Annotated in this window: 188 protein-coding genes and 5 pseudogenes (2 of these 193 cut by a window edge); 91 read left to right on the plus strand and 102 right to left on the minus strand. The window is 71.9% G+C overall.

The genetic code is table 11. The annotated features are described in order from the left end of the window. From pucL to ACH4RG_RS27755, 7 genes are all read right to left on the minus strand, one after another. Positions 1 to 88 carry the 5' end (the start) of a factor-independent urate hydroxylase gene (pucL, locus tag ACH4RG_RS27725; RefSeq protein WP_329161286.1) on the minus strand. Its footprint begins 836 nt before the window's first position, so 88 of the gene's 924 nt are visible here — the first part of the coding sequence; it begins with the start codon at positions 86 to 88; the stop codon falls past the left edge of the window. Between the two features lie 7 nt (positions 89 to 95). Further along, positions 96 to 485, minus strand: a complete 390-nt coding sequence (gene uraH / locus ACH4RG_RS27730; protein ID WP_397922308.1) for a hydroxyisourate hydrolase — start codon at positions 483 to 485, stop codon at positions 96 to 98. A 20-nt stretch (positions 486 to 505) separates the two neighbouring features. Beyond that, entirely contained in the window at positions 506 to 1,042 is a 537-nt protein-coding gene (gene uraD, locus ACH4RG_RS27735; protein ID WP_397922306.1) for a 2-oxo-4-hydroxy-4-carboxy-5-ureidoimidazoline decarboxylase, read from the minus strand. Between the two features lie 224 nt (positions 1,043 to 1,266). Then, positions 1,267 to 1,713, minus strand: coding sequence for a helix-turn-helix domain-containing protein (locus ACH4RG_RS27740; RefSeq protein WP_398540417.1), 447 nt, complete (start codon positions 1,711 to 1,713; stop codon positions 1,267 to 1,269). Next, on the minus strand, positions 1,713 to 1,961 hold the full coding sequence (locus tag ACH4RG_RS27745; protein ID WP_026291122.1) for a hypothetical protein: 249 nt from the start codon (positions 1,959 to 1,961) through the stop codon (positions 1,713 to 1,715). The genes ACH4RG_RS27740 and ACH4RG_RS27745 overlap by 1 nt, the downstream gene beginning before the upstream one ends. A 111-nt stretch (positions 1,962 to 2,072) precedes the next feature. Beyond that, positions 2,073 to 3,317, minus strand: coding sequence for a lactonase family protein (locus ACH4RG_RS27750; RefSeq protein ID WP_397922304.1), 1,245 nt, complete (start codon positions 3,315 to 3,317; stop codon positions 2,073 to 2,075). Positions 3,318 to 3,442: 125 nt separating this feature from the next. Then, positions 3,443 to 4,282 (minus strand): GntR family transcriptional regulator, encoded by an 840-nt coding sequence (locus ACH4RG_RS27755; protein ID WP_398540418.1) that lies wholly within the window; start codon positions 4,280 to 4,282, stop codon positions 3,443 to 3,445. Between the two features lie 289 nt (positions 4,283 to 4,571). Between ACH4RG_RS27755 and ACH4RG_RS27760 the strand changes: the two genes are divergently transcribed. From ACH4RG_RS27760 to ACH4RG_RS27795, 8 genes are all read left to right on the plus strand, one after another. Next, positions 4,572 to 5,840, plus strand: coding sequence for an extracellular solute-binding protein (locus ACH4RG_RS27760; protein WP_397922300.1), 1,269 nt, complete (start codon positions 4,572 to 4,574; stop codon positions 5,838 to 5,840). 76 nt (positions 5,841 to 5,916) lie between these two features. Further along, a complete protein-coding gene (locus tag ACH4RG_RS27765; protein WP_398540419.1) occupies positions 5,917 to 6,900 on the plus strand; it encodes a carbohydrate ABC transporter permease in 984 nt (327 codons plus the stop codon). Beyond that, entirely contained in the window at positions 6,897 to 7,742 is an 846-nt protein-coding gene (locus tag ACH4RG_RS27770) for a carbohydrate ABC transporter permease (RefSeq protein WP_397922296.1), read from the plus strand. The genes ACH4RG_RS27765 and ACH4RG_RS27770 overlap by 4 nt, the downstream gene beginning before the upstream one ends. 57 nt (positions 7,743 to 7,799) lie before the next feature. Continuing rightward, entirely contained in the window at positions 7,800 to 9,416 is a 1,617-nt protein-coding gene (locus ACH4RG_RS27775) for a beta-N-acetylhexosaminidase (protein WP_398162795.1), read from the plus strand. Between the two features lie 37 nt (positions 9,417 to 9,453). Then, complete coding sequence (locus ACH4RG_RS27780) at positions 9,454 to 10,911, plus strand: cellulose binding domain-containing protein (RefSeq protein WP_398540420.1); 1,458 nt, start codon at positions 9,454 to 9,456, stop codon at positions 10,909 to 10,911. A 215-nt stretch (positions 10,912 to 11,126) separates the two neighbouring features. Further along, positions 11,127 to 11,966, plus strand: coding sequence for a TIM barrel protein (locus ACH4RG_RS27785; protein ID WP_398540421.1), 840 nt, complete (start codon positions 11,127 to 11,129; stop codon positions 11,964 to 11,966). A gap of 79 nt (positions 11,967 to 12,045) precedes the next feature. Then, positions 12,046 to 12,939 carry a 2-hydroxy-3-oxopropionate reductase gene (locus ACH4RG_RS27790; protein ID WP_397931033.1) on the plus strand — a complete coding sequence of 298 codons (894 nt, stop codon included), beginning with the start codon at positions 12,046 to 12,048 and terminating at the stop codon, positions 12,937 to 12,939. A gap of 227 nt (positions 12,940 to 13,166) precedes the next feature. Continuing rightward, entirely contained in the window at positions 13,167 to 14,624 is a 1,458-nt protein-coding gene (locus ACH4RG_RS27795; protein WP_397922286.1) for a catalase, read from the plus strand. Between the two features lie 644 nt (positions 14,625 to 15,268). Here ACH4RG_RS27795 and gcl read toward each other — a convergent pair. Then, positions 15,269 to 17,053 carry a glyoxylate carboligase gene (gene gcl / locus ACH4RG_RS27800; protein WP_398540422.1) on the minus strand — a complete coding sequence of 595 codons (1,785 nt, stop codon included), beginning with the start codon at positions 17,051 to 17,053 and terminating at the stop codon, positions 15,269 to 15,271. A gap of 262 nt (positions 17,054 to 17,315) precedes the next feature. On the opposite strand from gcl, the gene ACH4RG_RS27805 reads away from it, so the two are divergent. The 4 genes from ACH4RG_RS27805 (at position 17,316) to ACH4RG_RS27820 (ending at position 21,052) form a co-directional block, all read left to right on the plus strand. Then, entirely contained in the window at positions 17,316 to 18,020 is a 705-nt protein-coding gene (locus tag ACH4RG_RS27805) for a hypothetical protein (protein ID WP_397922282.1), read from the plus strand. Positions 18,021 to 18,159: 139 nt separating this feature from the next. Continuing rightward, positions 18,160 to 18,789, plus strand: a complete 630-nt coding sequence (locus ACH4RG_RS27810) for a GNAT family N-acetyltransferase (protein ID WP_397922280.1) — start codon at positions 18,160 to 18,162, stop codon at positions 18,787 to 18,789. 9 nt (positions 18,790 to 18,798) lie between these two features. After that, positions 18,799 to 18,996: a hypothetical protein gene (locus tag ACH4RG_RS27815; protein WP_397922278.1), complete on the plus strand. Its 198-nt coding sequence runs from the start codon at positions 18,799 to 18,801 to the stop codon at positions 18,994 to 18,996. A gap of 253 nt (positions 18,997 to 19,249) precedes the next feature. Beyond that, positions 19,250 to 21,052, plus strand: a complete 1,803-nt coding sequence (locus tag ACH4RG_RS27820) for a SpoIIE family protein phosphatase (RefSeq protein ID WP_397931031.1) — start codon at positions 19,250 to 19,252, stop codon at positions 21,050 to 21,052. Between the two features lie 279 nt (positions 21,053 to 21,331). Here ACH4RG_RS27820 and ACH4RG_RS27825 read toward each other — a convergent pair whose 3' ends face one another. Together ACH4RG_RS27825 and ACH4RG_RS27830 are read right to left on the minus strand one after the other, a co-directional pair. Further along, positions 21,332 to 22,987 (minus strand): AMP-binding protein, encoded by a 1,656-nt coding sequence (locus ACH4RG_RS27825; RefSeq protein WP_397931028.1) that lies wholly within the window; start codon positions 22,985 to 22,987, stop codon positions 21,332 to 21,334. Continuing rightward, positions 22,984 to 24,660: an AMP-binding protein gene (locus ACH4RG_RS27830; RefSeq protein ID WP_397922272.1), complete on the minus strand. Its 1,677-nt coding sequence runs from the start codon at positions 24,658 to 24,660 to the stop codon at positions 22,984 to 22,986. Before ACH4RG_RS27830 ends, ACH4RG_RS27825 begins: the two co-directional genes overlap by 4 nt. 132 nt (positions 24,661 to 24,792) lie before the next feature. Here ACH4RG_RS27830 and ACH4RG_RS27835 point away from each other — a divergent pair, with 132 nt between their 5' ends. Beyond that, positions 24,793 to 25,635, plus strand: coding sequence for a response regulator transcription factor (locus ACH4RG_RS27835; protein WP_397931025.1), 843 nt, complete (start codon positions 24,793 to 24,795; stop codon positions 25,633 to 25,635). 39 nt (positions 25,636 to 25,674) lie between these two features. On the opposite strand, the gene ACH4RG_RS27840 is transcribed toward ACH4RG_RS27835, so the two are convergent. The 3 genes from ACH4RG_RS27840 to ACH4RG_RS27850 form a co-directional block, all read right to left on the minus strand. Next, on the minus strand, positions 25,675 to 26,811 hold the full coding sequence (locus tag ACH4RG_RS27840; RefSeq protein WP_397931023.1) for a winged helix DNA-binding domain-containing protein: 1,137 nt from the start codon (positions 26,809 to 26,811) through the stop codon (positions 25,675 to 25,677). Between the two features lie 93 nt (positions 26,812 to 26,904). Further along, positions 26,905 to 27,942, minus strand: coding sequence for a glutathione S-transferase family protein (locus ACH4RG_RS27845; RefSeq protein ID WP_398540423.1), 1,038 nt, complete (start codon positions 27,940 to 27,942; stop codon positions 26,905 to 26,907). Next, positions 27,939 to 29,438, minus strand: a complete 1,500-nt coding sequence (locus ACH4RG_RS27850) for an MFS transporter (RefSeq protein ID WP_397922264.1) — start codon at positions 29,436 to 29,438, stop codon at positions 27,939 to 27,941. The genes ACH4RG_RS27845 and ACH4RG_RS27850 overlap by 4 nt, the downstream gene beginning before the upstream one ends. Before the next feature lie 128 nt (positions 29,439 to 29,566). Here ACH4RG_RS27850 and ACH4RG_RS27855 point away from each other — a divergent pair, with 128 nt between their 5' ends. The 3 genes from ACH4RG_RS27855 to ACH4RG_RS27865 all read left to right on the plus strand — a co-directional run bounded on the left by ACH4RG_RS27855 (position 29,567) and on the right by ACH4RG_RS27865 (position 33,841). Next, the gene (locus tag ACH4RG_RS27855; RefSeq protein WP_397922262.1) at positions 29,567 to 29,962 is read left to right on the plus strand and encodes a VOC family protein; all 396 of its coding nucleotides are present in this window, start codon (positions 29,567 to 29,569) and stop codon (positions 29,960 to 29,962) included. A 201-nt stretch (positions 29,963 to 30,163) separates the two neighbouring features. Continuing rightward, positions 30,164 to 31,243 carry a glycoside hydrolase family 5 protein gene (locus ACH4RG_RS27860; RefSeq protein WP_397922260.1) on the plus strand — a complete coding sequence of 360 codons (1,080 nt, stop codon included), beginning with the start codon at positions 30,164 to 30,166 and terminating at the stop codon, positions 31,241 to 31,243. Positions 31,244 to 31,432: 189 nt separating this feature from the next. Further along, entirely contained in the window at positions 31,433 to 33,841 is a 2,409-nt protein-coding gene (locus ACH4RG_RS27865) for an endonuclease/exonuclease/phosphatase family protein (RefSeq protein ID WP_398540424.1), read from the plus strand. Between the two features lie 91 nt (positions 33,842 to 33,932). On the opposite strand, the gene ACH4RG_RS27870 is transcribed toward ACH4RG_RS27865, so the two are convergent. Genes ACH4RG_RS27870 through ACH4RG_RS27880 form a run of 3 tightly spaced genes read right to left on the minus strand, consistent with a single transcriptional unit; the run spans position 33,933 to position 36,359 of the window. Continuing rightward, positions 33,933 to 34,841 (minus strand): alpha/beta fold hydrolase, encoded by a 909-nt coding sequence (locus ACH4RG_RS27870; RefSeq protein ID WP_398540425.1) that lies wholly within the window; start codon positions 34,839 to 34,841, stop codon positions 33,933 to 33,935. Positions 34,842 to 34,863: 22 nt separating this feature from the next. Continuing rightward, the gene (locus tag ACH4RG_RS27875; RefSeq protein ID WP_398540426.1) at positions 34,864 to 36,129 is read right to left on the minus strand and encodes a beta-ketoacyl-[acyl-carrier-protein] synthase family protein; all 1,266 of its coding nucleotides are present in this window, start codon (positions 36,127 to 36,129) and stop codon (positions 34,864 to 34,866) included. After that, positions 36,126 to 36,359, minus strand: a complete 234-nt coding sequence (locus ACH4RG_RS27880) for an acyl carrier protein (RefSeq protein WP_397922252.1) — start codon at positions 36,357 to 36,359, stop codon at positions 36,126 to 36,128. The genes ACH4RG_RS27875 and ACH4RG_RS27880 overlap by 4 nt, the downstream gene beginning before the upstream one ends. Before the next feature lie 242 nt (positions 36,360 to 36,601). On the opposite strand from ACH4RG_RS27880, the gene ACH4RG_RS27885 reads away from it, so the two are divergent. Further along, positions 36,602 to 37,048: a nitroreductase family deazaflavin-dependent oxidoreductase gene (locus tag ACH4RG_RS27885; RefSeq protein ID WP_361874805.1), complete on the plus strand. Its 447-nt coding sequence runs from the start codon at positions 36,602 to 36,604 to the stop codon at positions 37,046 to 37,048. Between the two features lie 82 nt (positions 37,049 to 37,130). Here the strand turns inward: ACH4RG_RS27885 and ACH4RG_RS27890 are convergent, their stop codons facing one another. Beyond that, positions 37,131 to 37,679, minus strand: coding sequence for a hypothetical protein (locus ACH4RG_RS27890; RefSeq protein WP_397922248.1), 549 nt, complete (start codon positions 37,677 to 37,679; stop codon positions 37,131 to 37,133). After that, positions 37,676 to 38,278: a TetR/AcrR family transcriptional regulator gene (locus ACH4RG_RS27895; RefSeq protein WP_398540427.1), complete on the minus strand. Its 603-nt coding sequence runs from the start codon at positions 38,276 to 38,278 to the stop codon at positions 37,676 to 37,678. Before ACH4RG_RS27895 ends, ACH4RG_RS27890 begins: the two co-directional genes overlap by 4 nt. 153 nt (positions 38,279 to 38,431) lie before the next feature. Between ACH4RG_RS27895 and ACH4RG_RS27900 the strand changes: the two genes are divergently transcribed. Together ACH4RG_RS27900 and ACH4RG_RS27905 are read left to right on the plus strand one after the other, a co-directional pair. Next, positions 38,432 to 39,163 (plus strand): nitroreductase family protein, encoded by a 732-nt coding sequence (locus ACH4RG_RS27900; protein WP_397922244.1) that lies wholly within the window; start codon positions 38,432 to 38,434, stop codon positions 39,161 to 39,163. Between the two features lie 243 nt (positions 39,164 to 39,406). After that, the gene (locus ACH4RG_RS27905; protein ID WP_397922242.1) at positions 39,407 to 40,960 is read left to right on the plus strand and encodes an N-acetylmuramoyl-L-alanine amidase; all 1,554 of its coding nucleotides are present in this window, start codon (positions 39,407 to 39,409) and stop codon (positions 40,958 to 40,960) included. Between the two features lie 122 nt (positions 40,961 to 41,082). Here ACH4RG_RS27905 and ACH4RG_RS27910 read toward each other — a convergent pair whose 3' ends face one another. The 8 genes from ACH4RG_RS27910 to ACH4RG_RS27945 all read right to left on the minus strand — a co-directional run bounded on the left by ACH4RG_RS27910 (position 41,083) and on the right by ACH4RG_RS27945 (position 53,443). Further along, entirely contained in the window at positions 41,083 to 41,754 is a 672-nt protein-coding gene (locus tag ACH4RG_RS27910) for a hypothetical protein (RefSeq protein WP_398540428.1), read from the minus strand. A gap of 87 nt (positions 41,755 to 41,841) precedes the next feature. After that, positions 41,842 to 42,540 carry a DUF1326 domain-containing protein gene (locus ACH4RG_RS27915; RefSeq protein WP_397922238.1) on the minus strand — a complete coding sequence of 233 codons (699 nt, stop codon included), beginning with the start codon at positions 42,538 to 42,540 and terminating at the stop codon, positions 41,842 to 41,844. A 170-nt stretch (positions 42,541 to 42,710) separates the two neighbouring features. Then, entirely contained in the window at positions 42,711 to 46,367 is a 3,657-nt protein-coding gene (locus ACH4RG_RS27920) for a S8 family serine peptidase (protein WP_398540429.1), read from the minus strand. 205 nt (positions 46,368 to 46,572) lie between these two features. Beyond that, the gene (locus ACH4RG_RS27925; protein ID WP_398162805.1) at positions 46,573 to 47,715 is read right to left on the minus strand and encodes an XdhC family protein; all 1,143 of its coding nucleotides are present in this window, start codon (positions 47,713 to 47,715) and stop codon (positions 46,573 to 46,575) included. A 36-nt stretch (positions 47,716 to 47,751) separates the two neighbouring features. Continuing rightward, positions 47,752 to 49,209: an NCS2 family permease gene (locus ACH4RG_RS27930; protein WP_397922235.1), complete on the minus strand. Its 1,458-nt coding sequence runs from the start codon at positions 49,207 to 49,209 to the stop codon at positions 47,752 to 47,754. A 327-nt stretch (positions 49,210 to 49,536) separates the two neighbouring features. Next, positions 49,537 to 51,954 carry a xanthine dehydrogenase family protein molybdopterin-binding subunit gene (locus ACH4RG_RS27935; protein ID WP_397922233.1) on the minus strand — a complete coding sequence of 806 codons (2,418 nt, stop codon included), beginning with the start codon at positions 51,952 to 51,954 and terminating at the stop codon, positions 49,537 to 49,539. Continuing rightward, positions 51,951 to 52,550, minus strand: a complete 600-nt coding sequence (locus ACH4RG_RS27940; RefSeq protein ID WP_397922231.1) for a (2Fe-2S)-binding protein — start codon at positions 52,548 to 52,550, stop codon at positions 51,951 to 51,953. The genes ACH4RG_RS27935 and ACH4RG_RS27940 overlap by 4 nt, the downstream gene beginning before the upstream one ends. 2 nt (positions 52,551 to 52,552) lie before the next feature. Then, positions 52,553 to 53,443, minus strand: a complete 891-nt coding sequence (locus ACH4RG_RS27945; RefSeq protein ID WP_397922229.1) for an FAD binding domain-containing protein — start codon at positions 53,441 to 53,443, stop codon at positions 52,553 to 52,555. A 336-nt stretch (positions 53,444 to 53,779) separates the two neighbouring features. Between ACH4RG_RS27945 and ACH4RG_RS27950 the strand changes: the two genes are divergently transcribed. Continuing rightward, the gene (locus ACH4RG_RS27950) at positions 53,780 to 55,531 is read left to right on the plus strand and encodes a PucR family transcriptional regulator (RefSeq protein WP_397922499.1); all 1,752 of its coding nucleotides are present in this window, start codon (positions 53,780 to 53,782) and stop codon (positions 55,529 to 55,531) included. Positions 55,532 to 55,703: 172 nt separating this feature from the next. After that, entirely contained in the window at positions 55,704 to 56,486 is a 783-nt protein-coding gene (locus ACH4RG_RS27955) for a hypothetical protein (protein WP_397922227.1), read from the plus strand. A 34-nt stretch (positions 56,487 to 56,520) separates the two neighbouring features. On the opposite strand, the gene ACH4RG_RS27960 is transcribed toward ACH4RG_RS27955, so the two are convergent. Beyond that, positions 56,521 to 57,375, minus strand: coding sequence for a GntR family transcriptional regulator (locus ACH4RG_RS27960; protein WP_397922225.1), 855 nt, complete (start codon positions 57,373 to 57,375; stop codon positions 56,521 to 56,523). Positions 57,376 to 57,521: 146 nt separating this feature from the next. Here ACH4RG_RS27960 and ACH4RG_RS27965 point away from each other — a divergent pair, with 146 nt between their 5' ends. Together ACH4RG_RS27965 and ACH4RG_RS27970 are read left to right on the plus strand one after the other, a co-directional pair. Beyond that, positions 57,522 to 58,370, plus strand: coding sequence for a (2Fe-2S)-binding protein (locus ACH4RG_RS27965; RefSeq protein ID WP_397922223.1), 849 nt, complete (start codon positions 57,522 to 57,524; stop codon positions 58,368 to 58,370). Between the two features lie 192 nt (positions 58,371 to 58,562). Further along, positions 58,563 to 59,663 (plus strand): DUF2637 domain-containing protein, encoded by a 1,101-nt coding sequence (locus tag ACH4RG_RS27970; RefSeq protein ID WP_397931011.1) that lies wholly within the window; start codon positions 58,563 to 58,565, stop codon positions 59,661 to 59,663. A 23-nt stretch (positions 59,664 to 59,686) separates the two neighbouring features. Here ACH4RG_RS27970 and ACH4RG_RS27975 read toward each other — a convergent pair whose 3' ends face one another. The 4 genes from ACH4RG_RS27975 to ACH4RG_RS27990 all read right to left on the minus strand — a co-directional run bounded on the left by ACH4RG_RS27975 (position 59,687) and on the right by ACH4RG_RS27990 (position 67,978). Further along, complete coding sequence (locus ACH4RG_RS27975) at positions 59,687 to 60,151, minus strand: ATP-binding protein (protein ID WP_397922219.1); 465 nt, start codon at positions 60,149 to 60,151, stop codon at positions 59,687 to 59,689. Positions 60,152 to 60,407: 256 nt separating this feature from the next. Next, entirely contained in the window at positions 60,408 to 62,150 is a 1,743-nt protein-coding gene (locus tag ACH4RG_RS27980; RefSeq protein ID WP_398540430.1) for a pyruvate dehydrogenase, read from the minus strand. Positions 62,151 to 62,260: 110 nt separating this feature from the next. After that, the gene (locus ACH4RG_RS27985) at positions 62,261 to 64,018 is read right to left on the minus strand and encodes a protein phosphatase 2C domain-containing protein (RefSeq protein ID WP_398540431.1); all 1,758 of its coding nucleotides are present in this window, start codon (positions 64,016 to 64,018) and stop codon (positions 62,261 to 62,263) included. A gap of 198 nt (positions 64,019 to 64,216) precedes the next feature. Beyond that, the gene (locus ACH4RG_RS27990) at positions 64,217 to 67,978 is read right to left on the minus strand and encodes a S8 family peptidase (RefSeq protein WP_398540432.1); all 3,762 of its coding nucleotides are present in this window, start codon (positions 67,976 to 67,978) and stop codon (positions 64,217 to 64,219) included. Positions 67,979 to 68,186: 208 nt separating this feature from the next. On the opposite strand from ACH4RG_RS27990, the gene ACH4RG_RS27995 reads away from it, so the two are divergent. Both ACH4RG_RS27995 and ACH4RG_RS28000 read left to right on the plus strand, forming a co-directional pair. After that, positions 68,187 to 69,173, plus strand: coding sequence for a helix-turn-helix domain-containing protein (locus ACH4RG_RS27995; RefSeq protein ID WP_397922211.1), 987 nt, complete (start codon positions 68,187 to 68,189; stop codon positions 69,171 to 69,173). 80 nt (positions 69,174 to 69,253) lie between these two features. After that, positions 69,254 to 69,736, plus strand: a complete 483-nt coding sequence (locus tag ACH4RG_RS28000; RefSeq protein WP_381758967.1) for a DUF456 domain-containing protein — start codon at positions 69,254 to 69,256, stop codon at positions 69,734 to 69,736. Positions 69,737 to 69,757: 21 nt separating this feature from the next. On the opposite strand, the gene ACH4RG_RS28005 is transcribed toward ACH4RG_RS28000, so the two are convergent. Both ACH4RG_RS28005 and rsgA read right to left on the minus strand, forming a co-directional pair. After that, on the minus strand, positions 69,758 to 71,128 hold the full coding sequence (locus tag ACH4RG_RS28005; protein WP_397931114.1) for a DNA-3-methyladenine glycosylase 2 family protein: 1,371 nt from the start codon (positions 71,126 to 71,128) through the stop codon (positions 69,758 to 69,760). 69 nt (positions 71,129 to 71,197) lie between these two features. Then, positions 71,198 to 72,349, minus strand: a complete 1,152-nt coding sequence (gene rsgA, locus ACH4RG_RS28010; protein WP_397922209.1) for a ribosome small subunit-dependent GTPase A — start codon at positions 72,347 to 72,349, stop codon at positions 71,198 to 71,200. A gap of 362 nt (positions 72,350 to 72,711) precedes the next feature. On the opposite strand from rsgA, the gene ACH4RG_RS28015 reads away from it, so the two are divergent. Further along, positions 72,712 to 73,212 carry a DUF5949 family protein gene (locus ACH4RG_RS28015; protein ID WP_397922207.1) on the plus strand — a complete coding sequence of 167 codons (501 nt, stop codon included), beginning with the start codon at positions 72,712 to 72,714 and terminating at the stop codon, positions 73,210 to 73,212. Between the two features lie 174 nt (positions 73,213 to 73,386). Here the strand turns inward: ACH4RG_RS28015 and ACH4RG_RS28020 are convergent, their stop codons facing one another. From ACH4RG_RS28020 to ACH4RG_RS28040, 5 genes are all read right to left on the minus strand, one after another. Beyond that, the gene (locus tag ACH4RG_RS28020) at positions 73,387 to 73,794 is read right to left on the minus strand and encodes a rodlin (RefSeq protein WP_274034434.1); all 408 of its coding nucleotides are present in this window, start codon (positions 73,792 to 73,794) and stop codon (positions 73,387 to 73,389) included. A 133-nt stretch (positions 73,795 to 73,927) separates the two neighbouring features. Then, positions 73,928 to 74,146 carry a hypothetical protein gene (locus ACH4RG_RS28025; protein ID WP_397922205.1) on the minus strand — a complete coding sequence of 73 codons (219 nt, stop codon included), beginning with the start codon at positions 74,144 to 74,146 and terminating at the stop codon, positions 73,928 to 73,930. A 188-nt stretch (positions 74,147 to 74,334) separates the two neighbouring features. Further along, positions 74,335 to 74,745, minus strand: coding sequence for a rodlin (locus ACH4RG_RS28030; RefSeq protein WP_397922203.1), 411 nt, complete (start codon positions 74,743 to 74,745; stop codon positions 74,335 to 74,337). 68 nt (positions 74,746 to 74,813) lie between these two features. Further along, the gene (locus tag ACH4RG_RS28035) at positions 74,814 to 75,104 is read right to left on the minus strand and encodes a hypothetical protein (protein WP_397922201.1); all 291 of its coding nucleotides are present in this window, start codon (positions 75,102 to 75,104) and stop codon (positions 74,814 to 74,816) included. Positions 75,105 to 75,467: 363 nt separating this feature from the next. Further along, positions 75,468 to 75,869: a rodlin gene (locus ACH4RG_RS28040; RefSeq protein ID WP_274034431.1), complete on the minus strand. Its 402-nt coding sequence runs from the start codon at positions 75,867 to 75,869 to the stop codon at positions 75,468 to 75,470. A 543-nt stretch (positions 75,870 to 76,412) separates the two neighbouring features. Here ACH4RG_RS28040 and ACH4RG_RS28045 point away from each other — a divergent pair. Next, positions 76,413 to 77,108 (plus strand): chaplin family protein, encoded by a 696-nt coding sequence (locus tag ACH4RG_RS28045; protein ID WP_398540433.1) that lies wholly within the window; start codon positions 76,413 to 76,415, stop codon positions 77,106 to 77,108. Between the two features lie 214 nt (positions 77,109 to 77,322). Here the strand turns inward: ACH4RG_RS28045 and ACH4RG_RS28050 are convergent, their stop codons facing one another. Together ACH4RG_RS28050 and ACH4RG_RS28055 are read right to left on the minus strand one after the other, a co-directional pair. Next, on the minus strand, positions 77,323 to 78,543 hold the full coding sequence (locus ACH4RG_RS28050; RefSeq protein ID WP_398540434.1) for an acetyl-CoA C-acetyltransferase: 1,221 nt from the start codon (positions 78,541 to 78,543) through the stop codon (positions 77,323 to 77,325). Positions 78,544 to 78,585: 42 nt separating this feature from the next. Continuing rightward, entirely contained in the window at positions 78,586 to 79,602 is a 1,017-nt protein-coding gene (locus ACH4RG_RS28055; protein ID WP_397922193.1) for a LysR substrate-binding domain-containing protein, read from the minus strand. A gap of 122 nt (positions 79,603 to 79,724) precedes the next feature. Between ACH4RG_RS28055 and ACH4RG_RS28060 the strand changes: the two genes are divergently transcribed. The 4 genes from ACH4RG_RS28060 to ACH4RG_RS28075 all read left to right on the plus strand — a co-directional run bounded on the left by ACH4RG_RS28060 (position 79,725) and on the right by ACH4RG_RS28075 (position 83,478). After that, positions 79,725 to 80,666 carry a CoA transferase subunit A gene (locus ACH4RG_RS28060; protein WP_397922191.1) on the plus strand — a complete coding sequence of 314 codons (942 nt, stop codon included), beginning with the start codon at positions 79,725 to 79,727 and terminating at the stop codon, positions 80,664 to 80,666. Then, positions 80,663 to 81,448, plus strand: a complete 786-nt coding sequence (locus ACH4RG_RS28065; RefSeq protein ID WP_397922189.1) for a CoA-transferase subunit beta — start codon at positions 80,663 to 80,665, stop codon at positions 81,446 to 81,448. The genes ACH4RG_RS28060 and ACH4RG_RS28065 overlap by 4 nt, the downstream gene beginning before the upstream one ends. Before the next feature lie 16 nt (positions 81,449 to 81,464). Further along, positions 81,465 to 83,015 (plus strand): 3-hydroxyacyl-CoA dehydrogenase NAD-binding domain-containing protein, encoded by a 1,551-nt coding sequence (locus ACH4RG_RS28070; RefSeq protein ID WP_398540435.1) that lies wholly within the window; start codon positions 81,465 to 81,467, stop codon positions 83,013 to 83,015. A 64-nt stretch (positions 83,016 to 83,079) separates the two neighbouring features. Beyond that, the gene (locus ACH4RG_RS28075; protein ID WP_397930994.1) at positions 83,080 to 83,478 is read left to right on the plus strand and encodes a VOC family protein; all 399 of its coding nucleotides are present in this window, start codon (positions 83,080 to 83,082) and stop codon (positions 83,476 to 83,478) included. On the opposite strand, the gene ACH4RG_RS28080 is transcribed toward ACH4RG_RS28075, so the two are convergent. Together ACH4RG_RS28080 and ACH4RG_RS28085 are read right to left on the minus strand one after the other, a co-directional pair. Then, positions 83,412 to 84,206: a DUF6597 domain-containing transcriptional factor gene (locus ACH4RG_RS28080; RefSeq protein ID WP_398540436.1), complete on the minus strand. Its 795-nt coding sequence runs from the start codon at positions 84,204 to 84,206 to the stop codon at positions 83,412 to 83,414. The genes ACH4RG_RS28075 and ACH4RG_RS28080 overlap by 67 nt on opposite strands. A gap of 11 nt (positions 84,207 to 84,217) precedes the next feature. Continuing rightward, complete coding sequence (locus ACH4RG_RS28085) at positions 84,218 to 85,357, minus strand: YihY/virulence factor BrkB family protein (protein ID WP_397922495.1); 1,140 nt, start codon at positions 85,355 to 85,357, stop codon at positions 84,218 to 84,220. A gap of 74 nt (positions 85,358 to 85,431) precedes the next feature. Between ACH4RG_RS28085 and ACH4RG_RS28090 the strand changes: the two genes are divergently transcribed. The 14 genes from ACH4RG_RS28090 to ACH4RG_RS28155 all read left to right on the plus strand — a co-directional run bounded on the left by ACH4RG_RS28090 (position 85,432) and on the right by ACH4RG_RS28155 (position 97,838). Next, positions 85,432 to 85,584 carry a hypothetical protein gene (locus tag ACH4RG_RS28090; protein WP_397922508.1) on the plus strand — a complete coding sequence of 51 codons (153 nt, stop codon included), beginning with the start codon at positions 85,432 to 85,434 and terminating at the stop codon, positions 85,582 to 85,584. A 387-nt stretch (positions 85,585 to 85,971) separates the two neighbouring features. Next, a complete protein-coding gene (locus ACH4RG_RS28095) occupies positions 85,972 to 87,267 on the plus strand; it encodes a GAF domain-containing protein (protein WP_397922181.1) in 1,296 nt (431 codons plus the stop codon). Positions 87,268 to 87,347: 80 nt separating this feature from the next. Next, positions 87,348 to 87,944 (plus strand): GNAT family N-acetyltransferase, encoded by a 597-nt coding sequence (locus ACH4RG_RS28100; RefSeq protein WP_397922179.1) that lies wholly within the window; start codon positions 87,348 to 87,350, stop codon positions 87,942 to 87,944. Positions 87,945 to 88,133: 189 nt separating this feature from the next. Beyond that, positions 88,134 to 88,217 carry a putative leader peptide gene (locus ACH4RG_RS28105; protein WP_310738857.1) on the plus strand — a complete coding sequence of 28 codons (84 nt, stop codon included), beginning with the start codon at positions 88,134 to 88,136 and terminating at the stop codon, positions 88,215 to 88,217. Positions 88,218 to 88,331: 114 nt separating this feature from the next. Further along, a complete protein-coding gene (locus ACH4RG_RS28110) occupies positions 88,332 to 90,029 on the plus strand; it encodes a nitrite/sulfite reductase (RefSeq protein ID WP_397922177.1) in 1,698 nt (565 codons plus the stop codon). Next, a complete protein-coding gene (locus ACH4RG_RS28115; protein ID WP_398540437.1) occupies positions 90,026 to 90,205 on the plus strand; it encodes a hypothetical protein in 180 nt (59 codons plus the stop codon). The genes ACH4RG_RS28110 and ACH4RG_RS28115 overlap by 4 nt, the downstream gene beginning before the upstream one ends. Continuing rightward, the gene (locus ACH4RG_RS28120) at positions 90,202 to 90,918 is read left to right on the plus strand and encodes a phosphoadenylyl-sulfate reductase (protein ID WP_397922173.1); all 717 of its coding nucleotides are present in this window, start codon (positions 90,202 to 90,204) and stop codon (positions 90,916 to 90,918) included. Before ACH4RG_RS28115 ends, ACH4RG_RS28120 begins: the two co-directional genes overlap by 4 nt. Before the next feature lie 23 nt (positions 90,919 to 90,941). Further along, positions 90,942 to 91,487, plus strand: coding sequence for an adenylyl-sulfate kinase (gene cysC / locus ACH4RG_RS28125; RefSeq protein WP_018956815.1), 546 nt, complete (start codon positions 90,942 to 90,944; stop codon positions 91,485 to 91,487). Next, on the plus strand, positions 91,484 to 92,419 hold the full coding sequence (cysD, locus tag ACH4RG_RS28130; RefSeq protein ID WP_030592436.1) for a sulfate adenylyltransferase subunit CysD: 936 nt from the start codon (positions 91,484 to 91,486) through the stop codon (positions 92,417 to 92,419). Before cysC ends, cysD begins: the two co-directional genes overlap by 4 nt. A gap of 202 nt (positions 92,420 to 92,621) precedes the next feature. Further along, positions 92,622 to 93,968, plus strand: a complete 1,347-nt coding sequence (locus tag ACH4RG_RS28135) for a sulfate adenylyltransferase subunit 1 (protein ID WP_398540438.1) — start codon at positions 92,622 to 92,624, stop codon at positions 93,966 to 93,968. Between the two features lie 229 nt (positions 93,969 to 94,197). Then, positions 94,198 to 95,313 (plus strand): aliphatic sulfonate ABC transporter substrate-binding protein, encoded by a 1,116-nt coding sequence (locus tag ACH4RG_RS28140; RefSeq protein WP_398540439.1) that lies wholly within the window; start codon positions 94,198 to 94,200, stop codon positions 95,311 to 95,313. 47 nt (positions 95,314 to 95,360) lie between these two features. Beyond that, positions 95,361 to 96,152 carry an ABC transporter ATP-binding protein gene (locus tag ACH4RG_RS28145; RefSeq protein WP_397922167.1) on the plus strand — a complete coding sequence of 264 codons (792 nt, stop codon included), beginning with the start codon at positions 95,361 to 95,363 and terminating at the stop codon, positions 96,150 to 96,152. Continuing rightward, positions 96,139 to 97,065 carry an ABC transporter permease gene (locus ACH4RG_RS28150; RefSeq protein WP_397922165.1) on the plus strand — a complete coding sequence of 309 codons (927 nt, stop codon included), beginning with the start codon at positions 96,139 to 96,141 and terminating at the stop codon, positions 97,063 to 97,065. The genes ACH4RG_RS28145 and ACH4RG_RS28150 overlap by 14 nt, the downstream gene beginning before the upstream one ends. Before the next feature lie 8 nt (positions 97,066 to 97,073). Continuing rightward, positions 97,074 to 97,838 carry a sirohydrochlorin chelatase gene (locus ACH4RG_RS28155; RefSeq protein WP_397930984.1) on the plus strand — a complete coding sequence of 255 codons (765 nt, stop codon included), beginning with the start codon at positions 97,074 to 97,076 and terminating at the stop codon, positions 97,836 to 97,838. A 151-nt stretch (positions 97,839 to 97,989) separates the two neighbouring features. On the opposite strand, the gene ACH4RG_RS28160 is transcribed toward ACH4RG_RS28155, so the two are convergent. After that, positions 97,990 to 98,607 carry a DsbA family protein gene (locus tag ACH4RG_RS28160; protein WP_397922160.1) on the minus strand — a complete coding sequence of 206 codons (618 nt, stop codon included), beginning with the start codon at positions 98,605 to 98,607 and terminating at the stop codon, positions 97,990 to 97,992. Between the two features lie 136 nt (positions 98,608 to 98,743). On the opposite strand from ACH4RG_RS28160, the gene ACH4RG_RS28165 reads away from it, so the two are divergent. After that, positions 98,744 to 98,974 carry a DUF2283 domain-containing protein gene (locus tag ACH4RG_RS28165; RefSeq protein WP_397922158.1) on the plus strand — a complete coding sequence of 77 codons (231 nt, stop codon included), beginning with the start codon at positions 98,744 to 98,746 and terminating at the stop codon, positions 98,972 to 98,974. 39 nt (positions 98,975 to 99,013) lie between these two features. On the opposite strand, the gene ACH4RG_RS28170 is transcribed toward ACH4RG_RS28165, so the two are convergent. The 7 genes and pseudogenes from ACH4RG_RS28170 to ACH4RG_RS28200 all read right to left on the minus strand — a co-directional run bounded on the left by ACH4RG_RS28170 (position 99,014) and on the right by ACH4RG_RS28200 (position 106,424). Then, entirely contained in the window at positions 99,014 to 99,421 is a 408-nt protein-coding gene (locus ACH4RG_RS28170; RefSeq protein ID WP_397922156.1) for a DUF4440 domain-containing protein, read from the minus strand. Beyond that, positions 99,414 to 99,962 carry a DUF1697 domain-containing protein gene (locus tag ACH4RG_RS28175; RefSeq protein WP_397922154.1) on the minus strand — a complete coding sequence of 183 codons (549 nt, stop codon included), beginning with the start codon at positions 99,960 to 99,962 and terminating at the stop codon, positions 99,414 to 99,416. Before ACH4RG_RS28175 ends, ACH4RG_RS28170 begins: the two co-directional genes overlap by 8 nt. 199 nt (positions 99,963 to 100,161) lie before the next feature. Then, positions 100,162 to 101,364, minus strand: coding sequence for a S8 family peptidase (locus ACH4RG_RS28180; RefSeq protein ID WP_397930978.1), 1,203 nt, complete (start codon positions 101,362 to 101,364; stop codon positions 100,162 to 100,164). Between the two features lie 566 nt (positions 101,365 to 101,930). After that, positions 101,931 to 103,167 (minus strand): annotated as a pseudogene (gene mgt, locus ACH4RG_RS28185) (macrolide-inactivating glycosyltransferase). A gap of 19 nt (positions 103,168 to 103,186) precedes the next feature. Continuing rightward, the gene (locus tag ACH4RG_RS28190; RefSeq protein WP_397930975.1) at positions 103,187 to 104,485 is read right to left on the minus strand and encodes an ABC transporter substrate-binding protein; all 1,299 of its coding nucleotides are present in this window, start codon (positions 104,483 to 104,485) and stop codon (positions 103,187 to 103,189) included. Next, complete coding sequence (locus tag ACH4RG_RS28195) at positions 104,485 to 105,399, minus strand: carbohydrate ABC transporter permease (RefSeq protein ID WP_397922148.1); 915 nt, start codon at positions 105,397 to 105,399, stop codon at positions 104,485 to 104,487. The genes ACH4RG_RS28190 and ACH4RG_RS28195 overlap by 1 nt, the downstream gene beginning before the upstream one ends. Before the next feature lie 11 nt (positions 105,400 to 105,410). Beyond that, positions 105,411 to 106,424 carry a carbohydrate ABC transporter permease gene (locus tag ACH4RG_RS28200; RefSeq protein ID WP_397922146.1) on the minus strand — a complete coding sequence of 338 codons (1,014 nt, stop codon included), beginning with the start codon at positions 106,422 to 106,424 and terminating at the stop codon, positions 105,411 to 105,413. 142 nt (positions 106,425 to 106,566) lie between these two features. Here ACH4RG_RS28200 and ACH4RG_RS28205 point away from each other — a divergent pair, with 142 nt between their 5' ends. The 4 genes from ACH4RG_RS28205 (at position 106,567) to ACH4RG_RS28220 (ending at position 109,902) form a co-directional block, all read left to right on the plus strand. Then, the gene (locus ACH4RG_RS28205) at positions 106,567 to 107,433 is read left to right on the plus strand and encodes a phosphotransferase enzyme family protein (protein WP_398540440.1); all 867 of its coding nucleotides are present in this window, start codon (positions 106,567 to 106,569) and stop codon (positions 107,431 to 107,433) included. Between the two features lie 61 nt (positions 107,434 to 107,494). Continuing rightward, entirely contained in the window at positions 107,495 to 108,034 is a 540-nt protein-coding gene (locus ACH4RG_RS28210) for a sugar diacid recognition domain-containing protein (RefSeq protein WP_398540441.1), read from the plus strand. Then, positions 108,031 to 109,458: a GntP family permease gene (locus ACH4RG_RS28215; RefSeq protein WP_397922140.1), complete on the plus strand. Its 1,428-nt coding sequence runs from the start codon at positions 108,031 to 108,033 to the stop codon at positions 109,456 to 109,458. Before ACH4RG_RS28210 ends, ACH4RG_RS28215 begins: the two co-directional genes overlap by 4 nt. Before the next feature lie 90 nt (positions 109,459 to 109,548). After that, positions 109,549 to 109,902, plus strand: coding sequence for a DUF4333 domain-containing protein (locus ACH4RG_RS28220; RefSeq protein WP_397922138.1), 354 nt, complete (start codon positions 109,549 to 109,551; stop codon positions 109,900 to 109,902). A gap of 33 nt (positions 109,903 to 109,935) precedes the next feature. On the opposite strand, the gene ACH4RG_RS28225 is transcribed toward ACH4RG_RS28220, so the two are convergent. Continuing rightward, positions 109,936 to 110,646 carry a 3'-5' exonuclease gene (locus ACH4RG_RS28225; protein ID WP_397930968.1) on the minus strand — a complete coding sequence of 237 codons (711 nt, stop codon included), beginning with the start codon at positions 110,644 to 110,646 and terminating at the stop codon, positions 109,936 to 109,938. A gap of 203 nt (positions 110,647 to 110,849) precedes the next feature. Beyond that, entirely contained in the window at positions 110,850 to 112,085 is a 1,236-nt protein-coding gene (locus tag ACH4RG_RS28230) for an SAV2148 family HEPN domain-containing protein (RefSeq protein ID WP_032790987.1), read from the minus strand. Between the two features lie 395 nt (positions 112,086 to 112,480). Here ACH4RG_RS28230 and glgX point away from each other — a divergent pair, with 395 nt between their 5' ends. Both glgX and treY read left to right on the plus strand, forming a co-directional pair. Further along, entirely contained in the window at positions 112,481 to 114,610 is a 2,130-nt protein-coding gene (gene glgX, locus ACH4RG_RS28235) for a glycogen debranching protein GlgX (protein ID WP_398540442.1), read from the plus strand. A 79-nt stretch (positions 114,611 to 114,689) separates the two neighbouring features. Further along, positions 114,690 to 117,062 (plus strand): malto-oligosyltrehalose synthase, encoded by a 2,373-nt coding sequence (gene treY / locus ACH4RG_RS28240; RefSeq protein WP_398540443.1) that lies wholly within the window; start codon positions 114,690 to 114,692, stop codon positions 117,060 to 117,062. Positions 117,063 to 117,080: 18 nt separating this feature from the next. On the opposite strand, the gene ACH4RG_RS28245 is transcribed toward treY, so the two are convergent. Further along, positions 117,081 to 118,100: a cytochrome P450 gene (locus ACH4RG_RS28245; RefSeq protein ID WP_397922129.1), complete on the minus strand. Its 1,020-nt coding sequence runs from the start codon at positions 118,098 to 118,100 to the stop codon at positions 117,081 to 117,083. A gap of 126 nt (positions 118,101 to 118,226) precedes the next feature. Then, positions 118,227 to 119,177 (minus strand): LysR family transcriptional regulator, encoded by a 951-nt coding sequence (locus ACH4RG_RS28250; protein WP_397922127.1) that lies wholly within the window; start codon positions 119,175 to 119,177, stop codon positions 118,227 to 118,229. Between the two features lie 112 nt (positions 119,178 to 119,289). On the opposite strand from ACH4RG_RS28250, the gene lpdA reads away from it, so the two are divergent. Next, positions 119,290 to 120,729, plus strand: a complete 1,440-nt coding sequence (lpdA, locus tag ACH4RG_RS28255) for a dihydrolipoyl dehydrogenase (protein WP_398540444.1) — start codon at positions 119,290 to 119,292, stop codon at positions 120,727 to 120,729. A 9-nt stretch (positions 120,730 to 120,738) separates the two neighbouring features. Here lpdA and ACH4RG_RS28260 read toward each other — a convergent pair whose 3' ends face one another. Next, complete coding sequence (locus ACH4RG_RS28260) at positions 120,739 to 121,422, minus strand: DUF1707 and FHA domain-containing protein (protein WP_397922123.1); 684 nt, start codon at positions 121,420 to 121,422, stop codon at positions 120,739 to 120,741. Positions 121,423 to 121,552: 130 nt separating this feature from the next. Between ACH4RG_RS28260 and ACH4RG_RS28265 the strand changes: the two are divergent. Then, positions 121,553 to 122,324: pseudogene (locus tag ACH4RG_RS28265) on the plus strand (GNAT family N-acetyltransferase). A gap of 223 nt (positions 122,325 to 122,547) precedes the next feature. Beyond that, complete coding sequence (locus ACH4RG_RS28270; RefSeq protein ID WP_398540445.1) at positions 122,548 to 123,459, plus strand: GNAT family N-acetyltransferase; 912 nt, start codon at positions 122,548 to 122,550, stop codon at positions 123,457 to 123,459. Here ACH4RG_RS28270 and ACH4RG_RS28275 read toward each other — a convergent pair. Beyond that, positions 123,431 to 124,561 carry an alpha-L-fucosidase gene (locus ACH4RG_RS28275; RefSeq protein WP_397922119.1) on the minus strand — a complete coding sequence of 377 codons (1,131 nt, stop codon included), beginning with the start codon at positions 124,559 to 124,561 and terminating at the stop codon, positions 123,431 to 123,433. The two genes, ACH4RG_RS28270 and ACH4RG_RS28275, sit on opposite strands and share 29 nt — an antisense overlap. Before the next feature lie 14 nt (positions 124,562 to 124,575). Next, entirely contained in the window at positions 124,576 to 125,979 is a 1,404-nt protein-coding gene (locus tag ACH4RG_RS28280; protein ID WP_398540446.1) for a GH1 family beta-glucosidase, read from the minus strand. A 214-nt stretch (positions 125,980 to 126,193) separates the two neighbouring features. Between ACH4RG_RS28280 and treZ the strand changes: the two genes are divergently transcribed. Both treZ and ACH4RG_RS28290 read left to right on the plus strand, forming a co-directional pair. Continuing rightward, entirely contained in the window at positions 126,194 to 127,954 is a 1,761-nt protein-coding gene (treZ, locus tag ACH4RG_RS28285; protein WP_398540447.1) for a malto-oligosyltrehalose trehalohydrolase, read from the plus strand. Positions 127,955 to 128,045: 91 nt separating this feature from the next. Continuing rightward, positions 128,046 to 129,065, plus strand: coding sequence for an aldo/keto reductase (locus ACH4RG_RS28290; protein WP_397922113.1), 1,020 nt, complete (start codon positions 128,046 to 128,048; stop codon positions 129,063 to 129,065). A gap of 21 nt (positions 129,066 to 129,086) precedes the next feature. Here ACH4RG_RS28290 and ACH4RG_RS28295 read toward each other — a convergent pair whose 3' ends face one another. Together ACH4RG_RS28295 and ACH4RG_RS28300 are read right to left on the minus strand one after the other, a co-directional pair. After that, positions 129,087 to 130,232, minus strand: coding sequence for a M24 family metallopeptidase (locus ACH4RG_RS28295; RefSeq protein WP_398540448.1), 1,146 nt, complete (start codon positions 130,230 to 130,232; stop codon positions 129,087 to 129,089). Positions 130,233 to 130,425: 193 nt separating this feature from the next. Further along, positions 130,426 to 131,067: a nucleoside/nucleotide kinase family protein gene (locus tag ACH4RG_RS28300; RefSeq protein ID WP_398540449.1), complete on the minus strand. Its 642-nt coding sequence runs from the start codon at positions 131,065 to 131,067 to the stop codon at positions 130,426 to 130,428. A gap of 78 nt (positions 131,068 to 131,145) precedes the next feature. Between ACH4RG_RS28300 and ACH4RG_RS28305 the strand changes: the two genes are divergently transcribed. Further along, a complete protein-coding gene (locus ACH4RG_RS28305; RefSeq protein WP_397922107.1) occupies positions 131,146 to 131,538 on the plus strand; it encodes a VOC family protein in 393 nt (130 codons plus the stop codon). A 15-nt stretch (positions 131,539 to 131,553) separates the two neighbouring features. Here the strand turns inward: ACH4RG_RS28305 and ACH4RG_RS28310 are convergent, their stop codons facing one another. Continuing rightward, the gene (locus ACH4RG_RS28310) at positions 131,554 to 132,219 is read right to left on the minus strand and encodes a response regulator transcription factor (RefSeq protein ID WP_073803877.1); all 666 of its coding nucleotides are present in this window, start codon (positions 132,217 to 132,219) and stop codon (positions 131,554 to 131,556) included. Then, a complete protein-coding gene (locus ACH4RG_RS28315; protein WP_398540450.1) occupies positions 132,207 to 133,439 on the minus strand; it encodes a histidine kinase in 1,233 nt (410 codons plus the stop codon). The genes ACH4RG_RS28310 and ACH4RG_RS28315 overlap by 13 nt, the downstream gene beginning before the upstream one ends. A 179-nt stretch (positions 133,440 to 133,618) precedes the next feature. On the opposite strand from ACH4RG_RS28315, the gene ACH4RG_RS28320 reads away from it, so the two are divergent. Beyond that, positions 133,619 to 134,317, plus strand: a complete 699-nt coding sequence (locus ACH4RG_RS28320; RefSeq protein ID WP_397922493.1) for an ABC transporter ATP-binding protein — start codon at positions 133,619 to 133,621, stop codon at positions 134,315 to 134,317. Next, positions 134,314 to 137,043 carry an FtsX-like permease family protein gene (locus ACH4RG_RS28325; protein WP_398540451.1) on the plus strand — a complete coding sequence of 910 codons (2,730 nt, stop codon included), beginning with the start codon at positions 134,314 to 134,316 and terminating at the stop codon, positions 137,041 to 137,043. Before ACH4RG_RS28320 ends, ACH4RG_RS28325 begins: the two co-directional genes overlap by 4 nt. 22 nt (positions 137,044 to 137,065) lie before the next feature. On the opposite strand, the gene ACH4RG_RS28330 is transcribed toward ACH4RG_RS28325, so the two are convergent. Then, positions 137,066 to 138,070, minus strand: coding sequence for a LacI family DNA-binding transcriptional regulator (locus tag ACH4RG_RS28330; protein WP_397922101.1), 1,005 nt, complete (start codon positions 138,068 to 138,070; stop codon positions 137,066 to 137,068). Positions 138,071 to 138,202: 132 nt separating this feature from the next. On the opposite strand from ACH4RG_RS28330, the gene ACH4RG_RS28335 reads away from it, so the two are divergent. Further along, entirely contained in the window at positions 138,203 to 139,084 is an 882-nt protein-coding gene (locus ACH4RG_RS28335; protein ID WP_397922099.1) for a phytanoyl-CoA dioxygenase family protein, read from the plus strand. Between the two features lie 86 nt (positions 139,085 to 139,170). Here the strand turns inward: ACH4RG_RS28335 and ACH4RG_RS28340 are convergent, their stop codons facing one another. From ACH4RG_RS28340 to ACH4RG_RS28370, 7 genes are all read right to left on the minus strand, one after another. After that, positions 139,171 to 140,094 (minus strand): LysR family transcriptional regulator, encoded by a 924-nt coding sequence (locus ACH4RG_RS28340; protein ID WP_397922097.1) that lies wholly within the window; start codon positions 140,092 to 140,094, stop codon positions 139,171 to 139,173. Positions 140,095 to 140,140: 46 nt separating this feature from the next. Then, on the minus strand, positions 140,141 to 141,340 hold the full coding sequence (locus ACH4RG_RS28345) for a glycine C-acetyltransferase (protein WP_397922095.1): 1,200 nt from the start codon (positions 141,338 to 141,340) through the stop codon (positions 140,141 to 140,143). A gap of 91 nt (positions 141,341 to 141,431) precedes the next feature. Continuing rightward, a complete protein-coding gene (gene tdh, locus ACH4RG_RS28350; protein WP_397930941.1) occupies positions 141,432 to 142,460 on the minus strand; it encodes an L-threonine 3-dehydrogenase in 1,029 nt (342 codons plus the stop codon). Between the two features lie 392 nt (positions 142,461 to 142,852). Beyond that, complete coding sequence (locus ACH4RG_RS28355) at positions 142,853 to 145,126, minus strand: ABC transporter substrate-binding protein (RefSeq protein WP_398540452.1); 2,274 nt, start codon at positions 145,124 to 145,126, stop codon at positions 142,853 to 142,855. A gap of 1 nt (position 145,127) precedes the next feature. Then, a complete protein-coding gene (locus tag ACH4RG_RS28360) occupies positions 145,128 to 147,308 on the minus strand; it encodes a bifunctional serine/threonine-protein kinase/ABC transporter substrate-binding protein (RefSeq protein ID WP_397922089.1) in 2,181 nt (726 codons plus the stop codon). Positions 147,309 to 147,317: 9 nt separating this feature from the next. Next, positions 147,318 to 148,148 (minus strand): hypothetical protein, encoded by an 831-nt coding sequence (locus ACH4RG_RS28365; RefSeq protein ID WP_397922087.1) that lies wholly within the window; start codon positions 148,146 to 148,148, stop codon positions 147,318 to 147,320. 132 nt (positions 148,149 to 148,280) lie between these two features. Further along, on the minus strand, positions 148,281 to 149,120 hold the full coding sequence (locus ACH4RG_RS28370) for an alpha/beta fold hydrolase (protein WP_397922085.1): 840 nt from the start codon (positions 149,118 to 149,120) through the stop codon (positions 148,281 to 148,283). A gap of 167 nt (positions 149,121 to 149,287) precedes the next feature. On the opposite strand from ACH4RG_RS28370, the gene ACH4RG_RS28375 reads away from it, so the two are divergent. The 6 genes from ACH4RG_RS28375 (at position 149,288) to ACH4RG_RS28400 (ending at position 157,415) form a co-directional block, all read left to right on the plus strand. After that, positions 149,288 to 151,807, plus strand: a complete 2,520-nt coding sequence (locus ACH4RG_RS28375) for a GTPase-associated protein 1-related protein (protein ID WP_398540453.1) — start codon at positions 149,288 to 149,290, stop codon at positions 151,805 to 151,807. Between the two features lie 633 nt (positions 151,808 to 152,440). Next, on the plus strand, positions 152,441 to 153,154 hold the full coding sequence (locus ACH4RG_RS28380) for an urease subunit gamma (RefSeq protein WP_398540454.1): 714 nt from the start codon (positions 152,441 to 152,443) through the stop codon (positions 153,152 to 153,154). A gap of 62 nt (positions 153,155 to 153,216) precedes the next feature. Further along, entirely contained in the window at positions 153,217 to 155,133 is a 1,917-nt protein-coding gene (locus ACH4RG_RS28385) for an urease subunit alpha (RefSeq protein ID WP_398162875.1), read from the plus strand. A 48-nt stretch (positions 155,134 to 155,181) separates the two neighbouring features. Continuing rightward, complete coding sequence (locus ACH4RG_RS28390; RefSeq protein ID WP_397922079.1) at positions 155,182 to 155,856, plus strand: urease accessory protein UreF; 675 nt, start codon at positions 155,182 to 155,184, stop codon at positions 155,854 to 155,856. Positions 155,857 to 155,901: 45 nt separating this feature from the next. After that, positions 155,902 to 156,603, plus strand: coding sequence for an urease accessory protein UreG (ureG, locus tag ACH4RG_RS28395; protein WP_397930931.1), 702 nt, complete (start codon positions 155,902 to 155,904; stop codon positions 156,601 to 156,603). Beyond that, positions 156,600 to 157,415, plus strand: coding sequence for an urease accessory protein UreD (locus ACH4RG_RS28400; RefSeq protein WP_397922075.1), 816 nt, complete (start codon positions 156,600 to 156,602; stop codon positions 157,413 to 157,415). The genes ureG and ACH4RG_RS28400 overlap by 4 nt, the downstream gene beginning before the upstream one ends. A 158-nt stretch (positions 157,416 to 157,573) precedes the next feature. Here the strand turns inward: ACH4RG_RS28400 and ACH4RG_RS28405 are convergent, their stop codons facing one another. Next, a complete protein-coding gene (locus tag ACH4RG_RS28405) occupies positions 157,574 to 159,655 on the minus strand; it encodes a tetratricopeptide repeat protein (RefSeq protein WP_398540455.1) in 2,082 nt (693 codons plus the stop codon). A 308-nt stretch (positions 159,656 to 159,963) separates the two neighbouring features. On the opposite strand from ACH4RG_RS28405, the gene ACH4RG_RS28410 reads away from it, so the two are divergent. Beyond that, positions 159,964 to 160,167 (plus strand): hypothetical protein, encoded by a 204-nt coding sequence (locus tag ACH4RG_RS28410; RefSeq protein ID WP_397922071.1) that lies wholly within the window; start codon positions 159,964 to 159,966, stop codon positions 160,165 to 160,167. Positions 160,168 to 160,184: 17 nt separating this feature from the next. On the opposite strand, the pseudogene ACH4RG_RS28415 reads toward ACH4RG_RS28410, so the two are convergent. Then, positions 160,185 to 160,415 (minus strand): annotated as a pseudogene (locus tag ACH4RG_RS28415) (ATP-binding protein); the annotation flags it as partial. Between the two features lie 32 nt (positions 160,416 to 160,447). Between ACH4RG_RS28415 and ACH4RG_RS28420 the strand changes: the two are divergent. Then, positions 160,448 to 161,226 (plus strand): annotated as a pseudogene (locus ACH4RG_RS28420) (Scr1 family TA system antitoxin-like transcriptional regulator). Next, positions 161,223 to 161,408, plus strand: coding sequence for a DUF397 domain-containing protein (locus ACH4RG_RS28425; RefSeq protein WP_397922069.1), 186 nt, complete (start codon positions 161,223 to 161,225; stop codon positions 161,406 to 161,408). The pseudogene ACH4RG_RS28420 and the gene ACH4RG_RS28425 overlap by 4 nt, the downstream one beginning before the upstream one ends. A 70-nt stretch (positions 161,409 to 161,478) precedes the next feature. On the opposite strand, the gene ACH4RG_RS28430 is transcribed toward ACH4RG_RS28425, so the two are convergent. Then, positions 161,479 to 162,159 carry a polysaccharide deacetylase family protein gene (locus ACH4RG_RS28430; protein WP_398540490.1) on the minus strand — a complete coding sequence of 227 codons (681 nt, stop codon included), beginning with the start codon at positions 162,157 to 162,159 and terminating at the stop codon, positions 161,479 to 161,481. A 470-nt stretch (positions 162,160 to 162,629) separates the two neighbouring features. After that, positions 162,630 to 164,195 carry an alpha/beta hydrolase gene (locus ACH4RG_RS28435; RefSeq protein WP_398540456.1) on the minus strand — a complete coding sequence of 522 codons (1,566 nt, stop codon included), beginning with the start codon at positions 164,193 to 164,195 and terminating at the stop codon, positions 162,630 to 162,632. Between the two features lie 517 nt (positions 164,196 to 164,712). Between ACH4RG_RS28435 and ACH4RG_RS28440 the strand changes: the two genes are divergently transcribed. Further along, positions 164,713 to 165,183: a hypothetical protein gene (locus ACH4RG_RS28440; protein ID WP_397930923.1), complete on the plus strand. Its 471-nt coding sequence runs from the start codon at positions 164,713 to 164,715 to the stop codon at positions 165,181 to 165,183. Positions 165,184 to 165,302: 119 nt separating this feature from the next. On the opposite strand, the gene ACH4RG_RS28445 is transcribed toward ACH4RG_RS28440, so the two are convergent. The 5 genes from ACH4RG_RS28445 to ACH4RG_RS28465 form a co-directional block, all read right to left on the minus strand. Continuing rightward, complete coding sequence (locus tag ACH4RG_RS28445; RefSeq protein ID WP_397922063.1) at positions 165,303 to 165,713, minus strand: hypothetical protein; 411 nt, start codon at positions 165,711 to 165,713, stop codon at positions 165,303 to 165,305. Positions 165,714 to 165,848: 135 nt separating this feature from the next. Further along, positions 165,849 to 166,256, minus strand: coding sequence for a peptide-methionine (R)-S-oxide reductase MsrB (gene msrB, locus ACH4RG_RS28450; protein WP_274343305.1), 408 nt, complete (start codon positions 166,254 to 166,256; stop codon positions 165,849 to 165,851). Positions 166,257 to 166,306: 50 nt separating this feature from the next. Beyond that, complete coding sequence (gene murC, locus ACH4RG_RS28455) at positions 166,307 to 167,707, minus strand: UDP-N-acetylmuramate--L-alanine ligase (RefSeq protein WP_397922061.1); 1,401 nt, start codon at positions 167,705 to 167,707, stop codon at positions 166,307 to 166,309. A 68-nt stretch (positions 167,708 to 167,775) separates the two neighbouring features. Then, entirely contained in the window at positions 167,776 to 168,228 is a 453-nt protein-coding gene (locus tag ACH4RG_RS28460) for an indole-3-glycerol phosphate synthase (RefSeq protein WP_397922059.1), read from the minus strand. Positions 168,229 to 168,391: 163 nt separating this feature from the next. Further along, complete coding sequence (locus tag ACH4RG_RS28465; protein WP_397930918.1) at positions 168,392 to 169,210, minus strand: pyrimidine reductase family protein; 819 nt, start codon at positions 169,208 to 169,210, stop codon at positions 168,392 to 168,394. 37 nt (positions 169,211 to 169,247) lie between these two features. Between ACH4RG_RS28465 and zapE the strand changes: the two genes are divergently transcribed. From zapE to ACH4RG_RS28485, 4 genes are all read left to right on the plus strand, one after another. Continuing rightward, on the plus strand, positions 169,248 to 170,339 hold the full coding sequence (zapE, locus tag ACH4RG_RS28470; RefSeq protein ID WP_397922055.1) for a cell division protein ZapE: 1,092 nt from the start codon (positions 169,248 to 169,250) through the stop codon (positions 170,337 to 170,339). A 92-nt stretch (positions 170,340 to 170,431) separates the two neighbouring features. Beyond that, entirely contained in the window at positions 170,432 to 170,857 is a 426-nt protein-coding gene (locus ACH4RG_RS28475; RefSeq protein WP_397922053.1) for an OsmC family protein, read from the plus strand. A 139-nt stretch (positions 170,858 to 170,996) separates the two neighbouring features. Beyond that, positions 170,997 to 172,370 carry an alkaline phosphatase PhoX gene (locus tag ACH4RG_RS28480; protein WP_397922051.1) on the plus strand — a complete coding sequence of 458 codons (1,374 nt, stop codon included), beginning with the start codon at positions 170,997 to 170,999 and terminating at the stop codon, positions 172,368 to 172,370. Positions 172,371 to 172,502: 132 nt separating this feature from the next. Further along, a complete protein-coding gene (locus tag ACH4RG_RS28485; RefSeq protein ID WP_397922487.1) occupies positions 172,503 to 173,366 on the plus strand; it encodes a polysaccharide deacetylase family protein in 864 nt (287 codons plus the stop codon). Positions 173,367 to 173,463: 97 nt separating this feature from the next. Here the strand turns inward: ACH4RG_RS28485 and ACH4RG_RS28490 are convergent. Continuing rightward, positions 173,464 to 174,125: pseudogene (locus tag ACH4RG_RS28490) on the minus strand (RICIN domain-containing protein); the annotation flags it as partial. A 405-nt stretch (positions 174,126 to 174,530) separates the two neighbouring features. Between ACH4RG_RS28490 and ACH4RG_RS28495 the strand changes: the two are divergent. Both ACH4RG_RS28495 and ACH4RG_RS28500 read left to right on the plus strand, forming a co-directional pair. After that, positions 174,531 to 177,368 carry a PQQ-dependent sugar dehydrogenase gene (locus ACH4RG_RS28495; RefSeq protein ID WP_398540457.1) on the plus strand — a complete coding sequence of 946 codons (2,838 nt, stop codon included), beginning with the start codon at positions 174,531 to 174,533 and terminating at the stop codon, positions 177,366 to 177,368. Beyond that, the gene (locus ACH4RG_RS28500; protein ID WP_398540458.1) at positions 177,365 to 179,143 is read left to right on the plus strand and encodes a ThuA domain-containing protein; all 1,779 of its coding nucleotides are present in this window, start codon (positions 177,365 to 177,367) and stop codon (positions 179,141 to 179,143) included. Before ACH4RG_RS28495 ends, ACH4RG_RS28500 begins: the two co-directional genes overlap by 4 nt. Positions 179,144 to 179,403: 260 nt before the next feature. Here ACH4RG_RS28500 and ACH4RG_RS28505 read toward each other — a convergent pair whose 3' ends face one another. Genes ACH4RG_RS28505 through ACH4RG_RS28520 form a run of 4 tightly spaced genes read right to left on the minus strand, consistent with a single transcriptional unit; the run spans position 179,404 to position 181,911 of the window. Then, positions 179,404 to 179,607: a hypothetical protein gene (locus ACH4RG_RS28505; RefSeq protein WP_397930907.1), complete on the minus strand. Its 204-nt coding sequence runs from the start codon at positions 179,605 to 179,607 to the stop codon at positions 179,404 to 179,406. 8 nt (positions 179,608 to 179,615) lie between these two features. Continuing rightward, entirely contained in the window at positions 179,616 to 180,284 is a 669-nt protein-coding gene (locus ACH4RG_RS28510; protein WP_397922043.1) for an ABC transporter, read from the minus strand. Further along, positions 180,281 to 181,234 (minus strand): ATP-binding cassette domain-containing protein, encoded by a 954-nt coding sequence (locus tag ACH4RG_RS28515; protein WP_398162831.1) that lies wholly within the window; start codon positions 181,232 to 181,234, stop codon positions 180,281 to 180,283. The genes ACH4RG_RS28510 and ACH4RG_RS28515 overlap by 4 nt, the downstream gene beginning before the upstream one ends. Before the next feature lie 2 nt (positions 181,235 to 181,236). Then, positions 181,237 to 181,911 carry an AIM24 family protein gene (locus ACH4RG_RS28520; RefSeq protein ID WP_397922039.1) on the minus strand — a complete coding sequence of 225 codons (675 nt, stop codon included), beginning with the start codon at positions 181,909 to 181,911 and terminating at the stop codon, positions 181,237 to 181,239. 71 nt (positions 181,912 to 181,982) lie between these two features. On the opposite strand from ACH4RG_RS28520, the gene ACH4RG_RS28525 reads away from it, so the two are divergent. The 4 genes from ACH4RG_RS28525 to ACH4RG_RS28540 all read left to right on the plus strand — a co-directional run bounded on the left by ACH4RG_RS28525 (position 181,983) and on the right by ACH4RG_RS28540 (position 186,984). Beyond that, the gene (locus ACH4RG_RS28525; protein WP_398540459.1) at positions 181,983 to 182,711 is read left to right on the plus strand and encodes a peptidyl-tRNA hydrolase; all 729 of its coding nucleotides are present in this window, start codon (positions 181,983 to 181,985) and stop codon (positions 182,709 to 182,711) included. A 197-nt stretch (positions 182,712 to 182,908) separates the two neighbouring features. Then, positions 182,909 to 184,225 carry a DUF692 domain-containing protein gene (locus ACH4RG_RS28530; protein ID WP_398540460.1) on the plus strand — a complete coding sequence of 439 codons (1,317 nt, stop codon included), beginning with the start codon at positions 182,909 to 182,911 and terminating at the stop codon, positions 184,223 to 184,225. Next, entirely contained in the window at positions 184,222 to 185,292 is a 1,071-nt protein-coding gene (locus tag ACH4RG_RS28535; protein WP_397922033.1) for a TIGR04222 domain-containing membrane protein, read from the plus strand. Before ACH4RG_RS28530 ends, ACH4RG_RS28535 begins: the two co-directional genes overlap by 4 nt. A 129-nt stretch (positions 185,293 to 185,421) precedes the next feature. Continuing rightward, positions 185,422 to 186,984: an alpha/beta hydrolase gene (locus tag ACH4RG_RS28540; RefSeq protein ID WP_397930899.1), complete on the plus strand. Its 1,563-nt coding sequence runs from the start codon at positions 185,422 to 185,424 to the stop codon at positions 186,982 to 186,984. Positions 186,985 to 187,143: 159 nt separating this feature from the next. Here ACH4RG_RS28540 and hemQ read toward each other — a convergent pair whose 3' ends face one another. After that, positions 187,144 to 187,872: a hydrogen peroxide-dependent heme synthase gene (gene hemQ / locus ACH4RG_RS28545; RefSeq protein WP_026290345.1), complete on the minus strand. Its 729-nt coding sequence runs from the start codon at positions 187,870 to 187,872 to the stop codon at positions 187,144 to 187,146. A gap of 4 nt (positions 187,873 to 187,876) precedes the next feature. After that, positions 187,877 to 189,364 carry a protoporphyrinogen oxidase gene (gene hemG, locus ACH4RG_RS28550; RefSeq protein WP_398540461.1) on the minus strand — a complete coding sequence of 496 codons (1,488 nt, stop codon included), beginning with the start codon at positions 189,362 to 189,364 and terminating at the stop codon, positions 187,877 to 187,879. A gap of 127 nt (positions 189,365 to 189,491) precedes the next feature. Between hemG and ACH4RG_RS28555 the strand changes: the two genes are divergently transcribed. After that, positions 189,492 to 190,475 carry a DUF4349 domain-containing protein gene (locus ACH4RG_RS28555; protein ID WP_397922027.1) on the plus strand — a complete coding sequence of 328 codons (984 nt, stop codon included), beginning with the start codon at positions 189,492 to 189,494 and terminating at the stop codon, positions 190,473 to 190,475. Positions 190,476 to 190,542: 67 nt separating this feature from the next. Then, positions 190,543 to 191,931: an FAD-dependent oxidoreductase gene (locus tag ACH4RG_RS28560; protein WP_397930891.1), complete on the plus strand. Its 1,389-nt coding sequence runs from the start codon at positions 190,543 to 190,545 to the stop codon at positions 191,929 to 191,931. Positions 191,932 to 191,968: 37 nt separating this feature from the next. Here the strand turns inward: ACH4RG_RS28560 and hemE are convergent, their stop codons facing one another. Beyond that, entirely contained in the window at positions 191,969 to 193,066 is a 1,098-nt protein-coding gene (gene hemE / locus ACH4RG_RS28565; RefSeq protein WP_398540462.1) for a uroporphyrinogen decarboxylase, read from the minus strand. A gap of 92 nt (positions 193,067 to 193,158) precedes the next feature. Between hemE and ACH4RG_RS28570 the strand changes: the two genes are divergently transcribed. From ACH4RG_RS28570 to ACH4RG_RS28590, 5 genes are all read left to right on the plus strand, one after another. Further along, positions 193,159 to 193,818, plus strand: coding sequence for a DUF3000 domain-containing protein (locus tag ACH4RG_RS28570; protein WP_397930888.1), 660 nt, complete (start codon positions 193,159 to 193,161; stop codon positions 193,816 to 193,818). Positions 193,819 to 194,029: 211 nt separating this feature from the next. After that, positions 194,030 to 194,692, plus strand: a complete 663-nt coding sequence (locus ACH4RG_RS28575) for a response regulator transcription factor (protein ID WP_003965521.1) — start codon at positions 194,030 to 194,032, stop codon at positions 194,690 to 194,692. Positions 194,693 to 194,806: 114 nt separating this feature from the next. Beyond that, a complete protein-coding gene (locus tag ACH4RG_RS28580; RefSeq protein ID WP_397922018.1) occupies positions 194,807 to 196,078 on the plus strand; it encodes an HRDC domain-containing protein in 1,272 nt (423 codons plus the stop codon). 298 nt (positions 196,079 to 196,376) lie between these two features. Next, complete coding sequence (locus ACH4RG_RS28585; protein WP_397922016.1) at positions 196,377 to 197,603, plus strand: thiolase family protein; 1,227 nt, start codon at positions 196,377 to 196,379, stop codon at positions 197,601 to 197,603. Next, positions 197,600 to 199,729 carry a 3-hydroxyacyl-CoA dehydrogenase NAD-binding domain-containing protein gene (locus ACH4RG_RS28590; RefSeq protein ID WP_398540463.1) on the plus strand — a complete coding sequence of 710 codons (2,130 nt, stop codon included), beginning with the start codon at positions 197,600 to 197,602 and terminating at the stop codon, positions 199,727 to 199,729. The genes ACH4RG_RS28585 and ACH4RG_RS28590 overlap by 4 nt, the downstream gene beginning before the upstream one ends. A 106-nt stretch (positions 199,730 to 199,835) precedes the next feature. Here ACH4RG_RS28590 and ACH4RG_RS28595 read toward each other — a convergent pair whose 3' ends face one another. Then, a complete protein-coding gene (locus ACH4RG_RS28595) occupies positions 199,836 to 201,131 on the minus strand; it encodes a phosphodiester glycosidase family protein (protein ID WP_398540464.1) in 1,296 nt (431 codons plus the stop codon). Between the two features lie 264 nt (positions 201,132 to 201,395). On the opposite strand from ACH4RG_RS28595, the gene ACH4RG_RS28600 reads away from it, so the two are divergent. After that, positions 201,396 to 203,060, plus strand: coding sequence for a hypothetical protein (locus tag ACH4RG_RS28600; RefSeq protein ID WP_397932290.1), 1,665 nt, complete (start codon positions 201,396 to 201,398; stop codon positions 203,058 to 203,060). A gap of 6 nt (positions 203,061 to 203,066) precedes the next feature. On the opposite strand, the gene ACH4RG_RS28605 is transcribed toward ACH4RG_RS28600, so the two are convergent. Genes ACH4RG_RS28605 through ACH4RG_RS28620 form a run of 4 tightly spaced genes read right to left on the minus strand, consistent with a single transcriptional unit; the run spans position 203,067 to position 210,231 of the window. Next, positions 203,067 to 203,795 carry a hypothetical protein gene (locus tag ACH4RG_RS28605; RefSeq protein ID WP_397922008.1) on the minus strand — a complete coding sequence of 243 codons (729 nt, stop codon included), beginning with the start codon at positions 203,793 to 203,795 and terminating at the stop codon, positions 203,067 to 203,069. Next, a complete protein-coding gene (locus tag ACH4RG_RS28610; RefSeq protein ID WP_397922006.1) occupies positions 203,792 to 204,550 on the minus strand; it encodes a rhamnogalacturonan acetylesterase in 759 nt (252 codons plus the stop codon). Before ACH4RG_RS28610 ends, ACH4RG_RS28605 begins: the two co-directional genes overlap by 4 nt. 42 nt (positions 204,551 to 204,592) lie before the next feature. After that, positions 204,593 to 209,053, minus strand: a complete 4,461-nt coding sequence (locus tag ACH4RG_RS28615) for a glycosyltransferase (protein ID WP_397922004.1) — start codon at positions 209,051 to 209,053, stop codon at positions 204,593 to 204,595. Next, positions 209,050 to 210,231: a CDP-alcohol phosphatidyltransferase family protein gene (locus ACH4RG_RS28620; protein WP_397922002.1), complete on the minus strand. Its 1,182-nt coding sequence runs from the start codon at positions 210,229 to 210,231 to the stop codon at positions 209,050 to 209,052. Before ACH4RG_RS28620 ends, ACH4RG_RS28615 begins: the two co-directional genes overlap by 4 nt. A gap of 584 nt (positions 210,232 to 210,815) precedes the next feature. Here ACH4RG_RS28620 and ACH4RG_RS28625 point away from each other — a divergent pair. Next, positions 210,816 to 211,919, plus strand: a complete 1,104-nt coding sequence (locus tag ACH4RG_RS28625; protein ID WP_397922000.1) for an LCP family protein — start codon at positions 210,816 to 210,818, stop codon at positions 211,917 to 211,919. 207 nt (positions 211,920 to 212,126) lie between these two features. Here the strand turns inward: ACH4RG_RS28625 and ACH4RG_RS28630 are convergent, their stop codons facing one another. The 10 genes from ACH4RG_RS28630 to ngcE all read right to left on the minus strand — a co-directional run bounded on the left by ACH4RG_RS28630 (position 212,127) and on the right by ngcE (position 225,513). Then, positions 212,127 to 213,251, minus strand: coding sequence for a hypothetical protein (locus tag ACH4RG_RS28630; protein WP_397921998.1), 1,125 nt, complete (start codon positions 213,249 to 213,251; stop codon positions 212,127 to 212,129). A 143-nt stretch (positions 213,252 to 213,394) separates the two neighbouring features. Further along, entirely contained in the window at positions 213,395 to 214,861 is a 1,467-nt protein-coding gene (locus ACH4RG_RS28635; protein ID WP_397921996.1) for an amino acid permease, read from the minus strand. Positions 214,862 to 215,054: 193 nt separating this feature from the next. Beyond that, positions 215,055 to 216,968, minus strand: a complete 1,914-nt coding sequence (gene dxs / locus ACH4RG_RS28640; protein WP_397921994.1) for a 1-deoxy-D-xylulose-5-phosphate synthase — start codon at positions 216,966 to 216,968, stop codon at positions 215,055 to 215,057. Between the two features lie 164 nt (positions 216,969 to 217,132). Further along, positions 217,133 to 218,446, minus strand: a complete 1,314-nt coding sequence (locus ACH4RG_RS28645) for a sugar ABC transporter permease (RefSeq protein WP_398540465.1) — start codon at positions 218,444 to 218,446, stop codon at positions 217,133 to 217,135. Continuing rightward, a complete protein-coding gene (locus tag ACH4RG_RS28650) occupies positions 218,443 to 219,231 on the minus strand; it encodes an ATP-binding cassette domain-containing protein (protein WP_397921990.1) in 789 nt (262 codons plus the stop codon). Before ACH4RG_RS28650 ends, ACH4RG_RS28645 begins: the two co-directional genes overlap by 4 nt. A gap of 279 nt (positions 219,232 to 219,510) precedes the next feature. Continuing rightward, positions 219,511 to 220,623 (minus strand): sugar ABC transporter substrate-binding protein, encoded by a 1,113-nt coding sequence (locus ACH4RG_RS28655; protein WP_026290352.1) that lies wholly within the window; start codon positions 220,621 to 220,623, stop codon positions 219,511 to 219,513. Positions 220,624 to 220,743: 120 nt separating this feature from the next. Next, positions 220,744 to 221,943 carry an ROK family protein gene (locus tag ACH4RG_RS28660; protein WP_397921986.1) on the minus strand — a complete coding sequence of 400 codons (1,200 nt, stop codon included), beginning with the start codon at positions 221,941 to 221,943 and terminating at the stop codon, positions 220,744 to 220,746. Between the two features lie 213 nt (positions 221,944 to 222,156). Beyond that, positions 222,157 to 223,098 (minus strand): carbohydrate ABC transporter permease, encoded by a 942-nt coding sequence (locus ACH4RG_RS28665; RefSeq protein ID WP_398540466.1) that lies wholly within the window; start codon positions 223,096 to 223,098, stop codon positions 222,157 to 222,159. After that, positions 223,098 to 224,018: a carbohydrate ABC transporter permease gene (locus ACH4RG_RS28670; RefSeq protein WP_397921982.1), complete on the minus strand. Its 921-nt coding sequence runs from the start codon at positions 224,016 to 224,018 to the stop codon at positions 223,098 to 223,100. The genes ACH4RG_RS28665 and ACH4RG_RS28670 overlap by 1 nt, the downstream gene beginning before the upstream one ends. A 49-nt stretch (positions 224,019 to 224,067) precedes the next feature. After that, complete coding sequence (gene ngcE, locus ACH4RG_RS28675) at positions 224,068 to 225,513, minus strand: N-acetylglucosamine/diacetylchitobiose ABC transporter substrate-binding protein (RefSeq protein WP_397921980.1); 1,446 nt, start codon at positions 225,511 to 225,513, stop codon at positions 224,068 to 224,070. A 506-nt stretch (positions 225,514 to 226,019) separates the two neighbouring features. On the opposite strand from ngcE, the gene ACH4RG_RS28680 reads away from it, so the two are divergent. Further along, complete coding sequence (locus ACH4RG_RS28680; protein WP_398540467.1) at positions 226,020 to 229,904, plus strand: GH92 family glycosyl hydrolase; 3,885 nt, start codon at positions 226,020 to 226,022, stop codon at positions 229,902 to 229,904. 195 nt (positions 229,905 to 230,099) lie between these two features. Here the strand turns inward: ACH4RG_RS28680 and ACH4RG_RS28685 are convergent, their stop codons facing one another. Beyond that, positions 230,100 to 230,686 carry the 3' portion of a histidine phosphatase family protein gene (locus ACH4RG_RS28685; RefSeq protein ID WP_397921976.1) on the minus strand. The gene runs 31 nt beyond the window's last position, so the window shows 587 of its 618 coding nt (coding positions 32–618); its start codon lies off the right edge, out of view; it ends in the stop codon at positions 230,100 to 230,102.

Below are 230,686 nucleotides of genomic sequence, written 5' to 3' on the forward strand. Positions count from 1 at the left end.
TGATGTGGTGGGTGTCGCCGTCCCGCACGATCTTGACGACGCGGTTCTCTGCTTTGCCGTACTGGTTCTGGCCGAGAATCGTGGGCATGTCGGTGCTAGCTCCCTCGGTAAACGGAGTAGCCGAACGGGTTGAGCAGCAGCGGTACGTGATAGTGCTCGCCCGGGGCCACCGCGAACGCGATGGACACCTCCGGGAAGAACGCGCCGCTGTCCCTTACGCGGGGGGCGTCCTGCTGCGCCTCGGCTTGCTTCTTGGAAAAGTACGCCTCGGTGTCGAATTCGAGACGCACATGGGTTGTTCCCTCCGGCAGTGCCGGGAGGTCCTTGCAGCGCCCGTCCGCATCGGTCGCGGACGCTCCGAGCGTCACGTACGGCGCGTCGCTTCCGCCGCGGGCGGCGAGCGAGACGGCGACGGACGCGGCGGGGCGGCCGATGCTGGTGTCCAGGATGTGGGTGGACACCGATGCGGTCGTGTCGGTACTCAAGACCGTCACTCTCCTAGATCTCAAGAGTCCTGTGCGGAAGCGCCCTCTGCGAGGGTCTCCGTCACGAGACGGGTCAGCCGGATGCGGTTGATCTTGCCCAGTTCGGTGCGCACGATCTCCTGCTCCTGCTCGGGCGAGTTCCCGATCCGGGACTTCACCGCGTCGCGCATCTGCTCACCGGTGGCGCCGGTGGCACAGATCAGGAAGACATGGCCGAACCTCTCCTGGTAGGCCAGGTTCAGTTCGAGCATCTCGGTCTTGAGCTCCTCGGAGGCGCCGGCCATCCCCCGCTGCTCGCGGGAGGAGGTCGGGTCGCCGGGCTTCGGCCGGCCGATCGGCGGGTGGCCCGCCATCGCTTCGGCCAGGTCCTCCGCGGTGAGCTCCGCCATGGCGGCGTCGCTCGCGGAGAGCAGGGCTTCTTCGGTGGCGTACGGGCGCCCGGCGAGGATGGTGTTTCCCCAGGTCGCACTGGCACACACCTCGTGCAGTGCGGGAGTGGCCTCGCCGTCCGCCAGGGTGTTGAACCGGGTGAGGCCCGGTGTGGAGCTCGAAGTCACGGGAGCCTCCGTGGCTGTTTTTCGCTGTGCGTTGTTCGGGCTGCGGATAGCTAACGCCCTCCGCAACACGACGTCAACACTTTGTTGAAATCTCGCGAACGAAGAAAGCCGCCGTCCCGGTATGCGGACGGCGGCTTTCCTGTGTGTTCGGTGGGTTCGGCCAACTACTCACCCTTGGCCGCATGTTCCCGGTTGAGATAGTTGTACACGGAGAACTACGCCCGCTACCCCCGCCCCTGCGCCCGCTTCTCCTCCTGGGCGTTGATGTAGTTGTAGACCGTGAATCTGGAGACGCCCAGAGCACTCGCCACGGTCTCGACTCCGTGCCGCACGGAGAAGGCACCGCGTGCCTCCAGCGTCCGGACGACGCTCTGCTTGGCCTTGCGGTCCAGGTCGGCGAGCGGCATCCCGTGCCGCCGTTCCATCGCGGCGAGGATGTGGTCCAGCGAGTCGGAGAGCTGTGGCAGGCGTACGGCTATGACGTCCTGGCCCTCCCAGGCGAGTACGACATCGTCCGGCTGGGCCTGGTCCGGGCCCAGCAGCTCCGCGCCCATCGCGTCGACGAGCGGCTTGACCGCGGAGACCAGCGGGTGGTCGAGCGTTGCCGAAGGGTTATCGGACGCGGCGGAGGTCTCGCCGGTGGCCGGGGGGTGATCGACGGATTCGGTCATCACGCGTCCCCCTCGATCACGTTCACCTGGAGTGAGACCCGGGTGGCGCCCGAGGCCAGGGCCCGCCGCAGCAGGGAGTCCACGGCGGTGAGCACCTCGTCCGCGCCCCCTTCCGCGGTGTTGCCGAAGGGACCGACGTCCACGGCGTCGAGCCCGGCGCCCTGGATCACCTCGCGGGCGACCACCGCGTGGGCGGGCGCCTCGTCGAGATCGAACGGCTCGGTGGTGAATTCCACCCTCAAGCGCACTGTGCCTCCATGATGTCCTCGCCCCGGGTGCGGGCCCCCGCGGCTCGGCCACGACTGTAACCGCTGGACGGGGCCCCGCTCCGGTGCGCGCGGGGCCCCCGGCTGCGGTGGTCACGGAAGCGGCAGGACGCAGACCGCGACCGGAGCCGGGAAGGGGGTGCCCGCGGCGGTGAGAGAGCCGTCGGGGCCGACCCCGAACACGGTGACGGTGGAGGAGCGCTGGTTCGCGGCGAAGAGCAGGGAGCTGTCCGGGGACAGGGCCAGCTGTCGGGGCCAGTCGCCGCCGACGGGCACCGTGTCCAGCAGTCGCAGAGCTGCCCCGTCGCTCTCCACGGCGTAACGGGTGAGGCTGTTGTGGCCCCGGTTGGCGAGGTAGACGTACGCCCCGTCCCCGGTGACCACGGGCTGGGCGGGGTAGCTGGTGCCGGGTCCCGTGCCGGTGGACTGCCCGGCCCCCGGGGTGAGAGCGCCGGTGGCGGGGTCGTACGCGCAGACGGCCAGGGTGTTGTCCAGCTCGCAGGCCAGGTACGCGAAGCGCCCGCCGGGATGGAAGGCGAGGTGACGGGGGCCGGAGCCAGGAGTCAGAGCGGCCCGGGAGACCTCGGTGAGCGTCCCTGCCGACCCGTCGAGCGCGTACGTGTACACGGTGTCGGTGCCCAGGTCGACGGCGAGGATGTGACCGCCGTCGGGCGAGGTGACGACCTGGTGGGCGTGTGGTCCGCCCTGGCCGGGTCCCGGCGGCGGCGAGCTGTGGGTGACCAGGTCCGTCCGCTCCCCCAGGGAGCCGTCCGCGGCGATCGAGTGGACGGCGACGCTGCCGGAGGTGTAGTTGGCGCTCAGCAGCCAGCGTCCGGACGGGTGGACGGAGAGGTGGGTGGGGCCGGAGCCGCCGGTGGGGCGGCTGCCGAGCACCTCGTACGTCCCGTCCGGCGCGATCGCCACGGCGGTGACCGCGCCCGCGCCCTGCTCGGCGACCGCGTAGACGGTGGCGCCGGAGGGGTGCGGGGCCAGGTAGGAGGGGTTCTCGACGCCGGTGATCACCGGGCCGGGAGTGATCGCGCCGCTGCCGGTGTCGTACGCGGCGGTGCCGATGCCGGCGCCGCCTCCCGCCTCGGAGGTGTACGTGCCGAGGAGCAGCGGGCGGGTGGCGGGCGGGGCGGCCGGGCCGGCCCCGGCTCGGGCCGGCGCGGCGTGGGCGGGGGCGGCGCCGACGGCGGCCAGGGCGGCTCCGGCCAGCAGGCCGCCCAGGAGGCCGCGGCGGCCGGGGAGTCCTGAGGCGGGTGCGGAGGCGGAGGCGGAACGGTCACCGTGCGCGGAACGGTCGGGGCCGGAGCCCGGGTGGGGGGCTGGGTTCATGCGAGGCACCTCGTGTGGGGGTTCGGCTGCTTCGGATGCGTCCGCCACCCTGGCCCAGCCGGCGGCCGTTCGACAAGAGGTGCAACCACAGTTGCGCGCTGCGCAACGGGACCGGCGGTCGGCGGTCAGCCGCCCGCCTGGATGTCCCCCCTGGTCGAGGACGCGATGGCGTCGCCGTGCGCGAAGTCCCCCGGCGGGATGCCCGGATGGTGCCCCTCCCGGTCGGGGGCGACCTCGGCCGCCGGGCCGAGCGCCAGCCGGGAGACGATCCGGTAGCGGTCGCCCCGGTAGAGCGAGTGGACGTACTCCACCGGGCGGCCCGCCGTGTCGGAGGTCAGCCGCTCGAAGAGCAGCGCCGGGGACAGCTCCGGCACGTCGAGGAGCCCGGCCTCGGCGCGGGTGACGACGGTGGGCTCGATGGCCTGGACCGCCTCGTGGACGTGCACCCCGTGCGTGGAGCGCAGATGCTCGTACAGGTCGCCGCTCTCCAGCTCCCGCGCACTGAGGCCCGGCACCAGCTCGGCCCGGATGTGCAGGTGCTCGATGGCCATCGGCGCACCGTCGACCAGCCGGAGCCGCGCCACGTAGACGATCTCGGCGGCGGGCGACATCCGCAGCTTGCGGCCGACGCGGGCCCCCGCCTGGAGCGTGGTGAACTCCAGCAGTCGGCTCGACCAGGCGCCCGCCGCCTGCGGCACGCTCAACGCCCGGTCCCTGGCGACGAGTTCCTGGGTGATCTTGGCAGGGGCGACGAACATGCCCCGGCCGTGCTCGCGCACCAGGAGCCCGGCGGCGACCAGCTCGTCGGCCGCCGCGCGCACGGTGGGCCGCGATACGCCGAGCAGGGCGCACAGGGCGCGCTCCGAGGGGATGGCGTCACCGGGGCTGCGCGACTCGATCAGCTCCAGCACGGCATCGCGGGTCCGCTCCCGTTTGAGCACCGTCCCCGGCACGTCCGCGTCCACGTGTTCCCCTCCCGACGGGTCGCATTCTCTTACCAGTTGTCGACCACTGCGGCTGAACTGGCTTGCTGGTCAGGCGAAGTGTAGCGCCATCCGTGAGCGACATCAGCGGCCCGACCGCGCCCTGACCATCAAATCCCCTTCATACGCGAGGGGTTGACGACCTCATTGGTCTATGCCACCTTCGACCCCCATCGAGAGGTGAGCTGTCCAGTGAACCCAACTGGTCAGGTGGTCAAGTCAGGTCAGGTCAGGTCGGGTCAGTCCCGTCGTTCTGCTTCCGAGGTGAACCATGAAGTACCGCTTGCTCGCCGGTGGGTCCGTGCTCGTCCTGACCGCCGCGCTCAGTGCCTGTAGTTCGTCGTCCGGAACGGACTCCGGCAACGGGGGCGGCCGGACGACGGTGGACGTCTGGCTGATGCGCGACAGCGTCTCGGACGGGTTCCAGAAGGAGTTCGCCGCGGACTTCGAGAAACGCCACCCGACGATCGACGTGAAGATCCAGATCCAGGAGTGGGACGGGATCGGCGAGAGGATCACCGCCGCCCTGGCCGGCAACGACGCCCCGGACGTCATCGAGGCGGGTAACACCCAGGTGGCGCAGTTCGCGGAGAGCGGCGGACTGCTCGACCTCAGCGACCGCACCGAGGAGCTGAACGGCCGGGACTGGCTGAGCGGCCTGGCCGAGCCGGGTTCCTACGAGGGCAAGCAGTACGGCATCCCGTACTACGCGGCGAACCGGGTGGTCGTCTACCGCACCGACCTCTTCGAGAAGGCGGGCGTCGACGCGACGGCGATCAAGACCCGTGAGCAGTGGATCGACGCCACCACCAAGCTCAACACGGGCGGCACACAGGGCATCTACCTGCCCGGACAGCTCTGGTACGCGCTGGCCGGGTTCATCTGGGACGAGGGCGGCGACCTCGCCGCGGAGTCCGACGGGAAGTGGTCCGGCGCGCTGGGCACCCCCGAGGCGCTGCGGGGCATGGCGTTCTACAAGGAGCTCCAGGCGCTCGGCAAGGGTCCCAAGGACTCCGACGAGGACGACCCGCCGCAGGTCGAGGTGATGGCCCAGGGGCAGGTGGCCCAGGTCATCCAGACCCCCGGCGGGGCCAAGGTCATCGCGGAGCAGAACCCCGCACTGGCGGGCAAGCTCGCCTTCTTCCCGATCCCGGGCAAGACCGCGGACACCCCGGGCGCGGTCTTCACCGGCGGCTCCGACCTGGTCGTGCCGGCCGCGGCGGCCCACCCCGACGAGGCGGTCGCCTTCATCAAGGAGCTGACCGGGGACACCTGGCAGAAGAAGCTCGCCGTCGCCATGAGCTACGTGCCGAACCGGACCTCCTTGGCGTCCGCCGTGGCCGACGACCCGGGTGCCGCCGCGATGGCGGTCGGCGCGGCCAACGGGCACGCGACGCCCAACACCCCGGGCTGGGCGGCGGTCGAGGCCGAGAACCCGATCAAGGACTACATGACGGCCGTGCTCACCGGGGGCGATCCGGCGAAGGAGGCGGCGAAGGCCTCGGCGGACATCACCCGGGCCATGAACGCCGGCTCCTGACCCCGATCCGCCACCACGGCAGCACGAACCACTTCAGCAGCACGAACCGCTTCAGCAGCACGGAAGGAGGCGTGCCGTGCCGGTCGTCGACCAACGGACCGCACCCCGCACACCCCGGCGGCGTCCCGTCCCGCGCCCCGCCGGGCGCAAGGACCCGTCCCCGCGGGCCAGGACGCGGAGCCGCTGGCCGTACGCCCTGGTCGCCCCCGCTGTCGGCGGCATGCTGTATCTGCTGGTCTACCCGCTGGTGCGGGCCGTCCTGATCTCGTTCCAGGACTTCCGGCTACGCCAACTGATCACCGGTGACGCGGAGTTCGTAGGTCTGCGGAACTACCGGACGCTGCTGGCGGATCCCCGGTTCTGGGAGGTGGTGCGCCGCACCTTCCTCTTCATGGCGGTCAACGTCGCCCTGATCATGGTGATCGCCACCCTGGTCGCCCTGATGGTGGAGCGGCTGGGCCGGATCGGGCGGACGGTGGTGCTGTGTTCGCTGGTGCTGGCCTGGGCGATGCCGGTGGTGGCGGCGACCACGGTCTTCCAGTGGCTGTTCCACTCGGAGTTCGGCATCGTCAACCAGTCGCTGACCTCGCTCGGCTTCGCGTCCTTCGACCGATACCCGTGGTTCGCGAACGGCACGGCCGCCTTCGCGATCCTGGTGACGCTGATCGTCTGGCAGTCGGTGCCGTTCGCCGCGATCACCCTGTACTCGGCGCTGACCACCGTGCCCCTGGAGCTGTACGAGTCGGCGCGGCTGGACGGGGCGGGCGCGGCACGGATCTTCCGTTCGGTCACCTTCCCGATGCTGCGGCCGATCTTCCTGCTGGTCGTCTCGCTGGAGGTGATCTGGACCTTCAAGGCGTTCGTCCAGATCTGGGTGATGACGCGGGGCGGCCCGGGTGACGCCACGACGATCCTGCCCGTCTACGCGGTCCAGACGGCGCTCTCCGGTCAGCGGTACGACCTCAGCTCCGCGGCCTCGATGGTCACGGTGGTCCTGATGTCCGGGGTGCTCGTCCTGTACTTCCGCCAGATGCTCCGCCAGGAGGACGAGTCCCGGTGAACCCACCTGTCGTACGCCCTCGGCTCCGGCGCCTTCCGCTGAACATCGCCGCCGCCGTGACCGTCGTCGTCTGCCTCTTCCCCGTGTACTGGATGATCTCCACGGCCTTCAAGCCGTCCAAGGACATCCGGTCCCCCGACCCGCGGTTCTTCCCGCACACCTGGACGCTCGACCACTTCCGACGGGCGGTGGAGGCCGACGGCTTCGCGCTGTTCTGGCGCAACAGCATCCTGGTCACGCTGGGGGCGGTACTGCTGGCGCTGCTCGTGGCCCTGGGCGCGGCGTACGCCGTGGCGCGGATGCGGTGGAAGGGCCGGCGGCAGTTCATGCTGATGATCTTCATCGCGCAGATGGCGCCGTGGGAGTCGCTGATCATCCCCGTCTACATCATCTCCCGGGACACCGACATGCTCGACCGGCTGCCGACGCTGACGTTGGTCTACTTCATGATCACGCTGCCGTTCACCGTCGTGGTGCTGCGCGGCTTCATCGGGACGATCCCACCCGAGCTGGAGGAGGCCGCGCAGGTCGACGGGTGCACGCGGACCGGGGCGTTCTGGCGGGTGGCGATGCCGCTGCTGACGCCGGGGCTCATGGCGACCTCGCTGTTCGGCTTCATCACCGCCTGGAACGAGTTCGCCTACGCCAACTTCCTGATCATCAAGCAGCAGGACAACCGGACGCTGCCGGTGTGGCTGTCGTCCTTCCAGAACACCTTCGGTACCGACTGGGGCGCCACGATGGCCGCCTCCACCCTCTTCGCGCTGCCCGCCCTGGTGATCTTCCTGCTGCTCCAGCGCCATGTCACGTCCGGCTTCGCCGCCGGCGCCGTCAAGGGCTGAGCAGCGCAAGACGCCCACCTCTCCCCGCCCGCCCGCGAACCGAATCCGGAGACCGCCGTGCCCGCATCGCGCCCCGACCTCGCCCTCCTTCCCCGGCCCACCAGGGTCTCCTCGCTCGGCGGCCGGCTCACCCTCGACCGGGACACCACCGTCCGGGCGCTGCCGGGCGCGGAGCCGGCGGCGGACCTGCTGCGTTCCCTGGTCGGCCGCGCGGCCGGGCTCCCCCTGGCGCCGGCGTCGGACGGCCGGGTCGTCCTCGCCCTGGACGACCGCCTCGGCGGCCTCGGCGAGGAGGGGTACGGGCTGACGGTCGCCCGGCAGGCCCTCCAACTGCGTGCCGCGCACCTCACCGGGCTGCTCCGGGGCGTCCAGACGATCCGCCAGCTCCTGCCCGCCGAGGCCCTGTCGGGCGGGGCCTCGGGGGCCGGGTCCTGGGAGCTGCCGTGCGTCGAGATCACCGACGTGCCGGACCGGCCGTGGCGCGGGGCGATGCTGGACGTGGCGCGGCGCTTCCAGCCGGTCGGCTATCTGCGCCGGTACGTGGACCTGCTGGCGCTGCACAAGCTGAACGTCCTGCACCTGCACCTCACCGACGACCAGGGCTGGCGGATACCGGTCGACGCCTACCCCCGGCTGATCTCGGTCGGCTCCCGGCGGGTCCGGTCGCAGCAGGGCCCGACCGGCCCGGACGGGGCGCACTTCGACACGGTTCCGCACGAAGGTTCCTACACCAAGGCGGAGTTGCGGGGCCTGGTGCGGTACGCGGCGGAGCGCGGGGTCACCGTCGTACCCGAGATCGAGATGCCCGGTCATGTGCGGGCGGCGCTCGCCGCCTACCCGGAGCTGGGCAACCACCCCGGGCGTCAGCTGGACGTGTGGACCCGCTGGGGGGTGTGCGACACGATCCTCGGCGTGCACGAGGAGGTCTTCGACTTCTGCCGGGCCGTGCTGGAGGAGGTGATGGACGTCTTTCCGTCGCCGTACATCCACATCGGGGGCGAGGAGTGCCCGACCACCGAGTGGGAGGAGAGCCCGGCCGCCCGGAAACGCGCGGCGGCGCTGGGGCTGGCGGACCCGGCGGCGTTGCACGGCTGGTTCATGGGCCGGGTCGGGGCGTTCCTCGTGGAGCGCGGCCGCATTCCGCTCGGCTGGGTCGAGAACGGCGCCGAACTCCCCCCGGAGTTCACGGTGATGACCTGGCGGGACTCCTCGCACGCGCGGGCCGCCGCGCACCGGGGCCACCAGGTGATCGCCGCGCACCACCGGGCGACCTACCTCGACTACGCCCAGTCCGGCGACCCGTCCGAGCCGGTCGCCCAGCCCGGGGCGCCGGTCCCCCTGCACACGGTCCACGGCTACGAACCGGCGCCGCTGGACTGGCCGGAGGCGGACCGGGCGCGAGTGCTCGGAACCCAGGCCCAGTTGTGGACCGAGTACGCCCGCACCCCCGAGGAGATCGAGTACCTCAGCTACCCACGGCTCTGCGCGCTGGCCGACCGGTCCTGGTCCGGCGGGCGCGGCGACTGGCCGGGGTTCGTCGAGCGGCTGCGTCACCACACCGCCCGGCTGGACGCCCTGGGCGTCCCCTACCGCCCGCTGGACGCGCCGTCGCTCGCGACAGCCGCGTACGCGTCCCCGTCCCCGTCCTCAGGAACAGCGCGACCCCACTCGTAGCCACTCCCCCACCACCGTTCCGGAGAGGAACACACCCGTGAACACAGCACGCAGGAAAGTGAACACCTCAGGCGGGAATCCGCGCGGGTCCAGGCTGCGCACCGCCGCCGCCTCGGCCGCCGCTGTGGCCCTGGCCGCCACCGGTCTGGCCGCCCTGCCCTCCTCGGCGTCCGCCGCGGTGGACGGGATCGTCGTCCAGTACCGCACGAGCGCGTCCGGCGCGAGCGCCGACCAGAGCGAGCCGTGGCTGAAGGTCCGTAACACCGGCTCCGCCTCCGTACCGCTGAGCAGCGTCAAGGTGCGCTACTACTTCAAGGCCGACGCGTCCTCCGCCGCCTACCGGTTCGCCTGTTCCTGGGCGGTGAAGGGGTGCGCGAACATCACCGGTACGTTCGGGACGCCCGCCAACCCGACCGGCACGGCCGACCGCTATCTGGAGATCGGCTTCACGGCCGGGGCCGGTTCGCTGGCGCCGGGGGCGGACACCGGAGACATGCAGCTCCGCTTCCACCAGAGCTCCTGGGCCCCGCTCGTCCAGTCCGACGACTACTCCTTCGGCGCGGACAGGGCGGCGTACGGCGACTGGTCCAAGGTGACCGCTCATGTCTCCGGGGCGACCGTGTGGGGCGAGGCGCCCGGGGGCGACGGCCCGACCGACCCGCCGGACCCGACGGACCCGCCGGGGGACGCGCCGACGCTGTTCGACGACTTCGACTACAGCTCCCACACCGACCCGGCGATCAACGCGAACGGCTGGAGCGTGCGGTCCAACTCCGGCGGTCCGGGGGTGCCGGGGGCGACCTGGGCGGCCGAGAACGTCACTTTCGCCGACCAGGGCGGAAACTCGGTGATGAACCTGGAGACCTCGACGGCCGGCACGGGGGCCTCGACCAAGCACACCGAGATCCTGACCAAGTCGATGAAGTTCAAGAACGGGACGTACGCGTCCCGGGTGAAGTTCAGCGACGCGCCCCGCTCGGGCCCGGACGGCGACCGGATCGTGCAGACGTTCTTCACGATCAACGATCTCAAGGCGCCGATGGCGGACGACTACGCGGAGTACGACTTCGAGTACCTGCCCAACGGAGGCTGGGGCGAGCCCGCGAACATCCTCTACACGACGTCGTGGGAGACCTACCGGCCCGACCCGTGGGAGGCGGTCAACGCGCACAGCGAGGTCCGGCAGTCGTACGCGGGCTGGCACGACCTGGTGGTGACCATCGACGACGACGAGATCACGTACTACGTCGACGGGCAGCACTTCGGGACGCACGGGGCGGCCTATCTGCCCGAGCGGCCGATGTCGATCAACTTCAACCAGTGGCTGATCGACCTCCAGGGGCAGCCGAGCACCACGCCCCGCGCCTACGACCAGCAGGTGGACTACGTCCTGCACGTGAAGGACCAGGTGCTGACCCCGGCGCAGGTCAACGCGATGGTCGGGGCGTACCGGGGTGCGGGGACGAGCTTCGAGGACACGGTTCCGGCCGGATAGCGGGCGGCCGTACGGCGTGAGAGCCGGGCGGGGTGGGGGCCGGGAGCGGCCCCCACCCCGCTTTCGTATGCCCGGAGGCACCCGCGCCACCGATTCCGGGCGCCGTCGGCCGCGGCGAATTTCCCGGTACCCCTTGACAGCCCCGCCACCCTCCGGGCAATCTTCCGTTAAGCAGAAACTAACTTCCGCAATACGGAAGGAGCGCCGACATCCTCATGGGATACCCGGACCAGCGCTTCGATGTGAACCTTTCGATCCTCTTCACGGAACTCCCGCTCCTGGAGCGCCCCGCGGCAGCCGCCGCGGCGGGCTTCACGGCGGTCGAGCTGTGGTGGCCCTGGATCGAGACCCCCACCCCTCCGCAGGCGGAGCTCGACGCCCTCAAGAAGGCGCTCGACGACGCCGGCACCCAGCTGGTGGGGCTGAACTTCTACGCCGGACAGCTGCCCGGCCCCGACCGCGGCGCGCTCTCCGTGCCCGGCACGGAGTCGGACCGCTTCCGCGCCAACATCGAGGTGGCGGCCGACTTCGCCGCCTCGGTCGGCTGCACGGCGCTCAACGCGCTGTACGGCAACCGCGTCGAGGGCGCGGACCCGGTGGTGCAGGACGCGCTCGCCCTGGAGAACCTGGTGCTGGCCGCCCGCGCGGCGGACCGGATCGGGGCGATCCTCCTCGTCGAGACCCTCAACAAGCCGGAGTCACCGCTCTATCCGCTGGTCAGCGCACCGGCCGCGATCGAGGTCGTCGACAAGGTGAACGCGGCGACGGGCCTCGGGAACGCCAAGTTCCTGCTGGACCTCTACCACCTCTCGATGAACGGCGAGGAGCTGAGCCAGGTCATCAAGGCGTACGCCGCGAAGACCGGCCACGTCCAGATCGCCGACAACCCCGGCCGCGGCGCGCCGGGCACCGGCTCGCTCCCGCTGGAGCAGCTCCTCGACGAGCTGAAGGACGCCGGCTACGCGGGCTGGGTCGGCCTGGAGTACAAGCCGGGCGACCGGCCGAGCGCGGAGTCCTTCGACTGGCTCCCGATGTCGGCCCGAGCGGCCCGCTGACCGGTCGCAGGCGGGCCGGGCCGACCGCCGGTCGAGCCCAACCCCCTTACGTACACACGTTTTTCAGGAAGGCACCCTCATGAGCAACAACCTCCCCAAGGTTGCGTGGATCGGCCTCGGCATCATGGGCTCCCCCATGTCCGAGAACCTGGTCAAGGCCGGTTACGACGTCACCGGATACACCCTGGAGCAGGACAAGGTCGACCGCCTGGTCGCGGCCGGCGGCACCGGCGCCTCCTCGATCGCGGACGCGGTCAGGGACGCTGACGTCGTCATCACGATGGTGCCCGCCTCCCCGCAGGTCGAGGCCATCGCCTACGGCCCCGACGGCATCCTGGAGAACGCCAGGCGCGGCGCCCTGCTGGTGGACATGTCCTCCATCACCCCGCAGACCTCCGTGGACCTCGCCAGGAACGCGGCGGAGAAGGGCATCCGGGTCCTGGACGCGCCGGTCTCCGGCGGCGAGGCCGGCGCCATCGAGGCGGTCCTGTCCATCATGGTCGGCGGCGAGCAGGCGGACTTCGACGCCGCGAAGCCGCTGCTGGAGGCGCTGGGCAAGACCATCGTGCTCTGCGGCCCGCACGGCTCCGGCCAGACGGTGAAGGCGGCCAACCAGCTGATCGTCGCGGTCAACATCCAGGCCTGCGCCGAGGCCGTGGTCTTCCTGGAGAAGTCCGGCGTCGACCTCGCCGCCGCCCTGGACGTCCTCAACGGCGGTCTGGCCGGCTCGACCGTGCTGACCCGCAAGAAGGACAACTTCCTGAAGCGGGACTTCGCTCCCGGCTTCCGGATCGACCTGCACCACAAGGACATGGGCATCGTCACGGACGCCGCCCGCAACGTCGGCGCGGCCCTGCCCGTCGGCGGTGTGGTCGCCCAGCTGGTCGCCTCGCTGCGCGCCCAGGGCGACGGCGGCCTGGACCACTCGGCGCTGCTGCGCTCGGTCGAGCGGCTGTCCGGCTCCCAGGTCTGACCCCTCCGGCTCCGCAAGGAGCCCCTGGCCTCGTACGGGGCCACGGCCCGTACAACGGGCCCCCTGATCTCCGGGCCGCGGTGGCGCTGACACCTGTCCTGTCGCGCCCAGGCGCTGCCGCGGCCCGGAACCACACACTTCGTTTTCAACAAACTGTTGACGTTACTTCGCGGCGAATCTACGCTCCTCAAGCCGTCAGCAGCTCGTACGAAAGGTCATCCCGCCACATGGCTAAGCGTGTGCTCACGACCGAGTCAGGCGCCCCGGTCGCCGACAACCAGAACTCCGCCACCGCCGGTGTCGGTGGACCGATCCTCCTCCAGGACCAGCACCTCCTGGAGAAGCTCGCCCGCTTCAACCGTGAGCGCATCCCGGAGCGCGTGGTGCACGCCCGCGGTTCCGGCGCGTACGGCTACTTCGAGGTGACCGACGACGTCACGGGCTTCACCCGCGCCGACTTCCTCTCCGAGGTGGGCAAGCGCACCGAGACGTTCATCCGCTTCTCGACCGTCGCCGACTCGCTCGGCGGCGCGGACGCGGTCCGCGACCCGCGCGGCTTCGCCCTCAAGTTCTACACGGACGAGGGCAATTACGACCTGGTCGGGAACAACACCCCGGTGTTCTTCATCAAGGACCCGATCAAGTTCCCCGACTTCATCCACTCGCAGAAGCGCGACCCGTTCACGGGCAAGCAGGAGCCGGACAACGTCTGGGACTTCTGGGCGCACGCCCCCGAGGCGACGCACCAGGTCACCTGGCTGATGGGCGACCGCGGCATCCCCGCCTCGTACCGTCACATGAACGGCTACGGCTCGCACACCTACCAGTGGACGAACGCCGCGGGCGAGGCCTTCTTCGTCAAGTACCACTTCAAGACGAACCAGGGCGTGCGGTCCCTCTCCGCCGACCAGGCCGCCGAGCTCGTCGGCAAGGACGCCAACTCGCACCAGACGGACCTGCTCCAGGCCATCGAGCGCGGCGTCAACCCCTCCTGGACGCTGCACGTCCAGGTGATGCCGGCCGCCGACGCCGCCGACTACCGGTTCAACCCGTTCGACCTCACCAAGGTGTGGCCGCACAGCGACTACCCGCTCCAGCGGGTCGGCCGCCTGGTCCTGGACCGCAACCCGGACAACGTCTTCGCCGAGGTCGAGCAGGCCGCGTTCTCCCCGAACAACTTCGTGCCCGGCATCGGCCCGTCCCCGGACAAGATGCTCCAGGGCCGGCTCTTCGCCTACGCGGACGCGCACCGCTACCGCCTGGGGGTCAACCACACCCACCTGCCGGTGAACGCGCCGCGCACCGCAGTCGTCGACAACTACGGCCGCGACGGCGTCCACGCGACCCGCAACGGCTCGCGCCACGACAAGAACTACGAGCCCAACTCGTACGCCGGTCCGGCGCAGACCGACGCGGCGCTCGCCGCCCCGCTGGCGATCCACGGCTGGACGGGCACGCACGAGGCGCCCGCGCACGCCAAGGACGACGACTTCTTCCAGGCGGGCGAACTCTTCCGGCTCATGTCGGAGGACGAGAAGGGCCGCCTGGTCGCGAACATCGCCGGAGGCCTCTCGCAGGTCACCCGCGACGACGTGATCGAGAAGAACCTCGCCCACTTCCACGCCGCCGACGCCGACTACGGCAAGCGCGTCGAGGAGGCCGTCCGCGCCCTGCGCGAGGACTGAGTCTCCCCTTCCATGGGCCCCTGCCCGTACCGCGCACCCGGATGAGGGGTGCCGCGCGGCACGGGCAGGACGACGAGGCCGCGGCGGTCGAGCGATGCCAGTGCGGTGGTGAAGGACCCGGGGGCCGTCTCCTGACCTGAAGGAGACGCCCGCCCCGGGCCGATCGCCGCCGCCGCGGTCCCTGTCACCCGGCGACACCTCTGTCGCTCCCCGAACGAGGGCGCGGAGTACGGATACGGTCCCGTACTCCGCGCCCTTCCGCGTGGGCGGGCACGGATCGGCCCGCACCCTCAGCCCGTCCGGCGCTCGAGGACGGAACCGTGGCTCCGGAGCAGCCGCTCCCCGCGTGAGGGACACCCTCTGAACCCCGCCTGCGGAGTTCGGCCCGTCCCGCCCGAGGGGTCCGTCCTCAAACGCCGTGCGGGCTGGAGCGGCGCGGCCCCTCCCCCGCGAGGCTTCCGTCCTCAAACGCCGGACGGCCTGGACTGGTGCGGGCACAGGCTGGGGCGGCACGCATCCAGCCCGTCCGGCGGTTGAGGACATCGTCGGCAGGCGGAAGAGGCCCGCCCGAACCGCGACAGGCCCCCGCCCCGGGGAGGAACCCGGGGCGGGGGCCTGTCGGCTGTGGCGGGTGGGTCGGTCCGTCAGGACACGGTCAGGGGGCGGATCGCGGTGGGCGCGTGGGACGCGTCCGTCGCGATGTCCTCGAACTCGTTGACCGACGCGATGTCACTGCCGCTCATCGCGATGTTCGTGACCCGCTCCAGGATCGCCTCGACGACCACCGGCACCCGGAACTCCGCTGCGAGCTTCTTCGCCTCTTCGAAGGCCGGCAGCAGCTGGTCCGGCTCGGTGACCCGGATCGCCTTGCAGCCGAGCCCCTCGACGACCTTGACGTGGTCCACGCCGTAGACGCCCAGCTCCGGGGAGTTGAGGTTCTCGAACTCCAGGTTGACCTGGAAGTCGATGTCGAAGTTGCGCTGCGCCTGGCGGATGAGCCCCAGGTAGGAGTTGTTCACCAGGACGTGGACGTACGGGATGCGGTGCTGCGCGCCGACGGCCAGCTCCTCCAGCATGAACTGGAAGTCGTAGTCGCCGGAGAGCGCGACGACCGTGCCCTCCGGGTCCGCGGTGGCGACGCCCAGCGCGGCCGGGATCGTCCAGCCGAGGGGGCCCGCCTGGCCGCAGTTGATCCAGTGACGCGGCTTGTAGACGTGCAGCATCTGCGCGCCGGCGATCTGGGAGAGCCCGATCGTGGTGACGTAACGGGTCTCGGGGCCGAACGCCCGGTTCATCTCCTCGTACACGCGCTGCGGCTTGAGCGGCACGTTGTCGAAGTGGGTGCGGCGCTGGAGGGTCGCCCTGCGCTCCTGCGTGGACGCGGCCCACGCCGAGCGGTCCTTCAGCTCGCCCGCGGCCTTCAGCTCGCGCGCCACCTCGACGAAGAGCTCCAGCGCGGCCTTGGCGTCGGAGGCGATGCCGAGGTCCGGGGCGAAGATCTTGCCGAGCTGGGTGGGCTCGATGTCGACGTGGACGAAGGTGCGGCCCTGGGTGTAGACGTCCAGCTTGCCGGTGTGGCGGTTGGCCCAGCGGTTGCCGATGCCGAGGACGAAGTCGGACTCCAGGAAGTTCGCGTTGCCGTAGCGGTGCGAGGTCTGGAGGCCCACCATGCCGGCGTTCAGCTCGTGGTCGTCGGGGAGGATGCCCCAGCCCATCAGGGTCGGGACGACCGGGACGCCGGTCAGCTCGGCGAACTCCACCAGGAGTTCGGAGGCGTCGGCGTTGATGATGCCGCCGCCCGCGACGAGCACCGGGCGCTCCGAGGCGTTCAGCATCTGGATCGCCCGCTCGATCTGCTTGCGGGAGGCCGCGGGCTTGTGGACCGGGAGGGGTTCGTACAGCTCGGGGTCGAACTCGATCTCGGTGAGCTGGACGTCGATCGGCAGGTCGATGAGGACCGGGCCGGGCCGGCCGGTACGCATCAGGTGGAAGGCCTGCTGGAAGACGCCGGGGACCTGCGCGGCCTCCAGGACGGTCGTCGCCGCCTTGGTGACCGGCTTGGCGATCGACGCGATGTCGACGGCCTGGAAGTCCTCCTTGTGCAGCACGGCGGTCGGGGCCTGGCCGGTGATGCAGAGGATCGGGATGGAGTCGGCGATGGCGGAGTACAGACCGGTGATCATGTCGGTGCCCGCCGGGCCCGACGTCCCGATGCAGACGCCGATGTTGCCGGCCTTGGCCCGGGTGTAACCCTCGGCCATGTGGGAGGCGCCCTCGACGTGCCGGGCCAGTGTGTGCTGCACCCCGCCGGAGGCCTTGAGGGCCGCGTAGAAGGGGTTGATCGCCGCACCCGGCACACCGAACGCGTTGATGACGCCTTCGCGCTTGAGGATCTCAACTGCCGCTCGGGCAGCGGTCATACGAGGCATTGAGTGCTCCTGCTCGGGATTGGTGGAGTCGGGCTCTGTCGCGCCACCTGAGAGCACCAATTCCGCATTACGGAAATTCAGTTCTGCTATACGGAAGCAATCTAAAACGTGCGGCGACCCTCGTCAAGGGCGCGGACGGCCGCCCGCCCCTATGAAGTCCGCCAATCCCCTCCCCAGAGCCTCGCTCCTGGTGGACGATGGGGTGACGAGGGAGGCACGGAGCGCAGTCGGCCGCGCCCGTCCGTGCCGGAGGGAGACGATCGTGGAGTCCGTGCCGGTACGGTGCCCTGTCTGCGGCCGGGACCACGCCTACAGGACACCGGCCTACCCCTGCCCGTGCGGAACGCCCACCGCACCGCCGCTGCTGCGGGACGCCCCGGCGGCGCCGGTGACCCACCGCAGCTGGAACGACGCGTGGGTCACCGCCCGCTGCGCGTCCTGCGCCCGGGAGAACCAGTGGCCCCAGCCCGAGCTGTGCTGTCCGTGCGGGGCCGTCCTGCGGATCCCGGTGCGCCCGGTGGCCGCCGCGCCGGCCCCACCGGTCTCCCCCGCCCACATCCCTCTTCCCCGCACCGCCGCACACCCGCGCCCGCCCTTCCGGCCGATGACGATCCGCACGGGCCACGACGCGGTGAGCGCGGCCGGCCTCTATCTGACCTGGCTGGGCTACCGCGACGTCGGCCGGCCCGGGGCGGGCCCGGCCTCCGGTATCGACCTGCGGGCCGACGGGCTGATCGCGCGGGTCGACTCCAGCACCCGGCCGACGACGCTGCGCGCGGTCGAGACCCTCTGGCTCAACGCGCTGGGCGCGTCGGTGACCGGCGTGTTCTTCTCCCTCGCGGGATACGCGGCCGACGCCCGGGCCCGCGCGGACGGCGTCGGCCTCCCGCTCTTCGTCATGGACCTCACCGGAACCCCGCAGCCGGTGAACAGCCCCGCGGACGAGCTGGTGAGCACGGGCGCCTGAGCGGTGCCCTGCGCGAGGATCCCGGGGTGCGACTCCGGAGAGGATCCGGGGAGCACGCTGGTACCCGGGTGCTGTCGGCCGGACGCCCATATCCGGCCACCGCGTACCGGTCCACCGTCCGGCGCGGCACACTGAGTGCATGCGTATCCGCTCCGCCAGACGCTCGGATCTCCCGCTGCTCCAGGACATCGAGCGCGCCGCAGGGGAACCGTTCCGGGACCTGGGCATGGCCTTCGTGGCCGACGACGATCCGCCCCCGCTCGACCTGCTGGAGAGCTACCGGCTGGCAGGCCGCTGCTGGGTGGCCTCCGACCCCCTCTCCGCCACCGGCGACCGGCCGCTCGGGTACGTGCTCGCCGACCCCGTCGACGACGCCCTGCACATCGAGCAGGTCTCGGTCGACCCCGCCGCCGCCCGCCGGGGCATCGGCCGGGACCTGATCGCCCACCTCGCCGGCCTGGCCGCGGCCCGGGGCATGGCGGCTCTCACCCTGACCACCTTCACCGATGTGCCGTGGAACGCCCCGTACTACACCCGTATCGGCTTCCGTGTCCTGGCCGAGCGCGAACTCACCGACGGACTGCGCGCGATCCGCGCCGAGGAGGCCCAGCACGGACTGGACCGCTGGCCCCGGGTCTGCATGCGGCGCGAACTGGCGCCCGCCGCCCGGCCGTCGGGCGCTGCGGGAACCGCGAAGATTCCGCGCATGCCGGGCACCTCGGGGGTGCCGGACACCTCGGAAGCCGTTGCTGTCAGTGGCAGCCCGTAAGCTGTGCGCATGGCATTACTCCCCGACAGCGCCTTCCCCGCAGACCGCCCCGCGCCCGCCGCCGAGCAGGCCAACGAGGCGATCCGCGCCCTCGTCGACGCCTCCGGGCAGGAGTGGTCCGAGGGGGAGGCCGCCGCGTACGAGGTGCTGCTCATCGAATGGGCGGCGGCGACCCGGGGCGGCCCCGACATCATCGAAGCCGCCTGACAGTGAGGATGGAGGGAGAGTTCTCCGGCGGGGTCCGACCCACCGCCTGACTGACTCAGGGTCCCCAACGGGAGGTGTCGGCCCCGTCCGGGGGACGTCCGCGTGCCTCCGCCGGACCAGGAGGACCGGGAACGGGCGCCGGGGCACAGTCCCCGCACCAGTGGGCCGCACCGGGGGTACCGGGAGGTGCCGCAGCCGTTTCCGGTGCACACTGGGCACCAGGAGGCGTCGAATCCTCTTTGGAGGCGGAAGAGTGAACGCCGGCAGTGGTAAACGGCGCCTGCCCGGCCGGGGCTCCGCCGGGCGACGCTCCACCGGCCCGAACGTGCGGTTCCGCCGGAGCAGAGGCGTCCTGCCGCCGGACCGGTTCACCACACGCAGCCGTCTCGCCTGGCTCAATTCCGCCAGCTCCCGCATCGGCACGACCCTGGACCTGGAGCGCACCGCACAGGAATTCGCCGAGTTCACCGTGCCCCGTTTCGCCGACGGGGCGGCCGTGGACATCCTCGAGAGCGTCCTGCGCGGCGACGAGGGCTCCCGGAAGACCGAGTCCGGCATCCCGCAGATGCGGGCCACGGCGCTGTGCGCCATCGAGGAGCTCTCCAACCTGGAGCCGACGCCGGTGGGCGAGATCTACGTGCACACCCACCAGCCGCACGAGACGCTGCTCCACCGGTACGTCCTCCGGCAGGGCAAGCCGGTCCTGCTGAGCAGGGTGCGCGACGACGACTTCATCCACGTCGCACCCACCGCGAGCGCCGCCGCGCAGTTGCGTGCCGCCGGCGTGCACAGCTACCTGGCCGTGCCCCTGATCGCCCGTGGGCTGCTGCTCGGCAGCGCCGACTTCGTGCGCGGCCGCGGAACTCCACCGTTCTCCACCACCGACCTGGCGCTGGCGGAGCAGCTCGCCTCCAAGGCGGCGGTCTTCATCGACAACGCGCGTCTGTACGGGCGGGAGCGCGAGCACGTCGTCTCGTTGCAGCGCTCCCTGCTGCCGCGCGTCACCCCGGCGACGCCGGGCCTGCGGGTGCACTCCGAGTACGCGCCCGCGGCGGCGCATCACGGCGTGGGCGGGGACTGGTACGACGTGATGGCCCTGCCCGGCGGACGGACGGCCCTGATGGTGGGCGACGTGATGGGGCACGGGCTGCCCGCCGCCGCCACCATGGGGCGCCTACGGACGGTGGCCCGCACGCTGATGACTCTCGACATGACTCCCGAGCGGATCCTCGCGCGACTCGACCTGGCCACCCGCGACCTGGAGGACGAGCAGGTCGCCACCTGCCTGTGCGCGGTCTACGACCCCGCCGACTCCTCCTACACGCTGGCGAGCGCCGGGCACCTGCCGCCGCTGCTCCTCGACGGGCAGGGCGCCGCCGACCTCGTCCCGGTGCCGACCGGCGCGCCGCTGGGGGCGGGCGTGATCCCGTACGACCCCCTGCGGCTGCGCGTCCCGGACGGCGCCCACCTGGTCATGTACACGGACGGTCTGATCAAGTCCCGGGACGAGGACGTGGACGCCCAGTTGGACCGGCTGCGCGCGGCGGCGCTGAGCCTGCCGCCCGGTTCGTTGGAGAAGGGCGGTCTGGTGGAGCGCGCCCCGGCCGCCGCCGCCCGGTTCGACGAGGCGGTGCTCCTCGTCACCACGAGCACCGCACTCCCGGCGGGGGACCTGCGGGTGTGGGAGCTGCCGCGGGACGGCCGGGCCGCCTCGGTCGCCCGTGGCCTCGTCACCGGCCAGCTCGCCGCGTGGGGGCTCGATGAACTCGCCGACGTCTCCGAGCTCGTCGTCTCCGAACTGGTCGGCAACGCACTGCGCTACGGGAACGGCCCGGGCGAGCTGCGGCTGCTGCGCGGGGAACGCTTCGTCGTGGAGGTGTCGGACACCGGCCCCGACCTGCCCCAGATCCAGCACGCGGGCCTCAGCGACGAGGGCGGACGGGGCCTTCAGCTCATCAACATGCTGTGCCGGCGCTGGGGTTCGTCCCGCACGGTCACCGGCAAGGTGGTCTGGGCGGAACAGAACATGCCGTCCTCGGTCCCGGACCGCAGCTGACAGCCGTGGACCTAGCCCCGTGCTTTCGTGAAGCGGGTGGTCAGCACCGCAGAAGCCGGCGCGAGCGCATGGTCATGGAGCAGTTCCTCCTGCCTTGCTCCTGCTGCCCAGCAGACGGCGGCGTCCAGGAGGGCGTGGCCGAGGTGGGAGCACATGGCTTCCCGGCCCGGGCTGCCTGTGGTGGAGGAGTCGGGGTTCCGTACTACGCTCCCGCCCACAGGGCCACCCCACGAACAGCACCGCCATCACACCCCAGGCCATGGCCGCTACGGCCCACCCCTACTCGTCATGGGCCCAGCTTGGCGCACCAGGACCGAACCCGGGTTCTCCGTCCGCGTACGCCTCGCGCAGTTCGATCTTGCGGACCTTTCCGCTCACCGTCATCGGGAAGGTCTCCAGGATCCGCAGCCTGCGCGGAATCTTGTAGTGCGCGAGCCGCTCCCGGCAGTACGCGGAGATCTCCTCCAGGGTGGGCGGGTCGGCGGGGTCCCGGGGAATGACGCAGGCCAGGATCTCCTCGCCGTAGCGCTCGTCCGGCACCCCGACCACCTGGACGTCGGCGACCTTCGGATGGCCGTACAGGAACTCCTCGATCTCCCGCGGGTACACGTTCTCGCCGCCCCGGATGATCATGTCCTTGATCCGGCCGACGACCTGGACGTATCCGTCCTCGCGCATCACCGCGAGGTCCCCGGTGTGCATCCACCGACCAGCGTCGACGACCTCGGCGGTACGGTCGGGCTGGTCCCAGTAGCCGAGCATCACGCTGTAGCCGCGGGTGCGCAGCTCGCCGGCGGTGCCGCGCGGCAGCGTGACGCCGGTGACCGGGTCGACGACCTTGACCTCGATGTGCGGCAGCACGCGGCCCACCGTGCCGGTGCGGCGATCCAGATCGTCGTCGCGGCGGGTCTGGGTGGAGACCGGGGACGTCTCCGTCATCCCGTAGCAGATGGACACCTCGGCCATGTGCATCTGGGCGACGACGCGCTTCATCACCTCGGCCGGACAGGGCGAACCGGCCATGATCCCGGTGCGCAGCGAGGAGAGGTCGTACCCGGCGAAGTCCGGCAGGTTCAGTTCGGCGATGAACATGGTGGGCACGCCGTACAGCGAGGTGCAGCGCTCCTGCTGGACGGCGGCCAGCACGGCGGCGGGCTCGAAGGACGGGCCCGGGATCACGATGCAGGCACCGTGCGAGGTGCTGGCGAGGTTGCCCATCACCATGCCGAAGCAGTGGTAGAAGGGCACCGGGAGGCAGACCCGGTCGACCTCCGTGTACGCGATCGTCTCCCCGACGGAATACCCGTTGTTGAGGATGTTGTGGTGGGAGAGCGTCGCCCCTTTGGGGAAGCCCGTGGTGCCCGAGGTGTACTGGATGTTGATCGGGTCGTCGCAGGACAGCTCCGCCTCGCGGGCGGCCAGGCGCTCCCGGGTGACGACGGGCGCGGCGGCGGTCAGCTCGTCCCAGGTCGGGTCGCCGATGTAGTGGACGGAGCGCAGGCCGGGGCAGGCGGAGCGGACCTGTTCCACGAGGGCGCGGTAGTCGCTGGTGCGGTGGGAGAGCGAAGCGACCAGCAGGGAGACGCCGGCCTGCTGGAGGACGAACTCCACCTCGTGCGCGCGGTAGGCGGGGTTGATCGTGACCATCACGGCCCCGATCCGGGCCGTGGCGTACTGGACGAGCACCCACTCCGGGCAGTTGACCGCCCAGATGCCGACCCGGTCGCCCTTCGCCACCCCCGACGCCATCAGGGCGCGGGCCAACACATCGACGTCCGCGACGAATTCGCTGTACGTCCAGCGCCGGCCCGACGCCACGTCGACCAGCGCCTCGCGGTCGCCGTGTGACGCGGCGGTCCGGTCGAGGTTGCGGCCGATGGTGTCGCCGAGCAGGGCGGTGGAGCCGACACCGTGTGCGTAGGACGGACTGCTCATGTGAGGTCCCCCTCGTCGAACTCGGCGCCGGAGCCCAGGGCGGTGCGTTCGCGCAGCTCGATGCGGCGGATCTTGCCCGACACGGTCTTGGGCAGCTCCGCGAACTCCAGCCTGCGGATGCGTTTGTACGGGGCGAGGACCGCCCGGGAGTGCTCGAAGAGGACCTTCGCGGTGTCCGGCCCGGGCTCCCAGCCCTCCGCGAGCACGACGTACGCCTTCGGGACGGCGAGGCGGAGCGGGTCGGGGGCGGGTACGACGGCGGCCTCGGCGACCGCCTCGTGCTCCAGCAGGGCGCTCTCCAGCTCGAACGGGGAGATCTTGTAGTCGGAGGCCTTGAACACGTCGTCGGCGCGGCCCACATAGGTGATGTAGCCGTCCGCGTCACGTGCGCCGATGTCCCCGGTGCGGTAGTAGCCGCCGGCCATCGCCTCGGCGGTGCGGTCCGGGTCGCCGTGGTAGCCGGTCATCAGGCCGACGGGGCGGTCGGCCAGATCGAGGGAGATCTCGCCCTCGGCCGCCCCGGGCTGACCGCTGACCGGGTCGAGCAGTTCGACGGTGAAGCCGGGGCTCGGCCGTCCCATGGAGCCGGTCTTGAGAAGCTGGCCGGGGGTGTTGGCGACCTGGACGGCGGTCTCCGTCTGGCCGAACCCGTCGCGGATGGTGACGCCCCACTCCCGCCGGACCGTCTCGATGACCTCCGGGTTCAGCGGCTCTCCGGCCGCGACGACCTCGCGCGGCGGGACCTTCAACTGGCTCAGGTCGGCCTGGATGAGCATCCGCCAGACGGTGGGCGGGGCGCAGAAGCTCGTGATGCCCGAGCGATCCATCTCGGCCATCAGACGGCCCGCGTCGAAGCGGGTGTAGTTGAAGATGAAGACGGTGGCCTCGGCGGTCCACGGCGCGAAGAGATTGGACCAGGCGTGCTTGGCCCAGCCGGGCGAGGAGATGTTGAGATGGACGTCGCCCGGCCTGAGTCCGATCCAGTACATCGTCGCCAAGTGCCCCACGGGGTAGGACACATGGGTGTGCTCGACCAGTTTGGGGCTGGCAGTGGTGCCGGAGGTGAAGTAGAGCATCAGCGGCTCGTCCGCGTCCGTCTCCCGGACCGGTGCGAACGCGGCGGACGTCTCGGCGGCTCCCGCGTACGGCAGCCAGCCCGCCACCTCCTCGCCCACCGCGATCCGGGTGTAGTCCCCGGGTACCTCGTCGAACTTCGCGGTGTCCGCGTCCCGCACCAGCACATGGCGCACCCGGCCGCGCTCCACCCGGTCGCGCAGGTCCGCGGGGCCGAGGAGCGGGGTGGCGGGGATGACGACCGCGCGCAGCTTCATCGCGGCGAGGGCGGTCTCCCACAGCTCGACCTGGTTGCCGAGCATCACGAGGACGCGGTCGCCCGCCCGTACGCCCTGTTCCTTCAGCCAGTTGGCGGTCCGGTCGGAGCGCTCCGACATCGCCGCGAAGGACACCTCGGCGCGCCGGCCGTCCTCCTCCACGATGTGCAGGGCGGTGCGGTCGTTGTTCTCGGCGATGACGTCGAACCAGTCCAGGGCCCAGTTGAAGTGATCCGCCCGGGGCCAGCGGAAGCCCGCGTAGGCCCGCTCGTAGTCCTCGCGGTGCTCCAGCAGGAAGTCCCGGGCGGCCCGGAACGTCTCGGTAGCGCTGGTTGCCGACATGTGCCCTCCTCATTACGGACCGGTCGCCTAACATCATGTAAACAGTGACCCAGGTCTCACCACCCCCGGACGGGGGTGGTCCGCTCCCCCGTCCGGGGGAGAGCGGCACGGGCCGGGCGGGAGGACGTCGGAGTGCCGGAACCGGTCGACGCGGTCGAGATGCAGGCCGCGCTGTTGAGGCTGCGCCGCACGAGCGGGCTTCCCGTGGTGTTCGGCGGCCTGCTGTCCGACGCGCGCCATGCGCGGATCGCCGAGCTCAACGGGGCGCAGACCAGTGCGCTGCGGGGGCTGGTCATCTCCGCCGGGAGCGGACTGGGCGGCAAGTCCATCGCGCTGTCCCGGCCCTGCGCGGTGACGGACTACGCCTCTTCGCGCCACATCAGCCACGAGTACGACGCGGCGGTGGCGGCGGAGGGGCTGCGCTCGGTCGTCGCGGTCCCCGTCGTCGTACGGCGTGCGGTGCGGGGCGTGCTGTACGGGGCGCTGCGCACGCCGGTCACGCTGGGCGACCGGACGTTCGACGCGGTGGTGGCGGCGGCCCGTGACGTGGAGCAGTCGCTCGCGGTGCGGGACGAGGTGCGGCGGTTGCTGGCGGCGGGCCGGGAGCAGGTGACCGATCCGGACACGGCGCCCGGCGTTTGGGAGGACGTGCGCGAGGCCCACCGCGAACTGCGCGCACTGGTCCCGAGGGTCCTGGACCCGGCCCTGCGCGACGAGTTGCTGGACGTCTGCGGGCGGCTGGCCTCGGCGGCGGGGGCCAAGGTGCCCGCGGCCCGGGAGGTCCGCCTCTCGCCGCGCGAGGTGGACGTGGTGGCGTGTGTGGCGGCGGGCGCGACGAACGCGGCGGCCGCCGAGCGGCTGGGGCTGCGGCCGGAGACGGTGAAGGGGTATCTGCGGTCCGCGATGCGGAAGTTGGGGGCGCACACGCGGCTGGAGGCCGTGGTGGCGTCCCGCCGGGCGGGACTGCTGCCCTGACCCCTGCCCCCCGCCCCTGACCCGCGGGCCACGGGGGTCTCAGTCGCGGTAGTCCAGGAAGGTGCCGAACCGGACGTCGTGGTCCGTCGCGTCCGTCATCACGGTCAGCATCCGCGCCGCCTCCTCGGTGATCTCCGCGCGCTCGGCGCGGACCAGGCTCCGCAGCGGCTGAACGGTCAGGATCGCGGTTCCGTCCTCGCGTTCGACGCGCCAGACCGCGTCGAAGAACCCGTCGATCAGCACGGACCCGTACGCCTGGTTGCCCACCCCGTTGCGCCCCTTGTTCACCGGGGCGATCACCCGGGTGCGGTCGGCGTGGCCGAGGAGGAGGTTGTCGAACTCGGGCAGGAAGCGCGGCGGGGCCGGGGTGCCCGGGTCGGGGCGCGGGGCGTCCGGGAGGTCGAAGAGCTCGACGCCCCTCTCGTCCCGGAAGGTGAGGAGCCGGGGCCTGAGCCGTTCGAAGACCTCCTTCGTGCGGGTGAGTCCCGACCATGACTGGAAGTCCATCACCGAGGCGGGACCGAACGCGCCCAGGTAGCGCAGCACGGTGGCGTCGGGTGCGGGCGCCGGTTCGGCGGGCCGGCCCAACCAGTGCTCCGCGGTGGTCAGGGCGACCTGCCCGCCGCGTCCCCACAGTCCACGCGGGGTGACCTGGACCAGGGGCAGCAGACAGCGGGCGGCGACGGTGAGCGCGAGGGGGTCGGCGTCGGGCCAGCGGGCGAGGAGCTCCTCCCGCAGCTCCTTCACCGGACGCGGGCGCTCCACGACCAACTCCTCGGCCACCGCGGCGAGCCGGTCCAGATCCACTCCCTCCAACCCACGCCGGAAGGTCCTCAGCTCCCGCTCGCGCGCCGCCTGCACCAGGGGGCGCAGGGTCAGCGCGTCGTCCGCCGTATGGGTGTGGAGGGTGGAGCGGAGGGTGACGATCCGGACCACCTCGCGGGACGCCATCAGGGCGGACAGCTCTTCGGGGTCGAAGTCCGCCAGCCGGGCGTACAGCTGGAAGTACGGGGGCTTGGTGTTCTGGGCCTGGAGCCCGAGGAGGTGGGCGACGGCGTCCTTCGCGGACATCGGCGACCGGTGCAGCAGGAGCTGTCGGTCCAGGGTCGCCCGGTTCAGCGCCCTCGCGGAGAGGACGGTGGGCTGTTCGGCGGTGCGGTGCGTCTTCGCTGCCATGGTCCGCACGGTACCGGGGCTTGCGGACAGTTACGGTCCGCAAGGGGGGCGGGCAGGTGTCACGCCCACCGGCCCCGTGCGCCGAGCGCGCGGTCAGGCGGCGGGCACGGGGGTGAGCCGCTCGCCCGGGGGCACCGGGCCGGGGGGTGTGCCGTCGCCGAACGGGCGGCCGCCGAGCTGTTCGCGGTGGTGCGGAGCCCTCCAGCCGGAGAGGTCGGGGCCGACGGGGACGATGCCGGTGGGGTTGATGCCCGTGTGCACCTGGTAGTAGTGCCGCTTGATGTGGTCGAAGTCGACCGTGTCGCCGAATCCGGGTGTCTGGTAAAGGTCGCGGACGTAACCCCACAGGACGGGGTCCTCGGTCAGCTTGTTCCGGTTGCACTTGAAGTGGCCGTGGTAGACGGCGTCGAAGCGGACCAGGGTGGTGAAGAGCCGGATGTCGGCCTCGGTGATGGTGTCGCCGACCAGGTAGCGGCGGTCCGCGAGACGTGCGGAGACCAGGTCGAGGCGGCGGAACAGGGCGGCGTACGCCTCCTCGTACTCCTCCTGGGAGCTGGCGAACCCCGCGCGGTACACGCCGTTGTTGACGTCCCGGTAGATGCCCTCCATGACCTCGTCGATCTCGTCGCGCAACGGTCCGGGGTAGAGGTCGGGCGCGCCGGGCCGGTGCAGAGCGGTCCATTCGGTGGCGAGGTCGAGGGTGATCCGCTGGTAGTCGTTGGTGACCAGTTTCCCGCTCGGTACGTCCACGATCGCGGGCACGCTGACACCGCCGGGGTAGTCACGCTCCCGGGCGTCGTAGGCCTCGCTCAGATAGCGGATGCCGAGGACCGGGTCCGTGCCGCCCGGGTCGAGGGTGAAGCGCCAGCTGCGGTCGTCCTGGATCGGGTCGGCGACGGCGAGCGACAGCGCGTCCTCCAGGCCGAGGAGGCGCCGGGAGACCAGGGCGCGGCTCGCCCAGGGGCAGGCACGGCTGACGACGAGCCGGTAGCGGCCATGCTCCACGGGCCATCCGTCGCGCCCGTCGGCGGTGACGCGGTCGGCGAAGTGGCTCCGGGACCGCTTGAACGGCTTGTGGCCGTAGGAGGTGTTGCCGTCGCTCCCGGCGCTGTCCGCTGTCGTGTCGTTCATGCCGCGCTCCTCGATGCTTCGTTCGGTTCGTGTGTTGTGCGTCGTCTGCCCCGTCGGTCGGCTCCGACCTCCGCCAGCGCCACGATCAGGGCGGCCAGGACGAAGGCGACGGAGACGATGAGCCCGTGGTCGTAGGCGTCGGCCCAGCCGTCCGCGCCGACCTGGGCGAAGAACACCGCGCCGACGGCGGCGATCCCGATCGCGGAGCCGACCCGCTGGCCGGTCTGCAGGGTGCCCCCGGCGCTGCCGGCCCGGTTCACCGGCACCTCCGCGAGGGTCAGCGTCTGGTTCGGGGCGATGACCAGGCCGCTGCCGAGACCGGCGAGGAGCAGCGGGGCGGCCATCGCCCAGCCCGCGCCGGTGCCGGGGACCAGGTGGACGGCGAGGGCGGTCCCGGCGAGGCCCACGGCGACCATGGCCAGGCCCGCCACCACGAGGGGGCGGCCGAAGCGCCCGACGAGCCGGCCTCCGATGGACGCGGCGACGCCGGAGCCGAGGGCGAAGGGGGTGATGGCAAGCCCGGCCAGGAGGGCGGAGTAGCCCAGACCGGACTGGAGATAGAGCGTCGTGACGAAGAAGATCGAGGTGAACCCGGCGAAGTAGAGCAGGATCAGCAGGCAGCCCAGCCAGTAGGAGCGCAGCCGGAACAGCGACAGGTCCAGGACCGGGTGGGTGCGTCCGCCCGTGCACCGCGACTCCCAGACCATGAACGCGGTCAGCAGGGCCCCGGCCAGGACGAGCAGCAGCCACTTTCCGTTTCCGGGCCACTGCTGGGCCTGGACGAACGGCAGCAGCAGCGCGAGCAGTCCGGCCCCGAGCAGGGCGACGCCCACCGGGTCCAGGTCGCGTGGCCTCACCCGGCCGGCCGACGGGGTGTCCGGGAGCAGCCGGTGGGCGAGCAGGAGGCAGACGGCGCCGAGCGGGAGGTTGACGTAGAAGACCCAGCGCCAGCCGTGGTCCGGTCCGGCAGCCTGGATGAGCAGGCCGCCGAGCAGCGGACCCACGGCCGTGGAGATGCCGACGACGGTGCCGAACATGCCGAAGGCCCGGCCGCGCTCGCGCCCGGAGAACATCTGCTGGATCAGCGCGGAGATCTGTGGGGAGATCAGACCGCCCGCGATGCCCTGCGCCAGGCGGGCGATGACCAGCCACAGGCTGGACTGGGCGGCCCCGCAGGCGGCGGAGGCCAGGGTGAAGAGGGCGAGCCCCGCCATGAAGACCGCCCGGCGGCCCCGCGCGTCGCCCAGGCGTCCGGCCGGGATGAGGAAGAGCCCGAAGGCGAGGGCGTAGCCGGAGAGCACCCATTGGAGGTCCGACTCGGGGGTGTTCAGGCCCTCCCGGATCGAGGGGAGGGCCACGTTGACGATGGAGACGTCCAGCAGGGTCATGAAGCCCGCCACCAGGCAGACGGCCAGGGCCCGCCAACGCCGGGGGTCGGGTCCGTCCGGGACGGCGTCGCCCCCGGCCGGCCCGGGATGCTCCGCGCTCCGTGCCATGGTTCGCACCTTAGGTCGCGTGGTGTGTTTCCTCATGCGGGACGCGTCCGCACCGGTGGCCCGGATCGTGGATTCCCGGACGGCCCCGCTGCGGAGTGTCCGTGCCCGACGGGGGTACTCGTTCCCGCATGACTGTGGAGAAAACGAGCGTCCTCGTCCTTGACTGCGCCGAACCCGTGGAGCTGGCCGAGTTCTACGCCGGTCTGCTCGACGCTGAGATACGGATCGGCTCCGACCCCGATTTCGTCGAGATCGTCGGCAACGACGGCGTCCGGCTGGCGATCCGCCGCGACCACGGCTACGCCCCGCCGAGCTGGCCGCGCCCGGAGGACTCGCAGCAGGCGCATCTGCGGATCCTGGTCGGCCACGAGGACATCGACGAGGCCGAACGGGAGGCGATCGGGCTGGGGGCGCGGCCCGTGGACACGGGAGACAGCAACAGCGGCCCCCGGGACGTGCGGGTGTACGGGGACCCGGCGGGCCACTCGTTCTCGCTGGCGGTCTACCCGCTGCCACAGGGCTGAGCGCCTCTGGAGGGCCGGGCGGCACACGGGCATCGGCGCCCCAGGGCGCGCGCGGGGCGGAAGGGTCCCAACAGGCCCTTCCGCCCCGCGCGTTGATAGGCAGGAAAGTTTCCCAATGCTGTTGACGGCAATTGGAAGGAAGCTTTACTTTCAGTTCTGCCGACATGGCGTCTCCCACCCCCCTCCGAAGGGAGCACCACCATGCACCAGCGCACCACTCCCCCCACCGACACCGCCGTTCCGACCGGTCGCCGCAGAATGGCCCGCAAGGCCCTGCTCGCCGCGTCCGCGCTCGGTGTCGTCACCGCACTGATGGCCCCCGTCCGAGCGGGAGCCGCCCCGGCCCCCGTCTCCCCCACCGCCGCCACCCCGCTCGCCGCCAACGGGCAGCTCTCCGTCTGCGGCCGTCAGCTCTGCAACGACTCCGGCCAGGCGGTCGCCCTCAACGGGATGAGCACGCACGGCACCCAGTGGTACGCCCAGTGCGTGACGGACGGATCGCTCAACGCCCTGGCCCAGGACTGGCGCGCCGACGTGCTGCGCGTCTCCACCTACGTGCAGGAGGGCGGGTACGAGACCGACCCGGCCGGATTCACCGCCCGTGCGCAGAAGTTCGTCGACGCGGCGCACGCACGCGGCATGTACGCGGTCATCGACTGGCACATGCTCTCCCCGGGCGACCCCAACGCGAACCTGTCGCGGGCGAAGACCTTCTTCACGGCGATGGCGAAGAAGTACAAGAACCACCCCGGTGTGCTCTACGAGATCGCCAACGAGCCCTCGGGGGTGAGCTGGTCGCGCATCAAGTCCTACGCGGAGCAGATCATCCCGGTGATCCGGGCCCAGGACCCCGACGCGGTGGTCCTGGTCGGGACGCGCGCCTGGTCGTCCTTCGGCGTTTCCGAGGGCTCCAACGAGTCGGAGGTCGTGAACAACCCCGTCCGCGCTTCGAACATCATGTACACCTTCCACTTCTACGCGGCCTCACACCGCGAGGAGTATCTGAGCGCGCTCGACCGGGCCTCGAACAAATTGCCCGTATTCGTCACCGAGTTCGGCACTCAGAACTACGCGGGCGAGGGTGCCAACGACTTCACCATGTCGCAGCGCTACCTCGACCTGATGAAGCGCAAGAAGATCTCGTGGACCAACTGGAACTACTCCGACGACCACCGTTCCGGGGCCGTCTTCAAGACCGGGACCTGCGACGGGACCAACTGGACGGGGACCGGCGTCCTGAAGGAGGCCGGGGTCTGGATCCGCGACCGCATCCGCCAGTGACCCCGGCCGTCCGGCCGGGACGCACACCCTCATGAGCCGCCCGGTGCGGTCCCCCCCGGGGCCGCACCGGGCGCCGGTTCGTGGTGCTCACCCGGGATACGCCCGGAATTAACCTCCAACGCCTTGTCATGCCTGTTCTACGCGCATAGCTTTTGCCCCTCCTACTCAGTTCAGTTGGGGGCACCTCCCGTGCAGATACACAGATCCGGTTCCGTTCTGCTGACCGGCGCCGTCGCCGCCGCTCTCGCGGTGACCGCGCTGCCCGCCGCCCAGGCGGCCCCGTCAGGCACCGCCGTCATCTCCGAGGTGTACGGCGGAGGGGGCAACTCCGGCGCGACGCTGACCCGGGACTTCATCGAGTTGGCCAACGCCGGCTCCACGCCCTTCGAGGTCGGCGGCCTCAGCGTCCAGTACCTGCCGGGCAGCCCGTCGGCCGGCTCGCGGTGGCAGGTCTCCGAGTTGTCCGGGGCGATCGCGCCCGGCAGCCGCTACCTGGTCGCCCAGGCCGCGGGCACCGGCGGATCCGTCGCGCTGCCCACCGCCGACGCCACCGGCACGGTCGCCATGGCGGCGGGGAGCGGCACCGTCGCCCTGGTCTCCGGTACGGCCCCGCTCACCTGCAAGTCGGCGGCGGACTGCGCGGCGGACACCCGGATCGTCGACCTGGTCGGATACGGTTCCGCGGTCGTCCGGGAGGGCGGCGGCCCGGTCCCCGGCGCGTCGGCCACGGCGTCCGTCGCGCGGGCCGCCTCGCTCGCCGACACCGACGACAACGCGGCCGACCTCTCCGCCGGCGCCCCGACGCCGGTCAACGCCAAGGGCGAGACGTCCGGCGGCGGGCAGGAGCCGGAGGAGCCCGGCCCCACCGAGCCCGGCGACGTACGGATCCACGACATCCAGGGCACCACCCGGGTCTCCCCGCTCGACGGCGAGGCGGTGACCGGCGTCCCGGGCGTCGTCACCGGAGTGCGGGCCAGTGGCTCGCGGGGCTTCTGGATCCAGGACACGGCCCCCGACGGCGACCCGCGCACCGGCGAGGGCCTGTTCGTCTACACCGGATCCACCGCGCCGGCCGTGAAGGCCGGCGACGCGGTCCTGGTCAGCGGAAAGGTGGCCGAGTACTACCCGGGCACCAGCACCCAGTCCCTCACCCAGATCACCGCGCCCCGCACCACCGTCCTGTCCTCCGGCAACGCGCTGCCCGCCCCGGTCGTCCTCGACGCCCGTTCGGTGCCCGGCCGTTACGTGCCCTCGGCGGGCGGCGGGGCGATCGACGCGCTGCCCCTGGACCCGTCCCGGTACGCCCTGGACCTGTACGAGGCGCTGGAGGGCTCCCGGGTCGAGTTCGCCGACACCCGGGTGACCGGGGCGACGACCGCGTACGACGAGATCTGGGTGACCGTGAAGCCGCGGGAGAACCCGACCCGGCGCGGCGGCACGCGCTACGCCTCGTACGAGGACCAGAACACCGGCCGCCTCAAGGTGATGTCGCTGGACCCGGCACGCCCGGTCCCGACGGCGAACGTCGGGGACGTGCTGGAGGGCCGCACCACCGGCGTGCTCGACTACGCGAGCTACGGCGGCTACAACGTACAGGCCACCGAACTGGGCACGGTCGTCGACAAGAAGCTGCGGCGCGAGGTGACCCGCAAGCAGAAGAAGAACGAGCTGGCGGTCGCCACCTACAACGTGGAGAACCTCGACGCGGGCGACGACCGGGCGAAGTTCGACACCCTGGCCGAGGGCGTCGCGGTGAACCTGTCCTCCCCCGACATCATCTCGCTGGAGGAGATCCAGGACGACAACGGTGCGGTGAACGACGGCACCGTGGGCTCCGAGGCGACGCTGAAGCGTTTCACCGACGCGATCGTCGCGAAGGGCGGGCCGCGCTACGCCTGGCGCTACATCGCCCCCGAGAACAACAAGGACGGCGGCCAGCCCGGCGGCAACATCCGCAACGTCTTCCTCTACAACCCCGAGCGGGTGTCCTTCACCGGCCGCGCGGGCGGCGACGCCACCACGCCGGTGCGCGCCGTCGACACCTGGAAGGGCGTCCAGCTCTCCGCTTCCCCGGGCCGGATCAACCCGGCGAGCCCGGAGTGGGACAACAGCCGCAAGCCGCTGGTGGGCGAGTTCGTCTTCCGGGGCAGGCCGGTCTTCGTCATCGGCAACCACTTCGCGTCCAAGGGCGGCGACCAGCCGCTGCACGGCCGCCACCAGGAGCCGACGCGTTCCTCGGAGACCCAGCGGATCCAGCAGGCCGCCGAGGTCAACACCTTCGTCGCCTCCCTGCTGAAGGCGGACAGGTCCGCGCGCGTCATCACGCTCGGGGACATCAACGACTTCGAGTTCTCCCCGACGATGAAGGCACTGACCAGGAACGGAGCGCTCGAGCCGCTGATCACGACGCTCCGCCCGTCGGACCGGTACAGCTATGTCTTCGACGGCAACTCGCAGACTCTGGACCACATCCTGACGAGTCCCGGCATCCGGCGTCCCGACTACGACGTGGTGCACATCAACGCCGAGTTCGCCGACCAGGCGAGCGACCACGACCCGCAGGTGGTGCGGATCAAGGTCGGCGGCTCCTGGCACTGAGGCGCCGAGGCACTGACCCGGCGGGGCGGACCGGGGCTCTCAGGTCCCCCCGACCGGGGCCCCTCTCAGGTCCCCCCGACCCGGGCCCCTCTCAGGTCCGCCCGGCCGGGGCGCCCGCCTGGCGCGGCAGGGTGACGGCAGCGGCCTCATCGGCCACCGGTTCCCGCCCGGTGAGGAACCGGGAGACCAGCGAGGCCACTTCGTCGGCCCGCTCCAGAATCACCCAGTGGTCGGACTCCCCGATCGTCAGGAACCGGCTGCCCTCGACCGTCGCGGCGAACTCCCTCTGCCGCGCGGGCGGCGTCACCGTGTCGTGCTCGCCCGCGAAGACCAGCGCCGGTACTCCGGTGAGACCGCCGGAGAAGTCGGGCCGGTCGGCCAGCGCCCGGTACAGCGAGTCCGCTACGTGCGGCGAGTGGGTGGCCACGTGCAGGAAGGAGCGCCGCACATAGCGGCGGGCCAGCTCCCGGCGGTGTACGGCGCGTTCCGGGTCCAGGCACATCAGGGCGTCGGCAGCCGTCGCGGCGAACCCCTCACGGTCTCCTGCGGCCAGCAGCTGCCTGGCGCGCTCCCAGGCGACGACCTGGACCGCGTCGATGTGGACCGGGACGCCGCCGAGGGCGAGGCGTGCCACCCGCTCCCGATGGCGGCGGGCGAAGCCGAAGGCGATGGCGGTGCCGTAGGAGAAGCCGAAGAGGTTGAGCCGGGGCGCGCCGAGGTCGTCGGCGATGCCGAGCACGGCCCGGCGCAGCAGGTCGGCGCTGGGGCCGGGCGGGAGCGGGTCGGCGCTGCCCATGCCGGGCAGGTCCGCGGTGACCACATCGGTCGCCGGGCCCAGGTGGTCGTCCATCTGGGGCCAGCCGAACATGCCCTGGAGCGCGCCGCCGAGAATGAGCGTCGGTTCGGTGGCCGGGGGCTCGCCGGGGTGGGCGCGCGGCAGGACGCGGTAGCTGTAGCGCACTCCGTCGACCGACAGGGGCCGGATGATCTCCTCGGGCATGTGCTCCTGCGTTCCCTTCCGTTCAGGTCCTGGTGAGGACGAGTGCCGCGTTGTGGCCGCCGAAGCCGAGCGAGGTCTTGACGGCGCAGTCGAAGGAGGCGTCGCGGGCTTCCTTGGCCACCACGTCGATCGGGATGCTCGGGTCGGGTGCGTCCAGATTGACGGTGGGCGGCACCAGTTGCCGCTGGAGGGCGAGCACGGTGAGCGCGGTCTCGATGCCGCCCGCCGCGCCGAGGGTGTGGCCGGTCATCGCCTTGGTGGAGGTCACCAGGGGGCTCTCGCCGAGGACCCGGCGGAGCATCGTCGCCTCGATCAGGTCGTTGGAGAGCGTCGAGGTGCCGTGCGCGTTGACGTGCCCGACGTCGGCCGGGGAGAGGCCGGCGTCAGCGAGCGCGGTGCGCAGGGCGCGTTCGATGCCGAGGCCCTCGGGGTCGGGGGCGACGGCGGAGTGGGCGTCGCTGGAGGCCCCGTATCCGCTCACGTGGGCACGGACGGCGGCGCCCCGGGCTCGGGCGTGGTCCGGGTGCTCCATGACGATCAGCCCGGCCCCCTCGCCGACGACGAAGCCGTCGCGGTGGGTGTCGAAGGGCCGGCAGGCGGCCGTGGGGTCCTCGCGGCGGGTGGAGGCGGCCTTGAGGCTGCAGGCGCTGGCGATCAGCAGGCGGGTGCAGGTGGATTCCGCGCCCCCCGCGATGACGACGTCGCAGGCCCCGGAGCGGAGCATCTGGTGGGCGGTACCGATGGCGACGGTGCCCGAGGAGCAGGCGGTGGAGACGGCCTGGCTGGGCCCGTGGACGCCGAGGTCCAGGCTGACGCTGCTGGCCGCGCCGTTGACGACGCTGAGCGGGGCGAGCTTCGGGGAGACCCGGCGGGGCCCGCGCCCGGCGAGCGCGGCGTGCTGCTCGTCGTAGAAGGGCAGCCCGCCGTGGGCGGAGCCGACGACGACGCCGACGCGGCCGCTGTCCCAGACGGACGGGTCGAGTCCGGCGTCGGCGACGGCCTCGCGGGCGGCGATGACGGCGAGCTGGGCGAACCGGTCCATCAGCCGCTGGGCGGCCACCCCGAGGACGGCTCCCGGGTCGCAGTCGGTGACGGAGTAGAAGAAGTCGCAGGGAAGGCCGTCCAGTTCGGGCCGCGGGCCGACGGAGGGCGCGAGTCCCTCGGTGACGCCGTGCCAGGCGGCGTCCGCGCCCGTACCGGCGGCGGTGACCAGGCCGACGCCGGTGACGGCGGCGGCGAACGGGGCGAGCGGTGCCCGGCGGTAGGGCCGGCCGGTGTCCGCGCTCATGCGGAGACCTTCCCGTCCACGGCCTCGACGAGGCGGTCGAAGGTGTCGCGCGAGGTGAGCGCGACGTCCTCCAGGTCCACGTCCAGCCGGTCCTCGATGTGCAGCCGCAGCTCTTCCAGCGCGAGGGAGTCCAGCCGCAGCCGGTGCAGCGGAACATCGGGGCGGATGGCCCCGGGGTCGGTTCCGAACTTCGCTACCAGCAGGGCGCTGATCTCTTCCGAAGTGCTCATTGGCGCTCCTGGGATCGGTGACGCGGTGACGCCGGCCGCGTGAGGGAGGTGAGGGGAGGGGCCATCGGGGGACGCCGGCTGCTCCGGAAGGACCCTTTATACGCCTTCCCGGGCGGGTTCCCGGTCCGCGTTCCCCCGTGCGGTGGGAGGGCAGTCCAGGTGTGCGAATCCCGGGTGCGGTTCGGGTGGATGCCAGGATGGGAGCGCAGCCCGTACGGGACGGCACGAGAGAAGGAGAAACCATGACGGCCGAGCAGGACGCCAACGCGGAGGTCGCGCTGAGCCCCGCCGACTGGGTCGCCCGGCAGGCCGAGCTGTACGAGTCCTCCGGCGGTACGGAGGGCACCACTCAGCTGGGTGTGCCCTGCCTGCTGATGGACTACGTCGGCCGGCGCAGCGGGACGGTGCGGCGCACGGTGCTGATGTACGGGCGGGACGGCGAGGACTATCTGATCGTGGCGTCCAACGGCGGCTCGGACCGCCCGCCGCTGTGGTACCTGAACCTCCAGTCCACCCCGGAGGTCGAGCTCCGCGTGAACACCGAGCGGTTCGGCGCCGTCGCGACGACGCTCCCGGCCGAGGAGAAGGCGCGGGTCTGGCCCGGGCTGGTGGAGCTGTTCCCGCGCTACGGGGAGTACCAGGCGGGCACCGAGCGGGACATCCCGGTCGTCCGGCTGACGCGGCGCTGAGTCGCGGGGCCGGGGTGTCCGACACGTCCGCGCCGGGACGTGTCGGACACCTCCGGGCGCCGGCCCGTGCCGAGCGCCGGGTTCACCGCTCCGGGAGCAGGTGGGCCAGCAGCAGCTTGATCACCAGGACGGGCGCGAACCAGGCCAGCTCGCCGGGGACGGCCACCGAGGTCGTCGCGGCGGTGATCGCCAGGGCGGAGACGGCGAAGGCGACCGGTCGCCGGAGCTCCGCGGGGGCGGTCAGGACGCATGCCGCTCCGGCGAGCGTGAGGGCGTAGACGACGCCGGCGGAGATCCAGCCGAACCCGGGGACGAGCAGGGCCAGGGCGAACGGCTGGATGTGGGCGGCCACGAACGCGAAGTGGTGGAGCCCAGAACGCCCCGGCCGGTGGAACCGGCGCTTGGCGGACCGGGTGGCGTTGACGACCGTGCCGCCGAACAGATCGAAGGCCACCACGGCGATCACGGTCAGCGCCGGCCAGGCGTACGGGGCGCGCAGGGCGAGGGCGGTCGCGAAAACGGTGCCGGCGAGCGCCCCCGCGTAACAGATGGTCCGCTCGCCGCGCTCGGCTTCCGGGGCCACCAGCAGTGCGTCGAGCCGACGGGCCGCCGCGACCCCCGCGGCCCTCATACCGCTCCCCCGCGGCGCAGCCCTTCGACGCACACGTCGAGGAGAGGCTCCGTCAGCTCCGCGACCGGCAGCGTGGGGTCGACGATCCACTGCACCAGACAGCCCTCGATCGCCCCGACGACGACCACCGCGTGCCCCGCGCCCACCCCGGCACGGCAGACCCCCTCGGCCGCGGCGTCGGCGAGCAGCTCGGCGGTCACCGCGCGGTACTCCCGGTACACCGCCGCGATGTCCACCCCGGCGGGGGCGCCCTGCCGTCCGGCGGCCCACAGGTCGATGAGGATCCGGGCGAGTTCGGGCTCGGCCACGACCATGTCCAGCACCGACCGCACCAGCCGGGCGAGCCGCTCCAGTCCGTCTCCCGGCCCGGTGCGGGCCTGCTGGAGCACCGCCCGCGCGTGGGCCCTGTACTCCTCGAAGGCGGCCGTGAGCAACGCGTCCCGGCTGTCGAAGTGGAGATAGACGCTGCCCTTGGCGACGCCCGCTTCTCGTGCGACATCGTCCACCCGGGTCGCGGCGAACCCCTGCCGGGCGAACACCCGCACCGCGGCCTTCAGGATCAGGTCCCGGCGCGCCGCCGGGTCGGCTCTTCTGGCCATATGGGGCCCCTGTCGAATGACTGACCGGTCAGTCATCATAGGGCCACCGCGCGACGCCAACTACCGCCGCCGCACCGGAGATCGGGGCGGGCCGCACCTTCGCACGCGGGGTGGGGAGACACCGGCGGAGGGACCTGCCTAAACTCCGCGATCATGACCATGGAAACGGTTCAGGCCGACCCGTCCGCCCTCGGCGGCCCCGCTCTCTTCGACACCATGTCCACCATGCGCGCCATGCGCCGCCTCAAGCCGGACGCGGTGCCGGACGAGACGGTCGAGCAGCTGATACAGGCCGCCGTCTGGGGTCCCAGCGGCGGCAACATGCAGTGTTACGAGTACGTGGTGGTGACCGACCGCCAGGTGATGGCGCGGCTCGCCCCGCTGTGGAAGCGGTGCGTCGACGCGTATCTGGCGACGACCGGGAAATACGCCCCCGCGGGCATGGACGAGGCGGCGTACGGCCGGATGGTCGCGGCGATCGAGCATCAGCGCGACCACTTCGCCGACACGCCGGTGCTGATCGTGCCGTGCTACCGGTTCCCGGAGCCGCGCCTGGACGAGGAGGGCCTGGCCGCGTCGGCGCGGGCGCTCGGCCCGGCGGGCACGGAGCACATGATGAACACACAGACGCGTTTCCAGGCGCTGGCCGAGGGTTCCTGCGTCTATCCGGGAGTGCAGAACCTGCTGCTCGCGGCCAGGGGGCTGGGGCTCGCGGCGAACATCACCATCTGGCACCTGATGCTGGAGCGGGAGTGGAAGCGGGAGCTGGGCATCCCGGAGGAGATGGCGACGTTCGCCGCCGTGCCCGTGGGGTGGCCCGCGGGCAACTTCGGCCCGGTCCGGCGCCGGCCGGTGGCGGACGTCATCCACCGCGACCGCTGGTAGCGTCCGGCACCGCGTCGCCCTCACCGGCACCCCCTGTCGGGTGACACTCGACGTCACCCGACGGGGCTGGTGCTGCGGTCAACTCCCGTGAGTTTGCAGGATGTTGCCAGCAGAATCACCCGTCAACTCTTTGTCATGCCCACCCCACATCGATAGCCTGACCGTGTTCGGCATCCCTCTGGCCCACCCCGGGCCCGAGGGCTTTTCTCTTCCCTCCACGCCCCCCACAGAGCAGGAGCCCTCATGCCCCTACGCACCGCCGCCCGAACCCGGGCCCGTGCCTGTGCCGTGGCGGCCGTCATGGCCGCGGCCCTCCTCGCGACCGGGCACCCGACGACCGCCGCCCCGCGAGCGGACACGCCCGACCCGTTGAACCGCGCGTTCGCCGAAGCGGCCGACGCGTACGGCGTACCGCGCGATCTGCTGGCCGCCGTCGGCTACGGCGAGAGCCGTTTCGACGGCCACGCGGGCGCCCCCAGCCAGGCGAACGGCTACGGCGTGATGCACCTGGCGAGCAACCCGGCCAACCGCTCCCTGGAGAAGGCCTCCGAGCTGACCGGCGAGAGCGCGTCCCGGCTGCGCCGGGACACGACGGCCAACATCCTCGGCGGCGCGGCCGTCCTGCGCGACCACGCCGACGCGCTGGGCCTGGACGCCGCCGACCGCCGGGACGTGGACTCCTGGTATCCGGCGGTGGCCCGCTACAGCGCCGCCGAGGGTCCGGCCGCCGCGCTCTACGCGGACGGAGTCTTCACGTCCCTCGCCGAGGGCGTGTCCGCCACGGCCCCCGGCGGCGAGGAGGTCCTCGTGCCCTCCCGGCCGGTCGCCCCGGACAAGCGTGCGCTGTCGGCGTCCGACGCCCACGCCGCGAGCCCGGACTACGCATCGGCGCGCTGGGTGCCCGCGTACTCCGGAAACTTCGTCGTCGGCCGCAAGTCCGCCATCGACAAGGTGGTCGTCCACACCACCCAGGGGTCGTACGCCGGTTCCATCAGCTGGTACCAGAACCCGGCCTCGGAGGTCAGCGCCCACTACACGATCCGCTCCTCGGACGGTGAGGTCACCCAGTCGGTCCTGGAGAAGGACACCGCCTGGCACGCCGGCGGCACCAACTCCTCGTCCGTCGGCATCGAACACGAGGGCTACGTCGACAACCCGGCCTGGTACACGGAGGCGATGTACCGGTCCTCCGCCGCCCTCACCAAGCACCTCGCGGCGAGGTACGGCATCCCGAAGAACCGGTCGCACATCATCGGCCACAGCGAGGCGCCCGGCGCCGACCACACGGACCCCGGCCCCAACTGGGACTGGGACCACTACATGGAGCTGATCGACGGCGACCCGGGCAACGGCGGCGACGGCCTGACCTTCCCCACGTACACGACCCAGCGGTCCGGCTCCACCGGCCCGCAGGTCAAGGCCGTGCAGACACTGCTCAACGCGCAGGGCTACCAGGCGGGCGCGGCGGACGGCAGCTTCGGGCCCACCACACAGGGCGCGGTGCAGGCGTTCCAGCGGGCCCGCGCACTGGAGGCCGACGGGGTGGTCGGCCCGAAGAGCTGGACGGCCCTGCTGTCGGCGGGCACGACCCCGGCGCTGTCGCGGGGCAGTTCGGGCGAGGCGGTGAAACGGCTCCAGCGGTCCCTGACGGCGGCGCTCGGGACCACCGTCGGCGTGGACGGCGGTTTCGGCCCGGCCACGGAGACGGCGGTACGCGGCTACCAGACCAGCCGGAAGCTCTCGGTCGACGGCAAGGTGGGCCCGGCCACGTGGGGGGCGTTGCAGAGCGGGAAGTGACCGCGGAACCGGGCGCGTCCCTCCCGGCCCGCCGGTCGCCGAGGCGCCGCGCCCCGGCGACCCCGGCGGCGGAGTGACCGCGGCGTCCCGGGCGCGAGGCACGCACGCGTCCGGGACACGGCCTACTGCCCCGCTCCGACGGGGTACCCGATCTCCTTGACGTCCTCGGCCAGTTCGGAGGCGATGCGCTCGGGGGCGAGGGCGGTGATCACCTCGTCGGTCAGCGGTCGCAGCGCATAGACGTGGCGTACGGCTTCGAGGTCGACGGAGACCTCGAAATGGTCCTCGGCCCACTCCCGGTAGGACTCGGGGGTGCCCGTGACGAGGAGTTGGAAGAGCCAGTCGGCCCCGTCGGAGTCCTCACCGTCCTCGGGGAACTCGATGGCGCCCGCCCGCCAGCGGTCGTCGTCGCTCGCGCGCCAGAGGCAGGCGGTGACGACGGGCATGCCGAACTCGTCGGTGAACGAGGGCTCGTCGACGTAACGGCGGAACACGGCGGGCACCTCGTCGAGCACCCCGGGCCAGGGGCCGTCGTCCACGTACGGGCTCATCGGCGACTCGTGGTCGAAGCCGCGGGCGTACGCCCCGTCGGCGGAGAAGACCACCGAGTACTCGCCGCCCGAACCGTCCCGCATCGAGGCCATCGTCTCCGTCGGCGACCAGTGCGCGTCGTAGCTGTGCCAGCGGTGGTCCCACTCGGGACACAGGATCGCGTCGAGCATCGCCAGGGAACGGCAGAGGTCGGTGAGGGCGGATATGCCCGGCAGCCTGCGGGCCACGTCGTGAACGCTCATGGTCATATCCAACCGCACCGGCCCGGCGGGGTCGTTCGCGCGCTCCCCCGAAGTCCCGCCGGGGCGGGCGGTGCCCCCGCCCCGGGGTCAGGGGCGCCAGTCGAAGGGGAAGTGCTTGCTGGACCCGCCGCGGTACTCGTGCGAGAAGTCGAACCCTTCCGCGCGATCGCTCTCGACGACGCCCCACGTGGCGATCTGCCCGGGGCCGACCTCGGAGCCCGGAGCGTTGACCAGCTGAACGCGGCGGGAGGGGTCGGCCGTGGGGCCGGTGAGGGCGGTCGCGCCGACGGAGACCCTGTCGTCGACCCGGGCCCGCCAGTACGAGAGATCCTCGGCGGCGTCGAAGTGGACCGGTGCGTGCCGCACCTCGCGCAGTTCGCTGATGAGCGATCCGAACTGGCCCGGCCAGCCGCCGACGTGACCGGCGAAGATCTGCTCCAGCGCCGCCCGCTGGGCCTGGTCGCCCTTGGCGTCGATGTAGAGCATCACCTTCATCGTGGCCTCCGGGTCGCCCACCCACATGTTCCCGGCGAACTCACCCAGCGCCACCACGCCCAGGCCGTCGAGGGAGACGCCCCCGAAGTGCCCCTCGTGGACCTGCCAGACGAGCGTGAAGAGGCAGTCTCCATGGGTCGGCGTCTGGGCGAACGTGCAGGGGCAGGGCAGTGCACAGCTGCACACGTCGAACCATTCACCCCGCAGGTGCCAGTCGGGCAGCGTGCCGTCGTTCGTGCCCGCCCGGACGGCTGCGGGGGCGCTCTGCGATGCGGCGGAAGTGGTGCACATGGGGACCTCCGGATCAAGTTGCACGTATACCCCTAGGGGGTATCTTGCTCACGAGGGAGAGACTAGAGCCCGACCCGCTTCCGGTCAACTACCCCTATGGGGTATACGAATCGGCTCGCGGACGCACGTGGTCCCGCACCCCCGAGGGAGTGCGGGACCACGTCAGCAGGTCACTTCAGGCCGAAGGCCCGGATGATCTCCTGGTCGACCACGAGCCCGCCCGGGCCCTCCGCGTGCGCCTTGAGCGAGACCGAGGTCGCGCCCTTCGACGGGGTGCGGAACGTGGCGGTCCACCCGCCGGACCCCTTCTCGCGGAGGTCCACCTTCGACCAGTGGTCGCCGTCGTCGTAACTGACCGACAGCGAGGCCTTGTCCGCCTTCACCGCGCCCGGCAGCCACTCCTGGGTGGTGGCGGAGAGGCCGACCTCCGTGGTGCGGCCGGCCCGGACGTCGCCCGCCAGGTCGGTGTCGACGGCGTAGTCCAGCTGGAGCAGCGGGATGTCGGCCTGCCGAGGGCCGCCCGGCTCCAGGGCGCCGGAGACGAAGCCCCACTCGGAGCGGGTGCGGGTCGACGTCCTCCAGGTCTCCGCGTCCCGCTCCGAGTCGATGACCAGGCGGTACGGGAGCTTCTCGGCGGGGAGGTCCCAGACGTATCCGGCCCTGCCCGCGCCCTTCTTGAGCTCCTTGTCGCCCTGGTAGACGGCGTAGGAGGTGGTGTCGTACTCGTTCTCGGGCATCGCGCCGGAGTGGCCCGCGCCCGCGTCCGTCCACGGGGTGATGTTGAACTGGACGTCGTTGGAGACCGTGCGGAACGGGCCCCAGTAGCCGGTGCCGAGACGGGGGCGGACCACCGGGGCGAACCACTCGGCGCGGTAGTCCTTGCCCGCCCGGTAGTCCAGCTCGGCGCTCCGCATCTCGTGCGCCCGGTCCGACTGCTCCGCGTCGAGGACGGAGTGGTTCTCGTACCAGAAGGAGTCACCCGGCAGCGGGTTGACCCATTCGGTGCGGACGTCCGGGAACTGCTCGTACTCCTCGAAGCCGAGGCCGGGCCCGTACTCGGGGATGTCGTAGCGGTAGCCGCCGCCGAGCGTCTTCCTGTGGCCGTAGAAGGTGTTCTCCACCTTCGCGAGCTGACGGGCCGAGGGGGCGAACGCCAGCGAGCGGTCCGGGATCGTGCCGTCGTGGCGGTCCACCAGGTCGTACAGGTAGTCCGCGAACTTCTTCTGGTCGACCTGGACCTTCTTGCCGTGCCGCGCCGCCCTGATCAGGCCCTCGCCCGCGGACTTCTGGACGGAGGCGACGGGGATCGTGGTCCGCTCGCCCCACGGGGTGTAGCTCTCCATCGCCACGCCGCGCTCGTCGTTGACGACGAACAGCGCCTCGGCCCCGGCCGCCAGCGCGGCCGCGAGGCGTTCGGCGGGAGCGACGTCGGCGCTGCGGGTGATGACGACCGCCTTGCCGCGCGCGTCCACACCCTGGTAGTCGGCCGGTGCGCCCTTGCCCGCGTACACCGCGTTCAGCTTCTGCCTGCGGTCCTCGGCGACCGCCGCGCCGCCCTGGACGAAGGCCGGCACGTCACGTCCGTCGGCCTCGACGTCGATCAGCTCCTCACCCTGACGCCAGCGGGTCAGGAAGCTGAAGCTGCCCTCGGTGACCTTCTTGGTGGGGCTCGCCCACAGCTGGTCGTACGTCAGCGGTATCTGGTAGGCGTCACGTTGGACGGTGCCGTCGGGAGCGGTGCGCGCCATGTCGTAGCGGAGCTGGCGGGTCTCGGTCTCCTTCGGCGTACGCACATCGATCCTGCGGGCCTCGGAGGCGTCGAGGGTGACGGTGGAGGAGCCGGTCAGGATCGTCTCCGGGGCCGCGAGGAACGCGACGGCCCTGGAGTCGGGGCGGTCGCCGTCGACGTCCACGGTGGCCCAGGTGGTGTAGTTGCCGGGCGGCAGGCGCAGGGTGGTCCCGCCGCCGCTGACCTGGACGAGGCCGAGCTGCGGGTCGCCCAGCTCGGCGAGGACGACGACGCCGTCCATCGGCTTGCCCGACCGGTCGCGGAGCTTCACCGTCAGGTCGTGCAGCTCCTTCTCCTTGGTGGGCGCGAAGCCGGTGTGCGCGACCGTCGTGCCCGCCGCGTCGGTGGCGACGACCTGGCCGGAGAAGGTGGTGTCGTTGGCGACCTTCGCCGGGTCGAGGGAGAGGACCGCTTCCGCGGTGCCCCCGGCCGGGACGGTCAGCGTGTCGGTGGACAGCGTGTACGCCGCCTCGTCCGTGTCGGTGGCCAGGTCCAGCGTGACGTCCGTGTCACCCGCGTTGCGGTAGGTGACGGTGCGCTCGGCGACCTGGTCGGACGGGCTGTGCGGCCAGTCGTAGGAGGCGACCTCGACCGAGCCGGTGGCCTCGATCGCCGTGTCGATCGCCGCCTTCACGTCCAGCCTGCCGGTGCCCTGCTCGTACGGGGTGTACGCGTCGAGCTTCTTGGACGAGCTCATCAGCGCGTCCTTGATGCGCTGACCGGACCAGTCGGGGTGACGCTGCTTCAGGATCGCCGCCGCGCCCGCGACATGGGGCGTGGCCATCGACGTACCGGACATCGACTGGTACATGCCCTCGATGCCGGGGACGGACTGCGAGGCGGCGGCGTTGATGTCGACGCCGGGGGCCGACAGATCGGGCTTCAGGCCGTGCGAGCGGACCAGCGGGCCCATGGAGGAGAAGTCGGCGCGGCCGTCCTGCTTGTCGACGGCGGCGATGGTGAGCGCCTGCTCCGCCGAGCCGGGCGAGCCGATGGTGCCCGCCCCGTACGCGTTGCCCGCCGCGATCACGAACAGCGGACCGCCGTCCGCCGAGAGGGAGTTCACCGCCCGGGACATCGGGTCCGTGCCGTCGTCGGGCACCGGGGAGCCGAGACTCATGGAGACGACGTCGGCCCCTTCGGCCTTGGCCCACTCCATGGCCTCGATGATCCCGGAGTCCGCGCCGGAGCCCTCGTCGCTGAGGACCTTGCCGACGAGCAGGTCGGCGGCCGGGGCGACGCCCTTGCCGGCGCCCTCGGAGGCGGCGCCGGAACCGGCGATCGTGGAGGCGACGTGCGTGCCGTGACCGTTCTTGTCGTCGACCTCCTCGCCCGGGACGAAGCTGCGGGCGCCGACGACACGGTCCTTGACGTCCGGGTGGTCGGCGTCGATGCCGGTGTCCAGGACGGCGACCTTGGCGCCCTTGCCGTCGAAGCCGGCGGCCCACGCCTGCGGAGCGCCCACCTGCGGCACCGACTCGGTCAGCAGCGCCTCGGAGCGGCCGTCCAGCCAGAGCTTCGCGATCCCGCTGTCCAGTGAACGGCCCTCGTCCGATCGGGTGATGGCGCTCCAGAACGTCCGCGCTTCGTCCTTGTCGGCGGTGAGGGCGGCCCCGTTGACGGATGCGAGGGTGCGGACCTTCTTCGCGCCGCGCGGGGCGGCGGGCAGGGCCTTGGCGCGGGCGGGCGGGTAGGTGGCGATGAGCGGGACGGAGCCGGCGTTCTCGTCGTCGTATCCCATCCGCACCAGGGCCGAGACGTTGAACAGCCGCCGGTCCAGGACGCCGGACGCGATCAACGGGGTGGCCTCGTCGGGCAGGACGTACACGTCCTCGCCCGCCTGCTGGATGCGGACGCCGCCCGCGCCGTCGGGGCGGTCCACGGTGACGGTGTCCTGGCCGCCGGGACCGTCCACGTAGCGCACGACGTCACCGGTGATCAGCGTGACGGTGTGGCTCTCGGTGCGTACGTCGGAGCGCGGGGTCCCGTCGCGGGGTGCGGGGGCGGCGCCCGCGGTGCCGGCGAAGGGGACCAGCATGCCGCCCATCAGGGCCGCCGAGGTCGCCAGGAGCAGGGCTCTGCGTCCTGGGCGGGCGGATCTCGCCCGGCCGGGAACGGAGGAGGGGGGAAGAAGTCATGCAGCTGATCTACCGGCAGATCCGGGGCGACCGCTGCGTTGCGGGCGGGCGGGAAACCGCCGTGGCGGTAACCCGCCCGAGGTGGACAGGCTGGTGACGGACGTTTCAGGCCACCGAGGCGAGCGGCTGTCCGCTGCTGTCGTGATGAATGGGTGTATGGGCCCCGGTGAGCGGTACGCCGCTGCCGCCGCGCCGGACCGCGACGATCTCGGCGGCGATGGACAGGGCCGTCTCCTCCGGCGTGCGGGCGCCGAGGTCGAGGCCGATCGGCGAGTGCAGCCGCGCCAGTTCACGGTCGGTGAGCCCGACCTCGCGCAGCCGGTCGTCGCGGTCCAGGTGGGTGCGGCGGGAGCCCATCGCGCCGACGTACGCGACCGGGAGGCGCAGGGCGGCCTCCAGCAGCGGGATGTCGAACTTGGCGTCGTGGGTGAGGACGCAGAGCACGGTACGCGCGTCGGTCGCGGTCCCGGCGAGGTAGCGGTGGGGCCAGTCGACGACGATCTCGTCGGCCTCGGGGAAGCGTGCAGCGGTGGCGAAAACCGGCCGGGCGTCGCAGACGGTGACCCGGTAGCCGAGGAACTTCCCGGCGCGGACCAGCGCGGCGGCGAAGTCGATGGCGCCGAACACGATCATGCGGGGCGGCGGGACGCTGGATTCGACCAGGAGCTCGACCGGCCGGCCGCAGCGGGAGCCCTCCGCGCCGATGGCGAGCGGGCCGGTGCGGCCCGCGTCCAGCAGGGCGCGGGCCTCGGCGGCGGCGGTGCGGTCGAGCGCCGGATGGCCGCCGAGCCCGCCCTCGTGGCTGCCGTCGGCGCGGACCAGGAGCGGGAGCCCGAGCAGTTCCCCGGGTCCGTCCGTGACGCGTGCCAGCGCGGCCGCCGTCCCCTCGGCGGCGGCCGCGAGCGCGGCGGCGAACACCGGGCGGGCGGGGTCGTCCGTCCGTACCGGTGTCACCAGGATGTCGATGACACCGCCGCAGGTCAGACCGACCGCGAAGGCGTCCTCGTCGCTGTAGCCGAAGCGCTCGCGGACGGATTTCCCGTCGTCCAGGGCCTGTTGGCACAGTGCGTAGACGGCCCCCTCCACGCATCCGCCGGACACCGAACCGATGGCCGTGCCGTCGCGGTCGACGGCGAGGGCGGCTCCTGGCTGCCGGGGCGCGCTGCCGCCGACCGCCACGACGGTGGCGACGGCGAACTCGCGTCCCTGCGAGACCCACCGGTGCAGCTCCTCGGCGATGTCCAGCATGGCGTGTCTCCTTTGGGCGTGAAGGGGGCTCGGGCGTCAGTGGACGCCCAGCCAGCTCTCGATCGGGTTGAGGGCGAAGAAGACGATGAAGATCACCGTCAGTCCCCACATGAAGGCCCCGACCTCGCGGGCCCGGCCCTGGGCGAGCTTGATGGCGCTGTACGCGATGACACCCGCGGCCACACCGGTGGTGATGGTGTACGTGAAGGGCATCAGGACCACGGTCAGGAAGACCGGGATGGCGACCGAGCGGTCGCTCCAGTCCACGTGCCGGGCGTTCTGCATCATCATCGCGCCGATGACGACGAGGGCGGCGGAGGCCACCTCGGTCGGCACGATCGCGGTGAGCGGGGTGAAGAAGAGGCAGGCGGCGAAGAAGAGTCCGGTGACGGCGGAGGCGAGCCCGGTCCGGGCCCCTTCGCCGACGCCGGTGGCCGACTCCACGAAGACCGTCTGGCCGGAGCCCGAGGCGACACCGCCGATGACGCCGCCGGCGCCGTCGATGAACAGCGCCTTGGACAGACCCGGCATGCGGCCCTTGTCGTCGGCGAGCTTGGCCTCGGTGCCGACGCCGATGATGGTGGCCATCGCGTCGAAGAACCCTGCCAGCACGAGAGTGAAGACGATCATGCCGACCGTCATCACGCCGACGTCTCCCCAGCCGCCGAACTCGACGTTCCCGAAGAGCGAGAAGTCGGGTGCGGAGACCGCGCTGCCCTCCAGCTCCGGCGGGCCGCTGCTCCACTTCTTGGGGTCGATGTCGACGATCGCGTTGATGACGATGGCGACCAGGGTGCCGACGGCGATGCCGATCAGGATCGCGCCGGGGATGTTGCGCGCCTGGAGCATGAAGATGAGCAGGAGCGTCACGCAGAAGATCAGGACGGGCCAGCCGGCCAGTTCACCGGCCGGGCCGAGGGAGACCGGGGTCGCCGTGCCCTTGTGGACGAATCCGGCCTTGTAGAGGCCGATGAGGGCGATGAAGAGTCCGATGCCCATGGTGATGCCGTGCTTGAGCGCGAGGGGGATCGCGTTCATGATCAGCTCGCGGAGGCCGGTGACCACCAGGAGGCAGATCACCACACCGTAGATGACGCACATGCCCATGGCCTGCGGCCAGGTCATGGTGGGCGCGACCTGCGAGGCGAGCACACCGGAGACGCTGAGCCCGGCGGCGAGCGCCAGGGGCACCTTGCCGACGAAGCCCATCAGCAGGGTCGTCGCGGCCGCCGCGAAGGCGGTGGCGGTGATCAGGCCGGGCTGGCTGAGGAGGTTGCCGTTGACGTCCTCCCCGCCCAGGATCAGCGGGTTGAGCAGGAGGATGTACGCCATGGCCATGAAGGTCGTGACGCCGCCGCGCAGCTCGCGCGCGACGGTGGATCCTCGTTCGGATATGTGGAAGTACCGGTCGAGCCATGATCTTCCGGCGGGGACGCGCGAGCCGGGGCCCGCACCTTCCGGACTGGTCTTCGGTTCCACTGACTGCTGGGTCATGATGCCTGACTCCCAAGGTTCACAGGGGCACCCGCTTGGAGATTCCTGAATGCGGGATTTGGGATGACTGCGTCGGCTGCACGACCCGGGGACGGCCGGGACGGACGGTGAAGCAGAACGGATGTGCCGGCGGCACGGATGGTCCGTGGGCGATGCCGTGCGCTCGGCACGGCGGAGAACCGCGAGCGGTGCGGTACTTGGTGCCTCCGGACGGTGCGGGGGGCGGAAAAGCGTGACGTTCTCGGCGCTGCGCACCGCCCGGAGAGTTCGGGGGGACCGCTCGGAGACTGCCGGGCGGCGACCGGCGGGGGGCCGCCCGGCAGGGTCTCAGGCGCCGGTGAGGTGTTCGGGCCGCACCGGTGTCCTGTCGAGCTCAAGACCCGTCGCGTTCCGGATCGCCGCGAGGACGGCCGGAGTGGACGACAGGGTGGGGGCCTCGCCGATGCCGCGGAGCCCGTACGGGGCGTTCTCGTCGGCGAGTTCGAGCACGTCGACGGGGATGGTCGGCGTGTCGAGGATGGTGGGCAGGAGGTAGTCCGTGAAGGACGGGTTGCGCACCTTCGCGGTCTTCGGGTCGACGATGATCTCCTCCATCACGGCGACCCCCATGCCCTGGAGGGTGCCGCCCTGGATCTGGCCGAGGACGGAGAGCGGGTTGAGCGCCTTGCCGACGTCCTGGGCGCAGGCCAGTTCGATGACCTTGACCAGGCCCAGTTCGGTGTCGACCTCGACGACCGCGCGGTGCGCGGCGAAGGAGTACTGGACGTGGCCGTTGCCCTGTCCGGTGCGCAGGTCGAACGCCTCCGTGGGCCGGTGGCGCCACTCCAGCTCGATGTCGATCGCCTCGTCCTCCAGGACGTCGGCGAGATCGGCCAGCACCTCGCCGCCGTCGGTGACGACCTTGCCGCCCTCCAGGAGGAGTTCGGCGGTGGCCCAGGCGGGGTGGTAGGTGCCGAACTTGGTCCGGCCCAGCTCCAGGACCTTCTCCCGTACGGCTTCGCAGGAGTTCTTGACCGCGCCGCCGGTGACGTACGTCTGGCGGGAGGCGGAGGTGGATCCGGCGGAACCGACCCGGGTGTCGGCGGGGTGGATGGTGACCTGGTTGACGCCGAGTTCGGTACGGGCGATCTGGGCGTGGACGGTGACGCCGCCCTGGCCGACCTCGGCCATCGCGGTGTGCACGGTCGCGACCGGTTCGCCGTTGATGACCTCCATCCGGACCCGGGCGGTGGAGTAGTCGTCGAAGCCTTCGGAGAAGCCGACGTTCTTCAGGCCGACCGCGTAACCGACACCCCGAACGACGCCTTCGCCGTGGGTGGTGTTGGAGAGCCCGCCGGGCAGCGCGCGGACGTCCACGGAGGTGCCCTCGCTGCCCGCCGCCAGCCACTGCTGCTCGGGCGGCAGCGGCCGGGACTTGACCCGGCGCAGCAGTTCGGCGACCGGGGCCGGCGAGTCGCAGGGCTGTCCGGTGGGCAGCAGGGTGCCCTGTTCCATGGCGTTGAGCTGACGGAACTCCACCGGGTCCATGTCCAGCTTCGCGGCGAGCTTGTCCATCTGCGCCTCGTAGGCGAAGCACGCCTGGACCGCGCCGAAGCCGCGCATCGCGCCGCACGGCGGGTTGTTGGTGTAGAGCGCGATCGCCTCGATGTCGACGTCCTCGATGACGTACGGACCGACCGAGAGCGAGGAGGCGTTGCCGACGACCGCCGGAGAGGCGGAGGCGTAGGCCCCGCCGTCCAGGACGATGCGGCACTTCATGTGCGTGAGCTTGCCGTCCTTGGTGGCGCCGTGCTCGTAGTGGAGCTTCGCCGGGTGCCGGTGGACGTGGCCGAAGAAGGACTCGAACCGGTTGTAGACGATCTTGACCGGCTTGCCGGTGCGGAGCGCCAGCAGGCAGGCGTGGATCTGCATCGAGATGTCCTCGCGGCCGCCGAAGGCCCCGCCGACGCCGGAGAGCGTCATACGGACCTTCTCCTCGGGCAGGCCGAGGACGGGGGCGATCTGGCCGAGGTCCGAGTGCAGCCACTGGGTGGCGACGTACAGCTCGACGCCGCCGTCCTCGGAGGGCACCGCGAGGCCGGACTCGGGGCCGAGGAAGGCCTGGTCCTGCATGCCGAAGGTGTAGTCGCCGGTGACGATGACGTCGGCCCGCTTCGCGGCCTCGTCGGCGTCGCCGCGGATGATCGGCTGGCGGTGCACGATGTTGGGGTGCGGGACGTGACCGATGTGGTGGTCGTCGCGGCCCTCGTGGACGAGGACCGCGTCGGGAGCGGTCGCCGAGGCCTCGTCGGTGACGAGCGGCAGCTCGCGGTACTCGATCCTGATCTTGGCGGCGGCGCGGCGCGCGGTCTCCGGGTGGTCGGCGGCCACGATGGCGACCGGCTCGCCGTGGTGACGGACCTTGCCGTGGGCGAGAACCGGGGTGTCCTGGATCTCCAGGCCGTAGTTCTTCATCTCGGCGGGCAGGTCGTCGTAGGTCATCACGGCGTAGACGCCGGACGTCGCCAGCGCCTCGGAGGTGTCGATGGAGACGATCTCGGCGTGCGCGACGGTGGAGCGCAGCGTCTGCCCCCAGAGCATGTCCTCGTGCCACATGTCGGAGGAGTAGGCGAACTCGCCGGTGACCTTGAGGGTGCCGTCGGGGCGGAGCGTGGACTCGCCGATGCCGCCCTTGGTGGGCGAACCCTGGGTGATCTTGGTGGGCGTGCCGGCCGGTGCGGTCCGGGCTTCGGGTGTCGTCGTCATGACTGGACCGCCTCTTCCTGGCGGGCGGCAGCGAGGCGGACCGCGTCGAGGATCTTCTCGTAACCCGTGCAGCGGCACAGGTTGCCGGAGAGCGCCTCACGGATGTCCTGGTCGGACGGCGAGGGGGTGTGCTCCAGCAGCTCGTCGGCGGCGACCAGCAGGCCGGGGGTGCAGAAGCCGCACTGGACGGCTCCGGCGTCGATGAACGCCTGCTGGACGGGGGAGAGTTCGAGGGCCTCACCGGTCTGGCCGTCGGAGGGCTTGGACTGCCAGCGCTTGGCGGCGTCCAGGGTGGTGCCGCAGGCGCCGGCGGCGCAGCCGCCGCCGGGGTGGGCGTCCTCGCGGTGCTTGGCGTAGTCGGCCAGGCCCTCGACGGTGACGACCTCGCGGTCCTGGACCTGTCCGGCGGCGACGAGGCACGCGCAGACCGGGACGCCGTCGAGGCGGACGGTGCAGGATCCGCACTCGCCCTGCTCGCAGGCGTTCTTGGAGCCGGGCAGGCCCATGCGCTCGCGCAGGACGTACAGGAGGGACTCCCCCTCCCACACGTCGTCGGCTTCCTGCGGACGGCCGTTGACCGTGAAATTGACTCGCATGGTTACGCAGCTCCTTCCAGCGTGCGGCCCGCGCCGCGGTACTGCTCCCAGGTCCAGCCGAGCGTGCGGCGGGCCATGATGCCGACCGCGTGCCTGCGGTACTTCGCCGTGCCGCGCACGTCGTCGATCGGGTTGCAGGCGCCGGACGCGAGGGTGGCGAACTGCTGGGCGATCGCGGGGGTGATGATCTTGCCGTTCTCCCAGAACCCGCCCTCTTCGAGAGCGGCGTTCAGGAACTCCTCGGCCTCCTTGGCCCGGACCGGGGTCGGGGCGGCCGAGCCGATGCCGGTGCGCACGGTGCGGGTCTCGGGATGCAGGGCGATGCCGAACGCGCAGACGGCGATGACCATGGCGTTGCGGGTGCCGACCTTGGAGTACTGCTGGGGTCCGTCGGCCTTCCTGATGTGCACGGCGCGGATCAGCTCGTCCGGCTCCAGGGCGTTGCGCTTGACCCCTGTGTAGAAGGCGTCGATGGGGATCAGCCGCGTTCCGCGTACGGATGCGGCCTCGACCTCGCAGTCGGCCGCGAGCAGGGCCGGGTGGGCGTCACCCGCCGGCGACGCGGTGCCGAGGTTGCCGCCGACGCCGCCGCGGTTGCGGATCTGCGGGGAGGCGACGGTGTGCGAGGCGAGCGCCAGACCGGGCAGCTCGGTCCGCAGGTGCTCCATGATGCTGCTGTACGGCACGGAGGCGCCGAGCCGTACGCTCTCCTGGCCCACCTCCCACTCGGACAGCTCACCGATGCGGTTCAGGTCCAGGAGGTACTCGGGCCGCCGGTGGTCGAAGTTGATCTCGACCATCACATCGGTGCCGCCCGCGATGGGCACAGCGGTGGGGTGCTCGGCCTTGGCGGCGAGCGCCTCCTCCCAGCTGGCGGGGCGAAGGAAGTCCATGAGTGGCTCTCTTCTTCTCAATCGGTTCGTTCGCCGGGGCTGGGGACGGCCGGCCCTCGACTGGCTCGTTCATATGGTGTTCACGTGGTGTGTGGCCCAGTACACAAGCCCCGCTCCTACCGGTGCAGTCACCGAAACACTGAAGGAGTTGGCTGGTGTCCGTCCTCGTCTTGTAGATTCGAACGAATGGCGGGAATCAGTAACCTCGCCGCAATCAACAGATACCCGTATCCCTCACGGCTCCCCCACCTCACGGCCTCCTTCACCCACTGCCACCCCCACCTGCTCTTCAAGAACTTCACCTGCTCCCCCTACGGAAAGATCGGCGGCGACGAGATGCGGCTGCGCGCACTGCTGGAGAACGACGCGCTGGGCCTGCGGCTGCTCGGCGGCGAGGACGAGCTGGACCGCTCGGTCCGGGGCGTCATGACGACCGACCTGCGCGACCCCAGCCGCTACCTCTCCGGCGGGGAGCTGGTGCTCACAGGCCTCGCCTGGCGCCGGGACGCGGCGGACTCCGAACCCTTCGTCCGGATCCTGGCGGGTGCCGGGGTGGCCGGTCTCGCGGCCGGCGAGGCGGAGCTCGGCGACATCCCCGGCGATCTGGTCGAGGCGTGCGCGCAGCACCGCCTCCCCCTCTTCGCCGTGAACGAGACCGTTGCTTTCGCTACGGTCACCGAGTACGTCGTCCGCCAGGTCTCCGGTGAGCGGGCGGGCGACCTGGCAGCCGTGGTGGACCGGCACCGACGGCTGATGACGTCGGGCCCTGCGGGCGGCGGCCCCGAGGTGGTCCTGGATCTCCTCACCTCCGACCTTGACCTGCGGGCCTGGGTCCTCTCCCCCACGGGCCGACAGATCGCGGGGGCGGGCACGCCGCTGCCCGGACCGCTGGGCGCGGCGCTGGCCGGGCACCACCTGGCCGCGACCCGCACCGGCCGCCGGGGCCCGCACCGGGCGGCGGTCTCCGGTACGACGTATTCGCTCTTCCCGATCCGGAACACCGGCCGGGGCGCGGTACCGGCCGCCCGCGACGTACGGGAGTCGGTGCTCTCCGACTGGCTGCTCGCGGTCGAGGCCGACGCCTCGGACTGGCCCGCCGCCCGGCTCGACCTGCTCCAGGGCGTCACCCAGCTGATCGCGGTCGAGCGCGACCGCCGCGACGCGGCCCGTACGGTACGCCGCAGGCTCGCCCAGGAGGTCCTGGAGCTGGTCCAGGCGGGCGCCGCCCCCGCCGAGATCGCGGCCAGGCTGCGGGTCGCCGCACCGGTCCTGCTGCCCGGCCTCGGCGTGGCCCCGCAGTGGCAGGTCGTCGTGGCCCGGGTCGACTGGAGCGCCGGGGGCCAGACGGCCGGCGCGGGCGACATCGCGAGCGGTCCGGTGGCCCAGGCGCTGCTGGAGGAGATCCTCGTCGACCCGGCGGTCAGCGGCCCCGACTCGGCCGACCGGATCGCCGTCGCCCACGCGGGCGAGGAGGCCATCGCCCTGGTGCCGCTGCCCACGGCCACCACCGCGGCCTCGGGCTCCGGCGAGAGCGCTTCGGACGAAGCCGCGCGGGCGGACGTCGAGGACGCCGACGCCCTCGACGCGGAACCCGGGCTGCACGCCGACGCGCTGCTCTCCTCCGTGCGCGAACCGCTCTCCGCGGGACTCGCCGACGACGGTCGGCTGACACTGGGTGTCAGCGCGGCCGTGCATTCCGCCGAAGGGCTGCGCGGCGCGCTGGAGGAGGCCCGGCACGCCCGCCGGGTGGCCGCGGCCCGTCCGGGGCGGGTCTGCGCGGCCGGTCACCACGAACTGGCCTCGCACGTGCTGCTGCTGCCGTTCGTCCCCGACGACGTGCGGCGCGCCTTCACCGCCCGGCTGCTGGACCCGCTGCGCGACTACGACCGGCGCCACCGGGCGGAGCTGATCGAGACGCTGGAGGCCTTCCTGGACTGCGACGGGTCCTGGACCCGCTGCGCGGCCCGGCTGCACCTGCACGTCAACACGTTGCGCTATCGCGTCGGGCGAATCGAGCAGTTGACGGGGCGTGACCTCTCGCGCCTGGAGGACAAGCTCGACTTCTTCCTCGCCCTGCGCATGAGCTGACCTTCGGGCCGCGCACGGCGCCCGGCGGGCCCCGTCGCGCCCCGGCCGATTGTGAAATCTTTCACCTGACATTGCCCGGACCCCTTGGCCCGGCGTGCCAATCCGTGCTGAGATGCGCCGTACCCAACAGCACAATGGCGCGCTCGGGGAGGGCAATGTGGCGCATACCGCCATGTCTGGTTCCGGAACGACAGCAGATGACGATCCTCCGCTCCAGACCGCGGTATGGCGGCTGCGCTCCCGCGCCTGCTGGACGGACGCGGCCGCACTGCTGGAGCACCACGCGAGCACCGATCCGGCCGCCGCTCTCCAGCGCACCGCGCTGCTGACCGAGCGGTGTCTCTACACCGGACGGGGCTGGACCGACGCCGAGGACGCCCTGCGTACGGCGGAGGCCATCGCCCGCAGCGACGACGAGCGCGGGTCCGCCGCCTCCGAGCGGGGCCACCTGGCGTACGCCTCGACCCTCCTGGCGGTACGGGACCGGGCCGACGAGGCGAGCGTGGCGCTGAGCCGGTCGGCGGCGCTGCTGGCGCCCACGGCCCCGGCCCGGCCGCTGCTGGACTTCCGGCGCGGGCTGATCGCCCAGAACATCGCGGAGTCGCCGCAGTCGGCGCGCGCCGCCTTCCGCCGGGCGCACGCCGGTGCGGCGAACCGGGGCGACGAGTTGCTCCTCTCGTCCACGTGGCGGCATCTGGCGGCGCTCGCCCTGCGCGAGGGGGAGCTGGCCGAGGCCCGGCACGGCTTCGCGGAGTCGCTGCGTATCCGGGAGGAGCTGGGGTTCCTGGTAGGTACGGCCCCGGCGCTGATCTCCCTCGCGGAGACGGAGGAGGAGTCGGAGGCGGCGCGGCTGCGGGCCGAGGCCGGCCGGCTGTTCCGGCTGCTGGGCGGCGTGCCCACCTGGCTGGCCCCCCACCTGGGCCCGCCGGCCCCGCGCACCGCCGAGGTGAGCTGAGGCAGGGGCACCCCGGCATCCCGGAGGGCGGCGGTCAGCCGTCGGCGCCGGCGAAGTGTTCGCGGACCAGGGCCTGGACGACGGCGAGGTCCTGGGAGACGAGGGCGTCGAGCAGGGCGGTGTGCTCGGAGGCGTCGGCCAGCAGGTCGGCGCGGCGGGTCGCGGGGCCCGAGACCAGCGGCCACTGGGAGCGCCGGTGCAGTTCGTCGGCGACGGTCACGAGCTGCTCGTTGCCCGACAGCGTGAGGACCGCGCGGTGGAAGGCCCGGTCCGACTCGGCGTAGGCGGCCCGGTCGCCGACGGCCGCCGCCGTGACCGTGGCCTCCGCGAGCGGGCGCAGACCGCCCCACCGGTGCGCCGGGACCGTACGGGCCAGGCTCAGCATCACCGGGACCTCGATCAGCGCCCGCACCTCGGCCAGTTCGGCCAGTTCGCGGGGGCCGCGTTCACTGACCCGGAAGCCGCGGTTCGGCACGACCTCGACGGCTCCCTCGACGGCCAGCCGCTGCATGGCCTCGCGCACGGGCGTGGCGGAGACGCCGAAGCGGGCGCCGAGCGCGGGGGCGGAGTACACCTGGCCGGGCACCAGCTCACCGTCGACGAGGGCGGCGCGCAGGGCGTCCAGGATCTGGCCGCGGACGGAGTGGCGCTGGACGAGGGCACGCGGCGCGGGCGGTTCGCTGTGGGTGTGCTCGCCCCGGGCGGCCTGTTCCCCCTCGGCCGGGCGCCCGCCGGCCCGCTCAACTCCCGCCTGCTCGAATCCGGCCCCCTCGCCCCGGGCCTGTTCCGGCACCCGGCGCTCCGGCATCCGGCCGGCCGCCGGAGTGCGCGGGAACGCTCCCAGGGCGTAGGCCGGACGTGCGCTCTCGCGCGCGCTGCCCTGCTCCACCAGGACCTCCTCCGCCTGTCTCGGGCCGACTCGCGTGCGCCGGACCTCCTGTGCACGATAGAGGGAGGAGGCCGCGGTTCAAACATCGATGGCATCGGGTAAGGTAAGCCTTACCTGCAAACGATCCCGATTCGGTGGTCCCCTGCATGACCCTCTCTCCGCCGTTCACCGACACCGCGACGTCGCCCGTGAGCGCCGCGTACACCCGCCTGACCGAGGTGTTCCCCGGCCTGCGGGCCGACGTGCTCGGCGGCGACGCCGTGGCCCCGTCCGGAGCGGGCTGGGTCGGCGCGGCGGAGCTGGCCGCCGGCGGTCACGCCGTGGACGCCTTCCTCGCCTGGGACAACGCCCAGGTGCTGCGCGACTACGGCCGACAGGCCCGCCCGGACGTGGTGGCGAGCTTCGGTCTGCACCGGTACGCCTGGCCCGCCTGTCTTCTGGTGACGGTCCCCTGGTTCCTGCAGCGGCGGGTGCCGCGGATTCCGGTCGAGGACGTGGCCTTCCAGCGGGCGCTGGGGCATCTGACCGTGCGGGTCCGGGAATTCGCCTGCCTGCCGGACGACCCCGCCGCCACCCTGCCCGGGGCCCGGGTCGTCGCGGACGAGGCGGCGCTGCGGGCCGAGGTCCTGGCCTCCCTGACCGAGCACCTCGGTCCGGTGCTGGAGGGCTTCGGGCCGCGTATGCGGCGCGGGAAGCGGGCCCTGTGGGGGATGGCGACCGACGAGATCGTCGAGGGCCTCTGGTACATCGCGCATCTGCTGGGCGAGGAACGCCGCGCCATGGCCGAGCTGGAGCTGCTGCTGCCCGGCACGACCAAGCCGTACGTCGGCACCGCCGGCTTCCGCGAGCTGACCGGACCCGACGGCCGGTCGCTGCCGACCCGGGACCGGGCGAGCTGCTGCCTCTTCTACACGCTGCGCCCCGAGGACACCTGTGTGACCTGTCCGCGTACCTGTGACACGGACCGGGTGCGAAAGCTCGCCGCGGCTTCCTGATCCACACCGCCCGTCCGGATGACGTGGAATCGAACGCGACCCGGTTCGACCGAGCGACCGTTCGAGAAGATTCCACCCATCGATAGCCTCTCCCACCCCCATGGCGTGCTCTTGTCCCGAAACCACCGGTGCGGGACGGGAATTCCGTCACGATGGCGCACGAAACGCCCTACGTGACGCAAGGGACCGCGCATGAGACTGACCGACATATCGCTTGACTGGCTGCTTCCGGGCGCCGTACTGCTCGTGGGAGTCATGGCGGCGGTGACGGTGGTCGCACGCGGCAAGCGTGCCGCCGGCAAGGCCGCGGCCGACGACTCCTGGGAACGCAGCGAGGAGCGCCGCAGACGCAAGGAAGCGCTGTACGCCACCGCCAGTTACGTCCTGCTGTTCTGCTGCGCGGCGGTCGCCGCCGCGCTCTCCTTCCACGGGCTCGTCGGCTTCGGCCGGCAGAACCTGAACCTCACCGGCGGCTGGGAGTACCTGGTCCCGTTCGGGCTGGACGGGGCCGCGATGTTCTGTTCCGTGCTGGCCGTACGGGAGGCGAGCCACGGAGACGCGGCGCTCGGCTCCCGGCTGCTGGTGTGGACCTTCGCCGGGGCCGCCGCCTGGTTCAACTGGGTACACGCCCCCCGGGGCATGGACCACGCGGGCGCGCCGCACTTCTTCGCGGGGATGTCCCTCTCGGCCGCGGTGCTCTTCGACCGCGCGCTGAAGCAGACCCGCCGCGCCGCGCTGCGCGAACAGGGCCTGGTGCCCCGTCCGTTGCCGCAGATCAGGATCGTCCGCTGGCTGCGGGCGCCCAGGGAGACCTTCGGCGCCTGGTCGCTGATGCTCCTGGAGGGCGTCCGCACCCTGGACGAGGCGGTGGACGAGGTGCGGGAGGACCGCAGGGAGCGTGATCAGGAACGGCTGCGCCGACGCGACCAGGAGAAGCTGGACCGGGCCCGCATCAAGGCCCTGAACCGGCAGAACCGGGTCTGGGGACGCGGTGGGCGGGGCGACCGGCAGGTGGACGTGCCCGCCCTCGCCGCGGCCTCCGGCGGCGCGGCGCCGGCCGTCGCGGAGCCCGCCATAGCAGAGCCGGGTCAGCTGCCTCTGCGACCCCGGCCATCCCTGCAAGCCGTCGGCCCGAAGCAGGCGGACGGTTCGAGCTCGAAGAGCCTGGACGCTTCGGGCCGGGGAAGTGATCCGCGGACCGTCGACCTCACCGCCGAGGACGACACCCAGACACTCCCCCGGCTCGACTCGCTGGAACAGAAACTGAAGGATCTGGAGCAGCAGTTCGGCTGAGAGCGTCGCGCGACGGGGGCCCCTCAGGGCCTTCCGCCGTGCAGCTCGAACCAGACGACCTTGCCCAGGGCCTGCGCCTCCACGCCCCAGGCGTCGGCCAGGCTCCGAACCAGGATCAGGCCCCTGCCGTGCGTACCGTCGTCGGCGTTCGGTACGTACGGCGCGGGCAGATCCTCCGCGGCGAAGTCCTGGACCTCCACCCGCAGTCGGGCCGGCGTCGCCGTGGCGGTGACCACGGCCCCGTGCCGGGTGTGGATGAGAGCGTTGGTCACCAGCTCGCTCACCAGCAGCTCCGCCGCCTCGGTCCGCTCCTCGTCGGAGCAGTCCCGGAGGAACTCCCTCAGCTCCCGGCGCACTTCGCCCACCGCCGACCGCTCGGTGTGGCCCACCCTGCGACGCATCCGGATCGGCGGCGGCGCCTCGCCCGGTCTCCGGCCCCGGGGGCCACGCCCCTCGATGACCGCGGTCCTTCTCTGTCGCTTCGCCATTTCCCCCGCCCGCACAGTGAACCGACCTCCTCTGGTCCGGCCGCTCGTCGAACAGCCTCACGGGATGCATGCCCCTGTACGTACACGGTCACGCTTGTCGACCCGTCACTAGGTGAACGGTCAGGAGCGGCGAGGGGCGCACGGGACATCCCCCCCGCGCACGCCATCACCGCGTAGGCGCAGCCGCCGTCAACGTCCCTCACGTGCGCCTGAGTTGACGTTGACTCCGGCCTGCCGGGGCCAGGGCCCCGTCGGCTCAAGGCCGGGGAACGTTACGGAGGTTGGAGCGGGCCATCTGGAGCATGCGGCCCACTCCGCCGTCGAGCACGATCTTGCTCGCGGAGAGCGCGAAGCCGGTGACCATGTCCGCGCTGATCTTCGGCGGGATGGAGAGCGCGTTCGGGTCGGTGACCACGTCGACGAGCGCGGGGCCCTTGTGCTTGAAGGCGTCCTTGAGCGCGCCCTGCAACTGCTTGGGCTTCTCCACGCGTACGCCGTAGGCGCCGGCCGCACGGGCGATGGCGGCGTAGTCGGTGTTCGCGGCGTCCGTCCCGTACGACGGCAGGCCCGCCACCAGCATCTCCAACTCGACCATGCCGAGCGAGGAGTTGTTGAACAGGACGACCTTCACCGGCAGATCGTGCTGGACCAGGGTGAGGAAGTCGCCCATCAGCATGGAGAATCCGCCGTCGCCGGACATCGCGACGACCTGCCGGTTCAGGTCGGTGAACTGAGCGCCGATCGCCTGCGGCAGGGCGTTGGCCATCGAGCCGTGGCTGAACGAACCGATCACCCGTCGCTTGCCGTTGGGTGTCAGGTAGCGGGCGGCCCACACGTTGTTCATGCCGGTGTCGACCGTGAACACGGCGTCCTCGTCGGCCATCTCGTCCAGCACGGAGGCGACGTACTCGGGGTGGATCGGGATGTGCTTGTCGACCTTGCGGGTGTAGGCCTTGACCACGCCCTCCAAGGCGTTCGCGTGCTTCTTCAGCATCCGGTCGAGGAACTTGCGGTCCGACTTGGGCTTCACCCGGGGCGTCAGACAGCGCAGGGTCTCGCGCACGTCGCCCCAGACCGCGAGGTCGAGCTTGGAGCGGCGGCCGAGGCGCTCGGGGCGCACATCGACCTGAACGATCTTCACATCGTCCGGGAGGAAGGCGTTGTACGGGAAGTCCGTGCCGAGCAGGACGAGGAGGTCGCACTCGTTGGTCGCCTCGTACGCGGCGCCGTAGCCGAGCAGCCCGCTCATCCCGACGTCGTACGGGTTGTCGTACTGGATCCACTCCTTGCCGCGCAGCGCGTGCCCGACCGGGGACTTGATCTTCTCGGCGAACTCCATGACCTCGGCGTGCGCCCCGGCCGTGCCGCTGCCGCAGAACAGCGTCACCCGTTTGGCCTCGTCCACCATGCGGCAGAGCTTGTCGATCTCGTCGTCGCCGGGCCGTACGGTCGGCCGCGCGGTGACGAGGGCGTGCTCGATGCTCTTCTCGGGGGCGGGCTTGGAGGCGATGTCGCCCGGCATCGAGACGACGCTGACGCCGCCGCGCCCGATGGCGTGCTGGATCGCCGTCTGGAGCAGCCTCGGCATCTGCTCCGGGTTGGAGATCATCTCGTTGTAGTGGCTGCACTCCTGGAACAGCAGCTCCGGATGGGTGGCCTGGAAGTAGCCGAGACCGATCTCGCTGGAGGGGATGTGCGAGGCGAGGGCCAGCACCGGGGCCATCGAGCGGTGCGCGTCGTACAGGCCGTTGATGAGGTGCAGGTTGCCCGGGCCGCAGGAGCCGGCGCAGGCCGCGAGCTCTCCGGTGACCTGCGCTTCCGCACCGGCCGCGAAGGCGGCGGTCTCCTCGTGGCGGACGTGGATCCAGTCGATGGCCGGGTTACGCCGGATGGCGTCCACGACGGGGTTAAGGCTGTCGCCGACGACGCCGTACAGGCGTTTGACACCTGCCCTGGCGAGGATGTCGACGAACTGCTCCGCCACGTTCTGCTTGGCCATGGGTGCGCACCCTTCCTTGCCGTGCTCCGTGCACTTCGGTTGTCCGGACTCCGGAGCCCGAAACACCGTGTCGCCCGGCTCCGGAATCCATCAACCCACGGTGTGCCCGGTTACGCCTCCCAGACCGCGGCGCAGGTGCGGTCGTCGGCGTACCCCTTGATCCGGAGCTGGGTGTCCGCGAGGAAGGCGGGCAGTCCGGGTGGTCCGGCGCTCCCCCAGCGCCCGGCGAGCTCGCCGGGGAGCGCCGGCTCACCACGCATCGGCTCGGCGAGTCCGTCGCTGCACAGCAGCAGCGTGTCGCCGGGGCGCGCCACGGAGGCCCGGAAGCGGAAGGGCTCGGCGGGATGCCGGGCGGGGCCGTCGGCGTTCGGGGACGGCGGTGCGGCGATCTGGAGGTCCATGGTCAGCCGGTCCCCGCCCGGGTCCTCCTCCTGCTCGTCGCCCGCCCGCGGGCCGCCGCCCTCGGGGACGAGGGGCTCCAGGTCCTGCCAGAGTCCGTCGCGGAGGCGGAAGAGGCCGCCGCTGCCGACGCCGAAGAAGACCCGGGTGCGGCAGTCGGGGTCGGCGGACAGCAGGAGGCACCGGAGGCTCGCGGTGTACGCGGCCGGTGCCACGCCGAGTTCGGCGGCGCGGGCGCGCAGCTTGCCGTACGTACGGTCGGTGAGCCGGTGCAGCCCGGCCTTCAGGTCGTCCCGGCGGCCCGCTCTTATGTCCTCGGAGAGCCGGAGGTGGCTGCGGGCGACGGCACCGCCGATCCAGCGGCAGGCATCGGCCGCGGCGAGGTGCGCCGCTTCGCCGGCCCGGTTGCCGCCGGCCACGGCGACGAGGACGAGGGCGCTCTCGGCCGCTCCGAAGCGGGCGGTGAGCAGCCCGTCGCGCCGGGGTTCTCCGCGGAAGCGGGCGGAGTCACCGCGTACGGAGGCGGTGCGCAGGGTGTACGTCCCGTACCGGGCGCCGTCCAGGACGGTGTCGGGGGCGAGGCCGTCCAGATTCTCCGAGGTGGCGGAGGGCAGGGCGGCGGGCTCGGCGTCGTAGGTGGGCGGCCGGCCCCCGAGGTGGCCGACGGACGGCCGGCCGTCGGTCGCTGCGTCGTCGACGGGATCCGGCGGACGTACGTGCGGGGCGTTGGCGTCGGGCGCGAGAGCGGGCTCGGGCGCTTCCGGCACGCGCGGCGCGGCGAACGTCCTGGGCCCGGGCTGCCCGGCGGGCGCCTCCCAGGGGGCAGGGAAGACGGTGGTGCGCGGGGCGACCGGCTCCGGCCCTGCGGCAGCGGCCGACGCCCGAGCCGGTTCCGGCTTCGCTTCCGGCTTCGCTTCCGCCTTCGGTTCCGGCTTCGCTTCTGACTTCGGTTCCGCCGTCGGTTCCGGTTCCGGTTCCGGCTTCGCCTTCGGCTCCGGATCCCGCTCCGGTTCGGCACCAGCGGCCCGCCCCGACGGCCCGTCGCGCTTCGCGTACGCATCCCAGGCCGACCGGGGGTCGGGCATGACCTCCGGAGCCGCCTCAGGGTCCGGGACGGGGCCCGGCAACGGCTCCCGCCGCGCCACCACGGACTGGCTCCTTTCGGCCGACGGCCGGTACGCGTCCGCGTACGGGTCCTCGCAGCGGTCCTCGTCCGGCTCCTCGTGGCGATCGGCGTACGGGTCCTCGTACGCGTCGCCGTACGGGTCCCGGACGGTCTCGCCCCCGGTGTCCCGGTGGTCGCCCACCGGGCTGCTCACCGGGCCGCGCACCGTGTCCGACACGGAGTCGAAGCGGTCGTCGAGACTGTCGGCCGCACGGCCGGGACCGGTGTCGTGCGCGGTCTCGTCGTACAGCTTGCGCCACCAGTCGTCCTCGTGGGCGGCGGGCTTCTCCCCCTGCTGACTCATGCCCATATTGTCCACCTCGAAGGCGGCCCGAGAACGGGACATCGGGAAAATGTGGCGCGCACATGGGTCCGCCGGGCGGCCCCACCCCCACGGGAAGGACGCCCGGCGGACCGGCCGGCGTGAGCGGCGTCCCGGCGTTCCGGCCGTTCGTACGATCGGCCGGTCGCCGGTTCAGCGGCTCGTGAGCCACCCGCCGCTTCAGCGCACGACGTACGCGTCGTTGACGGTCTGCACCACGGAGTTGCCCTTCGCGTCGGTCAGTTCCGTCCGCAGCGTGACGGCCTTACCGGTCGCGTCCGCGTGGTCGACGGTCGCGGTCCAGCTGCCGGACTGCTGTGCGGTGGTGGCCGCGTGCCAGGTCTCACCGCCGTCGTAGCTGAAGGAGACCTTCACGCCGGTGAGTTCGCCGGGGGTGTACCCGGCGTGACCGGTCGCGTGGAGCCCGACCTTCTGGCCGTTCTCGGCGGGCACGGTCTTCATCCCGTCCGTCGGCACGTCGTAGCGCGGAAAGAGCAGCGGTAGCCCCTGCGACGCCACGTCCGGCCTCCGCTCGGAACGGAACGCCCAGGTGGTCTCCGTCCGCGTGGACCGCTTCCAGACCGCCGCGGGCGAGCCGATCTTCGTGGTCATCAGGGTCAGTTCGTACGCGGCGTCCTCGGCCGGCACGGTGAAGACACCGAACGGGTAGCTGCTGCTGTCGACGAGTTCGCCCTCGCGTTCGAGCCGCATTCCGCCGATGTCGCCGAACGAGCCCTGCTGGCCGATGTGTTCGGAGTCGGTCATGAAAGCCGGTGCGACACCGATCCGATCGCCCCGCCGTTCGCCCGCGAGCAGCTCCGTGCCCGCCGCGTCGCGCGGTGCGCCGGGGACCAGCAGCCCCCGGTACCACTCCTCCGTCGTGGTCCGACCCGCCCGGTAGGTGCGGGCGTCGCCCGTCATCAGTTCGCCCCAGGGGAAGCTGGAGGAGAGCATCTTCTGCCAGACGGTGTCCCCCGCCGTGTAGTACTCGGTGCGCTTTCCGGGGGCGGCGAGCGAGGACGCGCCGAACGTCGCGCCGTAGGGCCGGGAGACCAGGAGCGTGTCGGTGAAGTCGGCGGCCACTCCCATGGATTCGTGGGTGGAGACGACCGAGCCGAGCTTCCTGTCACGGACCTTGTAGGTGCGGTCCGAGGTGATCTGCCCCTTCTCCGGGAACGACAGGTTGTACACGAACGGGCTGACGGCCGTGGCGGTCCACGAGACCTCCGTCTTCCCCTTGCCGAGCGCCGTCGTCAGCACCACCGCCTCGTCCGCCGGCAGGCCGAGCACCGGAAGGGGCGCGGCCCCGTAGCCGAGGGACGGCTTCCAGTCGCCGGCCGAGGGGCGGTGCACCAGGAGCGCCTTCGCGCCGGCGGCCTGCGCGGCCCGCGCCTGGGCCAGGACGCCTGACGCGTCGTCGCCCACCTTCACCAGGGCGACCCGGTCCTTCGCGTCGGCGGCCTCCAGTTCGGCGGCGCTGCCCGCACCGGCGTCGACGACCTCGGCGCGGCCGGTGCCGTTCAGGTTGACCGAGCCCGTGGTGGCGGGCCGGGGGTGCAGGTCCGCTCCGCCGACGAGGGAGAACTTCTGGATCTGCGGGGCGTAGGCGCGCCAGAAGGACGCGAACTCGAAGTCGCCGTCACGTGCCTTGCCCCGGACGTCGACCAGGTAGTCCTTGATCAGCCCGGTGCCGGCGATGGACCCCGAGTGCAGCCAGGTGTCGTCCCACGAGCGCCCGAACGCGAGGGTCGCACCGCGTGTCTCGGCGGCCCGGTCCTCGGTCCTCACCTTCAGGCGGTGGGCCTTGCGGGCATCCAGGACGAGCGTGGTGTCCTTCGTGACGTTCAGCTGGGGCCGCGCCAGATAACCGATGGATCCGACGAGTTGACCGGTCGCGTCCGTGGTGTCGGGCGTGGCGATGAAGCTGGAGACGAGGTACGCGCCGGGGCGGACCCGGTAGATCTGGTCGGTGGCGCCCTCGTTGAAGCGGCGTTCGCCGGACGCGGTGTCGGTGCCGATGAGGTCGAGGGAGGAGACGCCGCCGGCGGGCTTGCCGGTACGGTCGACGAGCTTGACGCGCAGGGTGACGGTCTCCGGGGCCACGTACAGGGAGAACGGGGTGGATACCCTCACTCCCCCGGTGCCTGTGGCGAGTATCCGGCCGGTGACGTCACCGTACTGGGCTGCGGTCAGCCGGGCGTCCGGAGCCAGCGCGAGGGGCACCTCGACGGTCGCCCCGGCGGGCACGGTGACGGACTTCCGGCCGAGCGACGCGATCGTGGAGCGGACGGTCGAGCCGTCGTTCCCGGTGACGCCCGCGACCTTCAGCGAGAGGGTGACCGGCTTACCGCTCGTGTTGGTGTACGGCACGGCGACGGTGGTGCGGTCGCTCCTGTCCTGCGGCCAGTCGAAGGTGCCGCCCTGCACGGCCGGTGCGCCGAGTACGGGCGTACGCACGGCGCGGTCGACGTCGAGACGGCCGCCTCCCGTCTCGCGTACGTCGCCGGGGACGGCGCTCCGCGCCGAGGAGACGAGGGCCGCCTTGATCTGCTGGGCGGTCCAGTCGGGGTGACGCTGCTTCACCACGGCCGCGGCGCCCGCGACATGCGGGGCCGCCATCGATGTGCCGGACATGGACCGGTACGCCTCCGAGCCCCGGCCGCCGGCCGCCGCGGCGGAGATGGCGACTCCGGGCGCGGCGATCTCGGGCTTGAGGGTGTGCGAGACGATCGCGGGGCCGCGGCTGGAGAAGTTCGCGGTGGAATCGTCGCGGTCGACGGCTCCGACGGTCAGCACGCCGGGTGCACAGCCGGGCGAGGAGACGGTGTTCAGGGACGGGCCGAGGTTTCCGGCGGCGACCACGAAGAGGGTGTCCTTGTTCTTGCCGAGTTCTTCGGCGGCCAGGCTCATCGGGTCGGTGCAGTCGGTGGGCTCGGCGCTGCCGAGGCTCATGGACACGACGTCGGCCTTGCTGTCGACCGCCCACTGCATGCCCGCGATGATCCAGGAGGCCGCGCCGGACCCGCTGTCGTTCAGGACCTTGCCGACCATCAGGTCGGCGCCGGGCGCGACGCCCTTGTTCTTTCCTCCGCTCGCCGCGCCGGAGCCGCCGACGGTGGAGGCGACATGGGTACCGTGGCCCTGCCGGTCGTCGGTGGTGTCGGAGTCGGTGAAGTTCTCCGATGCGGTGATCCGGCCCTGGAGGTCGGGGTGTTCGGCATCCGCCCCGGTGTCCAGGACGGCGACCTTGGCGCCGGTCCCGTCATAGCCGGCGGCCCACGCGACGTCGGCGCCGACCTGTTTCGTCGACTTGTCGAGACTGGCCTGAACCTTGCGGTCGAGCCAGAGCTTCTTGAGCCCGGCGCCCGACCGGGAGCGGGGGGCGGTGAGGTCGGCCCAGAACGCGGCGGCCCGCTTCTTGTCGGCCTTCAGCGCGAGTCCGTCGATGACGCCGAGAGCCGCTCCGCGCTCGGCCCCGCGCGGGATGAGCGGGGCGCGGCGGGCGGTGTCGCCGGTGTACGTGGCGATCAGCGGGACGGCGTCGGTGTGGCTGTCGTCGTAACCCTGGCGGATGAGCCCGGTGACGTTGAACAACTCCTCGTCCACGGTGCCCGCCGCGAGCGCGGACACGGCGGACTCGGGGTAGACGTACAGGTCCGGGCCCGACTGCCGGGTCTGCACGAGCGGCACGCTGCCGTCCGCGCGGGGCAGGGCGGTGGCGGCGGACGCACCCGAGGCGTCCGTCGTCACCAGCACGGTGTCGCCGGTGACCAGCGTCAGTGTGGCGGGCTTCGAGTCACCGGCGTCGGTGGCCGCGCTCCCGGTGATCGGTCTGTTCGGATCCCGCTCGTCCGGTGGCGCGGCCACCGACGGCGCGATCACCGTGACGGCGAGCACGGCGGCGGTCGCCGCTCCGAGTGCCGTACGCGATATCGGGCGCATCGCTCTCCCCAGGTCAATCCGGAACGAAGCAGCCCAAGAGGACGCATCCCGGAGGTTGTTGGTGCTGCGGTGGCGCCACAGTGGCAGAGGGGTCGGGGGTACAGGGATGATGTGGGCGGCGGGTTTACGCCGTGGCCTCTTCCCGCCACCCGGGACCCGTCGCAGGGGCGCCTCGATGCGCGATCACCACACCCGGGGAGGTCGGAGAATGCTGGGGGCCATAGGTCTCGACGAGAGACAGGAAACCGCGTACCGCGCGCTCGTCGCGGCGGGAGCCGCGGAGCTCGCCGATCTCGCGCATCGGCTGGCGCTGCCCGAGGCGGACGCCGAACGGGTGCTGCGGCGGCTGGAGCAGCAGGGCCTGGCCGCGCAGTCCTCGGCCCGGCCGGGCCGCTGGGTGGCGGCGCCGCCCGGCGTGGCGCTCGGCGCGCTGCTGATCCAGCAGCGGCACGAGCTGGAGCAGGCGGAGCTGGCGTCCGCGCTGCTGGCCGAGGAGTACCGGGCCGAGGCGAGCGAACCGGCGGTGCACGACCTGGTGGAGGTGGTGACGGGCGCGAGCGCCGTCGTCCAGCGCTTCCACCAGTTGCAGCTGGGAGCCGTGTCGGAGGTGTGCGCGCTGGTGACGGGCAAGCCGGTCGCGGTGACCGGGATGGAGAACGAGTCCGAGGAGCGGGCGGCCTCGCGCGGGGTGAGCTACCGGGTGGTGGTCGAGCGTGAGGTGCTGTCGACTCCGTTCGGGATCATGGAGCTGTCGGCGGCGCTGAGCCGGGACGAGCAGTGCCGGGTGGTGGACCGGGTGCCGACGAAGCTGGTGGTGGCCGACGGGAGCCTCGCGATGGTGCCGCTGACCGCTCGGGGCGCGGAGCCCGCCGCTCTGGTCGTGCACGCCAGCGGTCTGCTGGAGTCGCTGATGGGCCTCTTCGAGGCGGTGTGGCGGGAGGCGATGCCGCTGCGGCTGGGCGGCGGCGGGGTGCGCGAGGACGGGGTCGGGCCGGATCCGACGGATCTGGAGATCCTGTCGTTGCTGTTGGCGGGGCTGACGGACGCCAGCGTGGCCAAGCAGCTCGATCTGGGGCTGCGGACCGTGCAGCGCCGCGTCAAGGGCCTGATGGAGCTCACCGGGGTCTCCACGCGGCTCCAGCTGGGCTGGCATGCGTACGAGCGTGGCTGGGTGGCCCGTACCGGGTCGGCCTGAGACGGCGTCGGCGCAGGTCGACGCGGGTGGGCGGGGTGCGCTGACGGGCGGAGCGGGGCACTCTCCGGCAGGCTGGTCAGATGAGTGTGTGGCAGCTCGTCGCCGTGGGCCTGGTCATGCTGCTGGGCCTGGTCGGGGTGCTGGTGCCGGGCGTGCCGGGTCAGGCGATCGTCTGGGCGGCGGTGCTGTGGTGGGCGCTGACGGACATGACGCCGGCCGCCTGGGGCGTCCTGATCGGCGCGACGGCGCTGATGTTGCTGAACCAGGCCCTCAAACCGCTGCTGCCACCGCGCCGCCCGGGTGACTCCGGGGCGCCTCGCCGGACCTTGATGATCGGCGGGGTCGCCGGGATCGTGGGCTTCTTCGTCGTACCCGTGGTCGGCGGGATCCTCGGGTACGTGGGGGCCATCTTCGGCGCCGAGCGGCTGCGGCTGGGGAGCCGCGGCGCGGGCTGGGCGTCGGTGCGCTCGGTCATGCGGGCGACGGGCTACGCGGTGCTGGTGGAGCTGTTCTGCTGTCTGCTGGTGGCGGGCGCCTGGCTGGGCGCGGTGCTCTGGAGCTGACCGGACGCCCCGGGGCCCCGGTCAGCCGGGGACCGTCGCCGCCGCCTCCAGATGACGTACCGCGTAGGAGCGCCAGGGCCGCCACCGTTCCGCGCCCGGCGTTCCGTACGGGTCCACGTCGGGATCTCCCAGCGCCCGCATCCGGATCAGGGCGGCGGTGCGTCGGCCGATCCCGGGCAGCGTCAGCAGCGCCCGCTCCGCCTCGTCGCGGTCGGCCCCGGCGTCCAGCCGCAGCCCCCCGTCGGCGAGCGCGGCGGCCAGCGCCGCGAGGGCCGGGTCCTCGGCGGAACCGGCGAGCACGTCCGGCTCCGGGAACACATGGGTGAGCCCGCCGCACGGCACGTCCAGCGCCTTCCCGTACCGCTCGACCAGCTCCCCGGCGGCCTCCCGCCCCACCAGGATCCGCACCGCGGCCTCCTCCGGGTCGGCCGCGCCCGGCGACCGCAGCCCGGGGCGTGCGGCGACCAGCGGGGCGAGCCGGGGGTCGGCGGACAGCGCCTCGTCCACGGCGTACGGGTCGGCGTCCAGGTCGAACAGGCGGCGCGCCCGCTGGACGGCGGTGGTCAGGTCGCGGAGGTCGGTGAGCTGGATCCGGGCCTCCAGCCAGGGGCCGCCGGGCGGGGCCTCGTCGACCGCGACGAGCCCGGCCCCGTACGGCAGTCGCAGGGTGCGCCGGTAGACGCGGCGCCCGGGTGGACCCGTCATCTCCTCGACCCGGGCGACCGCGCCGGCGGCCAGCAGGTCGAACAGGGCGGCGGTGGCGTACGGGCCCCGGTGGGCGAGCCGCAGCGGGATCCCGGCCCTGGTTCCCTCGCGGCGTCCGCCGCCGAGCCCGGTACCGGCCTCGGCGCGCAGGGCGCTGGGGGTGCGGGCGTAGATCTGCCGGATGGTGTCGTTGAACTGCCGGACGCTGGCGAACCCCGCGGCGAAGGCGATCTCGGTGACCGGCAGCCCGGTGGTCTGGAGGAGCACCCGGGCGGTGTGGGAGCGCTGGGCCCGGGCGAGCGCGACGGGTCCCGCGCCCAGCTCGGCGTTGAGCTGGCGCTGGACCTGCCGGGCGCTGTAGCCGAGCCGCCCGGCGAGTCCGGGGACGCCGTCGCGGTCCACGACTCCGTCGCCGATCAGGCGCATGGCCCGGCCGACGACGTCCGCGCGGACGTTCCAGTCGGCGGAGCCGGGAACGGCGTCCGGCCGGCAGCGACGGCAGGCCCGGAAGCCGCCGGCCTGGGCCGCCGCCGCGGTCGGGTAGAAGCGCACGTTGGCGCGTTTGGGCGTGACGGCGGGGCAGCTCGGCCGGCAGTAGATGCCGGTGGTCACGACGGCGAAGAAGAACGCGCCGTCGAACCGAGCGTCACGGCTGCTGACCGCCTCATACCTGGTCCGTTCGTCCACACCGTCCAGTGTGCGGCAGCCGGAGCCGCCGCACTCGCGGTTTTCGGACGTCGAACCAGCCGCTCCTGGCTACCGCACCCGGCCGCGCTTGGCCTGCACGGCCGCGCGCCCCTCCGCGCCCTTGCGCTTCCAGTCCCGCAGGATCTCGGAGCGCACCCGGGCGTCGGTCTTGGCGACGATCCGCTGGTTCTCCCGGATCAGTTTGCGGTAGCTGTCGAGCCGCCGCTCGGGCAGCACCCCGTCCGCCACCGCGCCGAGGACGGCGCACCCCGGTTCGGCCCGGTGGGCGCAGTCGTGGAACCGGCACCGGGTGGCCAGCTCCTCGATCTCGGAGAACACCTCGCCGACCCCGGTCCCCGCGTCGTACAGGCCCACTCCGCGAAGCCCGGGGGTGTCGATGAGGACGCCCCCGTGCGGCAGGACGAGCAGGTTACGGGTCGTCGTGGTGTGCCGGCCCTTGCCGTCGACGTCCCGGGCGGCCTGTACGTCCATGACGTCCTGGCCGAGCAGGGTGTTGGCGAGGGTCGACTTGCCCGCGCCGGAGATGCCGAGGAGCACGCTCGTACCACCGGAGACGACGGCGCCGAAGACGTCGAGCCCCTCGCCCGTGGTGGAGCTGACGGGCAGCACCTGGACACCGGGGGCGATCGCCTCGACGTCCTGGACGAGGTGGGCCAGCGTGGCCGTGTCGGGCACCAGGTCCGCCTTGGTGAGCAGCACGATCGGTTCGGGGGTGTGGCCCGCGACCTGGCCGTCACCGAGCAGGGCGGCGCCGCTGGAGCTGGACAGGGCGAGCGCGAGGAAGCGCTCCAGGCGGCCGAGGTCCAGCTCGACGGCGAGCGAGACGCAGATGGCGATGTGGTCGATGTTGGTGGCGAGCACCTGCCCCTCGGACCGCTGGGAGGAGGTGGAGCGGACGAAAGCGGTGCGGCGGGGCAGCAGCGTACGGACGAAACGCGGATCGCCGCCGGCGTCGAGCGCCACCCAGTCGCCGGTGCAGACGATCCGCATCGGGTCACGGGGCACGACGAACGCGGTGTCGGCGCGGACGGGGCCGTCGGCGGTGATCACGTCGCACTGACCGCGGTCCACGCGCACGACGCGTCCCGGCACGAGCCCCTGCCCGGCGTACGGGGAGAAGGCTGCCGCCCAGTCCTCGTCCCAGCCGTACGGAGTCAGCGGGTGCGAGGAGGAAGGAGCGGTGAGAAACGAGAAAGACAAGGGAAACCCTTCACAGGGCGGCCCCGGCACGCGCGCTCGGCGCGGGAATGAGGGAAGTCGGTCAGCCGGTGGCCACGGGGATGAGGACGATGCTCTTCCGGTTGTGGGCAGTGCCCATCGCAACGACAGTCATCAATGTCCTCACCTCCTGGTTCTTTCCGTCTCCGTGCCGCAGACGTCATGGCGACGCCCGGAACAGTGGCCAGATTAGCCGGACGCCCGGGAGTGGCGTCAACAGCTTTTCCGCGCACCTCCGATGGAGGCGGCCCGACCGGGGTGTTCGCCGGAGTTGGGCACAGATCTCCCTCGATCGGGTGATACGCATGCATAGAGCCTGGTCCGGGGCCGTTAGGGTGCCGAGCATGACCACACCCCAGGCCCCCACCGGCACGTTCACCCAGGCCCAGTTGGGCACGCAGATCCTGATCGGCTGGAGCGGCCGGCAGCCCGACGCCGACCAGGACACCGCCTTCCTCCTCGCGTACTCGCTGGGCGACGGGCAGGACGGCCCGGAGGTCGGCCGCGAGGCCATGCGCGCCGCACTGGAGCGCGCGGGCCTCCACGTCGGCGGCCCGATCCAGGACGCGGCCGAGAGCCCCGGCGTCCAGGCGAAGCTTCTCGTCCAGGCGGGGCGGGCCGTCCTGACGCTGCCTCATCTCTCGGCGCAGTATCCCGCCCCGGCGGAGTGGCTGGCCGCCGCGCGGGCCCAGGGGCAGGTCTACGGGATGTTCGCCACCAGCCCGTGGCCGGACGCCGTGCCCGGGCAGCCGGTCAGCGAGGACCGGCTGCGGGCCTTCGCCACCGACGTGGAGGTCGTCCGCACCGCCGCCCACTGCCTGCTCCCGGTCCGCTCCCTGGGCTGAGGAGCCGTTCCCCCGCCGCCCCGGACATGGACGAGGCCCACCACCCCCCGTGGAGTGGTGGGCCTCGCCCGTAGGGCGTGCGACGGCGCCCTTGGCGTCGGCGCGGAACGAGGACGGGCGGCCCGGAGTGTGATCTCCGGACCGCCCGTACTCAACACCTCAGGCTGTGGTGCGTCAGTTGTTGCCGACGCCGTTGCCCGAGAGGACCGGGATGTCGTCCAGGATGTGCGACAGCGGCTCGTCGCCCTTGGCCTGGGTGGAGTTGTCGGCGCACTGCTGGTTCTGCGGGTTGGACAGGACGTTGACGTCCTGGACCGCGATCGGCACGACGCCGACGAGCGAACCGACGTTGGCCTTGAGGGGCAGGCCGACGCAGAGCTTGTTCAGGGTGCCCTGGACAAGCTGGTTCTGCGGGCTCCAGTTGCCCTCCGTCTCGGCGTTGCCGATCTCCGACTCGGCACCGTTGCCGTTGACCGTGGTGGTACCACCGTCGTTGCCGATCGCCATGGCCGTGGGAGCCGCGGCTGCGGACAGACCGAGCAGGGACACGGCCACTGCGGCGCCGGCCATCATCTTCTTCATCAACTTCACCTTTCGGAGCGTCCCGTTGTGGAACGTACTGATCAACTGCCACCACCCCTGATCGGTTGCGCAGCACCACTCAAATGGGTTCGTTCCGGCGCAAGGTCGACGCCACTCCTCGGTGCTCGGGGACTCATCCTCCGGAGGCCCCGGGTCCGGAACCCTCGTCCGAGGTGCGCGCCGCCGGCACCAAACCGCCGCTCCGGGGCGCCTGGTCCCCTTGCGGCTCCGAGAGGGGGTGACCGAGACCGGCCGCCTGCCACTCGGCGACGAGCCGGTCGTAGATCGGTGTGCCACCCGTCGCGGGCCGCCGCTCTCCGCCCCGCGGGGTCTGACTGTCGTACGGATCCATACGGAGGCCCTACCCCGCCCGGCCCGGATCGTCAGCCGACGCTGCGGCATCCGGCCCAACCGGACAACCCGGCCGGAGGCGTTGGCACACGACGAAGGGCCAGCCCCTCCGGTCCGGCGAAGAACGATCGCCGTACGGACGGACTGGCCCCACGCGGGTCGGCCGGAGCGGACCCGGGCCACCCGGTCTCAGTTGTTGCCGGCGCCGTTGCCGGAGAGGATCGGGATGTCGTTCAGCAGGTGCGACAGGGCCTCGTCACCCTTGGCCTGGGTGGAGTTCTCGGTGCACTGCTGGTTCTGCGGGGAGGACAGGACGTTGATGTCCTGGACCGAGATCGGCACGAGGCCGACGAGCGAGCCGAGGTTCGCCTTGGCCGGCAGCGCGATGCACGGCTTGTTCAGCGAACCCTGGATGAGCGCGAACTGCGGGCTCCAGTCACCGTGGGTCTCGGAGTTGCCGTACGCCTGCGAGGCGCCGTTGCCGTTGACCGTGGTGGTGCCGCCGTCGTTGGCGATGGCCATGGCGGGTGCGGCGGCAGCTGCGGAGACACCGACGACCGAGGCGGCGACGGCGGCCGAGGCCATGATCTTCTTGAACATGAAGGAGCCCTTCTGGGGAGTGATGCGGATCGGTGAGAGAAGAAGGTGGAAAGGTCGTGCCGCGGCGGTCAGCCGCCGAGGGGAACTCCGCCCAGCAGCGGAGCGGCACCCTTGGCCACCCCGGTTGCCTGGCCCGCCAGCTTGCCGACCGTGCCGTCCTTCGAGACCGTCTCGGCGGTCTCGGCGACCGTGCCCACCACCGGGTCCACGACCTGCGGGGCACTGGCCATCACCTGGTTGAGGCCGCTGTCGAGGCTGAAGTTGGGGGCCGTGGGCGTAGTAGCGGCGAAGGCGGGAGCGGCCGCTCCGAGGGCAGCCACGGAACCGGCAACAAGGGCGGCGGTCTTCGCGTACTTCACTTTTCTGGTTCCCTTCTGCGCGGCATCTGTTTCGGTCACGTTCCCGTGCCGCACACAAGCTTTCTTTACCTGTGACTTCTGCCGCTTTCTCCCTGATCAACGATCCGGCCGCATTCGGGAAACTGCGGGGCGACGACTTTCTCCGGCGCCTTGCGCGATTGGAGCCCGCGGAACCGGGCCACGAAAAGGCTCCGGAGGGCAGCCATCACCCGGGGCGGCCGGTTACGGGCACGCGGCCCGGCCCGGCCAGGGGGTCACTCGTTGATGCGGGTAAACCCGTGCACGCGTCCCGGAACGGCGACGGGCCCGAGCCGCTCGGTGGAGGAACTCCGAGGACTCGGGCCCGAGTAGGGCGGCTGCGGATCAGTTGTTGCCGGCGCCGTTGCCGGAGAGGATCGGGATGTCCTCCAGGATGTGCGACAGGGCCTCGTCACCCTTGGCCTGGGTGGAGTTCTCGGTGCACTGCTGGTTCTGCGGGGAGGACAGGACGTTGATGTCCTGGACCGAGATCGGCACGAGGCCGACGAGCGAGCCGAGGTTCGCCTTGGCCGGCAGCGCGATGCACGGCTTGTTCAGCGAACCCTGGATGAGCGCGAACTGCGGGCTCCAGTCACCGTGGGTCTCGGAGTTGCCGTACGCCTGCGAGGCGCCGTTGCCGTTGACCGTGGTGGTGCCGCCGTCGTTGGCGATGGCCATGGCCTGCGTCGTGCCGAGACCGAGGATGGAGGCGGCGACAGCGCCCGTAGCCAGAACCTTCTTGATCACGATTAACCCTTCTCGTACCGATCGCCCCGTAGCGGAGCCCCCTGGTCAACTCGCCGCCCGGCATTAGGTTCTGCCCATTCACCCGAATGCCGGACACGAGGGCCGCCCCTCATCTCTGTTCGTACGACCTCCTGTTCGTGAAGGAATTGCGCACACCCCTCCGGCACTCCTCGCCCGAACGGGCGAACGAGGGCGAGCGACTCCGAGGCCGTGACCCATACCGGAGAGGACACTTCCCCGCCGTCAACACGTGCGACGCCCCAGGCAGGTGGCGGCGGATCGTTTCTCTCCATCTGTGAACCGGAATGCTCAGGGTTCGACGACACCACCCGTTCAGGTGATTACACAATTTCCACGCACATCCGAGTTTCCCCCCTGAACCCGAGTCGTTATGGCAGTCGTCCAGCGCGCACGTCTTCATCATTTTCACCATGGCTTCGCCGCTGGGTCCGGCTCTGCCGCGGCTCCTCCCGACGGCAGCCCGTCTCCCCGCGCGAAGCACCCACGCGACGTCCTCGCGAATGTCCTAAGGAAGGGCAAGTAATGCGACAGGTCTTGAACAAAAGCATGATCGTCATGGCGGCCGCATCCGGCCTCCTGGCGGCGGTCGGCGGCACCGCGCACGCCGACGCGTCGGCCGAGGGCGCGGCCGTCGGTTCGCCGGGGGTCGGCTCGGGCAACGCGGTGCAGGTGCCGGTGCACATCCCGGTCAACGTGTGCGGGAACACCGTCAACGTGATCGCTCTGCTGAACCCGGCCTTCGGCAACAAGTGCGTGAACGCCGACGGTCCGAAGCACAACCACCCGCCGGTGGACAAGCCGCCGGTGGACAAGCCGCCGGTGGACAAGCCGCCGGTCGACGAACCGCCCGTGGACGAGCCCCCCGTCGACGAACCCCCCGTGGACCAGCCGCCCGTCGACGAACCGCCGGTGGACCAGCCGCCCGTCGACGAACCGCCGGTCGACGAGCCCCCCGTCAACGAACCCCCCGTGGACCAGCCCCCCGTCAACGAACCCCCCGTGGACCAGCCGCCCGTCGACGAACCGCCGACCGACACGCCCGGAACCGACACCCCCGGCTCGGGCACGCCCGGGGCCGGTACGCCCGGGTTCGACGTCCCGGGCGCGCACCTGGCCGACACCGGTGCCGCCGACCTGGGCCTGGCCGCCGGCGCGAGCGCCGCGCTGCTGCTCGGCGGTGCGGTGCTGATGCGCCGTACCCGCAACGCGCGGGACTGACAGACCTCCTGCGGGAGAACAAGGTCCGGCCGGACAGCGGGGACTGTCCGGCCGGACCTTCCGTGTCCGCCTACGGCCGTCGCTCCGACGGGTGCGGGCTACGGACGCAGGCTCCGGAGAATGTCGCGCGACCCGTCAGGCTCGGGGCCCGAGGCGCTCTCCCCCGGTCGTCGTTCAGCGGTGATCCTCGCGCTCCGCACGGTGGGTCTGTCCGTCACTCCGCGATGCGTTCGAAGACCGCGGCGAGGCCCTGACCACCGCCGACGCACATCGTCTCCAGTCCGTACCGGCCCTCGCGGCGGTGGAGTTCGCGGGTGAGGGTGGCCAGGATGCGGGCTCCGGTGGCGCCGACCGGGTGGCCCAGCGAGATGCCCGAACCGTTGACGTTGATCCGCTCGTCGTGGTCCTTCTCGCCGAGACCCAGCTCCCTGGTGCAGGCCAGCACCTGTACGGCGAACGCCTCGTTCAGCTCGATCAGGTCGAGGTCGGCGAGGGTGAGGCCCGCCCGGTCGAGCGCGGTGCGGGTGGCGAAGACGGGGGCGATGCCCATCGTCGCGGCGGGCACCCCGGCGCGGGCGAAGGAGACGAGGCGGACGAGCGGGGTGAGACCGAGGCGTTCGGCGGTCGCGGCGCTGGTGACCAGGCAGGCGGCGGCCGCGTCGTTCTGTCCGCTGGCATTGCCCGCGGTGACCGTGGCGTCCGGGTCGGACTTCGCCATCACCGGCCGGAGCGCCGCCAGTTGTTCCGCGGTGGTCCCGGGCCGGGGGTGCTCGTCGGCGGTGACGACGTGTTCGCCCTTCCGGGTGCGCACGGTGACGGGGGCGGTCTCCGCGTCGTAGCGGCCCTCGGCCGCGGCGCGGGCCGCGCGCTGCTGGGAGCGCAGGGCCAGGGCATCCTGGTCGGCCCGGCTGATCCCGTACTCCCGGCGCAGGTTCTCCGCCGTCTCGATCATGCCGCCGGGCACCGGGTGGTTGACGCCTCCGGCGGTGACGCGGCCCCGGGCGAGCGCGTCGTGGAGCTGGAGGCCGGGGCCCTTGATGCCCCAGCGTCCGTCGTGGGTGTAGTAGGGGGCGGCACTCATCACGTCGACGCCGCCCGCGATCACCACGTCGCTGAATCCGGCTCGGATCTGCATCGCCGCGTCCAGCACCGCCTGGAGTCCGGAGCCGCAGCGGCGGTCGATCTGGGATCCGGTGACCGTGGTGGGCAGTCCGGCGTCCAGGGCGGCGACCCGGCCGATGGCGGGGGCCTCGCTGGTGGGGTAGGCGTGGCCGAGGATCACCTCGTCGATCCGGGTGGGGTCGATGCCGGTGCGGGCGACGATCTCCGCGATGACATGTGCGGCCAGCGCGGCCGGGCTCTGCTGGGCGAAGGCCCCGCCGAACCGGCCGATGGGGGTGCGCAGGGGTTCGCAGATGACGACGTCGAGCGGCACGGCGGGGCCTTTCCTTCAGGGCGACCAGGGCGACCAGGGCGGTCAGGACGACGGGCGGGGCGCGGGTGGTGGGGTGACCTTCGCATCCGGTGACTGAGCGGGTCCAATACCGGATGTGCCCCCTTTTCGGAGGCCCGGCGTCTCAATCGGTCCTCCGCCCGGTCCGCGGACGGGGGTCGGCAGCGCGTTCCGGGCGACGGCGAGCACGGCGTGCAGGGCGGCGGAGGGGTTGTCGGCACGCCAGGCGAGGGCCGCCTGGCGGCGGACGGGCGGTCCGGTGAGGGGCCGGTAGACCAGTCCGCTCTGCTGGATGTGGCGTACGGAGGTGACCGTGAGGGTGACACCGACCCCGGCGGCGACGAGCGCCATGATCGTGTACGAGTCGGGGGCCTCCTGGACGACGCGCGGGGTGAACCCGGCGCTCTCGCAGGTCTCCGTCATGGCGTCGCGCACGGTGGAGCCGGAGTTGGCGGGGAAGGAGACGAACGGTTCGTCCGCCAGCGCGCCGAGCGGCACCGCCTCGTGCCGGGCGAGCGGGTGGTCGAACGGCAGGGCGCACAGCAGCTCCTCCTCGTCGATCACCCGGTGCTCCACTCCGGGCCGGGTCACCGGCAGCCGGACGAAGCCCAGGTCGAGGGAGCCGTCGGCGACCCGGTCCAGCGCGACGTTGGCGTAGGTCTGACCGGTCATGACCAGTTCGAGGCCGGGGTGCGCGGCGCGCACGGCGCGGGTGAGACGGGGCAGCGTCTCGTGGCTGGAGGCACCGGCGAAGCCGATGGTGACCCGGCCGTACTCGCCCCGGCCCGCCGAGCGTGCGGCCCGGACGGCGGTGTCGAGGTCGTCGAGGACGGCCCGTACGGGGTCGAGGAAGGTCTCCCCCGCGCCGGTGAGCCGGACGGAGCGCGTGTTGCGGCGGAACAGCTGGACGCCGAGTTCCTTCTCCAGCTGCCGGATCTGCTGGCTGAGGGGCGGCTGTGCCATCTGGAGGCGCTTGGCGGCCCGGCCGAAGTGCAGCTCCTCGGCCACGGCGAGGAAGGCCTTCAGGTGGCGCAGTTCCATGGGGTCACCCCCTCGCTCCATTGATATGCCCCGGGTCTTGATCCGACCTTAATTCGGTATTGGACAGCCATCAATGGGTGCTGAGACCGTGGGGATCCGCGTTGCGGACGATGAGGAGAACCATGGACCGGACGGACGGCAAGGTCATGTCGATGAGGGAGGCCGTCGCCGCTTTCGTCCGCGACGGGGACACCGTGAGCCTCGAAGGGTTCACTCACCTCATCCCGACCGCCGCCGGTCACGAGATCATCCGGCAGGGCCGCCGGAATCTCACGGTCGTCCGGATGACGGCGGACATCGTGGTGGACCAGATGCTGGCGGCCGGGTGCGTGACGGGGCTGGTCTCCTCCTTCGTGGGGAACTCCTCCGCCGGTTCGCTCGGGGAGCTGCGGCGGCGGATCGAGCACGCCGACCCGGAGCCACTGGCGTTCGAGGAGTACAGCCACTACGGGATGGTGTGCCGCTATCTCGCCGGGGCGCAGCGGCTGCCGTTCTACCCGCTGCGCTCGTACGCCGGCAGCGACCTGGCGTCCGTCACCCCCGGCATCCGCAAGGTCGTCTCGCCCTACCCGGCCGCCGACGGGGGAGCCGAGCAGATCTACGTCGTACCGCCCGTCAACCCGGACGTGACGATCGTCCACGCGCAGCGCGCCGACCGCCGGGGCAACACCCAGGTCTGGGGGCTGACCGGCGTCCAGGCCGAGGCGGTGTACGCGGCGGAGAAGGCGGTCGTGGTGGTGGAGGAGCTGGTGGCGGACGAGGTGGTCCGCTCGGACCCGAACCGCACGCTGATTCCGGCCCACGCGGTCGACGCGGTGGTGGTCTGCCCGCGCGGGGCGCACCCCTCGTTCGCGCAGGGCTACTACGACCGGGACAACGCCTTCTACCGCTCCTGGTCCGCGATCAGCAAGGACCCGGCCCGGCTGCGGGAGTGGCTGGAGGAGTGGGTGTACGGCACCGCCGACCACGCGGAGTACGTGGCCAAGCTGGGCGAGGAGTTCTGGGCGGGGCTGGCGGTCGGCGAGGCGCTGAGCGAGCCGGTGAACTACGGGAGGCGGCTGTGAGCGCGCAGGAATCGAAAGCCACGCTGCCCGTCAGCGCCTCGGAGTTGCTGTCGGTCGTCGCCTCGCGTGAACTGGCCGGACACCGCGCGGTGTTCGCGGGGATCGGGCTGCCCACGCTGGCGGCCGAGCTGGCGCGGCTGACCGTCGCGCCGGGTATCGAGGTGGTGTACGAGTCCGGGGTCTGCGGGGCGCACCCTTCCGGACTGCCGGAGACCATCGCGGACGCCGTCCTGATCACCGGGGCCGAGGCGGTGGTGTCGATGCCCACCCTGTTCGGCTCGGTGCTCCAGGGCGGGCACATCGACGTGGGTTTTCTGGGGGCCGCGCAGATCGACCGGTGGGGCAGCCTCAACACCTCGGTCATCGGGGACTGGGACCGCCCGTCGGTGCGGCTGCCGGGTTCCGGTGGGGCGGTCGAGGTGATGGCGAACGCCCGGGAGGTTTTCGTGGTGATGCGCCGCCACACACCGCGTTCCTTCGCCGACACCCTCGACTTCTGCACCACGCCGGGCCCGGACCGGGCGCTGGCGGACGGGATCCGCCCGCTGGGCGTCGGCGTCACCCGGGTCGTCACCGAACTGGGCGTCCTCGCCAGGGAGGGCGTCGGCGACGAACTGCGGCTGGTCGCCGTCCATCCCGGGGTCACCGTCGAACAGGTGCGGGCCGCGACCGGCTGGGAGCTGAAGACGGCCGGCACAGTGGCGACGACGGCCCCGCCGACCGCCGCCGAGCTGCGACTCCTGCGGGACGATGTCGACCCCGACCGTGTCTACCTCCGCTGAAAGGGCTCCCACCGCCATGCGTATCAGGATCGTCGGAGCCGGGGCCATGGGCCGCGGCATCGCCCAGTGGGCGGCGAGCGCCGGTCACACCGTCGAGCTCGGGGACGTACGGCCCGAGGCGGTGACGGACGCCCTGGACTTCGTCGCCTCGATGCTGGACCGGGCCGTCGCCAAGGGCCGGATGGCGGCCGCGGAGCGGGACGGGGCCGTGGCCCGGCTGGTGCCGCTCGCCGAGCCGTGGGCGGCGGGACCGGAGGTGGAGCTGGTGATCGAGGCGGTACGGGAGGACCTGGCGACCAAGGCCGAGGTGTTCGGGAAGCTGGAGCGGGCGCTGCCCTCCTCCGCCGTCTTCGCGACCAACACCTCCTCCCTGTCGGTGACCCGGATCGCCACCACGCTCGGGGACCCCTCGCGCCTGGCCGGGCTGCACTTCTTCAACCCGGTGCCGTTGATGAGAATCGTCGAGGTGGTGCCGGGCGCGGCCACCCGACCGGAGATCCCGGACCTGCTGACCGAGCTGGTGGAGGGCTGCGGGCACCGGGCGGTGACCGTCGCCGACACCCCCGGCTTCCTGGTCAACCACGCCGGGCGGGGGCTGGTGACCGAGGCGCTCGCGCTGCTGGAGGAGTCGGTGGCGGACCCCGCGGAGATCGACCGGATCGCCCGGGACGTGCTGGGGCTGCGGATGGGTCCCTTCGAGCTGATGGACCTGACCGGACTCGACGTGACGGCCGCGGTGATCGACTCGATCTGGGAGGGCTTCCGGTACGAGGACCGGCTGCGCCCGTCGTTCCTGACCCCGAACCGGGTGGTGGCGGGGCTGCACGGCCGCAAGACGGGTCAAGGCTGGTACGCGTACGGCGAGAGGGCGGCGGGCCCCGCGCCGGAGAGCGCGGTCACCGGGGACGCGAAGCGCCCGGTGTTCCTGGTTCCGGGCGGTCGGCCGGAGACCGCCGCATACGAGGAGGCCCTGGCCGCGTCGTTGGAGGCGGCGGGGGTCCGGGTCGAGCGGGCCGCGGGGCCGTCCGCGCGGGCCGTGGTGCTGGTGCCCGTCTGGGGGACACCGGTGTCGGCGGCGGTCGCGGAGGGGGCGTGGCCCCGGGAGCGTACGTTCGGCGTCGAGGTGCTGCCCCCGGCGGGGCGGCGGCGGGTCCTCGCGGTGACGCCGGCCGGCGACCCGAGGGCCGCCCGGGACGCGCGGGCGGTGCTGGCGCGAGCCGCCGAGGGCGACGAGCCGTACGCGGTGTCGGTGGTGCGGGACACCGCGGGCACGGTCGCGCAGCGGCTGCTGTCCTCCGTCGTCGCGGTCGGCTGCTCGATCGCGGAGCGCTCGCTCGCCGCGCCCGGTGACATCGACCTGGCGGTGACCACGGGGCTCGGCTATCCGTACGGGCCGCTGGCCTGGGGCGAGCGGGTCGGGGCGGCGAGGCTGCTGGAGCTCCAGCGGTCGCTGCACACGACGACGGGCGACCCGCGCCACCGGCCGACGCGGTGGATCACGGAGCGCGCCTCCCTGGGCCTGGCCGTGACCGACCCGGGGACCTCGCCGGCCGACTGCGTGGGGTGAGGGCCCGGCGCGGGCGACCGATTCGTACAAGACCGTCGGGGCGCCGCGTGCGTACGGTCGGGACATGACTCCACGACTTGACGCGATCAGCATCGTCACGGCGGACCTGGCGGCCTCGCTCGCCTTCTACCGCAGGCTCGGCCTCGACATCCCCGAAGGGGCCGAGTCCGCACCCCATGTCGAAGTGACCCTGCCGGGCGGGCAGCGGCTGCTGTGGGACACGGAGGAGGTCATCGCCTCGTTCGATCCCGACTGGAAGCGCCCGGCGGGCGGTGAGAGGGTCGCCCTGGCCTTCGTCTGCGACAGTCCCCGGGAGGTGGACTCGGTGTACGCGGAGCTGGTCGACGCCGGGTACACCGGGCATCTGGAGCCGTGGGACGCGGTGTGGGGGCAGCGCTACGCGGTCGTCCTGGACCCGGACGGCTGCGGGGTATCGCTGTTCGCGGCGGCCGACGCGTCGTAGCGCCCGAAGTAGGCCCCGAGCGTCGTCCCGGCGAGGGCGCGCATCTCGCGGGCCAGGTGCGCCTGGTCGACGCAGCCCGCCGCGGGGGCCGCCTCGGCGTACGGCGCCCCCGCGCGGACGAGGGCCAGGGCGCGCTGGAGGCGGAGGATCCGGGCCAGGGTCTTGGGGCCGTAGCCGAAGGCGGCCAGGGAGCGTCGGTGCAGTTGGCGGGCGCCCAGGCCGACCTCGGCGGCCGTCGCCGCGACGGAGCCGCCGCGCCGCAGCCGGTCGGCGACGGCCGCCATGACGGGGTCCGGGGGGCCGGCCCCGGCGGCCAGGCCCAGGGCATAGTCCTCCAGGGCGCCCGCCGGGTCGGCGGCCCGGTCGATCCGGTCGACGAGCCCGCTGACCGCGGCACGGGGCCAGAGGTCGGCGAGCTCGACCCGGTGGTCGCGCAGTTCGTCGGCCGGTACGCGGAGGAGGGCCGGGGCGGTCCCGGGCGGGAAGCGGATCGCGGCGCAGGAGGCGCGGTTGCGGGGGTCGACCCGGAAGGCGTGGGTGTCGGGTCCGGCGACGACCAGGCGGCCGGCGGACCAGATCAGGTCCATGCAGCCGTCCGGAAGGACGGACCGGGCGGGGCCCGGCGGTCCGGACGGGACGTCGAGGGTCCAGACGACGGCCCCGGCCAGCCGGGACGGCCGTTCCCGGTAGTGCTGCCGTTGCTGGTCAGGCTGGTGTTCCGGGGGCATGCTCCCACGCCCTAGCGCGGCGGGCGGGAGGAGGGATCCTCCGACGACATGGGCTCCTTGCTCTCCTTAGTGTCCCAGGGGTCCTTCTCCCAGGTGGCGTGCAGCCGGGACTTCACGTCGTCGGGCGGCAGGAAACGGGACCAGCGCTCGGGGAACTCGGAGGGCATGTACGCGGGGCCGTCGTCCTCGTCATCGTCGTCCGCTCCGGGACCGGCGGCCGAGCGGGTACGGGCGACGAACTCGGCGGCCTGCGCGGCCCGGACGCGTTCGGTGGCCTCGCGGGCGGCGGCCGTGGCGAGCGAGGGCCACACCCGGTCGATGGCCGCGTTGACCGCGGCGCCGACCAGGACCGCGAAGGCGGAGATGCCGATCCACAACAGGACGGCGATCGGCGCCGCCAAGGAGCCGTAGATGGTGGGGCCTTCGACCGTGTTGGTCAGGTAGATCCGGAGCAGGAAGCTGCCGAGCACCCACATGCCGAGTGCCATCAGGGCCCCGGGGACGTCTTCGATCCAGGGCGAACGCACCGGGACGGAAACGTGGTAGAGCGTCGTGAGGAACGCGACGCCCAGCAGGATCACGAGCGGCCAGTACAGGACGGCTATGACCTCGGTGCCCCACGGCACCAGCTCGACCACCCGGTCCGGGCCGACGACCAGCAGCGGCAGCACCACGGCACCGATCAGCAGCGCGACGACGTACAGCAGGAAGGCGAGCAGCCGGGTCTTGACGATGCCGCGGTGGCCGTCGAGTCCGTACATGACGGTGATGGTGTCGATGAAGACGTTCACCGCGCGGGAGCCGGACCACAGGGCGATGGCGAAGCCGATGGAGATGATGTCGGGGCGGGCCCCGGTCGTGACGTCGGCGAGCAGCGGTTTGGCGAAGTCGTTGACCCCGCGCTCGGACAGCACCGTCTGGGCGGCGGAGAGGATGTTGCGCTCGATGGAGGCGACGGTGGTGGTCGTGGTCCACTCGTCGACGTAACCGAGCAGCCCGATCATGCCGAGCAGCAGCGGGGGCAGCGAGAGCAGGGTGAAGAACGCCGCCTCGGCCGCGAGTCCCAGGATGCGGTACTCGATGCACGAGTTGACGGTGTCCTTGAGCAAGTGCCACGCCATCCGTCGTTTGGAGACGTTGCGGTAGAGCACTCGCGCCCGGTGGAGCCGGCCCGGTGGCCGCTCGGGTGTTTCGTTTGCTGCCTGCACGTCCTTACCGTATCGGCATGGCAGCCACCGCCCGCACCGTGACCGATCAGGTTCCACCGCTGGTCGGCCATGACGTCTTCGCGTCGGACCGGGCCCTGTCCGCGGCCGTCGAGCGGCATGTCCCGCGCCGCGGACCGAGCCGGCGGCGGCCGCCGATTGGGAGCCGCTGATGACCTCGCACCCGTATGTGGGCGGCTGAGGGCGTTGCTGCGGGAGTCGCCGGCGCCGGACGCGTTCCTGCGCGAGGGCGACCACGCGCGAGGCGGATCACCGGCTGGACACGGCGATCGGGGGCCCGGCTGACGGAGCCTGCCGAGCTGGGGGCCGGGAAGCGACGGAGGGTGGTGCTGCGCCGACACGGCACCACCCTCCATGCTTCTGCAACACCGGTGGCCGGGACAGGCCCAGCACACAGTGTTTCTGCCACTCTTGTACGAAGTCGCAGGATCTGGCCAGAGTTGCAAAGGGTTGCAACCATGGTGTGGACCGATCGGCGGTCCGGCCGGGTCACCGGCAGAATGTGCCGGGCGGGGAAGCGTTCGGGGGGAACGGGGACCATGGCGGAGACAGGTTCGGTGGGGGTGGCGCGAGTGACGGGCCAGGGGGCGGGCCGCCAGGCGACCCGGTCGCTCCACCGGGCGCGGGAGGCGCGGCTGGCGGGGGCCCGGTCCGAGGTCGCGCCCCGGGCGGAGATCGACGCCTCCTGGGACCGGGTGGTGCGCAGCGGTATCGACCCCGACCAGTCGCCGGAGAGCGAGCTGTTGCAGGCGGACGAGATCGAGCACCGGCGCCACAGCACGGCGCTCGGCGAGCTGATGCCGTTGCTGCGGGCGGGGCTGGCCTCGATAGCGGACGCGGCGCGGCAGATCCTGGTGGTGACCGACACCGAGGGCCGGGTGCTGTGGCGGCAGGGCCATACGGGGGTGCTGCGCCGGGCCCACGCCATCTGCCTGGAGGAAGGGGCGGACTGGGCCGAGGCGGCGACCGGGACGAACGCGATCGGGACGGCGCTGGCCGCCCGGGTGCCCGTCCAGGTCCACTCGGCCGAGCACTTCATCCGGGCCCTGCACGGCTGGACCTGTGCGGCGGCCCCGGTCCGGGATCCGCGCGACGGCCGGCTGATCGGGATCGTGGACATCAGCGGTCCGGCGTCCACGTTCCACCCGGCGACGCTGGCCCTGGTCGACTCGGTGGCCCGGCTCGCCGAGGGCGAGATCCGCACCCGTCACCTGGCGGAGATCGAGCGGTTGCGCGCGGTGGCCGCGCCGATCCTGTGCCGGATCGGCGGGCGGGCGCTGGCGGTGGACGTGCACGGGCGGCTGGCGGCGGTGACCGGGATGGCTCCGGTGGACCGGCTGCCGCTGCCGAAGTCGCTGGGGCCGGGTCCGGTCTGGCTGCCCTCGCTCGGTATGTGCCGGGTCGAGCCGCTGCCGGGCGGCTGGCTGGTACAGGTGGACGACGGCGGCACGGAGGGGGCGCCGCGGCGGGTGGTGCTGGACCTGAGCCGGCCCCGGGCGCTCGTCGTGCGGGTGACCGGGCCGCTGGGGTGCCGCACCGAGCGGCTCTCGCCGCGTCACGCGGAGCTGTTGTACGCGCTGGCGGTGCACCGGCAGGGGCGGTCGGCCTCGGAGCTGGCGCGGGACGTCTTCGGGGACGGGACCCGGACGGTGACGGTCCGGGCCGAGATCTCCCGGCTGCGGCGTCAGCTGGCGGAGGTGCTCGCTCACCGCCCGTACCGCTTCGGGGACGGGGTGGAGGTGGAGGTGATCCACCCGGAGGACCGCGCGGATCTGCTGCCGCACTCCAGGGCGCCCGTGGTGGCGGAGGCCCGCGGGGCGGCTCCGCCCGCCTGAGCGGGGCGGCTGTCGGGGCGCGGCCTCCCGGGCGGGGGCCGCCGTGCGGGGGTGGGCCGCGGCATGGTTCTCTGGCCGTCATGAGCGATACCCCGCAGCCCGCAGCCCCGACCACCGAGGTGACCGTCTGGTCGCTGGAGCAGACCTCGCCCGACGATCTCCGGCCCGCCGCCGTACCGGAGGGCGATCTGCGCATCGTCCGGTCCGAGGTGGTGCTGCCGGAGTTCAGCCGGTTCCTCTACTCCGCCGTGGGCGGCGACATCCACTGGACCGACCGGCTGGGCATGACGTACGCCCAGTGGCAGGAGGCTCTGGAGCGGCCGGGGGCGGAGACCTGGGTGGCGTACGAGAACGGGACGCCGGCCGGGTACGTCGAGCTGGACCCGCAGGAGGACGGCGTGGTCGAGATCATGTACTTCGGTCTGATCCCGGCGTTCCGGGGGCGGCGGATCGGCGGCCACCTCCTCAGTCACGGGGTGGCGCGCGCCTGGGACCTGGCCGAGCGCTGGCCGGAGCGGCCGGCGACGAAGCGGGTGTGGCTGCACACCTGCTCGAAGGACGGCCCGCACGCGATGGACAACTATCTCCGGCGCGGCTTCCGGCTCTTCGACACGAAGACCGAGGTGGAGCCGGACGTGGCGACGCCGGGGCCTTGGCCCGGGGCGTACTCCTCCTGATCATCCGCGACCCTGAGGGCGGTGGAGCGGCGGCTCCCCCGCCCTCAGGGCTGCCAGGTGGGCGTTTTGTCGCCATTGCCGGGGTCACCCCCCGTGACCAGCGCCACATCGTCCCACTCTTCGAGACCCAGTCGTCCACATAGCGGATAGTGGTGGACTGCTCCGAGATGCGCGTGACACGCTTCCGCCATGCCTGGAACTGGAATTGCCTTGGTGAGTCGACGCCACGTCGACCTCTGCCGCATGTCCAGCGCCATCTGTCCGGCGAGCTGAGAGTCCCAGCACCGCCGCCCCCTCTTCCCTCTGAACCGCCCCGCGCACCGCCGCGCCTCAGCGCGAGTGTGCCGCTCAGAGCCGCCCTCCCGCAGTCCCGAAGGACGTATTGTCATGGCCGCTACCCCGGAACAGCCTGCGACCACCACGCCCCGCCGCAAGGCCGGACGCCACCGCGGCGAGGGCCAGTGGGCGGTGGGCCACCACACCCCCCTGAACGGGAACGAGCAGTTCAAGAAGGACGACGACGGTCTCAACGTACGGACACGTATTGAGACGATCTACTCCAAGCGCGGCTTCGACTCCATCGACCCGAACGACCTGCGCGGACGCATGCGCTGGTGGGGGCTGTACACCCAGCGCAAGCCCGGCATCGACGGCGGCAAGACGGCCGTGCTGGAGCCGGAGGAGCTGGACGACGAGTACTTCATGCTGCGCGTCCGCATCGACGGCGGCCGGCTGACCACGCGGCAGCTGCGGGTGATCGGGGAGGTCTCCCAGGAGTTCGCGCGGGGCACCGCCGACCTCACCGACCGGCAGAACGTGCAGTACCACTGGATCCGCATCGAGGACGTGCCGGAGATCTGGCGGCGGCTCGAAGAGGTGGGCCTGTCCACCACCGAGGCCTGCGGCGACACGCCCCGCACCATCCTCGGCTCGCCCGTCGCGGGCGTCGCGGAGAACGAGATCATCGACGGCACACCCGCCATCGACGAGATCCAGCGGCGGTTCATCGGCAACCCCGATTTCTCCAACCTGCCCCGTAAGTTCAAGACGGCGATCTCCGGCTCCCCCCACCTGGACGTGGCGCACGAGATCAACGACATCGCCTTCGTCGGCGTGAACCACCCGGAGCACGGACCCGGCTTCGACCTCTGGGTCGGCGGCGGTCTCTCCACCAACCCGAAGCTCGGGGTGCGACTCGGCGCCTGGGTGCCGCTCGACGAGGTGCCCGACGTGTTCGGCGGGGTCATCGCGATCTTCCGCGACTACGGCTACCGGCGGCTGCGCACCCGCGCCCGCCTGAAGTTCCTGGTCGCGGACTGGGGCCCGGAGAAGTTCCGCCAGGTCCTCCAGGACGAGTACCTCAAGCGTGAGCTGATCGACGGCCCCGCGCCCGAGGAGCCCGCCCAGACCTGGCGCGACCACCTCGGGGTGCACCGGCAGCAGGACGGCCGGTTCTACGTCGGCTTCGCCGCGCGGGTCGGCCGGGTCGACGGATCCACGCTCACCAAGATCGCCGAGCTGGCCGACGCGCACGGCTCCGGCCGGGTGCGGACCACTGCCGAGCAGAAGATGATCGTGCTCGACGTGGCCGAGGAGCAGGTGGAGTCCCTGGTCTCCGGACTGGAGGCGCTCGACCTCAACGTCACCCCGTCCCCGTTCCGGCGCGGCACGATGGCCTGCACCGGCATCGAGTTCTGCAAGCTGGCGATCGTCGAGACGAAGGCGCGCGGCGCCGCGCTCATCGACGAACTGGAGCGTCGCATCCCGGAGTTCGACCACCCGATCACCATCAACATCAACGGCTGCCCGAACGCCTGCGCCCGCATCCAGGTCGCGGACATCGGCCTCAAGGGCCAGTTGATGCTGGACGAGAGCGGCAACCAAGTCGAGGGCTACCAGGTGCACCTCGGCGGGGCGCTCGGCCTGGAGGCCGGGTTCGGCCGCAAGGTGCGCGGCCTGAAGGTCACTTCGGCCGAACTGCCCGACTACGTCGAGCGGGTGCTGGGCCGCTTCCAGGAGGAGCGTGAGGACGGCGAGCGCTTCGCGACCTGGGCGGCCCGGGCCAGTGCGGAGTCGCTGTCATGAGCGAGCGAGCCGCCCCGTTCCACTGCCCGTACTGCGGCGACGAGGACCTGCGCCCCAACGAGACCGGTCACGGCGCCTGGGAATGTGCTTCCTGCAACCGTGCGTTCCAGCTGAAGTTCCTGGGTCTGCTGACCCGGGGCGTCCAGCTCAACGACGGCGAGGGAGACGGGATATGACGGACACTCTGCTGATCGGACAACTCGGCGACGAGGACCTCCGGGATCTGGCCGAGGAGGCCGGACGGGAGCTGGAGGACGCCTCCGCCACCGAGATCCTGAAGTGGGCGACCGATACCTTCGGGCCGCGCTTCTGCGTCACCTCCTCGATGGAGGACGCCGTGGTCGCGCACCTGGCGTCGCGGGTGATGCCGGGCGTGGACGTGGTCTTCCTGGACACCGGCTACCACTTCCCGGAGACCATCGGGACCCGGGACGCGGTGGACGCGGTGATGGACGTCAACGTCATCACGCTCACCCCCCGGCGGACCGTGGCCGAGCAGGACGCCGAGCACGGCGAGAGGCTGCACGACCGTGACCCCGACCTGTGCTGCGCGCTGCGCAAGGTCAAGCCGTTGGAGGACGGCCTGACCGCGTACGCCGCGTGGGCGACGGGTCTGCGCCGCGACGAGTCCCCGACCCGGGCGAACACTCCGGTCGTCGGCTGGGACGCCAAGCGCCGCAAGGTGAAGGTCTCCCCCATCGCCCGCTGGACCCAGGACGACGTGGACGCCTACGTCGCCGAGCACGGGGTGCTCACCAACCCGCTGCTGATGGACGGTTACGCCTCCGTCGGCTGCGCGCCCTGCACCCGCCGGGTGCTGGAGGGCGAGGACGCACGGGCCGGCCGCTGGGCCGGACGGGGCAAGACCGAATGCGGGCTGCACGGCTGATGACGACTGATCAGGAGAGTTCGATGAGCGTGACGGAGACGGGAGCCACGATCTGGCTGACCGGTCTGCCGAGCGCGGGCAAGACCACCATCGCGTACGAGCTGGCGGGCCGGCTGCGGACCGAGGGACACCGGGTGGAGGTGCTCGACGGCGACGAGATCCGCGAGTTCCTCTCCGCGGGCCTCGGCTTCTCCCGCGAGGACCGTCACACCAACGTGGCCCGGATCGGCTTCGTCGCCGAACTGCTCGCCGCCAACGGCGTGAAGGTGCTGGTCCCCGTCATCGCCCCGTTCGCCGACAGCCGCGAGGCCGTCCGCAAGCGGCACGCCACCGAGTCCACCACCTATCTGGAGGTGCACGTCGCGACCCCCGTCGAGGTGTGCTCCGTACGCGATGTGAAGGGGCTGTACGCCAAGCAGGCGGCCGGCGAGATCAGCGGTCTCACCGGGGTCGACGACCCCTACGAGGCGCCCGAATCGCCTGACCTGCGGATCGAGTCGCACCAGCAGACCGTGCAGGAGTCCGCAGCGGCGCTCCACGCGCTGCTCACCGAGAGGGGCCTGGCGTGAGCACCGTCGCCACCGTGCCGGAAGGCACCGTCAACCCGTACGCGCTCAGCCACCTGGACTCCCTGGAGTCGGAGGCGGTCCACATCTTCCGCGAGGTGGCGGGCGAGTTCGAGCGGCCGGTGATCCTGTTCTCCGGCGGCAAGGACTCCATCGTGATGCTGCACCTGGCGCTCAAGGCGTTCGCGCCCGCGCCGGTGCCGTTCACCCTGCTGCACGTGGACACCGGGCACAACTTCCCCGAGGTCCTGGAGTACCGCGACCGCACGGTGAAGAAGCACGGGCTGCGGCTGCACGTCGCCTCCGTGCAGGAGTACATCGACGCCGGGAAGCTCCGCGAGCGCCCCGACGGCACCCGCAACCCGCTCCAGACGGTCCCGCTCACCGAGGCGATCCAGCAGCACCGCTTCGACGCGGTGTTCGGCGGCGGGCGGCGCGACGAGGAGAAGGCGCGGGCCAAGGAGCGGGTCTTCTCGCTGCGCGACGAGTTCTCCCAGTGGGACCCGCGCCGGCAGCGGCCCGAGCTGTGGCAGCTCTACAACGGCCGGCACGCCCCGGGCGAGCACGTTCGGGTCTTCCCGATCTCCAACTGGACCGAGCTGGACGTCTGGCAGTACATCGAGCGCGAGGGGATCGAGCTCCCGGAGATCTACTTCGCCCATGAGCGCGAGGTCTTCGACCGCAACGGCATGTGGCTGACCGCCGGGCACTGGGGCGGTCCCAAGGAGCACGAGTCCACCGAGACCCGTCTGGTGCGCTACCGCACGGTCGGCGACATGTCCTGCACCGGCGCCGTCGACTCCGACGCCACCACGCTGGACGCCGTGATCACCGAGATCGCCGCCTCCCGGCTCACCGAGCGGGGCGCGACCCGCGCCGACGACAAGATGTCCGAGGCCGCGATGGAGGACCGCAAGCGCGAGGGGTACTTCTGAGGGCCTCTCGTGCGAATCATGCCGGGCTCGCGTGCCCTGGCACCGCACCTCGCCGCGTTGTCGTCACTCCCCATGGCTCCTTCCCCAAGCTCTCGGCTCCGCTCGAGCAGGGGAGACCCCATCTGACTCCCTGCTCCGCCTTGCGATGCACGGCACCAGACCCCGCTCCCTGATCCGGCCTGATCCGCACGAGAGGCCCACCATGACCACGACCACCGAGCAGTTCGCCGACGTGTCGGCCACCACCCTGCTGCGCTTCGCCACGGCCGGGTCGGTCGACGACGGCAAGTCCACCCTCGTGGGACGCCTGCTGCACGACTCCAAGTCGGTCCTCACCGACCAGCTGGAGGCCGTCGAGCAGGCCTCGCTGAAACGGGGTCAGGAAGCGCCGGATCTGGCGCTGCTGACCGACGGGCTGCGGGCCGAGCGCGAGCAGGGCATCACCATCGACGTCGCCTACCGCTACTTCGCCACCGCCCGTCGCCGGTTCATCCTCGCCGACACCCCGGGCCATGTGCAGTACACCCGTAACATGGTGACCGGCGCCTCCACGGCCGAGCTGGCCGTGGTCCTGGTCGACGCCCGCAACGGGGTCGTCGAGCAGACCCGTCGGCACGCCGCCGTCGCCGCGCTGCTGCGTGTCCCGCACGTGGTGCTGGCCGTCAACAAGATGGATCTGGTCGGCTACGCGGAGCCCGTGTTCGCCGCGATAGCCGAGGAGTTCACCGCGTACGCCGCGTCGCTCGGCGTACCGGAGATCACCGCGATCCCGATCTCGGCGCTGGCCGGGGACAACGTGGTGGAGCCCTCCGCGCACATGGACTGGTACGGCGGGCCGACCGTCCTGGAGCACCTGGAGACCGTGCCGGTCAGCCACGACCTCACCGCCTGCCACGCGCGCTTCCCCGTGCAGTACGTGATCCGCCCGCAGAGCGCGGAGCACCCCGACTACCGGGGCTACGCCGGTCAGATCGCGGCCGGGGTGTTCCGGGTCGGCGAGTCCGTCGCCGTGCTCCCCTCGGGTCGCACCACCACCATCACGGGCATCGACGCGCTCGGGGAGAGCGTCGACATCGCCTGGGCCCCGCAGTCGGTGACGCTCCGGCTGGCCGACGACATCGACATCTCGCGCGGCGACCTGATCGCCCCGGCCGACGACTCCCCCGCCGTCACGCAGGATGTCGAGGCGACCGTCTGCCACGTCGCCGACCAGCCGCTCTCGGTGGGACAGCGGGTGCTGATCAAGCACACCACCCGCACGGTCAAGGCGATCGTCAAGGACATCCCCTCCCGGCTGACCCTGGACGACCTCTCCCAGCATCCGTCCCCCGGGCAGCTGGTCGCCAACGACATCGGCCGGGTCGTCGTGCGCACCGCCGAGCCGCTCGCGCTCGACGCCTACGCGGACTCCCGGCGCACCGGTTCGTTCCTCCTGATCGACCCGGCGGACGGTACGACGCTGAGCGCCGGCATGGCGGGGGCCTCGTTCGCCGCGGTCGCCGAAGGCGCCGCCCCGGCCCCCGACGACGACGCCGAGTGGGACTTCTGATGGCCACCGACTTCTTCTCCACCTTCGCGAAGGAGGGCGGCCGGGTGGGCAGCGGCGCCCTGGGAAGCGGTCAGGGCGGGGTCGGGCGATGTGCCCGATGACGTACGCGCACTGCTCGCGCGCCCTACCGCACCGTCCGTACCGCCGAAGCCCCGCCGACCTCCCGGCCGCGCCCCCCTGACCCAGACAGCGGGACGTGAGCGCCGGGCCAACGAGAGGAAAGCCTCCCGTGCCTGCCCCCCGTTCCACCGTTCGCCGCTCCATCGCCGCCGTCGCGGCGCTGCCGCTGCTCGCCCTGGCGGCCACCGCCTGCGGCTACGGCTCCCAGGCCAAGGACGACGGTGCCGAGAAGGCGAACGTCTCCGCCAAGGGGGAGAAGCTCTCCTCGGACACCGTGAAGATCGGCTACTTCCCGAACCTCACGCACGCCACCGCCCTGGTCGGCATCCAGGAAGGCACCATCCAGAAGGAACTGGGCGGCACCCGGGTCGAGTCCACGACCTTCAACGCGGGCCCCTCCGAGATCGAGGCGCTGAACGCCGGGTCCATCGACATCGGATTCATCGGCCCCTCGCCCTCCATCAACGGCTTCAGCAAGTCCCGGGGCAAGGGGCTGCGGATCATCTCCGGCTCGGCCTCCGGTGGGGTCAAGCTGGTCGTGAACCCGGACAAGATCAAGACTCCGGACGATCTCAAGGGCAAGAAGATCGCCACCCCGCAGGTCGGCAACACCCAGGACGTGGCCTTCCTCAACTGGATCTCCGAGAAGGGCTGGAAGGTCGACGCCCAGAGCGGCAAGGGCGACGTCTCCGTGGTCCGCTCGGACAACAAGGTGACGCCCGACGCCTACAGGTCCGGTGACCTGGACGGCGCCTGGGTTCCCGAGCCGACCGCGTCCAAGCTGGTGTCCGAGGGCGCGAAGGTGCTCCTCGACGAGAAGGACCTGTGGCCGGACAAGAAGTTCGTGATCACGAACATCATCGTGTCGCAGAAGTTCCTCGACGAGCACCCGGACGTGGTCGAGGCGGTGCTGAAGGGTTCGGTCGCCACCAACAAGTGGATCAACGCCAACCCCGAAGAGGCGAAGGCGTCCGCCAACGAGGCGCTGGAGAACCTGAGCGGCAAGCCGCTGCCCGAGGAGATCCTCGACCCGGCGTGGGAGTCGATCGAGGTCACCGACAACCCGCTGGCCGGCACGCTCAAGACGCAGGCCGGGTACGCGGTGAAGTCCGGTCTGCTCAAGGAGCCGGACCTCCGGGGCATCTACGACCTGGGCCCGCTGAACAAGATCCTCAAGGCCGAGGGCCGGCCCGAGGTCGCCGACGCCGGTCTCGGCGTGGAGTAACCCCGCCCATCCGTACCAGAAACCAGGAGTCCCAGGAGGTGACGACCATGGCGACCACCACGCTCACCAAGGCCGAGGACCGGACGACGGTCGGGCACGCCGCCCGTCTCGCGCACGTCTCGAAGTCCTTCGCCGGACCCACCGGTCAGCAGCTCGTCCTGGACGACATCACGCTCGATGTCGCTCCGGGCGAGTTCGTCACCCTCCTGGGGGCCTCCGGGTGCGGAAAGTCGACGCTGCTCAATCTGGTGGCCGGACTCGACCGCCCGTCCGCGGGATCCATCGAGACCCCCGGCGGGCGGCCGGCCCTGATGTTCCAGGAGCACGCCCTCTTCCCGTGGCTGACCGCGGGCAAGAACATCGAACTGGCCCTGCGGCTGCGCGGGGTGCCCAAGTCCGAGCGCCGCGCCGAGGCGGAGCGGCTGCTCGAACTCGTCCGCCTGGGCGGGGCGTACGGCAAGCGGGTGCACGAGCTGTCCGGTGGTATGCGGCAGCGCGTCGCGATGGCCCGCGCCCTGGCCCAGGACAGCCAACTGCTGCTGATGGACGAGCCGTTCGCGGCGCTCGATGCCATCACCCGCGATGTGCTGCACGACGAGCTGACCCGGATCTGGCGGGAGACGAACGCCTCGGTCCTCTTCGTCACGCACAACGTGCGCGAGGCGGTACGGCTCGCGCAGCGCGTCGTACTGCTCTCGTCCCGGCCGGGCCGGATCGCCAGGGAGTGGACGGTCGACATCGAGCAGCCGCGCCGTATCGAGGACACCGCCGTGGCGGAGCTGTCCGTCGAGATCACCGAAGAACTGCGTGGGGAGATCCGCCGTCATGGCCAGCACTGACATCACGCCGAGCCGGAAGCGGCCGGACGGGGCGGCCGGACCGGTCGGCGCGAAGCCCGACGATCTGGCGGGCCTGGAGGCCGGGCTCGACGCCCTGGACGCCGTGCAGATCAACCGCACCCCGGTGCGCGAGGTCCTGCTGCGCAAGGTGCTGCCGCCGGTCGTGGCGGTGGCGCTCGTCCTGGTGATCTGGGAACTGCTGGTCCGCGCTCAGGTCACCGAGGTCTACAAACTGCCTCCGCCGTCCGCGGTGTGGGACAGCGCGCGGGAGATGTGGCTCGCGGGCACGCTGCTGGAGGTCGTCTGGACCAGCGTCTCGCGCGGTCTGCTCGGCTTCCTGCTCGCGGTCGCCATCGGTACGCCGCTGGGGCTGCTGGTCGCCCGGGTGAAGCTGATCCGGGCCGCGATCGGCCCGATCCTGTCCGGGCTCCAGTCGCTGCCCTCGGTGGCGTGGGTGGCCCCGGCGGTGATCTGGCTGGGGCTGAACGACCAGATGATGTTCGCGGTGATCCTGCTGGGCGCGGTGCCCTCCATCGCCAACGGGCTGGTCTCCGGGGTCGATCAGGTGCCGCCGCTGTTCCTCCGGGCCGGCCGCACGCTGGGCGCGACCGGGCTGCGCGGGACCTGGCACATCGTGCTCCCGGCGGCGCTGCCCGGCTATCTGGCGGGCCTCAAGCAGGGCTGGGCGTTCTCCTGGCGCTCACTGATGGCCGCCGAGATCATCGCCTCCTCCCCCGAACTGGGTCTGGGACTCGGGCAGTTGCTGGAGAACGGCCGCAGCAACTTCGACATGCCCGGGATCTTCCTCTCGATCCTGCTCATCCTGTTCGTCGGCATCGCGATCGACCTGCTGATCTTCAGTCCGCTGGAGCGGTGGGTACTGCGCAGCCGCGGTCTCCTCGTCAAGAACTGAGTCACGTCATGTCCCGTCCCGTTCTCCTCGTCATCGCCCACGGCAGCCGCGACCCGCGGCACGCCGCGACCGTGCACGCGCTCACCGAGCGGGTCCGGGCCGAGCGGCCGGAGTTGCGTGTGGAGACCGCGTACCTGGAGTTCAACGCCCCTTCCGTGCCCCGGGGGCTGGAACGCCTGGCCGCGGAGGGGGCGGACGAGGTCGTCGCCCTTCCGCTGCTGCTCACCCGGGCGTTCCACGCCAAGACGGACATCCCCTCGGTCCTGCGCGAGGCCCGTGCCCGGCTGCCGCGGCTGAGTGTCCGGCAGGCCGACGTGCTCGGCCCGTCCCCGCTGCTGAACGCCACGCTGGGGCGGCGGCTGCGGGAGGCCGGGATCCGTCCCGGCGACATCCCCCGGACCGGGCTCGTCCTGGCCTCGGCGGGATCCACAGACCCGGAGGCGATCGCAGTGATCGCTGAAATCGCGCGGGAGCTGCGGCACACCGGTTGGTGCGCCGTGCGGCCTGCGTTCGCCTCCGCGGTTCGTCCCGGCGGCATCGCCAGCACCGAGGAAGCCGTAAGGGCGCTGCGCGCCGGCGGTGCGCGCCGGGTGGCCGTGGCGCCGTACGTCATCGCGCCCGGCCGGCTCCCCGACCGCATCGCGGCGGGTGCCGAGGCGGCCGGAACTGACGTGCTGGCCGATGTACTGGGCCCCGCACCCGAGTTGGCGCGGCTGCTGCTGGACCGGTACGACGAGGCGCTGGTGACGGAGCGGGCCTCGCTGTCGGCCTGAGGTCCAGGGACGGGGGCGGCTCTCAGCCGATCGGTCCGGCGATCACACGGACGACCGCGCCGAGGGCCGTCGTGGCCGCGCCCACCGGCCCGCTGTACCGTCGCGAAAGCACCGCCCACGGCCCGTGCGGGCTCACGGGCGGCCCCGCCCGTCAGTCGTGGGAGAGGCCGCCGGACCGGGCGCGCTTGAGCTCGAAGAAGCCCGGGTGGTTGGCGAGGACCCGGACGCTGTCGAAGAGTTCGGCCGCTTCCGTTCCCCGCGGGATCGCGTTCAGGACCGGACCGAACCAGACCGTGCCGTCCACGTGGATCGTCGGCGTGCCCACGTACGCGCCGTGCTCCGGGTCCTTGCCCGCGTCGTGGCCGCGGGCGACCCGGTCGTCGTACGCCGTGGAGTGCGCCGCTTCCGCCAGGGCGGCGGGGAGGCCCAGTTCGGCGAGGGATGCGGCGATCACCGCGTCGAAGTCCTCCTCCTTGTGCCGATGGATGCGGGTGCCGAGGGCGGTGTAGAGGTCTCGCAGGACTCCGTCGCCGTGGGCGGCGGCCGCGGCGACGGCCACCCGGACCGGGCCGATCGACCTGTCGACGAGATCGCGGTACCAGCCGGGCAGTTCGTTGCCCTGGTTGTGCAGGTAGAGGCTCATGGGGCGGAAGCGCAGGTCGACATCGCGGTGCCGCTCCACCTCCAGCATCCAGCGGGAGGCGATCCAGGCGAACGGGCAGGCTGGGTCGAAGTAGAAGTCGACGGTGGCGGGGTGGCGGATGCTCATGGCTCCCACCCTAGGGAGGAGGTGGCGCTGCCTCCTGGTCCAATCAGGCTCCGGCCCGGTGGGCCATTCGGCGTATGCTCGCCCGAAGGACCGAGGCCCGGCACCCGGGCCGGAGAAGAACGGAAAGGGCCGAACCGTGCGGGTCGAGTACGACGCGTCGACGAATACGGCGTACCTCTACCTGGTCGACAGCATCGCCCCGGGAGAAGCCGTCCGGCAGGTACCCGCCGAGGACGACTCGGCGATACTCGACTACGACGCACACGGACGGCTCCTGGGTATCGAGCTTTTCAGCGCCACACGCCGGTTGCACCCGGGACTGCTGGCCGGCGCGGAGCAGACCGGCCGTGAGCCGCGCACACGGTGATGGCCCTGTCATGGCCGTGCGGCGGGAGGCGCCCGGGGATCAGCCCCCGGTGAAAGGGCCGTCGAGGGGGCTGCCGGGCGGCCCGTCGTCGAACGGCGTCGCCTGGTGGAAGTAGAGCCGCCAGCCCTGCGGGGTTCGCCGCCACAGGGAACTGCGGTGCGCGTGGGCCCCCTTGGACTCGGTGTCGAAGGTGAGGTGCACCAGGTCGGCGCAGAGCTGCGCCCCTCGCATGCGGGAGGCGGTGAGCGGGCCGGGGCGCGGGGCGTCGGCGGCGGTGAGCGAGGCGACGATCGCCTCCCGGGTCCAGAGCCGGCCGCTGGTTCCGATCTCCCGGAACTCGGAGTGCAGCAGCGAGGCGAGGAGCTCGGCGGAGGCCCGTACCACCGGGTCCAGCAGGCGCAGCTCGCCCTCGATCGCTGCGGCCACGGCGGGCGACGGCTCAGCCACGGGTCAGCTCCACGAGTTTCGCCACGGTGTTCCAGTTGCGGCTGGTGGCGGTGAGGCCCTTGACGTGGCGGGGGCGTCCCAGCGCGACCGCCAGCTTGGAGCGGCCGAGCCCGTCGGGAGCGTACAGGTACAGGCAGCGTTCGCCGAGCCGGAACTCCTCCGGCAGGAAGTCCCCGGCTTCCAGGCCCGCGAAGCGTTCCGCGTCCACGGGCCGGTCGAAGAAGGTGACGTGGAGCTGCTTGCCCTCCAGCTCGGCCGCGGGGAAGGGGCAGGCCTCGGCGACGGCGGCGAGATAGGCGGCGTCGCGGACGAGGCAGTCGATGGCGAAGCCGAACCGGCGACGCAGGGCCTGCTCCAGGGCGGTGGCCAGCGCGCCCTCGTCGTCGCTCCCGCTCCGGAAGACGGCGTTGCCGCTCTGCAGATGAGTGGCGATGCCGGTGTGCCCCAGTTCGGTGAGGACCGTGCGCAGTTCGGGCATGGGGACCCTCTTGCTGCCGCTCACGTTGATCCCCCGCAGCAGCGCCGCGTACGTCGTCGTCATGGCGACCCACCCTAGGCCCTCGCGCGGGGATCCGGCCGGATTGGCCGGCTCGGGGAGCGGGCCCGGCCGAGCGTCGGGCCGGCCGGAAGAACGGCGTGGCCGCCGTGCCCCGTGGGGGAGAGCGCGGCGGCCACTGTGCGCGGGGCCGGGCGGCGGGGGTGTGACCACCGCCGCCCGGCGTCCGGTCGGAACCGGGGTACTACTCGACGACCTTGAGGAGCTTGTTGGCCGTGCCCTCGGTGGCGTTGCTGATGGCGTCCGGGGTGGCTCCCTCGGTGAGCGCCGTGGCGACGGCTTCCGGGGTCGCGTCCTGGTTGCCCGCCAGGTAGACGGCGGCCGCGCCGACGACGTGCGGGGTGGCCATGGACGTACCGGAGATGGTGTTGGTGCCGGTGTCGCTGTCGTTCCAGGTGGACGTGATGTCCGAGCCCGGGGCGTAGATGTCGACGACCGAACCGTAGTTGGAGAACGACGACTGCTCGTCGGCCTCCGTGGACGAGGCGACGGTGATCGCCTCGGGGACGCGGGAGGGCGAGCCCTGCCCGGCGTCGCTGGACTCGTTGCCGGCGGCCACACCGAAGGTGATGCCTGCGGCGATGGCCTTCTGGACGGCCTCGTCGAGGGCGGGGTCGGCGCCGCCGCCGAGGCTCATGTTGGCGACGGACGGGCCCTTGGCGTTGGCGGCGACCCAGTCGATCCCGGCGATGACCTGCTCGGTGGTGCCCGAGCCGTTGTCGTCCAGGACGCGGACGGCCACGATGTTCGCCTTCTTGGCGACGCCGTGCGCGGCCCCGGCTATGGTGCCCGCCACGTGGGTGCCGTGCCCGTTGCCGTCGTCGGCGTCGTCGTCGTTGTCGACGGCGTCGAAGCCTGAGGTGGCCCGGCCCTCGAAGTCCTCGTGGGTGACGCGGACACCGGTGTCGATGACGTACGCGGTGACGCCCTCGCCGCCGGCGTCCGGGTAGGTGTAGGCGTTGTCGCCCGCGGTCTCGGTCTGGTCGATCCGGTCCAGACCCCACGACGGCGGGTTGTCCTGGGTGGCGTCGATGCTGAACTTCTTGTTCTGCACCACCTTGGCGACGGCCGGGTCGGCGGCGAGGCGCTTGGCCTCGGTCTCCGAAAGGCCGCTGGCGGAGAAGCCGTTGATGCTGGAGGAGTAGGTGCGCTTGAGCTTGCCGCCGTACTCCTTCGCGAGCTCGGACTTGTCGGCCTTCTTCTCGTCCAGCATCACGATGTAGCTGCCGGACACCGCGGTCGCGGCGTCCGCGCCGTAGACCGTGCCCATGGGAGCCGGTGCGGCTCCGGCGTACGAGGTGCCGAGAAGGGTGACTCCGGCGGCGGCCGCCGCGGCGGTGATCGCGGCGGTCAGCTTGATGCGACGGGTGCGCTGGTGCTTGGCCATGAAGAGGGGTCTCCTCGTCAAACTCTGTGGGGGGATTGGCCCTCGGCCGGAAGATCTCCGGGGGCTGGCTCGAAACCCTGACCGATTGACGAGCACAGATCAAGGCCTTCATGAAGGTGTGACTTGCTCAACAAGGTTTCGTAATAAGAAATCGGCCATGGCTGGTCACAACGGCTGCGGAGCGCCGTCCACTGCCCGGCCCGCCCGGAGCGATCGGCCCGGGGATGCCCCGCGAGCGCGCGCCGCCTCGCATAGCGCCTGTTCAGAGCAGTACTTGAAACGTCGGAGACCGACCGTCCGGCCGACGCCGGGGCGCCGTCGGGGCCCGTGGGGCGGGAGTGACCGGACGTGAAGACCCGTGAAGGTCCGTGAAGGTGTGCGCGAGAGGGGTGAACACCCGGCCCCTGGTGTGAAATCGCGAGGGCGTGCGTGCAGATGCGCCGACCGGTCCCGGCGCGACAGGGGCTTCACAGAGCCGAAACACGGACGTCCCGCCCCGGAGAACCGCTGGTCGCGGCAGTCGGGGCGGGACGGAGAACGTCCGGATAGTGCTCAGGCGGTTCCGCTCAGCGCGACAGTTCGGCCTCGATGAGGTCGGCGGCCCGCGGGGTGCCGCCCTCCCGCGCCATCTGCGCGCTCAGCCGCTCGCACCGGGCGGCCACTTCGGGGTCGTTCACCAGAGCCAGCACGGCCTCGCGCAGGCTCGCGGCGTCGGCCTCCTCCATCGGCAGGTGGCGGGCCACACCCAGCGACTGGAGCATGTCCGCGTTGCCGAACTGGTCGACGGCCTGGGGGACGGCGACCATCGGGGTGCCGGTGGCGAGCCCCTCCTGGCTCCCGCCCGCGCCGGCGTGGGTGATGAAGGCGTCGGCCTGCTTGAGGACGGCCAGCTGCGGCACCCAGGTGCGCACCTCCACGTGGCCCGGTACGTCTCCGAGTTCGGCGGGGTCGACGTGCGCGCCGATCTGGAGCACCACGTGCCAGCCGGGCAGGTCGCGGAAGGCTTCGACGCACTCCCGGTAGAAGGCGGGCTGCTTGGTGAAGGAGGAGCCCAGCGACACCAGGAGCACCTTCTCCGCCCCGGCCGGCCGGGACCACTCCCCCTGGTCCGCGCGGTCGCCCTGACAGGCCCCGACGAAGGTGTACATCTCGCGGTTCACCCGGTCCGCGTTCGGCTGGAGCGCCTCGGGGATCAGCACGATGCCGAAGCGCGGACGGGCCACGAAGTCGTCACTGGGAACATGGCCGAGGCCGTTCTCGGCGAGCCAGTCGTCGAAGCGCGCGTAGTACGCCTTGCCGCGCTCGGTCTGCTTCAGCTCGGCGGTCATCGGCTCGCCGACCTCCTCCTCGTACCCCTCCCAGGGGACCAGGTTGGGCCAGAGGGAGACGGCGGGGACGTCCCAGCGGTGGGCGAGGACCCGGGCGGGATAGGAGGTGATGTCGTGCAGGACGAGGTCGGGCTCGTCGCCCGCGAAGGCCTCGGCGAGCTGCGGGAGCGCCTGGAGCGCGTCGTCGAGGAAGGGTTCGATGTTGTCGATCAGCTCGGTGCCCCAGGCATCGGGGTCGTCGTCGGTCGGCAGGGTCGAGGTGTAGATCACCGGCCGGGCGCCGGTGGCGGCGACCTTCTCGGCGAAGGGGGCCGGGATGGCGTAGCTGACGCGGTGTCCACGGTCGACGAGTTCGCGGATGACGTCGAGGCTCGGGTTCACATGTCCGTGGGCGGCGATGGAGAACATGGCGATGTGGGCACGCGGGGATTCCGTCATGCCGCACACCCTAGGCGAGACGAGACGTCTCGTGCAACCTGTTTCTCCGGCCGGGGTCAGCGCTGGTAGCGGGCCAGCACCCGGTTTCCGTCGGCCACCAGTCGTTTCCGCAGCTCGTCGGTGTCGATCGCGCCGCTGTAGTACTCCTGGAGGGCGGGGGTGGCCACCTTGTCCTTCCACTCGGGGTAGCCGCGCACCGCCTGGGCGGGCGCCGGGCGCAGCCCCTGCGCGAGCGCGGTGCCGACGGACCAGCCGTGCTCGCTCCCCCGCAGCGACGGGTCGGCCAGGGCCTCCGTACCGGTGGGCAGCATCCAGTCGCCCCGGGCGAGGCGCACCATGTTCGGGGGGCGCAGCAGGAAGTCGATGAACGCGACGGCCTCCTTCTTGTGCGGGCTCTCCTCGGCGACCGACAGCGTCTGCGGGCTCACGCCCTGGACCGCGCCGCCCGCGCCCGCGGGCATCGGCAGAACCGTCCAGTCGAACCCCTTCGGGGCTTGCTGGATGATCTGCTGGCGGTAGGAGAAGCCGAGCGGGAGCATCGCGTACTTGCCGCCGAAGAACCCGGGCAGCGCGTCCGACCCGCCCATGCCCAGCGCGCCGCGGGCGGCGCTGCCGTCGGTGTTGACCTGGTCGCGGATGGTACCGGCCACCACGCCGTCGCCCGGCTCGAAGCGCAGGACCGCCTTGCCGTCGTCGTCACGGTGGAAGAGCTGTCCGCCGCCGGACAGGCCCAGGTTGAGGGTGACGGAGACCGGCTCCTTCAGCGGCCAGGCGACCCCGTACCGCCCCTTGCCCGTCAGCTCGTCGGTGACCTCCCGGAACTCCTCCCAGCTCCAGGGGCGCTCCGGGGTCGGAATCCGCGCACCCGACGCCTTCAGCAGCTTCGTGTTGGCGATCAGGACGCGGGGCTCCTGGAGGAAGGGCACCCCGTGGACGCCCTCCCCGAACGTGGTGGTGCGCCAGGACTGTTCGGGGATGTCGGCCTTGAGCCGCTCCGGGAGGAGGGGGCGCAGGTCGGCGAGGTAGCCCCCGTACGCGAAGTCGGCCAGGTCGTCGGAGGCGTCGTGGATGACGTCCGGGGCCTCGCCGCCCTCGAAGGAGGTGAGCAGCTGGTCGTGGACGCTGTCCCAGCTGCCCTGGACGTAGTCCACCTGGACGTCGGGGTGGGCCGCGTTCCACTCCTTCACCAGTTGCCTGTTGGCGTCGACGGACTCCTTCTGCCAGGCCAGCGACTGGAACCGGAGCCGGATCGTGCCGTCCGCGTCCCGCCCGTCGTCGCTGTCGCCCGAGCAGCCCGTGAGCAGCAGGGCGAATACGGCGACGGCGGCCGCCGCCCGCCGGGCCGCGGCGCGCATCAGTTCTTCACCGCCCCGGCCGTCATCCCGCCGGTGATCCGCCGCTGGATGAGGGCGAAGAGGACCAGGGAGGGGAGCGTGGCGAGGAAGGCGGCCGCGGCGAGCGGGCCGAGGTCGGCCACGCCCTCCGCGCCGAGGAAGTGGGTGAGGACGACCGGCAAGGTCTGCTTCTCCGGGGTCTTGAGCAGGACGAGCGCGAAGAAGAACTCGTTCCATGCGGTGATGAACGCGAACAGCGCGGTGGCGACGATCCCGGGGGCCAGCAGCGGGGCCACGACCGAGACGAGCGTCCGCACCCGGCCCGCCCCGTCGACGGCAGCGGCCTCCTCCAGCTCGGTCGGCACGGCCCGTACGTATCCGGCGAGCATCCACAGCGCGAAGGGCAGTGACCAGACGACGTAGACCATGATCAGCCCCCACAGGGTGTTGATCAGGTGCAGGTTCTTCAGGATCAGGAAGAGCGGGATGATCACCAGGACGAACGGGAACGCCTGGCTGACGACCACCCAGCCGGTCGCGGCGGTGGCGAGCCGTCCCCGGTGGCGGGCCATCACATAGGCCATCGGGGTGGCGATCACGACGGCGATCACGGCCGCGCCGACGGCGGCGATCAGCGAGTTGGCGGCGGCCTGGAGCAGCGGCTGCTCGTCGAAGGCCTGCCGGAAGTTGTCCAGGGTGGGCTGCTCGGGGATCCAGGTGGGGTGGAGCGAGCCCAGTTCACGGGCGGGTTTGAAGGCGGTCGAGATCAGCCACACGAACGGGAACGCGAGGAAGACCAGGTACGCCAGGAGCGCCAGGTACTGAGCGGCCCGCGCGGGCCTGCCGGTGCGCAGCCCGGTCGACTCCCGCCCCGCCGGTCCGCGCCTCGTGGGCCGGGCTCCCGTCGGCTCCCTCCCCACCGGTCCTCGCCTCATCGGTCCGCGCCTCATCGGTCCTCGCCTCCCCTGAGCCGGCCGACGAGGTGGACGGCGAGGAGCACGGAGATCACCGCGACCATCACGAAGCCCATCGCCGCGGCGTACCCGAACTGCCCGTACCGGAAGGCCTCCTCGTAGGCGAAGAGCATCGGCAGCCGAGTTCGGCCGCCGGGTCCGCCGCTGGTCAGGACGTAGACCAGGGCGAAGGAGTTGAAGTTCCAGATCAGGTTGAGCGCGGAGATCGCGAGCGCGATCGGTTTCAGCGCCGGCCAGGTGACGGTACGGAAACGGCGCCACGCGCCCGCTCCGTCCAGGGCGGCCGCCTCGTGGAGTTCGCGCGGGGTGTTCTGGAGTCCGGCGAGCAGGGCCACGGTGGTCTGGGGCATGCCCGCCCAGATGCCGACGAGGATCACGGCGGGCAGCGCGGTGGCGAGGCCCGTCAACCAGTCCCGGCCGTCGCCGAGTCCCAGGTCGCGGATGGTCTCGTTGAGGATGCCGGCGTCCGGGTTGTAGACGAGCCGCCACATGATGCCGACGACGACCTCGGGCATCGCCCAGGGGATGATCGCCAGCGCCCGGGCCAGCCAGCGCATCCGCAGGTTCTGGTTGAGCAGCAGGGCGAGGCCGAGCGCCAGGAGGAACTGCGGGACGGTGACGCCGACCGCCCAGAGCAGGCCGATGCGGAACGAGTCCCAGAAGAGGGTGTCGTGCAGCAGGTCCTGGAAGTTCAGGGTGCCGATCCACTGGGTGGAGCGGGTGCGACCGGACTGCGCGTCGGTGAAGGCGAGAGCGATGCCGTAGAGCAGCGGTCCGACGCTGAGGAGCAGGATCGGGATGAGCGCGGGCAGCACCAGGAACCAGGCGGCCCGGTCCCCGAACGCCTTGCGTTCCGGACGGCCCGGCCGTCCCGGACGGCCGGAGCCCCCCGCACGTCCGCCCCGCCCGCCCTGCCCGTCCGGTCCGTTGCGCCCGCTGTGCGGGTCGTCAGGTCCGGGCCGCTTCGTCGCGGTCACCGATGTCACGAAGTAGACCCCTTTGCCCCGTATCTCCCTGATGTGCCTGAGACGGACTTCATCCCGTTCCTCCTGCCCGGGAGGCCTCCGTCATCGTGCTGACGGGTCATCGGTTCGTCAAGGTGGCCTGCGGGGATGCAAAATCGCACCCATGGACGAGATGCGAGCGCGCGAGGTGCTGACGGCGGCCGGCGTTCCCGGCGCGGCTGAGTTGCTCGCGCTGGGCGAGAACGCGGTCTTCGCCGCCGGCGACCTGGTGATCAAGGTCGGCCGGGACGCCACCGGCCACCCCGAGCTGCGCGAGCGGGCGGAGCGGGAGGTGGCCCTCGCCGACTGGCTCGCCGCGTCCGGCGTCCCGGCCGTCCGCGCTGCCGAGCGCGGGCCGCGCCTGGTCGAGGGCCACCCCGTGACGCTGTGGCACCGGCTTCCCGACCCCGTACGCCCCGCCGAGCCGCGCGACCTCGCACCGCTGCTCTCCCTCGTGCACGCGCTGCCCGCCCCGGCCGACTTCACCCTGCCGCGCCGCGAGCTGCTGGGCGGCGTGGAGCGCTGGCTGAGCCTGGCGGGAGAAGCCATCGACCCGGCGGACGCCGACTACCTCCGCGAGCGCCGCGACGGCTTCGCGGCCGCGGCCGCCGAGCTCGTCCCGCATCTGCCGCCGGGACCGATCCACGGCGACGCGCTCCCGCGCAACGTCCACGTCGGGCCGGACGGCCCGGTCCTGGTCGACCTGGAGACGTTCTCCGCCGATCTGCGCGAGCACGATTTGGTCGTTCTCGCCCTCTCCCGCGACCGCTACGGCGTCGCCCCCGCCGCCTACGACGCCTTCACCTCCGCGTACGGCTGGGACGTCCGGGAGTGGGAGGGGTGCGCGGTGCTGCGCGGCGCCCGGGAGACGGCCAGCTGCGCCTGGGTCTCCCAGCACGCCCCGGCCAACCCGAAGGCGCTCGCCGAATTCCGCCGCCGGGTGGCATCGCTGCGCGAGGGGGACGCGGCCGTTCGGTGGTATCCGTTCTAGCGATCGACGACTTCCGTGGTGCCGGTTCCGGTTCCGGTCGGAGCGGCTACGGGGGGATCGGATGATGGACGGCGTAGCGGCTCAGGCCATCGTGGGCGACATCGTCGATCGGCTCGGCGTCCGGGTGAACGTCATGGACGATCACGGCGTCATCATCGCCAGCAGCGACCGGTCCAGGGTGGGCAGCCTGCACGAGGGCGCGCTGCGTGTGCTGCGGACGGGGCGGCTGTTCGCCGTCACCAGCGAAGAGGCCCATGCCCTGACGGGGACGCTCGCCGGAGTCAATCTGCCGTTGCGGCTCGGCGACGAGATCGTGGGCGTCGTCGGTGTGAGCGGCGACCCCGCGAGCGTGGGCGAGATCGCCCGGGCCATCGCGAGGATGGCCGAGCTCATGGTCGCTCAGCAGGCGTTCCTCGGAGAGGCCGGCTGGCGCCACCGCGTGCGGTTGCAGCTGATCGAGGACCTGCGCACCGGAGGTCTGACAGGACCGGGGGAACTTCGTCTGCCGAGCCGATGTCCCGCGAGTGGGGCGATTCCTACAGTGCTCTCACGGACCGTTCCTTTCCCGAGTGTTCCGTTTTCCACCCGAGGAGTCCCATGAGCACCGCAGGGCCGTCCCTGCTCGTCGCACTCGCGATAAGCATCGTCTTGATCGTCGTTCTGTGCGGCCGGTTCCGGCTGCACCCCTTCCTGGCCATCGTCATCGCCACGTACGGCTTCGGTCTCGCGGCGATGGGCATCGGCGCGGCGACCGGGGCGGACAAGCCCTTCGTCGACGACCTCGGAGCCACCATCGCCGAGGGGTTCGGCTCCATTCTGGCCGGCATCGGCCTGGTGATTCTCTTCGGGACGATCATCGGCAAGGTCCTGGAGCGCACGGGTGCGGCGGTCACCCTCGCCGAGGCCGTGCTCAAGGTCGTGGGCAAACGGCATCCGGCGCTCGCCATGTCGGTCATGGGCTGGGTCGTCTCCATTCCGGTGTTCTGCGACTCCGGCTATGTGGTGCTGTCCCCGCTCCAGCGGTCGATCGCGCGCAGGACCGGCAAGAACCCGGTCGTCCTGGGCACGGCGCTGGCCACCGGCCTGTACGCGTCGCACACCTTCGTACCGCCCACGCCGGGCCCCATCGCGGCGGCGGGGAATGTGGGCATCGGGTCGGACGGACTGGTGTGGGTCATCCTCTTCAGCATCCCGGTCTCGCTGGTCGCCGCGCTGGCCGGACTGGTCTGGGCCCTGCGTCGCACCCAGGACCTGCGGAGTTCGCTGCCCGACGTCGAGGAGTCCTTCGAGGAGTACAAGGAGCAGTTCGAGCGGCTTCCGGGGCTCGGCCGGGCGCTGGCTCCGATCCTCGTCCCGATCGTTCTGATGGCCACCGGCTCGGTCGCGGCCTTCCCCTCGGGTGACTCCACGCTCGTCGACGGCGCCCTCGGAGCTCTGCTCACGGACCTGGGCTCACCGGTGAACGCGCTGCTGATCGGTGTCGTCCTGGCACTCGCGCTGCTCCCGCCGCGGCGGGACGCCAAGGCGCTCACCACCTGGGTCGCCGAGGGCCTGGTCGACGCGGCGCCGATTCTCGTCATCACGGGGGCGGGCGGCGCGTTCGGCGCGGTGATCAAGGGGACTCCGCTGGCCGACTACATCGGCACCCTCATCGGGGACGGCTCGGCACTGAAGGGAGTGACCGCCCTCCTGGTGCTGTTCGGGATCGCGGCGCTCCTCAAGACCGCGCAGGGCAGCAGCACCGCCGCGCTCATCATCACCTCCACCCTCGCCCACCCGCTGCTGCCCACGCTGGGCCTGGACGGAACGCTCGGCTCGATCCCCGTCGGCCAGGTGATGGCGGTGCTGGCGATCGGCGCCGGCGCCATGGTGGTGAGCCATGTCAACGACTCGTACTTCTGGGTCGTCACCCAGTTCTCCGGAATGGACGTCAAGACCGCGTACCGGGCGCACACCGCCGCCACCCTGGTCCAGGGGCTCAGTGCGCTGGCCGCCGTGCTCGTGCTGGGCGCGGTGCTGCTCTGAGCGGCCGACGCCCTCCGGCGGCCTGCCTGCGGCACGGTGCCACGTATGCTTCCGCCGACTGTCCCGCACCATGCGAAACGGAGCCTTCCCATGCCCGTGGCCCACTCGACCGCAGTGACGTGGAGCCTCTCGGCCCTGGCCGCCGGAGCGCTGCTCGTCGGCTGCTCGGCCTCGGTCAGTGTGGGGAGTTCCGAGTCGAAGCTGTCCAAGGACAAGCTGTCCGCCACGGTCGCCAAGAAGCTCGCCGAGACGACGGGCCAGCAGGAACCGGACGTCACGTGCCCCGAGGACCTCGCCGGGAAGGTCGGCACCACGACCCGCTGTACCCTCACGGCGGGCGACGGCAGCACCCTGGGCGTGACGGCGACCGTTACCTCGGTCGACGGTGATCAGATCAACTTCGACATCGAGGCGGACGACACGGCCTCCCCCGCCGCCAACTGACGCGGAGGGGGTTTCCGGCCCGCCCGCCCCGGCTCAGCGGCCGCGGGGGATCACCGGCCAGGACGCCTCGACCACGGCCGTCGGGTCCGAGCGGCGCAGGTAGGCCTGGAGCGAGGCCGACTGCTCGGCGGCCGCCCGGATCTGAAGGGCGTGCAGTTCGGCGGGCGGCAGGGTGCCGACGGGGCGGTGCCGCTCTCCCATCCGGCGCACCACGCGTACGGCGGCCACCGCGTCGGCGCTCGCCTCGTGGGCTCCGTCGAGGGTGACCCCGTAGTGGTCGCACAGTGCTTGGAGGGCCCGCTTGCCCCTGCGGTACTTGTCGACGTGCTTGTCGATCACCAGCGGATCGATGACGGGCGAGGGTGCTCCGCCGACCCGCTCGTCGACCGACGGCAGCCCGTACCTGCGGCACTCGCGGTCCAGCAGCGAGAGGTCGTAGCGGGCGTTCATCACCACCAGCGGGACACCCGAGCGCAGCACCTCGGCGACCGCGTGGGCGATCTCCTCGACCGCCGGGGCGGCCCGCGACCCGTGCCTGCGGGCGTGGTCGGTGCCGATGCCGTGGATAGCGGAGGCCTGTTCGGGTATCGCCACCCCCGGGTCGAGCAGCCAGGTCCGCTGCTCGGCGACCGTCCCGTCCGCGTCCAGCCGGACCAGTGCGGCGGTGACGATGCGGTCGTTCTCGACGTCGGTCCCCGTCGTCTCCAGGTCGAAGCCGACCAGTGTTCCCCGGTGCCAGCTCATCCCGATACCTCCTTCGTGGTGCGCTCCCCCATGTGCTGACCACCTTCGCACGGGCCACTGACAGAGCCCCCGGGAGGTCTGCGGCACCACGGCCCGTCAGAAGACCGGGCGGGCCGGGGAGGAGAAGGAACCGGGCGGACCGTCGGGAGAACCGAACCGGGCGGACCCGTCGGAGACCGGCGGGAGCCGTGCGGCCCGCCGGCTCAGGAGACCGGCCGGGAGTCCGTCCAGACCGATTCGAACTCCTCGCGGTAGGTCTCGAACAGTCCGTGCTCGCTGTCCTGCCCCGCCCGCACCACCGTCCGCCGGCCCCCGCCGCGCAGCACCAGGACGGGCGCCTCCATGCCCCGGGCCCGCCGCAGATAGGGCTGGACGACGCCCACGGCGTCCGGGCCGTCGCCGTCCACCAGGTACGCGGTGAAGCGCGGGGTCTCGTCGAAGACCTGGATCTCGAACGCGCCCGGGTCACGGAGCTTGGAGCGCACCCGGCGCATGTGCAGGATGTTCATCTCCACCGAACGGCTCAGCTCACCCTTCTTGAGGCCGAGTTCCCGCTCCCGGCGGCGCACCGCGCTGCTCGCCGGGTTGATGAACAGCAGCCGGACCCGGCAGCCCGACTCGGCGAGCCGGACGAGCCGGCGGCCGGAGAAGTTCTGCACGAGCAGATTGAGTCCTATCCCGATGGCGTCGAGCCGCCGTGCCCCGCCGAAGAGGTCCTCGGCGGGCAGCTGGCGCTGGAGCCGGACCCGGTCGGGGTGGACGGAGACCACGTCCGCGTACCGGTCGCCGACCAGCTCTTCCACCGCGTCCACCGGCAGCCGGTCCGCCGATGGCACCCCCGCCCCGCTGCCGAGGATGTCCAGGAGCCGGGCGGAGGCGCGCTCCGCCTGGGCGAGGACCGCCTCGTTGAGCGCGCGGTTGCGGGAGACGACGTTGCGCGCGACCTCCAGCTCGTCCAGGGCCAGCTCGACGTCCCGCCGGTCGTCGAAGTACGGCTCGAAACAGGGCCAGTGCTGGACCATCAGCTCACGCAGCTGCGGCAGCGTCAGGAAGCTGAGGACGTTGTCGTCGGCCGGGTCCAGCAGGTAGCCCTTGCGCCGCGAGACCTCGCGTACGGCGACGGCGCGCTGCACCCACTCCTGCCCGGCCGGTCCGGCCGCGGCCACGACCCACTCCTCGCCGTGCACCGGCTCGTAGATCGGCCGGAGCACCGCGGCGACGACGGCCCGCAGACGTTGTTCGACCAGATTCAGCCAGATATACGCACGTCCGGCCCGCTGGGCCCGGGTGCGCACCTCGTTCCAGGCCTCCGAACCCCAGTCCAGCTCGGCGCCGATCTCCATGGGCTGCGCGAGGGACACCGCCCCGGGCGGGGCATCGGTCGATTCCCCCTCGTGACCTGCGTCACCTGGGGGCAGCTCGAACCCTCCCGAGCTCACCCGCGTACCGCCTTCCACTCCCCCACCCAACGATCAAGGAAGGGTACTCCGGGACCACGATCCGACACAGCCCGATGCGCAGGCGACTTTCTCAACTCCCCTGTGCGCACGGCTTGTTCCTTGCGGCGAGATCGGGTGGAGTGAGCTGATTCATAGTGATTCGGGCCCCTGCCCCGGGGCGGGAACCGGACGCCCACCGGGGGGCGGGGTCCGCAAGCGCGTCCGGGGCGGCACAGGAGTGTCCGAAGTTGACCGGTGCGGTCGGGATTCGGCGACGGGACCCGGCCGCACCGGACGACGTCCTAGGTGAGCACCGTGTTTTCGGGGAGTATTCGGGAAGTATCGGGCCGGGTAAAGCCGCCGCACCCGGATCAGGAGTGGGAAGAGTCTTCATCATGCAGGTCTGGCCGGGACACGCTTACCCCCTCGGCGCCACGTACGACGGCGCCGGCACCAACTTCGCGGTCTTCTCCGAGGCCGCCCACCGGATCGAACTGTGCCTGTTGCACGACGACGGTTCGGAGACGGCGGTGGAACTCCGCGAGACCGACGCCTTCGTGCGCCACGCCTATCTGCCCGGGGTGATGCCGGGGCAGCGGTACGGCTTCCGGGTGCACGGCCCCTACGAACCCCAGCGCGGTCAACGGTGCAACTCCGCGAAACTGCTGCTGGACCCGTACGCCCGCGCGGTGGCCGGGAAGATCCAGTGGGGCGAGGAGGTGTACGGCTATCCGTTCGGCAGGCCGGACGCCCGCAACGACCTCGACTCGGCCCCGCACACCATGAGCTCGGTGGTGGTCAACCCGTACTTCGACTGGGGCGACGACCGCCGCCCCCGGACGGACTACCACCGCACGGTGATCTACGAGGCCCATGTGAAGGGCCTGACGATGCTGCACCCGGGCCTCCCGCCCGAGCTGCGCGGAACGTACGCGGGGCTCGCCCACCCGGAGGTGATCGCCCATCTGACCGAACTGGGCGTCACCGCGATCGAGCTGATGCCCGTTCACCAGCTCGTGCAGGACCACCGGCTTTCGGACATGGGGCTCGCCAACTACTGGGGCTACAACACCATCGGCTTCTTCGCCCCGCACAACACGTACGCCTCCTGGGGCGACCGCGGCGAGCAGGTGCTGGAGTTCAAGCAGGCGGTGAAGGCACTGCACCAGGCGGGCATCGAGGTCATCCTCGACGTGGTCTACAACCACACGGCCGAGGGCAACCACCTCGGCCCGACGCTCTCCTTCCGCGGCCTCGACAACGCCTCCTACTACCGGCTCACCGACGACCAGCGCTACTACATGGACACCACGGGCACCGGGAACTCCCTGCTCATGCGGTCCCCGCACGTCCTCCAGATGATCATGGACTCGCTGCGGTACTGGGTGACCGAGATGCATGTGGACGGCTTCCGCTTCGACCTCGCGGCCACCCTCGCCCGGCAGTTCCACGAGGTGGACCGGCTCTCCTCGTTCTTCGACCTGGTGCAGCAGGACCCGGTGGTCAGCCAGGTGAAGCTGATCGCCGAACCGTGGGACGTCGGCGAGGGCGGCTACCAGGTGGGCAACTTCCCGCCGCTGTGGACCGAGTGGAACGGCAAGTACCGCGACACGGTCCGCGATCTGTGGCGGGGCGAGCCGCGCACCCTGGCGGAGTTCGCCGGGCGGCTCACCGGCTCCTCCGACCTCTACCAGGACGACGGCCGCCGCCCGCTCGCCTCGATCAACTTCACCACCTGCCACGACGGCTTCACCCTGCACGACCTCGTCTCGTACAACGACAAGCGCAACGACGCCAACGGGGAGGACAACCGGGACGGCGAGAGCCACAACCGTTCCTGGAACTGCGGCGCCGAGGGCGAGACCGACGATCCGGAGGTCCTGGAGCTGCGGGCCCGCCAGATGCGGAACTTCATCGCCACGCTGATGCTCTCGCAGGGCGTGCCGATGCTGAGCCACGGCGACGAGTTCGCCCGCACGCAGAACGGCAACAACAACGCCTACTGCCAGGACAACGAGCTGGCCTGGGTGCACTGGCCCGATCCGGACGAGAAGACGGACGCCCCCGCCTCGACGCTGCTGGAGTTCACCCGGTCCATGGTGTGGCTCCGCCGCGACCATCCCGTCTTCCGGCGGCGACGCTTCTTCCACGGACGGCCGGTGGAAGGCACCCACGACGAGCTCTCCGACATCGCCTGGTTCACCCCCGAGGGCGAGGAGATGACGCAGCGGGACTGGCAGGCGGCTCACGCCAAGGCGATGACCGTGTTCCTGAACGGACACGCGATCTCGGAGCCGGGGCCGCGCGGCGAGCGGATCTCCGACGACTCGTTCCTGCTGATGTTCAACGCGAGCGCCGAGACGCTGGAGTTCGCCGTCCCGGTCGGCCACGGGGAGCTGTGGCAGGTCGTCGTCGACACCGCGCGGCCGGAGGGGGTGGAGCCGGGGGCGGGGCCGAAGGTCGTCGAGGGCGAACGGGTCACGCTGATCGGGCGCAGCCTGACCGTGCTGAAGCGGCCCGCCTGAGGCCGGACGGGCGGGGAACGGGAGTGAGTGTTCCGCCCGGGGTGACACGGATCGCCCCGGGCGGGGTACGTAGGAGTCCATGACGCCCACCGCCACGTACCGGCTTCAGCTCCAGCCCGACTTCCCCTTCGCCGCCGCCGAGAAGGCCGTACCGTACCTCGCCGCGCTCGGCGTCTCGCACCTCCACCTGTCGCCCGTCCTGGAGGCGGTCCCCGGCTCCCCGCACGGCTACGACGTGGTCGACCACAGCCGGGTCCGGGCCGAGCTGGGCGGGGAGGAGGGGCTGCGCTCGCTCGCCTCGGCCGCTCGGGAACACGGGCTCGGCCTGGTCCTGGACATCGTGCCCAACCACATGGCGGCGGCGCCCCGGTACAACCGGCGGCTGTGGGACGTGCTGCGCGAGGGTCCGTCCTCCCCGTCCGCCCGTTGGTTCGACGTCGACTGGGCGGCGGGCGGGGACCGGGTGCTGCTGCCGGTGCTCGCCGGGCCGCTCGGCGGAGAGCTGGAGCACCTCACGGTGGACGGAGAGGTGCTGCGCTACGGCGAGCTGGAGTTCCCGTTGCGCGCCGGGACTGCGGGCCTTCCGCTGCCGGAGCTGCTGGACGCCCAGCACTACCGGCTCGGCTGGTGGCGCCTGGCCCGCACCGAGCTGAACTACCGGCGGTTCTTCACCGTCTCCGAGCTGATCGGGGTCCGCGTCGAACACCCGGAGGTCTTCGACGCCACGCACGCCAAGGTCCTCGAACTGCTCCGCGACGGGGTGCTCGACGGGCTGCGCGTCGACCATCCCGACGGCCTCGCCGCCCCCGCCGCCTATCTGGAGCGGCTGAACGAGGCCACCGGCGGCCGCTGGACGGTGGTGGAGAAGATCCTCACCGGCGACGAGCGGCTCCCGGCGGAGTGGGCGGTCGCCGGCACCACCGGGTACGACGCGCTGCACCGGATCGACGGGCTGTTCACCGACCCGTCCGGCGCGGCGGAGCTGCTCGGCCGTTACCGGGAGTTCGCGGGCCAGCCCGGCGACCGGGGCGGCGACTGGACGGCGACGGTGCGCCGGGCCGCGTACCGGGTGGCGACACATGAGCTGGCCGCCGAGACCGCGTGGCTGACCCGGCTCGCGGCCGGGATCTGCGACCGGGACCCCGCGCTGCGCGACCATGCGCCCTGGGCGCTGGAGACGGCGGTCCGGGAGCTGCTGGTGCGGACCCCGGTCTACCGCCCGTACGTCACGGCGGGCGAACCGCCGACGCGGATCGCCGAGGAGACGCTGACCGACGAGGCGGTACGGGACGCGAAGGCGGTGTTCTCCGTCCCGGAGGAGGCGACGGCCGTGGACGTCGTACGGGATCTGGCGCTCGGGCGGCTCGGCGGCGGGGAGGAACGGGCGGCGTTCTGCGCCCGGTTCGCGCAGACCGCGTCCGCGCTGCACGCCAAGTCGGTGGAGGACACGGCGTTCTACCGGTACGTCCCGCTGATCTCGGCCACCGAGGTGGGCGGGGACCCGGGGCGGCCCGCGGTGTCGCCGGAGGAGTTCCACGCCTTCGCGGCCCGGATCGCGCGCGACTGGCCCGCCACCGGCACGGTCCTGACCACGCACGACACCAAGCGGAGCGCGGACGTACGGGCCCGGATCGCGGTGCTGACCCAGTGCCCGGAGCGGTGGGCGGCGCTGGTGGCGGAGCTGTCGGCGGCGACCGCGGTGGCGGCCCCGGACCCACAACTGGCCTGGGCTGCCTGGCAGTCGGCGTACGGCTGCGCGGAGCTGCCGGCCGAGGAGCTGTCCGAGCGGCTGGGACCGGCGTTGTTGAAGGCGGTGCGGGAGGCGGGCCTGTTCACCAGTTGGACGGAGCCGGATCCGGTGTACGAGCGGGCGGTGGCGGACTTCGTCGCCGCCGGCCCGGGCAACGGGTCGGGCGTGGCCCGGACGCTGATCGCCGCGTTCGCGGACGCGCTCGCCCCGCAGGTGCGGGCCCAGGTGCTGGGGGCGGCGCTGGTGCAGCTGACGATGCCGGGGGTGCCGGATCTCTACCAGGGCACGGAGTGCGAGTACCTGGCCCTGGTCGACCCGGACAACCGGCGGCCGTTCCGGCGGCCGGAGGCCGGGGGCGAGAAGCAGGCGCTGACGGCGGTCGCGCTGGGGCTGCGGCGGGAGCTGCCGGAGGTGTTCGGGGAGTCGGGGACGTACGCGCCGCTGACGGCCCGGGGCCCGGCCGCCCCGCACCTGGTGTCCTTCTGCCGGTCGGGCGAGGTGGTCACGGCGGTGACGCGGTTGTCGCTGCGGCTGGCCGAGGACGGGGGCTGGCGGGACACGGTGCTGGAACTGCCGGGCGGAGGCCCCTGGCGGGACCTGCTGTCGGCCTCGCCGGGCCGGGAGTTCACGGGCGGCGCGGTGGCGGCGGCCGAGCTGTTCGCCGAGCGGCCGGTGGCGCTGCTGCGGCGGGTGCGGGACTGACGGGCGGGGCCGAGACCGTCAGGACGGGCGGACGAGGAGGGTGCGCGGACCGCGGGTGAGCAGGCCGCCCGCCGCCGGGCGGAAACCGTCGGCCCAGCGGATGCCGGGCATCGCCGTCAGCAGGGCGCGCAGGCCGTGTTCCGCCTCCAGTCCGCCGAGGAGCGCCGCGGGGCAGCCGGCCGGGCCGATGAGCAGCGGGTCGGCGTCGGCGCGCAGCGGGTCGAAGCGGTCGGGCGCGCCGAACCGGGCGGGGTCGCGGCCCGCCGCGCCGATGAGGCAGGCGACGGGTGCGTCGGCGGGGAGCGTGCCGCCACTGACGGCCACCTCGGTACGGGTGCGGCGCAGCACGATCTGGACGGGTGGGTCGCGGCGCAGCGTCTCGGCCCAGGCCCGCCCGAGCAGTGTGGCGGCCCCTTCGCCTGCCGTCACGGCGGACAGCAGGTCGGGGTGGTCGAGCATGTTGGCGAGGAACGAGGCGAGTGCGTGCTCGCGGAGGGCGGTGGGTCCGGCGCAGTCATCGGGTCCGCCGCCGGTCCGCCGGTGGGGGGCGCCCCGGGGCAGGGTGTTCAGGTCCGGGTAGGAGAGCCCGGCCGCCGCGGCGGCGGCGCCGGCGGGCAGCCAGCGGCAGAAGTCGGCGACCAGGTCCGCCCGGTCGCGCCCGGCGATCCGGCGGGCCAGGACGTAGGCGGTCCGCTCGACGGCGGGTTCGGCGGCGCGGTGGGGCACGGCCGACGGGACGCAGACCAGGCTGCCCCGGCAGAGGCCGAGCGGGACGGGGGCCAACCCGCGCGGGGCCCCGTCGTGCGGGTAGCCGGTGAACCGGGGGTCGGTGAGGGCCAGGGCCACATCCGCGTACCGGCTCAGCAGCCAGGCGCCGAGGCCCGGGTCGTAGCCGAGGGGGTAGTCGGTGCGCAGCAGACGGTAGAGGCGCAGCCGGTACGGGTCCGTGGTGGCCCCGGGCGCCAGCAGGCCCGGCTGTCCGCCCGCGAGCCGGTGTGGGCGGCGGGCGGCGGGCAGGGCGTCGGGGCGGTCGGGCATCCCGTGCCCCCTGAAGTCGGTGCGCCGGCGGTCGGCGCGCGCCCTCCCAGCGGACCACCGCCGGGGGCGTACCGCAGTCGGCGTACGGCCGTTCGGGTGAGAAAGTTGCGGGGCCAGGGTCTGTCGTCAAACTCCCGTCGTCGCCCGGAGGGCGGTGCAGGCCGCAGTCCGACGACGGGTCCCGGGCGGGCGGATCCCGGCGGTGGGGAGGGAGCCGAGCAGTTCCGTGAAGGCCGCCGCCGCCCCGGTCAGCGCCACCCGGGAGAAGACTCCCATGGGTCGCAGCCAGGGCGGGTCGACGCCGAGCACCGCGCACTCCTCGCCGATCGCGCTCCGGACGAGGTGGGCGGCGGCCGTGGCCACACCGACGCCGGCCGCCGCCATCCGGACGGCTGTGGAGGTGTGCTCGGTCCACACCGCCGTACGGGGCGCGAAGCCCGCCGCCTCGCAGACCCCTTCCAGGAAGGGGCGGCCGTCGATGATCGGCTCCATGGCGCACCGCACCCAGAACCGGTCGGCGAGCTCGTGGAGGGCGACCGAGGGACGCCCGGCCAGCGGGTCGTCGAACGGGACGACGAGGACGATCTCCTCCTCCCCCACCGGGACGACGGGGCCGGTCCAGCGCGCCGGCAGCGGTCCGACGGCCAGGTCGGCGACGCCGCGCTCCACCTCGTCCTCCAGCGCCTCGGTGGTCGCGTACTCGTGGAGGACGAGGCGCACGCCAGGATGGGCACGCCGCCAGTGGGCGAAGACGTCGGGGAGGATGCCGACGGCCACCGAGTGCACGGTGGCGATGTGCAGTTCGCCGCCCTCCGCCCCGGCGGCGGCGCGGGCCGCGCGGCGGGCCTGGGCGGCGCTGCGGACGGAGCGTTCGGCGTGCGGCAGGAAGGCCCGGCCCATCGGGGTGAGCAGGACGCCGCGCGGCAGCCGTTCCAGCAGCTCGCCCCCGACGGTCCTCTCCAGCGCCTTGATCTGGTGGGAGAGGGCGGGCTGGGTGACGTGGAGCCGCTCGGCGGCGCGGGTGAAGGAGGACTCCTCGACCACCGCGACGAAGTACTCCATCTGACGCAGACTCATGCACCGCACCTTTCCGGGGACTTCACGCATCCCGTCCCATGAACGTTGTGCATCGACTCCACACGCATTCTGCCTTGGACGCATGACCGGGGCGGGGGCGAGGGTGGGACCCATGACGCTGACGAACGCGGAGAAGATCGACAAGAGCGGGAGCACCACGGACGTACTGGTCATCGGCGGCGGGACCGGCGGCTATGCGACGGCGTTGCGCGCGGCGGCCCTGGGGATGAGCGTCGTGCTCGCCGAGCGGGACGCGGTCGGCGGCACCTGTCTGCACCGCGGCTGCATTCCGAGCAAGGCGATGCTACACGCCGCCGAACTCGTCGACGGCATCGCCGAGGCCCGGGAGCGGTGGGGGGTGAAGGCGACGCTCGACGCGGTGGACTGGCCCGCCCTGGTGGCGACCCGGGACGACATCGTGGCCCGCAACCACCGCGGGGTCGAGGCGCAACTCGCGCGGGCCGGGGTCGAGGTGGTGCGTGGCAGCGCCGAGCTGACGGGCCCGCGCTCGGCACGGATCGACGGCTACGGCGAGGTCGTGGCACGGCGGGGCGTGGTGCTGGCGACCGGGTCGCGGCCCCGGATGCTGCCGGGGCCGGCGGTGGACGGGCGGCGGGTGGTGACGAGCGACGACGCGCTGTTCGCGCCGGGGTTGCCCGGGTCCGTGCTGGTGGTCGGGGGCGGGGCGATCGGCGTGGAGTACGCCTCGTTCCACCGGTCGATGGGGGCCGAGGTCACCCTGGTGGAGGCCGCGGACCGGCTGGTCCCGCTGGAGGACGCGGAGGTGTCGCGGCACCTGCTGCGGGGGCTGCGGAAGCGGGGCGTCCGGGTGGAGGCGGGGGCGCGGCTGCTGGAGTGGGCGGTGGTGGAGGAGGGGGTGCGGGCCGCCGTGCGGACCTCCCGGGGCGAGAGCGTCACGGTGGCGGCCGAGCGGCTGCTGGTCGCGGTGGGCCGGGAGCCGATGACGGAGGGGCTGGGGCTCGCGGCGGCGGGGCTGGCCACGGACGGGCGGGGCCATGTGGCGCCCGCCGACTGGTCGCGGCTGGAGACGGCGGTGCCGGGCATCCACGTGGTGGGCGACCTGCTGCCGCCGCCGTCGCCCGGACTGGCCCACGCCTCGTTCGCCGAGGGGCTGTTGGTGGCGGAGACACTGGCCGGGCTGCGTACCTCCCCGATCGACTACGCCACCGTTCCCCGGGTCACGTACTCCTCGCCGCAGACGGCCGCGGTGGGGCTGACCGAGGCGCAGGCCCGGGACGCGGGGCACGACGTGGTGGTGAACGCCCTGCCGCTGACCGCCGTCGCCAAGGGCATGGTGCACGGCAGGGGTGGTCTGGTGAAGGTGGTGGCGGAGCGGGCGGGCCGGGTGCTGGGCGTGCATCTGGTCGGCCCGCACGTCTCGGAGATGATCGCGGAGAGTCAGCTCGTGGTCGGCTGGGACGCCGAGCCCGCCGATGTCGCCCACCACGTCCATCCGCATCCGACGCTCTCGGAGGCGGTCGGCGAGGCGTTTCTGACGCTGGCCGGGCGCGGGCTGCACCAGCAGCACTGACCCGGGGGGTCAGGCGGGCGGGTGGCCGGGGTGGGGCGGTGGCGGCTCGGGCGGGTGGGCGGACGGCCGGGGCACGGGCGGCGGAAGCTCGGGCGGCTGCGCGGACGAGCGGGGCACGGGCGGCGGAAGCTCGGGCGGACGGGGGGCCGGCGCGGTGAGGCGGAAGCTCATCCGGCCGAAGCTCACCTGGTCCCCGTCCCGCACCGGGATGGAGCCGACGAGCCGCTGGCCGTTGACGCAGGTGCCGTTGGTGGAGCCGAGGTCGCGCAGCACCCAGCGGCCGTTCCGCGCGGAGAGTTCGGCGTGCAGCCGGGAGACCGTCTCGTGGTTGAGGCGCAGTCCGTTGGCCGGGTCGCGGCCGATCAGCAGCGGGTACGGGCCGGGGGCGGGGAGCAGCAGCTTGGGGAGCCTTTCGGTCTGCCACGCGCGGCGCAGCCGCCCGGGGAAGGCGGAGATCCCGCCCACCGCGCGGACCAGTCCCTGGGACCAGCCGCCGCCGGCTTCCAGGTCGGAGGTCAGGGCCGCGAGCTCCTCCGGGCGCCGGGCCACCAGGGCGAGCTCCATGCGCCGCATGAAGGTGTCGTGCGACAGCTTGCCCTGTGCCGCGCCGTCTCTGAGCACGCCGAGGACACGGTCGCGCTGGGCGTCCGACAGCCGCGCGGGACTCGTGTGGAACTCGAAGGAGGACGTCACGTCGACGATTGTCGGGCCGATGGGCCCGGGGTGTCCAGGTGAGGCCGAGTTTCCTCCCGCGCTGACCTGCGTCGCTCCCGGCGGGGCCTCTTGCCGGGGGTCTGCCGCTCATCCACCACGAGGAGACTCTGTGACCTCTGCTCCACCCCGGTTGACGGCCCGTCCGCTGTCCGGGCCCGACGAACTCGACCTGTTCCGCGGCCTTTCGCATGTTCTCGACCATGAGCTGGCCGACGACCTCGCCACCGGGCGCCGCGTCCCGGCGTGGATGTGGGTCGCCCTGGACGGGGAGCGGGTCGTCGCCAGGGCGGCCTGGTGCGACGCGGCGGGCAACAAGCCGCTGGCGCTGGACTTCTTCGACCTGGACGACACCCTCCCGGTCCCGGAGCGTGTCGCGATCGGCGTCCGGCTGCTGGAGACGGCGACGGCGGCCGTGCTGCCCGCTGGTGCGGAGCGGCCCGAGTACGGGCGGTTCGTGCCGCCGGACTGGCACGAGGACCCGGTCGCCCGGGACGTCGTGGAAGCGCGGATCCGGGTGATGGAGGAGACCGGGGCCCGGATGCTGGTGGAGCGGCTGCGGCTGGAGTGGCGGGCCGGTACGCCGGCGCCCGAGGACTCCGGCCGGCTGGTGATCCGTCCGGTCGCCGGTCGGCTTCGTCGTCCCCGCGCGCAACAACTACAACCCGATCATCGCCTACATCGGGGTGCTGCCCGCCCGGCGCGGGCACGGCTACATCGACGACCTCCTCGCCGAGGGCACCCGGGTGCTGGCGGCCGAGGACGTGGACCGGATCCGGGCGGCGACGGACCTCGGCAACGTGCCGATGGCGAAGTCCTTCGAGCGTCTCGGGTACGTCAACTTCGAGCGGGCGTTCACCATGGTGTGGGACAACCCCCGCTGAGCCCCACCGCTGCTCCGCCCGTTAATCCGTTGGACGGCGGGCGCGGGGGCGGCTACGGTCGGCACCGACATCGGAACCGGTCGTGGAAGGAGGCGGGACACGTGCGCAGGAACATCCGCACCACCATCCGCAGTACGTCACTTTCGCGCTCCCGTCCCGTCCGCCGGACGGTGTCGGACCTCGTCTGACCGGGAGCGCGGCAATCCGTCCCGGAGGACATTCCATGACCGATCCGGTCATCCGCGCGCTCACCCCGAGCGACGCCGCACTTTTCACCACGTTCGAGGACAGCCCCTTCGTCGGCCGGGCCGCCTTCGGCCACGCGTACACCTCGACGGTCGACGGCGGCGAGTACCGCCCCGACTGGTCCTGGGTCGCCCTGCGCGACGACACCGTGATCGCGAGGGCCGCCTGGTGGGGCGGGCCCGAGGACACCGAGCCCGTCGTGCTCAACTGGTTCGACTTCGCGGACGGGGAGGCGGAGGCGGGCGCCGAACTCCTGCGCCGCGCCCCGTTCGACAAGGAGTACGAGGTCATCGCACCCGCCGGGTGGCGGGACGACCCGGCGGTGCGGGCCGCGGTCGAGGCGCGGGTCGCCGCCGCGACGGCGGTCGGCATGAAGCCGCTGGTCGAGCGCTACCGCTATCGGTGGACCCCCGACCGCCCGCTGCCGGAGCGGACCGGGCGGCTCACCTTCCGCCCCGAGCCGGACGACGCGGTCGTCCTCGATGTGCTGCGCCGCGTGCACTCGGCCACGCTGGACGCCCACGCCCGCAAGGCCATCGAGGGCCCCGGCGGTCTGGCGGCGGCGGCCCAGGAGGAGTTGGACTTCTTCCACTGGTGCCCCTCGCCGCGGGAGTGGTTGCGGCTGGCCTACACGCCGGACGGCGAGGTGGCGGGCATCCAGGTGCCCGCGCACAACCCGTCGGGGCCCTGCGTCGGCTTCATCGGGGTCGTCCCCGAGGCGCGCGGGCACGGCTACGGCTACGACCTGCTGGTGGAGTGCACGCGCTTCCTGGTCGAGCAGGGCGCCGAGTTCGTCGCGGGCGCGACGGACCAGGGGAACGTGCCGATGGCCGCCGCGTTCGCCCGCGCCGGGTACCCGGTCATCCAGGAGTGGGTCCACCTGGCGTGAGCGCCCCCGCCTCCTCGGCCAGCCACTCCAGGCGGAGGAGCTGCTCGGCGGGGATCGTCGCGTCCTCTCCGCGCGGCCCCACGTTGAGCAGGACGTTCCCGCCGTCGGCCGCCGTGTCGCGGACCAGTGAGGTGAGGGCTTCGCGGCCGATGAAGGCGTCGGCCCCCGAGGCCCGGTTGTAGCCGAAGCTGTGGTCGACGCCCCGGGTGATCTCGTACGGGTCGGAGCCCTCGTAGCGGGCGTACTCCGGGGTGCGGAAGTCGAAGACGGGCGGTGTGCGCGGGACAAAACCCTCGCCCTGCGCCACCGTCCGGCGGTCCCACCAGTTGTACAGCGCCTTCGCGCCGGGCAGGTTCAGGCCCCGCCAGTGCGGGGCGTAGGGCAGCAGCCGGTCGTTGACGACGCCGTGCGGGACGGTGAAGCGGTAGAAGTCGACCAGGGAGCGGATCTCGTCGGCGGAGGCGGGCCAGGCTATGTCGTTCCAGAGGATGTCGGGCCGGTAGCGGCGGATCAGCTCCCGCAGCTGGGCGTCGGCGTAGGCGGGGTAGCTCCCGCGCGGGACGGCGGAGAACATGTCGGCGGCGGTGCCGATGGGCCGGTCGTCGAAGGTCCAGTCGAGCCCGCCGGAGTAGTAGACGCCGAAGCGCAGGCCCTCGGCCCGTACGGCTTCGGCGAACTCGCCCACCACGTCCCGGGTGGTGTGCCAGCCGGCGCGGTGCGGGTTCTGCGTCTCCGAGGGCCAGAGGCAGAACCCGTCGTGGTGCTTGGTCACCAGGACCGCGTAGCCGGCGCCCGCCTCGCGGAAGGCGCGGGCCCAGGCCGCCGGGTCCCAGCCGGCGAGCCCGTCCTCGAAGTCGCGGCCGAACTCCGTGTAGGGGCGCTTCCCATAGGTGGCGCGGTGGTGGGCGGCGACCGGGGAGCCGGGGAAGCGGAGCGCGTTCTCGTACCACTCGGCGTACGAGGTCCAGCCCAGCGGGGCACGCCGGCCCGCCGCCGGGAGTTCGGCGGCGGGGACGTGGGGCGGGGCCCAGCCGGGAACGGATGCGGGTGTCCAGTGGACGAAGATCCCCAGTTGGGCCCGGGACCACCATGAAGCGACCATGGCGGGAGTATTGATCATTCATGGGGAGCCGCGAAAGCCCCCTCGACCGCCGGATTCCGCTTCTGCGCCGTCTGCGCCTTCTGTGCGCGGATCAGGTCGCGGTACCAGGCGTAGGACCGCTTGGGCGTACGGGTCAGGGTCTCGTAGTCGATGTGGACCAGGCCGAACCGCTGCGAGGCGCCCTCGGTCCACTCCACGTTGTCGGTGAGCGACCAGGTGAAGTAGCCGCGCACGTCCACCCCGGCGTCCATCGCCGCGCGCAGGGCCCTCAGGTGGCTCTCCAGGTAGGCGATGCGGCGGTCGTCCGCGTGGGGCTCCTCCAGGGCGCAGCCGTTCTCGGTGATGTACAGCGGCGGGAGGCGGTCGCCGTAGCGGGTGTGGAGCGCGGTGACGATCTCGGTCAGCCCCTCGGGGACGACGGGCCAGCCGAAGTCGGTCTTCTCGTACCCTTCGATCTCCCGTATACCGAAGGGGAGTTCCGCGGGCATCGTGAAGCCGGAGAAGGTGGCCGGCGCCTCCGGCCCGGGTGCTCCGACGAGGGTGGGGTTGTAGTAGTTCACGCCGTACCAGTCGAGCGGGGTGGAGATGACCTTGAGGTCGTCGGCGACCGGGCCCGGCATCAGGGCGGCTAGGTTCTCGTCCGGGTAGCGGCCGGTGAGGACCGGGTCGGCGAAGAGCCAGTTGGTGAGCGTGTCGTACAGCTCCGCGCCGAGGCGGTCCTCGTCGGTGTCACCCGCCGTCCAGACGGGGGCGTGCGAGAGTGCGGCGCCGATGTTGTCCGCGCCGGCCGCGCGCAGGGCGCGGACCGCGAGGCCGTGGGCGAGGAGCTGGTGATGGGCGGCGGGCAGGGCGTCGAAGAGGAGGGTGCGGCCGGGGGCGTGCTCGCCCAGCGCGTAGCCGAGGAGCGTGACCTCGGCGGGCTCGTTGACCGTGATCCACATGGGGACGCGGTCGGCGAGGCGTTCGGCGACGATGCCCGCGTACTCGGCGAAGCGGTAGGCGGTGTCCCGGTCGAGCCAGCCGCCCGCCTCCTCGAGCGGGAGCGGGGTGTCCCAGTGGTAGAGGGTCGGGGCGGGGGTGATGCCGTGGGCGCAGAGCTCGTCGACGAGCCGGTCGTAGAAGTCGAGCCCGTCGGCGTTGACGGCTCCGCTGCCGCCGGGCACCACGCGCGGCCAGCTGACGGAGAACCGGAAGGCGTCGGCGCCGAGCCCGGCCAGCAGGGCGACGTCCTCGCGGTAGCGGGCGTGGAAGCCCGTGCCCCGGGTGGTGTCGGTGCCGTCCTTGATCCGCCCGGGCAGCGCGGCGAAGGCGTCCCAGCCGGAGGGGCCCTTGCCGTCCGCGTCCACCGCCCCCTCGGTCTGGAAGGCGGAGGCGGAGGCTCCCCAGAGGAAGCCGGGAGGGAACATCGGCAGGGTCATCGCGGCCTCCAGCAGCCATACGCATGAACGAAACCAGTGCGTGTCAGCAGAACCAGTACGTGTGAGCGGAATCCGTATGAGCGGGCGCCTCGCCGGGCAATGATCAGGACCAGACCTTAATCGCCGGTGGCGGGCGGCAACAGAGCCTGTCGCGTGGATCGTGGAGCCCGGCCGCGGGCGGCCGCGCGCCCCGCCCAGGGACGAGGAGTGGTGGATGCAGTTCGAGGTGTGGGCCCCCGAGGCGGACTCCGTCGTGCTGGAGGCGGCGGGCGTCCGGTGCCCGATGGAGCGTGATGCGGGGCGCGAGGGGTGGTGGACGGCCGAGGCGGAGGCCTCGGACGGGGCCCGGTACGGGTTCCGGCTGGACGAGGGCCCCCTGCTGCCGGACCCCCGTTCGCGGCGTCAGCCGGACGGGCCCGACGGCCCGAGCGCGGTCGTCGACCAGGAGGCGTACGCCTGGCGCGAGGCGTGGGCGGGGCGGCGGCTGAACCGCGCGGTGCTGTACGAGCTGCACGTGGGGACGTACACACCCGAGGGCACCTTCGACGCGGCGGCGGCGCGGCTGGGCCATCTGGCCGAGCTGGGCGTCACCCATGTGTCGCTGATGCCCGTCTGCCCGTTCCCGGGCGTCAACGGCTGGGGGTACGAGGGCGTCTCGCTGTGGGCGGTGCACGAGCCGCACGGCGGACCCGAGGGGCTGAAGCGCTTGGTCGACACGGCGCACGGGCTGGGGCTCGGGGTGGTTCTGGACGTCGTCCACAACCACCTGGGCCCGTCCGGGAACCATCTGCCCGCCTTCGGCCCGTACTTCACCGACACCCACCACACCCCGTGGGGCGCGGCGGTCAATCTGGACGCGCCGGGCTCCGACGAGGTGCGGGCGTTCCTGCTGGGCAGCGCCCTGGCCTGGCTGCGCGACTACCGGCTCGACGGGTTGCGGCTCGACGCGGTGCACGCGCTGGCCGACACCCGGGCGCTCCCCTTCCTGGAGGAGCTGTCGGCGGCGGTCGACGCGCTGGCGGTCGAGGTGGGCAGGCCGCTCGGACTGATCGCCGAGTCCGACCTCTGCGACCCGCGCACCACGACCCCGCGTCCGGCGGGCGGCCTCGGGCTGCACGCCCAGTGGAACGACGACTTCCACCACGCCCTGCACACCGCGCTCACCGGCGAGTCCCAGGGCTACTACGCCGACTTCGCCCGCGCTCCGCTCGCCGCCCTCGCCAAGACGGTGACGTCCGGGTTCTTCCACAACGGGACCTTCTCCACCTTCCGGGGCCGCACCCACGGCCGTCCGGTCGACGTGACGCGCACCCCGGCCCACCGATTCGTGGGCTACGCGCAGACGCACGACCAGATCGGCAACCGGGCGCTCGGCGACCGGCTGGCCGCCTCCCTGACCCCCGGGCTCCAGGCCTGCGCGGCGGCTCTGGTGCTGACGGGTCCGTTCACGCCGATGCTCTTCATGGGCGAGGAGTGGGGGGCGCGGACCCCCTGGCAGTTCTTCACCGACCACACGGACCCGGACCTGGCCGAGGCCGTACGCAACGGCAGGCGGCGGGAGTTCGGCGCGCACGGCTGGGCCCGGGAGGAGATCCCCGACCCCCAGGACCCCGCGACCCGGGACCGGTCCTGTCTCGACTGGTCCGAGCCGGGACGCGAACCGCACGGGCGCCTGCTCGCCTGGTACCGCGAACTGATCGCGCTGCGGCGCACGTTGCCGGATCTGCACGATCCCGACCTGGCCTCGGTGAAGACGGCGTTCGACGAGGACGCGCGCTGGCTGGCGTACCGCAGGGGCGATCTGCGGATCGCGGTGAACCTCGCGGACGGGCCGGCCGCCGTCCCGCTGGGTTCCGGCCGTCACCGGCGCTTCGGCGGAAGGGTGTTGGCGGCCTGGGAGCCGGTGGAGGTCCCGGGGGCGGACGGAGTCCTGCATCTGCCGCCGGAGTCGTGCGTGGTCCTGGCCGACGACTGAACGATACCGGCCAGCCGTCAGCTTTCTTGCCTTCGCGTGCACTTCAGCTCGTAGCGTTCGGGGCAGCACACGAAACCACGGGAGGACCACCATGAAGCAGCGATTCCTGGGACGTTCGGGACTGCGCGTCAGCGAGCTGTGCCTGGGCACGATGACGTTCGGCCAGGACACCGACGAGGCGGCCGCCCACCGGATCCTCGACACGTTCACGGAGGCGGGCGGCACGTTCGTCGACACCGCCGACGTGTACAACCAGGGTGTCTCCGAGGAGATCGTCGGCCGGTGGCTGAAGGGCCGCAGGCGCGACGATCTCGTCATCGCCACCAAGGTGTTCGGGACGATGGGCGAGTCCCCGAACGCGGGCGGGCTGAGCCGCAAGCACATCGTGTCGGCGGTGGAGGCGAGCCTGCGCCGTCTCGGCACGGACCACATCGACCTGTACCAGACGCATGTGTGGGACGCGACGACGCCGGTCGAGGAGACGCTCTCCACCCTGGACACCCTGGTGAAGGCGGGCAAGGTCCGCTATCTCGGCGCGAGCAACGTCTCCGCCTCCCAGCTCCAGCGTTCCCAGGACCTCGCGGACCGGAACGGCTGGGAGCGGTACGTGTCCCTCCAGCCGCTGTACAACCTGCTGGCGCGCGAGATCGAGTGGGAGCTGGTCCCCGTCAGCGCGGCGGAGGGCGTCGGCATCATCCCGTGGAGCCCGCTCCAGGGCGGCTGGCTGACCGGCAAGTACCGGCGCGGGATGACCGCCGCCGCACCGGGCACCCGGGAGGCCCGCTACCAGGAGGAGCTGGGCCGGGAGGCCTGGCGGGAGCGGGACAACGAGGAGACCTGGCGGGTCGTGGAGGCGGTCGTCGCGGTGGCCGGGGAGGCGGGCCGCACCCCGGCGCAGACCGCGCTGCGCTGGCTGCTCGGCCGTCCCGGCGTCACCGCGCCGATCGTCGGGGCACGGACGGCGGAACAGCTGGCCGACAGTCTCGGCGCGGCGGGCTGGGAGCTGACGGCGGAGCAGGCCGAGCGGCTGGACGCGGCGAGCGCCCGGCCGCTGCCCTACCCGTACGACGTCCTGCACCGCTTCCGTGACCGGGAGCCGCGCGACGACTGAGCCGGGGAGGCCCGGGGCCGGCTACTCGACGACGGCCAGTTCGCGGGCGGTGGTGTTGAGCCGCCGCCCGCCGTCCTCGGTGACGGCCACGATGTCCTCGATCCGGACCCCGAAGCGGCCCGGGAGGTAGATGCCCGGCTCCACGGAGAAGCACATGCCGGGCACCAGCGGCTGCTCCTCGCCCTCGATCATGTAGGGCGGCTCGTGGGTGGTGACGCCGATGCCGTGGCCGGTGCGGTGGATGAACCGTTCGCCGTAGCCGAATTCGGTGATCACCGCGCGGGCGGCCCGGTCGATCTCCTGGCAGGCGACGCCGGGCCGGACGGCGGCGCAGCCCGCCTGCTGGGCCTCGCGGACGATGTCGTGGACGCGCTGCTCCTCGGCGGTGGGCTCGCCGACGTGGACCGTACGGGAGGTGTCGGAGCCGTAGCCGTGCTTGAGGCCGCCGAAGTCGAGGACGACCATGTCGCCGCGCTCGATGGTGCGTGTCCCGGCCTCGTGGTGCGGGTTGGCGCCGTTCGGGCCGGAGCCCACGACGGTGAAGTCGACCTGGGAGTGCCCGAACTCGCGGAGGAGGGCGGCCAGATCGGTGGCCACGTCGACCTCGCGGCGGCCGGAGAAGCGCACCTTGAGGATCTCCTCGTACGTGGCGTCGGCGGCGGCCCCGGCGGCGCTGAGCCGTTCCAGCTCGGCGGCGTCCTTGACCGCGCGGAGCATCGGGAGCGCTTCGGTGAGCGCGGTGTAGGAGGTGCCGGGCAGCTCCCGCTGGAGGCCGAGCAGATGCATCGCCCAGGCGTTGTCGCTGACGCCGAAGCGGCCCTCGGCGTCCAGCAGCGGGGCGGTCACCGCGTACGGGTCCTTGCCGTCGGTCCAGTCCCGCAGGGTGAGAGCCGGCGCCCCGGTGGCGGCGGCCGCGTCGGGGGCCTCCAGGGTCGGAACCACCAGGACCGGGTCCTGGCCGGCCCGCAGCACGAGGAGCGTGAGGCGTTCGGTGCTCGCGGGGCGGTAGCCGGTGAGGTGGACGAGGTCGGGGCCCGGCGCGACGATCACCCCGGCGAGCCCGGCCTCGGCGGCGGACTCGGCGGCGCGCGCCATCCGGGCCCGGTAGTCGTCGGCGGTGAAGGGCGGTGGGGCGGACTGCTGGGCGGTCGGGCTCGGGCTGGACATCAGGGCCTCCTGGCGGTGCGACACGGCACACAACATCCTGCCCGCCCGGCGGAGCGTGCGCGACCGGCTTGCCGGAATGTGGCGGACCTCGGCACCGCCGGCGGGCCGTCGGAGGCGCCCGGCGGACCGTCAGCAACGACCGGCCGCCGCTGTCGGAGACGACCGGCGTGCGCCATCGGGAACAACCGGTCGGTCAGAGGCGCACGACCAGGTCGGCCCGGTTCCGGCCCCGCTCCACCAGCCGGGCGTTCGCCTCGTCGGACCGGGCCACCCACTCCTCCGCGCCACGCCGGGGTCTGCCGTGGCGGACATGACGGTCGACGAGCCGGCGCACCCGCACCTCCGGGTCGAGTTCCAGGAACCACACCTCGTCCAGCAGGGCGCGCACCGGAGCCCAGGGACCGTCGTCGAGCAGCAGGTAGTTCCCCTCCGTGACGACGAGCGGGACGTCCGGCGGTACGGGCAGCGAACCCGCGACCGGCTCCTCCAGGGACCGGTCGAAGGCCGGGGCGTAGACCGCGTGCACCGGGTCCGGTGCGCGCAGCCGCCGCAGCAGGGCCGCGTACCCGGCCGCGTCGAAGGTGTCGGGGGCGCCCTTGCGGTCGGCGCGGCCGAGGCGCTCCAGCTCGGCGGCGGCGAGATGGAAGCCGTCCATCGGGACGAGGGCCGCGCGTCCGTCCAGGGCCGCGACGAGCCGTTCCGCCAGGGTGGACTTCCCGGCTCCGGGTGGACCCGCGATCCCCAGGAGACGTCGCCCCCCGGTCGCCGCGAGGGCGCGGGCCCGGTCCGTCAACGCGGCCCGGCCGCCGGTGGTCGTGCCGTCCAGGATGTCCATGCGGGGCATTGTGCGCGACGGCGAGCACCTCGGCGTTAGTGTTACGTATAACCTCATCGATGGAAGGACTCCCCCGCCATGTCCCGTATCGCCTTGGTCACCCTGGTCGTCCGCGACTACGACGAGGCTCTCGCGTTCTACCGCGACGCGCTCGGCTTCGAGGTGGCTGAGGACACCGACCGGGGCGACGGCACCCGCTGGTTGGTGGTGCGCCCGCGCGGGTCCGCGCCCGGCACGGGGCTGCTGCTGGCCCGCGCGAAGGACGAGGTCCAGCGCGGGGCGGTGGGGGCGCAGACGGGCGGCCGGGTCGGCTTCTTCCTGCACAGCGAGGACTTCGCGGCCGACCACGCCCGGATGGCGGCGGCCGGGGTGCGGTTCCTGGAGGAGCCCCGGCACGAGACGTACGGCTCCGTCGCGGTCTTCGAGGACCTCTACGGCAACCGCTGGGACCTGCTCCAGCCGGCCGCCTGACCCCGCCCCGGCCTGTCAGGGAGTGAACCCGTCCCGGCCCTCCAGGTAGGCCAGCACCGCGAGGACGCGGCGGTGGACGGCGCCGTCGTCCGGTTCCAGGCCGAGCTTGGCGAAGATCGAGCCGATGTGCTTGCTCACCGCCCGTTCGGAGACGGTGAGTTCGGCGGCGATGGTGGCGTTGGCCTTGCCCTGCGCCATGTGTTCCAGGACTTCGCGCTCCCGGGCGGTGAGGCTCTGGAGCGGGCCCGCCGAGGACTTGCGGGTGAGGAGCTGGGTGACGACCTCCGGGTCGAGCGCGGTGCCGCCCGCCGCCACCCGGTCCAGGGCCTCCAGGAACTGCTCGACCCGGCCCACCCGGTCCTTGAGCAGGTAGCCGATGCCCCGGGCGCCCCGGGCGAGCAGCTCGGCGGCGTACGTCTCCTCGACGTACTGCGACAGGACCAGGATCGGCAGGTCGGGCAGTTCGGCACGGGCGGCGATCGCGGCCCGCAGCCCCTCGTCGCGGAAGGTGGGCGGCAGCCGTACGTCCAGCACGGCGACGTCCGGGCGGTGTTCGAGCAGGGCGGGCAGGATCTCCGGGCCGGCCGCCGCGTCGGCCACCACCTCGTGTCCGGAGCTGGTGAGCAGGAGGACGAGGCCCTCGCGCAGGAGGGCGTTGTCCTCGGCGATCACGATCCGCACGGCAGCTCCACTTCGATGTCCGTCGGCCCCCCGGCGGGGCTGCTGACGCGGGTGGCGCCGTCCAGTGCGGCGACCCGCCGCCGGATGCCCACCAGCCCGCTGCCGGCGCGTTCGTCCGCGCCGCCGTGACCATCGTCGCCGATGGTCACCCGCAGGATGCCGGGGGGCCGGTCGACGCGGACCCGGGCGGCGGTGGCGCCGCTGTGCTTGCTGATGTTGGTGAGCGCCTCGGCGACCACGAAGTAGGCGGCGGCCTCGATCGCGGCGGGCAGCCGCCGCCCGTCCTCCACCCCGCCCAGGTCCACCGTGACGGGTACGGCGACATCGGCGGCCAGGGCCCGTACGGCACCGGCCAGTCCACGGTCGGTGAGGACCGGCGGGTGGATGCCGCGCACCACGTGACGCAGCTCGGCGAGCGCGGCTTCGGCACCGTCCTGGGCCTCGTCCAGGCGGGCTCGCGCGGCGGCCGGATCGCGGTCGAGGAGCTGTTTGGCGAGGCCGATCCGCATCGACAGGGCGACGATCCGGGCCTGGGCGCCGTCGTGCAGGTCCCGCTCGATGCGCCGCAGTTCGGCCCCGTGCGCGGCGACCGCGCCGGCCCGGCTCTCCGTGAGGTGGGCGATCCGCTCGGTGAGTTCGGCGGCGGGCGGCGGGGCGAGCAGGGCCATGGTCCAGCCCGCCGAGAGGTCGGCCAGCACCGGGTGCCAGCGCAGTGCCCAGCCCGGCCGGTCGGGCGGCTCGATGCCGTACTCGTCGGCCCGCCGCCGGTCCACCAGTCCCACGACGGACAGTGCGATGCCGTCCACCAGCAGGGCGACGGGCCACAGGATCATCGTGAGGTAGCCGAGCCCCATGCCGAAGAACGACTGGACGGGCAGCCAGAGCGCGAGCCGCCAGGTGGTCCGGTCGGTGAGCGTCCGCCGGACCCGTTCGGGCAGCTCGCCGCCGCCCAGCGGCGGATACGACGCGGGGCGGTGTCCCGGCCCGAGCCGGGCCGCCGCCCTGCGGCTCTCCGCCGACGCGGCCCGGCGCAGCAGCGTGGCGGCCTCCGGCAGCGCGGGCAGCCCGATGATCGCGACGGCGAACAGGAGGGCGGCCACCACCAGGAACGCGCCGACGTAGGTCAGCATCGCCACCCCGATGCCGACGAGGAGGTAGCGCGAGGCGTCCCAGGAACGCCGGACGGCGAGCGTGAGGGGATCGGGTGGCGAGCTGCTCATGGCAGCCCACGGTACGGGGGCGGGCCCGCCGCCGGAGGGGGGCGGTCCCCCGGCCGGGGGTGGAGCTGGCTGCACCCCCGGTCCGGTAGTGCGCACCCTCGCCCGGCGACGCCCCGTCTCATAGCGTTCTAGCAGGTCAAACAGTACGGGGACGGTGGAGGCGAACAGTGGGTACGACGATGGTGGAGCAGGCGGCCGCGCTCGGTCTGGAGGGGGTGAGCCGGAGCTACGGGCGGCGCGGGAGCAGTCGGAGGACGACGGCGCTCGACGGGGTCAGTTGCAGGGTCCCGGCCGGAAGCTTCACCGCGGTGGTCGGGCCCTCGGGGTCGGGCAAGAGCACCTTCCTCCAGGTCGCGGCGGGCCTGGACCGGCCGACCTCGGGCACGGTCAGGATCGCCGGCACGGATCTCGGGTCGCTCTCGGAGGCCGCGCTGACGCGGTTGCGCCGGGACCGGATCGGGTTCGTCTTCCAGTCGCACGCGCTCAACCTGGTGCCGTCGCTGTCCATCGAGGAGAACGTGGTGCTGCCGCTGGTGCTGGGCGGCGCGGACCCGGGCGGCACCGACGTGCTGGCGCGGGGGCGGGAGCTGCTGGCCCGGGTGGGTCTCGCGGGGCGCGGCGGCGACGGGCCGTCGACGCTGTCGGGCGGCCAGCAGCAGCGGGTCGCGGTGGCGCGGGCGCTGGTGACGGAGCCCGAGGTGATCTTCGCGGACGAGCCGACCGCCTCCCTCGACCCGGAGTCCGCGGCGCTGGTGCTGGCACTGCTGCGGGACGCCGTACGGATCGAGGGCCGCACGGTCGTGATGGTCACCCATGACCCGGTGGCGGCGAGCTGGGCGGACACCGTGCTGACGATGGACGGCGGTCGGCTGCGATGAGAAGGCGTACGGGCCCGGTGGCCCAGGAGCAGTCGGAAGCAGCGGACGGGCGTACGGGCGTGGCGGCCCGGGAGCCGTCGGGAGCACGGACCGGACGTGCGAGCACGGCGGCGCGGGAGTCGCTGGGGGTGCGGCAGGGTTCGCGGCGGGCGTCGGTGTTCCTGGCCCGGCGGTCGCTGGCCACGCACCGGCGGGCCTGGGCGGCGGTGATCGTGGCGACGGGCGCGGCCGCCGCGCTGATCGGCGCGTTCGCGTTCGTCGTCGGCTCGCTGCTGGTGGCCGCGCCGCCGGTGCAGCGGTACACCGGCGCGGACGCGGTGGTGGTGGCGGACCAGAAGGTGTCGTACACCGCGAAGCCGTGGGGCAGTGAACCGCGGACCACGACGGCGTACCTGCCCGAGCGGGCCCGCCTGGACCGGTCGGTGCTGGCCGCGGTGGCGGGGGCCGACGGGGTGGCGAAGGCCGTCGCCGACGATTCCGTGCCGGTGTCCACGGGCGACGGGCGGCCGGCGGTGGGCCGCTCCTGGCCGTCCGCCGTCCTCACCCGGTACGAGCTGGCCGAGGGCCGGGCCCCCAGGGAGGCGACCGAGGTCGTCCTGGACGCTGCGCTCGCGGCGGGCGGTCCCGCCCCGGGCGAGCGGGTCGTGCTGCGGGCCGACGGAGTCGCCCGGACGTACACCGTCAGCGGGGTCGCCCGCACCGGCGACGGGGGCGACGCTTCCCCGGCCGTGTTCTTCACCGAGCCCCGGCTGACCGCCCTGGCCGGGCACCCGGGCCGGATCGACGCGATCGGCGTGGTCGCGGAGCCGGGCGTCTCGCGGGACGCGCTGCGGGACGCGGTCGGCGCGGTCCTGCCGGAGCGTTCGGGCGTCCCCGGGTCCGACCGGGGGGTGCGGGTGCTGACGGGTGCGGAGCGCGGGGAGGCCGAGCACGTGGACGCGCTCGGCGGACGCGGCGATCAGCTGGGCCTGCTCGGTTCGATCGCCGGCACCGTGCTGATGGTGGCGCTCCTCGTGATCGCCTCGACGCTGTCCCAGGCGATCCGCCAGCGGTCCGGGGAGCTGGCGCTGCTGCGGGCGGTGGGGGCCTCGCCCCGTCAGCTGCGGTCCGCGATCGGCCGGGAGGCGGGCCGGGTGTCAGCGGCGGCGGCGCTGCTGGGCGGCATCGGTGCCGTGCCGCTGGGTCTCGCGATGCGTTCGCTGCTGACGACCGGTCCGCTGCCGCTGCCGGTGCCGTGGTGGTTGCCGCCCGCCGCGGCGCTGACCGGCGGGCTGCTGGTCGCGCTGCTCGCGCGGCCGGTCGCGATGCTCGCGGCCCGGTCCATCACCCGGCTGCGGCCGGCCGCCGCGCTGGGTGCGGCGACGGCGGACGAGCCGAGCGAGCCGGGACGGTTCCGTACGGTGGCGGGGTTGGTGCTGGCCTTCGCAGGGATCAGCTCGGCGGGGGTCGCGACGACGCAGAGCGGTCAGGCTGCGGGCGCGGCCGCCTCGGGCGCGGCGATGTCCCTCGTGATCGCGGTCGCCCTGCTGGGACCCCGGATCTCCCGGATCGTCCTGGGCGTGCTGGGCCGTCCGCTGCGGAAGGCGGGCGGGGTCTCGGGGTTTCTGGCCGAGCGGGCCGCCTCGGCGCACACCCGGCGGCTCGCCACCGCGTTCACCCCCATCGTGCTGGTGGTCGCGTTCGTCTGCGTGCAGCTCGCCTCGGGGCCGACGATGGAGCGGGCCGCCGGCCACCAGGCGTCCGCCGCGCTGCGGGCGGACCTGGTGGCGACGGGCGGCGGGGCGGGGCTGCCCGCCGGAGCGGCCCTGGCGGTGCGGGAGGCTCCGGGGGTCACGGCGGCGACCGGGGTGCTGCGTTCGGCGGTCGTCCTGGCCGACCGGCAGGCCGGCGAGCCGGTGCTGACCCGGCTGCCCGTGCTGGGCGTGGAGGCGCGCGGCCTGTCCGGCACGCTCGATCCCGGCGTCACGGCGGGCGATCTGGACCGGCTCACGGGGCGGGACGCCGTCGCGGTCGGGGCGGACCGGGCGAAGAGCCTCGACGTCTCCCCCGGGGACCGGGTCGCGCTGCGGCTCGGCGACGGTACGCGGGTGGAACCGCGGGTCGTCGCGGTGTACGAACACGAGCTGGGCATCGGTGAGTTCCTCTTCCCGCGCGAGGCGCTGGCTGGCCATGTCTCGGCCGCACGGGACCAGGCCGTACTGATCCGGACCGGGACCGGGACCGCGTCCGGTGCGGACCCGGCGGCCGCGGTGCGGGAGGCGCTGGCTCCGTACGGCGGCGGGGTCGCGGTGCGGGCCGCCACGGGCGACGACGTGGCGATCGCTCCGCCGGTGTCGGACGGGGACAACGCCGTGATCGTCATCGGCGTCGGGGTGATCGGCGGCTTCGCGCTGCTGGCGGTGGTGAGCACGCTGGCGCTGATCACGATCGGCCGCCGGGGCGAGTTCCGGCTGCTGCGGATGGTCGGCACGGGGCGTCGACAGCTGCGGCGGATGCTGGTGCTGGAGACCGGCATGGTCACGTTCGCCGGTCTGGTGATCGGCACGGCGGTGGCCGCGGTCCCGCTGACCGCGTTCGCCGTCTCGCTGGCGGGCACGGCCCCGTATCTCCCACCGGTGCACTACGCGGTGATCGCGGGGGCGGTGGCGCTCGCCGCCGCGGCGGGGACGCTGGTCCCGGGCGCGTCGGCCGGGGGACGCTTCGCCCTGGGACGCCGGGCGGGGTGAGGGGCGGGCCGGGGGCCCGGGCTCAGGTGGTGCCGCGGGTCATCAGGCGGTGCGGCACGATGAGTTCCTGCGGGGGAACCGTGTTGCCCGGGCTGTAGATGCGGTCGGCCAGGCATTGCAGGGACCGTTCGGCGATCTGTTGCTTGGCCGGTGAGATCGTGGTCAGCGGAGGATTGCTGTAGTGACCGTCCTCGATGTCGTCGAATCCGACGATCGCGACGTCCTCGGGGACGCGCAGGCCGCGTCGGTGTGCTGTGTGCAGGGCGCCCAGGGCGAGTTCGTCGCTGAAGGCGAACACGGCGTCGGGGGCGACCGGTCCCTCCAGCAGTTCGGTCATGGCCCGGGCGCCGTCCGCCCGGTGCAGGGCGGGCACGGCACGCTCCGCGTCCTCGTTCCGGGGAAGGCCGGCGCGGTCCAGGGCACGCCGGTAGCCCTCCACGCGCAGGCGGGCGGTGCCGTTGCGCAGATGCGGCTGCGTGCCGATGGCGGCGATACGTCGCCGGCCGAGGCCGATCAGGTGGTCCGTGGCTTCCTCGGCAGCGGCGACGTTGTCGACGGCGACACGATCGGCCGCTCCGTGCGAACCGCGCTCGCCGAGCAGGACGAGGGGGACCGTCGGGCCGGTGGCCGCGAGTTCGGCGGGATCGAGCGCCCAGGGGCTGATGATGAGGCCGTCGACCACGCGTCCGCCGCCCGGGGTGAGCAGTCGGCGCTCGGCCTCCGCGTCCCCCCGCGTCTGGTCGATGACGACGGTCCACGAGCGTCGCCGGGCCTCGTCCAGCAGGAGGGCGGCCAGTTCGCCGAAGTAGGGCGAGTGCAGTTCGGGAATGGCCAGGCCGATGATGCCGGTGCGGCCGGCCCGCAGACTCCGGGCAGCGAGGTTGGGCCGATAGCCGAGTTCGTCGATCGCCTCCTGTACACGTCGGCGGGTCTCCGCAGCCACCGGCGCCGATCCGCTGACCACGTTGGAGACGGTGCGTACGGAGACTCCGGCTCGGGCTGCCACGTCCTTCAGACGACTGCTCACCTCGGCATCGTGTCATGCGCGCCAGAACTCCACGCACACGGGTATTGCAACGTTGCATGCATCGATGTAACTGTGGGGCGGAAGCCCGTTCGCTCCGTTCGCTCCGTTCGCTCCGTTCGCAAGAAGGCGAGGATGACCGTGCCCGAAAACGCCGATGCGTCCACCACCGCTGACGTCGATGCCGTGCCCAGCCCCACCGATGCCCCCGTGGAGGTGACGCAGGACGTGGCCAACCTGTATTCGGCCGGCATCACCGCACGGAAGGGGGCCTTCACCGTGGAGTGGGCCGACCGGCTGCGCGAGGACATCGAGACCGCGTTCGAGGAGGCACGCTCCAGGCCGGGCGGCGCGGTGGGCCGGGGGCCCCACCGCTACTACGTGGAGATCCACCCCGAGCAGTTGCGGGGATTCGTCGACCTCGTCGACCATCCCTGGGTCCGGGCGGTGGCCACCGCCGTCCTCGGCCCCGACTACCGCATCGTCGAGCTCGGATTCGACGTACCCCTCGAAGGCGCGGTGAACCAGCCATGGCACCGGGACTTCCCCATCCCCGAGAACGCCCGCGCCGAACGCCGCCTCACCTCCCTCGCGTTCAACGTCACCGCCGTCGACACGGCCCCTGACATGGGGCCCTTCGAGATCGCGCCGGGTACCCAGTGGGACGACGAGCCCGATTTCGAACAGGGAATGTTCCCGGCGCGCCGGAGTCACCCCCGCTATGAGCAGCTCGCAGTGCGCAAGTATCCGCAGCGCGGCGACATCTCGGCCCGCTCCGCGCTCACCATCCACCGCGGCACCAGGAACGAGTCGGCCAAGGCCCGGCCCGTCCTCGTGCTGGGCCTCGACGGACCCGACGCGCACAATGCCGACCGCCACGACGCCGCTGTCTCACGGCGGTTCTGGGACGGCCTGCCGCAGCGGGTCCGTCACCACCTCGACTGCCCGGTCGTCGACGAACTGACGCCCATCACGCAGAAGCACACCATCGAGGGTCTGGTCATGGGCGCCCCCTGACCCGGGCCTGTGGCCCGCGCCGCCCGACCCGGGACCGCCCGATCCGGGCCACAGGACCCGCACCGCCCGGCGGACCTGGGCGGTGCTCAGACCCGCGCCAGGCCCGCTTCCCGTACGGCCACCGCCTCCATCGCGTCCAGCACCGGCCGGATCAGCGGATGGCCCTCGGCCCCCTGCCGTACGGCCGCGAAGACGCGCCGGGTGGGGGCGCTCCCCTCGACGGGGCGGACGACCACCCCGGTCAGCTCCATCCCGCGCAGCGCTGACCTGGGCACCAGGGCCACCCCGGCGTCCGCCCCGGCCAGGGCCACCACGGCACGGAAGTCGTCCGACGAGTGTTCGAGGCGGGGGGCGAACCCGGCGAACTCGCAGGCCAGGACCACCACGTCATGGCAGGGGTTGCCCGGGTAGGGCCCGATCCACGGGTCCTTCGCTAGGTCGGCCACCGCCACCTGGTCCTGGTCCGCGAGGCGGTGGTCCACCGGGAGCACCGCGTCGAACGGCTCCGAGTACAGGGGGACACGGGTCAGGCGGCGGTCGTCCTCGGCGGGCGCGCCCCGGTATTCGACGGCCACCGCCACGTCGACCTGCCGGTCCAGCACCATCGGCACGCTCGCGTCGCCCTCCGCGTCCTGGACCTTGACCCGGATGCCGGGCGCGGTGCGGGCCAGTTCGGTGAGGGCGGGGGCGAGAACGAGGCCGATGCCGGTGGCGAACGCGGCGACCGTGACCGTACCGGCGACGCCCGCGCTGTAGTCGGCGAGCTCCGCCTCCGCTCGCTCCAGCTGGGCCAGGACCACGTTGGTGTGGCTCAGCAGGATCTCCCCGGCTGCGGTGAGCCGGGCGCCTCGCGCACCGCGTTCGACGAGGCGGTGGCCGGTCTCCTGCTCCAGGGCGGCGAGCTGCTGGGAGACGGCGGAGGGCGTCAGGTACAACGCGGCGGCGGCCGCGGTCACCGTGCGGTGGTCGGCCACCGCACGGAGGATTCGCAGCCGCCGCGCATCGATCATGTGCCCATTGTCCCAGGTCGCGGCGCGTGCCCGACCCGGTGAGCGGTTACGCCTCCGTGTCCAGGGCGGCCCGCGCGTCGACGAACGCGTCCACGGCGCGGTTGACGTCGGCCGTGGAGTGGGCGGCGGAGAGCTGGACGCGGATCCGGGCCGCGTCCTGCGGGACCACGGGGTAGGAGAAGCCGATCACGTAGACCCCGCGCTCCAGGAGCAGTTCCGCCATCCGGCCGGCCCTGCCCGCGTCCCCGATCATGACGGGGGCGATGGCGTGGTCGCCGGGCAGGACGTCGAAGCCCTCCTCGGTCATCCGGGTGCGGAAGAGCGCGGTGTTGGCGTTGAGCTGCTCGCGCAGGTCTCCGGCGGACTCCAGCAGGTCGATGACCTTGAGGGACGCGGCGGCGATGACCGGGGCGAGGGAGTTGGAGAAGAGGTACGGGCGCGAACGCTGGCGCAGCAGGGCGACGATCTCCGCGCGGGCCGCGACGTAACCGCCGGAGGCCCCGCCCAGCGCCTTGCCGAGGGTGCCGGTGATGATGTCGACCCGGTCCATGACGCCGTGCAGTTCGGGCGTGCCGCGTCCGCCGGGGCCGACGAAGCCGACGGCGTGCGAGTCGTCGACCATGACCATGGCGTCGTAGCGGTCGGCCAGGTCGCAGATCTCCTGGAGCGGGGCGACGTAGCCGTCCATGGAGAAGACGCCGTCGGTGACGATGAGGCGGCGGCGGGCCCCGGACGCCTCCTTGAGCCGCGTCTCCAGTTCTGTCATGTCGCGGTTGGCGTAGCGGTGGCGCTGGGCCTTGGAGAGCCGGATGCCGTCGATGATGGAGGCGTGGTTGAGGGCGTCGGAGATGACGGCGTCCTCGGGGCCCAGCAGCGTCTCGAAGACGCCGCCGTTGGCGTCGAAGCAGGAGGAGTAGAGGATCGTGTCCTCCTGGCCGAGGAAGGCCGAGAGCCGCTGCTCCAGCTCCTTGTGGACCTCCTGGGTGCCGCAGATGAAGCGGACCGAGGCCATCCCGTAGCCCCAGCGGTCCAGCGCCTCGTGCGCGGCGGCGATGACCTCGGGATGGTCGGCGAGGCCGAGGTAGTTGTTGGCGCAGAAGTTGAGGACCTCGCCCGCGCGCCCGCCGGAGGTGACGGCCACGGTCGCGGACTGCGGCGTGCCGATCACGCGCTCGGGCTTGTGCAGCCCGGCGGCGCGGATCTCGTCGAGGGTGGTGCGCAGATCGTCGCGTACGGAGTCGAACATGCGGATTCCTTAAGTGATCAAAGGGATCAAGGCGAAGGGCGGTCGGGAGATCGGGCGCGTCCGGCGGTCAGGCGGTCACGCGGTCACGCGGTCACGCGGTCCAGTCGAGGATGACCTTGCCGCCGAGGCCGCTCGCGGCGTCGTCGAAGGCCGCTTCGTGGTCGCGGAAGCCGTACCGGCCGGTGATCACGGGGGCGAGGTCGAGGCCGCCCTCCAGCAGGACGGACATGGCGTACCAGGTCTCGTACATCTCGCGGCCGTAGATCCCCTTGATGGTGATCATCGAGGTGACGATGCGGGACCAGTCGACGGCGAACTCCTCGGCGGGCAGGCCGAGCATCGCGATACGGCCGCCGTGCGTCATGTTCGCGACCATGTCGCGCATCGCCTCGGGGCGGCCGGACATCTCCAGGCCGATGTCGAAGCCCTCGCGCAGCCCCAGCTCCCGCTGCCCGTCGGCGATGGTCCGGTCCGCGACGTCGAGGGCGAGGCTGACGCCGACCTTGCGGGCGAGGGCGAGGCGGGACTCGCTGACGTCGGTGATGACGACGTTGCGGGCCCCGGCGTGCTTGGCGACGGCGGCGGCCATGATGCCGATCGGTCCGGCGCCGGTGATCAGGACGTCCTCGCCGACGAGCGGGAAGGACAGCGCGGTGTGCACGGCGTTGCCGAACGGGTCGAAGATCGCCGCGATGTCGAGGTCGACGGGGACCCGGTGCACCCACACGTTGGAGGCGGGCAGGACGACGTACTCGGCGAACGCCCCGTCCCGGCCGACGCCGAGGCCGACGGTGGAGCGGCAGAGGTGGCGGCGGCCGGCGAGACAGTTGCGGCACTTGCCGCAGACGAGGTGGCCCTCGCCGCTGACCAGGTCGCCGACGGCGATGTCCGCGACGTCGGAGCCCGTCGCGGCGACCTCGCCGGCGAACTCGTGGCCGAGGATCAGCGGGGTGGTGACCGCCTGCTGGGCCCAGCCGTCGTAGGCGCGGATGTGCAGGTCGGTGCCGCAGATACCCGTGCGCAAGACCTTGATGAGGACGTCGGTGGGGCCGTACTCCGGCTCCGGCACGTCCATCAGCCACAGTCCGGGTTCGGCCTTCTGCTTGACGAGTGCCTTCACGGCCGCTGCTCCCTGACGTCGGTAACGGGGTGAATACCCCGGGCCTCGGGGCATGTCGGAAGAACCCTGCGGCCCGGGGTGGTTTTCGGGTGGTCGCCCCCCATGGCGGGGGCTCGGCGGGACGGGACGGTGCTCGTCGTACGACTTGCACGACGTACTGCGGCTGCACGGCCGCACGTCGCACGGCCGCACGGCTCCACGACGTACGGCTGCACGACATACCGCTGCACATCGCACGGCTCCACGCGCCATCCTCGGCCGTCACGGAGAAATCTGCCGCACGACGGGGCCCGGGTCCATCGAGGATTTCTTAAGCGCGGTCGCAGGAGATCTTCACGCCTGGCCCCGGCTTCACCGGCCGCTGCCGTCTCCGGGCCTGCGCGGGACAGCCCTTATACGTCGCCGAACGGGCCCAGGAAGCGGGGGCGGCCCTTCTCGATCCGGTAGAGGAAGATCCCGTTCTCGTACCGCAGCACCTGGCGGGTGGACGGGTGGAAGGCGAGCGGGCGCACGATCCCCCGGTGCTCGGTCCGGAAGAGCCGCCGGGCGGTGCCGCTGCGCACCTGCCCCGAGGCGCTGGTGGTCCCGGCGGCGCGGGCGATCAGGCCGACCGCGTCGTACGCCTCGGCGGCCCAGGTGCCCGGGGGTGCGCCGAAGCGTTCGCGGTGGGCGGCGGTGAACTTCCTGGCCGACGGGAGGGCCGTGGGGTCGGCGTACGCCTCGGCGAAGACCCAGCCCTCGGCGGCGGCGCCCGCGCCCGCGAGGAAGGCGGGGCCGAGGGCGGGTCCGGCGGCGGCCCTGCTGCCGGTGTAGCCCTCGCCCGCCAGTGCGGTGGCCAGGCGGGCGGCCCGGGTCGCGTCGCCGCTCGCGAGCACCACGGCGTCCGCCCCGCTGGTCATGGCCTTGCGGGCGGCCGCGCCGAAGCCGGCGTCGCCCCGTGGGAGCGCGTGTTCGATGAGCGTGGCGTCGGTCGGCGGGGTGTCGCGGATCGCGCTGCCCAGCTGTCCGCCGAGGCCGGTGCCGTCGCTGTCGCTGTCCTGGACGAGGAGGACGCGCTCGGCGGAGCGGGTGTGGACGACGTAGCCGACGAGGCCCGGGGCAAGCATGCGGTCGTACGGGCGGGTCACGCAGAGGTGGGCGGCCGTTTCGGATGCCGTGGTGGAGCCCGCCGCGACGACGACCAGGGCGAGCCGCGCCGCGCCGTACCGCTGGACGACGTCCTCGGCCAGCACGGCGCCGGTGGGCCCGACCGCGGCGATGACGTCGGGGTCGGAGCCCAGCCGGTCGGCCGCCCGCAACGCCCGGCGCGGGTCCCCGGCATCGTCCTCGGTCCGCAGGGCGAGGCGGAACGCCGTATCGGTACGGGCGTTGTGATCGGCGACCGCGAGCCGTACGCCGCGCTGGTGGGCCAGCCCGGCGGCGCGACCGGGCCCGCTGAGGTCGGCGTGGAGCCCGATCGTGTACGTGGGCGGTGCGCCGGAGCCCGACGCGGAGCCGGCGGACCGCCGCCCGGCGAGCCACGCCGCGGTGGAGCCGCCGGTGACCACGACGGCCCCGGCGGCACCGGCGATCAGGAGCCTCCGCCGCGTGAGGCCCGCCGCCGACGGTGCCGCCTCGTCCTCGTCAGGGACGAGGGTGGCGGGCAGCGGCTCGGGGTCCGGCAGCGCGAGGGCGGCCGCGGAACGTTCGGCGATCAGGGCGGAGAGCCCGGGCAACGAGAACCAGGACTCCGGGGGCGGGGCGGTGCCCGGCTCCACGGCCGGAGTCCCGTCCGGTGCCGCCCGGGGGGACCAGGCCGCACGGGGGTCCGGCGGCCGGAGCGGGGCCGGCCCCGGGCTCTTGCCCGACCGGCCGCGGTCGGCTTCCCCGGCCGCCCCCAGGTCGTCGCCGATGCGGCTCGCCGGCGGCCGGGCGGCCGGGTCCTTGCTCAGGCAGGCGGTGATCAGGGGCAGCAACTCGGGCGGCACACCCGCCAGGTCCGGCTCCTCGTGGACCGTACGGAACAGCACACCGGCCGCGCCGCCGTCGCCGAACGGCCGCCGGCCCGTCGCCGCGTACACCAGGACGCAGCCGAGGGAGAACACGTCGCACGCCGGTCCCACCGGCCCGGCCGACGCCTGTTCGGGGGCGAGGTAGCCGGGCGTGCCGATCACCGCGTCGGTGGCGGTGAGTGCGGTGGCGCCCTCGTGGCGGGCGATCCCGAAGTCGATGAGGCGGGGGCCGTCGAGGGCGAGGAGCACGTTGCCGGGTTTGACGTCGCGGTGGCTCAGCCCGGCCTCGTGGACCGCGACGAGGGCCTCCGCGAGCCGGCTCCCGAGCGCCCGGACGGTGGACGTGGGCAGCGCGCCGCCGGCGCCCACCACCTCGGCCAGCGAGGGCCCGGGGACGAACGCGGTCGCCAGCCACGGCTCGCGGGCCTCGGTGTCCGCGCCGAGCACCGGGACCACCCACGGGCCGGTGATCCGGGCGGCGGCCTCGGCCTCGCGCCGGAAGCGGGCGCGGAAGCCGGGATCAGCGGCGTGCTCGGCCCGGATCACCTTGACGGCGGCGAGCGCCCCGCCCGCCGTTCGCGCCAGGTAGACCACCCCCATGCCGCCGGCGCCGAGCCGGACGAGCGTGCGGTACGGGCCGACGGTGCGGGGGTCTTCGGTGATGAGGGGCCGCACGTCAGCTCTTCGGCTTCGGGGCCGCGCCGAGATAGCGATGCCGGCCCTTCTCCACCCGGTACAGGTGGGCGTCCTGGCCGACGAGTTGCTGCCGGTCCTCGTCGAACGCGTAGGTGCGGGAGACGCCTTCGTACCGGGAGGCGGCGATCGCGGCGGTGAGCCGGGAGCGGGTGGGGCGGTCGCTCCCGGAGGGCGTGGCGCTCGCCGTCGCCTTCTTGGCCGCGGCCTCGGTCAGAGCGGCCAGTTCGCGGGCGACGAGCCCCGTAACGTCGTACGCCTCGGCCGACCAGGCGGCGGGGGCCGCGCCGAAGCGCTTGCGGTGGGCGGCGGCGAACGTCGCGGCGGCCGGGGCGCTCGCGTCGGTGAACGGTGCGACGAACTCCCAGCCGTCGGCCGCCGCGCCCGCCTGGTCCAGGAACTCCGGCCCCATGACGGTGTGCTGGGCCATGCGCGGTCCGGGGAAGGAGAGGTCGGCCAGGATGCGGGCGACCCGGGAGGCGCCGGCCGCGTCACCGGCGTAGAAGAGGGCGTCGCTCCGGTGGGAGAGGAGGTCGGTGACGACCGGGTCGAAGACGGTCGTCCCGGCGGGCACCACACGGGGGTGCGTGGTGCCGGTGGTGAGGTTGGGCGCCATCAGGTTCGTCGCGTAGCCCGCCTGGTAGGCCGTCTGCCCGCCGGCCCGGTCGATCAGGATGCCCAGCCGCTCGACGTCGGGGCGCAGCAGGAGTCGGTGGACGATGGGGACGCTGAGCGAGGCGTAGGAGGGGGCGGCCTGAAAGAAGGAGCCGTTGGCCCGGGCGGAGAAGGCGATCTGGAGGGCCGACACCGTCAGGACCGGCAGCACCGCCTCGTCGTACGCGGCCAGGGCCGCCCCGGCCGCCGCGTCGCCCGTGGGGCCGATGACGGCGACGACCTCCGGGTCGCGGGCGAACTCCTCGGCGACGCGGGCGGACCGGGCCGGATCCCCCCGGTCGTCGAGGACCTTCACGGCGAGCCGGAACGGCTGGTCGTCGAGGGAGTTGAAGCGGTCGACGGCGAGCCGGGCGCCGCGTTCCTGGGCACGTCCGGCGGTGCTCTGGGGGCCGGTGAGGTCGGCGTGCACGCCGATGATCCAGCGGCGTGCGCCGGGAGCTCCGTCCCCGCCGCCGTCGGATTCGTCGCCGGTGAGGCGTACGGCGGCGAAGGCGCCCGCGCCGAGGGCCACCGCCCCGCCCGCCGCGAGGAGCAGGAACCGCCGTCGGCCGGGGGCGGGTGCCGGCGGTCCGGGCTTCTCGGTGACGGTGGCGTCGATGCCGGGCAGGGCCAGCACGGCGGCGGACCGCTCCGCGATGATCCGGACGACGTCCTCGGGCAGCCAGTCGGCGGTGGGGTCGGCGGGTATGTCCTCGGCGATCAGGGAGTCGAGGCCGGCGGCGGTCGGACGCTCACCGGGGTCCTTGGCGAGGCACCGGTCCAGGACGGCGCGCAGGTGAGCGTCGTCGATCCCGTCGAGGTCGGGCGCGTCGTGGACGGTCCGGTAGAGAAGGGCGTCGACCGCTCCGCCGCCGAACGGCGGCCGGCCGGTGGCCGCGTACGCCAGCAGGCAGCCGAGCGAGAAGAGGTCCCCGGCCGGTCCCGCGGTGTTCCCGGACGCCTGCTCGGGCGGGAGGAATCCGGGGGTGCCGACGACGAGTCCGGTGGCGGTCAGCGCGGTGGCGTCGACGGCGCGGGCGATCCCGAAGTCGATCAGCCGGGGGCCGTCGGCCGTCAGCAGGACGTTGCCGGGTTTGACGTCGCGGTGGACGAGCCCGGCTCCGTGCACGGCGGTGAGGGCGCGGGCGAGCAGCCGGCCGAGGACGGTGACGCTGCGCACGGGCAGCGGCCCGCGCCGGGCGACGACATCGGAAAGCGTGGGCCCGGCTACGAACTCCGTTGCGAGCCAAGGGCGTGCGCCCTCGGTGTCGGCGCCGGTGACGGGCACCGCCCAGGGACTGTCGACCCGGCGTGCGGCCTCGGTCTCGCGGCGGAAGCGGGTCCGGAAGTCCTCGTCCTCCGCGAGTTCGGGCAGGATCACCTTGATCGCGGCGAGCGCGCCGGCGTCGGTGCGCCCGAGGTAGACGACGCCCATGCCGCCCGCTCCGAGGCGGCCCAGGAGCCGGTGTCCGCCGATGCGGGCGGGATCAGTGGGTCGCAGGTCGTCCATCGCCGGGCCTCAGCTCTGCTTCTCGACGGCGTTTCCGAGCCGGGACAGCATGGCGCCGTACGCCTCGTTGACCAAGGTGTCGATCTCGTCCTCGGTGCGCCCCTTCGCCCCCTTGCCGGTCACGGCGACGGTGAACTGGAGGGTCTGCGCCTGCTGCCAGGAGTAGTGGTGCGGCCCGCCCAGTTCGGAGCTCCGGTATTCCCCCATCTCGTTGAGGAAGTCCTCGGAGGTGTTCTGGGTGCTCTCGCCGCCGAGGAGGCCCGCGGCGACCATGGATCCGATCGTCTCGCCCTTGCGCAGTTGCTGGGTGGGGCAGCGCATGCTCTCCTCCATCGACTCCGCCATCTCCCAGGCCGCGTCCTCGCGGGTACGGTGCACGGTGACGACGGCACCGAGGCGCACCGGCCCCTTTCCCTCCTCGGCGGGCAGCTCGAACGACCGGGTGAGGGTGGCCAGGACGCTGTACGCGGGCTTCCGCTGCTGCCAGACACAGTCCTCGCCGAGCACGGGCCAGGTCGCGGGGTCGCTCTCGTACGGGCTCCGCTTCACCACCCCGGGGCCGAAGCTGTCGGGGCCGGCGATGACGCGGCCGATGAGGTCACGCGCCTGGGCCGGGGTCTTCGGGAGCCGGGCGGGGTCGGGTACGAGCGAGGCCTCGGGCGACGGCCCGGCACCGGTGCCGCCGACGGCGTCCGGACTCGCGCTCGCGCTCATCGAGGCATCGCGCTTCTCCGCTCCCCCCGGGTCGTCCGCCGCGCCGGAGCAGCCGGCGAGCAGCACGGTCACCAGGGCCAGGGGCAGCGCGTACCGGGCCCCTCTTAACGGCACGTGACAGGTCACAGCGTTTCCCCGTTCCTCCTCGACACCGCGTCGATCATAGGTTCGCCCGGCGCGGTCGGCGGGTCCCGAAGAGGGACTGTTACCTCGTCGGGACATGCACGGCACCGCCCCGGGGAACCGGGCTCCGCCCCCTCAGGCGGTCTCCGCGAGGAAGGCGCCGATGTGCTCGACGAGGGCGTCGGGCCGGTCCTGGGGAATCAGTGTGTAACTGTCGGCGACCTCCACCAAGCGTCCCCGCGGCAGGAGTTCGGCGAGGCGTCGCCCGTGGTCGAGCGGCATCACCCGGTCCTCGGTCGCCCAGATCACGAGCGCGGGCCGGTCGAAGGTGCGCAGTTGCTCGGCCCACCGCAGGAGTTCGGCCCTGTCCGGTACGCCGAGCACGTAGGCGCGCAGGTCGCGGCGGATCTCCGCGGAGGTCTGGAGCGGCCGGAACCACCGGTCCATCGTGGCGTCCGGGACGGGTCGCTTGCTCATCCGTCCCCAGGTCATGGGCAGCCGCCGTGCGGGCCGCAGCCGGAGCAGGGAGAAGGCCGCCCTGATCCCTCCGGGCACCCTGGCGGAGGCGACGAGGTTCCGGCCGGGCAGCCCCGGCGGGTAGTTGTCGAACGCCTCGCAGGACGTGATCACGAGCCGCCCGATCCGGTCGGCCCGCCCGTCCGCGACGAGGGCCTGTGCGCCGCCCCAGTCGTTCATCACCAGCGTCACGTCCTCCAGCCGGAGGGCTACCAGGAACTCCGCGACCAGCCGGGCGACCCCGATGACGGAGAGGTCGGCCCCAGCATCCATCGGCCTGCGGTGGCCGCCGAGCGGCAGGGTCGGCACGATGCAGCGCACCCCGTCACCGAGCCCGGCGACGACCTCGTCCCACAGGGAACCGTCCATGGCCACGCCGTGCAGGAGAACCACGACGGGCCCCTCGCCACCGGTGTCGTGGTACTCGATCACGCCTGCGGAAAGCTTGACGTCGCCCATGGGGTCAACGTAGTACAGCGGTCCCCGGGGCAGCACCTGACGCAGCGTAGGGATTCCGTCCCCGTCCTTGATAACGTCGCCCCCGCGGCTGCGGACTTCTTCCCCCGACCCCAGCCGTACGGGGTGGGCACGGGGATCGGGCGCGGCAGGACGAAGAGGGCCGACAGATGAGCCTTGCACAGGTGCACTACACCTCCGCCGCGCCGGGGGACGAGGGAACGGCGGGCCGGTTCACGGCGGTCGGTCCAGGAGTGTCGGGTGCTCTGCTGGCGGAGATCGAGCCCTTGGTGCGCTACGAGCTTCCCGGGGGCGTTCCCGACCGGCCGTCCGACGGCGAACTGCGCGCGCTGCCGCAGGCGTTCGGCTACTTTCTCCTGTCCGACGGCAGCCGGCTGGTGGCGCGTTCGGCCCCGGTGCGGGACGCGGGCGGCCACGCGGGTCCGGGCGTACGGTTCCACGCGCACGCGGTGCATCTGCCGCCGGGGGTTCCGCTGCCGGGCGACCGGCTGCCGGTCGAGGCGTGGCGGTCGCCGCACTGGGTGGCGGTGACCCCGAGCGGGGCGATACCGGACCCGTTGACGCTGCCGCCGGGTCCGGCGGCGGTCTCCGAGGGCCTCGACGACTTCGCCGTCTCGCGCGGCCCCTGGCTCGCGGCCGTGCTGGCGGATCTACGCCGGGCGAGCGACGCCGGGGCGAGCGGGGACAGGCCCGTGGTGCTGGTGGAGCGGCAGTGCGCGGACGTGGCCCGGTGGCTGGGGCTCGCGTCGGTCACCCTGCCGAGGGAGAGCGCGGAGCGCCTGACGTTCACCACGTACACCCGGCGGCCGGAGGGTTCGGCGTCGCGGGTGGTGGGGGTGGGGCCCGAGGACGCGGCGGCGGCACGGGCGGCAGGTCTGCGGGTGCACGCGTGCGCGGGGCCGCCTCCGGCCGGCGACGGCCCGGCCGACGCGTGGGCGGCGACGGCGGCGCGGGTCTGGCGAAGCCGGTCGCCGGAGCTGTTCAGCGAGGCGCGGGAGCTGCCCGGGGAGCCGTTCGCCGCCGGCCCGTTGGCCGTGACGGCCCTGTGTGCGGGGGTCGAACTGGGGCCGGACGGGCGGGCGGCGGCTGCCGGTTGGGCCGCCGATCGCCCGTACGCGCTGGACGCCGAGCGCACGGGCCAGTTGGTGGAGGCGCTCACCTCCCCCGCCGTCGACGACCGTACGGGCCCGGAATTCGACGCGGCCGGGCGGCTGTTCGGCGCGCTGGAGGGCCGCTGCCCGGCATCGGTGACGGCACCGCTCGCGGCGATGCTGGTCACGGAGGCGGTACGGGGCGGCAACGGCTCGCTGGAACTGCCGCGCCGGGAGGCGTTCGCCGGTCCGGAGGGGGCGGAGGTCGCCGAGCGGCTGGGCCCGGAGATCCTGACCGAGCTGGCCGACACGGTCGGATCACGCTCGGTGGCGCGCACCGTACAACTCCTGCGAGTGGCACGCCTGCTGGGCGTGGACAGTAAGGAGTCGCTGCCGGGGGTCGTGGACCGGCTGGCGCCCGCTCTGCTGGCGGAGGCGGCGGCCCACGATGGCCCCCCGGGCTTCGCACCTGCCCTGCTGGAGCTGCTGGACGAGCAGTTCGAGGTGCGGACGGCGCTGCTCGGCGCGCTGGACCGGATCGCGCCCGGGGGCCCCGGGGCGGTGGCCCGGTTCCTGGAGCGGGTCACGCTGCCGTTCACGGGTACGCAGGCGCTGCCGCATCTGCGGATGTGCGCCGAGGTGCCGGAGGCGATGGCGACCCTGGGCGGTGACCGGGCGGCGGTGTGGCACCGGGTGCTGCGGGCGGCCGGCCTCTCCCCCTTCGCCGAGCCGCTGGTCCTGCGCACGGCGGCCGGCCTGGTGTGGGAGGACCGGGCCCCGACGGTCGGGGAGGCCCGGCTGCTGCTGGACGCGGCCACCTCGGACGCGCACCGCGCGGCCGGTACGTGGGCGCGCCTGGTGGACGCGGCGCTGGGGGCGTCCGCCGCCGACCCGTCGGCCGGTGGCACGTCGGCCGGTGGTACGTCAGCCGTCGACGCATCCGCCGGTGGCACGTCGGCCGCCGGCACGGATGAGGCGGCCGGCCTCGCCCACGACCTGCTGCGCGGCTTCCCCGAGGAGATCGGCGGCCGGGAGCGGGCAGGACTCCACCTGCTGGTCCTCGTACGCGAACTGCGCACGGGCGCCCCGGAACCCGGCTGGGCGGAGCGGGTACGCATGCTGTGCGCCCAGGCGGAGCCGGTCGAACCGGTGCTCCGGGAGCGGGCGCACGCGGCCCTGGTCGAACGGCTGCTGGCCCCGGACCGCCCGGGGGCGGAGCTGTACGACTTCGTCCACGGCGACGACGCCGAGCTGATCGCCGCGTACGACCGGGCCGCCCGGACGGAGACCGTACGGGCGCGGCTGCGCACCCAGCCCGCCTACGCGGCGGACTGCTTCACCGTCTGGACCGCCCACCCGCACGCGGGCCGCGCCTGGCCGCCGGTGGCCGCCGCCCTCCTCGACGACGTCCTGCGCCCCGCCGTACGCGGCATGTCGGCCGAGGCCGTGGCGGAGGTCGAGGAGACGGTGGGCCGCACGGGCAGCAGCGGCCGGGCCGACGCCTTCCGCGACTGGAACCGGGTCAGCGCCCTGGGGCGGCTGGGCCGCCGGATCGCGGGGCGGGTGCGGCGGGGGTGAGCCGCAGGTCGGCACGGAGAGGAACTCGGGTCCGTAGGTCTGCGCGCCACCGCTGCCCGGCAGCGGCATCCGCATGAGTGAGCGTGCGGGGGAGCGAGTCGGTTCACCTTCCCGATCGACGCGCCCAGCTCGGTGGCGGATCCGGCCTCCCCCGCCTTGTCCAGGTGTCCGAGCACGGTGATGCAAGTCTGATGGAACGTCGTGAGCAGTGCGGCCACATCCGGGGCGGGGGCCGACCACGACGCTGTGGTGAGCCGGCGCTGTGCCGCTCACGGGCAGTCGACACCACGGCCACGGCGTCCCGCGTACCGAACGGGACCGTCGACCGCCCGGCCCCGGGCCGCCTGGACGGTACCGGGGCTGTCGACCTCGCACTGTTCCTCCGGCCCGGTGATCACTCGTTCGGGTGCACCATGCCCCGTACGTGACTTCGGCCCCGCCGCCGCGATCATGATGGATCCACGTCGAGCAGGGGCCGAACGCGCCACGGGCGACATCCGCGCCGCGCTGCGGCAGAAGCACCGGAAGCAAGGCCATGGGGCCTCCCGGACCGTGGATGCGCGTTGGGGCCTCGTCTCCTGCCGGCGGCCCAGGACAGGAGTCCTGGGCGGAAGCCGATGCAGGGAATTGTCTGTGCACCTCACCCCACACGAGCAAGAACGCCTGATGATGCACGTGGCCGCTGACGTTGCGGAGAAGCGCCGGGCCCGCGGCGTGTTGCTGAACTACCCGGAAGCCATGGCGTTGTTGATCGTGCATGTTCTCGAAGGGGCCCGGGACGGCAGGACCGTGGCCGAGCTGATGTCGTCCGGCCGCAAGGTGTTGTCGCGGGAGGAGGTCATGGAGGGCATCCCCGAGATGATCGAGAACGTGCAGGTGGAGGCCACGTTCCCCGACGGGACGAAGCTGGTCACCCTGCACGGCCCGTTCCCCGAGGTGGGCCTGGACGAGGAGCCGGTCATCTGTCCGGGGAAGGTCGACTTCTCCCCGGTGAAGGAGGACGAGGTGGTGATCTTCAACGAGCGCAACAGGCAGCTCGGCCAGGTGACGGAGCTGATGGTCGCCAATCCGACCGACCGGCCCGTCCAGGTCGGCTCCCACTACCACTTCGCCGAGGCCAACGACGGGCTGGAGTTCGTCCGCGAGGAGGCGTGGGGCAGGCGTCTGAACGTGCCCGCCGGCAGTTCGGTGCGGTTCGAGCCCGGCATCGCCGAGAAGGTCCAGCTCGTGCCCATCGAGGGGGCCCGGGTGGTCCACGGTCTGCGCGGCACGATCCAGGGCCTGCCCGAGAAGGTCAACGGCTCGCTCGACAAGGTCAAGGGCTCGTTCGACAAGGAGCAGGCGTGAGTGCCACCGTTCAGTGCCCCGACTGCACCTGCTGCCCGGAGGAGCCGACGGCGTTCGATCCGTTGACGCGACCGGCCTACGCCGACCGTTTCGGGCCGACGACCCGTGACCGCATCCGCCTCGCCGACACGGCGCTGAGCGTCAGGATCGAGGACGACTGGTCGGGAGGCCCCGGCCGCAGCGGGAACGAGATGGTCTTCGGCGGCGGCAAGGTGATCCGCGAGTCCATGGGTCAGTCCGTCGTGCCGCGAGACCCGGCGAAGGCGAAACGCGGGAAGCCGGCCGGCCCCGCGGCGGCGAACCCCCCGGACACCGTGATCACGGGTGTCGTCGTCCTGGACCACTGGGGCATCGTCAAGGCGGATGTCGCCCTCCGCGACGGGAACATCGTCGCGCTGGGCAAGGCGTACAACCCCGAGACCATGAACCCCCTCCATGAGGGCGCGGAACGCCACAACGGGATCGGCCCCCGGCCCACCGACTTCGTCATCGGCCCGGACACCGAGGTCATCTCGGGCAAGGGACGGATCCTGACCGCCGGCGGGATCGACACGCACGTCCATTTCATCTGCCCCGACCAGGTCCGCGAGGCGCTGGCGGCGGGTGTCACCACGCTCATCGGTGGTGGTACGGGCCCGGCGGAAGGGAGCACGGCGACCACCGTCACTCCCGGAGCCTGGCACGTCAACCGCATGTTCGAGGCGCTGGACAGCGCTCCGGTGAACATCGGGCTGCTCGGCAAGGGCGCCACGATGTCGAAGGAGTCGATGCTCGCCCAGGTAGACGCCGGTGTCCTCGGTCTGAAGATCCACGAGGACTGGGGCGCCACGCCCGCGGTCATCGAGCGGTGCCTGGAGGTGTGCGAGGAGACGGGGGTGCAACTCGCCCTCCACGCCGACTCGCTGAACGAGGCCGGGTTCGTCCAGGACACCATCGACGCCATCGGCGGACGCTCCATCCACGTCTTCCACGTCGAGGGCGCCGGAGGCGGCCATGCCCCTGACATGATCAAGATGGTGAGCGAGCCGAACGTGCTGCCCGCCTCCACCAACCCCACCCGTCCGCTGACCGTCAACACGGTCAAGGAGCACTTCGACATGGTGATGGTCTGCCATCACCTCAATCCGAAGGTCGAGGAGGACCTCGCCTTCGCGGACTCCCGGATCCGGCCCTCCACTATGGCCGCGGAGGACATCCTCCATGACCTCGGCGCGATCTCGATCATGTCCTCGGACGCCCAGGCCATGGGCCGCATCGGCGAAATGATCATGCGGACGTGGCAGACCGCGCACGTCATGAAGGTCCGCCGCGGCTTCCTGGAGGAGGACCGGCCTCGGGACGAGCCGGAGACCGGCCCCAAGGCCGGGGCAGCCCAGGACGCAACGGCGGCGGACACGACCCCGGAGGCCGAGCCGCCGTTGGCGGACAACCGGCGCGCTCGTCGGTACGTCGCGAAGTACACCGTCAACCCGGCTCTCGCCCAGGGCATCGACGCCGTCGTCGGCTCGGTGGAGACCGGAAAGCTCGCCGATCTGGTCCTGTGGGAACCGAAGTTCTTCGGGGTCAAGCCCCACATGGTCATCAAGGGCGGCCAGATCGCCTACGCGCAGGTGGGCGACGCCAACGCGTCCATCCCCACCCCGCAGCCCGTGCTGCCCCGCCCCATGTGGGGAGCCACCGGCGTGGCGCCCGGTTCCCTCTCGTACAACTTCGTCACCGAACGAGCCATCGGGAACGGCCTGGCGAAGGGCTCGAAGCTGAACAAGCGGTTCAGGGCGATCAGCGACACGCGCGGCGTCAAGAAGGCGGACATGAAGGAGAACCACGCCACCCCGGACGTCCGTATCGACCCCGACACCTACGAGGTCGTCATCGGCGGAGCGAAGGTGACCGACGTGACGACCTTCGTCGACGGCCACATCGTCGACCGCGCATACGTATCCGAACTTCCCATGGCCCAGCGCTATTTCCTCTTCTGAGCCTCTCCGGAGCACAGGAAGCCGAGCCGTCGAGCAGAGGATTGACGAATGAACCGTGCCGCGCTGCTCGTCCTGGCCGACGGGCGGTTCCCCGCCGGGGGCCACGCCCACTCGGGCGGAGCCGAACCGGCGGTCGCGGCCGGCCGGATCACGGACGCCGGCACGCTGGAGCAGTTCTGCCGGGGGCGGCTGCACACGGCCGGGCTGGTCGCGGCGGCGCTGGCCGCCGCGGCCGCCGCCGGGCACGATCCGCTGGTCCTGGACCAGGCCGCCGATGCCCGTACGCCCGTGGCCGCTCTGCGGCACACCGCCCGCAAACTGGGCCGGCAGATGATGCGGGCGGCCCGCGCCACGTGGCCGTCGGCGGAGCTCGACGCGCTCGCGGCGGCCCGTCCGCGCGGCGCACACCAGCCGGTGGTGCTGGGCGTGGCCGCCCGGTCGGCCGGGCTCGAACCGCTGGACGCCGCCTACGCGGCGGTGTACGAGACCGTCAGCGGGCCGGCCACCGCGACGGTCCGGCTGCTGAGCCTGGACCCGTTCGACGCCACCACCGTACTCGCCCGCCTGGCACCGGAGCTCGATCGCGTCGCCGCGGCCGCCACCGCCTCGGCACAGCGCGTCCCCGGAGAGGGAGTCGACGCCCTGCCGGCGGCCTCGGCGCCGCTGCTGGACATCAGCGCCCAGCACCACGCCCCCCGGCCCGCACGCCTCTTCGCCTCCTGACCCCCACGGCGAGTCACCACACGAGACCCGACACAAGGAACCCGCATGCACCTCGACCACGACCTCGACGAGAAGTACCCGCACCGCCACGCCTACAGCGCCCCAGCCACCGAGCGCCTTGACGGCACCCGCCGCGCGCTGCGCATCGGGCTCGGCGGCCCTGTCGGCTCCGGCAAGACCGCCACCGTCGCCGCCCTGTGCAGGGCGCTGCGCACAGAAGTGTCCATCGCCGTGGTCACCAACGACATCTACACCCGCGAGGACGCCGACTTCCTGCTCCGGCAGGCGGTCCTGCCGCCCGAGCGGATCCGGGCCGTCGAGACCGGCGCCTGCCCGCACACCGCGATCCGCGACGACATCTCCGCCAACCTCGAAGCCGTGGAGGAGCTGGAGGAGACGACCGGCCCCCTCGACCTGATCCTCGTCGAGTCCGGCGGAGACAACCTCACCGCCACCTTCTCCAAGGGGCTGGTCGATGCCCAGATCTTCATCATCGACGTGGCGGGCGGCGACGACATCCCCCGCAAGGGCGGCCCCGGCGTCACCACCGCAGACCTCCTCGTCGTGAACAAGACCGACCTCGCCCCCTACGTCGGCTCCGACGTGGAAGCCATGGCGCGCGATGCCAAGGCCCAGCGCGGCGAGCTCCCGGTGGCCTTCACCTCCCTCAAGGAGGAAGGCGGCGTCAAGCCCGTCGCCGACTGGGTCCGTGAGCACCTCAGCGACTGGTCCGCAGGCGCCGCGTGACCGCCGCCACCGCACCCGCCGTGCCGACGAGCCGCGGCACAGCCGCCGTCGGCGTACGGGCGACGGCCCGCATCACGGCCGCCGCCCGGGGCGGCGGCACCGTCCTGCCCGTTCTCGACGGCGACGGCCCGTTCGAATTCCGGCGACTGCGCTCACGGGGCGCCGAAGCGCGGGTGTGCGTCGTCGGGGCCATGAGCGCTCCCCTGGGCGGCGACCGCCTGCGCATCGAGGCAACCGCCCAGCGGGGTGCCGCCCTCCACGTCACGTCCGCGGCCGCGACCCTCGCCCTGAGAGGCCCCACCACCGGACACGCGACCTACGACGTACACCTGACCGTGGCGGACCACGCGGAACTCCGCTGGCTGCCCAAGCCCCTGATCAGCGCCGCGGGCAGCAATCTGCGGCAGACCTGGACGATCGACCTCGCCCCCACCGCACGGCTCGTCCTGCGCGAGGAGCTGGTGCTCGGGCGCACGGGCGAACCGCCCGGCCGCGTGACCACCCGGCTCACCGTCCGACGCGGCGGACACGTGCTCCTCGACCAGGAAGCGGACTACGGGCCGGGAGCCGCCGGCTGGGACAGCCCGGCCGTCCTCGCCCACCACCGGGCGACCGGCCAGATCCTCCTCGTCGACCCCGCCTTCGACACGAAACCACCCGCCGCCCAGTCCCTCACCGACACCCCGGAGGACGGACTGGCCATCCTCACCCCCCTCGCGGGCCCCGCCGCACTCGTCACCGCCCTCGCCCCCGACGGCCAGCGCCTGCGCCACCTCCTCGACGCCGCCCACACCACCCGCTCGTCCCCCTGAGCCGCGACGCGGGCCCGGGAACACACTGGCGCGCCCGCCCGCGTACGTGAGGTGCGCGGACGGGCACGAAGAGAGAGCGTTCTCAAGCGCGCGTGAGCTGACGGAGACTTTTTGACCTCACGCTGATAAGTGACGAAAGGTCTCTCCGGAGCAGGCCCTCAGGGCATACGGTTGTTGTCCTCGTGGTTCCTCGAAGTCTCGTCAGCATCGACGCCCCTGCGCAGGCTCTCCACCTCCTGCTGGAGATGCACCACCATGCGGTGCAGCGCCTGCATCGCGACGATCGCCACGCCGTTCGCGTCGATCACGTGGATCGACCGGTCGTCGGCCCCCAGGCCGAAGGCCGCGTACCAGTCCTGCGCCATCGGGCCGAGGTGCCGGACGTTCTCCTCGCCCTGGTAGCTCCACGTGCTCACGGGCAACGAAGCCACCGCCGCCAGGATGTCGAATCCGTTCTGCTGCGCCGGCGGCGTGCTCGAGCCGTTGTCCGGCTCCGTCTCACCGCGGTCCGCGGGACCTGTCGGCTCGGAGGTCCACACGACCGGATCGATACCGCTTTTGACGGCACGGTCGCTCGACGGCGCCTCTCCGCCGTGAAAGCCGGTGTTGTACGACGTACCGCCCGACCGGTGCTGTCTGGCGGGCTTGGCTCGGTTCCCACACTCGCGCTCGCGCATCTGCTCGGTGACGGCGGCCAGAAGGTCCCGGCTCGACACGGTTTCGGGGTGATCGTCGCCCAGCACCTTCCTGAACGAGTCATGCGTCGTCCGGGAAAGCGGCAGAGCCGCATCAGCGCCCTGGGTGTTCAAAATGGCGATGGCAACGTTGGCCCACGTGCGAAGGGTGTCCGGGTGTTCTTCTCCGAGAGCACGGCCCATGCGCTCGGCGATGCTCTCGAACTCCCCCGGGTCGACGCCCGTGCCGTCGGTGGTGGCACGGGCGGCCGCGAGGTTCGACTCCGCCTGGAGCGTCTGTGGATGGTCGGGACCGAGGCACCGCCGCATGCGAGACAGGACGGCGGAAAGGCCGTCGACGGCCGCCTTCTCGTCCTCCTCCAGGAGGCAGAGCGACTCCACCTCGGCCGCGTGGATGCTGAGCGGGTGCATCTTCCCCACCAATGCCTCGCACGCTTCGCGCGCGGAGGCCGCCATCCGCAGAGCGTCGGCCGTTGAGCCGACCGCATGGGTCCAGTGCGCCGAGGCCGTGCGGATGCGCAGACTGATCGGGTGGTGGGGCCCCAGAGCGGTTTCGGCCCTGGCGACCAGGTCCTCCAGCCGGGCACAGGCCTCCGCCGGGCGTCCGGACCGACCGGCGGCCCAGGCATGGGCGGCTTCCGCGCTGAAGGTCGCCGGATGGTCCGCGCCGAAGGTCTCCACCACCGAGGGCAGGAGGTCCGCCAGTTCCACGTGGGCGTGACGCCAGTTGCCCGTGCGACCGCCTGTGCGCGCCATGCCCCAGCGCGCGAGGAGCCAGATGAGCGGGTCCCGGTCCGGGCGGCCGGCTTCGCCGCTGACCACCTCGATGTAGCGACGGTTGGCCTCGTGCCAGTGCCCCGTGTAGCAGCTCCACAGGGCCTCACGGAGCGCGGCCAGGCGGGTGAGGATGTGGCCGGGCCCCAGGCCCTCCCGGCAGTCGGAGAGCAGGCGCCCGGTGAGCTCCAGCGCGAGCTGGGCGTCTCCGGTCTCCCCCGTCCAGAAGGCGAGCGCGTGCCGGGCGGCCAGGATTCTCGGGTCGGCCGCTCCCAGCTCCGCCCCCGCGGCGTCGACGAGCCGCTGAGCGGCCTCCTTCGCCAGGCGGGGCTCGTACGCGGAGCTGAGAGAGGCAACCGCCCGGGACAGCACGTCGAGACGACTCCCGCCCTCCGGCCAGACCGCGAACTCCTGCGCCGAGGAGTGGGCGAGGACAGCGTCGGCGGCTCCGTCCCAACTCCCGATCCAGCTGTTCGGTTCGCTTCGCCTCCTGTGCCGCTCGTTTACCAGCCGTTCCCAGTCCTGCTCCCAGGACGGGTAGTCGATGTCGAGAGACTGTCCGTTGTCCTCGGCCATGGAGGCGATGCATCGCAGGACGTTCTCCATGACCTTCCAGTCGCCGCCGACCGGGTCGTCGCTCTTCTGGAGATAGCCGTAGAAAGTCGAACGCTTGATCGCTCCGAAATCCGGGGTGGTGCTGCCACGGGTTGCGGTCGTCGAGGCTTCGGCGGCTTGCAGCAGCTGGCGTCTAGTGACACCTCCGTCATCCATCAACTGCACTAATGCAGAACGGAATTGACGCCATGTCCTCATGATCCCCCTGCGCTGCCACTCGTCGGCCTCCATCATCTCCGAAGGCGTCCAGGCATGTCCAGCAGTGTCCGACGCACCCGGACAGACGCTCCGGATTTCCGGGAATCGGCTACGCCCGGTCGCTCTACGGTCCACTCGAAGCAGTCGCCCAGGGCGATGCCCGGCGATTCCCCTTCCATTTCCATGCCGCACGTCCGGCGCACCCCATCGTGTCGCGGCAAGCTCGGTGCGCCATGGTCCTGTTCCATCACCAAGGAGAAGATCCGATGGCCTCACTCACCACCACCGACTCCCCGCGCCGAGCCCGCCTCCTCGCTTGGCTCACGACCGCGACCGGGCTCGCCTCCATCGCCGGCGTGGTCGTCCTCGCCCTGGCCGGCCACGACACCGCCGCTACCGTGGTCGGTGCCATCGGGGGCGGAGTGAGCGCGACCGGCACGATCCGGGTGACCGTTCACATCCGGCGCTGAACCGGCCGGGCGTGCGGTCAGTACAGCAGGTCCAGCTCCGCCCGGACCGTCTTGCCCGGGTTGCGGTCGAGGACTGCCCAGCGGTCGGCCAGGGCGTCCACGATCAGCAGCCCGCGCCCGCTGTCGGAGCTGTCCTCCGGCGCGGTGATCTCGCCGGGGCCCGGCGGCCGGCGTTCGCCCCGGGTGTCGGACACCTCGATGCGCAGGAGGCCGGGCGTTCCCGGGTCGCCGGGGAGGCGGCGGACGCGGCGGCGAACCCGAGCCGCAGTACATCCTCAAGATGTTCGGAGAGGTGGTCAAGACCTTCCGCAAGCGGGCGCGGCTGACGCGGGAGCAGTTCGCCCCGCTCGTCGGATACTCACTGGAGACCGTCGCCTCCGTCGAGCAGGGCCGCCGGCTCCCGCCTCCGGACTTCGCGGAGCGCGCGGACAGACTGCTCGACGCGTTCGGCGTGATTCTGGCGGCGGCGAAGCACCTGACGCGGCGGAAGGGGTGGCGAGCTGGTTCCGTCAGTGGGCGCAGCTGGAGCTGGGGGCGCTGAGCCTGTACACGTACGAGTGCCGGTTGATTCCGGGGCTGTTGCAGACGCCGGCGTACGCGCGGACGCTGTTCGCCGACCGGTTGCCACCGCTCGATGACGAGCAGATCGAGGCGCGGCTCGCCGCTCGGTTGGAGCGCCAACGACTCCTGCGAAACCGGCCCAACACCGCGTTCAGCTTCATCCTCGAAGAGCATCTGTTCCTGCGGGACTTGGGCGGCGAGGACGTCACCAGGGAGCTGATCGACCACATTCTCGACCTGTCCGAACTGCGCAATGTGGAGGTCCAGATCATGCCGTTGGTACGGCACCACCACGTGGCCATCGACGGGCCCATGCAACTGCTGGAGACCCCGGAGCACCAGTGGTTCGGCTACTTGGAAGGGCAGATGTACGGGCAGTTCGTCTCCGACCCCAAAGTGGTCAGTGTCATCCAGATGCGGTGTGCCAGTATGCGTTCACAGGCTCTCTCGTTGGACGACTCCAAGAGCCTGATGCGGCGGATGCGAGGAGCGAGATGAGCACCACACCCCTGACCTGGTTCAAGAGCAGCTACAGCAGTGCCGAAGGCGACTCCTGCGTCGAGGTCGCCGCCTGCCCCTCGACCGTCCACGTCCGCGACTCCAAGCTGGACGAGAGCCCCCAGCTCGCCCTCGCCCCGGCCGCCTGGAGCCACTTCCTCGCGTACGCCGCCCAGGCCTGAGCCCCGGGCGGCACGTGGAGCGCGCGGCGGGGGCGGGCGCTGTGCGCGGCACCGCCCCCGATGGGACACGTCAACGCCAGGGCGCTGCCTTGGCAGGAAAAGTCAGTCCCGGCCATGCCTCGACCGGTGTGGGTGAGTACACGATCCGACCCGGGCACAAGCCCCGCTCGGCGAGCCCCTGGACGATCTTCGGGATGGCCGCGAGGGTCGTCTGCAGACCGTCGTGCATCAGGATGATGCCGCCCGGTTTCACGGTGAGCGCGTTCGCCACGATCGTCTCGGTCGGAATGCCGCTCCAGTCGACGGTATCGGCCGTCCAGATCACCTCGGTCATGCCCAGTCGGGCCGCGTCCCGCCGGGTCCGCGCGTCGGTGCTCCCGAAGGGCGGCCGGAACAGCGTGGGCGCCCGACCCGTCTGGGTTCGGATGACGCGGCTGGTGTCGCGTAGTTCGGCGAATGCGGCGGCCGCGTCGAGCTCCACGAGATTGGCGTGGGTGTAGGAGTGGTTTCCGACCTGATGCCCTTCGGCGACCATCCGCCGTGTCCCGGCCCGCTGCCCTTCGGCCAGTGTGCCGGTCACGAAGAACGTCGCCCTGACGCGTCCGGCATCCCGCAGCGCCTTCAGGTACTGGGCCGTGGCGTCCGTCGGGCCGTCGTCGAAGGTCATGGCCACGTAGCCCCCGGAACAACGGCTCCCGGAAGCCGTCGCCTGCGCGACCGCCGGCGGTAACGCGAACGACGTCATCAGCATCGCCACAGCCGCGCTGAACCCTATGCGCGTTCTGTATCGGTTTCTCATACGGGGATCAATCCTCTCCAGGGGTGGACTGGTGAACCAGCAAGGCACCGGAGCGCCACGAAACAGCGGCTCACTCACCCATATCCGCCCTGGGTATGGCTGCAGCCGGACGTCGCACACGTTGCGCAGGACAGTCCTGTCCCTCGGAAAGACGCGGCAAACGCGGGCAGGCTCCGTACGAATCCCGACAGAGCCCGGCAGGTACGTCCACACAGGTTCAGCTCGGCGGGGACCGCCTCGGGGATCACCGCGCAGCCCAGCCGAAATCCCGGGAGCAACGCGGTTCACCGGTCCGGTGGTGACACCGGACCATGAGATCGCGGGTCGCCACTGACGAGGACGGGGCTGTCCGGCCTCCGGCCGGACAGCCCCACACCAAGATTCTTCGGAAGGCTTCTACCAGGCCAACCGTCTGCCGGGGCTCAGCGGCCGGAGAAGGGGAAGCGGGCCGGTGCCGTGGCCGGGCCCGGCGAGGCGGAACGGGAGTCGGCCGCGGGGAGCGGGTCGGCCGCGCAGGTGACGTCCCGGGCGGGAAGCCGTCCGGTGGTCAGATACCGCGTGGTGACGTCGTCGGCGCAGTCGCTGACGCCGAGCGCGTACACGCCGTGGCCCTGCCCCTCGTCCACGGTGACGAGCCGGGAGCCCTTCAGCGCCCGTCGCAGGCCGAGTGCGGCGGCCAGGGGGGTCTGCGAGTCCCATTCGTTCTGGACGATGAGTGCGGGGACCTTGTTGTCGATCTTGGTGGTCGGTTCGACCGGGCGGTCCCAGTAGGCGCACGGGAAGATGTTCGAGACGGAGTCGCCGTACAGGGGGTAGCGGACGCTGTCGCGCCGGGAGTCGGCTCGGTAAACGGCCGGGTCGGTGGGCCAGCGGGTGTCACCGCACATGATCGCGAGGTAGCTCGCCAGTTCGCTGTCGGTCGGCACGAAGGTCGGGAAGGTCGGGACGGGCTTGCCCTCGGCGGCGTCCCGGAGCAGCCCCAGGGTCCTGGCGGCGACGGCGGGGTGGGTGATCTCCCAGCGTATGTACTCGCGGACCTCGGCACCGTCGAACCTGGTCCCGCCGAGGTCGAGCGGCTCCCGGTCGGCGCGCGCGACGATGTCCCAGAACAGCTTCTCGACCTCGGCGGGCGTGTCACCGAGTCCGTACCGTGCCGCATGACGAGCGGTCCAGTCCGTCCACCGGTCGAACGCGGGCTCGGCCTGCTCCGCCCAGGACTGCCCCATGCTCCGCCACACCCGCTCGGGGTCGACCGCGCTGTCCAGGACGAACCGGTCGACCCGCCGCGGGAACAGCTGGGTGTACACGGAACCGAGATAGGTCCCGTACGACAGTCCGAAGTAGGAGATCCTCCGTTCCCCGAGGGCCTCGCGGATGACGTCCATGTCCCGTGCCGTGTTGCGGGTGCTGATGTGCCGGAGTGTTTCCCTGTTGCGGTCGCGGCACCCGTCAGCGATGTCGCGCGCCCAGGCGACGTCCTTGGCGAAGGTCGCGTCCTTGTAGGGCCGGTACGTCAGCCGTTCGTCGGCGGTGGTCGTGCCGCAGGCGAGCGGGCTGCTGGCGCCGACCCCGCGCGGATCGAAACCGATCAGGTCGTACCGGTCCTTCACGGACTGCGGCAGCAGACCGCTGAGCGCCAGGGGGTAGAAGAGCCCGGAACCGCTGGGGCCGCCCGGGTTGAAGAGCAGGACACCGCGGCGCTCGGCCGGGTCGGCGGCCTTGATCCGCGACAGCGACACATCGATCTTCCTGCCGCCCGGCCTGAGGTGGTCGAGGGGCACCTTGAGGGTCGCGCACTCGACGGTGGCGGGAAGGTCGCCGCCGCAACCCTGCCAGGTCAGTGAGGAGGTGTACGGCGCGGCCACCGGCGCACCGGGACCGGCCGCGGGCGCAGCCGTGGCGGTGGCCGTGGTGCCGAGGAGCGTGGGGGCGAGCAACGCGGCGACGCCCAGGGCGATCTTGGAGATCGCTCTTCGTCTCAGGAGCAATGGAGTGCCTTCGTTCGCTGGGATGGTGCATGGCGCTCAGTGGTCCGGAGGGACGGACCGCAGGGTCGTCGGACAGGCTAACGACCGTACGGAACAAGCGAGTTCGGATGCGCGATTTCAGCGAGGCGCCTGGCTCGGGGGGTGCCGTGACGGAGGGGGCGAGGGGCGCGTCGCGCGGGGCCGGATCGCCCCCCGCAACCAACGCATGACCTCATGCGGAAGGTCCGGATGCCGTCCTCCGGGATCGAGGCGGACCGTAGGTTCGCGTGCCGGTTCCTCGTCGGGGACGATCACGGTCACGAGCGCTGGTCCCGGACGAGATCCGGTTCCCGTTACCAGGCGTCGTCAGGTGCGGAGTACACCTCGGTGATCGCCCGGTCGCCGACCGGGGGCGCGAACATCGCCCCCGGGCCTTCCTCCCGGTCCGGGCGCCGGTGCCGGGCAGGTAACGTAAAGAGGTACTGACTGATTGACTCATGGGCCTCCTGGCGGGCTGCGTGAACCCAGGAGGAGCAACATGACGACCAACCGTGGACGCAAGGACGTCATCCGTGACCGGATGGCCGCCACCGGCGAGTCGTACAACGTCGCCGCCCGCAACCTCAAGGCCATGAAGGACATGGGCGCGACCCGCGAGGCCGTCCTCGTGCAGCGCTGGACGCCCGCCGACAGTTTTGACGTGCCGTGCCCGTGCGGCGGGACCTGCGAGCCGGGCGAGACCTGCGACCGCTGCCACGCCCGCCACCGGCACGTGAAGCGCTACCCGGGCTCCACCACCGAGGTCGAGACCTGGGCCGACCGCTACGAGTGCACCGGCTGCTCCTCCTCGTACACCCTGACCATCCACCTGGCCGGGCGGCCCTGGGGCGTCGCCGAGACCGTCGTCCAGGGCGGGTCGGCCGAAGAGGTCGTGCGGGCCCGGGTCTTCCCCGGCGTGATCCACCCGCTGCTGCGGTCAGAAGCGGGCGAGGGCCCCGACCAGGACTGAGCGCGGCGGAGCCGTCGGCGAGGTGGATCACCGACCTGGGTCGACGGGGTGCGGGCGTGAGGGCCGGAGTACCGTGCGGAGGGCGATGAGCCCCGGGGTCGAGCGCCGTGCCCGGCGTCCTACAGGCGTGCGTCGAGGCGGTGCTGGAGACGGCCGTCCGGTCCGAACACGTCCATGAGGTACCCCTCGCTCAGATCCACGCCCTTCTCGCGCTTCAGGTAGTCGGTGAGCGAGACGTTCAGCCGGTCGAAGGGTCCGGCGTCATCGTCCTTGCTGTGCGTCCAGACGGTCAGCAGCGGCACGTCGGCGGGGCCGTCGGAACGCTGGATGCCGTACACGTGCTTGTTTCCGCTCGCATCCCGGTAGCCGTCGGCAAGCCGCACGGCGGAGTCGGGGGCGACGGTGGTGGTGGCGGTCGGCTGCGGGAACTCGGCGGAGTGGTCCCCGGCCGCGCCGGAGTCGGTGCAGCCCGCCAGTAAGGGCAGGGCCGCGGCGAACGGGATGACGGCAAGGCCGGCAATTCTTCTCATGTCCCCATAGTCCCCGGTCGGCGCAGCGCGGCGAAACCCCCGGCACGAACGGCTCACGGCGTGCCGTGAACGAGAAGATGCCCGCACGGGTCTCCCTGTGCGGGCATCGGTCGGCCCTGCGTCGGCCGTCCCGGCTCAGCTCTCGTCCGGCGCCAGGGTCAGCGAGATCGAGTTGATGCAGTAGCGCTGGTCCGTGGGGGTCGGGTAGCCCTCGCCCTCGAAGACGTGGCCCAGGTGCGAGCCGCAGCGGGAGCAGCGCACCTCGGTGCGGACCATTCCGTGGGCGCGGTCCTCGACCAGCTCGACCGCGTCGGTGTCCTTCGGGTCGTAGAAGGACGGCCAGCCGCAGTGCGACGCGAACTTGGTGTCGGAGCGAAACAGCTCCGCACCGCAGGCCCGGCAGGAGTAGACGCCCGCCGTCTTGGTGTCGGTGTACTCACCCACGAAGGCGGGTTCGGTGCCGGCCTGGCGCAGCACCGCGTACTCGGCGGGGGTCAGCTCTTCCCGCCACTGCTCGTCCGGCTTCTCGACGTCGTACGGCACGGCTCGCTCCTCAGCTCGACAGGTGGTCGCTCGATCCGGTCGCCACTCGGCTACCGGCCGCTCGACAGGTGGTCCAGGATGCGCGGGCCGAGGTCGGTGACGTCGCCCGCTCCCATGGTGAGAACGAGATCGCCGGGCTTCGCCATTCCCGCGACGGCGGCGGGGACGTCGGCCTGGTCGTGGACGGCGGTGACCTCGGCTCCGGCCTCCTTCGCCGCGTCGATGATCAGGGCGCTCGTGATGCCCGGGATCGGGTCCTCGCGGGCCGGGTAGATGTCGAGGACCACGGAGGCGTCGGCCAGGGCGAGGGCCTGGCCCATCTCGGTGCCCAGCTCCTGCGTACGGGAGAACAGGTGCGGCTGGAAGACGACCAGGATGCGGGCGTCGGCGGCCGCGCCGCGCATGGCCTCCAGGTCGGCGGTCATCTCGGTGGGGTGGTGCGCGTACGAGTCGATGACCTGCACGCCCGCCGCCTCGCCCTTGAGCTGGAGGCGGCGCTTGACCCCGGTGTACGAACCGAGGGCCGAGGCCAGGTTGTGCGCGGGGATGCCGAGGGCGACGCCGGCGGCGAGGGCGGCGACCGCGTTGTGGGCGTAGTGGCTGCCGGGGACCGAGACGGTGAAGGTCAGGAACCTGCCGTTGAGCAGGACCGTGACCTCGCTGGTCAGGCCGCGCGGGGTGACCTTGTGGACGCGGACGTCGGCGTTCTCGGCGGAGCCGTAGGTGACGACCTTGAGGTCGGAGAGGTCGCGGACCCGGCGGGTCAGCTCGATGGCGCCGGGCTGGTCGGCGGAGATGACCAGGGTGCCGCCGGGGACGACCTTGCCGACGAACGTCTCGAAGGAGTCGTAGATCTCGTCCATCGAGGCGTAGTTCGCGTGGTGGTCCAGCTCGACGTTGAGGACGATCGCGACCTCGGGGTCGTACTTCTGGAAGCTGCGGTCGCTCTCGTCCGCCTCCGCGACGAAAATGTCCCCTTCACCGTGCGTGGCGTTGGTGCCGGGACCCTCCAGGTCGCCGCCGATGGCGTACGAGGGGTCCAGGCTCAGCGAGGAGAGCGCGACGGCCAGCATCGACGTCGTGGTCGTCTTGCCGTGGGTGCCGGCCACCGCGATGGCGCGCGCGCCGTTCATCAGGGAGGCCAGTGCGTCCGAGCGGTGCACCACGGGGATCGCCAGCTCGTTCGCCCGGAGCAGCTCCGGGTTGTCGGCGCGGATGGCGCTGGAGACGACCACGCAGGACGCGTCGTCGGCCAGGTGGCCCGCCGCGTGCCCGATGTGCACGGTCGCCCCCAGCGCCCGCAGGGACTCGGCGGTGGCGGACTCCTTCGCGTCGCTGCCCGCCACCTTCGCCCCGCGCTGGGCGAGGATCTTCGCGATGCCCGACATTCCGGCGCCGCCGATGCCGATGAAGTGGGGTCGTTCCATGGCGGCGGGAATGCCGGGTGCCATCTGTGCTCCTGCGGTTCGGGTGCGGTCTCGGGTCGCGGCCGGGGGCCGACCCGGACCGCGCGCCCAGCCTATTCGCTGTGCGCGAAGAGCTTGAGCACCGGGACGCCGACCTTGTGCCGGGCGCGGGAGGCCCAGTCGCGGTGGAAGAACTCCTCCACGTAGTGCGGGGCGGTCAGGACGATGACCTCGTCCGCGCTCGCCTCCTCGACGACGGTCGTCAGTCGGTCCAGGGGGTGATCCTCGATCACCTGTCCGACCGCTGCGGAGCCCGCGTCGCGCAGGGCCCGGAGGGAGTACTCCAGGCCGATCTGCGCGGTCTCGCGGGCCTCGTCGCCCTCCGGCTCCTCGCCCTCGCGGACCGCTTCCTTCAGCTCCCCCATCGCCACGTCGTCGATCGCGCGCAGCAGGACATCGGCCTGGTCACCGCGCGGCTGCAACAGAACGACGAACGAGATCCGCTCCTCGCCGTGGAGGGTGGTGACGAATTCCACGTCCTCGGGAGTGAGCGGCTTCTCGATCATCAAAACGCTTGTGAACACGACAGGCGCCCTTCCGCTTCTTCGTCTCGTCGACTGCCGGATCGACTGTCGACGGTCGTTTGCTGAAACCATTTTTCCCCGTGCTTCCACGGGGACCGCAGGGGTAAGTGTGCCCAGCCGGAGCCAAGCGGAACGGCAAATTCCGCTATCCGTCGGTCCGACGGTACCGAGTGAAGAGGAACCCGGCCTCTTCCAGCAGCGATGCCAGGGAAAAACGTTCCGGCACGGTGACCCCGGGGCCCCCCGCGATCCGCTGGGCGTCACCTGCGGTCAGCATCGGGGACACGGTCAGGCACAGCTCGTCCAGCGCACCGGCCGCCACGAACTGGCCGAGCAGCCGGGGCCCGCCCTCGGTGAGCTGCCTGGTCAGCCCCCGGTCGGCCAGCTCGCGCACGACACGGGCCGGGTCCACCCGGGCGCCCTCGCCTGCGATCACCACCTCCGCGCCCGCCTTCCGGGCCGCCGCGATCCGGTCGGAGGAGGCCCCGGCCCCGGTCACCACGAGGGTCGGGACGAGCGGCTCGGTGAACAGCGGCAGCGAGAAGTCCAGGTCCATCGAGCCGGTCACCACCGCGACGGCGGGCGCGGGGCCCTGTCCGGCGGCAGCCCGGCGCGCGGCGAACGCCTCCCGGGCGCGGGCCGGACGGTACCCCTCCAGGCGTACGGTCTCGGCCCCGGCGATCACCACGTCGGCCAGGCCCCGCAGGGTGCCGAAGATCCGCATGTCCGCCGCGCAGGAGATGGGCTGCGAGCGGCCGTCGTGCTGGGCGGCCCCGTCGAGGGTGGAGACCATGTTGGCGCGGAGCCAGGGGGTCGCGGGCCCCTGGGGCGGGAGGCCGGTGGGGTAGGCGTAGGCGTCCGCCAGCTCGTCGAGGCTCCACTCGCGGTCGATGAGCGGCCCGGACGGGTCCTCCGCCCCCGATCCGCATTCTGTCAGGTCCGTCACAGGGAACAGGCTTCGCATGGGTTGCAGTCTGGCATGAGGCTTAGGGTGGAGAGTTGTGTCGTCATCCACCGCGTTTCCGGGGCAGAGCCCCCTTGCCGAAACGGCCCCGCTGTCCCTGTGCGCCCGTGAGCCGCACGTTCCCGCTGACCGTCTGGTCGCCGAGATGGTGCCTCCGCCGCGCTTCGACTCGGTGCGCTTCGACACGTACGTCCCCGACCCGAACCAGCCCAGCCAGAGCGAGGCGGTCACGGTTCTGGCGGGCTTCGCCGCCGGGCTCGGCGGGGCGCACGCGACGGGCGCCGGGCGGCGCAAGTGGTTCGGCAGGAAGCCGGCCGCTCCGGCCGGGCCGCGCGGCGTGTATCTCGACGGCGGCTACGGCGTCGGCAAGACCCACCTGCTGGCCTCCCTCTGGCACGCCACGCCCGCCGAGCCGTCGCTGAAGGCGTTCGGCACGTTCGTGGAGCTGACGAACCTGGTGGGCGCGCTGGGCTTCCAGCAGACCGTGCGGACCCTCAGCGGGCACCGGCTGCTGTGCATCGACGAGTTCGAGCTCGACGACCCGGGCGACACCGTGCTGGTGTCCTCGCTGCTCAGCCGGCTCGTGGAGGCCGGGGTGGCGCTCGCCGCGACCTCGAACACGTTGCCGGGCAAGCTCGGGGAGGGCCGGTTCGCCTCCGCCGACTTCCTGCGCGAGATCCAGGGCCTGTCCGCGCATTTCCGCCCGCTGCGCATCGACGGCGAGGACTACCGGCACCGCGGTCTGCCCGAGGCCCCGCCGCCGTACACCGACGAGCAGGTCACCCGGGCCGCGTACGCCACTCCGGGCGCGTCCCTCGACGACTTCCCCGGTCTCCTTGACCACCTGGCCCGGGTCCACCCGAGCCGGTACGGCGCGCTGACCGACGAGATCGCCGCGGTCTGCCTGACCGGAGTGACGGCGGTGCCCGACCAGTCGACCGCGCTGCGCCTGGTGGTGCTGGCGGACCGGCTGTACGACCGGGAGGTCCCGGTGCTCGCCTCGGGGCTGCCGTTCGACCGGCTGTTCAGCGACGAGATGCTGAACGGCGGGTACCGGAAGAAGTACTTCCGGGCGATCTCCCGGCTGACCGCACTGGCGCGTGACGCGAAGGGGCTGGTGGCGCAGTAGGTTCGGGGGCGTAACGCGACGGAACACCGCACGCTGTGGGGTGCCCCGTCTTGTCCCCGTACAACCGCGCACACTTTTCGAAGGGGTCCAGCATGGCTACCACGCGTCAGGCGCACACGAACTGGGAAGGCAACCTGATCGAGGGCAAGGGGGTCGTCACCTTCGACTCCTCCGGCATCGGCGACTACCCCGTCTCCTGGCCCGCCCGCTCGGAGCAGGCGAACGGGAAGACGAGCCCCGAGGAGCTCATCGCCGCCGCCCACTCCAGCTGCTTCTCGATGGCGCTCTCCCACGGTCTCGCCGGGGCCGGAACCCCGTCGACCCGGCTGGAGACCAAGGCCGAGGTGACCTTCCAGCCCGGCACCGGCATCACCGGCATCCACCTCACCGTCGTGGGCGCGGTGCCCGGTCTCGACGAGGACGCCTTCCTGAAGGCCGCCGAGGACGCCAAGGCGAACTGCCCGGTCAGCCAGGCGCTCACCGGCACGACGATCACCCTGACGGCCTCGCTCGCCTGACCTTCCGCGTACGGCTGCCCCCCTCGGGGCCGCCGCGGCGGCAACACGGGGCGCGGGGGCACGCATGGTTCCCCCGCGCCTCTGTGCGTGCTACACACGTGCGGGTCACTTCACCTGTCCGCCAACAGGGAGTCACCTCATGTCAACCGCACCCCGCCCCACCGCGACACGACGCCAGGTCCTGGCAGGCAGCGGCGCAGCCGCCGCGATCGCCTTCACGGGGGCCTTCTCCGAACTCTTCGCGGGCACGGCCGCCGCACGCGGCCACGACGGCTACGGCCCGCTCGTCCGCGACCCCGACGGCCTGCTCGACCTGCCGAAGGGATTCCGCTACCGGGTGCTGTCCCGGGAGGGCGAACCGCTGCGCTCCGGCGAGGGGCCGGTGCCGGGCAACCACGACGGGATGGCCGCGCTGCCCGGCCGCAACGGCCGGGTCCACCTGGTCCGCAACCACGAGAACCGGCACACCGCCAAGCTCGGCGTACCGACCGTCGAGGGGCTGACCTACGACCCGGCGGCCAAGGGCGGCTGTACCTCCCTGGAGCTCGACGGCCGCAACAAGGTGCTCGGCGAGCGCGTCGCCATCGCCGGTACGGCGGTGAACTGCGCGGGCGGGCCCACCCCCTGGCGCACCTGGCTGACCTGCGAGGAGAACGAGGACAAGGCCGGGACCAACGGGTACAGCAAGGACCACGGCTTCATCTTCGAGGTGGACGGCGCCGATCCGCGCCGCACCGGGGCCGTCCCGCTGACCGCGATGGGCCGCTTCCAGCACGAGGCGGTCGCCGTCGACCCGAAGTCCGGGATCGTGTACGAGACGGAGGACGCGTTCGACAAGCCGTTCGGGCTCTTCTACCGCTTCCTTCCCGAGAAGCCGCTCGGCGGCACCGGATCGCTCCGGGCGGGCGGGGCCCTGGAGGCGATGCGGGTGCCGGGCGTGCCCGACCTCTCCTCCGTCCAGGAGACGGGTACGAGCTTCGACCGGATCGAGTGGGTCCCCGTACCGGATCCGCTGGCGGCGGAGACCGCGATCCGCTTCCAGGACTTCGGCCCGAAGGGCGTCACGCACGCCCAGAAGCTGGAGGGCTGCTACTGGGGCGGCTCGTCCGTCTACTTCGTCTCCAGCTTCGCCCGCAGCGACGAGGGTTCGGCGGCCGACCACTACGGCCAGGTCTGGCGCTACGAGCCGAAGAAGCGGCGGCTCACCCTGGTCGTGATCTTCGGCCCGGACACCGACATCCAGCTGCCCGGCGAGTCACCCGACAACATCTGCCTGGCGACCGACGGCGGGCTGATGGTCTGTGAGGACGGCGGCGGCGCGCAGCACGTACTCGGGGTGACCCGGCGCGGCGAGGTGTACACCATGGCGCGCGGGCGGCAGAACATCGGCACGCCCGAGGAGCCGGAGTGGGGGGAGTTCGCGGGGGTCGTCTTCTCCCCGGACGGCTCGACGATGTACGTGAACTGCTACAGGCCGGGGACGACGTTCGCGGTGACGGGGCCGTGGTGCTGAGGTAGCCGGGGTGGCGATCCTGAGGTGACCGGGGGCCACACCTCGCCGGACACCGGAACAGCATCGCTCTATATAACCTGATTGTCGGACATTTTCCGTTATTTTCCGTGAGTGATCACTGCTGCGCGGAAGATGCGGAAGACGACGACTCTGGCGGTCGCGGGGGTACTCACCGGCGCCGCCCTGGCCGGGTGCGGGGGTCCTGCCCCCGCACCCGCTCCCCCACCCGCCCCCACGGCCTCCGCCCCTGCCTCCGCCACACCGGAGAAGCCGCCCACGATGGCCCCCGGTCCGGCGGGCCGCACCCCGGTCTTCGAGCGGAGGCCGACGGACCGAGGCGCGGGCGGAAGCGCGGCGGAGAAGGTCGTGGCGCTGACGTTCGACGCCGACATGACGGCCGACCAGGGGCCCCGGGCCGCCTCCGGCGAACGCTTCGACAACCCGGAACTGGTCGCGCTGCTGCGCCGGCTGAAGGTGCCCTCCACCGTCTTCATGACCGGACGCTGGGCCGAGGAGTACCCGGCGCAGGCGAAGGCCATCGGCACGGACCCGCTGTTCGAGATCGCCAACCACTCCTACAGCCACCACGCTTTCAGCTCGCCCTGTTACGGCCTGCCGGTGGTCGGAAAGGCCGCGATGGCCCGCGAGGTGGAACGTACCTTCACGGCGTTCCGGAAGGCGGGGGTGCGGAACGTGGTGCCGTACTTCCGTTTCCCCGGCGGCTGCTACGACGACGCGGCGCTGCGCGCGCTGGGCCCGGCGAACGTGACGGCGGTGCAGTGGGACGTGGTCAGCGGCGACGCCTTCGCGACGGACGCGGACGCCGTGGCCGAACAGGTGCTGGACGGGGTGCGGCCGGGCTCCCTCGTGGTGATGCACTGCACCCGCAGCGCGGCCCCGGCCACCGAGGCGGCCGTACGCCGGATCGTGCCGGAGCTGCGCGAGCGCGGCTATCGCTTCGTGAAGGTGTCGGAGCTGATGGCGGACCGGCCCTGAGCTTGTCGTGCGGAGCGAAGGCCGGGGTGTGTACGTAATCCGGCCCTCGCTCCATGGGGTCAGACCCACCGGCGACGCGTCGGCCCGCTGTGCACCGCAGTGCCCACATCTGGTTGGGACCGGTGTGGCAGGCCCACAGACGGACCGGTGTGCCGTCGTTCCAGGTGCCCCCGGACGCGTCGAGGCACTTGCCGGACCGCGGGCTGCGTACAGTGCCGTCGGCCTGGGGTTGCCAGACCTGGGCCGCGCTGCCGTTGCAGCCGTAGAGCTGCACCTTCGTGCCGTCGGCGGTGCCGGCGTTGTCGATGTCCAGGCACGTGCCGTTGACCCCCTTCACCTCGCCGGTCCGGGGAGCCGCTCCGGGCAGTTGGTTCATCGTGTACCAGGCTTCGGTGCTCCAGAGCTGTTCGCCGTCCGTCGCACGGAAAGGACGGCCCGAGCGCACATGGACGACACGGTCGGCCTTGAGCCCGGGGACCGTCAGCGTGACCGTCTCGCGGTCGGCGGACAGGGTCGCCGACTGGGCGGTGACGCTCTCCTCGTCGACCTTGGGACCGCCGTACGCCGCGGTCGGCACATAGCGCCACCGTCCGGGCCCCACCCGATGCCGTTGGGCGTGCGCAGACCACCGGCGACGTGACTGACCTCCCCGCTCGCCTTGTCCACCTTGATCGTGGTGCCGCGGTTCGGCGCCGGCTGCGGGTCCGTGGCTGCCCCGCCGTAGTTGATCGACACGGACAGGTGCAGATAGAAGAACCCGTCCTTGTCAGCGCGCGCCGGCGCCCCGCCGCCGCGTCGCACACAGTAGGGACTTCCGCCGGGCACGTCCATGCTTTGTCATGAGTGCGTACAAAGTTGTCGCCATGTTCCATGAATGGCCGTCAACTCCGTTGCCTGACAAGCAACTTGGGATCAAGGCGGAGGCGGGAGATCCTCCTCCCGGTCTCCGCCAGCCGCTTTGTCCCTCTGCTGGAAAAAGTTACGGCCATCTGCGTCAAAGGGGTTTCTGGTACGTGAAAAAGCGAATAGCTTCCTGCCCTGTACCGAACGACACCCGAACGACAAGGGCGAAACGCCCTCCCTCCGGGGTCCCCCAAGCCCCTCGGCGCGATGGCGTGCGCCTGTGCTCCAGACCCCCATCCCGTCACCACACGGAGGATGCGCGTGCACAGGAGACTCACTCGACCACTCGCGGCGCTGGCCTGCGCCTTGCTCGCCGCCGCGGGCGCTCTCACCGCCCAGCAGAGACCCGCCGACGCGACACCCGCACGCGCGGTGGCCGCCGCGGCCGACGAGTTCCAACAAGTCACCCTCGCCAAGGGGGTGGCGGAGACCGGTGAGCCCATGACGCTCGCCGTCCTGCCCGACAGGTCCGTGCTGCACACGTCGCGGGACGGCACCCTCCGCCTCACCGACGCGGCAGGCACCACCAAGGTCGCCGGAAAGCTGGACGTCTACGCGCACGACGAAGAGGGCCTGCAAGGCATCGGCGTGGACCCGGGCTTCACCACGAACCGCTTCATCTACCTCTACTACGCGCCGAAGTTGGCGACTCCTCCCGGCGACGCGCCCGCGAACGGGTCCGCGGCGGACTTCGCCCCCTTCGACGGCGTCAACCGGCTGTCGCGTTTCGTCCTCGGAGCCGACGGCTCACTCGACATCGCCAGCGAGAAGAAGGTTCTCGACGTCCCCGCGAGCCGCGGACTGTGCTGCCACGTCGGCGGCGACATCGATTTCGACGCCCAGGGCAACCTGTATCTCTCCACCGGTGACGACAGCAACCCCTTCGCCTCCGACGGCTACACCCCCATCGACGAGCGCGCCGGCCGCAACCCCGCGTACGACGCCCAGCGCTCCTCCGGCAACACCAACGACCTGCGCGGCAAGGTGCTGCGGATCAAGGTGGGCGCCGACGGGAGCTACACCATCCCGTCCGGCAACCTCTTCGCGCCCGGAACCGCGAAGACCAGACCGGAGATCTACGCCATGGGGTTCCGCAACCCCTTCCGGATGAGCGTCGACAAGCCCACCGGCACCGTCTACCTCGGCGACTACGGCCCCGACGCGGGCACGGCGAACGCGGGACGCGGACCCGCCGGGCAGGTGGAGTTCAACCGGATCACCAAGGCCGGCAACTACGGCTGGCCCTACTGCACCGGCGACAACAGCCCCTACGTGGACTACAACTTCGCCACCTCGACGTCGGGCGCCGCCTTCTCCTGCACCGCCCCCAAGAACACGTCGCCTCACAACACCGGCCTGACCGACCTCCCCCCGGCCCAGCCCGCCTGGATACCGTACGACGGCGGTTCCGTCCCCGAGTTCGGCGGCGGCTCGGAGTCACCGATGGGCGGGCCCGTCTACCGCTACGACGCGGCCTCCACCTCCACGGTCAAGTTCCCGCAGAGCTTCGACGGCGACTTCTTCGCCGGCGAGTTCGGCCGCAAGTGGATCAAACGGATCGAGCAGTCCGGCGACGGCACCGTGCAGTCGATCAACGCCTTCCCCTGGCAGGGCACCCAGGTCATGGACATGGCCTTCGGCCCGGACGGCGCGTTGTACGTCCTCGACTACGGCACCGGCTACTTCAACGGAGACGCCAACAGCGCGGTCTACCGTATCGAGTACGTCACCGACGGACGCGCCCCGCTCGCCAAGGCCACCGCGAACCGCACCTCCGGCCAGGCCCCGCTCACGGTGGCGTTCTCCTCGGCCGGGACCTCCGACCCCGACGGCGACCCCCTCACCTACACCTGGAAGTTCGGTGACGGGGGCACCTCCACGGCCGCGAACCCCTCACACACCTACACCGCCAACGGCCGCTACACCGCCGAACTGACCGTCTCCGACGGCACCGGCAACACCGCCACCGCCTCGGTCATCATCACCGTCGGCAACACCGCGCCCACCGTCACCCTCAACCTGCCCGCCGACGGCTCCATCCTCGACCCGGGCGCCGCCGTCCCCTTCACGGTCACCGTCACCGACCCCGAGGACGGCACGATCGACTGCTCCAAGGTGAAGGTCACCTTCATCATCGGCCACGACAGTCACGGTCACCCGCAGACCTCCGCCACCGGCTGCTCCGGCACCGTACAGACCATCGCCGACGGCGAGCACGACCCCAACGCGAACATCTTCGGCGTCTGGGACGCCGAGTACACCGACAAGGGGGCAGGCGGCCAGCCCGCCCTGACCACGCACGACCAGAACATCAGCCAGGGCAGCAAGCGTCAGGCCGAGCACTTCAGCGGCTCAGCCGGCGTCCAGATCGTCGACAAGGCAACGGCCAACGGCGGCAAGACCGTCGGCTACATCGACGACAACGACTGGATCTCCTTCACCCCGTACATCCTCGGCAACGCCACCAAGGTGACCGCCCGGGTCTCCTCCGGCGGTGCGGGAGGCACGCTGGAAGTACGGGCCGGATCGCCCGCCGGCACCCTGCTCGGCTCGGCCGCGGTTCCCGTCACCGGAGGCTGGGACACCTTCCGGGACGTGAGCGCGGAGCTGACCGACCGCCCGGCCTCCACCACCACCCTGTACCTCGTCTTCAAGGGCGGCAGCGGCTCCCTCTTCGACCTCGACGACTTCACCTTCACCACCAGCGGGGCCACCGCGCCCGGCGGTGAGCTCAAGGGGATCGGCGGCAAGTGCGCGGAGGCCGCCGGCGGAGCGAGCGCCGACGGGACACCGATCCAGTTGTGGACGTGCAACCGGAGCGCCGCCCAGAAATGGACGCCCGGCACGGACGACACGTTGCGGGCGCTCGGCAAGTGCCTGGACATCAGCGGCGCGGGCACGGCCGACGGCACCAGGATCCAGCTGTACGGGTGCAACGGTACGGGTGCCCAGAAGTGGGTGGCTCAGGCCGACGGAACGTTGAAGAACCCGACGTCCGGCAAGTGCCTGGACGCCTCGGGGGCCTCCTCGGCGGACGGTACCAAGCTGCACCTGTGGACCTGCCACACCGGCGCCAACCAGAAGTGGACCCTGTCATGAGCCGACGACTCACCCGTCTCGCCTGCTGGGCCGCCTGCGGCCTGCTCGGCGCCGCAGCCCTGCCCACGGCGGTCTCCACAGCCTCCGAACCGGGCCCGACCACCCCCGACCGGGCGGCGGCCACCCCCGCCCGCGCGGCGGCCGCCGCCGCCGACCCGGCGTACGACGTGCTGGTCTTCTCCAAGACCGCCGGATTCCGCCACTCCTCCATCGACGAAGGCGTCAGCGCTTTGCGCGATCTGGGCGCCGCCAACAACTTCACCGTCACCGCCACCGAGGACGCCGCCGATTTCACCCCCGGCAACCTCAGCGGTTACGAGGCCGTCGTCTTCCTCTCCACCACCGGCGACGTCCTCAACACCGCCCAGCAGACCGCCTTCGAGGGATACATCGGGGCCGGTGGCGGCTACGTCGGCATCCACGCCGCGGCCGACACCGAGTACGACTGGACCTGGTACAACGGCCTGGCCGGCGCTCTCTTCAAGTCCCATCCACATATCCAGCCGGCCACCGTCGAGGTGGAGGACCGCGCTCACGACGCCACCGCGCACCTCGGCCCCACCTGGCAGCGGACCGACGAGTGGTACGACTACCGCACCAACCCCCGCGGTTCGGCCCACGTCCTGGCCTCGCTCGACGAGTCCACCTACAGCGGCGGCACCATGGGCGGCGACCATCCCATCGCCTGGTGCAAGGAGTACGAAGGAGGGCGCGCCTTCTACACCGGCGGCGGCCACACCGAGGACTCCTACACCGACCCCGCCTTCCGCCGCCATCTGCTCGGCGGCATCCGCTGGGCGGCTGAGATGACGGAGGCCGACTGCCGCCCCGAGACCGGCTACACCACCCTGTTCGGCACCTCCGGAACGGCTGGCTGGAAGCAGGCCGGTCCGGGCTCCTTCGCCGACGCCGACCACACCCTGACCTCCCGGGGCGGCCTCGGCCTGTTCTGGTACCAGGCCAAGGAGTACGAGTCCTACTCGCTGAAGCTCGACTGGCGCCAGGCCGGTGACGACAACTCCGGCGTCTTCGTGGGCTTCCCCGCCTCCGACGACCCGTGGTCGGCCGTCGACAACGGGTACGAGATCCAGATCGACGCCACGGACGCTCCGGACCGCACCACCGGCTCGGTCTACGGCTACAAGTCCGCCGACCTCGCCGCCCGCGACGCGGCCCTGAATCCGCCGGGAGAGTGGAACACGTACGAGATCCGGGTCGAGGGCGAGCGCCTCCAGCTCTTCCTCAACGGCCGCAAGATCAACGACTTCACCGACACCGACCCCGCCCGCAGCCTCCAGCAGGGGCACATCGGCCTGCAGAACCATGGCGAGGGCGACGACGTGTCCTTCCGCAACATCCGGATCAAGGAGCTCGGCGGAGCGACCGGCCCACGGGAGGGCGCCATCACCGGCATCGGCGGCAAGTGCGTCGACGTCGCCAACGGGTCGGGCGCCGACGGCACGCAGATCCAGTTGTGGACGTGCAACCGGAGCGCCGCCCAGAAGTGGACGGTCGCCTCGGACGACACACTGCGCGCCCTGGGCAAGTGCATGGACGTCAGCGGCGGCGGCACGGCCGACGGCACCGAGGTGCAGCTCTACGGCTGCAACAGCACCGGTGCCCAGAAATGGGTGCCCCAGGTCGACGGCACGCTGAGGAACCCCCAGTCGGGCAAGTGCCTGGACGCGGCCGGTGTGTCCTCCGCCGACGGCACCGAGCTCCACCTGTGGAGCTGCCACACCGGTGCCAACCAGAAGTGGGCGCTCCCCGGCTGAGCGACCCTCTTGACTTCGTCGGCGCCGCTGAGGGCGGCGCCGACGAAACCGGACGCGAGATCGGGCCGGCGAACGGCGGCCGGGCTCCACGCCGAAGCGCCCGGCCGCCGTTCGCCCGCGCTCGTCGGGGCGGAGTCCCCCGCCGCCGTTCCGCGGTCAACCTGCGGCACAGCAGCACAGCAGCACAGCAGGTCCTCGGGGTGCGCTGAGCTGTTCCTGACGCACAGAGCGGCAGGCCCGCGCACGGGACCCGCCGAGGCTCAGCCCGAGCAGGCCGTGCGGCCCGCCTCCTGCCAGGCGCAGACCGGGCACAGCGTGGCGCCCTTCGTCGACTCCGGGTACTCGGTCGGCTCGCGGCACAGCACGCACTCGGCGTACGGAGAGCCTTCGGCGGCACCGCCCGGCGGGGCCGGTGCGATCGGCTCCGGGGTCTCGCAGTACGTGTCGTCGGTGTCCACGCCCACGAGCCTACTCACCCGCGCCGGGCGGCGGTCCGGCAGACGAGGAACGCCACCGCCGCGGCGAGGAGCACCGCCCCGAGCAGAGGCAGGACGGGCGGCTGGACCTTCCCGGTCCGCGACCCCGTGACCAGGGCGGTGACGGCCAGGCGCGCCGGGGATCCGGCCGTCACGAGGGCGAGGAGCGAACCGAGCACGGCCGCCGCGACGGACCAGCCCCGGCGGAGCGGCACCGGACGGGTGCTCAGCGCCCCCACGGTCGCGCCCAGCAGCACACAGCACAGGACGGCGAGCAGTCCGGCGAGCGCGGCGGCGGGCCGGGAGACGGCGCGTGCCCCGTCGTCGGTGACCGGGTCGCTGATGAGCAGCACCACGGCGGTGGTCACCACGGCGAGCGCCGCCGCACAGCCCGCGGCGGTGAGCAGCGCGGCCAGGTGGACCCGCCGGGGCCCCGTGGCGGCCGAGGCCACCGCCCGGGCGGCGGGCGGCTCCTGGCCGACGCAGAGGTGTACGGTCCACGCGGTGACGGGCAGCACGGCGGCGGCCGCGACGCCGAGCGAGCCCAGCACGGGCTGCCCGCTCCGCACGCCGACGGCGAGGACGGCCGCGTACAGCAGGAGGGGCGCCAGCCAGCGCTGGGAGCGGGCGAGCAGGGCGGCCTGGTAGCGGAGGAGGGCGGTCATGGCGCTTCGGAAACCTCGGGGGCCTCGGTGCTTCCGGACTGTACGGACATCTGGGCGGACGCCTCAGCTTCGGCCGGGCCGCGTGCCTCGGACGGGCCGGAGGCCCCGGACGGGGCGACCCGGCGGATGTGCCAGGGCGGACGGGCCGTGAGCAGGGCCGCCAGGAGCGCGTCGGAGTACGGCGTGGGAACGGTGAGGCGTACGAGACCGGGGGCCGCGCCGGTCACGCGCTCCCGGACCGGGGCTCCCGGCAGCGTGGAGGGCAGCGGTGCGCCGGGCGGGCCCTCGGCCTCGATCAGGACGCGGGGGCCGGGGGCCGGGCCCGTCGGCGTCGGGGCCGGCGCCCGGCGGACCCCGCCGCCCCCGGTCCGCAGGATGAGGTCCGCCGCCCCGGCGAGGCGTCGCGGGTCGTGGTCGACGAAGACGACGGTGGCGCCCGCCGCGACGCGTTCGGCCACGGCGCGGTCCAGTTCGGCGCGGGCGGAGGTGTCGAGTCCGGTCCAGGCCTCGTCCAGGACCAGCAGATCCGGTTCGGCGAGCAGCGCCTGGGCGACGGCGACCTTCTGGCTGGTGCCCTTGGAGAGTGCCGCGAGCGGGGTACGGGCGTGGTCCGCCGCCCCGAACCGGGTCAGCCACTCCCCCGCCCGCCGCTTCGCCTGGGCGCTCCGCAAACCGTGGATCCGGCCGAGGTGGACGAGGTAGCCGGTGGCGGTCAGGGGCAGCGCCGCCGGGAAGCGCTCGGGGACGTACGCCGTGCGGGTCCGGCGGCCGGTGATCCGCCCCTCGGCGGGAGCGTCGACCCCGGCGAGCAGCCGCAGCAGGGTCGACTTCCCCGCGCCGTTGCCCCCTTCGACCCGGACCAGCGTCCGCTCGGGCAGCGTGAGCTCCACCCCGCGCAGCACCCAGGCGCCGCGGAGGCCGTACCGGTGGCCCACGTCCTGTAGTTCCACGGTCAGTTGGAGGTCTTCTCCGGCCTGGCCTCGCTCGGCCGCACGATGACGAAGCCCTCGCCCTGAAGCATCAGCTGGACGGCCTCGCCGGATCCGCCGCGCACCATCGAGCCGACGCTCTGCGAGCGGTTCAGGCTGGTCGTGAGCTGCTGGCTCCAGCCGACGACCGCGTCCGTGTCCACGTACACCGGCTGGGCGCCGGTCACGGGGATCACGATCGGGGTGCCCTCACACATGAGGCCGAGCTTGCCGTAGCCCGTGAACACGCTGTTGAAGAGGCCGCCGCCGACCATGCCGGCACCCTTCACGGTCTTGATCTCGTAGGAGAGCGTGGGGTCGAAACAGAGGACGTTGCGGCCGTTGATGGTGATGGAGTCGCCCTGGTCCAGCTCGACGATGAAACAGTTCGCCGCCTCGTGCGCGAACCACGCCTCGCCCTGACCCCGGACGGCCATGAGCGCCAGGCCCTCGCCCGTCACCGCGCGCTTGAGCATGCCGCCGATTCCCTGGCCCTTGCGCTCGAACTGGAGGTTGCCGCGGAAGGCGATCATCGAGCCCTGCCGGGCGTGCATCTCCCCGTTGACGGCGTACTTGATCGATTTGGTGTTCTGCAGGGTCATGCCGGGGGCGGTGGCCGGCTGGGCCAGGTGGTCGCTGGAAAAGAGATCGCTCTTCATGCGGAGCATCCTCACCCGGACCCGGTCGTTCCGCCAAGCAGGTGACGGGTCCGGCCTGGCAGACTGGGACGGTGACCAGCGATGACACCCCCGCCCCCGCCCCCGAGAGCCCGTTCCGCGACGGTCCCGCCGACCGTGACCAGGCGCGGCAGTTCGTGCTGCCGCTCGTGCTCCACCTGGAGAAGACGGATCCGCCCGCCCGCACCGACGCGCTGCGGAGCGCCGCCCGTGCGGTGCTGACGATCCTCTCCGACGAGCGGTCCCTGGGCGACGGCGAGTGGTCCGAGGCGATGCGGGACTGGCAGGACGCCCGGATCCGCAAGGTCGTGCGCCGGGCGCGCGGCGCGGAGTGGCGCAAGGCCGCGGCGCTGGACGGCATCACGGTGACGGGTGAGAACGGCGCGGAGGTACGGGTGTTCCCGCCGATCCCGCTGGACGGCTGGCCCAAGGAGCTGGCCAAGCTCCAGGTGTCGGGCACCGATCTGGAGGACCCCGAGCCGCCCGCCGCGCCCGATCTCTCCGGCCCGGTGCTGTGGCTCAACCCGGAGCTGGACATGTCGGCGGGCAAGACGATGGCGCAGGCGGGACACGGGGCGCAGCTCGCCTGGTGGGAGCTGTCCGACACCGAGCGCAAGGCGTGGCGCGAGGCCGGTTTCCCGCTCTCCGTCGCGACCCCCGGTGCGGAGCGCTGGCGGGAGCTGACGGTGAACGGGCTGCCGGTGGTGCGCGACGCGGGGTTCACCGAGATCGCCCCGGGCTCCTGCACGGTGGTCGCCGACCACCCGGCGCTGCGCCGCTGAGCGTTTCTCGTTCCTTCTCCGTCCGCCGCCGAATCTCCCGGTGCCGCCCACGATGAGGCCGGTGGCCCTGACGGGGGCGGCGGTCCGGGAACCTCAGATCCAGCTCTGAACGTCCCCCTGGTCGGGTTCATCGCTGCCTGACGGGGCCATGACCCCTGAACAGAACGAGGTGTGCGGCACGGGGACGGGGGAACGCCATGGAACTGGGCATCGGCATCGGCTGGCGGCCGGAGATCGCGGACGAGGTGGAGGCGCTGGCGGGGATCGACTGGGTCGAGGCCGTCGCGGAGAACCTCTGCGACGGCCATCTCCCGGACTCCCTCGTACGGCTCCGGGAACGGGGCGTGCGGGTCGTACCGCACGGGGTGGCGCTCGGGCTCGGTGGCGCCGAGCGCCCGGACCCCGCGCGCCTCGCCTCCCTCGCGGCGCGCGCCGAGCTGCTGGGGACGCCTCTGGTGACCGAGCACATCGCGTTCGTACGGGCCGGGGGGCCGCTGACCGCGTCACCGAGGCTGGAGGCGGGGCATCTGCTGCCGGTGCCGCGCACCTGGGACGCGCTGGACGTGCTGTGCGAGAACGTACGGATCGCGCAGGACTCGCTGCCGGTGCCGCTCGCCCTGGAGAACATCGCGGCGCTGATCACCTGGCCGGGCGAGGAGCTGACCGAGGGGCAGTTCCTGGCGGAGCTGGTCGAGCGGACCGGGGTGCGGCTGCTGATCGACGTGGCCAACCTGCACACCAATCACGTCAACCTCGGCCAGGATCCGGCGAAGGCGCTGGACGAGCTGCCGGTGGAGGCCATCGCGTACGTCCATGTGGCGGGCGGGATCGAGAGGAACGGCGTCTGGCACGACACGCACGCGCACCCGGTGACCGCTCCGGTCCTTCAGGTGCTGGCCGAGCTCCGTTCCCGGGTCGACCCGCCGGGCGTGCTGCTGGAGCGCGACGACGCCTTCCCGCCGGCCGCGGAGCTGGCGGGCGAGCTGGACGCGATCCGGGCGACGTTGCGGCAGGCGGCACCCCCGGCGGCACCGCGTCCCACACCTCGCGGCGAGGCCCATGACGCCGACCGTGTGCCCGCCGCCCCCGTGCCGGCCGGGACCCGCGACCGTACCGCCGTCGCTCAGGCCGCGCTGCTCTCCGCGCTGGTGGCGGGCACCCCGGCCCCCGAGGGCTTCGACCACCGGCGGCTGCGGGTGCAGAGCCGGGCGCTGGCCGCCAAGCGCGCGGACGTCGTCGCGAAGGTCGCGCCGGAGCTGCCGGAGATCCTCGGCGACGGCTATCGCGCCGCGTTCCTCGGGTACGCCGGGGGCCGCCCGATGTCCGGCGGGTACCGGCGCGACGCCCTGGACTTCGCGGAGCACGTACTCATCGCGGGCGGTCCCGCCGATCCGGTGACGCGGCGCCGGCTGACGTACTGGTGGCAGGACCGGTCGGGCGCCCGGCCGCCGCGTCGTGCCACCCGTCTGGTCCGGGCGGCCCGTGCCGCCCTCGTGAGGAAGGGAACGCCGTGAACGTGCTCGCGCTGCTGGTGACCTTCGCGGTCGTCGTCTCCACCGTGCTCCTCATCACGAAATCGGCCGTCTCCCGGTCCCGCATCCCGTCGGCCGGCCGTTTCCCCGCCGTCCACGACGTCTACGAGGCGGCCTTCCTGACCGGCGGTCCGGCCGGGGTCGCGGACACCGCGCTCACCGCCCTGCACACGGACGGCCGGGTGCTCATCGGCGGTCCCGGCATCATCTCCGTACGTTATGCGCAGGCGAACGACCCGGTGGAACGCGCGGTGTTCCAGGAGCTGTCCACCGCTCCGAGCGGCGCCCTGCACCTGGTGCGGGACGCGGTGATGCGCCACCCGGCCGTGCAGGAGATCGGCGACGGGCTGGCGCAGCGGGGCCTGCTGGTTCCGCCCGGCGAGGGCCGCCCCGTACGACGCTGGGGACTGGTCCAGGGAGTGAGCTGCTTCGTCGCGCTCCCGCTGTCGATCGTCCTCACCGTCCTCCAGTACGTGACGACGGACGTGAGCCTGAGCATGCCGGTCCCGTTCGTCCTGAAGGTGCTGCCCGCGATCCTGCTCGGCGGGATCAGCGGGCTCGTCATCGCCTCGGCCGCGGCCAAGCGGATCACCCGAGCGGGCCGCCGGGCCGCCCAGGCATGCCGGGCGGCCCGGGTCCACCCGGAGACCCCGGCCCACCTGGTCGCCACACGGGGGCTGCGCGCGCTCCCGGACCGGGCGCTCTGGGAGCAACTGATCGCGGCGAGCCGCCTGACCGCGTCGGCGAGGCGGTCGCGTCCCGGCCTCGCGGGGAGCGGGCGGCCCGGGTACGCGGGGAGTACGGCGGGAGCGTCGGCCTTCGCGGTGGCGACGGTCTGGTGCGCCGCCTCCAGTCCCGGCGGCTCCAGCTGCGGAGGTTCCAGCGGGGGTGGCTCCGGATCGAGCTGCGGCGGGGGTGGCTCCGGATGTTCCTCGGGATCCGGGTGCGGGGGCGGCAGCGGATCGAGCTGCGGGGGCTCCAGCTCGGGAGGTTCCAGTTGCGGCGGCAGCTCGGGCGGGTCGAGCTGCGGCGGGGGCGGCGGTTCCTGAACCGCGCCCCGTGACACGGAAGCTGACCGCCCATCGGAGTCATGGTTCCGGACATGCTCGGGCGGTGCTGGACTTCACCGTCCCGCCCGCCCGACCATTCCTCTCCGCATCCGCAGAGAGGCACCGCGCGTGAGAACTGCTGCGCTGTACACATCGATCGGCTCCCTGGTCCTGTCCGCCCTGGCCGTCGCTCCCGCCGGGGCCCGGGAGGGCCGGGGCTCCGCCGAGGCCCGGGGTACCGCGATCGCCGCCGCCCGCGCCACGGCCGCCGGGATCGATTTCGTCTCCTGCCCGGAGAAGGAGATGCTCCCGGACTCCCTGAAGTGCGGCACGGTGAGAGTGCCCCTCGACTACGCCGAACCGGACGGGAAACAGCTCGAGTTGACCGTCAGCCGCACCGGTGCCACGGGCCCGGCCGCGAGCAGGCAGGGCGCGTTCGTCTACAACCCGGGCGGGCCCGGCGCCTCCAGCATCACCTTCCCGATGGCCGGGGAGCTGCCGGAGTGGAAGGAGATCGCCGAGGCGTACGACCTGGTCGGCTACGCCCCGCGCGGGGTGAACGGCTCCTCCGCCCCGCTGACCTGCCAGGACCCGGCGGCGTACACGAAGGGCCCGACCGACGCGCCGACCCACCCGACGCGGGAGTACAAGGAGCGGCGCGTCGCCCGGGCGAAGGCGTACGCACAGGGCTGCGCGAGCCACGCGGGCGAGACGCTGCGGCACTACACGTCGCTGAACAACGCCCGTGACCTGGACGTCCTGCGGGCCGCTCTCGGCGAGCCACGTCTGACGTTCATGGGGGCGTCCTACGGGACGTACTTCGGCGCGCTGTACGCGACGCTGTTCCCCTCCCACGTACGGCGCATGGTCTTCGACTCGGTGGTCGATCCGGACCCGGAGCAGATCTGGTACCGCTCGAACATGGGCCAGTCCCTGGCCTTCGAAAAACGGTGGGAGGACTTCCGCCGCTGGGTGGCCAAGCACGACGCCGTCTACCACCTGGGGGACACGCCCGCGTCGGTACAGCGGCACTACGACGAGGTGCGCGCCGAGCTGGCGGAGAAGCCCGCGGGCGGGAAGGTCGGGCCGGGGCAACTGCACTCGGCTTTCCTGGGGGCCGGTTACTACGACGACTACTGGGCGATGCGGGCGACGGCGCTCTCCGAGTACGTCCGGGGCAACCCGGAGCCGCTGGTCGCGCAGGCCTCCCCGCGTGCGGTGGCGGCCGCGGACAACGAGAACGCGCAGGCGGTGTACACGGCCGTCGAGTGCAACGACGCGCCGTGGCCCGAGGACTTCGCGGTGTGGGACCGCGATCACACGGAGCTGGCGCGCGTCGCACCGTTCGAGACCTGGGACAACGCCTTCGCGAACCTGCCGTGCGCCTTCTGGCCCGCGCCCCGGCAGCGGCCGCTGGAGGTCGGGACGCGGTGGGGCGAGCTGCCGCCGGTGCTGATCCTGGCGGCGGAGCGGGACGCGGCGACCCCGTACAAGGGGGCGCTGGAGCTGCGGAAGCGGCTGCCCGGGTCGTCGTTGGTGACCGAGCGGGACGCCGGGACGCACGGCATCGGCGGGGCCGGGAACACCTGCGTCGACGACCACCTGCGCCGGTATCTGCTGACCGGTGAGGTGCCGGGGCGGGGTGCGGACTGCGCCGCGCACCCGGAGCCGAACCCGGTGTCGCTTGACTGACCCTCCGGCGGGGGCGGTACGGAGCGGGGGCCGCCGCACCATGACGGTACGACGGCCCCCGAAGCCGAACCCGGTGTCGCTGGAGGAGCGGACGGCACGATCGGTGCCCGGTGCCCGCCCTTCTGATCTTCCGGGTTGGGGTGGTGCGGGACTCGCTGGTTATGCGAGCCCGGCCACCAGGTCTGCGACGCTCTTCCTGCGGCCCGTGTAGAACGGGACCTCCTCGCGCACGTGGAGACGTGCCTCGGAGGCGCGCAGGTGACGCATCAGGTCGACGATGCGGTACAGCTCGTCCGCCTCGAAGGCGAGGACCCACTCGTAGTCGCCCAGCGAGAACGAGGCGACGGTGTTGGCGCGGACGTCCGGGTAGCCCCGGGCCATCTTGCCGTGGTCCGCGAGCATGCGGCGGCGGTCCTCGTCGGGCAGCAGGTACCAGTCGTAGGACCGGACGAAGGGGTAGACGCTGATGTAGTCGCGCGGCGTCTCGTCGGCGAGGAACGCCGGAACGTGGGACTTGTTGAACTCGGCCGGGCGGTGCAGCGCCATGTTCGACCAGACCGGGTCGAGGGCGCGGCCGAGCTTGGTGCGCCTGAAGAGGTTGTACGCCTCCTGGAGCTCGTCCGAGGTCTCGGCGTGCCACCAGATCATGAGGTCGGCGTCGGCCCGCAGCCCGGACACGTCATAGGTGCCGCGGACGGTGATGTCCTTGGCCGCGAGCTGGTCGAACAGCTCCTGGACCTCGTCGGCGTATCCCGCGCGGTCCAGCGGGAGCACGTCGCGCAGTTTGAAGACCGACCACAGGGTGTAGCGGATGACCTCGTTGAGGTCCTTGGCCTTCTTGCCGGCGTTCGGACTCTTGCTTGATGTCACAGTCTCAGGGGCACTCATACGGCTATTGTCCCGCCTCGCTCCCCGTGCCCCGAACCAGGGTCGACGTGGCGATGATCTCTCCCGTCGTCCCGCCCGCGATCTCCCCCGCGATCTCGTCGGCCGCCCGGCGCGCGCTCGCGACGCAGGCGGGGATGCCGACCCCGTCGTAGACCGCCCCGCAGACCCGCAGGGCGGGAAGCTTGGCGACCTCGTCGCGGATCCGGGCGACCCGGGCGAGGTGGCCGACCGGGTACTGCGGCAGGCCGCCGATCCACCGGGTGACCTCGGTGTCCACGGGGCGGGCGGTGAGTCCGGTGGCGGCGGCGAGGTCACGCAGGGAGACGGCGACGAGCTCCTCGTCCTCGCGGTGCAGATGGTCCTCCTCGCCGTACCGGCCGACGGAGGTACGGAGCACGAACAGGTGCGGGGCGCTGTCCGCGACCCACTGCCATTTGTTGCTGGAGAAGGTGGACGCCTTGATCGTGTGGCCGTCGACCGGCGGTACGAGGAATCCGGAGCGCCCGCGCAGGGCTTCGTACCGCTCGATGTCGGCCCGCCGGAACGCCAGGGTGACCAGGGCCATCGAGGCGTACTCGACGCCGGACAGCTCGGCGGACGCGGCCGGGGACTCGGCGGCCAGCAGCGTGCCGGCGGACCAGGCGGGGGTGGCCAGGACGATGCCGTCGGCGGCGATCGTCCGGGTGTCGGTGCGGACGGCCCAGCCCGATTCCGTACGGGTCAGGCCGAGGACGGGGGTCCGGTCGAGGATCTCGCCGCCACCGGCCCGTACGGCGTCGGCGACGCCGGCCGGCAGGGTGCCGATGCCGCCCTCGATGCCCTGGAAGACGGGTCCGGTCCGCTGCCGGGCGGCGGCCCGCTCCTGGATGCGGCGGACGCCCTCCAGCAGCGGCCCGCCCTCCTTCACCGCCTCGAAGAGCTGGGGGACGGCGGCGCGCATCGAGATCCGGTAGGCGTCACCGGCGTACACCCCGCCGAGGAGGGGTTCCACCAGCCGGTCCACGACCTCGCGGCCGAGCCGGTCGGCGACGTACGCGCCGACCGCGACGTCGTCGCCGACGGGGGTCGGGGTCAGGTCGCGCTCCTCGGCGATCCGTGCCAGACCCTCGGGGGACAGCACCTCGCCGAGCACCGCCGGGTCGCCGGGGACGCCCATGACGTGCCCCTGGGGCATGGGGCGCAGCGCGTCGCGCGTCCACAGCGAGGCGGTGGCGGTGGCGGGCGGCTGGAGGCGGCCGGCGAGGCCCACCTCGCGGGCCAGGGCGACCGCCTCGGGCCGCCGGGCGAGCATGGACTCGGCCCCCAGGTCGACCTGGACGCCCGCGACCTCGCCGGTCATGAGTTTCCCGCCGAGCCGGTCCGTCGCCTCCAGGAGGGTGACCCGCAGTCCGGTGGAGACCAGGTGGTGGGCGGCCGTCAGGCCGGCGATGCCGCCGCCGACGACGACGACGTGGCCCGGGGGCGTTTCCGCACGCTGTTGAGAACGCTGCATGGGTCCACTCTCTCAAACCCGTACCGCGTCCTGACCGTGACCACTTCGAAACCGCCCCACCGGCAACCGGCCCCGGGGCGGCCGCGTCGAACCGGCACCATCAACCACCGTCCTGGGGGGACCCGTTATGGAGTGGAACAGCAGAGCCGATCGATCCCCGGCCCGTGGGCGCGCGGCGCTCGTGGCCGGGGTGCTCGGCCTCCTGCTCGCCGTCGGCGGCTGCGGGGCGTCGGGCGACGCGTCGGGCAGCGGCGAGAAGGCGGCGGACAGCAAGTACGCGCCGTCCGGGGAGCGGGCGGGGGCCGGCTCGGACGCCGACGGGGCCGCGTCGGCGGCCGGGGAGCGGGCGGACGGGAAACCGTCCGGGTCGAAGGCGGCGCCGAAGCCGGGGGCGGCGGCCACCCACGTCGTCCGTACGGCCACGCTCTCCGTCGAGGTGAAGAACGTGGCGAGGGCGGTCGCCGCCGCGCGCGGCGCGGCCGAGGGCGCGGGGGGCCTCGTCGCGGCGGAGGAGACCGAGCGGCTCGACGACGCCCGCGAGACCTCGCACCTGGTGCTGCGGGTGCCGCAGGACCGGTACCAGGAGGTGCTGCGGGAACTGTCCGGTTCCGGGAAGCTGCTGTCGCGCACCTCGAACGCGAAGGACGTCACCGACCAGGTGGTCGACGTGGACAGCCGGATCGCCACGCAGCGCGCGAGTGTGGCGCGGGTGCGGGAGCTGATGGACCGGGCGGAGAAGATCAGCGATGTGGTCGCCCTGGAGGGCGAGCTGAGCAGCCGTCAGTCCGACCTGGAGTCGCTGCTGGCCCAGCAGTCGGGCCTGAAGGACCGCACCTCGCTGGCGACGATCACCCTGGACCTGACGCCGCCGGACGCCCCGGGCGACGACGGGCGGGAGGAGGACACCGGGTTCCTGGACGCGTTGGGCGGCGGCTGGGACGCGTTCGTGACGGTCCTGCGGTGGATCGCGGTGGCGTTCGGGGCCGCGTTCCCGTTCCTGCTCACCGGGGCCCTGGCGCTGGTGGTCCGGCGGGTGCTGCGGGCCCGGCGGGCGGCCCGCAGGGCCCCGGCGGCGCCCCGGCCGGAGCCGGAGGGCGCTCCGGCCCCCTGACCGCCGTAGCGTGGGGCTCCGACGTGGTGACGCGCCTGATCGGCGCATCGGCGAAAGGGGACCCGGCATGGCAGCGGAGCGACTGGTGGTCATCGGCGGTGACGCGGCGGGCATGTCCGCCGCGTCACAGGCCCGCAGGCTGAAGGGGGCGGACGCGCTGGAGATCGTGGCCTTCGAGCGCGGCCACTTCACCTCGTACTCCGCGTGCGGCATCCCGTACTGGGTGAGCGGTGACGTCGAGGCGCGCGACGACCTGATCGCCCGCACCCCGAAGGAGCACCGGGAGCGGGACATCGATCTGCGGATGCGGACCGAGGTGACGGAACTCGACGTGCCCGGCCGACGGGTGAAGGCACTGGACCGGGAGAGCGGGGAGACGTACTGGACGGGCTACGACAAGCTGGTGATCGCCACCGGGGCGCGTCCGGTGCGCCCGGCACTGCCCGGTATGGACGCGCCGGGGGTGCACGGGGTGCAGACCCTGGACGACGGGCAGGCGCTCCTGGACTCACTGGACGCGCTGGGTGCGCGGGAGAGCCGCCGGGCGGTCGTGGTGGGCGCGGGGTACATCGGCGTCGAGATGGCCGAGGCGATGCTCAAGCGGGGCTTCGAGGTGACCGTCCTCAACCGGGGCGAGCAGCCGATGGCGACGCTCGACCCGGACATGGGGCGGCTCGTCCACGACGCGATGGACGGACTGGGCATCACCACGGTCAACGGGGCCGCCGTGACCGGGATCCTCACCGGTCCGGACGGCCGGGTGCGTGAGGTGGAGACGGACGCGGGGAGATACCCGGCGGACATCGTGGTCCTCGGCATCGGCGTGGAGCCGGAGACGGCGCTGGCGCGCGGGGCCGGGCTGCCGGTCGGCCCGCACGGCGGGCTGCTCACGGATCTGTCGATGCGGGTGGTGGGCCACGAGAACGTCTGGGCGGGCGGCGACTGCGTTGAGGTCCTGGACCTGGTGGCGGGCCGGACCCGGCACATCGCGCTGGGCACGCACGCCAACAAGCACGGCCAGGTGATCGGTTCCAACGTCGGGGGCGGCTACGGCACGTTCCCGGGCGTGGTCGGTACGGCGGTGAGCAAGGTCTGCGACCTGGAGATCGCCCGGACCGGGCTGCGGGAGAAGGACGCCCGCGCGGTCGGGCTGCGCTACGTCACGGCGACCATCGAGTCGACGCAGCGGGCGGGCTACTACCCGGGGGCGAGGCCGATGACGGTGAAGATGATCGCGGAGCGCCGTACGGGACGGCTGCTCGGGGTGCAGATCGTCGGCCGTGAGGGGTCGGCGAAGCGGGTCGACGTGGCGGCGGTGGCGCTGACGGCCGGGATGACGGTGGAGCAGATGACGGCGCTCGACCTCGGCTACGCCCCGCCGTTCTCGCCGGTCTGGGACCCGGTGCTGGTGGCCGCCCGCAAGACGGTGACGGCGGTGCGGGGCGCGGGGAGCTGACGGCGGGTCCCGGGGCGCGGGCCCCGGGACCGTTCGCTCAGCGCGCGGTCTGCTCGTGGACGTGGCCCACGAGGCGGGTGAGCGCGTCCGGGTCCATGTTCGGCATGACGCCGTGGCCCAGGTTGAAGATGTGGCCCTCAAGGCCGGCGGCGGCGTCCAGCACCTCGCGGGTCTTCTCCTCGACGGCCGGGGTGGGCGCGAACAGCACCGCCGGGTCGAGGTTGCCCTGGAGCGCCTTGCCGGGGCCGACGCGGCGGGCGGCCTCGTCGAGCGGGACCCGCCAGTCGACGCCGACTACGTCCGCGCCGGCCTCGCCCATCAGGCCGAGCAGCTCGCCGGTGCCGACGCCGAAGTGGATGCGGGGGACGCCGTAGGGGGCGACGGCGTCGAAGACCTTCGCGGAGGCGGGCAGCACCGCGCGGCGGTAGTCGGCGGGGGCCAGCGCGCCGACCCAGGAGTCGAAGAGCTGGACGGCGGAGGCGCCGGCCTCGATCTGCACCTTGAGGAAGGCGCCGGTGATCTCGGCGAGCCGGTCGACGAGGTCGGCCCAGAGCTGCGGGTCGCCGTACATCATGGCCTTGGTGCGCTCGTGGTTGCGCGAGGGGCCGCCCTCGACGAGGTAGCTGGCCAGCGTGAACGGGGCCCCGGCGAAGCCGATGAGCGGGGTGGCGCCCAGCTCGGCGGTGAGCATCCCGATGGCCTCGGTGACGTACGGGACGTCCTCGGGGGTGAGGTCGCGCAGCCGGGCCAGGTCGGCGCGGGTGCGGATCGGTTCGGCGATGACGGGGCCGACGCCGGGCTTGATGTCGAGGTCGATGCCGATGGCCTTCAGGGGCACGACGATGTCGCTGAAGTAGATCGCGGCGTCGACCTTGTGGCGGCGTACGGGCTGGAGGGTGATCTCGGCGACCAGCTCCGGCATCATGCAGGAGTCGAGCATCGCGATGCCCTCGCGGACCTTCAGGTACTCGGGCAGCGAACGCCCCGCCTGGCGCATGAACCAGACCGGCGTGTGCGGGACGGGTTCGCGGCGGCAGGCCCGGAGGAACGCCGAGTCGTGGGTGGCGTGGCGGACCGCGTCGAGGCTGGCGGAGGTCGTCGTCTGCTGGCCCGAAGGGCTGTCGTTGGCACTCACGCACAGAATCTTCGCACGCGCGCCGAAGGAGCCCGGCCCCGCACGGGTGTCTCTCCCTGCGCGGGGCCCGGCTTCCGCCTACTCTTCCCCGCATGGCTCCGGCTCAGGGACAATTTTCCGATCATTCCGACGGCGTTGAAAGCAAGGACCGCGCGGAGGGACCTCCCGTGCCGCCCGCGTTCCTGGCGGCGGTCGACGCGCTGCGCTCCGCGCGGCTCCGCCCGGAGCTGGAGGTGGAGGTGACCAGGCCGCCCCAGCGGCTCGCCCCGCACGCGTACGCCATGGAGGCGGCGGTGGTGGACGGCGAGGACGATCTCGCGGACGGCAGGCTGGTCCTGCTGCACGATCCGGCGGGGCACGACGCCTGGCAGGGCGCGTTCCGGCTGGTGACGCTGGTCCGGGCGGAGCTGGAGCCGGAGATGGCGGCGGATCCGCTGCTCCCTGAGGTGTGCTGGTCCTGGCTGACGGGCGCGCTGGACGCGCGCGGCCTGTCGTACGGAGAGGCCGGGGGGACGGTGACGCGCGCCGGATCGCACTACTTCGGTGCGCTGTCCACGCGCCGGCCGGCGACGCAGATCGAGATCCGGGCCTCGTGGACGCCGAGGGAGTCGCGCGGCGGTGTGCCGGACACGGCGTCGCACCTGATGGCCTGGGGTGATCTGCTGTGCCAGATCGCGGGACTGCCGCCGTCGGATCCGGCGGACGCGGCGGTGGTGACGTTGCCGCAGCGGCGCGGACCGCAGGTTTCGTAACACTCCGTCACCCGTTTCGCACAAGCACCGACTCTCTTTTCGTACAATCGATCGCGCGTCCTATTTGCCCGAATTGTTACTCACCAAATAGCGATCTTCCCCTAAAGGAGGACGGGTCCGCTGCCGAAGAGGTCAATGACCCTTCAAGCACGGTTCGCCCCCGGTTTCACCCCCCGAGCCGGCCCGTCCCGCCACTCCCCCAGGAGGCCTGGTGTCCGTTCTCCTTGAGCAGCCCGCAAGCCTGGTCGCCTACCGCCCGAACAAGCCGACGGCCATGGTCGTCGTGGCCGACCCGCGCGTCCGTTCCACCGTCACCCGCCATCTGTGGGCCCTCGGAGTACGTGACGTCATCGAAGCGTCGTCCATCGCGGAGGCACGCCCCCGCGTCGGCAACCCGCGCGACATCTGCATTGCCGACGTCCACCTGCCCGACGGTTCCGGGCTGACCCTGCTGTCCGAGACCCGCGCCGCAGGCTGGCCCAACGGTCTCGCCCTCTCCGCCGCCGACGACATCGGCGCCGTTCGCAACGCCCTCGCGGGCGGCGTGAAGGGCTACGTCGTCACCGGCACCCGAACCAACATCGGCCACCCCACCCGCCCCGGCGTCGCCCCCATCGGCGCCAACGCGGCCCGTATGCACCGCAGGCCTCCCGGTTCCCCGAGCCACCCGGGCGGCTACCGCGAACTGTCCGGACGCGAGGTGGAGGTGCTCCGCCTGGTCGCCGAAGGCCAGTCCAACAAGGCCATCGGAGTCTCGATGGGCCTCTCCGCCCTGACCGTCAAGTCCCACCTCGCCCGCATCGCCCGCAAGCTCGGCACCGGAGACCGTGCCGGAATGGTCGCGGTCGCCCTGCGGACGGGCATCATCCACTGACCGCACCCCGCCGGGACGTGCACCGATGCGCCACCGGCTGGAATACGCGCATGGCCGCCCGTCGACGGAACGTTCCGTCGACGGGCTCCGCGCATACACAGATACCCTTGACACGTGACCGACGCCCAAGAGACCGCAGCAGACACTTCACTGCGAACCACCGGGGGCGCTCCCCCGGACGACGTCGCCCCGGCGCCGATCCCCTTGCTCGAACCTCGCGAGGGCATTCCCCCGGTGGTGACGTCCGACGACGCCCTCGCCGGGGTGATCGCGGCCTTCGCCGCGGGCACCGGCCCGGTGGCCGTCGACGCCGAGCGCGCCTCGGGATATCGCTACGGCCAGCGCGCCTACCTCGTACAGCTGCGCCGCGAGGGCGCGGGCAGCGCCCTCGTCGACCCGGTGGGCTGCCCCGACCTCTCCGGCCTCGGCTCCGCGCTGTCCGGCACCGAGTGGATCCTGCACGCGGCGACCCAGGACCTGCCGTGCCTGCGGGACATAGGCATGACCCCCACCTCGCTGTTCGACACCGAGCTGGCCGGACGGCTCGCGGGGTTCCCGCGCGTCGGCCTCGGCGCGATGGTGGAGAACGTCCTCGGTTACGCCCTGGAGAAGGGCCACTCCGCGGTCGACTGGTCCACCCGCCCGCTGCCCGAGCCCTGGCTGCGCTACGCCGCGCTCGACGTGGAGCTCCTGATCGACCTGCGCGACGCGCTGGAGGAGGAGTTGGAGCGGCAGGGCAAACTGGAGTGGGCCCGGGAGGAGTTCGACGCGATCGCCTCCGCCCCGCCCGCGCCGCCCCGCCAGGACCCCTGGCGCCGCACGTCGGGCATGCACAAGGTGCGCCGCCGCCGTCAGATGGCCGTCGTCCGGGAGCTGTGGACCACCCGCGACCAGGTCGCCCAGCGCCGCGACGTCTCCCCGGGCAAGGTGCTCGGCGACGCCGCGATCATCGAGGCCGCGCTCGCGCTGCCGACCGACGTGCAGGCCCTGACCGCGCTGCCGGGATTCGGCCACCGCATGGGACGCCGTCAGCTGGAGCAGTGGCAGGCCGCCGTGGACCGGGCCAAGGCGCTGCCCGAGACCGCGTTGCCGCAGCCCGGTCAGCAGCCGGCCGGACCGCCTCCCCCGCGCTCCTGGGCCGACAAGGACCCGGCCGCCGCCGCCCGGCTCTCGGCCGCCCGCACCGCCGTCTCCGAACTGGCCGAGCGCCTCCACATGCCGCAGGAGAACCTGATCACCCCGGACACCGTGCGCCGGGTCTGCTGGGAGCCGCCGAAGAACCCGACCCCGGGCGCCGTCGAGGACACCCTCGCCGGGTACGGGGCGCGGAACTGGCAGATCCAGCAGGTCGCCCCGCTCCTGGTGCGGGCGCTGGACGCCTCCTGACACACCGCCGCTCCCGTGACGCAGCGAACACCCCCGGTCACCGACCGGGGGTGTTCCGCTTCCCCGGACCTGCGCACGGACCGAACCGATGGTCGAAATCGCGCCAGGTTCAGAGCCCTTTCTCCCACCGCGCGGCAGCTGGGACGGCCCGTACCGGGCGCCGGGACGGTGTGACCTTCGACGCTCCGGCCGTGAGGGGTGGGCAGTCTGGTTACCCGCAAGTAGCATGAGGGCAGGCGGCGCGCCCCCGTGGCGTGCCCCGCAGCAGTGCCATCCCGCACCCTGGAGGAGAGCCACCGTGCCTCGTACCATCCGGGACGTCGTCTTCGTCGACGGCGTCCGCACCCCGTTCGGCAAAGCGGGCCCCAAGGGCATCTACCACGAGACCCGCGCCGACGACCTCGTCGTGAAGGCCATCCGGGAGCTGCTGCGCCGCAACCCGGACCTGGACCCCAAGAAGATCGACGAGGTCGCCATCGCCGCGACCACGCAGATCGGGGACCAGGGCCTCACGCTGGGCCGTACCGCCGGAATCCTGGCCGGTCTGCCGCAGTCCGTCCCGGGCTACTCGATCGACCGCATGTGCGCGGGCGCCCTGACCGCCGTCACCTCGACGGCCGGTTCCATCGCCTTCGGCGCGTACGACGTCGTCGTGGCCGGTGGCGTCGAGCACATGGGCCGCCACCCGATGGGCGAGGGCGTCGACCCGAACCCGCGCTTCGTGTCGGAGAAGCTGGTCGACGAGTCCGCCCTGTTCATGGGCATGACGGCGGAGAACCTGCACGACCGCTACCCCACGATCACCAAGGACCGCGCCGACGCGTACGCGGTGCGCTCGCAGGAGAAGGCCGCCAAAGCGTACGCCAACGGCAAGATCCAGCAGGACCTGGTGCCGGTCGCGGTGCGCCGCACGAACGCCGATGCCGGTGAGACGGGCTGGGGCCTGGTCACCGCCGACGAGCCGATGCGCCCGGGCACCACCATGGAGTCGCTGGCCGGTCTGAAGACCCCCTTCCGCGCCCACGGCCGCGTGACGGCCGGCAACGCCGCGGGCCTCAACGACGGCGCCACCGCCTCGCTGCTCGCCGCCGAGGACGTCGCCAACGAGCTGGGCCTCCCGGTCAGGATGCGCCTCGTCTCCTACGCCTTCGCGGGCGTCGAGCCGGAGGTCATGGGCTACGGTCCGATCCCGGCGACCGAGAAGGCACTGGCCCAGGCCGGTCTCTCCATCTCCGACATCGGTCTCTTCGAGATCAACGAGGCGTTCGCCGTGCAGGTGCTCGCCTTCCTGGAGCACTACGGCATCGCCGACGACGACGCCCGCGTCAACCAGTACGGCGGCGCGATCGCCTACGGCCACCCGCTGGCCTCCTCCGGTGTCCGGCTCATGACGCAGCTGGCCCGGCAGTTCGAGGAGCAGCCCGAGGTCCGCTACGGCCTGACGACCATGTGCGTCGGCTTCGGCATGGGCGCCACGGTCGTCTGGGAGAACCCGCACTTCAACGCTGACGGAGGCAACAAGTGAGCTCCACCACTGAGCTTCTGAAGGGTGCGGCCGAGCTGTTCCCCGGCGAGGTCGTCACCCAGGCGCACGTACGCCACCTGGACCTTCCTGCCGGCGCGGGCAACTTCGCGCTCATCACGCTGGACAACGGCCTGGACCACACCAAGCCGACCACCTTCGGACCGCAGTCGCTGGCGAACCTGAACGCCGCGATCGACCGGGTCGAGAAGGAGGCGTCCGAGGGCACCATCACCGGTGTCGGCATCACCGGCAAGCCGTTCATCTTCGCCGTCGGCGCCGACCTCAAGGGCGTCGAGCTGCTCGGCCGCCACGAGGACGCGCTGGCCATCGGCAAGGGCGGCCACGACGTCTTCCGCCGCCTGGCCGGCCTCGCGGTCCCCACCTTCGCGTACTACAACGGCGCGGCCATGGGCGGCGGTGTCGAGGTCGGTCTGCACTGCACCTACCGCACCGTCTCCAAGGCGCTCCCGGCGTTCTCGCTGCCCGAGGTCTTCCTCGGTCTGGTCCCGGGCTGGGGCGGCTGCGCGCTCCTGCCGAACCTGATCGGCGCGGACCGCGCGGTCTCGGTGATCATCGAGAACTCGCTGAACCAGAACCGTCAGCTCAAGGGCAAGCAGGTCTTCGAACTCGGCATCGCGGACGCGCTGTTCGAGGGTGCGGACTTCCTGGAGCAGTCGCTGATCTGGACCGCGAACGTGCTCAAGGGCACGGTCGCGGTCGAGCGCGCCGAGGTCGACCGCGGCGAGGCCTGGGACGCGGCTGTCGCCCGCGGCCGGGCCATCGCCGACTCCAAGGTGCACGGTGCGGCCCCGGCCGCGTACCGCGCGCTGGACATCATCGCCGCGGCGAAGGACGGCGACCTGTCCGCCGGCTTCGACGCCGAGGACCAGGCGCTGGCCGACCTGATCATGGGCGGCGAGCTGCGCAGCGGCATCTACGCCTTCAACCTGGTCCAGAAGCGCGCCAAGCGCCCGGCCGGCGCCCCGGACAAGAACCTGGCCCGCCCGGTCACCAAGGTCGGCGTCGTCGGCGCGGGCCTGATGGCCTCGCAGCTGGCGCTGCTGTTCCTGCGCCGCCTGGAGGTCCCGGTCGTCCTCACGGACATCGACCAGACGCGTGTCGACAAGGGTGTGGGCTACGTCCACGCCGAGATCGAGAAGCTGCTCGGCAAGGGCCGTATCAACCAGGACAAGGCCAACCGCCTCAAGGGCCTGGTCTCCGGTGTCCTCGACAAGGCCGAGGGCTTCGCGGACGCGGACTTCATCATCGAGGCCGTCTTCGAGGAGATCGGCGTCAAGCAGCAGGTGTTCGCGGAGGTCGAGGCGGTCGCTCCGGCGCACGCGATCCTCGCCACCAACACCTCCTCGCTGTCGGTGACCGAGATGGCGTCGAAGCTGAAGAACCCGGAGCGGGTCGTCGGCTTCCACTTCTTCAACCCGGTCGCGATCCTCCCGCTGCTGGAGATCGTCCGCGGCGAGCGGACGGACGACGCCTCGCTGGCGACGGCGTTCGGCGTGGCCCGCAAGCTGAAGAAGACCGCGGTCCTGGTGAAGGACGCCCCGGCGTTCGTCGTCAACCGCATCCTCACCCGCTTCATGGGCGAGATCCAGAACGTCATCGACGAGGGCACCCCGGTCGAGGTCGCGGAGAAGGCCGTCGAGCCGCTCGGCCTGCCGATGTCCCCGCTGGTGCTCCTGGAGCTGGTGGGCCCGGCCATCGGTCTGCACGTCTCCGAGACCCTGAACCGCGCCTTCCCGGAGCGCTTCACGGTCTCGCAGAACCTCGCGGCGGTCGTGAAGGCCGGCAAGCGCGGTTTCTACGTCTACGATTCCGGCGCTCCGGTCCTCGACCCCGAGGTCGCGGCGCTCCTCAAGCAGGGCGACACCGTCCTCACCGAGGAGCAGACCCGCGACCGCGTGCTCGACGCGGTGGCGCAGGAGATCGGCCTGATGCTGGACGAGGGCGTCGTCGCCGAGGCCCAGGACATCGACCTGTGCCTGATCACCGGCGCGGGCTGGCCCTTCCACCTGGGCGGCATCACGCCGTACCTGGACCGTGAGGGCGTCTCCCAGCGAGTGAACGGCAAGCCGTTCCTGGCGCGGGGCGTGGCGAGCGTGCCGGCCTAGCACGCCGCGCCACTCACCTGGACGGGCCGTACGGGATCGATCCCGTACGGCCCGTCCGGTGTGGGGGATTCCGCGCGGATCACTCTTCCCGGGCGGGACAGACCGCTCAGCGGTGCGCTTCCGGCACGACGACGATCGCGTTCGAGACCTCGCGCTGCCGGTCCTCGTCCGTGCGGCCCGGGTCCGACGGGCTGCTCCGCACCCGGTCCCGCACCACCATCGTGCTGGAGCCGCCACCGTCCAGGTTCATGGCCTCGACCGCACCCAGTGCGAGAAGCTCCCTCGCTGCCTCTGCCAACGTCGCTCCTTCGCTGACACCCGGCCTGCGTCCGTCGAAGACGGCCAGGAGCAGAGTGCCGTCGGCACGGATACCGGCGACGGTGCGCGGGGCACGCGTGCCGGACGCCCCGGCAGAGACACCGTTGGCGGCGGCGTTGATCATGATGCGGCCGGAGCGGACGAGGGCTGGGCCCGCGCCGAGTACGGAGGTGCCCTCGATGGGCACGGCCCGCCCCTCCCGGTCCCTCACCGTGGCGGACACCGTGAGGTCATGCCCGGTCCGGGCGTTCTCCCGGAGCCAGTGGGCCGCGGAGCCGGTACCGACGAGGCTCCGGCCGTCCTGGGGCAGGGGGCCGCCCGCAGGGCTGCGCAGACCGATCACGGTGGAGCGGGCGTCGAGGAGGGCCTCGACGCTTCCCCGGACGCCGACGGGCGTGGACGCTCCCCATTGCGCGGTGAACTCGACGAGTTCGTCCGGGTCCGTGCACACCCGCCCGGGGCGTGGAGCCGTGACCGGCGGTCCGATGCCGCCGAGTCGGTCGCCGCCGGTACCTCCGCAGCCGACGATCCGGCCGGGCGCCCGGTTGGTTCCGTCCACCAGCCGGCTCACGCCATGGGCCGTGGTGACTCGGCCCACGGAGCTCAGTTCGGTGATGCGGGCGGGCTTGCCGCGGGCCGGGAGGACCAGCGCGGTGCGGCCGTTGGCCGCCTCGCTCAACAGGATGCCCTCGGCGACGTAGAGGCCCAGCGGATCGCCGGTGTCGCGCGGGGCGTCGGCGTCGAAGAAGGTGCCGTTGACCGCTGCGACGGCGCCCGCCCTGCGGGCCAGCGCGCCCACGGTGTCGACCTGCACGACGCCGTCGCCGTGCTCGGCGCGGATGCGCACGGGGGCGTTGCGGGCCACCGTCAGGACGCTGAGGCGCAGCGGGGCGCCGTCGTCGAGCCTCCGGGTCGTGCGCGTGAACGTCACCCCGTCGGGCAGGCGTTGAGCGGTCGGGGCGGGCCCGGGAGCCGGCGGCCCGGATTTCCGGGGGCTCTCGGGTGGCGCATCGGCGCTGCAGGCGGCCAGCAGCAGCGGTGCGAGGGCCAGCGCCGCCGCACGGACCCGCCATCGTCCGCTCATGCCCCTCTGTCGCCCCTTCTCCGCCCACCGTCCGACCCGCCCGGGGAAAGGGTGCGCCGGTGTGGAGGAATCACCCATCACAAACGCCCCTCGACCGCGTGGACACTATCAGCGCCGGATGCCCGCAGAACAGCGCGGGAAACATATCCGACTCGACTGGCATCCCCTGATCCGGATAGACTCCAAAGCCCGACGGAACGCCGTGTCCGACATCACATGAGAGCAGGCAAGGGTATCTCCATGACATCTCCGCTCCCTCCTCTCGTGTCGAATCCCGCCGCCACGGACCGCCGGAGTGTACTGACCGCCACAGACAGCTCCGGTCCGATCCCGGTGGAGTACAAATTCCGTCCCGCCGAGGGTGACACTCAGCATCTGATCGTCATCTTCTCCGGTTTCGCAGCACCGGCCGGATACCATTTCGCGGGCAAATCGCTGAACGATCTGCGCGCCAATATCCTCTGGATTCGCGACGACTTCGACGGCCATTACAGCTACTACCTGTGCCGGGACATGGATTTTGGTATCGAGACGGCGGTAGCGGGTCTGATCGAGCGGACCATGACCGGTCTCGGGCTCACCCCCGACCGGGTCAGCCTCCTGGGTGTCTCCAAGGGCGGTAGCGCGGCACTGTATTTCGGATTGAAGTACGGCTACCGAAACATCGTCTCCATCGTGCCCCAGTTCCTGATCGGGGACTACGTCCGCGATCGGGCGGAGACCGGCCGGTACATGCTCGGCGAGACCATGCCCCAGCAGCACGTGGACGCACTGAACGGAGCGCTCCCCAGCCTGGTCAACGCCTATGGCGGGCAGGGCCACAACATCTACCTCTTCACCTCCGAGGCCGATGAGCAGTACGCGAAGGAGATCCATCCGCACGTGCAGTTGTTCTGGGGGTGCGCCAATTTCAACTTCATCCGCACACGCTCGGCAATGGTGCGTCAGCACGGCGAGGTATCCGGGTACAACCTTCCGCTCGTCACCGGAGTCCTGGCCTCGCTCACCGAGGGGGCAGAGCCCCGCCTGGGCTTCGTCGAGAACGGCAATGCGCAGGTCAACGAGGTGGAGCGAGGCCGCTATCTGGCCGAGTTGCGCCAGTCGGATCAGGTCGTCGCCGTGCTCAACAAGCAGGACATCCGCGGTGCCGGGCTGCTCCTCAGCGGCCACGCCTTCCTTCCGGGCGAGCCGTCCCACGCTGTCGGGCGGCCGGTGAAGAGCCTGATAGCCGAAGGACCGGGCAATCGCCATTGGGAGTTCCCGCTCGCCACGACCGAGGCCAAACATCTCTACAGCCTCTATTTCGACCGATTCGCCTGCGACTACCCTGACGGTGGTTTCGAACCGGAGAACCCCAAGGGGATTCTGGTGAACGAAATCCCGGCCGGTGCGTACGATCTCTCGATACGCATCCAGAGCCCTACCGAAGGCATAGACCGGCGCGCACCCCTTTCGGCACGCCGCCCCTTCGATATCCGGCGCCCTTTCGGAGGCACGGAGATATCACTGATCGGGGACAAGAACAAGGTCCGGCTCCTCCGGCGCCCCATTATCGGCCAGCACTCCCAGGAGACGGCTTTCTCCGTCGAGAACACCTGGCTCAAGGAGCGGACGTTCCACGTCGAGGGAACATTCTTCGTCCACGGCATAGAGGCGGCCGAGCACGGGCACGCGAATTATTACCTCGTACTGCGCGGAGAGCAGTCCATCTACTCGTTCCGACTCGGCATGTCACGTAAGTCGGCCGCCATTCGCGGGCATATCCGCCGTGGCGACTTCAGCAATTACGACTTTGCCTACTTCGCCACCTCGGGCTACAAGGGAATCAACCTCGCGAACGCGCGTCCGGGAAACTACGAGGTCTACGTTTCCATGAGTACGGGCGGTTCTCTCTTCTCCGCCCAGGCCGGTACGGTCACACTGAACTGACCGAGGTCAGGAATGGTCCGCGACAGCGCCCGGAGACGCTCCGAAGTCACCGATATGAACGGTGACTTCCGACCACACCCGATGACCACGTGAATCCTCGTAACAGAGCTCGAAGCGGTCGTATCCCAGGTGCTCCGGATCAGCCTCGTACGTGACGCCGCCGTCGGCGGTACAGGTCAGCAGCCCGTGCCGGGCGATCCCCACTCCGACGAACCGCAGCCCTTCTGCGGGGCTGTGGCCGGCCGGGAGCAGCGCGCGCCCGCCCTGCCGCAGGGTCATGCTCTGTCCGGCCAGCACATGGCGCCGCACCCGGAACCCCGCGTCCGAGACCGCCGTGGAGGGGATCAGTTTGTCGCCCTGGACCGTCATCAGTCCGATGATCACCCGCGGCAGCAGCACACTGCCCTCGGCCGCGTCGTCGGCGATCCGCACGACGCAGTTGACCGTGCGTGGTTCGGTGCCGCCGGCGTACGTGGCGTACCGCCCGTTGTTCAGGTGGCTCAGCCCTGGGTGGCGCACCATCGTGGCGTGCTCACCGAGCAGATCGTCAAGCAGGTAGCCATAGGTACGGTAGGCGCCGCCGACCGGTGTCACCGACAGTGCGAGGCCGAACTCCTGTCCTGGCACCAGGGGGAGTGACGGGTCCACATCGGAGAACAGATCCAATGTGCCGCCGATGTGGGGCATCTGGGGGTGGGTGACCCAGGCTCGTACAAGCGGATACCAGTCGTTCACAGCAGCACCTCTCTCCTCTCCTGGGATGCGGCGCCGGAGCCGACCCGGGACTTGGTCAGTCGTTCGAAGTCATCGTCGTCGAGGAACTCCACCGCGGTCTCCGGGATCTTGGCCTCCAGGTTCCGGAAGTGGACCGGAGTGAGCACGCCCTGGGCGCACATCTCGTCCGCCACGAATCGCGCGCACTCCACCGCACCGTGACCCCGGAGGTGGGTGTTGTCGGCGATCCCATCGGGGAAGTTGACGTGCTCCCCGGGCTCCGTGTAGAGGAAGAGCTGCTTGGTCCCCTCCGCGCCGGCCTGGCGCCACCAGTTGACGCTCCACGCGTTGAGGTCGATGAGCGGAACCGACAGACCCGCCGCCACTTCCCGCATGGCCATCGGGTAGAGGCCGAGTGGGCGGCGCATGTTGCCGTGGTCGTCGAAGACGCGCCGCTCGTGGCTGGTCACCAGCACAGGATGCGCTCCCCGCGCTCGCGCCCCGAGCACGTACTTGCGCAGGTACCACTGGTAGTCGCCGAACGGTTCGGTGAACCGGCCGTCGCCGGGCTTCATGTCGATCAGCCCGAACGAGATCAGCAACAGGTCGCCGGGCTCGATGTTCTCCAGGATCCAGTCGAGCCTGCCGCGCTCGACGAAGCTGCGTGAACTGGCTCCGGCACGTGCGGCGTTCACTACTTCGGCGTTCTGGATGAAGATCTGGAGCACCTGGCCCCAGCCGGTCATCGGCGCCATGCTGCGCGGGCGGCTCGTCACGCTGGAGTCACCCGCCAGAAAAACTCTCAAGTGCCGCATCCCCTAAACACGTTCCTTCTGGTGATCCGTGGGCCGTCCCATGACGAGCGGGGCCGACATGCGTCCTGGGTCGCCGCCCGCGGTGGCGTCCATGGAGTCGATCACGTCGAAGGCCCGTTGGCAGTTGTTGGTGTCCCGTAGGACGAAGAACTCCTCGGCCCGGCGGCGGTACTCGGGCTCCACCCGGAAGTCGCGGGCGATCGATGCGATGATCTCGTCCACCGCCTGGTCGACCCGGCCGCACGCCGGTCCGAAGCCGTCCCGCGCGAGGTCGAAGTAGCCGCGCTTGTAGTGCTTGCTGTAGAACGCCTCGTCGTCGAAGTTCGTGTAGACGATCGGCTTGCCCATGTACGCGACGTCGAAGAACACCGATGAGTAGTCGGTGACAAGCATCGAACACTCCCGCATCGCCAGTTGCACGTCCCGGCCGGTCGAGGAGACCGTGATCGACGGGTGGTCGATCCGGAAGTGCTTCAGGTAGGGCCGGATCTCGTAATGCGGCATGAACTCCAGCTCGACCGCGTAGTACTGGAGCGCCTCCAGCAGCCTCTCGTCCCGCAGCAGGGCGGAGAAGAACCGGTAGTACTCGGACGCCGCGAACGGGATCTCGGGCTTCGCCGCCTTGTTGTACGAGGGCGCCACGATGTCCCGCCGCCACGTGGGCATGACGAGGATCTTGCGAGGCCCGGGGGCCGGGGTCAGGGCGTCGTAGCGCGGCAGCCCGGTCGCCGCCACCCGGTCGTATCCGTAACCGCAGTGCTCCGCGTAGTAGGCACGCTCGCTGCGCCCGGTGGTGAGCACCATGTCCACGTTGGTGACCTGGGCGTGGATGGACTGGACGACGTCGTTGTAGACGACGCCGTGCTGGAGGAAGACACGCTTGTAGCGCAGCAGATCTCCGTATCCACGCAGGAACGCTCGCTTGGACAGACCCGGGAAGCCAAGGTAGGCCTCCAGGTCGTAGGCGTTGATGAGCCGGGTGGCGTGCAGGAGGTAGGCGCGGTATCTCCACGAGAGCCGGTCGATGACCCGGCCCAGGTGGTCGATCTTCTGGCGGTCCGGCGCGTCGCCGTTGATGGCGTAGTAGACCTTGCGCCTGGGCTCGTTCTCCCTGATCCACTTGAACAGGTGGTACGAGTTGTCCTGCGCGGTGTCCTCGCGCTCGCCGATGATCCAGATGTCCTTGCCGTGCAGTTTCGGGTACATCAGCCAGTACAGCAGCCGGGTACGCCAACCAGTCCTGCCCGGAAGGGAGTTGCGCAGCTCCTCCCGCAGGCGGCCGAGGGCGAACCGCATCTTGCGCAGAGCGCCGCTGACCCGGCGGAGAGTAACGGTCTCGTCGGCGGCGATGGTCAGGCGTATCCGCGCACGCCCGAGGCGGTGCACGCCCTTGAACCGGTGCAGCATCTGCCGGGCTTCCACCGGGACGTCCTGCCGCCGCTCCCCGTCGTGGACCCGCAGCCGGACCGTGAGGTCACGGTTGGAGAGGGAGCTCAGGTCGCCGGGGCGGGCCACCGCGCGCCAGCCGGCGTACCAGTCCTGTTCCTTACGGGCCCGCCAGCGGTCGCGCCGGTAGACCTGCTCGACGGTCAGGGGGACCTCATAGGCTCCGTCGCTCAGCACGAGTTCCAGACGGTTGCTGAAGAGCTCACTGATGTCGACGCCACCGAACACCAGGAGCCCCTCGAACCGGAGGTGCTCCCCGTCGACGACGAGGGTCTCCAGGACCGCCTTCTGCCGCTCCACCCGCAGCAGGGTGGTCTCGACCCGGTCCTGGACCAGGCGGCGGTGCATGCCGGCGTCGTCGATCAGCAGGTCCGGCCGGTACTCGGGCTTGCTGTACGGATCGCAGAACAGCTCGAAGTCGCCGGTGCGGACGGCGTGGTGCTGGAGCCGGGCCATCGGGACCGCCGCGTACGTGAGGATCAGCTCATCCGGTATCCGCGCATAGATGTCGCAGAGCACCGGGAAGAGGCCGGCGATCTCCGTGCGGCTCATGATCCGGTGGATGTTGCGCAGATGCGGCTGCATCGAGCGCACCACGAAGCGCAGCGCGAGCCTGGCGCTCCGGGGACTCAGCCGACGCGAGATCTGGACGACGTGCCGGCAGAGCCGGATCAGCTCCTGGGTCTTGACAGGGTCGTTCCACGTCAGGTCGAAGAGCGAATCCCGGCGCTCGGGGTCCCGTTCGAAGAAGACAGCTGTCGGCGCGGTGGTCACCGTGCGGGCCAGCAGCGCCGCGGGAACGGTGAGCCAGGCGCCCTCGAAGCCCGGCCCGTGGCCGGTGCGCAGACCGTGCTTGCGCAGCAGCGAGGTCCTGAACAGCTTTCCGCCCAGCTCGGTGGAGAAGATCAAGTACGGGGCGTCGTCGAGCCCCTCCGCCCGGGGGGCGTCCCGCTCGAAATAGCGCTGCCACGGCTCGTCGCCGAACCGGCGCGGCCCGGGGAAACTGTCCAGGTCCCCGACCACCACGTCGGCCTTGACCCGGCGGGCGGCGGCGACCAGACGGCCCAGGCAGTTCTCGCCCAGGACGTCTTGGGCTCGGGCGAACGCCACGTAGGGCGCCCGGACATGGCTCAGCCCGTTGTCGTAGCTGGAGCGCTGCCCCAGGGCGACCTGGCTGACCACCTCGACGTTGGCGTGGAACGAGGAGAACTCGGCCAACTGTGCGGCGGTGGCGTCCGTCGAGCCGTCGTCCACCAGGATGACCTGGGTGGCCGCGAACTCGCGCTGCGCCAGCAGCGAGCTGAGGAAGTCGTAGAGGTTGTACTCGTCGTTGCGGCAGTGCACCACGAGCGACGCGGCGTACTTCGCCGACCGCCCGGGGGAGCTCTGGGCGGGCTTGCCCTCCCACCACAGCCACGGGGTACCGCGCGGGTGATCGGTGGCCAGGCTCTCCTTGGTCTCCGGGCGCAGGGCGAGGTTGCCGCTGATCGTCCGGTAGATCTCGTAGGATCCGTCGCGCCCGCGATAGCGCTGCTGCTCGATGTCGACGCCCGTGATCGCGACGGTGGTGGTGGCGCGTTCCCCGCCGTGCCTGATCTGCACGAAGAGGTTCCAGTTGCCGGGCGGGCCCGCTGCGCCGAGCGTCGCGTCCAGGTCCACGGTGGTGTGGTAGCGGATGAACTCCTCGTCGACGTCGATGCCCTTGACGTCGAAGACGTGGTCCGCCTTGGTGCTGCGGCGGCGCAACACCGCGGTGAGCTCCAGTTTGTCCTTCGGTCCCACCCGGCCGAACTGGTTGCGGATCCAGCCGGTCACGTGGAGGGTGCCGCCCTGGATGTCGACCAGGGTGGCCTGATTGAACAGCCGAGCGTCGGAGAGGCTGTTGCCGCTGAGGTCGAGGTCCGTGACGTCCAGGAACCGTTCGGCGTCCGGCCGGCCCAGCAATGCCGCCGACCAGTAGACCCTCCCATCGCGCTCCACCAGGTCCGAACTGAGCACGCTGCGGCTCTGGGTGTAGTCGGAGACGGTCAGGGCGAGGTCGACCCGGCCGTGCATCAGGGTGAACGCCCGGACGCGCTCCAGCGGTCCGCAGAGATCGTAGACATCGAGCGGCAGGGAGTGCAGGTACGGTGCGACGAGGTTGGCGAACCCGTTGCGGAACTGGGCGTCGCCCGCGCGGAGTTCGGGCGTGTACAGCCGCAGGTCGTGGGAGAGGAACTTCGCCGCCTTGTGGGCCAGCAGGTCCCGCGCGCCGTTGCGGAGCAGAAAGGCGTCCGCGTACTGATGCACCAGGACGCGGTCGCGGATGCTGCGCAGTTCGCCCCGTCGGTTGGTGATGGAGGGGGCGTCGCTCTCACGCTCCCAGATCCACCGATACACGGGTACGGCGAGCAGGTTGACCGTCCGCGCGCAGTACCAGGCGACGGTCGAGAAGTAGGTGTCCTCGAAGTAGAGCTCTTCGGGAAAGCGGATGCCCTGGTCGAGCAGGAAGTCCAGCCGGTAGAGCTTTGCCGCGGCGATCGGGTCGTCGAACAGCTCGGGCATGGCACGCAGGCCGCCCTCGACGGTCCGGGTGGTGCCGTACAGCTGCGGCTGCCAGACGGTGACCTCGTCCTTGGCGAGGTTGACCCGCAACGCACGGCCCGCCGTGATCTCGGCGCCGTTGGCGAGCGCCGCCTGGAGGAGCGACTCGCAGGCTTTGTGCGGCAGCTCGTCGTCCGCGTCGAGGAACATCAGGTACTGACCGGTGGCCACGGCGATGCCGTTGTTGCGGGGCGCTCCGACCCCGCCGCTGTTGCTCTCCCGCTCGATGACGCGTACTCGCCCGTCGCGGGCGGCGTACTGCCGGGCGACAGCGAGCGTGCCGTCGGTGGAGGCGTCGTCGACGACGATCACCTCGACCTGCGGGTGGGTCTGACGCAGCGCCGAGTCCAGGGCACGCCCGAGCGTTGCGCTCGCGTTGAACGCGCCTATGACGATGGAGACGCGGTACTGGTCGGCCGGTGCGGGGGTACTCATCGCCACCGCCCCTCGGCCTCCGGCCGGCGCACATCAGTTTGCGGACCGGGAGGATGGAAGGCCGGGGCCGCCGCGTAGCCCGCCCCCAGTGGGGCGTGCCCGTACTGCTCGTCGTAGCGGAAGCCCACATCGTGACGGGGTTCGGGGTACGGCTGGAAGCCTGGGTCCTCGTCCGGCTCCGGGGCGGGGAAGCGCTGCTCCACCGGTACGCCCTCGACGGTCACCGGGTCGTACGCGGGCTCGTCGCCGCCCCTGCGGTGACGGCCGGCGTGCAGGTGGCTGGCGACACTGCCGACGGCGACGAGGGGCTCGGGGGCGAGTTCCTCGACCACACGGGTGAAGTCGCGGGTGGAGAGCCAGAACTTGTACATGATGACCAGCTCGAAGAGGCCGAGCAGCACCGCGGAGACGGCGGTGGTCCACAGGATCTGGCCGATCAGTGGGCCGATGATGAAGATGAACATCTGGAATTCGATGCCGCTGATGAGGTGCGGCCGCATCCTGCTGCGCAGGAGCGCCTGGCGCAGCCGCGTGTACCAGGGGAAGCGGTCACGGAACTGGGCGTGCAGGTCCACGACGTTCTCGGCCTGCTGCTTGAGGAGGTCGGCCTCGACACCGGGATTCTCCCGGAGGAGGTCCTCCATGAAGACGACTCCCGGCCCCTCGGCGGCCTCGGCCTCGCGCCGTGCCTCCTTGAGCTTCTCGATCTTCGTACGCATCGACATGCGCATCTTGTAGATCTGCAGGGCGTCGACGTACCGGAGCATGTCAAGGAAGACGACGACGAGGGCGGCGATCAGGTACCAGGCGCTTTCGCTGCGGAGGTACTGGCCGCCCATCAGGGCGAGCGCGCAGAAGAGGACGCGGATGCGGTCGAAGACGTAGTCCAGCCAGCCGCCGAAGACGGTGCCGTTGCCTTTGAGGCGGGCCAGCTTTCCGTCGATGCAGTCCAGGATGAAGCTCACGTGATAGAGCGCGGCTCCGACGATGAGCGACTGGGTGTCGCCGCGGAGGAAGAAACCCGCAGAGCCGAGGCCGACGAACAGGGCTGCCCAGGTAACACCGTTGGGGGTGATGAACCCGAAGCGCGCGATACGGATGAGCACCCTGGTGGCGACCGGATCGACCAGGAGCACGGTCCACCAGGCGTCACGCTTCTTGCAGGTGAGCTTCTGCACAGCCCGCAGAGACAGCTTCCTCTTCCCCATAACCCCTCAGCCGTGGACGTCCAGCACAGCCCCGACGCACCGCTCTTGCGATCGTCGGGGACGGGATGCCCACAGTTCGTTCACCAACTGCGCACATCTAGCGCTGCGCAGTTTAAATGAAACTTAAAGAAACACACAATCAGCTCACCAGTGATCACATAGAGCAACGAAAGGCAAACATTCGGTTAACGGCCGCCCAATGACCCACCCCTGCGCCCGCCTGCTCCTCGCGCAGTCTTTATGCGCAAGTATGAGTATGACAACTTATGATCACGTGATGATCGACACATGACAGCAGTTTCTCCGTAACCGGCCGTTGGCGCGAAGTCTGTCTATAGTTCTCGGACGGCTGTCCGATTCAGACGATCGCGACACCCCACGCCGTGTGACCGTGCGCAGCGCGGACCGCCGCACCCCACGGCACGGTTCGATCCCTCGACGTACGGACGAACTTCCCGGCCCTCGCGTCAACGCGTAGGCGGAAGAGGCTATTCACCACCCAGTGGCGCACCGGACCGGTGTGCCCAACGTCCGGGCCAGAGGAATCGAACAGCATGAGCGAAGCCACCGCAACGCACAGCCGACGCGCCTCCCACGAGGGCAGGGGCCGCAGACGCGGCAGGGAACGAACTCGCGGGCAGCGCATACGCCGGTGGATCGGATGGAGCCTGGTGGCTCTTCTCCTCATCGCCGGCGGCACGGCGTGGTGGCTCTACCACCGCCTCGACTCCAACATCACCGGAGTCGACCTGAACAAGGCGCTCGGCGACGACCGCCCGGAGAAGCTCCCCACCAGCGGTCAGAACCTTCTCGTCCTCGGCTCCGACTCACGTGCCGGTGCGGAGAACAAGGACCTGGGCGGCGGCGGCAACGTCAGCGGCGCCCGGTCCGACACCGCGATGGTCGTCCACATTCCCGAGGGGCGCGCGAAGGCGACCGCGGTCTCCATCCCCCGCGACACACTGGTGAGCCGGCCCGAGTGCACCAAGGCCGACGGTTCGTCCATCTCCGCCGCAGACCGCGTCATGTTCAACTCTGTCTACTCGCAGGCCGGCCCGACCTGTGTGGTCAAGACGGTCGAGAAGATGTCCGGGATTCGCATCGACCACTACATGGAGATCAACTTCGCGGGGTTCAAGGACCTGGTGGACGCGATCGGCGGGGTCACCGTGACCATCGACGAGCCGATCCACGACAAGGCCAGCGGGCTCGAACTCGAGGCGGGCACCCACCGTCTGACCGGTACCCAGTCGCTCGCCTTCGTACGGACGCGGCACGGCATCGGTGACGGCAGCGACCTGGGGCGCATCGGGCTGCAGCAGCAGTTCATGATCGCGCTGCTCAGCGAGATCAAGAAGCAGGATCTGCTCAGCAGTCCCACCAAGACGTACAAGATCGCCAATTCCGCGACCGACTCGCTGACCACCGACTCGGAGCTCGCCTCGCTGACCAAGCTCGCCGAGTTCGCCCGCTCCATGAACGGCATCGACCCGGCGACGATGGAGACCATCATGCTGCCGGTGCGCTATGACACCAAGGACCCCAACCGCGTGGTCGCCGCCGAGCCGCAGGTCACCCAATTGTGGAAGGCCCTCCGCGCCGACCAGGAGATTCCCGAGTCCGCGAAGAAGTCCCCCGCCACCGGTGGCGGTTCCTGAGGGGCCCCTCGCAGGCGGGGCCCAACCGATCTCCGGTTTCCCCGAGGCCGCCACGACGCATGGTCGTGCTGATCAGGCCGTCAAGCAGTCCACGCAGGCGCCCGGCCGGGGTTTCCCCGTCGGGCGTTTCGCGTGGACTGCCGTCTCCACGTCCTTGGACGGAGCACCCGGTGGTCGGCTCCTCCGTCCCGCTCCGGTGGAAGCGCTTCAGCCGACCCGTACAGCCGGGGCCATCGCGAGACCCGGCTCGTTGTTCTGCTGCGCGATGTACAGGGCCCCGTCCGAGCCGATCATGCCCAGCACCACCCGGCCGTACGCGTCGAGCGCGAGGGCCGGGGTTGCCGGGGTCCGCTCACCGGTGGGCGACCACCAGACGCCGGCACCCTCGTTCTCCGTGCCGCACGCCGCCAGCATGACCTGGCCGTCCAGCTCCCGGTAAGCGATCACCGTGCAGTCGTACCCGTCCAGTACGGCGCGCAGGACGGTGGCCGGGCCCTCCGCCGGAGCGCCGCCCAGCGGGATCACCCAGGTGCCGGGGCGATGTGCCACGACGCCGTTCCCCGCCGGGTCGGTCCAGTAGTACGTGTGCCGACCGGGCGCCGTCTCCAGAGCGGCGACGCCGCCGGGCGCGATCTGCACCGGGATGCGCGTCACCGGCCCGAACGCTCCGTCCCCTGCGGCCTGGACCCACCGCAGGGCCTGGCCGTCGCCCGGTGCGAACAGTTCCATGCCGCCGGAGGCCGGGACCGACACGGCCGGGGTGTCCTGGGCCTGACCGCCCTTCAGGTCCTTCCAGCCCTCCCACACGCCGTCCTTGCCCTCGCGCCGCAGCATCACGCTGCCGGTGATGCTCCGCACGAAGACGTAGGCGGCGCCGGACGGGCTGACGGCGACGACGGGGGCCCCCGCCTCCATCGCCAGGTCGCGCTCCTTGTGCGGGTTGCCCAGTGAGCGCCAGGACCCCAACGGGCGGCCCGTCTGGTACTGGATCGCATGGGCGAAGTCGACTCGGACCGGCCCGTCACCCTTCGTCACGGACCGGCGCGCCATGATGTGGACGAAGCCGTCCTGACCCTGCGCCACGGCCAGGTGCGTCTGCCCCGGAATCCCGATGAGTTCGGGCCCGGTCCACCCGGCGCCCCCGGGACGGCTCTGGGTCCACCGCAGCAGACCGTCCTGGTGGCGAGCGTAGGCGGTCAGTCGACCGTCCTTGCCCAGGGTGATCCACCGTCCGCCGACCGGGGTCACCTCCCCGGTCCTGCTGTCGACGCCTCCGCTGGCGGACGGTGCGGGGGCTGTCCCCCGGGCCGAGCGTCCCGATCTGACCGGCATGGTGTGAGGTCGTCCTTCCCGTGATTCCCGACCCGGCCCCGATTCCGCGGTCGCTGCGTCGCCGGAAGGGAAAGGTCTGACCCACCCATCATAGAATCCCCGTTCGACCACCTTCGACCCACCGGACATGCGCCGTACCGCTCTCAGGTACGGGATGTGCCCATCCGGCTGTGGGAGCGCCCGTACACGAAGTAGATGATTACCCCGAGAACCATCCAGGCGCCGAAGCGGACCCAGGTCTCCACCGGCAGGTTGAGCATCAGCCAGACCGACGCGGCGACCGAGGCGATCGGGAGGACCGGCACCCAGGGGGTGCGGAACGCGCGGGGCAGGTTCGGCTGGGTGCGGCGCAGGACCAGGACGCCGAGGGCGACGATGACGAACGCGAAGAGCGTGCCGATGTTCACCAGGGTGGCCAGCTCCTCGATGCTCGTGAATCCGGCGATGATCGCGATCAGCACACCCAGCAGGATCGTCGGGCGGTAGGGCGTGCGGAAGCGCGGGTGCGTCTTGGAGAAGAAGCGCGGGAGCAGGCCGTCGCGGCTCATCGCGAAGAAGACGCGGGTCTGGCCGAGCAGCAGGATCATGCAGACCGTGGTGAGACCGACCGCCGCGCCGAAGCTGATCAGTCCGGCGTAGAAGGGGTGCCCGGTGGCCTTGAAGGCGTCGGCGAGCGGGGCGCTGACGGAGAGTTCGCTGTAGTGCTGCATGCCGGTGACCACGATGGAGACCGCCACGTAGAGCACCGTGCAGATGACGAGCGAGCCGAGGATGCCGCGCGGCATGTCGCGCTGCGGAAGCTTGGTCTCCTCGGCGGCGGTGGCCACCACGTCGAAGCCGATGAAGGCGAAGAAGACGATGGAGGCGGCGGTGAAGATGCCCATCACGCCGAAGTTCGTGGGTTCGTAGCCGAACAGCAGCTGCACGAGCGGCGCGTCCCAGCCCGAGCCGGCGGGCTGCTTCTCGGCCGGCGGGATGAAGGGCTCGTAGTTCTCGGCCTTGATGAAGAACAGGCCCGCGATGATCACCATGAGGACCACCGCGACCTTGATCGCCACCACGACCGAGGTGACCCGGGCGGACAGCTTCATGCCGACGACCAGGATGACGGTCAGGAGCAGCACCAGGGCGAAGGCCAGGACGTCGAAGCCGAATCCCTCCGCCACGTCCGTCCCCGAAAGGACTTCGGGCATCGTCCAGTCGACGTTGTCCATCAGTGAGCGGACGTAACCGGACCAGCCGACCGCGACCACCGCGGTGCCCAGCGCGAACTCCAGTACCAGGTCCCAGCCGATGATCCAGGCCACCAGTTCGCCCAGCGCGGCGTAGGCGAAGGTGTAGGCGGACCCGGCCACCGGGACGGTGGAGGCGAACTCGGCGTAGCAGAGCGCGGCCAGCGCGCACACCACGCCCGCCACGGCGAAGGCGATGGCGGTGGCGGGCCCCGCCGTCTCCTTGGCGACCTGGCCGGTGAGGACGAAGATGCCGGTGCCGATGATGACGCCGACACCGAACACCGTGAGGTCCAGGGCGGAGAGGGACTTCTTGAGCGCGTGTTCCGGCTCCTCGGTGTCCAGGATCGACTGTTCGACGGACTTGGTGCGGAACATGCCGTTTCCGCGGGGTGGTGTGACCTGCGCGCTCACCTGCGATACCTCCACGCATTCGTTGTGAACGCCATGATGGGGATCCTGCCGCGCGTGAATGCGCCGTCTGGCCCGTTTCATGCGAATGGGCCGGGTGAACCACCCGTACAGGGGCGGTTCTCCCGGCCCATCGGCCTTACGGAGAGGTGTTCGCGCGTCAGTCGCGGGCGGGCTCGACCGCGCGGCTCTCGAAGCGGCCGTCGAGCTTGGCGACCAGGCCGGTGACCTGCCGGGCGATGTCCGGCGCGGTCAGTCCGATCTCGGCCATGACCTCGCCGCGCGAGGCGTGGTCGAGGAAGACCGGCGGGATGCCGAAGTCGCGCAGGGGTACGTCGACACCGGCGTCGCGCAGGGCCTGGGCGACGGCGGAGCCGACGCCTCCGGCGCGGCTGTTGTCCTCGACCGTGACGACGACGCGGTGGCGCTCGGCGAGCGGGGCGAGCGCCTCGTCGACGGGCTTGACCCAGCGGGGGTCGACGACGGTGCTGGAGATGCCCTGGGCGTCCAGCAGGTCGGCGATCTCCAGGCACATCGGGGCGAGCGCGCCGACCGAGACGATCAGGACGTCCGGGCGGGCGGCCTTCGGTTCCCGCAGAACGTCCATGCCGCCGACCCTGCCGACCGCCTTGACGGCGGGGCCGACCGCGCCCTTGGAGAAGCGGACCACCGTGGGCGCGTCGTCGACGGCGACGGCCTCGCGCAGCTGGGCGCGGACCTGGTCGGCGTCGCGCGGGGCGGCGATCCGGAGCGTGGGCACGCACTGGAGGATCGACATGTCCCACATGCCGTTGTGCGAGGCGCCGTCCGTGCCGGTGATGCCGGCCCGGTCCAGGACGAAGGTCACTCCGCACTTGTGCAGGGCGACGTCCATCAGGACCTGGTCGAAGGCGCGGTTGAGGAAGGTGGCGTAGACCGCGAAGACCGGGTGGAGTCCGCCGGTGGCGAGGCCGGCCGCAGAGGCCGCACCGTGCTGCTCGGCGATGCCGACGTCGTAGATCCGGTCCGGGAAGGCGGCCTCGAACTTGCCGAGGCCGACGGGCTGGAGCATGGCCGCGGTGATCGCGACGATGTCCTCGCGCTCCTCGCCGAGCCTGACCATCTCCTCGCCGAAGACGGAGGTCCAGTCGAGGCCGGAGGTGGCGATCGGCAGGCCGGTGTCCGGGTGGATCTTGCCCACCGCGTGGAAGCGGTCGGCCTCGTCCTGGAGGGCGGGGGTGTAGCCGCGGCCCTTCTCGGTGAGGCAGTGCACGATGACCGGGCCGCGGAAGCGCTTGGCGCGCTGGAGCGCGGATTCCAGGGCCTCGATGTCGTGGCCGTCGATCGGGCCGACGTACTTCAGGCCGAGGTCCTCGAACATGCCCTGCGGGGCGATGAAGTCCTTGAGGCCCTTCTTGGCGCCGTGCAGGGTCTCGTAGAGCGGGCGGCCGACGACGGGCGTGCGCTCCAGGATGTCCTTGCCGCGGGCCAGGAACCGTTCGTAGCCGTCGGTCGTACGGAGCGTGGCGAGGTGGTTGGCCAGGCCGCCGATGGTCGGGGCGTAGGAGCGCTCGTTGTCGTTGACGACGATGACGAGGGGGCGGTCCTTGGCGGCGGCGATGTTGTTCAGCGCCTCCCAGGCCATACCGCCGGTGAGCGCGCCGTCGCCGATGACCGCGACGACGTGGTCGTCCTTCTTCAGGACCTCGTTGGCCTTGGCGAGGCCGTCGGCCCAGCCGAGGACCCCGGAGGCGTGGCTGTTCTCGATGACGTCGTGGTCGGACTCGGCACGGGAGGGGTAGCCGGAGAGGCCTCCCTTGCTCTTGAGCCGGGAGAAGTCCTGGCGGCCGGTGAGCAGCTTGTGCACGTAGCTCTGGTGGCCGGTGTCCCACAGCACCTTGTCCCGGGGCGATTCGAAGACCCGGTGCAGGGCGATGGTGAGCTCGACGACGCCCAGGTTGGGGCCGAGGTGTCCGCCGGTCTTGGACACCGCGTCCACGAGGAAGGTACGGATCTCCTCCGCGAGCTGGTCCAGCTCACCGAGGCTGAGCCGGTCCAGGTCGCGCGGTCCCTTGATGCGGGTCAGCAGATCCACCCGTGCCTCCTTGCGTTTGAGCTGATCGAGCGTGCCGATCCGATGAGTCTAATGTTCCGCTCGCGGCGGCGGGCATCGGGCGGCCCTGTTCGCATCCGGAATGCCGGAAACGCGCAGGCGCCCGGAGCCCCTGGGAGCACCGGGCGCCTGCGGGGGTCGTGCGGTCAGGCGCGGCCCGCGGTCTTCTGGGTCCTCCGGGTGACGGAGTCGATGACGACCGTGGCGAGGAGCACGGCTCCCGTGACCATGTACTGGATCGGGGTGGCGATGCCCTCCAGCGACAGGCCGTACTGGATGGAGACGATCACCATGACGCCGAGCAGCGCGTTCCAGGTGCGTCCCCGGCCGCCGAAGAGGCTGGTGCCGCCGATGACGGCCGCCGCGATGACGTTCATCAGGAGGTCGCCGGTGCCGGAGCCCTGGTTGGCCGCCGCGATCTTGGAGGCCCAGAACAGGCCGCCGATCGCCGCGAAGGTCCCCGCGATGGAGAAGACGGAGATCCGGATCGCGGTGACGTTGATGCCGGCGCGCCGGGAGGCCTCGACGCTGCCGCCGAGCGCGAAGATCTTCCGCCCGTAGGCCGTGCGGCGGAGCAGGAAGTCCGTGCCGACCAGGACGATCAGGAAGAGGACCAGCGCGAGCGGCAGGCCGCGGTACTGGTTGAACATGTACGCGGCGGCGAAGCCGAACACGCCGATGACCGCGGTGCGCACGAGGATGTCGGCGAGCGGGCGGGCCGGGATGCCGGCCGCCTCGCGGCGGCGGGTGTCCAGGAAGGCCGCGGCGAAGTAGCCGACGACCGCGATGACGGCGAGCCCGTAGGCGGCGGCGACGTCGGTGAAGTAGTAGGTGGTCAGCTTGCCGACCACCCCGTCGCCGTCCAGGTTGATCGTGCCGGAGTCGCCGAGCAGCTGGAGCATGAAGCCGAGCCAGAACAGCAGGCCGGCCAGGGTGACGGCGAAGGCGGGCGCCCCGACCCGGGCGAAGAAGAAGCCGTGGATCGCGCCCATCACCGCGCCGCTGACGACGGCGACGAGGATCGCCAGCCATTCGTTCATGCCCTGGGTGACGCTGAGCACCGCGACGAGGGCGCCGGAGACGCCGGAGACGGAGCCGACCGAGAGGTCGATCTCGCCGAGCAGCAGGACGAAGATGATGCCCACGGCCATCATGCCGGTGGCGACCATCGTGGTGGCGATGTCGCTGATGTTCTTCGCGGAGAGGAACTCGGAGTTCATGCTCTGGAAGACGATGGCGATGATCGCGAGGCCGACGATCACCGGGATCGAGCCCAGGTCGCCGCCGCTGATCTTGCGCTTGAACTCGGTGACGTAGCCGCCGAGGCCCTGCTCGCGGATGAGCAGGCGGGGGTCGATCGCCGTGGCGGCGCCCTCGGCCGCGTCCGGGTTGCCGACCGGCGGCGCGTCGGCCGGGGTGCCGGCCTTGTCCAGCGAGGTGGCGGACTTGTCGGTGGTCACTTGGAAACCTCCGCGTTGCGCGCCGCACGTCGGGTCACGGCGTTTTCCGTGGCGCCGGTGATGGCGGAGATGATCTCTTCCTGGGAGGTGGTCTTCACATCGAAGACACCGTTGTTCCGGCCCAGCCGGAGCACGGCGACCTTGTCGGCGACGGCCTTCACATCGGCCATGTTGTGGCTGATGAGGATGACCGCGTGGCCGCGCTCGCGCAGTCGCTCGACGAGGTCGAGGACCTGGGCGGTCTGCTCGACGCCGAGGGCGGCGGTCGGCTCGTCGAGGATGACGAGCCGGGGCTCGCCGAGCATCGACCGGGCGATGGCCACGGTCTGGCGCTGGCCGCCGGAGAGCGAGGCGATCGGGATGCGGACGCTCGGGATGCGGATGGAGAGCGTGGACAGCAGCTCGCGGGAGCGGCGCTCCATCTCCACCTCGTCCAGGATGCCGAACCTGCGCAGTTCCCGGCCGAGGTAGAGGTTGCCGACGACATCGATGTTGTCGCACAGCGCGAGGTCTTGGTAGACGGTCGCGACGCCGAGGTTCTGGGCGTCGTGCGGCTTGTCGATCCGCACGGCCCTGCCCTCCCACTCGATGACGCCGTCATCGATGGGGTGCACTCCGGCGATCGTCTTGACCAGCGTGGATTTACCGGCGCCGTTGTCGCCCACCAGGGCGACCACCTCACCGGCGTGGACCTCAAGCTCTACATCGGTGAGTACCTGGACGGCACCGAAGCGCTTGGAGACCCCTCGCAACGCCAACACGGGCGTAGCGGACACATGAACCATCTCCTTCGCCGCCTGACCGGCGGGGATGCCGCGCCCGGGGGAAGGCGCGGCGGTGTCGAGCACAGAGACAAAAGCGGGGTGAAGCGTTCCGTCCGACGCCCCGCCCGGTAGCGGGACGGTTGGTGTGCGGGGCGCCGGACAGGCTTCGTGGCGCGCGTGCGGGCCGGAGTGCGGCGGGCACATGCGCGGGCGGGGGGCCGCCGACGCCCCCGCGGGATCGCGGCGGGCGTCGTGGCGGGCGGGACCCGGCGGCTCGGGGGCGGCCCGGGTCCCTGGAGGCTACTTGAGACCGATCTTGTCGCAGGCGGCCTTGTACTTGGCCGAGCAGATCTCGTCCAGCGTCCAGATGCCGTCCTTGATGACGGTGTCCTTGATGTTGTCCTTGGTCAGCGAGACGACCGGGACGAGGACCGTCGGGATGCCCTTCTGGCTGGCGTTGTCGACCTTGGAGGTGGCGATGGAGTCGAGCTTCTCGCCCTTGGCGAGGGCGACGGCCATCTCCGCGGCGACGATGCCCTCGGCGGGGTAGGACTTGTAGACGCTCATGAACTGCTCACCGGAGACGATGCGCTGCACGCCCGCCAGTTCGGCGTCCTGGCCGGTGACCGGCGGGAGCGGCGAGAGACCGGCGCCCTTGAGGGCGGTGATGATGCCGCCCGCCATGCCGTCGTTGGCGGAGTAGACGCCGTCGATCTTGTCCTTGCCCAGCGCGGTGATCGCCGCTTCCATGTTGGCGTTGGCGTTCTCCGGCTTCCACTCCTTGGTGTCGTACTCCTTGCCGTACTTCACCTTGCCGTCGAGGACCGACTTGGCGCCCTTCTTGAAGAGGGCGGCGTTCGGGTCGGTGATCGCGCCGTTCATCATCACGATCGTGCCGCCGTCGGCCTTGTCGCCCAGGGCCTCCAACAGGGCGGTGCCCTGCGCGCGGCCGACCTCCTCGTTGTCGAAGGAGGTGTAGGCGTCGATGGGGCCCTCGGCGAGGCGGTCGAAGGCGACGACCGGGATGCCCGCGTCCTTGGCCTTCTTGACGCTGTTCTCGATCGCCTTGGCGTCCACCGCGCCGATGATGAGCGCGTCGACCTTGTTGGTGATCATCGTGTCGATCTGCTGCGACTGGGTGGTCGCGTCCTGCTTGGCGTTGTTGTAGGTGACCTCGGCCTTGCCGCCGGTCAGCTCGCTGATCTTCTTCTCGATGATCGGACGGTCGAACTTCTCGTAACGGGCCGTCTGGTTCTCGGGAAGGAGCAGACCTATCTTCAGGTCGTCGCCCTTCTTCTCCGAGCCCTGTTCGGCCTTGTCACCGGACTCCTTGGCGCTCCCGCAGGCGGCCAGCGAGACCGCCATCGTGGTGGCGGCAACGGCAACGGCGGCACGACGCATACGCGTGTTCATTCTCGAACCTCCCTGACGAGGCCGCGACGTTGCGGCCGAGGTGGCTGGAAGTCAACTCGGCCCCAGCGTCAGCGTCAAGGAGTAAATCCTTAACGAGATGACAACGGTGCCATTCGTTATCTAAGTGAAGGCAGGAGTCGCCGCGGGGGAGGTGCTCTCCAAAAGGGTTGAATCCCCCATCTCGCTGAGCACCAGGGCGAGTGCGCCCAGGACTTCGGCGCGCCCGCCGAGCGCGCCGGGCAGTACCGAGAGCTGCCGGGCGGCGCTGGGGATCGCGTAACGCGACACGGAGTCCCGTATGGGCCCCAGGACCAGCTCCCCGGCCTCCGCCAGCGAGCCGCCGAGCACGACCCGGCTGGGGTTGAGCAGATTGCACAGGTTGGCCACGCCGCTGCCTATGTGGCGGCCCACGTCGCCGATCACCCGGCGGCACCCCGGATCGCCCTCCCGGGCCAGCTGGACCACCCGTTCCATGGTGAGCCCGGGGCCGTGGCTGGGCTGGAGCAGCGGCAGGACGTAGCGGGCGGCCGTGAAGGTCTCCAGGCAGCCGCGGTTGCCGCAGCGGCACACCGGGCCCGACTCGTCGAGCGTGATGTGCCCGATCTCGCCGGCCGTGCCGCCGGGGCCCCGGTAGATGGTCCCGTCGATCACCAGACCGGCGCCGACGCCGCTGGCCACCTTGATGTACGCGAGGTCCTTGACGCCCCGCCCGCTCCCCCAGACCAGCTCGCCCAGCGCCCCGAGATTGGCGTCGTTGTCGACGTACACGGGCACCCCGAGGCGGCCGGAGAGCTCCTCGCTGGGGTTGATGCCCGTCCAGCCCGGCAGGATCGAGGTGGAGCCCAGGGTGCCGGACTCGACGTCGATGGGGCCCGGCACGCCGAGACCGATGCCGATCACCTTGTCCGGGCCGATCCCCGTGGCCGCGATCAGCCGCTTGACCAGCACTTCCGCCCGGTCGAAGCCCTCGGCGGACGAGGCGTCCACGTCCAGCGGCTCGGACTCCTCGGCGAGCACCTGGTGGGCGAGGTTGCCGACGGCGACGCGCAGGTGCGTATGGCCGAAGTCGACGCCGATGACGATGCCGGCGTCGCCGCTGAGGGAGACGCTGCGGGCCCGCCGGCCGCCCGCCGATGTGGGGGTGACCTCGACCGTTCCGCCGTCCTTCAACTCCCGGACGATATTGGAGACGGTGGCCGCGGAGAGGCCGGTGCTCCGGGCGATCTCCGCCTGGGTGAGTGATCCTGCCATCCGTACGGCGCGTACGACCCGCTCCAGATTGGCCCTGTGCAGCGATGTCTGCGACCCGGGAGTCTCCATCGACTCATCCACTCCTGCCCTTGGCGGGCGGTCCTGAAGACCGCCCCGGCCGGGGCCGCAGCGATGAGACCCCGGCTTCCTCCAACATGTGAACCCCAAGCTGACCGTTTGGGGGCACCTCCCGTCAAGACCTGAGCACGCGCACACCCGCAACGGCCCGGTGCCCCGGCGGAGGGAATCCGCCGGGGCACCGGGCCGTACGCGCGTCGCGGGCTACTTCAGGGCGCCCGCCGTCAGGCCGGAGACGACCTGGCGCTGGAAGATGATGTACGCCGCCAGCACGGGCAGCATCGCGATCACCAGGCCGGCGAAGAGGCCGGAGTAGTCGCCCTTGTAGCCCTGGCTGGAGGCCAGCTCCACCAGGCCCTGGGCCAGTACCCGCTTCTCCGGGTCGGTGTTCAGCACCGTGGGCAGCATGTACTGGTTCCACTGCCCCAGGAAGTTGAAGATGCCGACGCTGATCAGGCCGGGCTTGGCCATCGGCAGCATGACCTGGAAGAACGTGCGGGTGTGCGAGGCCCCGTCGATGATCGACGCCTCCGCCACCGAGGTCGGCAGCGTACGGAAGAACGAGGTCAGGAAGAACACGGTGAACGGCAGCGAGTACGCGATGTACACGAGGATCAGGCCGTGGATCGTGTTCAGCAGCCCCATGTTGTCCATGACGTAGAACAGCGGGACCAGCGCCAGCATGATCGGGAAGCTCATGCCGCCGACGAACAAGAAGTAGATGAACCGGTTGCCCGGGAACTCGAAGCGGGCGAGCACATAGGCGGCCATGGACCCGAGGACCAGGGTGCCGGTGAGCGACCCGCCCACCACCAGGATGGTGTTCAGGAAGTACTCGCTCATGTGGGCCTGGCTCCAGGCCCGGCCCCAGGCGTCGAAGTTCAGCGAACTGGGAAGCGACCACGGGGTGTTGAAAATGTCCGAGTCGCTCTTGAACGAGGACATCACCGCCCAGAACAGCGGCAGGACGACCATGATCGCCCACAGGATCAGCATCCCGTGCGAGAAGACGTTGAGGACCTGGCCCTCGCTCTTCTTCGCGGGGGCCGACGGGCCCTTGCCCACCGGCCCGGTTCGCTGGGGCGGAACCTTCGCCGTCCCGGCGTCGGAGGAGGGCCCGGGGGGAGGGGTGTCAGTGGTCTTCATCAGAACTCCAGCCGCTCGCGCCGGCCCACCCGCATGACGATGGCGGCGAACGCCAGCGTCACGAGGAGCAGGGCGACACCGATCGTGGTCGCGTAGCCCGCCTGTCCGTCACGGAACGCCGACTGGTACACGTACAGCGGCAGGACGGTGGTCGAGTAGTCGGGCCCGCCGGGACCGACGCTCATGATGTGGACGATCGCGAAGCCCTCGGCCCCGAGCGCCAGGATGCCCATGTAGACCCACCCGGACTGGACCGTGTCCCACAGCAGGGGAAGCGTGATCCGGAAGAAGGTCGTGAAGCGGCTCGCCCCGTCCAGCAGGGCGGCTTCGTAGAAGTCCTTGGGGATGGAGGCCATGCCCGCGGAGAACAGCACCACGAAGAAGCCGGTCGTGCACCAGACGAGGACCGCCATGATGACCCACAGGGCCAGCTGCGGATCGCCCAGCCAGGTCGGCACGTCGTCGAAGCCGACGGCCTTGAGCGTGCCGTTGATCATCCCCTGGGCCGGGTCGAAGGCGAACTGGAACAGGATGGCCACGATCGCGATCGAGAGCACCTGCGGGAAGAAGTACGCGATCTTGTAGAAGCCCGAGCCCCGAACGCCGGCGATGGCGGCGCCCTTGCGGCGCCGCCCGCCCACGTTGAGCATGAAGGCGAAGAAGAGCGCCAGCCCCAGCGTCACCAGCGGCAGCAGAATGGCCAGCAGCACACTGTGCTGCAGCGATTTCCAGAAGATGTCGTCATCGAGCATCTTGGTGTAGTTGTCGAACCCGACCATCTTGAAGTCGGGGCTCAACCCCGTCCAGTCCGTGAACGAGTAGTAGATGGACTGGATGAAGGGCCAGATGACGAAGATGACGTACAACGCCATCGGGACCACCAAGAACCCGACTATGAACCGGTATTTACCGTGTTGCATCGTTACCGACTCCGACCTTCCCGTGCTGCCCGCCGCTGGTGACGCGTGGTCACTGGTGCTTGAAGTGCTTGATGGACTGGTCCTTGGCGGTCGCGTCGGCGAAGGCCTGGATCTTCTTGATGGTCTCGGCCGGCTTGGCGCGGCCGGCCATCATCTCGCCGATCGCGGCGACGCCGATCTGCTCCTTCTGGAGCTTCACGTACCAGTCCTGCAGGCGCGGGTTGACCACGTTGGTGCCGGCCTTCTCCAGTGCGGCGACACCGGACTTCAGGCCGTCGGACAGCTCGATGCCGTCCGTGCCGCCGTTGAAGGCGGAGAGCGACTTGGTGCTGGTGGTGAAGGACTTGGAGGAGGCCTCGCTGAGCATGATGCGCAGCTGCTCCATGCCGCCCTCGGGGTTCTTCGCCTTGCTCGGGACGATGAACGGCTCGCCGCCGGACGCCCAGATGGTGCCGAAGGGCAGCTTGTCCGAGGAGTCGAGGCTGGAGGGAGCGCCCACGGACAGCTTGAAGTCCTTGGGGATGATCGCCGCTTCCTCGTTCTCGACCCAGGAGCCGTTCGGGATGAACAGCGCCTTGCCGCGGGCCCACGCGCCCTGGGAACCGCGGTGGTCCAGGCCGGGGGTGCCCTCCAGGATGTAGTCGTTGGCGACGAGCTCGTAGTACGCCTCGAAGGCCGCCTTGACCGCGGGGTGCTCCCAGGCCTTCGGCTCCAGGTTGTCGATCGCGTCGAGGACCTCGACGCCGCCGATCTTGCCGATGAAGGGGTACAGCGAGAAGGGGATGTAGTAGGGGTGCTTGCCGGGGTAGGTCCAGCCGGCGATGCCCTGCTTCTTCGCCTTCTTGCAGAGCGCGAGCATCTCGTCCCAGGTCTCCGGGTACGCGGAGTCGAGCTTCTCCAGCGCGGTCTGCGAGTACCAGACGCCGTAGACCGTGTACGCGTAGTACATGATCCAGACCGGGTCGCCGTCGAACTGGCCCATCTCGATGATGCCCGGCCGCAGGGTGTCGCGGACCTTCTTGGCGGGGTCGTCGATGGAGGGGGCGTCGAGCAGCGGGGTCAGGTCGGTGAGCTGCTTCTTGCCGACCAGGACGCCCATGTCCATCTGCTGGGCACCGGAGTTGTCGATCAGGTCCGGCGGGGTACCACCGTTGAACCGCGGCTGAAGAACCGACTGGATCTTCTGCGTCGCGGAGAACTTGACCTTCGCGTCGGGATAGGTCTTCTCGTAGACGGCCTTGGCGTCCTCGGCGTACTTCGTGCCGAAGCCACCGTCGAAGATGACGATCTCCAGCGGTGCGCTGCCGTTGACGGCCAGCGGGTTCTTCTCGGTCTTTTCGCCCTTTTCGACCTTGTCGTCGCTGCTGCTGTCGCCGCTCGCGCAGGCGGACAGGAAGCTCATCGTCGGAACAGCGATCAGGCCGAGTGCGGCAGAACGCTTGATCAGATCGCGACGGCCAAGGCCCTCATTGTTGTGGGCGGAGGTGGATCCCATGCTCAAGTCCTCGCCTTCTCCAGGACTCAGGCGGTGTACCGGTCACCCGTCGAAAATTCGCCTCAGGCGAAGGGCCCCGCCACCGCGGTCAGTTGCGCTTGGGTTGTGCGGATATGCAGATGTACCGGACGGGCCGGTGCAGTGGGGATGCCGGAAGACCGTACAGCGAGGACACCTCCGGCGTCCTCGCGACCGTCCCTGTTTCCCCCGCGCGCACGTCCGCGCGAAAGCGGCCGTGCAGGTGCCGACAGGTATAGTCCACTTGTCGCCAACTGAGCAAGATCGAACGCAGGTTTGGGCGGCAGTCTTTCCCGAGTTGAGACCTCACGGACACCTCGGCACCCCGCGCCCTCTTCCCGCGGCGGCTATTTCCGCATTCCGGTCGATTCGCCGCGGGGCCTCTCGGCAACACCCTTGACACGTCCCGCCACTTGGATCCCTACTGGACCTTGCATCCCACCATGACAACGTTGTCCATGCATTTTCCCGGGGAGGAACGGCTCGGCATGCAGCCACCACGCGGCATCGATCACGGATCAGACAAGGCCCCTCACGCGGTCCCCCGCCCGGCTCACCGCCGGAGACGGACCCCCACAGCAGCCGCCCTGGCGGCCTCCCTCGCCCTGGTGGTGATCGCCCCCGCGGTCGCCACCGCCCAGCCCTCCTCGCCGGACCGGAAGCCGTCCGGCGACCGCACCTTCAGCACCTCGTTCGAGGCGGACGAGAGGCAGCCGGACTGGCGCGGCACCGTCGAGGAGGGCCCCGACGGCGAGAAGCGCTCCTCGGGCGTCGACGGGGGCTTCTCGTCCGGCATACCGGGCAATGTCACCGACCGGGTGACGGAGCTTCGCGCGAGCGCCGAGAACACCGCCGGCGGGGAGGTCAAGGAGAACCTCGTCGACGTCGAGCCGGGCTCCAAGTGGCTGACGTTCAAGCCCACCGGCTGGGTCGAGTTCGATCTGGACGAACCCGTCAAGGTCGTGACGTACGCCCTCACCTCGGCCAACGACCACGCCGAGCGCGACCCGGAGGACTGGACGCTCAAGGGCTCGGCGGACGGCGAGGAGTGGACCGACCTCGACACCCGCACCGGCGAGAGATTCGCCAAGCGGCACGAGACGAGGACGTACGACTTCGCGGGCGACACCGCCTACCGGCACTTCCGCCTGGAGATCACCGCGAACAACGGCGCGTCGGACGCGCTCCAGCTCGCCGACGTTCAGTTCTCGAACGGTGACACCTCCGCGCCGGTGCCCGAGGAGATGCGCAGCCAGCCCGACCGCGGCCCCTCCGGCTCCCCCACGGCGAAGTCCGGCGCGGGATTCACCGGAAAGAAGGCGTTGCGTTACGCGGGCACCCACACGCCCGAAGGACGCGCCTACTCGTACAACAAGATCTTCGACGTGAACACGGCCGTCACCAAGGACACCGAACTGTCCTACCTGGTCTACCCGCAGATGGGCGAGACGGACCTGAACTACCCCGCCACGCACGTCGCGGTGGACCTGGCCTTCACCGACGGCACGTACCTGAGCGAGCTGAAGGCCACCGACAGCCACGGCGGGCTGCTCACCCCGCAGGGCCAGGCGGACGCCAAGCGCCTCTACGTCAACCAGTGGAACAAGGTCGCCGCCCGCCTCGGCACGGTCGCCGCGGGCAAGACGGTCGACCGGATCCTGGTGGCGTACGACTCCCCGAGGGGGAAGGCGAAGTTCCAGGGCTGGATCGACGACATCACGATCGCCCCGAAGAAGCCCGAGAAGCGCAAGGCGCATCTGTCGGACTACGCGCTGACCACCCGCGGAACCAACTCCAGCGGCGGTTTCTCGCGCGGCAACAACATTCCGGCCACGGCCGTCCCGCACGGCTTCAACTTCTGGACGCCGGTCACCAACGCGGGCACCACCAGCTGGCTGTACGACTACCACCGGGGCAACAACGCGGACAACCTCCCCACGCTCCAGGCCTTCGCCGCCAGCCACGAGCCGAGCCCCTGGATGGGCGACCGGCAGACCTTCCAGCTGATGCCGTCGGCCGCGAGCGGCACCCCGGACGCGTCCCGGACGGCCCGCGCGCTGCCGTTCCGGCACGAGAACGAGACGGCGAAGCCGCACTACTACGGCGTCACGTTCGAGAACGGCCTCAAGGCCGAGATGACGCCGACCGACCACGCGGCCCGGATGCGGTTCACCTACCCGGGCAAGGACGCGAGTCTGGTCTTCGACAACGTCACGAACGACGGCGGCATCACGCTGGATCCGAAGACCGGCTCCTTCTCCGGCTACTCGGACGTGAAGAGCGGACTGTCGACCGGGGCGACCCGGATGTTCGTGTACGGCGTCTTCGACGCGCCGGTCACCGACAGCGGCAGGCTGAAGGGCGGCGGGGGCGACGACGTCACCGGGTTCTTCCGCTTCGACGCGGGCAAGGACCGCACGGTCAACCTGCGGCTGGCCACCTCGCTCATCGGCGTCGACCAGGCGAAGCAGAACCTGGCCATGGAGATCCCGGAGTCCACCTCCTTCGACCGGGTGCAGCGCAAGGCGCGGGGCGCCTGGGACGACATCCTGCGGACGGTCGAGGTCGAGGGCGCCAACGCCGACCAGCTCACGACCCTCTACTCCAGCCTGTACCGGCTCTACCTGTACCCGAACTCCGGCCACGAGAAGGTGAAGGGGAAGACCAAGTACGCCAGCCCCTTCTCCAAGGCGGTCGGTGAGAACACCCCGACGCGGACCGGCGCGAAGATCGTCGACGGCGAGGTGTACGTCAACAACGGCTTCTGGGACACCTACCGCACGACGTGGCCCGCCTACTCCTTCTTCTCCCCGAAGAAGGCCGGCGAGCTGGTGGACGGCTTCGTCCAGCACTACAAGGACGGCGGCTGGACCTCGCGCTGGTCCTCCCCCGGCTACGCGGACCTGATGACCGGCACCAGCTCGGACGTGGCGTTCGCCGACGCGTACGTCAAGGGCGTGAAGTTCGACGCCGAGGCGGCGTACGAGGCGGCGCTCAAGAACGCCACCGTGGCCCCGCCGTCCTCGGGCGTCGGCCGCAAGGGCCTTCAGACCTCGGTCTTCACCGGCTACGCGGACACCGCCACCCACGAGGGCCTGTCCTGGTCGCTGGAGGGTTACGTCAACGACTACGGCATCGCCCGCATGGGCCAGGAGCTGTACAAGAAGACGAAGAAGGCGCGGTACAAGGAAGAGTCCGAGTACTTCATGAACCGGGCCCAGAAGTACGTCAAGCTCTTCGACGACAAGGCCGGGTTCTTCCAGGGCAGGAAGCCGAACGGGGACTGGCGTCTGCCCTCCGGCAGTTACGACCCCCGCGTCTGGGGCTACGACTACACCGAGACCAACGGCTGGGGCTACGCCTTCACCGCCCCGCAGGACAGCCGGGGCCTGGCCAACCTGTACGGCGGCCGCGACGGTCTCGGCAAGAAGCTCGACACGTACTTCTCCACGCCGGAGACGGCGGGCCCGGAGTTCGTCGGCAGCTACGGCGGCGTCATCCACGAGATGACCGAGGCGCGTGACGTGCGGATGGGCCAGTACGGGCACAGCAACCAGGTCGCCCACCACGCCACGTACATGTACAACGCGGCCTCGCAGCCGCACAAGACGCAGGAGAAGGTCCGCGAGGTGCTGGGCCGGCTGTACGTCGGCAGCGAGATCGGGCAGGGCATCCACGGCGACGAGGACAACGGCGAGCAGTCGGCCTGGTTCCTCTTCTCCTCGCTCGGCTTCTACCCGCTGGTGATGGGCAGCGGGGAGTACGCGATCGGCTCGCCGCTCTTCAAGAAGGTGACCGTCCGCATGGACAACGGCCGCAAGCTGACCGTGAAGGCCCCGAAGAACAGCGAGAAGAACATCTACGTGCAGGGCGTGAAGGTCAACGGCAAGAAGTGGACCTCCACGGCGCTGCCGCACGACGTCCTGGCCAAGGGCGGCACGCTGGAGTTCGACATGGGCCCGAAGCCGTCGGCGTGGGGCACGGGCAAGGACGCGGCTCCGGTCTCCGTGCAGAAGGACGACAAGGTCCCGATGCCCAAGGGCGACGCGCTCAAGGGTGACGGCGCGCTGTTCGACGACACCTCGGCCACCTCGGCGACGGTCGACTCGGTGGAGCTGCCGGTGTCCTCGGCGACGAAGGGCGTCCAGTACACGCTGACCTCGGCGGCGGCCGACAAGGCTCCGACGGGCTGGACGCTCCAGGGGTCGGCCGACGGCGAGAAGTGGACGGACCTCGACCGCCGCTCCGGCCAGTCGTTCGCCTGGGACAAGCAGACCCGGGTGTTCTCGGTGGACAAGCCGGGCTCGTACACCGCGTACCGGCTGGTGCTGACGGGTTCGGCGACGCTCGCGGAGGTGGAGCTGCTCTCCTGACCCGTACGCGATGAGCGCGGGCGGCCGGTACCCCGAGGGCGGGGTGCCGGCCGTCGGCGTTCACGTCCGCTGGAGGCTCTCGGTCCCGGCGGCCTTCACTGCGGCTGGAGGCTTTCGGGAACGGCGGTCCACTGCGGCTGGAGGCTTTCGGGATGGCGGTCCACTGCGGCTGGAGACTCTCTGGCGGGGCGAGGCTCAGTGCGGCTGGAGGCTCACCGGCAGGGCGACGTTGAGCGCGGCGACGACCGGCCGGCCGTGTTCGGTGCCGAGTCGGGAGAGGGCGCCGGTGGCGAGCTGGAAGAGCCGCCCCTCGGCCGGGGTCAGACCCAGGTAGCGGGCGGTGAGGACGCGCAGGAAGTGCGAGTGCGCGACGAGCGCGATGTCCGCGCTCCCGATTCCGTCGGCTGCGGACCGGACGCCCGCGAGGACCTGGTCGGCCCGCTCCCCGATCTGGGTGGGGCTCTCGCCGGGGTGCTCGTCGGAGCCGGGGTCGACGCCGTCGGTCCACAGGTTCCAGAAGGGCCGGGTGCGGCGGATCGCCAGGGTGGTGATGCCCTCGTAGCCGCCGTAGTCCCACTCCCGCAGCTCGGGGGTGACCCGGGGATCGGGGAGTCCGGCCAGCTCGGCGGTGCGGCGGGCCCGGACCATCGGGCTGACGAGGGTGAGCCCGATGTTCCGGTCTGCCAGCAGCGGGACGAGCGCGCGGGCCTGGCGTTCCCCGACGTCGGTGAGCGGGAGGTCGGTGTAGCTCGTGTGCTGGCCGGAACGGGACCACTCGGTCT

This window comes from Streptomyces sp. NPDC021019 (assembly GCF_044333295.1).
Lineage (GTDB): Bacteria > Actinomycetota > Actinomycetes > Streptomycetales > Streptomycetaceae > Streptomyces.

Coding starts and splice junctions, on each gene's coding strand:
- ACH4RG_RS28210 (WP_398540441.1), top strand. CDS start 107,495: ATGATGGACGGCGTAGCGGCTCAGGCCATCGTGGGCGACATCGTCGAT.
- ACH4RG_RS28670 (WP_397921982.1), bottom strand. CDS start 224,018: ATGCAACACGGTAAATACCGGTTCATAGTCGGGTTCTTGGTGGTCCCG.
- ACH4RG_RS28120 (WP_397922173.1), top strand. CDS start 90,202: ATGACGGACACTCTGCTGATCGGACAACTCGGCGACGAGGACCTCCGG.
- ACH4RG_RS27750 (WP_397922304.1), bottom strand. CDS start 3,317: ATGAACCCAGCCCCCCACCCGGGCTCCGGCCCCGACCGTTCCGCGCAC.
- ACH4RG_RS28555 (WP_397922027.1), top strand. CDS start 189,492: ATGGAGTGGAACAGCAGAGCCGATCGATCCCCGGCCCGTGGGCGCGCG.
- ACH4RG_RS28360 (WP_397922089.1), bottom strand. CDS start 147,308: ATGGACGACCTGCGACCCACTGATCCCGCCCGCATCGGCGGACACCGG.
- ACH4RG_RS27935 (WP_397922233.1), bottom strand. CDS start 51,954: ATGACGACGACACCCGAAGCCCGGACCGCACCGGCCGGCACGCCCACC.
- ACH4RG_RS28245 (WP_397922129.1), bottom strand. CDS start 118,100: ATGCCCGACCGCCCCGACGCCCTGCCCGCCGCCCGCCGCCCACACCGG.
- ACH4RG_RS28595 (WP_398540464.1), bottom strand. CDS start 201,131: ATGAGCGGACGATGGCGGGTCCGTGCGGCGGCGCTGGCCCTCGCACCG.
- ACH4RG_RS27760 (WP_397922300.1), top strand. CDS start 4,572: ATGAAGTACCGCTTGCTCGCCGGTGGGTCCGTGCTCGTCCTGACCGCC.
- ACH4RG_RS28485 (WP_397922487.1), top strand. CDS start 172,503: ATGCGGAAGACGACGACTCTGGCGGTCGCGGGGGTACTCACCGGCGCC.
- ACH4RG_RS27880 (WP_397922252.1), bottom strand. CDS start 36,359: ATGAGCACTTCGGAAGAGATCAGCGCCCTGCTGGTAGCGAAGTTCGGA.
- ACH4RG_RS28080 (WP_398540436.1), bottom strand. CDS start 84,206: ATGCCCCCGGAACACCAGCCTGACCAGCAACGGCAGCACTACCGGGAA.
- ACH4RG_RS28220 (WP_397922138.1), top strand. CDS start 109,549: ATGCCCGTGGCCCACTCGACCGCAGTGACGTGGAGCCTCTCGGCCCTG.
- ACH4RG_RS28570 (WP_397930888.1), top strand. CDS start 193,159: ATGGCTCCGGCTCAGGGACAATTTTCCGATCATTCCGACGGCGTTGAA.
- ACH4RG_RS27845 (WP_398540423.1), bottom strand. CDS start 27,942: ATGAACGACACGACAGCGGACAGCGCCGGGAGCGACGGCAACACCTCC.
- ACH4RG_RS28375 (WP_398540453.1), top strand. CDS start 149,288: ATGAGCCTTGCACAGGTGCACTACACCTCCGCCGCGCCGGGGGACGAG.
- ACH4RG_RS28445 (WP_397922063.1), bottom strand. CDS start 165,713: ATGAGAAGAATTGCCGGCCTTGCCGTCATCCCGTTCGCCGCGGCCCTG.
- ACH4RG_RS28440 (WP_397930923.1), top strand. CDS start 164,713: ATGACGACCAACCGTGGACGCAAGGACGTCATCCGTGACCGGATGGCC.
- ACH4RG_RS27955 (WP_397922227.1), top strand. CDS start 55,704: ATGTCTGGTTCCGGAACGACAGCAGATGACGATCCTCCGCTCCAGACC.
- ACH4RG_RS28430 (WP_398540490.1), bottom strand. CDS start 162,159: ATGCTGATGACGTCGTTCGCGTTACCGCCGGCGGTCGCGCAGGCGACG.
- ACH4RG_RS28205 (WP_398540440.1), top strand. CDS start 106,567: ATGGACGAGATGCGAGCGCGCGAGGTGCTGACGGCGGCCGGCGTTCCC.
- hemQ (WP_026290345.1), bottom strand. CDS start 187,872: ATGAGTGCCCCTGAGACTGTGACATCAAGCAAGAGTCCGAACGCCGGC.
- ACH4RG_RS28225 (WP_397930968.1), bottom strand. CDS start 110,646: ATGAGCTGGCACCGGGGAACACTGGTCGGCTTCGACCTGGAGACGACG.
- ACH4RG_RS27915 (WP_397922238.1), bottom strand. CDS start 42,540: ATGTGCACCACTTCCGCCGCATCGCAGAGCGCCCCCGCAGCCGTCCGG.
- ACH4RG_RS28030 (WP_397922203.1), bottom strand. CDS start 74,745: ATGTTCAAGAAGATCATGGCCTCGGCCGCCGTCGCCGCCTCGGTCGTC.
- ACH4RG_RS28060 (WP_397922191.1), top strand. CDS start 79,725: ATGGACCGGACGGACGGCAAGGTCATGTCGATGAGGGAGGCCGTCGCC.
- ACH4RG_RS27885 (WP_361874805.1), top strand. CDS start 36,602: ATGACGGCCGAGCAGGACGCCAACGCGGAGGTCGCGCTGAGCCCCGCC.
- ACH4RG_RS28250 (WP_397922127.1), bottom strand. CDS start 119,177: ATGAGTCTGCGTCAGATGGAGTACTTCGTCGCGGTGGTCGAGGAGTCC.
- lpdA (WP_398540444.1), top strand. CDS start 119,290: ATGACGCTGACGAACGCGGAGAAGATCGACAAGAGCGGGAGCACCACG.
- ACH4RG_RS27970 (WP_397931011.1), top strand. CDS start 58,563: ATGAGACTGACCGACATATCGCTTGACTGGCTGCTTCCGGGCGCCGTA.
- ACH4RG_RS28015 (WP_397922207.1), top strand. CDS start 72,712: ATGACCACACCCCAGGCCCCCACCGGCACGTTCACCCAGGCCCAGTTG.
- ACH4RG_RS28520 (WP_397922039.1), bottom strand. CDS start 181,911: ATGAAGAGCGATCTCTTTTCCAGCGACCACCTGGCCCAGCCGGCCACC.
- ACH4RG_RS27785 (WP_398540421.1), top strand. CDS start 11,127: ATGGGATACCCGGACCAGCGCTTCGATGTGAACCTTTCGATCCTCTTC.
- ACH4RG_RS28560 (WP_397930891.1), top strand. CDS start 190,543: ATGGCAGCGGAGCGACTGGTGGTCATCGGCGGTGACGCGGCGGGCATG.
- gcl (WP_398540422.1), bottom strand. CDS start 17,053: ATGCCTCGTATGACCGCTGCCCGAGCGGCAGTTGAGATCCTCAAGCGC.
- ACH4RG_RS28150 (WP_397922165.1), top strand. CDS start 96,139: ATGGCCAGCACTGACATCACGCCGAGCCGGAAGCGGCCGGACGGGGCG.
- ACH4RG_RS27895 (WP_398540427.1), bottom strand. CDS start 38,278: ATGGCCAGAAGAGCCGACCCGGCGGCGCGCCGGGACCTGATCCTGAAG.
- ACH4RG_RS28390 (WP_397922079.1), top strand. CDS start 155,182: ATGAACCGTGCCGCGCTGCTCGTCCTGGCCGACGGGCGGTTCCCCGCC.
- ACH4RG_RS28115 (WP_398540437.1), top strand. CDS start 90,026: ATGAGCGAGCGAGCCGCCCCGTTCCACTGCCCGTACTGCGGCGACGAG.
- ACH4RG_RS27840 (WP_397931023.1), bottom strand. CDS start 26,811: ATGGCAGCGAAGACGCACCGCACCGCCGAACAGCCCACCGTCCTCTCC.
- ACH4RG_RS27870 (WP_398540425.1), bottom strand. CDS start 34,841: ATGCCCGAGGAGATCATCCGGCCCCTGTCGGTCGACGGAGTGCGCTAC.
- ACH4RG_RS27890 (WP_397922248.1), bottom strand. CDS start 37,679: ATGAGGGCCGCGGGGGTCGCGGCGGCCCGTCGGCTCGACGCACTGCTG.
- ACH4RG_RS27990 (WP_398540432.1), bottom strand. CDS start 67,978: ATGCGCCCGATATCGCGTACGGCACTCGGAGCGGCGACCGCCGCCGTG.
- ACH4RG_RS27975 (WP_397922219.1), bottom strand. CDS start 60,151: ATGGCGAAGCGACAGAGAAGGACCGCGGTCATCGAGGGGCGTGGCCCC.
- ACH4RG_RS28290 (WP_397922113.1), top strand. CDS start 128,046: ATGAAGCAGCGATTCCTGGGACGTTCGGGACTGCGCGTCAGCGAGCTG.
- ACH4RG_RS28650 (WP_397921990.1), bottom strand. CDS start 219,231: ATGGTTCATGTGTCCGCTACGCCCGTGTTGGCGTTGCGAGGGGTCTCC.
- ACH4RG_RS28425 (WP_397922069.1), top strand. CDS start 161,223: ATGAGCACCACACCCCTGACCTGGTTCAAGAGCAGCTACAGCAGTGCC.
- ACH4RG_RS27940 (WP_397922231.1), bottom strand. CDS start 52,550: ATGCGAGTCAATTTCACGGTCAACGGCCGTCCGCAGGAAGCCGACGAC.
- ACH4RG_RS28295 (WP_398540448.1), bottom strand. CDS start 130,232: ATGTCCAGCCCGAGCCCGACCGCCCAGCAGTCCGCCCCACCGCCCTTC.
- ACH4RG_RS28100 (WP_397922179.1), top strand. CDS start 87,348: ATGAGCGATACCCCGCAGCCCGCAGCCCCGACCACCGAGGTGACCGTC.
- ACH4RG_RS28145 (WP_397922167.1), top strand. CDS start 95,361: ATGGCGACCACCACGCTCACCAAGGCCGAGGACCGGACGACGGTCGGG.
- ACH4RG_RS27920 (WP_398540429.1), bottom strand. CDS start 46,367: ATGCTGGTCCCCTTCGCCGGCACCGCGGGCGCCGCCCCCGCACCCCGC.
- glgX (WP_398540442.1), top strand. CDS start 112,481: ATGCAGGTCTGGCCGGGACACGCTTACCCCCTCGGCGCCACGTACGAC.
- ACH4RG_RS27905 (WP_397922242.1), top strand. CDS start 39,407: ATGCCCCTACGCACCGCCGCCCGAACCCGGGCCCGTGCCTGTGCCGTG.
- ACH4RG_RS28110 (WP_397922177.1), top strand. CDS start 88,332: ATGGCCGCTACCCCGGAACAGCCTGCGACCACCACGCCCCGCCGCAAG.
- hemG (WP_398540461.1), bottom strand. CDS start 189,364: ATGCAGCGTTCTCAACAGCGTGCGGAAACGCCCCCGGGCCACGTCGTC.
- ACH4RG_RS28180 (WP_397930978.1), bottom strand. CDS start 101,364: ATGGCCAAGCACCAGCGCACCCGTCGCATCAAGCTGACCGCCGCGATC.
- ACH4RG_RS28465 (WP_397930918.1), bottom strand. CDS start 169,210: ATGCGAAGCCTGTTCCCTGTGACGGACCTGACAGAATGCGGATCGGGG.
- ACH4RG_RS28340 (WP_397922097.1), bottom strand. CDS start 140,094: ATGATCGATGCGCGGCGGCTGCGAATCCTCCGTGCGGTGGCCGACCAC.
- ACH4RG_RS27795 (WP_397922286.1), top strand. CDS start 13,167: ATGGCTAAGCGTGTGCTCACGACCGAGTCAGGCGCCCCGGTCGCCGAC.
- ACH4RG_RS28025 (WP_397922205.1), bottom strand. CDS start 74,146: ATGGATCCGTACGACAGTCAGACCCCGCGGGGCGGAGAGCGGCGGCCC.
- ACH4RG_RS27810 (WP_397922280.1), top strand. CDS start 18,160: ATGCGTATCCGCTCCGCCAGACGCTCGGATCTCCCGCTGCTCCAGGAC.
- ACH4RG_RS28510 (WP_397922043.1), bottom strand. CDS start 180,284: ATGACCGCCCTCCTCCGCTACCAGGCCGCCCTGCTCGCCCGCTCCCAG.
- ACH4RG_RS28335 (WP_397922099.1), top strand. CDS start 138,203: ATGACCGTGCCCGAAAACGCCGATGCGTCCACCACCGCTGACGTCGAT.
- ACH4RG_RS27825 (WP_397931028.1), bottom strand. CDS start 22,987: ATGAGCAGTCCGTCCTACGCACACGGTGTCGGCTCCACCGCCCTGCTC.
- ACH4RG_RS27945 (WP_397922229.1), bottom strand. CDS start 53,443: ATGGACTTCCTTCGCCCCGCCAGCTGGGAGGAGGCGCTCGCCGCCAAG.
- ACH4RG_RS28075 (WP_397930994.1), top strand. CDS start 83,080: ATGACTCCACGACTTGACGCGATCAGCATCGTCACGGCGGACCTGGCG.
- ACH4RG_RS27910 (WP_398540428.1), bottom strand. CDS start 41,754: ATGAGCGTTCACGACGTGGCCCGCAGGCTGCCGGGCATATCCGCCCTC.
- ACH4RG_RS28155 (WP_397930984.1), top strand. CDS start 97,074: ATGTCCCGTCCCGTTCTCCTCGTCATCGCCCACGGCAGCCGCGACCCG.
- ACH4RG_RS28160 (WP_397922160.1), bottom strand. CDS start 98,607: ATGAGCATCCGCCACCCCGCCACCGTCGACTTCTACTTCGACCCAGCC.
- ACH4RG_RS27790 (WP_397931033.1), top strand. CDS start 12,046: ATGAGCAACAACCTCCCCAAGGTTGCGTGGATCGGCCTCGGCATCATG.
- ACH4RG_RS28280 (WP_398540446.1), bottom strand. CDS start 125,979: ATGACCCTGCCGATGTTCCCTCCCGGCTTCCTCTGGGGAGCCTCCGCC.
- ACH4RG_RS28195 (WP_397922148.1), bottom strand. CDS start 105,399: ATGAGGCGAGGACCGGTGGGGAGGGAGCCGACGGGAGCCCGGCCCACG.
- ACH4RG_RS27815 (WP_397922278.1), top strand. CDS start 18,799: ATGGCATTACTCCCCGACAGCGCCTTCCCCGCAGACCGCCCCGCGCCC.
- ACH4RG_RS28305 (WP_397922107.1), top strand. CDS start 131,146: ATGTCCCGTATCGCCTTGGTCACCCTGGTCGTCCGCGACTACGACGAG.
- ACH4RG_RS28530 (WP_398540460.1), top strand. CDS start 182,909: ATGGAACTGGGCATCGGCATCGGCTGGCGGCCGGAGATCGCGGACGAG.
- ACH4RG_RS28500 (WP_398540458.1), top strand. CDS start 177,365: ATGAGCCGACGACTCACCCGTCTCGCCTGCTGGGCCGCCTGCGGCCTG.
- ACH4RG_RS28680 (WP_398540467.1), top strand. CDS start 226,020: ATGCAGCCACCACGCGGCATCGATCACGGATCAGACAAGGCCCCTCAC.
- ureG (WP_397930931.1), top strand. CDS start 155,902: ATGCACCTCGACCACGACCTCGACGAGAAGTACCCGCACCGCCACGCC.
- ACH4RG_RS28625 (WP_397922000.1), top strand. CDS start 210,816: ATGAGCGAAGCCACCGCAACGCACAGCCGACGCGCCTCCCACGAGGGC.
- ACH4RG_RS28215 (WP_397922140.1), top strand. CDS start 108,031: ATGAGCACCGCAGGGCCGTCCCTGCTCGTCGCACTCGCGATAAGCATC.
- ACH4RG_RS28630 (WP_397921998.1), bottom strand. CDS start 213,251: ATGCCGGTCAGATCGGGACGCTCGGCCCGGGGGACAGCCCCCGCACCG.
- ACH4RG_RS28000 (WP_381758967.1), top strand. CDS start 69,254: ATGAGTGTGTGGCAGCTCGTCGCCGTGGGCCTGGTCATGCTGCTGGGC.
- ACH4RG_RS28135 (WP_398540438.1), top strand. CDS start 92,622: ATGACCACGACCACCGAGCAGTTCGCCGACGTGTCGGCCACCACCCTG.
- ACH4RG_RS28405 (WP_398540455.1), bottom strand. CDS start 159,655: ATGGATGACGGAGGTGTCACTAGACGCCAGCTGCTGCAAGCCGCCGAA.
- ACH4RG_RS27985 (WP_398540431.1), bottom strand. CDS start 64,018: ATGAGTCAGCAGGGGGAGAAGCCCGCCGCCCACGAGGACGACTGGTGG.
- ngcE (WP_397921980.1), bottom strand. CDS start 225,513: ATGGGATCCACCTCCGCCCACAACAATGAGGGCCTTGGCCGTCGCGAT.
- ACH4RG_RS28475 (WP_397922053.1), top strand. CDS start 170,432: ATGGCTACCACGCGTCAGGCGCACACGAACTGGGAAGGCAACCTGATC.
- ACH4RG_RS27860 (WP_397922260.1), top strand. CDS start 30,164: ATGCACCAGCGCACCACTCCCCCCACCGACACCGCCGTTCCGACCGGT.
- ACH4RG_RS28315 (WP_398540450.1), bottom strand. CDS start 133,439: ATGAGCAGCTCGCCACCCGATCCCCTCACGCTCGCCGTCCGGCGTTCC.
- ACH4RG_RS28660 (WP_397921986.1), bottom strand. CDS start 221,943: ATGGAGACTCCCGGGTCGCAGACATCGCTGCACAGGGCCAATCTGGAG.
- ACH4RG_RS28175 (WP_397922154.1), bottom strand. CDS start 99,962: ATGACGACGACGTACGCGGCGCTGCTGCGGGGGATCAACGTGAGCGGC.
- ACH4RG_RS27830 (WP_397922272.1), bottom strand. CDS start 24,660: ATGTCGGCAACCAGCGCTACCGAGACGTTCCGGGCCGCCCGGGACTTC.
- ACH4RG_RS28090 (WP_397922508.1), top strand. CDS start 85,432: ATGGCAGCCACCGCCCGCACCGTGACCGATCAGGTTCCACCGCTGGTC.
- ACH4RG_RS27930 (WP_397922235.1), bottom strand. CDS start 49,209: ATGACCCAGCAGTCAGTGGAACCGAAGACCAGTCCGGAAGGTGCGGGC.
- ACH4RG_RS28270 (WP_398540445.1), top strand. CDS start 122,548: ATGACCGATCCGGTCATCCGCGCGCTCACCCCGAGCGACGCCGCACTT.
- ACH4RG_RS28275 (WP_397922119.1), bottom strand. CDS start 124,561: ATGGTCGCTTCATGGTGGTCCCGGGCCCAACTGGGGATCTTCGTCCAC.
- ACH4RG_RS27965 (WP_397922223.1), top strand. CDS start 57,522: ATGACCCTCTCTCCGCCGTTCACCGACACCGCGACGTCGCCCGTGAGC.
- ACH4RG_RS27950 (WP_397922499.1), top strand. CDS start 53,780: ATGCGGCTGCGCGCACTGCTGGAGAACGACGCGCTGGGCCTGCGGCTG.
- ACH4RG_RS28095 (WP_397922181.1), top strand. CDS start 85,972: ATGGCGGAGACAGGTTCGGTGGGGGTGGCGCGAGTGACGGGCCAGGGG.
- ACH4RG_RS28655 (WP_026290352.1), bottom strand. CDS start 220,623: ATGAACACGCGTATGCGTCGTGCCGCCGTTGCCGTTGCCGCCACCACG.
- ACH4RG_RS27900 (WP_397922244.1), top strand. CDS start 38,432: ATGACCATGGAAACGGTTCAGGCCGACCCGTCCGCCCTCGGCGGCCCC.
- ACH4RG_RS27875 (WP_398540426.1), bottom strand. CDS start 36,129: ATGAGCGCGGACACCGGCCGGCCCTACCGCCGGGCACCGCTCGCCCCG.
- ACH4RG_RS27925 (WP_398162805.1), bottom strand. CDS start 47,715: ATGCTGGACATCGCCGAGGAGCTGCACCGGTGGGTCTCGCAGGGACGC.
- ACH4RG_RS28045 (WP_398540433.1), top strand. CDS start 76,413: ATGCGACAGGTCTTGAACAAAAGCATGATCGTCATGGCGGCCGCATCC.
- treY (WP_398540443.1), top strand. CDS start 114,690: ATGACGCCCACCGCCACGTACCGGCTTCAGCTCCAGCCCGACTTCCCC.
- ACH4RG_RS28320 (WP_397922493.1), top strand. CDS start 133,619: ATGGTGGAGCAGGCGGCCGCGCTCGGTCTGGAGGGGGTGAGCCGGAGC.
- ACH4RG_RS28190 (WP_397930975.1), bottom strand. CDS start 104,485: ATGCGCGCCGCGGCCCGGCGGGCGGCGGCCGCCGTCGCCGTATTCGCC.
- ACH4RG_RS27980 (WP_398540430.1), bottom strand. CDS start 62,150: ATGGCCAAGCAGAACGTGGCGGAGCAGTTCGTCGACATCCTCGCCAGG.
- ACH4RG_RS28370 (WP_397922085.1), bottom strand. CDS start 149,120: ATGGGCGACGTCAAGCTTTCCGCAGGCGTGATCGAGTACCACGACACC.
- ACH4RG_RS28070 (WP_398540435.1), top strand. CDS start 81,465: ATGCGTATCAGGATCGTCGGAGCCGGGGCCATGGGCCGCGGCATCGCC.
- ACH4RG_RS28020 (WP_274034434.1), bottom strand. CDS start 73,794: ATGAAGAAGATGATGGCCGGCGCCGCAGTGGCCGTGTCCCTGCTCGGT.
- ACH4RG_RS28300 (WP_398540449.1), bottom strand. CDS start 131,067: ATGGACATCCTGGACGGCACGACCACCGGCGGCCGGGCCGCGTTGACG.
- ACH4RG_RS28615 (WP_397922004.1), bottom strand. CDS start 209,053: ATGAGTACCCCCGCACCGGCCGACCAGTACCGCGTCTCCATCGTCATA.
- treZ (WP_398540447.1), top strand. CDS start 126,194: ATGCAGTTCGAGGTGTGGGCCCCCGAGGCGGACTCCGTCGTGCTGGAG.
- ACH4RG_RS27850 (WP_397922264.1), bottom strand. CDS start 29,438: ATGGCACGGAGCGCGGAGCATCCCGGGCCGGCCGGGGGCGACGCCGTC.
- ACH4RG_RS28665 (WP_398540466.1), bottom strand. CDS start 223,098: ATGAAGACCACTGACACCCCTCCCCCCGGGCCCTCCTCCGACGCCGGG.
- ACH4RG_RS27855 (WP_397922262.1), top strand. CDS start 29,567: ATGACTGTGGAGAAAACGAGCGTCCTCGTCCTTGACTGCGCCGAACCC.
- ACH4RG_RS28325 (WP_398540451.1), top strand. CDS start 134,314: ATGAGAAGGCGTACGGGCCCGGTGGCCCAGGAGCAGTCGGAAGCAGCG.
- ACH4RG_RS28635 (WP_397921996.1), bottom strand. CDS start 214,861: ATGTTCCGCACCAAGTCCGTCGAACAGTCGATCCTGGACACCGAGGAG.
- ACH4RG_RS28410 (WP_397922071.1), top strand. CDS start 159,964: ATGGCCTCACTCACCACCACCGACTCCCCGCGCCGAGCCCGCCTCCTC.
- cysC (WP_018956815.1), top strand. CDS start 90,942: ATGAGCGTGACGGAGACGGGAGCCACGATCTGGCTGACCGGTCTGCCG.
- ACH4RG_RS28460 (WP_397922059.1), bottom strand. CDS start 168,228: ATGATCGAGAAGCCGCTCACTCCCGAGGACGTGGAATTCGTCACCACC.
- ACH4RG_RS28055 (WP_397922193.1), bottom strand. CDS start 79,602: ATGGAACTGCGCCACCTGAAGGCCTTCCTCGCCGTGGCCGAGGAGCTG.
- ACH4RG_RS27740 (WP_398540417.1), bottom strand. CDS start 1,713: ATGACCGAATCCGTCGATCACCCCCCGGCCACCGGCGAGACCTCCGCC.
- ACH4RG_RS28480 (WP_397922051.1), top strand. CDS start 170,997: ATGTCAACCGCACCCCGCCCCACCGCGACACGACGCCAGGTCCTGGCA.
- ACH4RG_RS27995 (WP_397922211.1), top strand. CDS start 68,187: ATGCTGGGGGCCATAGGTCTCGACGAGAGACAGGAAACCGCGTACCGC.
- murC (WP_397922061.1), bottom strand. CDS start 167,707: ATGGCACCCGGCATTCCCGCCGCCATGGAACGACCCCACTTCATCGGC.
- ACH4RG_RS28345 (WP_397922095.1), bottom strand. CDS start 141,340: ATGTTCGACTCCGTACGCGACGATCTGCGCACCACCCTCGACGAGATC.
- ACH4RG_RS28105 (WP_310738857.1), top strand. CDS start 88,134: ATGCCTGGAACTGGAATTGCCTTGGTGAGTCGACGCCACGTCGACCTC.